Origin of the sequence: Paenibacillus sp. NPDC056579, assembly GCF_042793215.1 — a bacterium.
Lineage (GTDB): Bacteria > Bacillota > Bacilli > Paenibacillales > NBRC-103111 > Paenibacillus_S.
The window spans coordinates 1-230,686 of record NZ_JBHTVD010000004.1; the positions used below are offsets into that span (position 1 = coordinate 1).

General features: G+C 50.5%; 175 protein-coding genes, 3 tRNA genes, 1 rRNA gene and 1 other annotated feature (1 of these 180 cut by a window edge). Of the genes, 154 read left to right on the forward strand and 25 right to left on the reverse strand.

Going from position 1 to position 230,686, the window contains the following annotated elements; translation table 11 throughout:
- The 4 genes from ACFQ88_RS17110 to ACFQ88_RS17125 form a co-directional block, all read left to right on the forward strand.
- Positions 1–141: ribosomal RNA gene (locus ACFQ88_RS17110) — 23S ribosomal RNA — on the forward strand; the annotation flags it as partial.
- A gap of 148 nt (positions 142–289) precedes the next feature.
- Positions 290–375 (forward strand) — tRNA-Leu (locus ACFQ88_RS17115).
- A gap of 10 nt (positions 376–385) precedes the next feature.
- Positions 386–470: transfer RNA gene (locus tag ACFQ88_RS17120), tRNA-Leu, on the forward strand.
- A gap of 6 nt (positions 471–476) precedes the next feature.
- A tRNA-Arg gene (locus ACFQ88_RS17125) sits at positions 477–550 on the forward strand.
- Positions 551–673: 123 nt separating this feature from the next.
- Here ACFQ88_RS17125 and ACFQ88_RS17130 read toward each other — a convergent pair.
- From ACFQ88_RS17130 to ACFQ88_RS17140, 3 genes are all read right to left on the reverse strand, one after another.
- Positions 674–844 carry a hypothetical protein gene (locus tag ACFQ88_RS17130; protein ID WP_239626232.1) on the reverse strand — a complete coding sequence of 57 codons (171 nt, stop codon included), beginning with the start codon at positions 842–844 and terminating at the stop codon, positions 674–676.
- A gap of 114 nt (positions 845–958) precedes the next feature.
- Positions 959–1,129 (reverse strand): hypothetical protein, encoded by a 171-nt coding sequence (locus tag ACFQ88_RS17135; RefSeq protein ID WP_239626228.1) that lies wholly within the window; start codon positions 1,127–1,129, stop codon positions 959–961.
- Between the two features lie 225 nt (positions 1,130–1,354).
- Positions 1,355–1,672, reverse strand: coding sequence for a hypothetical protein (locus ACFQ88_RS17140; protein WP_379454925.1), 318 nt, complete (start codon positions 1,670–1,672; stop codon positions 1,355–1,357).
- A gap of 163 nt (positions 1,673–1,835) precedes the next feature.
- Between ACFQ88_RS17140 and ACFQ88_RS17145 the strand changes: the two genes are divergently transcribed.
- The 8 genes from ACFQ88_RS17145 to ACFQ88_RS17180 all read left to right on the forward strand — a co-directional run bounded on the left by ACFQ88_RS17145 (position 1,836) and on the right by ACFQ88_RS17180 (position 11,579).
- Entirely contained in the window at positions 1,836–4,064 is a 2,229-nt protein-coding gene (locus ACFQ88_RS17145) for a PAS domain S-box protein (RefSeq protein WP_239626224.1), read from the forward strand.
- Between the two features lie 93 nt (positions 4,065–4,157).
- Positions 4,158–5,087: an aldo/keto reductase gene (locus tag ACFQ88_RS17150; protein WP_379454926.1), complete on the forward strand. Its 930-nt coding sequence runs from the start codon at positions 4,158–4,160 to the stop codon at positions 5,085–5,087.
- Between the two features lie 495 nt (positions 5,088–5,582).
- Positions 5,583–6,440 carry a PRD domain-containing protein gene (locus tag ACFQ88_RS17155; RefSeq protein WP_379454927.1) on the forward strand — a complete coding sequence of 286 codons (858 nt, stop codon included), beginning with the start codon at positions 5,583–5,585 and terminating at the stop codon, positions 6,438–6,440.
- 28 nt (positions 6,441–6,468) lie between these two features.
- Positions 6,469–6,963 (forward strand): PTS sugar transporter subunit IIA, encoded by a 495-nt coding sequence (locus ACFQ88_RS17160; protein ID WP_379454928.1) that lies wholly within the window; start codon positions 6,469–6,471, stop codon positions 6,961–6,963.
- 66 nt (positions 6,964–7,029) lie between these two features.
- On the forward strand, positions 7,030–8,493 hold the full coding sequence (locus ACFQ88_RS17165; protein ID WP_239626217.1) for a PTS transporter subunit EIIC: 1,464 nt from the start codon (positions 7,030–7,032) through the stop codon (positions 8,491–8,493).
- A gap of 55 nt (positions 8,494–8,548) precedes the next feature.
- Positions 8,549–9,937, forward strand: a complete 1,389-nt coding sequence (fumC, locus tag ACFQ88_RS17170) for a class II fumarate hydratase (RefSeq protein ID WP_239626215.1) — start codon at positions 8,549–8,551, stop codon at positions 9,935–9,937.
- Positions 9,938–10,197: 260 nt separating this feature from the next.
- Positions 10,198–10,875 (forward strand): rhamnogalacturonan acetylesterase, encoded by a 678-nt coding sequence (locus tag ACFQ88_RS17175; RefSeq protein WP_379454929.1) that lies wholly within the window; start codon positions 10,198–10,200, stop codon positions 10,873–10,875.
- Between the two features lie 71 nt (positions 10,876–10,946).
- Positions 10,947–11,579, forward strand: coding sequence for an NUDIX hydrolase (locus ACFQ88_RS17180; RefSeq protein WP_239626212.1), 633 nt, complete (start codon positions 10,947–10,949; stop codon positions 11,577–11,579).
- 88 nt (positions 11,580–11,667) lie between these two features.
- Here the strand turns inward: ACFQ88_RS17180 and ACFQ88_RS17185 are convergent, their stop codons facing one another.
- Positions 11,668–11,925 (reverse strand): YpbS family protein, encoded by a 258-nt coding sequence (locus ACFQ88_RS17185; RefSeq protein WP_239626210.1) that lies wholly within the window; start codon positions 11,923–11,925, stop codon positions 11,668–11,670.
- Between the two features lie 357 nt (positions 11,926–12,282).
- Between ACFQ88_RS17185 and ACFQ88_RS17190 the strand changes: the two genes are divergently transcribed.
- From ACFQ88_RS17190 to ACFQ88_RS17220, 7 genes are all read left to right on the forward strand, one after another.
- A complete protein-coding gene (locus tag ACFQ88_RS17190; protein WP_379454930.1) occupies positions 12,283–13,476 on the forward strand; it encodes an ornithine--oxo-acid transaminase in 1,194 nt (397 codons plus the stop codon).
- Between the two features lie 23 nt (positions 13,477–13,499).
- Complete coding sequence (gene pruA, locus ACFQ88_RS17195; protein ID WP_379454931.1) at positions 13,500–15,050, forward strand: L-glutamate gamma-semialdehyde dehydrogenase; 1,551 nt, start codon at positions 13,500–13,502, stop codon at positions 15,048–15,050.
- Positions 15,051–15,075: 25 nt separating this feature from the next.
- Complete coding sequence (locus tag ACFQ88_RS17200) at positions 15,076–16,005, forward strand: proline dehydrogenase family protein (protein ID WP_379454932.1); 930 nt, start codon at positions 15,076–15,078, stop codon at positions 16,003–16,005.
- A 57-nt stretch (positions 16,006–16,062) separates the two neighbouring features.
- A complete protein-coding gene (gene rocF, locus ACFQ88_RS17205; protein ID WP_379455844.1) occupies positions 16,063–16,968 on the forward strand; it encodes an arginase in 906 nt (301 codons plus the stop codon).
- A gap of 194 nt (positions 16,969–17,162) precedes the next feature.
- Positions 17,163–17,750, forward strand: coding sequence for a TetR/AcrR family transcriptional regulator (locus tag ACFQ88_RS17210; RefSeq protein ID WP_379454933.1), 588 nt, complete (start codon positions 17,163–17,165; stop codon positions 17,748–17,750).
- 75 nt (positions 17,751–17,825) lie between these two features.
- Complete coding sequence (locus ACFQ88_RS17215) at positions 17,826–19,091, forward strand: phytoene desaturase family protein (RefSeq protein WP_379454934.1); 1,266 nt, start codon at positions 17,826–17,828, stop codon at positions 19,089–19,091.
- 554 nt (positions 19,092–19,645) lie between these two features.
- Positions 19,646–21,172, forward strand: coding sequence for a dockerin (locus ACFQ88_RS17220; RefSeq protein WP_379454935.1), 1,527 nt, complete (start codon positions 19,646–19,648; stop codon positions 21,170–21,172).
- Between the two features lie 164 nt (positions 21,173–21,336).
- Here ACFQ88_RS17220 and ACFQ88_RS17225 read toward each other — a convergent pair whose 3' ends face one another.
- Positions 21,337–21,540, reverse strand: coding sequence for a hypothetical protein (locus ACFQ88_RS17225; RefSeq protein ID WP_379454936.1), 204 nt, complete (start codon positions 21,538–21,540; stop codon positions 21,337–21,339).
- An 84-nt stretch (positions 21,541–21,624) separates the two neighbouring features.
- On the opposite strand from ACFQ88_RS17225, the gene ACFQ88_RS17230 reads away from it, so the two are divergent.
- The 12 genes from ACFQ88_RS17230 to ACFQ88_RS17285 all read left to right on the forward strand — a co-directional run bounded on the left by ACFQ88_RS17230 (position 21,625) and on the right by ACFQ88_RS17285 (position 31,985).
- Positions 21,625–22,353: a hypothetical protein gene (locus tag ACFQ88_RS17230; protein WP_379454937.1), complete on the forward strand. Its 729-nt coding sequence runs from the start codon at positions 21,625–21,627 to the stop codon at positions 22,351–22,353.
- Between the two features lie 57 nt (positions 22,354–22,410).
- Positions 22,411–22,836 carry a YkvA family protein gene (locus tag ACFQ88_RS17235; protein ID WP_379454938.1) on the forward strand — a complete coding sequence of 142 codons (426 nt, stop codon included), beginning with the start codon at positions 22,411–22,413 and terminating at the stop codon, positions 22,834–22,836.
- A 368-nt stretch (positions 22,837–23,204) separates the two neighbouring features.
- The gene (locus ACFQ88_RS17240) at positions 23,205–24,950 is read left to right on the forward strand and encodes an ABC transporter ATP-binding protein (protein WP_379454939.1); all 1,746 of its coding nucleotides are present in this window, start codon (positions 23,205–23,207) and stop codon (positions 24,948–24,950) included.
- 31 nt (positions 24,951–24,981) lie between these two features.
- A complete protein-coding gene (locus ACFQ88_RS17245; RefSeq protein WP_379454940.1) occupies positions 24,982–26,811 on the forward strand; it encodes an ABC transporter ATP-binding protein in 1,830 nt (609 codons plus the stop codon).
- A gap of 60 nt (positions 26,812–26,871) precedes the next feature.
- A complete protein-coding gene (locus ACFQ88_RS17250; protein WP_239626183.1) occupies positions 26,872–27,384 on the forward strand; it encodes an NUDIX hydrolase in 513 nt (170 codons plus the stop codon).
- 173 nt (positions 27,385–27,557) lie between these two features.
- A complete protein-coding gene (locus ACFQ88_RS17255; RefSeq protein WP_379454941.1) occupies positions 27,558–28,346 on the forward strand; it encodes a hypothetical protein in 789 nt (262 codons plus the stop codon).
- A gap of 161 nt (positions 28,347–28,507) precedes the next feature.
- A complete protein-coding gene (locus ACFQ88_RS17260) occupies positions 28,508–28,804 on the forward strand; it encodes a hypothetical protein (RefSeq protein ID WP_379454942.1) in 297 nt (98 codons plus the stop codon).
- Between the two features lie 136 nt (positions 28,805–28,940).
- Positions 28,941–29,438 (forward strand): CBO0543 family protein, encoded by a 498-nt coding sequence (locus ACFQ88_RS17265; protein ID WP_379455846.1) that lies wholly within the window; start codon positions 28,941–28,943, stop codon positions 29,436–29,438.
- 157 nt (positions 29,439–29,595) lie between these two features.
- Positions 29,596–30,153: a GNAT family N-acetyltransferase gene (locus tag ACFQ88_RS17270; protein WP_239626173.1), complete on the forward strand. Its 558-nt coding sequence runs from the start codon at positions 29,596–29,598 to the stop codon at positions 30,151–30,153.
- An 88-nt stretch (positions 30,154–30,241) separates the two neighbouring features.
- On the forward strand, positions 30,242–30,625 hold the full coding sequence (locus ACFQ88_RS17275) for a MerR family transcriptional regulator (RefSeq protein ID WP_379454943.1): 384 nt from the start codon (positions 30,242–30,244) through the stop codon (positions 30,623–30,625).
- Positions 30,622–30,939 carry a thioredoxin family protein gene (locus ACFQ88_RS17280; RefSeq protein WP_239626169.1) on the forward strand — a complete coding sequence of 106 codons (318 nt, stop codon included), beginning with the start codon at positions 30,622–30,624 and terminating at the stop codon, positions 30,937–30,939. The genes ACFQ88_RS17275 and ACFQ88_RS17280 overlap by 4 nt, the downstream gene beginning before the upstream one ends.
- A 158-nt stretch (positions 30,940–31,097) precedes the next feature.
- Positions 31,098–31,985: an AraC family transcriptional regulator gene (locus tag ACFQ88_RS17285; RefSeq protein WP_239626166.1), complete on the forward strand. Its 888-nt coding sequence runs from the start codon at positions 31,098–31,100 to the stop codon at positions 31,983–31,985.
- A gap of 57 nt (positions 31,986–32,042) precedes the next feature.
- On the opposite strand, the gene ACFQ88_RS17290 is transcribed toward ACFQ88_RS17285, so the two are convergent.
- Complete coding sequence (locus ACFQ88_RS17290; protein ID WP_379454944.1) at positions 32,043–32,921, reverse strand: LysR family transcriptional regulator; 879 nt, start codon at positions 32,919–32,921, stop codon at positions 32,043–32,045.
- Positions 32,922–33,111: 190 nt separating this feature from the next.
- Here ACFQ88_RS17290 and zwf point away from each other — a divergent pair, with 190 nt between their 5' ends.
- From zwf to ACFQ88_RS17310, 4 genes are all read left to right on the forward strand, one after another.
- Positions 33,112–34,620 (forward strand): glucose-6-phosphate dehydrogenase, encoded by a 1,509-nt coding sequence (gene zwf, locus ACFQ88_RS17295; RefSeq protein ID WP_379454945.1) that lies wholly within the window; start codon positions 33,112–33,114, stop codon positions 34,618–34,620.
- An 88-nt stretch (positions 34,621–34,708) separates the two neighbouring features.
- The gene (gene fsa, locus ACFQ88_RS17300; RefSeq protein ID WP_239626160.1) at positions 34,709–35,374 is read left to right on the forward strand and encodes a fructose-6-phosphate aldolase; all 666 of its coding nucleotides are present in this window, start codon (positions 34,709–34,711) and stop codon (positions 35,372–35,374) included.
- Positions 35,375–35,419: 45 nt separating this feature from the next.
- Positions 35,420–36,757 (forward strand): glucose-6-phosphate isomerase, encoded by a 1,338-nt coding sequence (locus ACFQ88_RS17305; protein WP_379454946.1) that lies wholly within the window; start codon positions 35,420–35,422, stop codon positions 36,755–36,757.
- A 391-nt stretch (positions 36,758–37,148) separates the two neighbouring features.
- A complete protein-coding gene (locus ACFQ88_RS17310) occupies positions 37,149–38,051 on the forward strand; it encodes a cation diffusion facilitator family transporter (RefSeq protein WP_379454947.1) in 903 nt (300 codons plus the stop codon).
- Positions 38,052–38,101: 50 nt separating this feature from the next.
- On the opposite strand, the gene ACFQ88_RS17315 is transcribed toward ACFQ88_RS17310, so the two are convergent.
- Positions 38,102–39,607, reverse strand: coding sequence for a glycoside hydrolase family 26 protein (locus tag ACFQ88_RS17315; RefSeq protein ID WP_379454948.1), 1,506 nt, complete (start codon positions 39,605–39,607; stop codon positions 38,102–38,104).
- A gap of 296 nt (positions 39,608–39,903) precedes the next feature.
- On the opposite strand from ACFQ88_RS17315, the gene ACFQ88_RS17320 reads away from it, so the two are divergent.
- From ACFQ88_RS17320 to ACFQ88_RS17330, 3 genes are read left to right on the forward strand one after another with little or no spacing between them, the layout of a single operon-like run.
- Complete coding sequence (locus tag ACFQ88_RS17320; RefSeq protein ID WP_379454949.1) at positions 39,904–41,307, forward strand: FAD-dependent oxidoreductase; 1,404 nt, start codon at positions 39,904–39,906, stop codon at positions 41,305–41,307.
- A 56-nt stretch (positions 41,308–41,363) separates the two neighbouring features.
- The gene (locus tag ACFQ88_RS17325) at positions 41,364–42,788 is read left to right on the forward strand and encodes an MBL fold metallo-hydrolase (protein ID WP_379454950.1); all 1,425 of its coding nucleotides are present in this window, start codon (positions 41,364–41,366) and stop codon (positions 42,786–42,788) included.
- 37 nt (positions 42,789–42,825) lie between these two features.
- Complete coding sequence (locus ACFQ88_RS17330; RefSeq protein ID WP_239626147.1) at positions 42,826–43,419, forward strand: histidine phosphatase family protein; 594 nt, start codon at positions 42,826–42,828, stop codon at positions 43,417–43,419.
- A gap of 82 nt (positions 43,420–43,501) precedes the next feature.
- On the opposite strand, the gene ACFQ88_RS17335 is transcribed toward ACFQ88_RS17330, so the two are convergent.
- Positions 43,502–44,308, reverse strand: coding sequence for an AraC family transcriptional regulator (locus ACFQ88_RS17335; RefSeq protein ID WP_239626144.1), 807 nt, complete (start codon positions 44,306–44,308; stop codon positions 43,502–43,504).
- Between the two features lie 284 nt (positions 44,309–44,592).
- Between ACFQ88_RS17335 and ACFQ88_RS17340 the strand changes: the two genes are divergently transcribed.
- The 8 genes from ACFQ88_RS17340 to ACFQ88_RS17375 all read left to right on the forward strand — a co-directional run bounded on the left by ACFQ88_RS17340 (position 44,593) and on the right by ACFQ88_RS17375 (position 55,157).
- A complete protein-coding gene (locus ACFQ88_RS17340; protein ID WP_379454951.1) occupies positions 44,593–45,822 on the forward strand; it encodes an ABC transporter substrate-binding protein in 1,230 nt (409 codons plus the stop codon).
- Positions 45,823–46,007: 185 nt separating this feature from the next.
- Positions 46,008–47,510, forward strand: coding sequence for a spore germination protein (locus ACFQ88_RS17345; RefSeq protein WP_239626140.1), 1,503 nt, complete (start codon positions 46,008–46,010; stop codon positions 47,508–47,510).
- Positions 47,507–48,592, forward strand: a complete 1,086-nt coding sequence (locus ACFQ88_RS17350) for a GerAB/ArcD/ProY family transporter (RefSeq protein ID WP_379454952.1) — start codon at positions 47,507–47,509, stop codon at positions 48,590–48,592. The genes ACFQ88_RS17345 and ACFQ88_RS17350 overlap by 4 nt, the downstream gene beginning before the upstream one ends.
- Positions 48,589–49,731: a Ger(x)C family spore germination protein gene (locus ACFQ88_RS17355; RefSeq protein WP_239626134.1), complete on the forward strand. Its 1,143-nt coding sequence runs from the start codon at positions 48,589–48,591 to the stop codon at positions 49,729–49,731. The genes ACFQ88_RS17350 and ACFQ88_RS17355 overlap by 4 nt, the downstream gene beginning before the upstream one ends.
- Positions 49,732–49,826: 95 nt before the next feature.
- Positions 49,827–50,858, forward strand: coding sequence for a LacI family DNA-binding transcriptional regulator (locus ACFQ88_RS17360; RefSeq protein ID WP_379454953.1), 1,032 nt, complete (start codon positions 49,827–49,829; stop codon positions 50,856–50,858).
- 205 nt (positions 50,859–51,063) lie between these two features.
- Positions 51,064–51,915 carry a glycerophosphodiester phosphodiesterase family protein gene (locus tag ACFQ88_RS17365; RefSeq protein ID WP_379454954.1) on the forward strand — a complete coding sequence of 284 codons (852 nt, stop codon included), beginning with the start codon at positions 51,064–51,066 and terminating at the stop codon, positions 51,913–51,915.
- 62 nt (positions 51,916–51,977) lie between these two features.
- Entirely contained in the window at positions 51,978–53,312 is a 1,335-nt protein-coding gene (locus ACFQ88_RS17370) for an ABC transporter substrate-binding protein (protein ID WP_379454955.1), read from the forward strand.
- Between the two features lie 30 nt (positions 53,313–53,342).
- Positions 53,343–55,157, forward strand: a complete 1,815-nt coding sequence (locus ACFQ88_RS17375) for a right-handed parallel beta-helix repeat-containing protein (protein ID WP_379454956.1) — start codon at positions 53,343–53,345, stop codon at positions 55,155–55,157.
- 85 nt (positions 55,158–55,242) lie between these two features.
- Here ACFQ88_RS17375 and hcp read toward each other — a convergent pair whose 3' ends face one another.
- The 3 genes from hcp to ACFQ88_RS17390 all read right to left on the reverse strand — a co-directional run bounded on the left by hcp (position 55,243) and on the right by ACFQ88_RS17390 (position 57,459).
- Entirely contained in the window at positions 55,243–56,535 is a 1,293-nt protein-coding gene (gene hcp / locus ACFQ88_RS17380) for a hydroxylamine reductase (protein ID WP_379454957.1), read from the reverse strand.
- 139 nt (positions 56,536–56,674) lie between these two features.
- Complete coding sequence (locus tag ACFQ88_RS17385) at positions 56,675–57,025, reverse strand: MmcQ/YjbR family DNA-binding protein (RefSeq protein WP_379454958.1); 351 nt, start codon at positions 57,023–57,025, stop codon at positions 56,675–56,677.
- A 20-nt stretch (positions 57,026–57,045) separates the two neighbouring features.
- Positions 57,046–57,459: an Lrp/AsnC family transcriptional regulator gene (locus ACFQ88_RS17390; protein ID WP_239626116.1), complete on the reverse strand. Its 414-nt coding sequence runs from the start codon at positions 57,457–57,459 to the stop codon at positions 57,046–57,048.
- Positions 57,460–57,579: 120 nt separating this feature from the next.
- Here ACFQ88_RS17390 and ACFQ88_RS17395 point away from each other — a divergent pair, with 120 nt between their 5' ends.
- The 14 genes from ACFQ88_RS17395 to ACFQ88_RS17460 all read left to right on the forward strand — a co-directional run bounded on the left by ACFQ88_RS17395 (position 57,580) and on the right by ACFQ88_RS17460 (position 73,476).
- A complete protein-coding gene (locus ACFQ88_RS17395; RefSeq protein WP_379454959.1) occupies positions 57,580–58,335 on the forward strand; it encodes an MBL fold metallo-hydrolase in 756 nt (251 codons plus the stop codon).
- A gap of 71 nt (positions 58,336–58,406) precedes the next feature.
- A complete protein-coding gene (locus tag ACFQ88_RS17400; protein WP_379454960.1) occupies positions 58,407–59,360 on the forward strand; it encodes an EamA family transporter in 954 nt (317 codons plus the stop codon).
- 57 nt (positions 59,361–59,417) lie between these two features.
- Positions 59,418–59,679 (forward strand) — a binding site (T-box leader).
- A 140-nt stretch (positions 59,680–59,819) separates the two neighbouring features.
- Positions 59,820–60,905, forward strand: a complete 1,086-nt coding sequence (gene asd / locus ACFQ88_RS17405; RefSeq protein WP_379454961.1) for an aspartate-semialdehyde dehydrogenase — start codon at positions 59,820–59,822, stop codon at positions 60,903–60,905.
- 181 nt (positions 60,906–61,086) lie between these two features.
- A complete protein-coding gene (locus ACFQ88_RS17410) occupies positions 61,087–61,587 on the forward strand; it encodes a hypothetical protein (RefSeq protein WP_379454962.1) in 501 nt (166 codons plus the stop codon).
- Positions 61,588–61,829: 242 nt separating this feature from the next.
- The gene (locus ACFQ88_RS17415; protein WP_379454963.1) at positions 61,830–62,885 is read left to right on the forward strand and encodes a tartrate dehydrogenase; all 1,056 of its coding nucleotides are present in this window, start codon (positions 61,830–61,832) and stop codon (positions 62,883–62,885) included.
- A 25-nt stretch (positions 62,886–62,910) separates the two neighbouring features.
- A complete protein-coding gene (locus ACFQ88_RS17420; RefSeq protein WP_379454964.1) occupies positions 62,911–64,023 on the forward strand; it encodes an NADH:flavin oxidoreductase in 1,113 nt (370 codons plus the stop codon).
- Between the two features lie 324 nt (positions 64,024–64,347).
- The gene (locus ACFQ88_RS17425) at positions 64,348–65,826 is read left to right on the forward strand and encodes an Lsa family ABC-F type ribosomal protection protein (RefSeq protein ID WP_379454965.1); all 1,479 of its coding nucleotides are present in this window, start codon (positions 64,348–64,350) and stop codon (positions 65,824–65,826) included.
- A gap of 128 nt (positions 65,827–65,954) precedes the next feature.
- Positions 65,955–66,332, forward strand: coding sequence for a hypothetical protein (locus ACFQ88_RS17430; protein WP_379454966.1), 378 nt, complete (start codon positions 65,955–65,957; stop codon positions 66,330–66,332).
- A 134-nt stretch (positions 66,333–66,466) separates the two neighbouring features.
- On the forward strand, positions 66,467–66,883 hold the full coding sequence (locus ACFQ88_RS17435) for a VOC family protein (protein ID WP_379454967.1): 417 nt from the start codon (positions 66,467–66,469) through the stop codon (positions 66,881–66,883).
- Between the two features lie 305 nt (positions 66,884–67,188).
- Complete coding sequence (locus ACFQ88_RS17440) at positions 67,189–68,079, forward strand: YihY/virulence factor BrkB family protein (RefSeq protein ID WP_239626090.1); 891 nt, start codon at positions 67,189–67,191, stop codon at positions 68,077–68,079.
- Between the two features lie 240 nt (positions 68,080–68,319).
- Positions 68,320–69,645 carry an ABC transporter substrate-binding protein gene (locus ACFQ88_RS17445; RefSeq protein ID WP_379454968.1) on the forward strand — a complete coding sequence of 442 codons (1,326 nt, stop codon included), beginning with the start codon at positions 68,320–68,322 and terminating at the stop codon, positions 69,643–69,645.
- A 39-nt stretch (positions 69,646–69,684) separates the two neighbouring features.
- The gene (locus ACFQ88_RS17450) at positions 69,685–70,971 is read left to right on the forward strand and encodes an ABC transporter substrate-binding protein (RefSeq protein WP_379454969.1); all 1,287 of its coding nucleotides are present in this window, start codon (positions 69,685–69,687) and stop codon (positions 70,969–70,971) included.
- Between the two features lie 22 nt (positions 70,972–70,993).
- On the forward strand, positions 70,994–71,680 hold the full coding sequence (locus tag ACFQ88_RS17455; RefSeq protein WP_239626083.1) for a GntR family transcriptional regulator: 687 nt from the start codon (positions 70,994–70,996) through the stop codon (positions 71,678–71,680).
- Complete coding sequence (locus ACFQ88_RS17460) at positions 71,677–73,476, forward strand: hypothetical protein (protein ID WP_379454970.1); 1,800 nt, start codon at positions 71,677–71,679, stop codon at positions 73,474–73,476. Before ACFQ88_RS17455 ends, ACFQ88_RS17460 begins: the two co-directional genes overlap by 4 nt.
- Before the next feature lie 95 nt (positions 73,477–73,571).
- Here the strand turns inward: ACFQ88_RS17460 and ACFQ88_RS17465 are convergent, their stop codons facing one another.
- A complete protein-coding gene (locus ACFQ88_RS17465) occupies positions 73,572–74,612 on the reverse strand; it encodes a LacI family DNA-binding transcriptional regulator (protein WP_379454971.1) in 1,041 nt (346 codons plus the stop codon).
- Between the two features lie 325 nt (positions 74,613–74,937).
- On the opposite strand from ACFQ88_RS17465, the gene ACFQ88_RS17470 reads away from it, so the two are divergent.
- From ACFQ88_RS17470 to ACFQ88_RS17585, 24 genes are all read left to right on the forward strand, one after another.
- Positions 74,938–76,371, forward strand: a complete 1,434-nt coding sequence (locus ACFQ88_RS17470) for an L-fucose/L-arabinose isomerase family protein (protein WP_379454972.1) — start codon at positions 74,938–74,940, stop codon at positions 76,369–76,371.
- Positions 76,372–76,390: 19 nt separating this feature from the next.
- Positions 76,391–77,239, forward strand: coding sequence for a transketolase (locus ACFQ88_RS17475; RefSeq protein ID WP_379454973.1), 849 nt, complete (start codon positions 76,391–76,393; stop codon positions 77,237–77,239).
- Positions 77,240–78,175 (forward strand): transketolase family protein, encoded by a 936-nt coding sequence (locus ACFQ88_RS17480; protein ID WP_239626072.1) that lies wholly within the window; start codon positions 77,240–77,242, stop codon positions 78,173–78,175.
- Between the two features lie 18 nt (positions 78,176–78,193).
- Complete coding sequence (gene glpK / locus ACFQ88_RS17485; RefSeq protein ID WP_379454974.1) at positions 78,194–79,711, forward strand: glycerol kinase GlpK; 1,518 nt, start codon at positions 78,194–78,196, stop codon at positions 79,709–79,711.
- Between the two features lie 28 nt (positions 79,712–79,739).
- Positions 79,740–81,050: an ABC transporter substrate-binding protein gene (locus tag ACFQ88_RS17490; protein WP_379454975.1), complete on the forward strand. Its 1,311-nt coding sequence runs from the start codon at positions 79,740–79,742 to the stop codon at positions 81,048–81,050.
- Positions 81,051–81,071: 21 nt separating this feature from the next.
- The gene (locus ACFQ88_RS17495) at positions 81,072–82,019 is read left to right on the forward strand and encodes a carbohydrate ABC transporter permease (RefSeq protein ID WP_239626067.1); all 948 of its coding nucleotides are present in this window, start codon (positions 81,072–81,074) and stop codon (positions 82,017–82,019) included.
- Positions 82,020–82,862 (forward strand): carbohydrate ABC transporter permease, encoded by an 843-nt coding sequence (locus ACFQ88_RS17500; RefSeq protein ID WP_239626065.1) that lies wholly within the window; start codon positions 82,020–82,022, stop codon positions 82,860–82,862.
- Positions 82,863–82,877: 15 nt separating this feature from the next.
- Positions 82,878–84,362 carry a DUF5605 domain-containing protein gene (locus ACFQ88_RS17505; RefSeq protein ID WP_379454976.1) on the forward strand — a complete coding sequence of 495 codons (1,485 nt, stop codon included), beginning with the start codon at positions 82,878–82,880 and terminating at the stop codon, positions 84,360–84,362.
- Positions 84,359–85,780 carry a DUF5060 domain-containing protein gene (locus tag ACFQ88_RS17510; RefSeq protein ID WP_379454977.1) on the forward strand — a complete coding sequence of 474 codons (1,422 nt, stop codon included), beginning with the start codon at positions 84,359–84,361 and terminating at the stop codon, positions 85,778–85,780. The genes ACFQ88_RS17505 and ACFQ88_RS17510 overlap by 4 nt, the downstream gene beginning before the upstream one ends.
- Positions 85,781–85,799: 19 nt before the next feature.
- Complete coding sequence (locus tag ACFQ88_RS17515) at positions 85,800–88,448, forward strand: family 78 glycoside hydrolase catalytic domain (RefSeq protein ID WP_379454978.1); 2,649 nt, start codon at positions 85,800–85,802, stop codon at positions 88,446–88,448.
- 66 nt (positions 88,449–88,514) lie between these two features.
- Entirely contained in the window at positions 88,515–90,239 is a 1,725-nt protein-coding gene (locus tag ACFQ88_RS17520; protein WP_379454979.1) for a hypothetical protein, read from the forward strand.
- A gap of 33 nt (positions 90,240–90,272) precedes the next feature.
- Positions 90,273–90,956 (forward strand): aspartate/glutamate racemase family protein, encoded by a 684-nt coding sequence (locus ACFQ88_RS17525; RefSeq protein ID WP_379454980.1) that lies wholly within the window; start codon positions 90,273–90,275, stop codon positions 90,954–90,956.
- Positions 90,953–92,212, forward strand: a complete 1,260-nt coding sequence (locus tag ACFQ88_RS17530; protein ID WP_379454981.1) for a ribulose-bisphosphate carboxylase large subunit family protein — start codon at positions 90,953–90,955, stop codon at positions 92,210–92,212. The genes ACFQ88_RS17525 and ACFQ88_RS17530 overlap by 4 nt, the downstream gene beginning before the upstream one ends.
- 6 nt (positions 92,213–92,218) lie before the next feature.
- A complete protein-coding gene (locus tag ACFQ88_RS17535) occupies positions 92,219–93,649 on the forward strand; it encodes a four-carbon acid sugar kinase family protein (RefSeq protein ID WP_379454982.1) in 1,431 nt (476 codons plus the stop codon).
- Positions 93,650–93,749: 100 nt separating this feature from the next.
- Positions 93,750–94,703, forward strand: coding sequence for a D-2-hydroxyacid dehydrogenase (locus tag ACFQ88_RS17540; RefSeq protein WP_379454983.1), 954 nt, complete (start codon positions 93,750–93,752; stop codon positions 94,701–94,703).
- Positions 94,704–94,871: 168 nt separating this feature from the next.
- Positions 94,872–95,780, forward strand: coding sequence for a 4-hydroxy-tetrahydrodipicolinate synthase (gene dapA, locus ACFQ88_RS17545; protein WP_379454984.1), 909 nt, complete (start codon positions 94,872–94,874; stop codon positions 95,778–95,780).
- A 54-nt stretch (positions 95,781–95,834) separates the two neighbouring features.
- Positions 95,835–96,521: a GntR family transcriptional regulator gene (locus tag ACFQ88_RS17550; protein WP_239626042.1), complete on the forward strand. Its 687-nt coding sequence runs from the start codon at positions 95,835–95,837 to the stop codon at positions 96,519–96,521.
- A gap of 118 nt (positions 96,522–96,639) precedes the next feature.
- Positions 96,640–97,716 carry a sialidase family protein gene (locus ACFQ88_RS17555; protein ID WP_379454985.1) on the forward strand — a complete coding sequence of 359 codons (1,077 nt, stop codon included), beginning with the start codon at positions 96,640–96,642 and terminating at the stop codon, positions 97,714–97,716.
- A 4-nt stretch (positions 97,717–97,720) separates the two neighbouring features.
- The gene (locus ACFQ88_RS17560; RefSeq protein WP_379454986.1) at positions 97,721–99,610 is read left to right on the forward strand and encodes a hypothetical protein; all 1,890 of its coding nucleotides are present in this window, start codon (positions 97,721–97,723) and stop codon (positions 99,608–99,610) included.
- Positions 99,611–99,634: 24 nt separating this feature from the next.
- Complete coding sequence (locus tag ACFQ88_RS17565) at positions 99,635–101,107, forward strand: DUF5605 domain-containing protein (RefSeq protein ID WP_379454987.1); 1,473 nt, start codon at positions 99,635–99,637, stop codon at positions 101,105–101,107.
- An 87-nt stretch (positions 101,108–101,194) separates the two neighbouring features.
- Positions 101,195–102,277 (forward strand): Gfo/Idh/MocA family protein, encoded by a 1,083-nt coding sequence (locus ACFQ88_RS17570; protein WP_379454988.1) that lies wholly within the window; start codon positions 101,195–101,197, stop codon positions 102,275–102,277.
- A 37-nt stretch (positions 102,278–102,314) separates the two neighbouring features.
- Complete coding sequence (locus tag ACFQ88_RS17575; protein ID WP_379454989.1) at positions 102,315–103,292, forward strand: sialidase family protein; 978 nt, start codon at positions 102,315–102,317, stop codon at positions 103,290–103,292.
- Positions 103,293–103,410: 118 nt separating this feature from the next.
- Positions 103,411–105,573: an MGH1-like glycoside hydrolase domain-containing protein gene (locus ACFQ88_RS17580; RefSeq protein ID WP_379454990.1), complete on the forward strand. Its 2,163-nt coding sequence runs from the start codon at positions 103,411–103,413 to the stop codon at positions 105,571–105,573.
- An 87-nt stretch (positions 105,574–105,660) separates the two neighbouring features.
- On the forward strand, positions 105,661–107,664 hold the full coding sequence (locus ACFQ88_RS17585) for an alpha/beta hydrolase family protein (RefSeq protein ID WP_379455848.1): 2,004 nt from the start codon (positions 105,661–105,663) through the stop codon (positions 107,662–107,664).
- Positions 107,665–107,770: 106 nt separating this feature from the next.
- On the opposite strand, the gene ACFQ88_RS17590 is transcribed toward ACFQ88_RS17585, so the two are convergent.
- Positions 107,771–108,805, reverse strand: a complete 1,035-nt coding sequence (locus ACFQ88_RS17590) for a LacI family DNA-binding transcriptional regulator (protein WP_239626027.1) — start codon at positions 108,803–108,805, stop codon at positions 107,771–107,773.
- 578 nt (positions 108,806–109,383) lie between these two features.
- On the opposite strand from ACFQ88_RS17590, the gene ACFQ88_RS17595 reads away from it, so the two are divergent.
- From ACFQ88_RS17595 to ACFQ88_RS17635, 9 genes are all read left to right on the forward strand, one after another.
- Positions 109,384–110,247, forward strand: coding sequence for an ABC transporter permease (locus tag ACFQ88_RS17595; RefSeq protein WP_239635468.1), 864 nt, complete (start codon positions 109,384–109,386; stop codon positions 110,245–110,247).
- A complete protein-coding gene (locus ACFQ88_RS17600) occupies positions 110,247–111,116 on the forward strand; it encodes a carbohydrate ABC transporter permease (RefSeq protein ID WP_379454991.1) in 870 nt (289 codons plus the stop codon). Before ACFQ88_RS17595 ends, ACFQ88_RS17600 begins: the two co-directional genes overlap by 1 nt.
- A 75-nt stretch (positions 111,117–111,191) precedes the next feature.
- Entirely contained in the window at positions 111,192–112,730 is a 1,539-nt protein-coding gene (locus ACFQ88_RS17605; protein ID WP_379454992.1) for an extracellular solute-binding protein, read from the forward strand.
- A 105-nt stretch (positions 112,731–112,835) separates the two neighbouring features.
- A complete protein-coding gene (locus ACFQ88_RS17610) occupies positions 112,836–114,134 on the forward strand; it encodes a Gfo/Idh/MocA family protein (RefSeq protein WP_379454993.1) in 1,299 nt (432 codons plus the stop codon).
- A gap of 38 nt (positions 114,135–114,172) precedes the next feature.
- Entirely contained in the window at positions 114,173–116,338 is a 2,166-nt protein-coding gene (locus tag ACFQ88_RS17615) for a glycoside hydrolase family 88/105 protein (protein WP_379454994.1), read from the forward strand.
- A 97-nt stretch (positions 116,339–116,435) separates the two neighbouring features.
- On the forward strand, positions 116,436–118,709 hold the full coding sequence (locus ACFQ88_RS17620) for a helix-turn-helix domain-containing protein (protein WP_379455851.1): 2,274 nt from the start codon (positions 116,436–116,438) through the stop codon (positions 118,707–118,709).
- 39 nt (positions 118,710–118,748) lie between these two features.
- A complete protein-coding gene (locus ACFQ88_RS17625) occupies positions 118,749–120,800 on the forward strand; it encodes a glycoside hydrolase family 65 (RefSeq protein WP_379454995.1) in 2,052 nt (683 codons plus the stop codon).
- A gap of 31 nt (positions 120,801–120,831) precedes the next feature.
- Complete coding sequence (locus tag ACFQ88_RS17630; RefSeq protein WP_379454996.1) at positions 120,832–121,971, forward strand: oligogalacturonate lyase family protein; 1,140 nt, start codon at positions 120,832–120,834, stop codon at positions 121,969–121,971.
- Positions 121,972–121,988: 17 nt separating this feature from the next.
- A complete protein-coding gene (locus ACFQ88_RS17635; RefSeq protein WP_379454997.1) occupies positions 121,989–123,128 on the forward strand; it encodes a glycoside hydrolase family 88/105 protein in 1,140 nt (379 codons plus the stop codon).
- Positions 123,129–123,213: 85 nt separating this feature from the next.
- Here the strand turns inward: ACFQ88_RS17635 and ACFQ88_RS17640 are convergent, their stop codons facing one another.
- The 3 genes from ACFQ88_RS17640 to ACFQ88_RS17650 form a co-directional block, all read right to left on the reverse strand.
- Positions 123,214–124,575, reverse strand: coding sequence for an ABC transporter substrate-binding protein (locus tag ACFQ88_RS17640; RefSeq protein WP_239626010.1), 1,362 nt, complete (start codon positions 124,573–124,575; stop codon positions 123,214–123,216).
- A gap of 678 nt (positions 124,576–125,253) precedes the next feature.
- On the reverse strand, positions 125,254–125,436 hold the full coding sequence (locus tag ACFQ88_RS17645) for a hypothetical protein (RefSeq protein WP_239626007.1): 183 nt from the start codon (positions 125,434–125,436) through the stop codon (positions 125,254–125,256).
- 68 nt (positions 125,437–125,504) lie between these two features.
- Positions 125,505–126,359 carry a hypothetical protein gene (locus tag ACFQ88_RS17650; protein ID WP_379454998.1) on the reverse strand — a complete coding sequence of 285 codons (855 nt, stop codon included), beginning with the start codon at positions 126,357–126,359 and terminating at the stop codon, positions 125,505–125,507.
- Between the two features lie 148 nt (positions 126,360–126,507).
- On the opposite strand from ACFQ88_RS17650, the gene ACFQ88_RS17655 reads away from it, so the two are divergent.
- Both ACFQ88_RS17655 and ACFQ88_RS17660 read left to right on the forward strand, forming a co-directional pair.
- Entirely contained in the window at positions 126,508–127,302 is a 795-nt protein-coding gene (locus ACFQ88_RS17655) for a phosphotransferase family protein (protein ID WP_379454999.1), read from the forward strand.
- Positions 127,303–127,341: 39 nt separating this feature from the next.
- Positions 127,342–127,554, forward strand: a complete 213-nt coding sequence (locus ACFQ88_RS17660; protein WP_379455000.1) for a hypothetical protein — start codon at positions 127,342–127,344, stop codon at positions 127,552–127,554.
- 91 nt (positions 127,555–127,645) lie between these two features.
- Here the strand turns inward: ACFQ88_RS17660 and ACFQ88_RS17665 are convergent, their stop codons facing one another.
- The 3 genes from ACFQ88_RS17665 to ACFQ88_RS17675 form a co-directional block, all read right to left on the reverse strand.
- On the reverse strand, positions 127,646–128,563 hold the full coding sequence (locus ACFQ88_RS17665) for a nucleoside hydrolase (protein WP_379455001.1): 918 nt from the start codon (positions 128,561–128,563) through the stop codon (positions 127,646–127,648).
- Between the two features lie 139 nt (positions 128,564–128,702).
- Positions 128,703–131,414, reverse strand: coding sequence for an alpha-L-rhamnosidase (locus tag ACFQ88_RS17670; protein ID WP_379455002.1), 2,712 nt, complete (start codon positions 131,412–131,414; stop codon positions 128,703–128,705).
- Positions 131,404–132,441 (reverse strand): hypothetical protein, encoded by a 1,038-nt coding sequence (locus ACFQ88_RS17675; protein WP_379455003.1) that lies wholly within the window; start codon positions 132,439–132,441, stop codon positions 131,404–131,406. The genes ACFQ88_RS17670 and ACFQ88_RS17675 overlap by 11 nt, the downstream gene beginning before the upstream one ends.
- A gap of 211 nt (positions 132,442–132,652) precedes the next feature.
- Here ACFQ88_RS17675 and ACFQ88_RS17680 point away from each other — a divergent pair, with 211 nt between their 5' ends.
- The 20 genes from ACFQ88_RS17680 (at position 132,653) to ACFQ88_RS17775 (ending at position 168,342) form a co-directional block, all read left to right on the forward strand.
- Positions 132,653–133,579, forward strand: coding sequence for a dihydrodipicolinate synthase family protein (locus ACFQ88_RS17680; protein WP_379455004.1), 927 nt, complete (start codon positions 132,653–132,655; stop codon positions 133,577–133,579).
- A gap of 108 nt (positions 133,580–133,687) precedes the next feature.
- Positions 133,688–134,326 carry an SGNH/GDSL hydrolase family protein gene (locus ACFQ88_RS17685; RefSeq protein ID WP_239625990.1) on the forward strand — a complete coding sequence of 213 codons (639 nt, stop codon included), beginning with the start codon at positions 133,688–133,690 and terminating at the stop codon, positions 134,324–134,326.
- Between the two features lie 261 nt (positions 134,327–134,587).
- Positions 134,588–135,889 carry an alpha-L-fucosidase gene (locus ACFQ88_RS17690; RefSeq protein ID WP_379455005.1) on the forward strand — a complete coding sequence of 434 codons (1,302 nt, stop codon included), beginning with the start codon at positions 134,588–134,590 and terminating at the stop codon, positions 135,887–135,889.
- Positions 135,890–135,919: 30 nt separating this feature from the next.
- Positions 135,920–138,640, forward strand: coding sequence for a hypothetical protein (locus ACFQ88_RS17695; RefSeq protein WP_379455006.1), 2,721 nt, complete (start codon positions 135,920–135,922; stop codon positions 138,638–138,640).
- Between the two features lie 99 nt (positions 138,641–138,739).
- Positions 138,740–141,109: a glycoside hydrolase family 95 protein gene (locus ACFQ88_RS17700; RefSeq protein WP_379455007.1), complete on the forward strand. Its 2,370-nt coding sequence runs from the start codon at positions 138,740–138,742 to the stop codon at positions 141,107–141,109.
- Positions 141,110–141,637: 528 nt separating this feature from the next.
- Positions 141,638–142,528 (forward strand): AraC family transcriptional regulator, encoded by an 891-nt coding sequence (locus ACFQ88_RS17705; protein WP_239625981.1) that lies wholly within the window; start codon positions 141,638–141,640, stop codon positions 142,526–142,528.
- Between the two features lie 76 nt (positions 142,529–142,604).
- The gene (locus ACFQ88_RS17710; protein WP_239625978.1) at positions 142,605–143,633 is read left to right on the forward strand and encodes a dienelactone hydrolase family protein; all 1,029 of its coding nucleotides are present in this window, start codon (positions 142,605–142,607) and stop codon (positions 143,631–143,633) included.
- Between the two features lie 224 nt (positions 143,634–143,857).
- On the forward strand, positions 143,858–144,979 hold the full coding sequence (locus ACFQ88_RS17715) for an ABC transporter ATP-binding protein (RefSeq protein ID WP_379455854.1): 1,122 nt from the start codon (positions 143,858–143,860) through the stop codon (positions 144,977–144,979).
- Positions 144,980–145,040: 61 nt separating this feature from the next.
- Positions 145,041–148,013, forward strand: coding sequence for an extracellular solute-binding protein (locus tag ACFQ88_RS17720; protein ID WP_379455008.1), 2,973 nt, complete (start codon positions 145,041–145,043; stop codon positions 148,011–148,013).
- Positions 148,000–148,974, forward strand: coding sequence for a carbohydrate ABC transporter permease (locus tag ACFQ88_RS17725; protein WP_239625974.1), 975 nt, complete (start codon positions 148,000–148,002; stop codon positions 148,972–148,974). Before ACFQ88_RS17720 ends, ACFQ88_RS17725 begins: the two co-directional genes overlap by 14 nt.
- On the forward strand, positions 148,975–149,880 hold the full coding sequence (locus ACFQ88_RS17730) for a carbohydrate ABC transporter permease (protein WP_239625972.1): 906 nt from the start codon (positions 148,975–148,977) through the stop codon (positions 149,878–149,880).
- Between the two features lie 106 nt (positions 149,881–149,986).
- On the forward strand, positions 149,987–152,344 hold the full coding sequence (locus ACFQ88_RS17735; protein ID WP_239625969.1) for a glycoside hydrolase family 95 protein: 2,358 nt from the start codon (positions 149,987–149,989) through the stop codon (positions 152,342–152,344).
- A 256-nt stretch (positions 152,345–152,600) separates the two neighbouring features.
- A complete protein-coding gene (locus ACFQ88_RS17740) occupies positions 152,601–153,272 on the forward strand; it encodes a stalk domain-containing protein (RefSeq protein ID WP_379455009.1) in 672 nt (223 codons plus the stop codon).
- Positions 153,273–154,314: 1,042 nt separating this feature from the next.
- A complete protein-coding gene (locus ACFQ88_RS17745; protein WP_379455010.1) occupies positions 154,315–155,412 on the forward strand; it encodes a Gfo/Idh/MocA family protein in 1,098 nt (365 codons plus the stop codon).
- Positions 155,409–156,263 (forward strand): sugar phosphate isomerase/epimerase family protein, encoded by an 855-nt coding sequence (locus tag ACFQ88_RS17750; protein WP_379455011.1) that lies wholly within the window; start codon positions 155,409–155,411, stop codon positions 156,261–156,263. Before ACFQ88_RS17745 ends, ACFQ88_RS17750 begins: the two co-directional genes overlap by 4 nt.
- The gene (locus ACFQ88_RS17755; RefSeq protein ID WP_379455012.1) at positions 156,253–157,914 is read left to right on the forward strand and encodes a hypothetical protein; all 1,662 of its coding nucleotides are present in this window, start codon (positions 156,253–156,255) and stop codon (positions 157,912–157,914) included. The genes ACFQ88_RS17750 and ACFQ88_RS17755 overlap by 11 nt, the downstream gene beginning before the upstream one ends.
- Before the next feature lie 21 nt (positions 157,915–157,935).
- Positions 157,936–160,986: a glycoside hydrolase family 2 protein gene (locus ACFQ88_RS17760; protein WP_379455013.1), complete on the forward strand. Its 3,051-nt coding sequence runs from the start codon at positions 157,936–157,938 to the stop codon at positions 160,984–160,986.
- On the forward strand, positions 160,983–163,073 hold the full coding sequence (locus ACFQ88_RS17765; RefSeq protein WP_379455014.1) for a glycoside hydrolase family 88 protein: 2,091 nt from the start codon (positions 160,983–160,985) through the stop codon (positions 163,071–163,073). The genes ACFQ88_RS17760 and ACFQ88_RS17765 overlap by 4 nt, the downstream gene beginning before the upstream one ends.
- A gap of 47 nt (positions 163,074–163,120) precedes the next feature.
- Positions 163,121–166,291, forward strand: a complete 3,171-nt coding sequence (gene lacZ / locus ACFQ88_RS17770; protein ID WP_379455015.1) for a beta-galactosidase, LacZ type — start codon at positions 163,121–163,123, stop codon at positions 166,289–166,291.
- The gene (locus tag ACFQ88_RS17775) at positions 166,288–168,342 is read left to right on the forward strand and encodes a beta-galactosidase (RefSeq protein WP_379455016.1); all 2,055 of its coding nucleotides are present in this window, start codon (positions 166,288–166,290) and stop codon (positions 168,340–168,342) included. The genes lacZ and ACFQ88_RS17775 overlap by 4 nt, the downstream gene beginning before the upstream one ends.
- A 143-nt stretch (positions 168,343–168,485) precedes the next feature.
- On the opposite strand, the gene ACFQ88_RS17780 is transcribed toward ACFQ88_RS17775, so the two are convergent.
- On the reverse strand, positions 168,486–168,737 hold the full coding sequence (locus tag ACFQ88_RS17780) for a hypothetical protein (protein WP_239625947.1): 252 nt from the start codon (positions 168,735–168,737) through the stop codon (positions 168,486–168,488).
- 223 nt (positions 168,738–168,960) lie between these two features.
- Between ACFQ88_RS17780 and ACFQ88_RS17785 the strand changes: the two genes are divergently transcribed.
- The 20 genes from ACFQ88_RS17785 to ACFQ88_RS17880 all read left to right on the forward strand — a co-directional run bounded on the left by ACFQ88_RS17785 (position 168,961) and on the right by ACFQ88_RS17880 (position 197,348).
- The gene (locus ACFQ88_RS17785; RefSeq protein ID WP_239625944.1) at positions 168,961–171,087 is read left to right on the forward strand and encodes a YIP1 family protein; all 2,127 of its coding nucleotides are present in this window, start codon (positions 168,961–168,963) and stop codon (positions 171,085–171,087) included.
- Positions 171,084–173,354, forward strand: a complete 2,271-nt coding sequence (locus tag ACFQ88_RS17790) for a DUF5696 domain-containing protein (RefSeq protein ID WP_379455017.1) — start codon at positions 171,084–171,086, stop codon at positions 173,352–173,354. Before ACFQ88_RS17785 ends, ACFQ88_RS17790 begins: the two co-directional genes overlap by 4 nt.
- Positions 173,351–174,217, forward strand: coding sequence for a carbohydrate ABC transporter permease (locus tag ACFQ88_RS17795; RefSeq protein WP_239625939.1), 867 nt, complete (start codon positions 173,351–173,353; stop codon positions 174,215–174,217). Before ACFQ88_RS17790 ends, ACFQ88_RS17795 begins: the two co-directional genes overlap by 4 nt.
- A 78-nt stretch (positions 174,218–174,295) precedes the next feature.
- The gene (locus tag ACFQ88_RS17800; protein ID WP_379455856.1) at positions 174,296–175,213 is read left to right on the forward strand and encodes a carbohydrate ABC transporter permease; all 918 of its coding nucleotides are present in this window, start codon (positions 174,296–174,298) and stop codon (positions 175,211–175,213) included.
- 205 nt (positions 175,214–175,418) lie between these two features.
- Positions 175,419–175,979 carry a hypothetical protein gene (locus ACFQ88_RS17805; protein WP_239625935.1) on the forward strand — a complete coding sequence of 187 codons (561 nt, stop codon included), beginning with the start codon at positions 175,419–175,421 and terminating at the stop codon, positions 175,977–175,979.
- Between the two features lie 42 nt (positions 175,980–176,021).
- Positions 176,022–176,732 (forward strand): hypothetical protein, encoded by a 711-nt coding sequence (locus ACFQ88_RS17810; RefSeq protein ID WP_239625933.1) that lies wholly within the window; start codon positions 176,022–176,024, stop codon positions 176,730–176,732.
- A gap of 17 nt (positions 176,733–176,749) precedes the next feature.
- Positions 176,750–177,433 carry a hypothetical protein gene (locus ACFQ88_RS17815; protein ID WP_239625931.1) on the forward strand — a complete coding sequence of 228 codons (684 nt, stop codon included), beginning with the start codon at positions 176,750–176,752 and terminating at the stop codon, positions 177,431–177,433.
- A 269-nt stretch (positions 177,434–177,702) separates the two neighbouring features.
- Positions 177,703–179,016 (forward strand): ABC transporter substrate-binding protein, encoded by a 1,314-nt coding sequence (locus tag ACFQ88_RS17820; protein WP_239625929.1) that lies wholly within the window; start codon positions 177,703–177,705, stop codon positions 179,014–179,016.
- A gap of 95 nt (positions 179,017–179,111) precedes the next feature.
- Positions 179,112–180,128, forward strand: a complete 1,017-nt coding sequence (locus tag ACFQ88_RS17825; protein ID WP_379455018.1) for a hypothetical protein — start codon at positions 179,112–179,114, stop codon at positions 180,126–180,128.
- Positions 180,129–180,147: 19 nt separating this feature from the next.
- A complete protein-coding gene (locus ACFQ88_RS17830) occupies positions 180,148–181,488 on the forward strand; it encodes an ABC transporter substrate-binding protein (RefSeq protein ID WP_379455019.1) in 1,341 nt (446 codons plus the stop codon).
- Between the two features lie 299 nt (positions 181,489–181,787).
- Positions 181,788–183,176: an S-layer homology domain-containing protein gene (locus ACFQ88_RS17835; protein WP_379455020.1), complete on the forward strand. Its 1,389-nt coding sequence runs from the start codon at positions 181,788–181,790 to the stop codon at positions 183,174–183,176.
- Between the two features lie 200 nt (positions 183,177–183,376).
- The gene (locus tag ACFQ88_RS17840) at positions 183,377–184,405 is read left to right on the forward strand and encodes an efflux RND transporter periplasmic adaptor subunit (RefSeq protein ID WP_379455021.1); all 1,029 of its coding nucleotides are present in this window, start codon (positions 183,377–183,379) and stop codon (positions 184,403–184,405) included.
- Positions 184,406–184,421: 16 nt separating this feature from the next.
- Positions 184,422–187,319, forward strand: coding sequence for an ABC transporter permease (locus ACFQ88_RS17845; protein WP_379455022.1), 2,898 nt, complete (start codon positions 184,422–184,424; stop codon positions 187,317–187,319).
- 120 nt (positions 187,320–187,439) lie between these two features.
- Positions 187,440–190,631: a hypothetical protein gene (locus ACFQ88_RS17850; RefSeq protein ID WP_379455023.1), complete on the forward strand. Its 3,192-nt coding sequence runs from the start codon at positions 187,440–187,442 to the stop codon at positions 190,629–190,631.
- Between the two features lie 171 nt (positions 190,632–190,802).
- Positions 190,803–192,125, forward strand: coding sequence for a Gfo/Idh/MocA family protein (locus ACFQ88_RS17855; protein WP_379455024.1), 1,323 nt, complete (start codon positions 190,803–190,805; stop codon positions 192,123–192,125).
- 40 nt (positions 192,126–192,165) lie between these two features.
- Positions 192,166–193,329, forward strand: coding sequence for an ABC transporter substrate-binding protein (locus ACFQ88_RS17860; protein WP_379455025.1), 1,164 nt, complete (start codon positions 192,166–192,168; stop codon positions 193,327–193,329).
- Positions 193,326–194,492 (forward strand): CaiB/BaiF CoA transferase family protein, encoded by a 1,167-nt coding sequence (locus tag ACFQ88_RS17865; protein ID WP_379455026.1) that lies wholly within the window; start codon positions 193,326–193,328, stop codon positions 194,490–194,492. The genes ACFQ88_RS17860 and ACFQ88_RS17865 overlap by 4 nt, the downstream gene beginning before the upstream one ends.
- Entirely contained in the window at positions 194,489–194,935 is a 447-nt protein-coding gene (locus tag ACFQ88_RS17870; RefSeq protein WP_379455027.1) for a MaoC family dehydratase, read from the forward strand. Before ACFQ88_RS17865 ends, ACFQ88_RS17870 begins: the two co-directional genes overlap by 4 nt.
- A gap of 22 nt (positions 194,936–194,957) precedes the next feature.
- Complete coding sequence (locus ACFQ88_RS17875) at positions 194,958–196,223, forward strand: extracellular solute-binding protein (RefSeq protein WP_239625901.1); 1,266 nt, start codon at positions 194,958–194,960, stop codon at positions 196,221–196,223.
- 3 nt (positions 196,224–196,226) lie between these two features.
- On the forward strand, positions 196,227–197,348 hold the full coding sequence (locus ACFQ88_RS17880; protein WP_379455028.1) for a Gfo/Idh/MocA family protein: 1,122 nt from the start codon (positions 196,227–196,229) through the stop codon (positions 197,346–197,348).
- A 116-nt stretch (positions 197,349–197,464) separates the two neighbouring features.
- Here ACFQ88_RS17880 and ACFQ88_RS17885 read toward each other — a convergent pair whose 3' ends face one another.
- On the reverse strand, positions 197,465–198,319 hold the full coding sequence (locus ACFQ88_RS17885; protein ID WP_379455858.1) for a glycosyltransferase: 855 nt from the start codon (positions 198,317–198,319) through the stop codon (positions 197,465–197,467).
- Between the two features lie 499 nt (positions 198,320–198,818).
- On the opposite strand from ACFQ88_RS17885, the gene ACFQ88_RS17890 reads away from it, so the two are divergent.
- The 13 genes from ACFQ88_RS17890 to ACFQ88_RS17950 all read left to right on the forward strand — a co-directional run bounded on the left by ACFQ88_RS17890 (position 198,819) and on the right by ACFQ88_RS17950 (position 218,943).
- Positions 198,819–200,243, forward strand: coding sequence for a succinylglutamate desuccinylase/aspartoacylase family protein (locus ACFQ88_RS17890; RefSeq protein WP_379455029.1), 1,425 nt, complete (start codon positions 198,819–198,821; stop codon positions 200,241–200,243).
- 130 nt (positions 200,244–200,373) lie between these two features.
- Positions 200,374–200,868 (forward strand): aminoacyl-tRNA deacylase, encoded by a 495-nt coding sequence (locus ACFQ88_RS17895; protein WP_379455030.1) that lies wholly within the window; start codon positions 200,374–200,376, stop codon positions 200,866–200,868.
- A 306-nt stretch (positions 200,869–201,174) separates the two neighbouring features.
- Positions 201,175–202,164 (forward strand): hypothetical protein, encoded by a 990-nt coding sequence (locus ACFQ88_RS17900; protein WP_379455031.1) that lies wholly within the window; start codon positions 201,175–201,177, stop codon positions 202,162–202,164.
- Between the two features lie 176 nt (positions 202,165–202,340).
- The gene (locus ACFQ88_RS17905; protein WP_379455032.1) at positions 202,341–204,209 is read left to right on the forward strand and encodes a cache domain-containing sensor histidine kinase; all 1,869 of its coding nucleotides are present in this window, start codon (positions 202,341–202,343) and stop codon (positions 204,207–204,209) included.
- On the forward strand, positions 204,184–205,713 hold the full coding sequence (locus ACFQ88_RS17910) for a response regulator transcription factor (protein ID WP_379455033.1): 1,530 nt from the start codon (positions 204,184–204,186) through the stop codon (positions 205,711–205,713). Before ACFQ88_RS17905 ends, ACFQ88_RS17910 begins: the two co-directional genes overlap by 26 nt.
- 156 nt (positions 205,714–205,869) lie before the next feature.
- On the forward strand, positions 205,870–207,213 hold the full coding sequence (locus tag ACFQ88_RS17915) for an ABC transporter substrate-binding protein (RefSeq protein ID WP_239625886.1): 1,344 nt from the start codon (positions 205,870–205,872) through the stop codon (positions 207,211–207,213).
- A 136-nt stretch (positions 207,214–207,349) separates the two neighbouring features.
- Positions 207,350–208,510: an iron-containing alcohol dehydrogenase gene (locus tag ACFQ88_RS17920; RefSeq protein WP_379455034.1), complete on the forward strand. Its 1,161-nt coding sequence runs from the start codon at positions 207,350–207,352 to the stop codon at positions 208,508–208,510.
- Between the two features lie 308 nt (positions 208,511–208,818).
- Positions 208,819–210,471, forward strand: coding sequence for an extracellular solute-binding protein (locus ACFQ88_RS17925; RefSeq protein ID WP_379455035.1), 1,653 nt, complete (start codon positions 208,819–208,821; stop codon positions 210,469–210,471).
- A 97-nt stretch (positions 210,472–210,568) separates the two neighbouring features.
- The gene (locus tag ACFQ88_RS17930; RefSeq protein ID WP_379455860.1) at positions 210,569–211,453 is read left to right on the forward strand and encodes an ABC transporter permease; all 885 of its coding nucleotides are present in this window, start codon (positions 210,569–210,571) and stop codon (positions 211,451–211,453) included.
- A gap of 15 nt (positions 211,454–211,468) precedes the next feature.
- Positions 211,469–212,356 (forward strand): carbohydrate ABC transporter permease, encoded by an 888-nt coding sequence (locus ACFQ88_RS17935; protein WP_379455036.1) that lies wholly within the window; start codon positions 211,469–211,471, stop codon positions 212,354–212,356.
- Between the two features lie 37 nt (positions 212,357–212,393).
- A complete protein-coding gene (locus ACFQ88_RS17940; RefSeq protein WP_379455037.1) occupies positions 212,394–215,381 on the forward strand; it encodes a family 78 glycoside hydrolase catalytic domain in 2,988 nt (995 codons plus the stop codon).
- A gap of 139 nt (positions 215,382–215,520) precedes the next feature.
- Positions 215,521–217,257, forward strand: a complete 1,737-nt coding sequence (locus ACFQ88_RS17945) for a sensor histidine kinase (RefSeq protein ID WP_379455038.1) — start codon at positions 215,521–215,523, stop codon at positions 217,255–217,257.
- Positions 217,258–217,269: 12 nt separating this feature from the next.
- Positions 217,270–218,943, forward strand: coding sequence for a response regulator transcription factor (locus ACFQ88_RS17950; protein ID WP_379455039.1), 1,674 nt, complete (start codon positions 217,270–217,272; stop codon positions 218,941–218,943).
- A gap of 7 nt (positions 218,944–218,950) precedes the next feature.
- Here ACFQ88_RS17950 and ACFQ88_RS17955 read toward each other — a convergent pair whose 3' ends face one another.
- Positions 218,951–219,850, reverse strand: a complete 900-nt coding sequence (locus ACFQ88_RS17955; RefSeq protein WP_379455040.1) for an AraC family transcriptional regulator — start codon at positions 219,848–219,850, stop codon at positions 218,951–218,953.
- Positions 219,851–219,998: 148 nt separating this feature from the next.
- Between ACFQ88_RS17955 and ACFQ88_RS17960 the strand changes: the two genes are divergently transcribed.
- The 3 genes from ACFQ88_RS17960 to ACFQ88_RS17970 all read left to right on the forward strand — a co-directional run bounded on the left by ACFQ88_RS17960 (position 219,999) and on the right by ACFQ88_RS17970 (position 223,776).
- Positions 219,999–220,835, forward strand: coding sequence for a phytanoyl-CoA dioxygenase family protein (locus tag ACFQ88_RS17960; protein WP_239625870.1), 837 nt, complete (start codon positions 219,999–220,001; stop codon positions 220,833–220,835).
- Between the two features lie 212 nt (positions 220,836–221,047).
- Positions 221,048–222,796: a pectate lyase gene (gene pelA, locus ACFQ88_RS17965; protein WP_379455041.1), complete on the forward strand. Its 1,749-nt coding sequence runs from the start codon at positions 221,048–221,050 to the stop codon at positions 222,794–222,796.
- Positions 222,797–223,002: 206 nt separating this feature from the next.
- Positions 223,003–223,776: an SGNH/GDSL hydrolase family protein gene (locus tag ACFQ88_RS17970; RefSeq protein ID WP_379455042.1), complete on the forward strand. Its 774-nt coding sequence runs from the start codon at positions 223,003–223,005 to the stop codon at positions 223,774–223,776.
- A gap of 342 nt (positions 223,777–224,118) precedes the next feature.
- Here the strand turns inward: ACFQ88_RS17970 and ACFQ88_RS17975 are convergent, their stop codons facing one another.
- Both ACFQ88_RS17975 and ACFQ88_RS17980 read right to left on the reverse strand, forming a co-directional pair.
- Positions 224,119–225,489, reverse strand: a complete 1,371-nt coding sequence (locus tag ACFQ88_RS17975; RefSeq protein ID WP_379455043.1) for a phospholipase D-like domain-containing protein — start codon at positions 225,487–225,489, stop codon at positions 224,119–224,121.
- 169 nt (positions 225,490–225,658) lie between these two features.
- A complete protein-coding gene (locus ACFQ88_RS17980) occupies positions 225,659–226,534 on the reverse strand; it encodes a DMT family transporter (RefSeq protein WP_379455044.1) in 876 nt (291 codons plus the stop codon).
- A 421-nt stretch (positions 226,535–226,955) separates the two neighbouring features.
- On the opposite strand from ACFQ88_RS17980, the gene ACFQ88_RS17985 reads away from it, so the two are divergent.
- Positions 226,956–227,843, forward strand: a complete 888-nt coding sequence (locus ACFQ88_RS17985; RefSeq protein WP_379455045.1) for a YwqG family protein — start codon at positions 226,956–226,958, stop codon at positions 227,841–227,843.
- A 49-nt stretch (positions 227,844–227,892) separates the two neighbouring features.
- Positions 227,893–228,789, forward strand: a complete 897-nt coding sequence (locus ACFQ88_RS17990) for a DUF4261 domain-containing protein (protein WP_379455046.1) — start codon at positions 227,893–227,895, stop codon at positions 228,787–228,789.
- 73 nt (positions 228,790–228,862) lie between these two features.
- Here ACFQ88_RS17990 and ACFQ88_RS17995 read toward each other — a convergent pair whose 3' ends face one another.
- On the reverse strand, positions 228,863–230,344 hold the full coding sequence (locus tag ACFQ88_RS17995) for a hypothetical protein (RefSeq protein WP_379455047.1): 1,482 nt from the start codon (positions 230,342–230,344) through the stop codon (positions 228,863–228,865).
- A gap of 160 nt (positions 230,345–230,504) precedes the next feature.
- Between ACFQ88_RS17995 and ACFQ88_RS18000 the strand changes: the two genes are divergently transcribed.
- Positions 230,505–230,686, forward strand: partial view of a VOC family protein gene (locus ACFQ88_RS18000; RefSeq protein ID WP_379455048.1) — the 5' end (the start) only. 316 nt of this gene lie beyond the right edge of the window; only the first 182 of its 498 coding nucleotides appear in the window; its start codon is at positions 230,505–230,507; its stop codon lies beyond the right edge, outside the window.

Below are 230,686 nucleotides of genomic sequence, written 5' to 3' on the forward strand. Positions count from 1 at the left end.
GCATCTAAGCGTGAAGCCCCCCTCAAGATGAGATTTCCCAGTATGTAAGACCCCTTGAAGACGACGAGGTAGATAGGTTCGGGGTGGAAGCACGGTAACGTGTGGAGCTGACGAATACTAATCGGTCGAGGGCTTAACCTAAACCCTAAGAAAGTGACGTGAAGCGCTGTAGCGTAGTCCGAAACCTTTCTCTAGGCCCGGAAACAAACCGGTTAAACAAATAATTGCTCGCAATACGCATCGTTTCGTATCTAGTTTTCAGGGTGCAAGTTACCTTGAGTATCATTGTGCGGTTGTGGTGGAATGGCAGACACGCTATCTTGAGGGGGTAGTGGGCGTACGCTCGTGGAGGTTCGAGTCCTCTCAACCGCACCATATCATTCATGCAGTCGTGGCGGAATTGGCAGACGCGCACGGTTCAGGTCCGTGTGGGCTAACCCCCCGTGGAGGTTCGAGTCCTCTCGACTGCATACCTTGTGCCCTTAGCTCAGCCGGATAGAGCGTTTGACTACGAATCAAAAGGTCGGGAGTTCGAATCTCTCAGGGCACGTACCTTTCAAGAAAAAACCTACAATCCAGGGATTGTAGGTTTTTTCTTTCATGTATCAGCTTGGCCGCAGCAGCGGAAAGAAATGTTTTCTGTCCGCCACACTGCTGCCCAGAACGAATGAACTTATTCAGACTCCTCGTCATTCAACGCAGAAGAGGTCGCTGCAGCATCACCTGCATTGCTTTGCAGCAAAGAGGACAATTGCTCCACTTGCTCCTGCTGCTCAGAATTGTCAGCATTGGAGCGCGCTGCATTCAGACCATGCTGTACCGCGTTATTTTGATTCTCTGCCATCCGGATCACCTCCTGTTGGTTACTCTAAATAACAGTATTCCTCTTTGTCTTTAAGAACATTCCTATTTTTTTCCGAAACCAAAGTCCCTCTTACTGGAAATTATTGTGAACGGACTAGTCGTTGTCCTCATAGCCTTCATTGGGGATCGTAACGACCTCGTTGTCCAGCATCACCTTTCCGTCGCTCGTTCCGGCCGCATACACATCCTGCAGCTGCTCCTTGGTCACATCTTGTCCGCTCGTTGAGGATAAAGAGGACTGGCGGGAAGAAGATTCGATTGCCATCGGGAATTCTCCTTTCTTTTCCTGAATCGGTTGGCTTGCCCGTTTACTATTTCTAATTGATCGCAGCGTTATACGCGACCCATAGAACAGAAAAAAAAGCTGCAGGGGGCATCCGCCGGAGTGCTCCTTGCAGCCGCTGTTATTTAGTGGAAATTATTTCATTTAGCGCATTTAGACGGTAATTTACTGAAGTCAAAGGTTCAACCTGGTCATGTTTTAACCTAATTACATATTAGTACCGGATAACTCCGGCCAGAAGGCCATACTGCCAAAAATGGCAACAAATAATACAAGGAATACGACATAAAGAACAATAAAAATCAACGCGAGCAGTAACGAGGCTCTTGCATAATTTCTTTTATTGGGATTCGTTCCGTCACCGAAAGCCCATACGAAAAGCATCACAATATTGACTATCGGAATGGCGCAAAGGATAAACGTTAGCATCCAATGCTTTACACTGACGACAGGGGCTTGCGATAAAGTCGCAGCCGCATGTTGTCCTAGCGGGGGTTGATACGTGTTGTTGGTTGGCGTATCCATACTTACTGTCCCTCCTTAGAAATCAAATCATAAAGAAAAAAACTTGGACGCCGCTGCCTTCATTCTCTAGTAAAAAGTTACTGAAGAAGAAGGAAAAGATCTTTTTTTGAAGAACATGTATGTAGTATTCTTGAAAAATAATCGGATAATGAGGTACGTTGCCATGAATGAACCGCAACACGAACGTGGGGGTTATACCGGGGATCGACATAACTCATCATTGGAAGCGTCCCTGGTTGTAAATGACACGTTATTCCGCAATGCTTTTGATTATGCCGCTATCGGAATGGCATTGATTGATCTGAACGGAAGATGGCTAAAAGTCAACCGGGCCCTCTGCGGCATTATCGGGTACTCGGAGGAAGAGCTGCTCTCAACCGATTATCAAAGCTTGACTCATCCGGATGATCTCGACATGAATCTGCAAAACACCAATCGGCTGCTGCTCGGTGAATGGGACAGCTATCAAATGGAGAAGCGCTTTTACCATAAAGCAGGCAATGTGATATGGATTTTGCTTCATGTGTCCCTTGTACGGTGCCCGAACGGGAATCCGATGTATACGATAGCACAAATTCAGGATATTAGCCTGCGCAAGCAATTAGAACAAAAATACCTTTCTTTGATCGAGTACAATCCTGCAGGCATTTGTTCGTTGGATCTCGAAGGGAAAATCGACAGTATTAATCCCTCCATGGAAAAAATCATCGGATACGATTCCGGCGAGCTGCTCCACACCTCCTTCAAATCGTTAATTGCAGGAGATAAAGATCATCTGTTGATTAATCAGAACGGGATGGAGAACGACCAGTACAACCACGAAATAACGTTAATCCACCGGATGGGAAACCAAGTACATCTTGGCGCCAAAGATGTGCCGATCATTGTGGACGGCAGAATTGTCGGCTTCTATATCATCGCACGTGACATTACCGAGCATAAGAAAACAAAGGAATCGCTCCTGAGACTCCAGCAGGACTTGCAGGATGTCGTGAAGAAGCAGCAGGGGATGACCTTCAAATTCAGAAAAATGAACGGCCGGTATATACATACGTTATGCGATGGGGAGCTGGTATATCGCTTGGGACTTAGTCCGGAGCAAATTGTGGGGAGGGAATTAAAACAATTTATGCCGCTGTCAATAGCCTTAGACAAGGAGTTGTATTATGAAAGGGCTTGGAGCGGTGAGGAGCATGTCCTGTACGAAGGCCAAATGAACGGAATCACATATATCGCTTCCTTGAGACCTATTAAGCGCGGCGACCAGGTTGTCGAGGTCATAGCCTCCTGTATCGATATTACAGAGCGCAAGCAGACCGAGGAAGATTTGCGAGCGACGAAGGAGATGCTGGAATCGTTTATTTCCAACACGTCGGATGCGATTGAAGTCATCGACCTAGACTCGAACGTGCTTCAGGTGAACGATGCATTTGAGAAAATCTACGGATGGAAACAAGATGAGGTGGAGGGCAAGCGGCTGCCTATTATTCCGGACGACTATGATGCCGAAATGCAGCAGCTATCCGATCAGGTGCTGGAAGGCAAGGAAATAACCGACTATGAGACTGTTCGAATGCATAAGGACGGAAGTCAGCTCTTTGTGAGCCTAACGATTTCTCCGATCAAAAATGCGGCCGGGGAAACGATTGCTTTGGCGGGGATTTCCAGGGATATTACCGAGCGCAAGAAAACGGAGGAGCTGCTGCGCAAATCGGACCGGCTTTCGGTTGTCGGGCAGCTGGCCGCGGGATTGGCGCATGAGATTCGGAATCCGCTGACTTCTTTAAAAGGATTTTTGCAGCTGATGCACGAGAAGGGCCCGAACTATCAGCATTACTATGATATTATGTGCTCCGAGCTGAACAGGATAAATTTTATTGTTAGTGAATTTCTTATTATAGCCAAGCCGCAAGCGGTTCATTACGATATGTATTCCTTGAATCAAATTGTTCATACGGTCATTCAATTAATCGAACCGGAAGCAACAATGAATAATGTGCAAATTATGGTCAGCTTGTCGGATGATCCGATCATGCTTTACTGCTCTGAAGTGCAAATGAAGCAGTTGTTTATTAATTTGTTGAAAAATTGCATCGAGGCCATGCCTAATGGCGGCCAGGTGGAAGTAGCCGTTTATCTTCAAATGGATAAAATCAAAGTCCGTATTAACGATAATGGTTCAGGAATTCCGCAGGACCGGCTTGCTTTTCTGGGCGAACCCTTTTATACGACGAAGGAGAAGGGAACAGGCTTAGGCCTGATGATGTGTTTCAAAATTATTGAGGCGCACCAAGGAACGATCGACATTCAAAGTCAAATCGATGAAGGGACCACGGTCGATATTACGCTTCCTCTTCATTCCGGCAGCGATTTCGGTCAGGAAACGTCCTAACCTTCTGCCCACTCGCTTTAACTAATAGGATATTCATGGTAAGCTATACAAGGTGCTCTGCATAAACAAACAATGGAGATAGGAGTGTGCCCTATGAAACAGATTACATTAGGTAAAAGCGATCTAAAAGTGACTCCCATTACTTTCGGCTGTTGGGAGCTAGGCGGCGGTCCGTGGGAGTTTACAAGCGACGATAACAATATCAAGACCATTCAGGCGGCCTTCGATATGGGGATTACGACGTTCGATACGGCTGAAGGCTACGGCAACGGCCATTCCGAAGAAATCGTTGGCGCTGCTCTGGAAGGAAAGCGAAATCAATGCATCATTTCGACCAAAGTCAGCAGGGCTAATCTCGCTGCAAAAGATGTGAGAACTTCCGCCGAGAACAGCTTGCGGAGATTGAAAACCGATTATATCGATATTTATTATATTCATTGGCCTTCATTTGAAATCCCTGTGGGAGAGACGTTAGCAGAATTCAATAAGCTGAAAGAAGAAGGGCTGATCCGGTCGATCGGCGTATCGAATTTCTCGCTGGAGCAGCTCAAAGAAGCGTTGAGTTTCGCACAAATCGATGTCATTCAGCCGGAGTACAGCTTGCTGCACCGCGGGATTGAAGCGGAAATCGGTCCATTTTGTCTGGAACATCAGATTTCGATCATGAGCTACAGCTCGATTGCCAAAGGAATATTAACCGGTGCCTTCCATTTGGGCGGAAAAAAGCTGGATGAAAACGATTTCAGAAGCACGCGCAGACTGTTTCTGCCCGACCATCTAGAAAAAGAAAAAGAGCTCATCATGTTATTGAAGCAAATCGCCGATCAGCATGGAAAAGCGATATCGCAAATCGCTATCAGCTGGCTGCTGCATCAGGAAGCTTTGACTACGGCCATTGTCGGTTCCCAGAGCATTAAGCATATGCAGGAAAACATCGAAGCTGCCGATATCGTCTTGAGCCAGGATGAGCTGGACGCTCTGAATGCTGTGAGCCGTAAAGTTATCGCCAGTATCGACGCATAAGAGATGAGCTCTTTCTATCATGTATCCTTCAACTTGCAACCACTCTGTTTTACTAGCAAAAAAACTGTGGTATCCTAAAACAACAAAAGCCCTACCTCTCTCTTGTCCTTGCGGCTCCGATGACCGCGCCAGTGTGAATCAGTAAACCTACAACAAATTCATTAGGGTTATTGGGAATTTGAAAGTTTTTATAGGCGGAAAAACAACGAAAAACGGATGGGGAATTACGTTTCGAGGTTGCTTCGGAATGATACATTCTTTACATCATAACATCTCCATCAAGATAATGCAAGAAAATCTTTTTTTTAACACTGCATTATTGACGAAAGCGGTTTCTTCCGATAAGATACTTGTAGTGAATCACTTGGCGTGTTACCGATGATGCGGGCATGAGCCGGGAGAAGATTTCTGTTTGTTTAGAAATCTTTTCTTGGCTTTTTTTGTTATTTTTTGAGTATAGTATCCATATGGACAAAGTTAGGCGGTGATTCATCGGTGAAATCAGAGAATAACCATCGCATTGAAAGAGTGATCGGGAACAATGTGATTCTGGTCAAGGAGATGGGGACCGAGAGGGAGTATGTTTTGCTAGGGAAAGGGATCGGATTCGGCTGCAAAACGTCCGGGTTCATCGATGCCAAAGACCCTCGTATCGAAAAGCGGTTTCGGTTGGATGACCGTGACCAGCTGAGTCAATACCAATCGCTTCTGGAGGAGATTGACCCAGAGGTAATCCAAATATCCGAACAAATAATTGATAATATTCAGAAGCATTTTACGACGCCTGTTAACAATAAAGTGTACTTCGCGCTGCCAAGCCATATCCAGTTTGCAATCCACCGGTTAAAGAACGGGATGGATATCGTCAATCCGTTTCTATATGAGACGAAAGTATTTTTCCCCAAGGAATATGAAATTGCCAAAATAGCGGCGGAGCTGATCCGCGCCAAATTTCTAATTGACGTTCCGGAGGATGAAGTCGGATTTTTGACGTATCATGTCCATTCTGCTGTAACGAACGTTCCGGTAGGACAATTGGTCAAGTTCTCCAACGTCATTAACGAAATGGTCGAGATGATAGAGGCTGTCCGATCGATTCATATTCCGAAAGAGAGTATGGACTATGTGAGACTCGTCACGCACTTGAGATTTTCCTTGGAGCGGATCATGCAGAAGAAGCTCGTAAAAAATCCTTATGTAAAAGAAATGAAGAAAAAGCACAAGGAAGAGTACCAGTTGGCTCTTCAATTGACCGAAATTATGAAGCATCATTTGCAGACGGATATTCCGGACGACGAGACGGGCTTTCTGGTTATGCACTTATACCGGTTGTTTCAGGTTTATTCATCATGACGCGCTGAAGTCAGCAAGGAGGATCCCTATGCATTCACGACATGACCGTTCCAACACATCGAACCGGCAGCTGTTGTCCGTTCAATCTCCGCTATCGGGACGCTCGCTGCCTCTCGAGGAAGTTCCGGACAAAGCTTTTGCCAGAAAGCATATGGGAGAGGGTATGGCGATAGAACCTAGTGTAGGCAAGCTGGTAGCGCCTTTTGACGGGGTAGTGGTATACTTGATTGGATCCAAGCATGCCCTGATTATCCAGCATGAGACAGGGCTGCAGCTGTTAATTCATGTCGGTATCAATACGGTAGCGTTAAAAGGAGAAGGCTTCGCCGCTCATATTGGCGCAGGGGACAAGGTGAGGCTAGGCCAAACACTGATTACCTTCGATATTGCTCATATCCGGGATTCCGGTTACTCGGCCGTGACGCCCGTTGTCGTTGTCAATGATGATTTCGGCGGGCGGGTGGACGGTTCCTACAGAGAGGTTAAGGCAGGAGAATCCCAATTGATGACGATAGCCTTATAAAAGATCGGGTACCAGCCATACTGAAGGTATGAAACGGGTATTCCATTGAAGAAGGAGTTGGCGCCATTGCTCGCTTCGTTACAAAAAATAGGGAAGGCGCTGATGCTGCCGGTGGCGACTTTGCCTGCGGCGGCTTTGCTGCGCCGATTCGGTGCTATAGACTATGTGAACGACTTTCATTTGGGTGACCATGTCGGGGGATTTCTCAACCAGTATGTCGCTCCTTTCCTGCTGGCAGGAGGTTCGGCTATCCTAGACTACCTCCCATTATTGTTCGCGGTTGGCATTACGATCGGATTGATCGGGGAGGCGACGGCATCGCTCTCGGCTGTAATTGCCTATCAAGTGTTAATAACCGTGCTGTCGAAGATGCCGGTTGCATTTCCGGAATTTATCGGTTCCGACGAGAAGCTGGACACAGGGGTTATAGGCGGAATTATTGCGGGCTTACTTGCCTCGTATTTGTACAAAAAATACCATACGATGAAGCTGCCGGAGTGGCTCGGATTTTTCGGAGGTAAACGGTTCGTTCCGATCATTACTTCATTCGCCATGGTCGTTGTCGCTATCGCTCTAGGCTTAATATGGGGCACCGTACAGCACGGACTGAATACGTTCGGGAGATGGTCTACGGAATTAGGGGCCGTCGGGGCTTTCATCTTCGGTACGGCGAACCGGCTGCTCGTTCCATTCGGGCTGCACCATGTTATCAACTCGATAGCCTGGTTTCAAATCGGCGATTATACTAATGCGTCGGGCCAGATTGTACACGGAGATTTGTACCGGTTTTTTAGCGGAGATAAAACGGCCGGCCAATTTATGACCGGATTTTTTCCTATTATGATGTTTGCCCTGCCTGCAGGGGCGCTAGCGATCATTCATTCGGCCAAGCCGGAAAAGCGAAAGATGATTACGTCTGTTTTCGTAGGAACGGCGTTAACTTCATTTTTGACCGGCATTACCGAGCCTCTTGAATTCGCTTTCATGTTCGCAGCTCCGGCGCTGTATGCTATTCATGCCATCCTGACCGGGCTATCCGGCGCTGTAACGGCTTATATGGGCATCAAGCTCGGCTTCGGATTTTCTGCAGGACTCATTGACTATTTGCTGAATTATCCACTGGCGACACGCCCGCTGCTCTTGATTCCTGTAGGCTTGGGCTTTAGTATTATTTATTATGTGCTGTTCCGCGTCTTAATCAGTAAACTCCAATTGAAAACGCCGGGAAGAGAAGACGAGCCCCAATCGGCAGCCGCTGCTTATATCTCGCCTATTCAGAGAATGCGCAACAAAGCCGAGCAGGTGCTGGCGGCGATCGGAGGCGCCGATAATGTAGGTGGCGTGGATGCTTGCATCACCAGACTCAGGCTTGTTGTCAAAGACGATAAGCTGGTGGACGACAAGGAGCTGAAGGAGCTGGGGGCATCGGGGATTATGAGGCTCGGGCACGGCGCGGTTCAAGTGATTTTTGGAACACAGTCGGATCAGTTAAAGGATGAAATCAAAAAGCTAATGCATGCAAGTGATTAAATTATCCCTAAAATTGGGTAAAATACCAAAGGTAGAAAAAGGAGGTGCCGTACTTATGAAATACAGAGTAGAGCGGGATACGATGGGGGAAATTCAAGTTCCGGCCGATAGGCTGTGGGGAGCGCAAACCCAGCGCAGCAGCGAAAACTTCAGAATCGGCTCGGAACGGATGCCGATGGAGGTCATCAGAGCTTTTGCCATATTAAAAAAATCAGCAGCCCAAGCCAATAAGGATCTGGGCAAGCTGGATCCGGATAAAGCAGCGGCTATCCAGGCGGCGGCCGATGAAATTTTGACGGGCCAATGGGACGATGAATTTCCATTGGTCGTATGGCAGACCGGAAGCGGCACGCAGTCTAATATGAATGTAAATGAAGTGATTGCGCACCGCGCCAATCAGCTTCTGGAAGGCAAAGGGATCGAGAAAAAAGTGCATCCGAACGACGACGTCAACCGTTCGCAAAGCTCTAACGACACGTTTCCTACGGCGCTTCATATCGCAGGCGTTCTCGCTGTCGAAAATCATTTGCTGCCGGCTCTTGCCAAGCTGAAAGGAACTATGCGCTCCAAAATGGAGCAGTTCGCCGACATCATCAAAATCGGCCGCACCCACCTGCAGGATGCGACTCCGTTGACTTTGGGGCAGGAAATCAGCGGCTGGTGGGCTATGCTGGAAAAGACGGAGCAAATGATCACAGGCAGTGTAGATACGATGAAGGAGCTGGCGATCGGCGGCACGGCGGTTGGTACGGGCTTGAACGCCCACCCGCAATTCGGCGATAAGGTGGCCGAGGAGATCAGTAAGGAGACCGGCATAACGTTCGTCTCTGCAGCGAACAAGTTCCATGCATTGACAAGCCATGACCAGGTTGTGTTCGTACATGGGGCGTTGAAAGCATTGGCGGCCGATTTGATGAAAATCGCCAATGACGTTCGATGGCTCGCGAGCGGGCCGCGGTGCGGCATCGGGGAGCTGGTGATCCCTGAGAATGAGCCTGGCAGCTCCATTATGCCGGGCAAAGTGAATCCGACGCAGAGCGAGGCTATGACGATGGTTGCCTGCCAGGTCATGGGCAACGATGCGGTGATAGGCTTCGCGGCAAGCCAGGGCAATTTCGAGCTGAACGTATTCAAGCCGGTGCTGATCCATAACTTCCTGCAGTCATCACGGCTGCTTGCTGACGTTATGGTGTCGTTCAACGATCATTGCGCCGTAGGAATTGAGCCGAACCGGGAAGTGATTAACCGGTACCTGCAAGAGTCGTTAATGCTGGTCACCGCGTTAAATCCGCACATCGGGTATGAGAAGGCGGCTATCATCGCCAAGCTGGCTCACAAAGAGCATCTTACCTTGAAGGAAGCGGCGATTCAAAGCGGATTTTTGTCTGCGGAGCAGTTCGACCAATTCGTCCGTCCGGAGCATATGGTGAGCCCGCAAGAGTAATCAGAGCAGGAGATAAAGGCTGTGTCGTCCGATGGATATCGACGGCAGAGCCTTTTTTGTGCTATTCGGACCGCTCCGCGTGGGTCACAGTTAGAACATGGATTCTCATGCCATTCAGAGAATCTCGCCAAGATTCACGGTCTGAGTTTCAAATATTCATATGGATTCAAATAACATCATTGTCCCAAAAGGACCGAACCGTTATTCTAGTAGTGTATAATAATAGATGCCGGATGGATAGGGAAGGCAATTCATGGGGGATGAACACGATGCGCAAAATCGAAGCAGGAAGATGGAATATCTATTTGGCGGGAGACTCCACCGTTCAGACATATCAACAGGAATCCGCGCCGATGGCAGGCTGGGGACAATATATCGCCCGTTCCTTTAACGAGCAAGTCAGCTTTATCAACAAGGCGATAGGAGGCAGAAGCTCCAAATCGTTCGTTGCCGAAGGGCGATTGGCCGTCATTTTGGAAGACATCCGGGAGAATGATTATTTATGGATCCAGATGGGCCATAACGATTCGACCGTTAGCAAGCCGGAGCGGTACACGGAGCCTTTTACGGAATACAAGCATTATTTGAAACTGTATATCGATGGGGCGCGAGAGCGGAAAGCCACGCCCTTGCTTATCACGCCCGTAGCACGCCTGCATTACGAAGACGGCCGTTTCTTGAACGATTTTCCCGATTATTGCGATGCGATGAAGCAGGTGGCGGAGGAAGAGCGGGTCTTATTGCTGGATTTGATGTCCAGAAGCTTGCAGAGATGGGACGAGCTTGGCTACGATAAGACGAAGGAGCTGTTCATGATTTCGCATAATGGAACGGACTGCACGCATTTTACCGATAAAGGGGCTCAAGAAGTCGCTCTGCTGGTTGCGGAAGGAATCCGTGATCTGAACATCGATTTGTCCCGCTGCTTGTTGAAATAAAGTGGAAGCTGCGCCCCAGCTTTTCTGATACAATGATAGTAGTACATACGAAGCGTAAGGGGCTGCACAGGATGAATCAGGAAGAGCAATTTGATATTTTCGACGACCAAATGAACAAAATCGGGACCGCAGCCCGACGGGAAGTACATGCCCATGGATTATGGCATCAAACCTTCCAGTGCTGGATAGTAAGCGAGTTGTTTGGCGATAAGTGGCTGCTGTTTCAGATGCGGCATCCGGACAAGGATACGTTCCCAAGCCTACTGGATATTTCATGCGCAGGCCATTTGCTCGCAGGCGAGAAGGTGGAGGACGGCGTCAGGGAGCTCGAGGAGGAGCTTGGTCTGGCGGTTACCTTCGACAGTCTCATTCCATGCGGTCTGTATCGCGAAGAGCAGTTTATAGCCGCGGATAAAACGGACAGAGAGCTGTGCCATGTATTCGTCCTTCGGGAGGATAAGCCGCTTCACGAATACCGACTTCAGGAAGACGAAGTTACCGGCTTGTACCGTATTGCATTGAACGATGTCAATCGGCTCGCACGGGGAGAAGGGCAGCTCGTCATTCAAGCGGCTGGCGTAGAACCGGATAAGAATGGGGTATTACAGCCTGTAGAGCGAACGTTCACATATTCCGATTTCGTTCCACATGGGGCAGCATATTATGAGCTCGTGCTGCGAGGCGTTGAGAAGCTGGAAGGCTAATGGAAATAAAAAAGAAAAAGCTTTGAGCGAAAGAAGACAGTGTCTTTCGTTCGAAGCTTTTTTTTGGCTGTCAGCCGCATGGATCGGCTTAAACTGTACGGTTGACATGATCACGGACCATGTCCTCGGTGACGTAAGGTCTTGTCGGAGAAATGCCGTGCTTGGCATGCTCGTTGATGCTGGCGGTAATCCGGTTGATCACCTCAACGGTGAAGGGCTGTCCGGATTTGCATTGGGCAATCGCTTGATCTATGGCTGCTTCACGTTGTTCGTCCAGCAGCTGGAATTGCTCCAGATGAGAATGCATTTTACGGGTATGTGCGGTTATGGCTTCATGTACGCTCATGGGTCGGGCTCCTTTATCCTCGTTCATTCGTTCAGACTATAGTCGATGGTAGATATCATACTACGTATAGTGCGGTCAAGCAAGAGTTACGAGTTCAAGCCTCTGCTAGCGTGTTCAGACGAAGTCATGCTTCCGGACCGGGGACAGGCGATAAGCAACGGAGTCCGCGGATTTATAGAAAACCGGGCTTGAGCCCAACCCATCTGCATAGGCTAAACATAGGATAGGTATAAGCACACTGTCTTTCTATTTATCTGAAAATTCAATTTATTTATCGATCTCAAAAGCCAAGTGTTCCTGAAATACGGTTACCGGAGTCCGGCTCCGGCAATCCGGAAGCGAGGTGCAGCCTTGTCCATGAGAAGAAGTCAAGAAATTATCCGCAAGACAGACAAATATGGAGCGCACAACTATCATCCTCTGCCGATAGTAATCTCGCAGGCGGAAGGAGTTTGGGTTCGGGATGTGTCGGGCAAACGGTATATGGATATGCTTAGCGGCTATTCCGCCTTGAATCAAGGACACCGCCACCCCAAAATCGTGCGCGCTTTAAAACAACAAGCCGATAAGGTGACTTTAACGTCCCGGGCCTTTTATAACGATCGAATGGGGGATTTGCTGGAGCTTCTATCGTGCTTGACCGGAAAAGATTGCTTTTTGCCTATGAACACCGGTGCGGAAGCGGTGGAAACTTCTATCAAGCTCGCACGACGGTGGGCGTATGAGGTGAAGGGGATTCCGGACCATCTGGCGGAGATTATCGTATGCGAGGGAAACTTTCACGGGAGAACCGTAACGGCTACGTCGATGTCCAGCTCGTCGGAGTACCGTCATCATTTCGGTCCGTTTACTCCCGGGTTCACGGTAATCCCATTCGGCGATACCGAGGCGTTGAAGCGGGCGATCCAACCGAATACGGCGGCTTTCCTGCTCGAGCCGATTCAAGGGGAAGCGGGAATCCGTATCCCGCGTGACGGGTACTTGAAGGAGGCGTCGGACCTGTGCAAGCAGCATCAGGTGCTCCTTGTCGCCGATGAAATCCAAACCGGGCTCGGCCGTACCGGTCAATGGTTTGCCTGCGATTGGGAGTCCGTCGTCCCCGATGTGTATATTCTTGGCAAAGCATTGGGCGGAGGTATACTCCCCGTATCCGGCATCGCGGCCAATAAGGAGCTGATGCAGCTGTTCGATCCCGGTTCCCACGGCTCCACGTTTGGCGGCAACCCTCTTGCCTGTGCCGTGGCCATTGCGTCGCTTAAGGTGCTCGAGGAGGAAAAGATGATCGAACGTTCGCGCGAGATGGGGGCTTACGTTCTGAATAAGCTGCAAGCCGAGCTGCAGAGTCCACTGGTAGTGGACATACGGGGCAAAGGGCTCTTCATCGGCATCGAGCTTGCGGAGGACGCCAGACCGTATTGCGAGCGGTTGATGAATCTCGGCTTGCTTACGAAAGAGACACACTCGACCACCCTACGGCTGGCGCCTCCGCTTATTCTCACCCAAGACCAAGCGGATTGGGCGATAGGTAAAATCAAGGCAGTTCTGCAGTAAGCAAATGAAAAGGAGTGAGCCGTATGAAACCTTACTCTCCTGAACCGTTAACGGATTTTTCCAACCCTGTGGAGGCCGCAAGGCTGGATGAAGCGCTGCGAAGCGTCGAGGCGCAGCTTGGCCGTCATTATCCGCTTCGAATCGGCTCCGCCATATTGCATAGGGAAGCAACGATTACTTCATATAATCCGTCGAATAAAGAGGAGATCATCGGCAAAGTGTCCAAAGCCGACCGCAGCTTGGCTGACAAGGCGATCCGCAGCGCTGCCGGAGCCTATAAGACTTGGTCTCGGGTGCCGGCGGAACAGCGTTCGGAGTATTTGCTCAAGGCCGCTGCAGCGCTGAGAAAGCGCAAGCACGAATTCAATGCGTGGTTAATGCTCGAAGCCGGCAAAAGCCGGGTGGAGGCGGATGCGGACACGGCGGAAGCCATCGATTTTCTGGAATATTATGCTCGCCAAATGATAGAGCTTGCGGGAAGAGGGCGCAAGGAGCTAGTATCCATTCCGCAGGAGCACAATGAGCTGCATTATATCCCGTTGGGGGTAGGAGTCATTATCCCGCCATGGAATTTCCCGCTTGCGATCATGGCAGGAATGACTATGGCTGCAGTCGTCGCCGGCAATACGGTCGTGCTGAAGCCGTCCAGCCAAACGCCGGTGATTGCAACCAAATTTGTTGAGCTGGCAGCCGATAGCGGCTTGCCGCCCGGGGTAATCAATCTTGTTCCGGGGAGCGGGAGCGAAATCGGGGACTATTTGGTCGATCATCCTCAGACGAGATTCGTTTCGTTCACCGGCTCCCGTGAGGTAGGAATTCGTATCTACGAGCGTTCCGCCAAAGTAGCGCCCGGGCAAATATGGCTGAAGCGATTCGTCGGTGAAATGGGCGGCAAGGACTGTATCCTGGTCGATCAGGATGCGGATCTGGAGGAGGCGGCGAGAGGAATCGTTGCATCCGCCTTCGGCTATTCGGGGCAAAAATGCTCCGCCTGCTCAAGAGCCATCATCCATCAGGATGTGTATGATCAAGTCCTGAGCCGGTGCGTAGAGCTTACTAACGAGCTGAAGGTGGGGGATGTCCGGGATGCGAGCTGCTATACCGGTCCGGTCATCGATCAAGCATCGTTTGATAAAATCATGCAATACATCGAGATCGGCCGCCAGGAAGGTCGTATTGTCGCTGGGGGCCGCGCTCTGACCTTGCCGGGCTATTTTATTGAGCCGACGATTATAGCGGACGCCGCTCCGGATTCACGGATCATGCAGGAGGAAATATTCGGGCCTGTCGTGGCCTTTACCGCTTGCTCCGATCTCGAACAAGGGCTTGCCATCGCCAATATGACGGATTACGGCTTGACCGGCTCGTTTTATTCGAATAATAGAGAGCATATAGCCAGGGTTAAGTCTGAATTTCATGCTGGCAATTTGTACATTAACCGCAAATGTACCGGGGCGATCGTCGGGGTGCATCCGTTCGGAGGCTTCAACATGTCGGGTACCGACTCCAAGGCGGGGGGGCCGGATTATTTATTCTTATTTACGCAACCCAAGCTGATTTCGGAGCTTCTCTGATACGTTGTCTAAGGAGGCCGGTATCATGAGGATGAACGCGCTGTTTCGGCGTGCCGTGCTCCGTTTGTCGGAGCGGAAGCTGATCGAATCTTTATTTCGGAAGCATGGAATGCGAATAGGGGTAAGCCGATTCGTTGCTGCGGAAACATTGGTGGATGTGCTGGGAAAAATCAAGGAGATGAACGGCCAAGGACTGGCCGTCACTTTAGATTATCTCGGAGAAAGCGTGCTGGATCCGGCTTTGGCCGAGGAAGCCGCCTTACAAATTATCGCCATGCTTCGCACGATACATGACAACGGGCTGCAAGCGAATGTCTCCGTCAAGCTTACCCAATTGGGATGCCGGATCGATCCTGCCGTAAGTATGAAGCATATGGAGCGTATTGTTGGAGCAGCTAAATATTACCGGAATTTCGTCCGTATCGATATGGAGGATTCCACGTTAACCGATGAAACGCTGCGGATGACTCATGCGTTAGTAACCCGGTTTGGGAAGCAGCATGTCGGTACGGTGATCCAGGCTTATTTGTATAGGTCTCCTTCTGATCTGGCCGATATGGGAAAGCTTGACGCCAATGTAAGGATCGTGAAAGGAGCCTACAAGGAGGAGGCCACTATCGCCTATCCTCATAAAAAAGAGGTGGACCGCCAATATGTCGCCCTTGTGAAAAGCCACATGACCGACGGCCATTATACGGCTATCGCTACGCATGATCCGCGGATAATTGAAGAGCTGAAGGCTTTTGCCGACAGACGGAGCTTCTCCAAGGACAGCTTCGAGTTTCAGATGCTGTACGGCATTGCTTCCAAGCTGCAGCTGGAACTGGTCAAGCAAGGCTATCGCGTCCGTGTGTACACCCCTTTCGGCCGCCAGTGGTACCCGTACTTTACTAGACGCATAGCGGAAAGACCGGCCAATTTACTATTCGTATTAAAAGGCATGCTGCGCAGGTGATTGATCACGGATCCTCCTCATCTAGACCGGCAAAAGCAAAGGAGAGTGGATACTGTGATAAAATCAACCCATAGGCCAATCGACGTGATTGGCGTTCCGTTGGATCTTGGGGCAGGCTGCAAAGGATGCCGGATGGGGCCGGATGCCGTCCGCTGCGCTGAGCTGACAGCCCGATTACGGCAGGCAGGGTATGAAGTCAAAGATCTGGGAAATGCGCCGGCGGACGGAGTCGATATGGATACGAGCGCCATAGACAGCGAGAAAGCAAAGCATCTGCTCGATATCGTCCGAATCAATCGGCGCTTAAGCCGGATGGTTGCTGCTTCCGCAGCCAACGGACGCTTTCCGCTTGCGATTGGGGGAGACCACAGCTTGGCTGTGGGAACGATCGCCGGGTCCGCGCGGCATCGGCGCATCGGAGTCATTTGGTTCGATGCCCACGGGGATTTGAATACTATTCAAACGACTCCCTCGGGCAATGTCCACGGGATGTCGCTTGCAGCAGCACTCGGGTACGGGCATCCTTCCCTTACGCGCCTGGGAGGCCGCCAGCCCAAAATACGTCCGGAGCATGTCGCACTCATCGGGACCCGATCGTTGGATGCTGGAGAAGAGGATTTGATCCGGCGGTTGGGCATCCGGTACTTTTCCTCCCGAGACGTGAAGCGGCTCGGCATTGAAGAAGTCATTCGATGCGCATTGGAGCTTGCGTCCAATGGAACGGAAGGCGTCCATCTCAGTCTGGATATGGACGGTCTGGACCCTTCCGATGCTCCGGGCGTGGGAACGCCGGTGTCGGGCGGTATCCGGCTTCAGGACGCCAAGCAAGCGATGGCGGTGCTGGGTGAATCGGGGACGGTTGTCAGCGCGGATATCGTAGAAGTAAATCCGGCGCTGGATCTTCGCAGCCGAACGGCGACAGCCGCTGTCGAGCTGATTTGCGCTTTGTTCGGACAGAAGTAAAGCAGGGACTTAAGCCGTAGGGAAGATGAGTTACAAGAAATTAATTTCATTCCAAACCGCGACGTAAATCGCGGCTTTTTTATGGAATCAAGCTATTCTTCTGCTTGACAAACGGATCATATTGTCATAAATTAATGTCAGTAACCACTGACAGACATTTGCTTCAGCATTTGCTGCAAGAGAGGTAATTGTAAATGGACATCAGCAAGTTGGGGAGTAGTGACAGGCTGTTAATAGCTGCGATCAATCTGATCTCGGAGCATGGATACAATGGCGTCACCACACAGGAGATTGCCGCAGAAGCGGGATTAAGTGAAAAGACGTTGTTCCGCCACTTCGGCAGCAAGCAAAAGCTTTTGGAAGCCGCATTGGACAGATTTCACTATGCTGCAGAAATGAAGAAGCTTTTCGAGGAAAAGATCGTGTGGGAGCTTGAGGAGGATCTGCTGACTGTATGCAGGACATATCACGAGATCATGAACCGAAACCGGAAGCTGATTCAGATCGGCGATAAGGATGAGTCCCACTTGCCCGGATTCAAGGAACGGACTCAACAACACCCGCTGCAACTACTGGAGTTTCTGACCGATTACTTCATTGCCATGGGTGAGAAGGGGAAGATCATTCGTACAAATCCGAGGCTGCAGGCATTTACTTTCATGATGTCGCAATTCGGAGCGTTCATCAACGATTTAAACGCAGGTAAGAACTATCCGGGTATCACGCTGGAACCGTTCATGCAAGAGAGTGTCAAGATCTTCGCTAGGGCTTTAACCCCCTAGCTATTTTTAAACTTACAATGACAGTAAGTACTGACAGTCGGTGGGTTTGAGCAAAATTTAAGGAGGATGCTAGATATGACAATTGAAAAAAATAGGTATGAAGCTGCAGTGATCGGCGGTGGTCTTGCAGGGCTGACGGCAGCTGTTATTTTGGCGAGGGCTGGAAAATCCGTTGTCGTCTTGGAGAAAGAAAACCAGCTCGGCGGACTCGCCCAAACGACGAAAATGAACGGTGCGCTATTCAACCTAGGTCCTCATGCTATGTATGAGGGGGGAGCGGCGCTGCGTATTTTGAGCGAGCTCGGCTGTCTTCCGAAGGGTGGATACGCATCTAAGAGCGGTATGAGCGGGATTATAAACGGAAACGTATTGGAAGTTCCCGCCGGTTTATCCCTTGAGGAAAATGCGGAATGGAGCAGCCTAATGAGCGGATTAGGCCAAATCGATACAGAGTCCGTACAATCGATCAGCCTTCAGGATTGGGCTGTAAACCATATTCGTCACGAGCGGGTACGACTGCTCTTTCACGTAATGTGCCGGCAATGGTCCTATTGCGATGACATGAGCGTATTAAGTGCAGGCTTTGCAATCAAGCAAGGCCAGCTTGCCGGTCGCGGTGTTCACTATGTGGAGGGGGGCTTGCAGACCGTTATCAATGATCTGCGCGATGCTGCTAAGAAAGCCGGCGCGACTATAGTTACCGGCTATAGGGCCGAGCAAATAATGCTAAAGAACGGTAGCGTAAATGCCCTGAAACTATCGGATGGGACAGTAATCAAGGTATCCTCCATTATCGCAGCAGTAGGACCGCACGAAGTATGTCGTCTGGTTCCAGATGCGGAAGCAATGTCGATAAGCAGATGGCGAGCAGAATCACGTCCATTATATGCTGCATGCTTGGACGTAGCGTTGAGGAATATGCCGTATCCTGAGCGAGTGTTCGCACTCGGGCTAGATAAGCCTCTCTATTACTCCAAGCATTCAGGTGCCGTTAAACTGAGCGACAACGGTGCTCACGTGCTGCATGTGATGAAGTACAACGATAATGAATGTGCAAGTAATCCGAAATCAGACGAGAAGGAGCTGATTGATTTCCTGGAGCTTCTGGAGCCAGGCTGGGATAAGGAAGTGGTTTCCATACGCTTCTCCCCTAATGTCCTCGTCGCTCACGATTCACGTACGATACACCATCATGGAGCGGGTCCGGCACCCAGCCCTGCAGTTCTGGAGGTTCCAGGTTTATTTGTCGCCGGTGACTGGGTCGGATCGGAAGGACGGCTTGCTGATGCGGCGATGGCAAGCAGCAAGTTGGCTGCAGAGGAAGTTCTGCGCCATGCTTAAATCAGCTCAGGCCGTATGAGAGGGAGCAGCAACGGTATCTTCCAAAATAACCGGCATTCTCTTGTTACTTTTGGCATGTGTCATATTTGCTGGATACAGTGTGCTCACCCGTTCCGTCTCAAAACATTTTAGCCCAGCGGAAATCAGTTATTTCATGAATGGGATCGGGTTAGCCGCTAATATGGTAGGATCACTCTACATCCGCACGTCGAACGGGACGCAGAATTGAAGCATCGAAAATGAGCAAGTTTATTTAATTGTTGATCGATGCCTCTATTGCTGCACGCGCAGGGGTTCTCGGAGAAGAGATTACTGGTATCATCTTTTCGGTTCGGCGTTAATGAAAAATAAAGTAACACCCCTATAACAAAGAGGTACGTCCCCCATAATTCATTTGAACATATTGGTATAATTAAAGTCGTGTAAGCGGTTACTATACAAAAGAGGAGGAAAGTCAGCCAACCGGAAGCATTGTGTTCGAGCATAATACTGCCGGCTTCGATCATCATGGGATTCTTGCAAAAAACTTTATGAATGTAAAGGAGGATGTAGTAATGATTAAACGAAACAAGGCACGAATGAAAAAGGTATGCGCAATGTCCGTTCTCTTAACGGCTTCATTATCGTTGTTCTGGACGAATGGCGGCAATGTCCATGCTGAGGCAGCTGCAAGCAATATGATTGCCTTTCCTGGTGCAGAAGGTGGGGGTAAATTCGCAACAGGCGGACGCGGGGGCGATGTAGTTTACGTTACTAACCTTAACGATAGCGGTCCAGGCTCATTTAGAGATGCAGTTGGCACATCTAATAGAATCGTTGTTTTTAAGGTAGGAGGAACCATTGAATTAAAAAGCGATGTAGTAGTCAAATCAAACGTGACGGTAGCAGGACAGACAGCACCCGGCGGAGCAGGAATCACTTTGAAAAACTATAAAATCGGTCTTGGCGGTGATAATATTATTCTTCGCTTTATCAGCTCAAGGCCTGGTGAAAGAGGAGTTGCGAGCGATTATGATGCATTTGGAGGTTCAAACGGTAGTAACTCTATTGTAGACCATGTTTCAATTGGTTGGGCAAACGACGAACAATGGGGTCTTTATTCCAAAAATGATAACTACACGGTACAGTATTCCATCATCGGTCCATCCAATTCATTTTCATACCATTCTAAAGGGATTCACGGGTTTGGGGTTATGCTAGGCCGGGCTAATGCTTCGTGGCATCATAATCTAATCGTTCACAATGTATCCCGAAACTTTAGAGGAAAAGTGGTAGGAACCAATCCGATTGATTTTACCAATAACGTTATCTACAATTGGGGATATCAAACGGCATATGGTACTCTTGGACATGTAAACTACGTAAATAATACGTTAAAAATGGGGGCTTCAACCAAAGGCGGCTTTAATTATTTAAGTGTTGGCGATAGCGGAACAAGTCCTGAAAACTATTCTATTTATCTAAAGGGAAATCGTTTTCTTAATAGGGACAATACCGATTACAGCACGTTTACCTCCGATAACTGGACAGGGATGAAATACGGCTCCGGAAAGACGGAAGAAAATACCCGTTCTGATGTGCCATTTGAAATGACTGTAAACGGTGTCAATGTTTCTACAGCTGTCTATGCGGAGAGCTCGGAGGGTTCCTACAACCATGTGCTGCATTATGCTGGTGCAGCGGTTAGTGCGAACCAAAGGACGGATATTGACAAGCAGGTAGTTCATGAAACGAGGACGGGACAAGGTTCGCTTACAGGTGCAAGACCTTATTCGGATGCTTCGGATGAACAAAAAGCAGAACTTGATAAATATAGTATTGAGACTGGCGTTCAGTATAAGTATCCTGAAGCCGTGTTGACCGGCGCACCAACGGATACGGATGGAGACGGTATGCCTGATGATTGGGAGAGGGCTAGAGGGCTTAATCCAAACAGTGCCTATGCATCCGACGGTACCCTGGAATCAAGGGGAGATTACTTGGGTGAGGGCTATACAAATATAGAATATTATATCAATGATCTAACCGTTCATGCATTCCCATCCAACACCGTGAAGCTTTCTCCCAAAAAAGGAAAGTAACAAGCAGGATAAAGGCGCAATCTTGGCGATAAAGCTGAGATTACGCCTTTTTATTATATAGAAAAAGTTGACGATGGGATGTTGATGCCGCATCGCCGACAATCATGCCCGCAGTGTCTTCATGTCAAGCCGCGGCATCGCAGTTTAATGGAACGAATTTGGACTCAAACGCGCTTTAACCAAATAAATAAATTAGGGATTGCCAATTTGTCTTGCTCGTTGAAGGATTTGCAAAGAGTTTTATAATCCTCATTGACTGTATTTTCTGTTGGAGTACTCGATGTTAGCTGGAATTGCTCTTTAAGCTGGCTGATTTCATCACCTTTATCTCGCAGAGGTTCCTTTAAACGAGTAATTTGCGTTATCATGTTGTTAAGCTGCATCATTTGTTTATTTGCAGCTCAATAATTTGTTCCAAATGGGAAAATCCATTCGTTAAAGGAGGGAGGATATTGCCAAGGAAGCGAAAGAAGAAATCGATCTTGCAGGGGATACGAGAGACTATTCATTCTTTAACGAAACCCAAACGTACTAGGAAAAAGGTAAAACGGAGAAAAGCTCCTACAATAAAACAGGTTACTGGAAGTACACAGGATCCCCAAGAGAACTTAGAACAGAAGCTAACTAAAAAAATGTCTGATGAACTACAAAGAATGAAGCAACAAATGCAAGAAGAGCTGCTGGAAAAACTCTCGCAACAGACCATAAAAGAAAATCGTGCTGCTGATAATGTCGGCAAGGGAATTAAGAAGGAGCCTGCTGGTAAAAAAATACACTCCGCCAACTCCGATAAAAGAGAATACAAACCGCAGTCGGATTGCTCTTTTCTCAAAACATTGATTTTAACAGACAGCAGGGACGCTGAAGTCGTTGTAGGGTATGAGGTCCTGGATAATACCAGTCAGGAAGTTTGGGGAATCGGCATTCATGAAGGTGCAAGGCTAGGAAGATCAAAACGAATTCTGAACACAAAAGTAAGAAGCCGTACAGTTGATTCTGAACGACAATATTATCTAGCGAATGAGCAAGATGATACTTTGTATTTCTCGGAGAACTATAAAAAAACAGCATTGTTGAATGGGAAAATAAACGTTGATAAGTATACAAGCGGGCTTATTGATGCTATTAAGCAGGCACATAAGGCAGGCTATAGGAGCAACAGTAAGATGCCGAAAATGTAAGGGATGTAACAATATACGGACTCATCATTCAAAGAACAGCTTGCTAGGGGGTAGGTCATGGCAAAGTACGATCAGCATTTTTCTGAGGAATCATTTTGGGAGAAGTTAAAGAAACATGCAGCAAAAGCAGGGAAAAAGGTTGTCTATACCGCTTTATTAGCCTACTATGCACTAGAAAATCCAGCAACACCACTCAAAGCGAAGATTACCATTTACTCTGCACTGGGTTATCTCATTTTACCGGTTGATTTGGTTCCTGATTTTATTCCTGTTGCCGGATTTGGTGATGATTTAGCGGCATTGTTGCTTGCAATCGGACAAGTTGCCTCATACATTAACAAGGATGTACGTGCAAAGGCTCTGAAAAAAATGGAGGACTGGTTCGGTACAATTAGCGCCGATGATAATGATATTGCAGATGTTGAGAATGAGGTACTTGAAGTGAAAAAAGGTATTAACGAAGCTGCGGTGAGTAAAGAGTAGAATATATAGCGCTATTGATGAGGGATGTGCTTAAGAACTATGGCCTCCCTCATTCTCATTATCCATGACTGAAGAGAATCTGCGAAAAAATAAAGGAGGGACAGCTAAAAAGATGGTTCTAACATTAAATGACCTCTGACCATTTATGGTTTGGAACGCCGCTTACTTACGCGGTGTTTTTTTTATTTTAGGAGTTCAATGACGGAAGGGGAAGCCCGGGGGATTTTTCATGTTCAATTGGCATTAAAAAAAGATTGAACTTTTCCATTTTCATGATATTATAAATATTCTCTGGAAAAATAACCCTGGGAAGAGGTGAAGCGAATATTAATAGCCTCCTGCAAAATCTCAAAGAGACGGCCTCCTTCTTGGCGGCAGCCGATCCGAAGCCGGTCAAAGTCAAGCCCATAGCCGACGTAGTTAATCTGCTGTTAATGCCTGCTCAATTGATTTTGATGAAAGGCCTCATTGACCGGATTCAGCTGTGGAGCAGAGGGGCTGTAGTCCAAGACTTGGTGATGACCGCCTGCTTCCTGGCAGCCGTCATGATAGTGCAAGCGGTAATTGGCCGCGCGTCTCTGTTATCGTATAACCGGTTGATGGAAATCGGAGCATACGAGGTGGAGCACGCCATTCTAGTCAAAAGCTCAAAATTAAGCTTAGCGAGGCTGGAATCTCCGTCGCTGAAAGAGCTTCGTACCCGCGCTTTGAACGTGGCTCCCGATCAGCTTTTTTTAAACGGAATCGGCTTTCTGCTACAAGCTCCTCAAATGATCCTCCTGCTTACTATTCTTTGCTGGTATGGACAATGGCTGGTTGTCATGATGTTCATCATCCTTCTTCCTATTCAATTCATTATACGGAATAACACTTCACAAGCGGTTGAAAAACTGAATCGGCAGCAAACTCCCCAAAGGACTGCAGCAGAGTATATATCCCGAATTTTGACCTCGCGACGGTCTGCCAAAGAAATCAGGCTGTTCGGTCTGGCGGAGGAGCTGCAATCCAGATGGATGCGCTTGCATCAAGCAACGGGCTTGCAATGGATTGCACTTAAGAAGAAGGAACAGCTGATGCTGGCGCCTTCCGAGCTTGTGATCAGCCTCGTGAGCGGCTTGCTGGCGGCAATCGTTCTCGTCGTATCTGCGGCAAAAGGACAGTCCGCCGGTGAGATTGCTGTTTTGCTGCAAATTGCAATCATGCTGGGAGGCATGTGGCCGGGCCTATTGGACCAATATGCGGTGTTTAAGCAGCAGGCGATACGCTGGGGAGAGCTGCGGCAATTTGTCCAGCTGGACGAAGATCCTGTTTATACCGGAAAGCATGCTTGGGAGCGAGCCCCTCTTTCTAAGGAAGGCTCAACGTTACATATGGATAAGCTGCCGGAATCAGTGCTTGTCAGACAGATATCGTTCACCTATGAAGGCAGCCGGCAGAAGAGCATTCATAATGTTCATTTTCATATTGAAGCGGGAGAAAAAGTTGCCATCGTAGGTGAGAATGGCGCAGGCAAATCGACCTTGGTCAAGCTGCTGACAGGGTTGTACACACCTGATTTAGGAACGGTGGACTGGTATTCGAGAGCGGGAACGAAGCTGTCCGCAGCGGAGGCTGCCGAACATTTCACTGCGGTGATGCAGGATTTCACGAAAATGAGTTTGACGGTAAGGGAGCAGGTGGCTCTAGGAAGCATCCGGCGGCTTAATGACGACGAGAAGCTATTAGGGGCACTGGCGCAGGCAAACGCCTCCCAGTGGGAGCTGGACGAGAACATTGGACCGGAGTTCGGAGGCAAAGAGCTGTCTGGAGGGCAATGGCAGCGGTTGGCTGCTGCGAGAGCTTACATCAGGGAAGGCAGCGTTCTGTTCTTCGATGAGCCGACCTCCGCCTTGGATCCTCAAGCCGAGAGAGCGGCGATGGAGGATTTCTTCCGCATTGCGGGTGATCGGACGGCGTTTCTTGTCACTCATCGATTGGGCGCAGCCCGGTTGGCTGATCGTATCCTCGTATTGCGGCAAGGGGAGCTTATCGAGCAAGGAACACACGATCAATTGATGGCAGAATGCGGTGAATACGAACGATTGTACCGGATGCAAGCATCGTGGTATGTATAAGCTCAACGAGGAAGAAAGGGAGGCATCATTTGTGGGGTCCAAGCCCGAACATGCATTGCATGGAATAATTGCATTACTGTACCGGATTGGTAGACAGATGCCGGTCATCACGCTTCTATGGCTTGCCATCCCGATATGCTCTGGCCTGCTAGTGCTTCCGCTTCTGACATCCCAGAAGCATATGATTGACTCCGTTGTGGTTAAAGTAACCGGCGGAAATGGCCTGCCGGATATAAGATCGCTTTGGCTGCCTCTATCGTTGTTCCTCGGAACGATGCTGCTTCAGGCAGCAGCAGCCTCTCTGCGGAAGGTGACCGACGAGGTGCTGCAGCATCGGGCTGCAGGCTTAATTCAACATGAAATTCATATGGCAGCAGCCTCCGCTTCACTAGAAAATTTCGAACAAGCCGCATTCCATGATCGTCTTCACCGGGCTCAATCGGCTGCCGGGCAGGATCTGATCGGAATGCTCCGCAGCGGGGTCGATGCCATACAGCGGCTGTCTTCGTTCGTCGGTATGGTCATTCTGGTAGCTCAAGCGCACTGGATTCTATCCGTAATCCTGTTTGCGATCAACGGCACGGCATTTTATTACCGGATGAAAATTGAGCTGGCCGTAAGGCGACAGGATAAGCAGCTGACGACGGACGGCCGGAGATCGGATTATTGGTTCCAACAGCTTACCGATGCAGGAACATTGAAGGAGTTGAAGCTGTTCGGATCGGCACCTTACTTGATAGAGCAGTGGAGCCGCAGAACGCTGGAGCAGAGGCGTCGAAGGTTTGCCATGAGACGTGAAGAAAACAAGCTGGGGACATGGATCACACTTCTGCATATCGCCGGAGCTTTCGGCTGTCTTGCTGCTATGATGCAGTTTATGCAGCAAGGACAGATGACGGCGGGGCTCATCGTCATTGTGTTTCAGGCGGTATTCCAGTCCCAGGGGGTCATGCTTAGCTTGTCTTGGCCCGTAAGCAAGCTCATTATGCAGAGCGGGAAGGCGAAGGATCTGGTTGAATTTCTGAACGATCAAGCGCCGATAATGAGACCGGAGCGCTCTGCGAACTATGAAGCTATACCAGGTGATCTCAAGGAGATTAGGTTCGATAACGTTACTTTCGGCTATCCGAATCGTGAACATGTCGTACTAGACGAGGTGACGGTTTCTATACGTGCAGGTGAAGCGATCGCACTCGTCGGCGATAATGGTTCCGGCAAAACGACGTTCCTCAAGCTTTTGCTCGGATTTTACGAGCCTTGTCAAGGAAGCGTCAGCTGGAACGGTGTCCATCTGTCCTCAATGGACGGACAGCTCGGTGAAATATGGCAGCGGACGAGCAGCGTGTTTCAGGATCATGAGCGATACCCGTTCACCTTGCGCGACAATGTAACACTGGGGGATCTTACTCGAAGGCTCGATGACGAGGAAATCCTGCGGCTGCTTAAGGCTTGCGGGTTGGAGGATCTGATCCATAAGCCGGACCGCGGGCTGGACACCCCGCTCGGGCAGGTTGTGGAAGGCGGGCGGGAGCTCTCCGGCGGTCAGTGGCAGCGTCTCGCCATCGCACGAGCGATGTATAGACAGAGCGAGCTGGTTGTGCTCGACGAGCCGACGGCGGCGATTGACCCGGCCAGCGAGATCGAGATCTTTGAGCAGTTCCACCGGCTGCGTCAAGGCAAAACGGCGATATTCGTATCGCATCGACTGGGTTGGGCGCGATTTGCCGACCGGATTCTGGTGCTTGATCAGGGACGGTTAATCGAGGACGGCAATCACGAGCAATTGCTTGCCAAGGGAGGCAAATATGCGTCATTGTTTCATGATCAAGCCCAGTGGTATCAAGAGAGCCGCAGTATATAGGAACAATCGCTTCATGACGAGCGTCAGAATTGTATTCAATCCATTAGGAGGCGGATTCGTATGTTTTTTGTCAATGCGAGGGCTTTTATCGAAAGAGATGGGAAAGGGGGAGGCACGGAAATCGTCATCCAAAAGCGAGTTAAACCGGGGGAGCCGGTACGCTGGGAGCTTCCGGGCGGCCGGATTGAGCCGTTCGAATCGCTGACGGCCGCATTACGCCGGGAAGTTATGGAAGAAACCGGCCTGACGGTCGTTACTATTGAAGGGGAGGAGACTCGCGTTGATACCGTCGGGATAAATCCTGAGTTCGAAGTGGAATGTATTCGGCCCTTTGCCGCTTATCAAACCATTCATGGATCGATTGATTCGGTCGGATATTATTTCCGCTGCGAAGCGGAGGGGGAGCTGGTGGAGCATGGAGACGGGGCGGCCAACGCTCGGTGGATCGGGACCTCGGAGCTGCAATCCATGTTCCAAGAGGATCCGCTGCAATTTTCAGGTGTGGACCGGGCCGGCATCCTGTATTATTTGAAATGGCTCGAGCAAGAGAAACCTGCTGACGGCAGATCTTGACACTTTATATAAATTGGATCGCGGCCGCCATTGCCGGAGCTAATTTCGGTCAGAGGATTCAGGAGTCGCGCTGCAGCGCGGCTTTTTCTTTTTGTTCGGAACGTGCTTGTTAAATATTATTTGATCAAATGGAGAACATAGTTATTATTGGCGCGAACTGGAGGGGAACATCGATGAACAATTTTCGCAATCCGTTTCGCAATAGGCGCTACAAAGCACATGTTAGCATTTTAGGGACAACACAGCTTCATAAAAGAAATCCGTTTACCATAGCTGCATGGTCTTTAGCATTTCCTGGATTCGGGCATTTGCTTCTGAATAAGTATCTCCGAGGCTATGCGTTAGTTTTATGGGAAGTGTTCATTAACCAGAAGATCCATTTGAATCTAGCCATGGTGTATTCCTTTAACGGTCGTATTCAAGCGGCAATAGATGTGCTGGATCCTAAATATGTCTCGTTATATATACCTGTTTATTGTTTTGCGATATGGGACAGCTACCGAACGGCAGTGGACATGAATAAAGTATATCTATTGGCCGATAGGGAGAATGGTCCGATAAATCAATTCAGTGTCGGTGCTCTAGAGATCAATTATCTCGATAAACGTAAACCGTGGGTTGCTATGGTATGGTCTATGGCTGTCCCAAGCATGGGGCAATTGTATCTTCATCGAATCATTTTAGCAAGCTTCATGCTGGTGAGCACGATAGTCATCGTTACTTATTCCAATTTGATTCTTGCCATCCATTACCTCATATTAGGGCAAATTGAGAAGTCTACGAAGGTCTTGAACATTCAGTGGCTATTGTATTTTCCCTCTTTTTATTTTTTTGCCATCTATGAAGCCTACACGAGTACAGTGGAGAACAATAAATTATTTAACGATAATCTGAAAAACTTTCTGTTACAGAAGTTCCAGAAGTCCGGCAAAATCATTAGATTGGAAAGCAAGGTGAAATAGTGCAGATCCTGGCTACATTCGAATACACAACTTTTCTAGAAATAGCTATTACGGAGCTTGAGCAGAAGGGGATAACCGAAATCTATGCCGTACCTCTGGATTTACGCAAAAAAGAACCTAGGCTAATGGACAGCATTCACCGCGCCGACGGTTTGTCCTTTATGGATAAAGGAATGATCCTGGCTTTTGTATTCTCTACGATTGGGGCCAGCAAAGGATTTGTATGGGAATGGGGACCTGTAATTTGGGGGCTTATCGGAGGAGCTTTCGGTTTTGTCATCGGTGTTATTCTTAGCTGGATCATCTATTTAATCAAACGTGAAAAAAATCAAGCCCAGATCCGGAAAGGGAACAGAGGAGAGGTTATCCTGATCGTACAATGCGAGGACAGCAAAGTGTCTGTTGTCGAAGATATTTTATGGGATCATAAAGCGCTAGGACTGGCTATTACCAAGTGAAATGGTGTTCTATGGAAAAGGGTAAAAGCTTGCAGATTTGAGATGCCTAAATAACTATAGCAAAGGGTACTTTACTATGCCAAATCAAATCCCATCGTTCGAGGAGATCAAGGAAGTAGACCGTAAGCTAACTGAAATGAAACATCAGTATTACCAAAACCATGATTTGTTCTCATTTCAATGGTGGTTTCTTTTATTCACGGTTATTATTCCATGGGTAATATGGTGGAAGCTTGTAGATAAATCGAGGATTAAGGATATTTTGTTATATGGCTTTGTATTGATATTCGTTATCATCGTGTTAGATATTATTGGAAGCGAATTACAATTATGGTCATATCCTTATCATCTCATACATCTTATCCCGCAGATAAATCCAGTCGATTATTCGGTCCTGCCAGTGTTTCATATGCTGGTCTATCAATATTTTCGAACCTGGAAATCATTTGTAATCGCCAACATTGTAATGGCTTTCCTGTTTTCATTTATTTTCGAACCGATATTTGTCTGGCTTCGAATTTATGAACTGGACAATTGGAAATATATTTATTCTTTCCCGATTTACATAGCAAAAGCCTTAGTCGTAAGGTGGCTGATTGAATTTATACTGAAAAAAGCAAAGGGGCAGCGTTGAAAAAAACGCATGCTTGAGTCCACGTGCCGTAAATTACGCAGCGAGCGGCAACTGGCGGTCATCACACCTTGATCCTTAATAACGTTGCCGTAATAATAGCGGATGAGCTAGAATGATAAGTACAACAGAGTATCGGCTTCGAAAGTGGTGAATCGCATTGGAAGCATTGGAATACCGCATCACTGACGAATGGGACGAAGCGCTCTGGAATGAGGCGGAGCCCATTTATGAGCAAGCCTTTCCCTCAGGCGCCAAAAGCCGCGGCATTATTCGCCATATGTTTGAGATCAAGATGTGTCAGCTGCATACGATCGCTCAAGACTCGTTAACGCTAGGGATGGCTCTTACCGGTATCGATGAGAAGGCCGGCGCCGTGCTCATCGATTATATAGCGGTTAGCGGGGAAGCTCGCGGCAGAGGCTATGGCGGGCTGCTGCTGGACCGGATCAAGCAGTGGTCACGCACGGTTCAGGGCTGTAAAGGGATTATCGTCGAAGTCGAATCCGACCCTAACGAGGAAAACCGCAAAAGGAAGCATTTTTGGGAGAACAACGGCTTTATCCTCACGGACTACGTGCATCAGTACATCTGGGTACCCGAGCCGTATCAGGCGATGTACTTCAACTTCGATGAGTTATATCCGCTGCCTGCGGATGGTAGGACACTGTTTCGCAGCATTACCCGGTTTCATGAAAAAGCGTACCGTCGCAGATAACCTCCTAATACGAATTTTTCGCTTGACTCTCACATTAATGTCAGGGTTTAGAATGGAATTATCTCGAGGAAGAAGGAGGAGAGGCCGGTTGAAAATCGGGGAATTGGCGGAACGGACGGGGGTTAGCATCCGATCGATTCGTTACTATGAACAGCAGGGGCTGCTTACACCGGTGCGGCAAGAGAACGGGTACCGGGAATACTCGCCGTTTGCGGAGGAACAGGTCCGTACGATCCGTCTGTATTTGAATCTCGGGCTGTCGACGGAAGAAATTGCAGGAATCCTGCATTGTGTTCTCAAGAATAAAGAAGCCTTCTGCGAGGAAGTGCTGCCCATTTACCGTCACAAGCTGAAACAGATCGACGAACAAATCCAGTTGCTTAACGGGATCCGTCAAAACTTGATCGACCGCATCGACTCCATCCTGCTCGAAAGAACCCAAACGTGTCAGTGTCAGGAGGAAGCGAAATGAGCATACAAGCGGTTAATGATGAGACTTTTGCGTCACAGATCCGAAAAGAAGGCGCCACGCTGGTGGAATTCGGGGCGGTATGGTGCCCGCCCTGCAGAGTGCTGCTGCCTGTTTTGAACGAGTTGTCCGAGCAGCAGGGGGATAAAGTTCGCGTTCTCAAGGTGGATTGCGACGAATCGCCTGTTACGGCCGGTCAATTCGGTGTCATGTCAATGCCGACGGTGATCGTATTTCACAACGGAGAGCCCGTTGAGAAGCTGGTCGGTTTGCGTCCCAAAAGCGCGTATGAGAACGTGCTGGCTAGATATCAATGACGGCATAGAAAAAGCGGAATCCTGGCGGGTTTCGCTTTTTTTACGTTAAAAGGGGCAGATCGAATCCCAGTGCTGTCCGGTACCCTCCAAAACGGTGCACGGAAAGTCGGATTAGGCTATTCATTACCTGTTATTCTAAATATCGAAGGAGGGATCCAATGGATTTGCTGCAAAGGTTGAATAGTGCTTTAAGCTATATCGAAGACAACCTTACGAACGAGATCGACTTTAAGGAAGTGGCAAGGATAGCATATTGCTCGGAATATCATTTTAAACGAATGTTTTCTTTTCTGGCAGGTGTTACTTTGGCCGAGTACATTCGCCGAAGACGCCTTACGCTGTCTGCATTCGAGCTGATGAATGGGGATACGAAGATCATCGATGTAGCCGTCAAATACGGGTACAGCTCTCCGGACGCATTTACGAGAGCCTTTCATAGCTTGCATGGCATAACGCCGTCCGAAGCAAGACAAAAGGGCCGATTGCTGAAGTCGTATCCGCGCATGACTTTTCAATTATCCGTTAAAGGAGGAGACGAAATGAATTATCGTATTGAAGAAAAAGAAGCGTTTCATATCGCAGGAATTAAGAAAAGGGTGCCGATCCAATTCAATGGGGTCAATCAGGAGATTGCGGCCATGTGGAAAAGCTTGGATGGCGAGACGATCGATACTCTAAAGAAGCTGTCCAATGTACAGCCATCGGGACTCATTAGCGCATCCGTTAATTTCTCTGAAGGCAGAATGGAGGAGCAGGGGGAGTTCGATCACTATATTGGTGCTGCGACGACCAAGGAAAGTCCAGCTCATCTGGCACAGCTTGAAGTGGCAGCATCAACTTGGGCTGTATTTGAAGCGGTTGGCCCTTTCCCGGCAACCTTGCAAAATGTATGGGGCCGTATCTATTCCGAATGGTTCCCGTCGTCGGAATATCAAATAGCGGAAGGCCCGGAAATATTGTGGAACGAGCACAAGGATACCTCTTCTCCGACCTTCCGGAGCGAAATTTGGATCCCGGTCGCTTTAAGACCCAAATCAGAGCTTTAATTAAGCAAACCGAAAACCGCGAGCCTTACAGCTGCGCGGTTTTTTGCATTGTCTCCGCTATATCATATGCTCCATAAATTTGTTTGCCGCACTGGAAAGCGGCATGTTCCGCATAATCATTAAGCCTACCTTGGAAGGCGGCAGCTGTACGTCCAGCCGGATTTCGAAGAGGGAGCCTTCCTCCAGCTCCTTGGAGACAAATTCTCTCGTGACGTAGGATATACCAAGCCCTTTTCGCGCAAACTCGATCAGAAGATCCACGCTCCCGACCTCGATCTCCGGCTTCAGCTCATAGCCATAATCATGGAACAGCTCGGTAACGGCCATTCGAGCCCGGCTGTTCCGGGAGAACAGAATAATAGGATATTCGAGCAGCATGTCTAATGACAGCACCGTATCTTTGAGATTGGCATAATGGGAGCCTGCGACAAAGCAATCCTGCAGCTGGATGCCTTCCCGGACTTCAAGCTGGGGATCTACAATGGGCAAACGAACGACACCGAGATCAATTCTTCCTTCCTTCAAGAAGGTAATAACCTCCGGCGTAGTACCGTGAATGAGAGAGAGCCCGATGCCTGGGTGCTGCTTATGAAACTCCTCCAGGAAGGGCAGCAAATAATGCTTGAACAGCGAATCGCTTCCGCCGATCTTCAGCTCGCCGCTTTCAAGATTTTTCAATTCCGCCATTTTCTTCTCGGCAAGCGAGATGAGAATATGAGACTGCTCGATGTAGGAATACAGCATGGCTCCCTCGTGCGTCAAATCAACCCCTTTGGAGGTCCGATAGAACAAGGTGATGCCGAAATTGTCCTCCAGCTGCTTGATGGCGTGGCTGACGCTCGGTTGGGTCAAATAGAGAGCCTTGGCTGCCTGAGTCAAGCTGCCCGTTTTTGCAGCCCAATAAAACACTTTATACAGCTCGTAATTGTTGTTCATAGACGCGGTCTATAGCTCCTGTGAAATATATTAATTACTTGTATGGCATATATTTGTATTATAGTGGAACCAAGCAAAAGAAACCAGAGCTTACTGATCGAGGACACAGAAGGAATCGCGAAAGGTTACTGCCGGCAGCGATAGTTGATGGGATGCAGATGGGAAGCCGGTGCTGGAAGGGGAGAAAACCATGGAGCCTACTACATTTGTCTTATTCGGAGCGACAGGGGATTTAGCCAAAAGGAAAATTTACCCTGCCTTATATAATTTGTTTGTCGACAAGAAGCTGCCGTCATCGTTCACGGTATTCGGACTTGGAAGAAGAGAGCTGACGGATGAAACGTTCCAGGCTAATGTCGAGAAGTCGATTCTTACGTTCAGCCGGCGCAAAGCGAATGATCCGGTACAATTGAAGCAATTTATAAATGCATTCCGTTATAACATTCTGGATATCGGCCGCAAAGAAGATTATCAGAAGCTTCTAAACAGGATTGAGAAGCGGGAGCAAGAGCTTGCCATAACCCCGAACCGGTTATTTTATTTATCGGTCGGACCCGAATTTTTCGAAACTATCGCGTCCAACATTAAGGAAAGCGGGCTTGGCTCTGCAGCGGGCTGGAAGCGTCTGATAATCGAGAAGCCCTTCGGCCGCGATTTGCAATCTGCACGGTGGTTGAATCAGCAATTGAGCCAAGCCTTCGCCGAGCATGAAATTTTTCGGATCGACCATTATCTCGGCAAGCCTATGGTGCAGAAGCTGGGTATCCTTCAGCAAAACAATCCGGTGCTAAATGCATTATGGACAAGCCGCTACATCGCTAACGTGCAGATTACGGCAAGCGAAACGGTCGGCGTAGAAGAAAGAGCAGCCTATTACGACCATTCGGGCGCCGTTAGGGACATGTTTCAAAACCATATGCTGCAGCTGCTTATGATGCTGGCGACTCACCTTCCGAAGAACAGCAGCTCCGAGGAAGTGCGCTCCAGGAAGAAGCAGGTGATGGAGTCTCTTGTGCCGTTACAACCATACGAGGTAGCAGCCAGCGTGATCCGCGGGCAGTACCAAGCCGGACAAATCAATGGTGAGCCTGTCATCGGATACACTTCCGAACCGAATATTGCTCCAGATTCGATGAACGATACCTTTATCGCAGCTAAGCTGCAGATCGACGGCGCTTTTTGGCGCGATGTCCCATTCTATATCCGGACAGGCAAACGGATGAAGGAGAAATCGACACGGATCGTGATCGAGTTCAAAGAGCCGGTACAGCAGCGCAATAATGAAACCAAGACACCGAATCTGCTGGTGTTTGAAATAAGCCCGAATGAAGGCATTACTCTGCAGCTTAACTCTAACGAGCCTGGGCAGAGCGGGGATGTCGAGCCGATTCACCTTGCATTTCATATGAACGGCAGCGAGATGCCCGAAGCTTACGAGAGCTTGATTCATTCCGCGTTATACGGTGACGCAACGTACTTTGCACATTGGGATGAAGTTGAGTTATCATGGAAATGGGTTGACCCCATCCTGAAAGCATTCGAAGAGAATCTCGTTCCGCTTCATTACTATCCGGCGGGCTCCTACGGACCTGCCGAATCCGACGAGCTATTGGCGAGAGACGGCTTTCATTGGTGGTTCGATTCCAAGCCTGAGCAAGCTGCTGAAGAGAAAGAATTTGCACTTCACGTGAACAAATAATCAGCCGGTCCACTGATATTTGAATAGATTTGTAGCCACACCCAACATCTGGACTAACTATTAAATAAAAAAACGGAGGAATGAAACCATGAAATTTTTTATCGACACTGCCAATCTAGCGGATATTAAGAAGGCTTATAAAGTAGGCGTTCTTTCCGGTGTAACGACTAACCCATCCCTTGTAGCCAAAGAAGGCGTCAAGTTCGAAGACCGCATTGCCGAAATTTTGCAGGCTGTTCCGGAAGTCGAATCCGTATCCGCCGAGGTAACTCCAGATGCTCTGACTGCGGAAGACATGATCGCACAAGCCGAAGAATTGATCAAAATCAACGGCGGAGACAAAAATATTACGATCAAGCTCCCAATGACATTGGCCGGTCTTGAAGCTTGCCGTTACTTGACTAAAAAAGGCGTAAAAACCAACGTTACTTTGATCTTCACAGTGAACCAAGCTTTGCTGGCGGCACGTGCAGGCGCGACTTATGTATCTCCGTTCCTGGGCCGTTTGGATGATATTTCGGAAGATGGAGTGCTTCTTGTAAGCAAAATCGCCGAGCTGTTCCGCGTTCACAATCTGCAATCGCAAATTATCGCTGCATCGGTTCGCCATCCGGACCATGTAACTCGCGTAGCTATGGCTGGCGCTCATATTGCGACCGTTCCTTTCCAAGTTATCGAGCAATTGGCGAAGCATCCTTTGACGGATCAAGGTATGGAGAAATTCGCTGCCGACTGGAAAAAGGCAGTGCAATAAATCGGTACCATAGTAAAAAAATCAAGGTCAAAGGAGGCGTAACGAGTGGCGATTTCATTCGATTATTCCAACGCACTATCCTTCGTGCAGCAGCATGAAGTGGATTATTTCGCGGAGTTTGTCAAGACGGCTCATACTATGCTTCATGAGAAAAAAGGTCCCGGGTCCGATTACCTCGGGTGGGTGGATCTCCCGCTGCAGTATGACCGCGAAGAGTTCGCGAGAATCAAGCAAGCGGCTGAGCGCATCCGCAGTCATTCCGAAGCCTTGATTGTCATCGGAATCGGCGGCTCCTATTTGGGAGCGAGATCTGCAATCGAAGCGCTGTCCCATACGTTTCATAACCAGATGAGTGGGACAACCCAAGTATATTTCGCCGGGCAAAATATCAGCTCTACATACATCGCTCATTTATTGGAGCTGCTGGAGGGCAAGGATATTTCCTTGAATGTCATTTCGAAATCCGGAACGACGACGGAGCCGGCTATTGCCTTCCGTATCTTGCGGGATTACATGGAGAAGAAATACGGGAAAAGCGGCGCGAGAGAGCGGATCTTTGCAACGACCGACCGGGCAAAGGGTGCATTGAAAAAGCTGGCCGATGAAGAAGGCTACGAAACCTTCGTCATTCCCGATGACGTAGGCGGGCGCTATTCCGTGCTGACAGCCGTAGGACTGCTGCCGATTGCTGCTGCAGGGCTCGACATCGATCAGATGATGGCCGGCGCCGCCGCGGCTGCGCAAAAATATAACAACGCTGATCTGGCATCCAACGAGAGCTACCAGTATGCGGCCGTTCGTAACGCTTTGTACCGCAAAGGGAAGACGATTGAGCTGCTGGCTAATTTTGAGCCTTCGCTGCACTATGTTTCCGAATGGTGGAAGCAATTGTTCGGCGAGAGCGAGGGGAAAGATCAGAAGGGTCTGTATCCTGCCTCGGTCGATTTTACGACGGATCTGCATTCCATGGGGCAGTATGTTCAGGAAGGGCGGCGCGATCTCATTGAGACGGTGCTCTCCGTGAAGAAGCCTCGCGTAGAATGGACGATTCAAGAGGACAAGGACAATCTGGACGGATTGAACTTCTTGGCCGGCTTGACCATGGATGAAGTGAACCACAAAGCGGCTGAAGGCACGCGGCTTGCCCACGTAGACGGAGGCGTGCCGAATCTGATCGTTGAACTGGACGAGCTGAACGAATATTCGTACGGTGAAATGGTGTACTTCTTTGAAAAGGCGTGCGGAATCAGCGGACTGCTCCTCGGAGTGAATCCGTTCGATCAGCCGGGCGTAGAAGCGTACAAGAGCAATATGTTCGCGCTGCTCGGTAAGCCTGGATTTGAAGAGCAGAAAGCCGAGCTCTTGAAGCGCTTGAATCGATAATATGAATGAAAACAAAAAAACTCCTTTTGATGAAGGAGTTTTTTTTGTTTTCATACATTCATTTGTTCAGCTTTGGTAGGAAGAAGCGGACTTTCGTTGAAGCAAGTATCACCGGCGGCCAAACGATTCTTGAATTATGTCCAAAGCTATCCAAAGCTATCCGAAGCTGTAGATTTTCCCGCTGTGCATTCGGCCATTTATTTTGGGCTGACACAACATTGTTTACTAATGCTCAGATTTAAGCACGGTCACAAAACTGTTTCTCTAGACCCACACGCACTCCATCTATTATGATAACTATCGTTGTCGTTTTTAGATTGTGTTACATATGATTTAACATGGACAACATTCTTTAACATTGCAGCGAATCGGATATTGGGGGTCAAGGTGTGTGAGCAGTGGGAAGGCAGCGGCGAATGTAATTGCAATATGGATAAGTTTAATAAGCAATTTACTTTTGACCGGGATCAAGCTTATTGTAGGTTTTTTATTCAATAGCCAGGTATTAATAGCAGACGGCGTCCATAACGCTGGGGATGTTATCGCCACAATGGCAGCGTTAGGCTCGGCCAAGGTTGCGCAGAAGCCGGCCGATGACGATCACCCCTACGGACATGGCAAAAGCGAGCTGATAGGCTCCGCTATGGTAGCCATTATTATGGCTCTTGCCGCCATTTTCATCGCGTATCACTCGGTGGAGTCATTTTTTCATCCGGCGGCGGAAGCCAGCTGGATAGCATTGATAGCGGCTTTAATCTCATTAGTATGGAAGCAGTGGTTGTATGTGTACTGCATGAGGCTTGGCAAAGAGACGAGCAGTAAAAGCTTGGAGGCAACTGCGTTGGACCATCTGGCTGACGTATATGCTTCCATTGCTGCGGTTGTCGGGATTGGCGGAGCGCTCATAGGCGACAAGTTCGGTATTGTTTTCTTGAGCTACGGAGACGCAGCGGCGGGGCTGGTTGTAGCGTTCTTTGTTTTAAAGCTCTCTTATCACATGGGAAAAGAAGCTGTGGACGTTTTGATGGAAAAAACGGTATCTCCGGAGACCATACAGGAGTATGAGAGGCTTGTTGTTTCTATCCACGAAGTAAAACGGATAGACCGGATTCGGGCAAGAGCCTTCGGCCAATACGTCTTGATTGATGTTCGCGTGGGAGTTCCTGCGCACCTAAGCGTTCAGGAAGGGCATGATGTTTCGCGAAAAATTAAGAAGACGATCATGGAGCAGCATCGTGACGTGGAGGAAGTATTGATTCATTTAAACCCGTGGTATGACGGTGAAGACAATTAATTGAGGTGCAAAGGGGCTGCCGGTATCTGATTACCGGCAGCCCCTTTGCGTTATTTCGCCCATGTATGAACGGCCACTGGCTCCATTTTCTCGTTGTACGCGGTGATCTTAAGCGGCTCTTTCGCAGCCGATCCTTCGGCCGCATCCAAAGTCATTTCCCACGGCATCTGGTAGCTTATATCCAGTCTCCGATCTCCCCGGGAAAGCTCTACCGCAAAAGGAACATTCCCGCTCGCCAGTTCGCCGTGGAACAATAGCCGATGTGAGCCCGCACCAACCGTTTCCGGCTGAACAGGGAGGTAAGTATAGTCAGGCGGGGTCTTCGCCTCTGCCACCGAATCCAGATACCAATCCGAGCGAATAAGCCGTTTGTACAATGCGTCGGTTAATGGATTTTCACCCAAATCATATACATATTCCATCTTGTTTCGTACCGCTTGCGCGCGGCTGAAATTAAAGTAGGTGATGGCCTTGACCTTCGGGTAAATTCGGGGCAGAACCGCATACATATACGACAATTGCCCTTCGGCCCAAGGCAAGTAGGCGGTCTCCGTCGTCAAAACCGTATGAGCTACAGCCCCTTCCGAGATCATAATCGGTTTGTGGCTGTATTTGGCATATAAAGGAGCGAACGTGTCGATAAGGCTGCCCTTCAGCTGCTCTTTCCCGTTTGAGAGCGGGGTGGCATAGAGAGAAAAGCCGACCCAATCCACATAGTCATCGCCAGGGTAATATTCCTCGATATTATTGGCGGGAGCGAAGTTAGGGGACCAGACCATCACGACGTTCGGCGCTTCTTCTTTCATAATCTTATGAATGAGGCGGAATTTCTCAATATAAAGCTCCGGATTTCCGTGCCATGGCACCCAGGCGCCGTTCATTTCCGAGGCGTACCGGAGGAAGACCGGAATGCCGGAGGCTTTGGCTTCTCGGGCGAAGGTTCGCACATATTCGTCGTCTTGGACGTCCTCGAGGCCAAAACGCGGCTCCCAGCCGATCTGCAGCGCTCCGCCGATCTGTTTGACCCGTTCCGCTTGTCTGATGGGAAAGTAAGAGTTCGTATCGGTTTGAAATTTGCGCCAACCGACATAAGCCAGATACATTGCGTGAGTCCGTCCGTAAACATCATCGACTTTGGTCACATCGTAGGAGACACGGCGGTCCGCTCCAAGCATCCCCAAGTAGGTACCGGAGACGGGCTCGAATTTGGCAAGCGGTTCGGTCTTGGCTGTGGAAGGAAGCTCCGATCGCTTGAACCATCGAGCGGTTTCGAATGAATCGGCTGCGGGCTGAAGGGACCCGCTGTTAACGCTTAATGATGGAGGCTGCTTCAGGCTTGCTGCATAGCCGTCAAGCCTTGATTTATAGATAGCTGCTATATCGGGCTGATTCGAGCGCTCGGCCGCGTCGGCTTGCTCTTTCCACCATTCAACGAGCTCTGGGCTTTCCGGCGGCTCTTCTTCCTTGGAGGAATATGGGGATGGGATAAGCACAATCAACAGCATAGAACAAACCGCAACCAGTCCGGCGCGGAATAACGGGAATTTCCAGTTCATCGAAGGGAAGGGCTCCTTTCCGGAGAGGCAGAGTGGGAGTTAAGGTATCGCTTACATCGTCATCGATACCTTAATCATAAGGGGAGCGGCGAAACGAAGCAACAACTGTATTTGAGTTAGTGCGTTTTTTTGCAAAATAATCGAAATGACAAGCGAAAATGATGAAATAAAATACATCCTGCATGAAAGAATACTGTATGTTCAGGCCTCTCTCTCCTTTTTATAATGAAATAGAGATGTGAAATCAATGTATGAATGGCATTTCAGAACAATGATACTAAGGAAGAAGGTCAAATATGGAAATCCATTCGGAACGACAAGCTATCAAAACGCAAGTTCTTGTTCTTGGCGGCGGGGCCGGGGGAGTAGGGGCGGCCATTGCTGCAGCACGCGAAGGAGCGGAGACGATGATCGTCGATCGTCAAGGCTTTTTAGGCGGGAATATGACCATCGGTTTGCCGTTGCTGGCTTTTTTGGATGCCCAAGGTCGTCAAGTAACACGAGGTCTTCCGCAAGAGATCGTGAATCGATTGATCGAGCTGGGTGGTTCATTCGGTCACCGAGAATGCCCGTTGCATAATTCAACTACGGTCATTGACCCCAACTTAATGAAAATCGTCATCTTTGAAAAAATGAAGCAATACGGCGTTCGTCCTTTATTGCATTGTGAAATTATTGGTACTACCGTGGAGAACGGCGAACTCAAGTCCGTTATTGTGAAGGGAAAAGGGAAGGAAATAGAAATTTTCGCCGATGTATTTGTTGACGCCACAGGCGATGGCGACGTTGCGTTTATGGCGGGAGCTGAATTTGAAAAGGGACAGTATGCCAATGGAGAAACTCAGCCGCCTACGTTAATGTTTACACTCGGAGGCTTTGAACTAGAGCGATTCATGGATTTCCTGCAAGAGCACCCGGAAGAGCTGAAGCATGGATCGTCTATGAAAATCCGTCCCGGCTATACTGCCGAATTTTTGCGGGCAAGCGAGAATCATGTATTCGTCGGATTGAAAAATATGGTCTCGAAGCTCAGAAAAGAAGGCAAATGCCCTATAGATCGTGATACAATTATTTATATCAACCTGCCGCGAGAAGGGTATATTGCTCTGAATTGCATTCGCATCTTGAACTTTGACGGTACAAGGCTAGAAGAGCTAAGCAGGGGCGAGATCGAGTCTTACTTACAGATTTTACCGTTGATCGAAATGCTGAAAGAGCACGTCCCGGGCTTTGAGCACACTTATTTATCCTCCATTGCTCCATTCTTGGGCATTCGTGAAACACGGCGAATTATGGGCAAGCAAATGGTGCGTGAGGAAGCGGCTGTCAATGGAGTTATTCCAGATGACACGATCGCTCTGGGCTCGTATATCATAGATATCCATAGCGGCTCGGGGGATTCGACGGTAATCCGATCCCTTGCCGGACCTTACGGCATCACGTATGGAGCAACGATTTCCAAAGATGTGAAACGGCTTATGTTAAGCGGGCGCTGCATAAGCGTGGATCCGGTTGTGTTCGGTTCTTCAAGAGTTATGCCAACTTGTATGGCTGTTGGTGAGGGCGTCGGAATTGGGGCAGCATTAGCCGCACTGAAGAACATAGCTCCGGAGGATGTCGACGTTCAAACAATAAGACGTAAATTACGTCAGCATGGAGCTATTCTTTCCTTAGAGGATGTACATGCTGCTTTAGGATAGATGGATGAAGTGGAATAGACGCTTATTTGCAAACTATCTCATGGGAGGCGATTGTTTTGCAGGAAGGGCAATTGATATTTTGGGGCGGCGTAGCCAAGTCCGGCGGTGTACAGATTCTTTACGGTAAAGGGAAGCAGGCCGTGCTGTTCGATTTGGGCGTTGAGCACAGCAGTCTTCTCTTCCCGAAACAGCTGACGCTGTATGAACCGGTAGCCGCGACTCCGGGGCGCGAGCTTCGTCAATATTTGCTCGGCGGGATGACTGCGCCGCTGATTGAGCTGTACGATCCTGAGCATCTAAAAGGATTGGATGCGTCCAAGGTAAGGCGTGCATGGGGCGATCGTGATTTTCCTCAATATGAGAGCATCTCTCTGTTTATCGGGCATATGCATACGGATCATATGGCGGTACTGCCTTACGTTCACCCGGATCTTCCCGTATACATGAACTACGACGCCCACTCCTTGTTCCGCGGCATGGTAGCGGGGGGACACAGCGCGGATACCAAAGCTCGAATTCAAGCCTGCGACGACTTGAGCATCATCGATTTTGGGGAATTTACGATGCAGATCATCGAGATGGATCATAATGCCACCGGCGCGGCAGGGATTATTATCGATGATGGAACCTACAAAATCGCCTATACCGGGGATTGGCGCCGTCAAGGCAAGCATCCGGAACAGATTGACCGGTTCATCGAGCTATGCCGCAATAAACAGATCGACTTACTGATAACCGAAGGAACCCGTCTTACCTCCGACCCGTCCGCCGTGTTGTCCTACCAGATGACGGAGGATGAGCTGTTATCCCGGTACTCGCAAATCGTAGGCGATGCGGAGGGTCTCGTCTATTTGCAGATGTCGCCGCGGGATTTGGAGCGGATGGCCAATATGATAGCCATCGCTGCAGAGCATGGCCGCAAGGTCGTTATGGAGGCAACTCACGCCGTTATCTGGCACACGGCGAACCGTGAAGGCCTGCGGATTCTAGAAGGCCATCCCGCCCATGACGTGGAGATCCGAATCGTCGACGCAACAGTGACGGAAGGTATGACGGTTCCCTATGAGACCGTCTCTCTCGAAGAAATGGCTGAACGTAAGAGTGAGTTCTTGTACTTCTTTAAATTTCCCGACCTTGCCCATATGATCGAGTTGGAAACACTTGGCGATGCTGTTGCCCCGTCTCATTTCATTCAATCGGATTACAGCGTCAAGATCGAGCATGCCGATGTGGCCAAATATTTGAAGACGTTCGGCATTACCGGTCATGCCTTGTCCAACGGAGGACATGCCCATCCGGAGGCGTTATCCGATATGATCGAACGGATTGCTCCCAAAGCGGTCATTACGCTGCACAGCAAATTCCCGGAATCGCAGAACACGAGAGGCGTGAAAGCCTATTTTCCGAAAAAAGGAGAAGTATGCTCAGTGTCTTCCATCCTTGCAGCCGCCGAGATTCCTGTAAGTGTTGGAAATGAATGAGATTGCAGCCTTAAGATAGCAAGGGGAGAAGAATCCGATGACTACGATTACTTTCGTCAGACATGGCATTACCGATCACAATATCGAGAAGAGAGCACAGGGACATACGCAAAACCCTCTAAATGAAACGGGGAGAGCGCAAGCGGCATTAGTGGCGAAGCGTCTTTCCGAAGAGCCATGGGATGTGTTTATTTCCAGCGATTTAAAGCGGGCGCAGGAAACGGCCGAGATTATTTCCGCCGCAATAGGCAAACCTATCGATTTCTTCGATGAACGGTTAAGAGAAATGGATAGAGGGAAAATCGCCGATACCATTGAATCGGAGCGCATCGAACGGTGGGGGAAGGATTGGCGATTGCTTGATATGGGCCAGGAAACGCATGAGTCGATGCGGGAGCGCGGAATGCGCTTTATCAAGGATACCGCTTCCATGTTTGCAGGCAAAAAGGTACTTGTCGTAACGCATGGCTACTTTCTGGGTCAAACGTTAAAGGAGCTCATGCAGGATGAGTCTACCGGTAACGAGCTGAGCAACACTTCCGTTACCACGGTCCTGCAAAACGGGGATAAGTGGGAGTATGTGCTTTACGATTGCGTCAAGCATTTGGAAGAAAACATACTGCCGAAGTAATTGGTATAGGAGCCGGTCATCATGCTGCCATGGTGATCGGCTCTTTGTTTGCTGCTTCAAGCATCCCGGAAGGGAAACTGCTTTATACCCGGTTCAGCTCGCGGTATTTCGAGGGGCTCATGCCCATCGTTTGAGCGAACACACGGCTTAAATAGAAGCCGTTCTCATAGCCGCAATGAGTGGCGATTTGATTCAGCGTCAAATCGGTATCGAGCAGCAGACCGGCCGCTTTGCGGATTCGGAGCGATCTGACGAAATCCGAAGGGGTCATGCGGAACGATTTGCGGAATCGGCGCGTAAACTGGACAGGGCTAAGCTCAAGCAAGCTGGACAGCTCGATCATGCCGAAGGGAGTATGAGCGTGACGGGATAGCCATTCCGCTGCCCGGTTCATTAATGCGTCATCCGAATGTACAAGCTCATCCTGCTGGTGCTCTTCTTCCCAAACCTCGCATGTGAGCTGCCAAATATCATTAAGAATCATTTGTTTGCGCAAGGCGCTGCGCGGATCAACCGCTAGATGCAGCTTGCGTAAGCACTCGAAGTTCGAAGCGAGCCGTTTGCCGTCCGCTGGATGGGATTTGACCGACGGTACTTGCGGTACGTGGGCTGGCAGTTGGCGGCTTGCAAACTCGAAGCCGATAAGGTGGAGCTCCAAGGGCGATACCATTTCGCGATGGAACATGCAACCAGGAGGGCAGTAGATCAGCTCGCCGGCTCCAATCTCCCCGCTTTCCGCGCCGATCCGAAACCTGAACCTGCCTGATTCAACCGCAAACAGCATCCAGATGGGATAGGAGTCCGAGTTCATTTCAAACTTCTCCTTGCGTTCGAAGTAGGCATGAGAAATCATGATCAGCGACTGATCCCACAAGGCTGGCGCATCCATGCGTGCATCCGCTCCTTTTATGAAATAAAGTATATTGTACATGATCTAATCTTGTATGTTCAAGATATTAATTACTGTGTATGATGAAATAGAATACGAAATAGAAAAAGGATGGCGATGATTTTCATTAAAAGTGAGAGCTAGGATGAAAGTAATGGAACGTTTGGTAAGCGGTTACATTTAAAGAGCAGGAAGGATGATTCGCGTTGAACATTTGGAAAGCGTTACTTGCATTATGCTTGATGATTACTGCAGCAGGATGTGGAGGGGAAGAAGTTGGGCAGATGAGTCAAAAGGGGGATTCGCCAGCAACTCCGGCGAAGGTTGCGGATACGACGCCCGTTACGCTGAAGTTTGCCGTTCATCTGCCCATTACCGAAGAGTTTAAGAGGCTTTATATCGAGCCGGTTGCCAAGAAGTATCCGCATATTACGTTGGAGCTTATCAGTGCCAACTCCTTTAAAGTATATGACCAGCTTATTGCGGCAGGCGAGCTCCCGGACCTTTATATTTCTTTTAACGGGAACATGCCGGGGTTGAAGGAACGCGGAATCAACATGGATATGAAACCTCTTTTTCAGCAAAATCACGTAGATTTGAACCGTTTCGGCCAAAATTACCTTGACGACATTCAATATGCTGCAACGGAAAAAGGGGAATTGTACGGCTTGCCGATTGAAGCAGGGTTTCACGCTCTGTATTACAACAAGGAAATATTCGATAAATTCGGTGTCCCTTATCCGCAGGACGGGATGACCATGGAGGACGCCCTGGAATTGGCGAAAAAGCTGACGCGTGTCGATAACGGCGTTCAGTATCGCGGATGGGATTTGGGGAGCATCGTAAGAATGGCTCAACCGCTTGGTCTGGAATATTTGGACCATAAGACGGAGAAGCCGATCATGTCGACTGATGGCTGGAAGCGGGTGTTCGAGCTCGGAAAACAAATTTACTCTATCCCAGGCAATGAACCGTCGAAGGATGCTAATAAGAATAGAGTGAACGGATTCATCAAGGACCGTACGATAGCGATGCTGAATGAAACGAACTTGTTCTCCAGGCTTAAAGAGGCGGAGCAAGAGGGGCTGAATTGGGATGTCGTGCAGCATCCGTTTTATAAGGATCGGCCGAACACTTATGGAAACTCAACAGTTTATATGGTTGGAGCGGTCCCGACGACGAAGCATATGGATCAAGTGCTTCAGGTGATCGAGGTGTTAACCTCCGATGAAGTGCAAATGAATGTTTCCAAAGCAGGCAGCGTATCTCCTCTAAAGAGCGAGGCTGTACAAAAAGCGTTCGGGCAGAACGATCCTACCTTGAAGAACAAAAATGTGGCAGGGATTGTCAAAAGCAAACCGGTTAAATACCCGATCTACTTGTACAGAGAAATTGCCGAGCCACTAACTACGAAAAAGTTTGACGCTCTCCTGAAGGATTCGGGAGATGTGAACACTGCGTTGCGAGAGCTGGACGAGGAAATTGAAAAAGCGGTGCAAATAGAAAAGAAATAAAGGAGAAAAAATCGGATTAAGCTTGTGCCGTTGAATTACGGTGCATCCTTGATCCGATTTCTTATGCCATGCGGCACGGATACGTTGGGTACGGACTGCCAAGTCACCCGAATTTTTCCTCAGGAAAATATAATTTGGTAAAGTGCGCATAATAAGGGTAATTATTGGACTACGGGGGTGCAGAGATGAAGTTTTGGAGATTGCCCAAAAGAGCAAACAATTGTCAGCCCGAAACCTCTGCAGTGGAAGCGCAAGAGATCATCTCCGGTAGTATCGAACAAAAAATCGCGCAAATTCAGAAAGCCGTATCGCATACAGAGGATATGAAGCTTCAATATTTCAACCGCGGCGGCCAGAGCTGTGTGTTCATGTATTTGGAACCGCTTGTAAATCAAGAAATGATTCAATCCAATATGGTTAAGCCTCTATTGGATACAGACTCCTTAAATATGGATCAAATATCGGCGTCCACCGAGGTCAAACATTCTTCCAGCCTTTCTCACATCATAAAGTCCTTGCTTGAAGGCTTCTGTATCGTTATTCGGGAGCATCATGACGAAGCATATCTCATTTCGGCAGGACAATGGCAGGGGCGCTCCATAGAAGAACCGAAAAATGAACAAATTTTGAAAGGGTCTCATGACGGTTTTATTGAAAGCTTGAACACGAACCTCTATTTGATTCGGAGAAGGATCAAGAGTCCCAGGTTAAAAGTGAAATTTTACACCCTTGGCCGGATCACAAATACCCGAATTGCCATGGTGTATATGGAGGGTATAGCCGAGCCGAATATCATCGCAGAGTGTGAGAAAAGAATTTCCTCCATCGAGCTGGACTATTTGTATTCGGCGGCCAACCTCGATGAGATGATCGAGGAGCACCCGCTTTCTCCATTCCCGCAGACCTTGCAGAGCGGAAGACCGGATCGGACCGTCTCTTACTTAATGGAAGGCAAAATCAATCTTATCGTCGACGGCAGCCCGGTAGTTCTCATATTGCCCATCACTTTTTTTTCATTTTATCAATCCGCCGATGATTATTACCATCGATGGATCGCCGGCTCTTTTTTCAGGCTCATTAGATTGATCAGCTTTATTCTGGCGATCAGCCTGCCGGCGTTCTATATTGCCGTAGTGACCTATCATTCCGATGTTCTTCCCTTTGGCATTCTATATTCGATAAAGGTTTCGTTAACCTATGTTCCGTTTCCGCCGCTTATGGAAGCCATTACGATGCAGTTCATACTCGAGCTCCTGAAAGAGGCTGCAATCCGGCTTCCTTCGCCTATATCTCAGACGATCGGGATCGTTGGGGGGCTGGTAATCGGCACCGCGGTAGTTGAGGCGAATTTGGTTTCCAACACCATGATCGTCGTCATCGCCTTGACCGCCATCGCCTCATTCGCAACACCGCTCAGCGAGTTCGGGACCAGCTTAAGAATCTTGGGATTTCCCACGATGCTTGCAGCTGCGTTATTCGGCTTTTTCGGGATTGCCATGATGATGATGGTGATCTTTATTCACCTGTGCAAGATCGAAACCTTGGGCGTGCCTTTTTTCGCACCTTTCGGTCCTTTCCGCGACAAAAATAAGGGGAAAGATTTACTGCTTCGCCTTCCCATTTGGACACATTCGAATGGACAAGTGCAAAAGCAAGCATCGTTCTTCAAAAGGTGGAAACGAACGTGAATATTTCCATAACCAGATCCCAGTTGTTTTTTACTATTATCAAAACACAAATTGGAATCGGTCTCTTATCCTTACCTTCGGAGACTCAGAGCTCGGCCAAAGGAGATGCATGGATTTCCGTGCTCGTGGCCGGGTGCCTCATACAGCTTCTGCTGCTGATATACTGGGCGCTGTTTAGACGGTTTCCCAATGACACCTTGCGCCAGATGATAATGCGTATGTTCGGGAGCTATCTGGGTAAAGGTTTGAACCTGATATACTATGCTTTTTTTATTATGATTGCAGGTTATGCTTGTACACTCTATGTTCGATTGATTCAAGATTGGATGCTGCCATTGACCCCGACTTGGGTGCTGCTTCTGCTTATTATAGCTACCGGCATGTACCTGGCTGTTGAAAATTTGCGCGTTATCGCAAGATTTTTTGTATTATCCTCAGTGATGTTCATTATTTTGCTCTTACTCAGCCTGTTAACGTTCTCGAATGAAATTCACATTTCCAATATTATGCCAGTAGGCCATTCCGGTGCAGGGCAAATTTTGCATGGCGTCAGGCAAACGTTTTTTTCCATGCTCGGTTTCGAAGTAATCCTGGTCTTCTTTTCCCAAGTAGATGGAAGACCAAGAGGGTTACTGAGAATAAGCTCCTTTTCCAATATCATGGTAACGCTGTTTTATGCGTATTTCGTCCTTATCTGCTTGATCAATTTTAATTCCAAAGCTTTAGAGCAGGTGAATGAGCCCGTATTGTTTTTGTTTAAAGGGTTTACGAATCAGCTATTTGACGGTTTGGATCTCATCTTCTTGACGATCTGGATTATTCCGATGACGGCTACGATCATATCGTACTTGAGTATGGCAGGTTACAGTCTGGCCGCCAGCCAGAGCACTTATCGGGTCATCGTTCGGATAAGCGGTATATTGGTCTATATCATCGGAATGTATTTAACGACTGTAGAAAATTTGGATCCATTCAGCACATGGCTGGAAAGCGGGTACCTGTTGATGATTGCTGTGATTCCGCTGCTCATGTGGTTGATGTCCTTTGTGATCAAAAATAGCGGGAACCGGGGGGCGGCATGAGAACGAAACGGTCATTGTTCATAGGTCTGGTGTTTTCTATCATGACCTTGTCGGGTTGTTGGGATGTATCCTATTTAACTAACAAAAAGATGGTTACCGGGATAGGGATGGATGCCGCTCCGAACGGACAAATAACCGGGACGGTCAGAGCCGCCGTGTTAAAAAGCAGGGGGGCAGGTCAGTTCGACATAAAGGATGAAATGATTCAAGCAACGGGCGATTCCGTGAATCGGGTAGGCGACCGAATCGACGGTATGCTGCCAGGTACCATCGATGTAAGTAAAACTCATGTCATTATCATCGGAGAAGAGCTGGCGAAGCGGGGGATCTTTGCACCGTTAGAATCCTTTTACCGCAGCAGGAAAGCCTATTTGAACGGAAATATTATCATAAGCAAAGGCTTGGCTTCAGAAGTCATCTCGGCTGAATTAACGGAAAGCAACCCCGTTTCGTTTGATATCAAGCAAATGATCCTTGGTGCAACCTACAAATCCATCGTCCCCAAGCAGACCCTATATACGTTATGGATGAACACACTTCCTGACGAAGCGGCGGATGCCGTAATGCCTGTCATTCGAAAGATAGAGAAAAACCATCTGATTATCGACACTACCGGATTGTTTCATGGCGATAAATTTACGGGAGTGACGCTGGCTCGTGAAGAAAGCTGTATGCTGATGCTGATGATGGACAAGCTGTCCAAATTGGCTTATTTAAGCATTCCCGTTAAGAGTGACGAAGCCGGCCAACGAAAAGACACAATGAGCAATATCATCTCGTTCGAAGTACGGGCTATGAAGAGGGCGTTCGATGTCTCCGTAAAGCCTAACACGGAAGCGATCCAATGCATTCTTAAGCTAGATCTCTATGGGGAAGTCAGGAGCTCCCCAACCAGCATAGGCCGAGAGATCGATCGCAAGGCTTTGGAAGAAGAATTGAATGCAAGCCTGGGTCAGCGGGCAAAAGACGTTGCAGGTAAATTAAAGCAGGCCAATAGCGATGTCTTGGGAATCGGCAGAAGGCTGAGAGCCCACCATAATGAAATGTGGAAAAGGCTGGATTGGAACGAAAAGTTTAAGGAAGTCGTTATGAATCCGGAAGTGAATGTCCATATCCAAAGTACGGGGATATTGAAATGACTCGAACATTAGTAAACTTTCGTAATAATGTTGAAAGGCTTTTTTGGGCTTGATATAATAAGTTTACTAAATATAGAGGTGTATAAGGAGTAGCTGTGATAACGCTAAAACAAATATCCGAGCTTGCCAACGTTTCTCAAGCTACGGTTTCCAGAGTATTGAACGATGACCGGACATTGATCGTGACGGAAGAAACGAGAAGAAATATAATAGCTATCGCCCGGGAGCATCACTATGTGAAGAAAGAAAGAAAAAGCTCGAAACAAAACAAGAAGAAAACGGCTCCAGATAAGGTCGCCGTACTTATATGCCATATTGAAGATGAGGGGAATAATCTATTCTTTATCTCGATCAGACACGGAATTGAGAAGGAATGCAAGGAACTGGGACTAGTCCCTGTCATTTATAGCATTAACACGCTGTCTCAGCAAGAAATTGACGAGCAATTTCTCGGGATCGTGGTTGTAGGGAAAGTCCATCCAAGCACAGTGGAGAATGTCAATAAAGGCTCCGATCATATTGTCTATGTCGGATATTCTCCAGACGAGCAGGCTTACGACTCCGTTATAGTAGATTTGGAGAAAGCGATGGAGTCCGTGCTGGAGCACTTGCTTATCCATAAGTATGAGAACATCGGCTTCATCGGCGGATATTCGAAAGAGTATTTGAACGGGAACGATACGATCGAAACGGATGATAAAAGGTATATTTCGTATAAACGGAGAATGCAAGATTTGGGACGGTTCCGCGAATCGGATGTATATCTTGGCGAATATACGATGTCGGAAGGATATCGATTGATGAAAAGCGCCATTGCATCGGGACATTTGCCGGAAGCCTTTGTAGTAGCGTGTGACCCGATGGCGGTAGGAGCGCTCAAAGCACTTCAGGATGAAGGTATTAGCGTCCCGAATCAGGTTGCCTTAGTATCGTTTGACGATACGGAAATGGCCCAATTTGCAAGCTGTCCGTTGAGCTCGGTCAAGATCTATTCGGAGGAAATGGGACGGGCAGGGGTACAGCTGCTAATGAGCAGAATGAAAGGCAGAGAAATCCCTTATAAAATCATGATTCCTACCGAATTGACCATCAGAAACAGCTGTGGAACGAACAAGGAATCACACTGATCAATCATGCATTCAGAAACGCTGGGAACTGAGAGACTTGTGAGGCTGCCGTTAGAAGAAAGCGGACCTTGCGGGTCTTTTTGTTTTGTTTACCGGTAAATTTACCGAAAATTAATATATTATTATCACAATTTTACTTGAATTATTTACTAAATTGTAGTTAAATTACGGTGAGCAATGAAACTAATACTTAGGAGGTTGATCGATGAATAAATCGGATATTACTAAAAAGTTAATCGAAAGAAAACGGGTCAAGGATGTGCTAATCGCCGTCCACCGCGGCTGTGGCGGGGGAAACATTATCGAGAATACGATTTCCGCCTTCGAAATCGCCTTGAAATATGGTGGAGATATTATCGAGGTGGACGTTGCAAAATCGACGGACGGCAAGCTGTACACCATTCATGAAGGGCAAGAAGAACGGCTCTTTTTTAGTAAAGATAATGTTCAAACACTGTCTTCTCGAGAGATCGAGAGCTTGAGCTATCGTAACGGCAACTCATTTAAAGTCAAGCAAAAGGTGGAAGAGCTGGAAGCTGTTCTGCAGCACTTTCAAGGGGATACCTTGATCAACCTGGATCGAGCGTGGGATTTCTGGGATGACGTATTTGAGCTCGTTAGACAACGCTCGATGTTCGATCAAATCATAGTGAAGAGTCCTGTAAAGGAAACGTATTTGGATGTGCTCGAGCAATACGATGTGCCGGTGATGTATATTCCGATAGTAAAAAACGCACGGGAATTGAACCAAGTGCTTGCAAGAAACATTAATACGGTAGGGGTAGAAGTTATCATAAGCTCGGAACAAAGCGATTTCTATAACCTGGAAATCATCAAGGACTTAAAGAAGAGAAGCTTGCTCGTCTGGCTGAACGCCATCCGTTTGAACGATTCGACGGTTCTAACATTGGGAAGTGACGACGATACCGCTTTATTGGTCAACGAAGATGAAGGATGGGGCAGGATTCTGGATATGGGCGCAGACATTATTCAGACGGACTGGCCATTGCACTTGGCAACTTATTTGCAAAAGAGAAGATTGCGGACTACTTCATAATAATAATGGGTACATATCGTTCGGATATTTAGTAAAGTTTGTATGGAGAAGGAGAATCGGATATGCGCAAATTTGGAATTATTCTGCTTTCCAGCATATTAACCTTATCTATGATTGCCGGTTGTAGTCAGGGGCATCAGGCTGCCGAGAACCAATCGGATTCCAGCAAGTCGGAGGCAGGGGGAAAGGAAGCCGCCAAGGGGAAGGAAGAACCGGTGACCTTAAATCTGTTTGCAGGCCAGGATCTTTCCGACGAGCTGTGGAACTTGCTGCTGCATGAGCCGCTGAAGAAAAAGTACCCTTACATTACGGTCAATATTGTCAAAAAAGGCAAAGGGATTCAAGATTTGGTGGCCGGCGGAGCCAGCTTTGACCTTTACACCGAGTTTCAAGGCTACTTGGGCAACCTGATGCAAGTCGGTTTAGTCGAAGACATTACACCGTATGCGAAGGCAAATAATATCGATCTGAACCGGTTCGACCCGCTCTACATCAATGCTCTTAAAGAATATTCCGAGAAGGGAGAAGTATATGGGCTGCCATATTACAGGCAAGCCAACGCGCTGTATTACAACAAGGATATTTTCGATAAGTTCGGCGTTCCCTACCCTAAAGACGGAATGACCTGGGAAGAGACGATTGAATTGGCAAAGAAAGTAACCAGACAGGACGGTGGCATTCAATATTACGGCCTGGATCCGGAGCATGCGACTCGTTTGGCATTCCCGTTATCCCTAGTCATTTTGAACGGTAGGACGAATAAAGCGGAAGTCAACAACGATCAGTGGCGCAGAGTATTTCAAGTCGCGCAAGGCATGTATTCGATACCGGGGAACATTCCCAAGAAAACAACGGATCTGAACGGCGGGGGGATCGTCCGGTTCATGAAGGAGCGGAATATCGCCATGCTGGCCACGATCAACATTATCGACCGGTTGAAGGATGCGACGAATGAAGGACTCAACTGGGACATGGTGCAGTATCCTAGCTACAGCGGAATGCCGAATGTATACGGTATGGTTGACTTCGCAGTGATCGGAGCGACCAAAACAAGCAAGCATAAAGACGCGGCAATGAAAGTTATCGAGGTGTTTACCTCCGATGAAGTCCAATTGCTTGCTTCCCGGCAAAGACCCGTCCCCAGTCCGCTCATAAATCCGGAGATGCAGAAGCAGTTCGCTGCAGATATTCCGTATGCCCAAGGGAAAAATATTCCGGCGTTTTTCAAAAGCACGCCTGCTCCAGCACCTCGTTTCAGCGATTATTACACTACGGCAAGAGATATTCTGAACAAATATTACGACGACTTCGTACTCGGCAAGAAGGACATGAACACAGCGCTTAGGGAAGCCGAAGAAGAACTCAACCAGAAAATATCCGAGCTTACCAAAAAGTAATAGAACTCTGGAACAATGGAGGTAATCCTCATGCTGGATAAAGAACAAGAATCTACTCGAATCAGCCGGAGAAAGCTGCTCTCCTCCATAGGAAAGATCGGAGCGGTCGGGGTCGCTATGACCATGGGAGGTAACGCTATTTATTCAAGCACACCTGGCATCGTGTCCGCGTCCGTTACTAAATCCGTGTATGGAGGCGGCAAAGACAGCGATCCGGGCACGGGTCATTATTATGACGTGACTCATTATGGTGCGGCAGGAGACGGTGTCCAGGATGATACGAAGGCATTTGAGACCGTGCTGCAGGAAATTAAGGTTAATGGCTTCGGCACTTGTTATATCCCGGCAGGCTCCTATATTATTACGCGTCCTTTGCAGCTATATAAAAATACGACCATCCTGATGGACGATCACGCTATACTTAAAAAAATGGGCATTCCGAATAGCAACCTGAAGCTGTTCGTCAACGGACAACTGGGCAATGCCAATTATGCATCAGGCTACGGCGGAGAAGGCAATATTACCGTCATCGGAGGAACTATCGATTTGTGTGCAGATGTGAATTTGCCTTCCGATCCAAGCAGAGGATTCATGGCGTTTGCCATCGGCCACGCTGACGGCATTCACATCGAACGGGTCCGATTTGTTAACGGGCATAACGGTCATATCATAGAGTTTAACTCCAGTAAAAATGTAACATTGCTCCATTGCAGGTTCGAAAATCAAATCATTACAACATCCGGAATGTTTGAAATGGTACAGATCGATTTCGCATCCAAGGAATCATTCCCTAGCTTCGGGGCCTATGACGATACGCCTTGCCAGAACGTATTAATAGAAGGCTGTACCTTTGCGAACGGACACCGCGGCGTTGGCGCTCACGGCTCTAAATACAACAGCGAGGGAAAGCAAGTGTTTCATGAAAATATCCGCATCGTCAATAACCACTTTGCCGACCTAGCGGATGTCGCTATTAGACCGGAGAGCTTTTATAATTCCGTCGTATCGGGCAATACGATATCGAATGTCGGAGGCCACGGGATCCCGATCTATTCGTGCAAGAATACGATCGTATCCAACAATGTGCTGCGCGGGACAGGATTCCACGGAATCGTTATTGCGACGGCGAGCGATATTACGGACCCGCCCGCTAACATTACCGTCTCGAACAATGTAATAACGGATATCGCGAATACAGCACTGCGTATCATCAAGGGGCAGGATATTTTTCTTGCGGACAATACGGTGTTCAATGTAAAAAGGGAAGGTATTTATTCAAGTACTGTGACGCGTCTCACCGCAAAAAACAATATATTACGGGGAGTTTCTCAGCAGGGGAACGGTCTCTACAGCGGCATTCATCTGGATGGCTGCAGCGAATCGAATCTTAGTTCCAATATCGTCAACAATGGCGGCTTCAGCAGCAATTATAGCTATTTGGTACTGATCAAACCCAGCAGCAGCGGAACCGTGATAAGCGGTAACTTCGGCTTACCCGGATCGAACGGTTCCATTATGGATGATGGGGCCGGAACGTTGGTGTCTGCCAATCCTTCGGAGCAATTCCTGACAGGGGTATTAAATGTGAGCAGCGGAACGATTGATCTGAACGAAGACATACGGAATTTTAAGTCGGTCATTATTGCTACCGGCGCAGTGTCGACGGGGAATTTACGGCATGAAACGGCGCGGGGCTGGTCCACGTCCGGCTTTCGGCCGGGTACGGATTTTATTAACGTGGCTACGGCCAATGGAAGCTTAGTGGCCTCCATCGTTAATGAGACCAGGCTTCAGCTAATAAGCACAAGCGATCCTGTTAGGTACGTTATAGGTATCAAGGGATAGGCTCCATCATCCAAAGAGAAAGGCGGATAAGAAATCCCCCCGTTCCGGTGTTCCTTGCCGGGAGCGGGGGGATTTCGTCTACATTTTAGTGTAGGGAAAGCATAGCCTCCATGTCCTCTTGCGCATTGCCGATCAGCTTCAAGCCGAATTTCTCGACCAGCACGTTCATGACGCCTTCGCTAACGAACTCCGGCGGCTTCGGACCGATACGGATATCCCGGATTCCGAGACTGAACAAGCCAAGCAGGATGGCAACAGCCTTCTGCTCGAACCACGATAGAACGATACTTACAGGCAGCTCGTTCACATCGCATTCGAAGGCTTCGGCTAACGCCAGAGCAATTTTGACCGTGGAGCCGGAGTTGTTGCATTGGCCCAAATCGATGTATCTAGGAATAGCTGTGCCTGCTACGGTGCCATAATCCACATCGTTAAAGCGGAACTTCCCGCAGGAGGTGGTCAGGATGACGGTATCGTTCGGAAGCGAAGTCGCAAGCTCGCGGTAGTAGTCGCCGCCTTTGCCCGGCGCATCACAACCAGCAATGACGAAGAAACGCTTGATTTGTCCGGCTTTCACCGCTTGAATGATTTCCGGCGCAAGTCCAATGACGGTCTCGTGGTGATAACCGGTTGTCAGAACCTGCTCAGAGTCGATATTCGCCTCCGGCAGCTCGAGCGCTCGTTCAATCAGTGGGGAGAAATCCTCGCCAACGATTTTCGTAACATTCTCCAGTCCCGCTACCTCGTAAGAGAAGAAACGGTCCGCATACGTTCCCTTGATCGGCATAACACAGTTCGTCGTCGCCAGAATCGCCCCCGGGAACTGCTCGAATAACCGTCGCTGGTCGTACCAGGCTTTTCCGATGTTTCCTTTTAAGTGGCTGTATTGCTTTAGCTTAGGATACCCGTGGGCCGGGAGCATTTCGGAGTGGGTATAAATATGGATGCCTTTGCCTTCCGTCTGCTTCAGCAGCTCTTCCAGCGCATACAGGTTATGTCCAGTCACAACGATGCATTTGCCCTCGATTTTATTCTGCGGCACGGTAACCGGCTGAGGAATTCCGAAGTGCGTCGTATGCACACGGTCGAGAACATCCATAATCCGCACGGCGGCATTGCCTACCTTCATAGCCATATCCAGATGCTCCTGGAGATTGAAGTTGGAGTTGGTTAAGGTCATATAAAGCGCTTCGTGCGTTATTTTATCGACTTCCGGGTCCGTATAACCAAGCTGTCTCGCGTGGGTCGCATAAGCGGCAATTCCTTTGAGCGCAAAAATGATCGTATCCTGCAGGCTTGCAATCGTTTCATCCTTGCCGCATACCCCGATGACTTTACAGCCGCCGTTCGGCGTTTGTTCACATTGGTAACAAAACATGTGGCATCCTCCGTTCGATTAATAGCTATGTTCGCTTGCAACAATAGCTTAACAGAGGCGGGAGGAGTCTTATGTGATAGTAATCACAAGGATTCTGGAGAAATGGTGAACAATGTGATAAACGTTATTCCGTACCGTCTTAAAGCACGGATTCTTTCTCCGCTTTTTTGAGGCCTTTAAAAACGAGCTCGTACGAATGATCGATCATACTGAATAGCTCCGGTTCCTCAATGGAGCCGTCAATGACGATCGTATTCCAATGGCTCTTATTCAAATGATAGCCGGGGGTTACGGCAGGGTACTGTTGCCGTAAGTTTTCCGCTATAAACGGGTCGCACTTCAAGCTGATGTTCGGCTGCCGGTTTCGTTCGGATAGGAAAGCAAAGATTTTGGAGGCGACCCGAATCACCATCACATCATCGCCGAATGGGTAGTCCTGGCTGCTTCCTTTTTTAGATAAACAATAGCGTGTCAACGATTCGATGCTCATTCTTATTCCTCCGTCTCCCGTTAGGCCTTATTAATGACAATGGATACTTTATAGTTCACGTAGCGTGTTAAATCGTTTAGAAATTTGTCGAGCTCCTCGTTGGAAGGGAACTTGCACTCCATGAGATAGCAGCCGTCACCGCTGATTTTATAATTATTGATGATATAAGAGTGCTGCGTTTCCACAAAGGACAGGAACGGCTGATGATCGAAGCTCTTCGTAAACACCGTAATAAACGCTTGAACGGCGTAACCAGACTTTCTGTTATTTAACCGAACGGTATAGCCTTCAATGACGCCTTCTTCCTCTAGCCTCAATACCCGGTTCGCCGCTGCTTGTCCGGTCAGATGTACCTTCTCGCCCAGCTTCTTCATCGAAATCCTGCCATCCTTGGCCAGCTCTTCCAGTATGCGTTTGTCCGTAGAATCCAGCATGTATAACAACCTCTTTCAAAAATCAAGTATTTCCGGCCATATTCGTGATTTACAATATGTATGGTTTCCAACCTCAATGTTAACCTAAAAGGGAGAAATATTAAAGGGAGGGGCTTGGCTATGAAAATTACACAAATCCGAAATGCAACGATCGTATTGGAGTATGGAGGTAATACATTTTTGATTGATCCTTACTTGGCGCCGAAGGGAGCCTATCCGCCTGTGGTGAATACGGCGAATCCTGTCAATAACCCGACAGCCGAGCTTCCGGTTGCTGTGGAGGACATTGTTACCGCGGATGCGGTCATCGTTACGCACCTGCACCCTGATCATTTCGATGCGGAGGCGATCCGTGCGATTCCGAAAGACGCCAACATGATCGCACAGTCGGATGAAGATGCCGAAGTCATCAGGAAGCACGGATTTAATAGCGTTCAAGCAATCGAACGGATCGGCCATATAGGCGAAGTCCGATTGAGCCGGACGAGAGGGCAGCATGGAACAGGCGAAATCGGCAAATTGATGGGGAACGTCTCCGGCGTAGTCTTTGAGCATCCGGAGGAGAAGACGCTATACATTGCCGGCGATACGATATGGTGCAGCGAGGTGGAGGACGCGATCCGAATTCATCGCCCTGATGTCATTATCGTCAATGGCGGCTCGGCACAGTTCCTGCATGGAGACCCGATTACGATGGGCAAGGACGACATTTACCGGACGCATTTGGCGGCTCCGCAGTCGGCAATCATCGTCTCCCATATGGAGTCCGTCAATCATTGCTTTCTATCCAGACGCGAGCTGAAGAGCTTTATTGAAGAGAAGGACCTAACGGGACATATCACAGTACCGGATGATGGCGAATCGATGGTCTTATAAGAAGCACGAATGGAAATCGTAGATTCCTATCGTGATACGGACACGTTGCCGCAGAAAGGAATGAAGCTCAAGTGACGGAAAACTCCCGTGCAGAGCAAGGCGGCTCCCCTAACGGGCTGCGCTTTGCAGCGGCGCTGGTTGCGTTATGGCTGCTGTGGGGTTCGGTCTTCCTCGCGCTGAAGATCATCATAACGGAAATTCCGCCGTATTTGACCGGCTTTCGCTTTATTTTGTGCGGAGCGGCCTTGCTGCTATGGTGCTTGTGGCGCATGCCCGCTGCGTCTCGTCCGACGGGGAAGCAGTGGGGGAACGCGTCTCTTGTCGGAGTGCTGCTTATCGCCGGCGGTCAAGGCATGGTTATCACGGCTCAGCCATATTTATCCTCGGCGTTGGCCGGTTTGCTGGCATCGACGATGCCGCTGTGGGCAGCGTTGCTGGATTGGGCCATCTTCCGCAGCCGTCCGAATGCTTGGGCCACACTTGGATTGATGCTGGGGTTTGTCGGCTTAGCTGTTCTAATTGCTCCCAACGGGCAAGACGGGTTGAGCCTTATTGGAGTCGGAGCGATACTGGCCGCTTCCTTCCTGAACGCGAGCGGAACCATTGCTATGCGTAGAACCGCACAGCCCGGAGTGATGTTCAGCACCGCTATTCAAATGCTTATAGGCGGCATCCTCATTATGATGGTAAGCCTCTCCAGAGGAGAATGGGCTCAGCTCCGCATCTCTTCGTTAACGGGAACGACGCTGCTTGCGATGATCTATCTTCTCTTCGTGACCATGACCGGATTTCTTCTGTACTCATGGCTGCAGCGGGCGAGTACTGCGGCTTCGCTGCCGAACACCGTCGCTTACGTCAGCCCGGTCGTCGCAGTCGTGCTTGGCTGGGCCGTGCTTGATGAGCCGCTGACACTTCGGATGGCTGGCGCCATCGTCATTATTTTGGCCGGCGTCTTCTTCATTGTACTTTCAGCAGGAAAGAAGAGCGGCCGTACGCCGGTTGGCGGATGTAGTAACAGCGCCTAATTTTCAAAAAAACAGTTTACCAATCTGCCGTTATCTGATATTATAATCGCAACACATGCAAATGCTATGAAGAGACGAGTAAATAAATACATTCTTTCGCAGAGAGCTCCGGCTGCTGAAAAGGAGCAAAGGATTATTTATTGAAGAAAGACTCTGAGCAGCGCATCGGAACCTTACACGGGGGATGATGCGACAGGAGCTCCTGTTACAGAGCTAGAGTATAATCATGACTATGTGATGACGTACTTGAAGAGGCACATACGGCGACGTATTTGCGAATCTGGGGTGGTACCACGAGCATACAAATCTCGTCCTCAAGACTATGGTCTTGGGGGTGGGATTTTTTTAGTTTCATGTAACAAACCAAAGCACATCCAACATGTAATATAGGGTAGGCAAAATCACAAAATTATTATGCAAGATCACTCATAATGTCATCATGAAAGGATATGAATAGGAATGTCGCAAAAATTGAAAGTCGGTATTGTGGGCGGAACCGGTATGGTCGGCCAAAGATTCGTTCAGCTGTTGGATCAGCATCCATGGTTTCAAGTAACAGCCATTGCAGCGAGTGCCAGCTCGGCAGGCAAGACTTATGAAGAGTCCGTACAAAACAGATGGAAGCTGTCCGATCCGATTCCTGAAGATGTGAAGCGCATCGTCGTTCAGGATGCTTCGAAGGTGGAAGAGGTTGCAGCGAATGTCGACTTTATCTTCTGCGCAGTCGATATGCAGAAGGACGAAGTTAAAGCGTTAGAGGAAGCCTATGCCAAAACGGGAACGCCTGTTATTTCCAACAATTCGGCCCACCGCTGGACGCCGGACATCCCGATGGTCATTCCGGAGATTAACCCGGGACATATCGAAGTGATCGCAGCACAAAGAAAGCGTCTCGGAACCTCGACCGGATTTATCGCCGTGAAGCCGAACTGCTCCATCCAAAGCTATGTGCCTGCTCTTCACGCCCTGCTGGATTTCAAACCGACCCAAGTCGTTGCATCGACGTATCAGGCGATTTCCGGAGCCGGCAAAAACTTCACCGATTGGCCGGAAATGCTGGACAACGTGATTCCTTATATCGGCGGCGAGGAAGAAAAGAGCGAGCAGGAGCCGCTGCGCATCTGGGGCAGCATCCTGAACGATGAAATTGTGAAAGCAGCTTCGCCATTAATTACAACGCAGTGTATCCGCGTTCCGGTAACGGATGGACATTTGGCAACGGTATTCGCATCGTTCGAGAACAAACCGTCCAAAGAGGAAATTTTGAGCCGCTGGCAGCAATTTAAAGGGCGTCCTCAGGAGCTTGGATTGCCAAGCGCGCCTAAGCAGTTCATCACATACTTCGAAGAGGAAAACAGACCTCAGACGAAATTGGACCGCGATATTGAGCGCGGAATGGGAGTTTCGGTCGGCAGATTGCGCGAGGATTCCATTTACGATTTTAAATTTGTAGGACTGTCCCATAACACCTTGCGCGGAGCTGCCGGCGGAGCCGTATTGATCGCTGAGCTGCTTAAAGCGGAAGGATATATCCAAGCCAAGTAAGCAAGATGGACTGCAGCTTCTACTATAATAGCATTGTGGTAGCCTACGGGTTACCGGGCTGCGTGCTTAAAGAAAAAGACCTCAATAGCAGGTCTTTTTCTTTTTCGACAAAGTCCTGCGCTATGCCGCGACTAGGACAATTCGGAAGGAGCATATACTTCCTGCAAGGAGGAGGATGTATATGCGATTTACCGTCCAGTATATACCTCTAGACAAGCTTAAGCCGGACGTCACCGCCCGGATGACGTCACATCTCCGTAAGCTTCGCGGGCTGGTGTGGGACTGCATGCACCTGTTGGTTGTTCGCAAAAACCGCAAAGAAGGCTCCTACACCATTGTACTCGGTCATGACCGGTTCCAGTTTCTTCGTGAGCATACCAAAAAGCGTGCCGCTCCCTGTCTAATAGACGAGAGCAAGCCGGAGGCGGAAATAAGGTCTTGGCTCCATCGGTTGCAGGAATGGAGGGAGCGGAAACGTGAACGCTCTATCTCGGTTCCAGGGATGAAGCGCAGACGCTTGTCGCCGGTCGCGTGGGCGGTCGCCAGCGATTTTCTAAGGGAAGAGCCGCGCTTCAAGAAGCTTTCTGCGAGCCAGAAGTATGAAGTTCTTCTGCTGGCCATCCGCTATAAAAGGACGATCATCGCCGCGATGAAATCCAAGGTGGACCGCTTTACTTCATGAACCGGCCGCAACTCTTGTTGCTTTGGAAGCATAGAATCTTTGCGAAAGGGCTGCCTTAGAGGCGGCTTTTTTTCGTTCTATGAACATCTTTCAAGCTGCCGGCAGCGGCAACTGCCGATAGGATGGAGCAGGATAACCTTGGCAGATAGCGAATAGGTTAAATGATGGGATAGATCACTAGTCGGCTTGGATTGTAACACGGTCATGGCATCAACACTACTCACTAAGGAGTGAAGAATGGGATGAAACGCTATGAAATCGCACTGATTCCGGGGGATGGTATCGGCAAAGAGGTGGTACCGGCCGCAACGGACGTGCTGGACGCGGTTGCAGAAGTACACGGTGGTATTTCATTCAAGTATTCCAGCTTTTCATGGAGCTGCGATTATTATGAGCAGCATGGCAAAATGATGCCGGACGACGGGATGGACATCTTGAAAAATTATGAAGCGATCTTTCTTGGAGCCGTCGGCGATCCGCTGCGGGTTCCGGATCATGTGTCGCTGTGGGGGCTGTTGATCAAAATCCGGCGCGAGTTCGAGCAAGTCATCAATATTCGTCCGGCGAAATATTTCCGCGGTCTTGCGTCTCCGCTCATTAACCCGAATGATTTTGACCTCCTGGTGGTGAGAGAGAATAGCGAGGGCGAGTACAGCGAAATTGGCGGTCGCATCCATAAAGGGGACGACGAAATTGCAATTCAGAATGCGGTCTTTACGCGAAAAGGGACGGAGCGTGCGATCCGTTACGCGTTTGATTTGGCACAGAAACGAAGAGGTCACGTTACCAGCGCTACCAAGTCCAACGGGATTGTGTATTCCATGCCGTTCTGGGACGAAGTGTTTAAGGAGATAAGCGGGTCGTATCCGGACGTGAAGACGGCAGCCATTCATATTGATGCGCTGTCGGCCTTTTTTGTCACGAAGCCTCATGTGTTTGATGTCGTGGTCGCGAGCAACCTGTTCGGAGATATACTAACGGATATCGGTGCCGCCATTATGGGAAGTATAGGTATTGCACCGGCCGCCAACATCAATCTGAACGGCAAATATCCGTCCATGTTCGAGCCGGTTCACGGGTCGGCACCTGATATCGCAGGGCAAGGCATAGCCAACCCGATCGGACAAATCTGGACCGCCAAAATGATGCTGGACCATCTGGGACATCAGGAGATAGGTCAACATCTTTTGCAGGTCGTGGAGGATGTAACGCAAGACGGAGTGAAAACCAAAGATATCGGCGGTACAGCAACGACGAAGCAAGTAGCAGAAGAAATTATACGCAGACTGAAAAAATGAAGAGATATATAAGGAGTGGATGAAAATGACCTTATCCAAAACCGCGGCTGCTCTGTTCAAGCCATTTGAAGGCGGCCGACTGAAGCTGGCCAATCGGATTGTTATGGCTCCGATGACACGCTGCTTCTCGCCCGGAGGAGTTCCGGGCCCTAACGTGGCCGGATACTACCGCCGCAGAGCGGAGAACGGCGTCGGTCTCATCATTACGGAAGGAACCGTCATCAACCATCCGGCTGCGGAGGCTGATCAAGGCGTGCCGCATTTTTACGGCGAGGAAGCTCTGGAAGGATGGGCTCGCGTTGTCCGGGAAGTGCATGAGGCGGGAGGGAAGATTGCTCCGCAAATTTGGCATACCGGCACCGCACGAAGCCGGGAGAAGTTTCCGGATTCGAACGTGGATCCCGTTGGACCGTCGGGTCTCAGCTTAACCGGAGAAACGGTTTCGGCGCCGTTGACAGTCGAGGAGATCGCAGGTCTCGTGCAAGCGTATGCCCAGGCTGCCGCCGACGCGAAGCGACTCGGCTTCGACGCGGTGGAAATTCACGGGGCGCATGGTTATCTTATCGACCAGTTTTTCTGGGAAGTAACCAACAAACGTACGGACAAGTATGGCGGTGACATGGTAGACCGCACCAAGTTCGCCGTAGAGGTCATTGAAGCGGTCCGTGCCGCGGTCGGCCCCGAATTCCCGATTATTTTCCGCTTCTCCCAATGGAAGCCGGTCAATTACGGCGCCAAGCTGGCAGTGAATCCGGAGGAGCTGGACCGCTTCCTCGCACCGCTGTCCGCGGCAGGCGTGGATATATTCCATGCCTCCACCCGCCGCTTCTGGGAGCCCGAGTTCGAGGGCTCGGACCTTAACCTGGCGGGCTGGACGCGCAAGCTGACCGGCAAGCCGGCAATTACCGTCGGCTCGGTCGGCCTCGACTCCGTGTTCACCAGCTTGTTCGAGGAAGGCAAAGGCGGCGAGCCTGCCGGCATCGGCAATCTGGTCGAGCGGCTGGAGCGGGACGAGTTCGATCTTGTTGCCGTCGGCCGCGCGCTGCTCAGCGACCCGGCTTGGGCGGCGAAAATCCGCGACGAACGGATCGAGGAGCTGAAGCCGTTCACCCAAGAGGCTCTTTCCACGTTGAGCTGATTTCATTTTATGCCAGTACGTGTGGCAGAGGCAGCACTTGGTTGAAAATAAGAAGAGGGTATGGTAAGATACTTGTAAATTGACGATGGGAGTGAAAAGATAATGTAGGATTTCTTGCAAATAAGTAAAGGAATAAAACAGGATAAGCGATATGCTTCACATGTTTTATTTTTTATTTGCGAGAAAGTTACTATATCTTTTCACTCAAACGATATCCTCATCTAACCCTGGAGCGGGTTGGGTTTGCTGTATATTTATTTGAGCTGCGAGAAATGTAACTTTCTTGCAGCTCTTTTTAGCTTTTTTGTACAGGAGGATATTGCCATGTCATTAATTCATGTAACCAACCTGACCTTCGCCTACGACGGCAGCTACGATAACATCTTTGAAAATGTAAGCTTTCAGCTGGATACCGATTGGAAGCTGGGCTTCACGGGAAGAAACGGCAGAGGGAAGACGACGTTTCTCAACCTGCTGCTCGGCAAGTATGAATACAGCGGTAAAATTTCGGCGCAAGTTCAATTTGAATATTTCCCTTTCCCTGTGGAGAACAAGGAATACCTTACCATGGATGTGATCAGCGAGATTGTACCGGACTTGGTTCAATGGGAATTCATGCGCGAGCTGTCGCTGCTGAAGGTTTCGGATGATGTGTTATACCGGCCGTTCGATACGCTGTCCAACGGGGAGCAAACGAAGGTGCTGCTTGCCGCACTATTCCTTATGGAAAACCGGTTTCTGTTAATTGACGAACCGACCAACCATCTCGATATGGAAGCAAGGAAGCTAGTCAGCGACTATCTCCGAACCAAGAGCGGGTTTATTCTGGTGTCTCACGACAGGGCCTTTCTTGATAACTGCGTAGATCATATGCTGTCGATCAATAAGACCCATATAGACATTCAAAAAGGGAATTTCTCCGATTGGTGGGAGAATAAACAGCGGCAGGATCAATACGAGCTTGGAGAGAACGAAAAGCTTAAAAAAGACATCAAGCGCTTGTCGGAAGCAGCTAAACGAACGAGCCATTGGTCGGACGAAGTGGAGAAAACGAAGAACGGAACCAGAAATTCCGGCTCCAAGGTAGATAAAGGGTATATCGGGCACAAGGCCGCGAAAATGATGAAGCGCTCCAAATCGATGGAGCAAAGGCAGCAATCCGCTATAGACGAAAAGTCGATGCTGCTTAAAAATGTCGAAAGCTCCGAGAGCTTGAAGATTTCACAGCTTCCGTATCATACTAACCAGCTAGTCCAGCTGGAACATGTATCGGTCTATTACGGTGATAAGCAGGCTTGCTCCGACATCAGTTTTACGATTGAACAAGGGGAGCGGATTGCGCTTTCCGGTAAAAACGGCTCCGGCAAATCAAGCATTATCAAGCTGATCTGCGGTGAAGACCTTACCTATACCGGCACATTCCGAAAAGGGAGCCAGCTCAAAATATCTTACGTCTCACAGGACACCTCGCACCTGCAGGGCAATTTAACGGACTATGCAAGAGACAACGGCATTGATGAAAGCTTATTTAAAGCGATTTTGCGTAAGCTTGATTTTTCCCGACTGCAGTTTGAAAAGGATATTTCGGCGTTCAGCGGCGGCCAGAAGAAGAAGGTGCTGATTGCCAAAAGTTTGTGCGAGAAGGTTCATTTGCATATTTGGGACGAACCGCTTAATTTTATCGACGTGATATCCCGCATGCAAATTGAGGAGCTGCTGCTGGAATATTCGCCGACCATTCTCTTTGTCGAGCATGACAGCGAATTTTGCGAGAATATTGCTACGAAGATCGTTGAACTGTAACAATAGCTTCCAAGTCCGCGTGCATCGCGGGCTTTTTTTTGCTCAAAAACCATCATTTGTCCGAGGAAATAAACCCATGCGAAGCTACCATTCGCCTCATACTAATATACTATCTCAGAGAATGGAAGGTGGTATATTTGTTAAACAGGGGACTTATGCTGTCGCTTTTTTCAGGCACAAATTTCACGGGAAGACGGATTCGGATCAACCGCGGTAGCGTAGCCATTAAGGATTTCAGGGCATTCCAATTCAACGACCAGCTTTCGAGCTTCCAGCTCAGAAACGTTATCATCCCTAGTCAAGTTACTCTAGTATTGTTCCGGGATATTAACTTTCAAGGCACGTTCCGCGTATTTAGAGGCAGCCAAAACGTTGCTAATCTAGGCAGCTTTGATAACTTGACCTCGTCGTTAATCCTGGTCGGCAGGAATCTCTCCATTTTCGAGATCGGTCTGATCCAAAGCACCGGGAAGCCTCCTAGAGGCGTTGTCGTGATCAAACAGTAATGGGACAAAAGGGCGCGAACATTGCGTCCTTTTTCTATTACGAAGAGGAATAAAACCGCGAAATTCCTGAATACTATTTTTGTTGCCTGGTCGTAGGGGCATTAGCAATTAATAGAGGGGATGTTGATGGGGAAATGGCAAAGCTGACACCTTATTTTTATTCGGAGGATGCAAGAGCGCAGGCCCGGTTTTATGTAGAAGCCTTAGGCGGGGAGATCCGCAATCAGATGACATACGGACAAGCCCCGGGTACGGATGAGGCGATAAAGGACAAAATCATACATATGGCCTTCACAGCTGCGGGGGTAGACTTTTACATTGCCGACACCATGCACGAGTCGCCGGGACGAAGCAGCGGATTTGATCTTAGCCTGGAGTTCCAGTCAGAAGAGGAGGCTAGGCAGGCATTCTCCAAGCTGTCGGAAGGCGGAAGGGTCATTATGGCGGTGGAGAAGCAATTTTGGGGAAGCATATTCGGCAGGGTGGAGGACAAATACGGCATCAAATGGCAGATCAGTACGGAAGCGCAAAACCATACGACGACCGGATAAGGTTCCGGTAAAAATCTCGCGGCTGCAATCCATTACGGATCCAGGTATAACGTGGTCTGAGGGTTACTGTTACAACATAGAGAGGCTGCCGGCAGGAACGGCTGCCTTTTTTGTGCTTGCGGCAGGAGACGGCTCATGCTATATCGATGAAGTGACGGCAGCGTCGAAGAGGGGCGCTCCAATTTGCTGGCGGCGGTTTTTTTGTAATATAATGGAATCATTCTGCAGGTCATGTGGAAAAGGAAGGGAAAATGGGTATAAAAGAAATATATCGATCGATGCCGATGTAGGGAGGTGGCTTCAACTTGAAATGGACAACTCTGATACATAATCTTGCATGCCGTTTTCAGGATGACGATGTACCCGCGTTGGCCGCCCAGCTGACGTATTATCTCGTGCTATCCTTTTTTCCATTCCTGATCTTTTTGGTGGCGCTGCTGAGCTTTACCGATTTTTCCGCGGATGAGGCGCTGGAACGTCTAAGCTTGATATTGCCCGACATGTCGAACAAGACTTTATCCGACGTGTTCCACGAAATCGAAGAGACGCGGAGCAGCTCGCTCGTGTCCATAGGCTTGATTGCAACGCTATGGTCGGCCTCCAATGGCATCAACGCTGTTATTAAAGGAATCAATAAAGCTTACGATCAAGAAGAAGACCGTCCGTTCTGGAAGGTGCGCCTTTTCTCCTTAGGGACGACGATCGTGCTTGCTGCCGCCATTTTGCTAAGCTTCGTGATGCTGGTGTTCGGACGAAAAATCGGGGAGTGGCTGTATCATACCGCGAGATTGCCAGGTGATTTCTCGAATATTTGGGCTTGGGCGCAGTATACGGTTCCTCTGGCTGTCATTTGGACGATGTTTTGTCTGATCTATTCCTTTCTGCCCAATGTGCGTCTGAGATTCCGTGAGGTGATACCGGGAGCCGTCTTTGCAACGGTCGGCTGGATTGCCGCATCCCTCCTGTTTTCGTTTTATGTGAATCATTTCGACAGCTACACGAAGACGTACGGCAGCATCGGGGGCATTATCGTGCTTCTGATCTGGCTGTATTTGTCCAGCATGATCATTCTGCTTGGGGGAGAGCTGAACGCAGCACTGCATTTTATAAGAAGCGGCAAGGTGAAGCCGCCTTGCAAAATGTTCGGGTTGTCTCTGCCTTTTTTCAAAAAAAATAAGAACACGGTCAGCGATTAATATGCCATGAAGACTGGAACAACCCTTTATTTCAACAAGAAAGGGCTTGATTCCGGTCTTTTTTAGCTTCGAAGTATGGTATGGGGAGCCAGTAAATCCACGCTGATTAAAAAATAAACGTTATTTACAGAATGATGTATACAACATATAATATGTAATATACATAGTTTGCATGCGCTTACACTCTTCGATTTGCAAGCACCGGCATTTTAAATTTATGACAAAGAGGTGGACACAACAGTGATTTTGTTGAAAAAAAGCGCGATTCTGCTGTCTGCAGCCACGATTCTTGTTTCGGCAACAGCATGTTCGGGAGACAGCAAGAACGCGGTCGTTGAACCGAAGTCCGAAGGGGAGCTAAGTACAAAGATCAACGAACCGACAGAGCTGACGGTGTTTTCGCTGGAAAGCCCCGATGGATGGAATCAGAAATACGGCGAGTATTTGAAGAAAAAGCTGCCCCAGTACAAGATCACTCATATTTCGCAAACGGAAAGCTCAAGGTTGGAGCACTTGCTAAGCGCCGGCACGAACATTGATTTGTACATCGCCAACGCTCGCTCCGTCAGTCAGCAATACTTGCCCAGCAAGGCTGCGTTTGACATGTCGGAGCTGGTGAAGACGCACCGAATCGATTTAAACGTTTTTGAGCCTGAGGGGATTAATCAGATGACTTCGGCGGAGGGAGCCGGAGGATTGTACGGACTGCCTTTATCCAACTACACGATGGTAATGTACTACAATAAAGACATTTTCGATAAGGTTGGAGTGCCGTATCCTAAGGATGGCATGACCTGGGAAGAGACGTACGAATTGGCCAAGAAGCTCACTGTGAACACGGGGGAGAAGCAGTATCTCGGATTCTGGATCTCTCCCAAGCATTACTTAAGGACGAATCAAATGTCGCTGGCTTTGGTAGATCCCAAGACGGAGAAGGCTTCTGTAACGAGCGACGAATGGAACCGGCTTTTTGATACGATCTTCAAAAAGTTCTCGGATATTACCGCCTTCAGAGAAAGAGCGATTACGGCATGGCCGAGCCACGACGCGTTCAATGTAACCCAGGAGCTGGCTATGTATGTTATGCAGTCCAGCTGGCTTATGGCGGCGCAAGAGTCGCTTGGCAAAATGAACTTTGACATGGTCGCCATGCCTACCTTCAAAGACAAGCCGAATGTCGGCGTACAGGCATCTTATACTTATATGGGCATTACATCGATGAGCCAGAAAAAGGATCAGGCCATGGAAGTAATCCGGCAGCTCACATCGGAAGATTACCAGATGGAGATGTCCAAGCTAGGCGTCATGACCTCGCTTAAGAGCCAGGCGGTACAGAAGGCCTATGCGGCTGAAACGCCATACAAAGACAAGAAGCTGAATATGAATGCGGCATTTTACAATAAGTTCGCTCCGACGGCGCCGATTACTGCGTACGATGAGTTCGTGGTGGAAGACGGATTGGAGAAAACCCAGCTACGAGACATGGTGAAAGGCTTGACCGACCTCAATACCGGATTGAGAATGGCGGAAGAAATCGCCAACCAGAAAATTTCATCTTCAAAGTAGGCATGTAAGCCCATAAATTCATGATTCGGAGGAATATCCATGATCTTGAGAAGAGGATTGCCTGGAATGCTGATCGCTGTCCTGTTGACTGTCTCCGCTTGTACCGGAAGCCCGGAGAAGACTGAGCAGGAGGCCTCTCTTAAAGATGTTCCTGATACACCGAAGACCCCGGTGGAGATTGCTTTTTACAGCTCGAGCAAGGAGCCTTTGTTCGTTGAAGCCGTAAGAAAAAAATTTCCCGACTATACGATCAAATATATTCAGAAGGGGGCGGGATACTCGTTTCCGGAAATGATCGCGAGCAATCAAACCTTCGATATTTACGTCGAGAGCGCCAGAACCTACGCCAGAGATTTGCTTGGAGCGAAGCTGGAGTTAGATTTGACCGACCTTTCGAAGAAGCATCAAATCGATCTGAACCGGTTCGACAAAAACGGATTGGAGCAAATGAAGTCCGCCGGAGGATTGTACGGTCTCCCTATTTATGGAAGCGGCATGGTCTTATATTATAATAAAGAAATATTCGACCGTTTCGGAGTTCCTTATCCAAAGGACGGCATGACCTGGGAAGAGACGTACGAGCTCGCCAAGAAGCTGACGCGCGTCGATAACCAGCCGTATTACGGGTATTGGCTTAAGACGAAAAGCTATTTACGCAAAAATCAATACTCGCTTCCTTTTGTCGACATGAAGACCGAAACGGCAGTGATCAATAACGAGAAGTGGAAAAGAACGATCGAGACCGTCTTCCAAAAGTTCAGCGCCATCGAAGGAATGGAAGGAAAGTTCGGAACGCAATGGCCGGGCTCGGACGTCTTTTATAAAAATAAGGATGTCGCGATGTATGTAACCGATTCCGATATGCATCAGGGCGTTAAGGAAATGCGGGACATGAAGTGGGATATGGTCTCCCTTCCAAGCTTCAGCGATGCGCCGGGAATCGGTCCGCAGATTATGTATACTTATTTGGGAATCCCATCATTTAGCAAGCATCAAGACGAGGCGATGAAGATTATTCAATATTTAACGTCGGACGAATTCCAAATGCAGCTGTCGAAGCAAGGCTTTCTGACCTCGCTGAACAATCAGGAAATTTTGAAAGCAATCGGCCAGGATACGCCGGATAAGGACAAAAACTTGAAGGCCATCTATTATAATACGTTCGCCCCTTCAGGCCCGACTACCAAATACGACGAATATGTAATAGAGGATGGAATCGACAACGTGGCACTGCGGGAGCTGGTGAATCAAAAGCTGGATCTCAACACGATGATTCGCAAGGCGGAGGAGCTCGGCAACCAATCCATCCAGAAAAATAAAAACTAGACAGATATAGAAGGTGTGAACGATGGAACTACCCAAAATCGATACGTCCAACCTGTGGGACAAAACATACTCCATATTAAAGGATCAAATCATCCGGCGCCGATTCTCGCCGAACGAGAAGCTTTCCATTCCCGAGCTGGCCGATCAGCTGGGTGTGAGCCGGACACCGGTCCGTGACGCATTAAACCGGCTCGAGATGGAGCGGCTTGTCAAAACCGTCTCCAAGGTAGGCACATTTGTCGTGGCCATAAGCAGCGAAGACATCAAGGACATTATGGATACACGGCTCATGCTTGAATTTTGGGTGATCGACAAGCTTGCCTCGGTGAGCAAGGACGCAGTACAAGCAGGTGTGAGCAGGATGCAAACCATCATTGACCTTTCGTTGCAAAAGATCGACGCCGAGCCGTTGCGCGATTATTTGCATGCCGATTATAATCTGGCCTTTCATATCGAGTTCATGAAGCTTGGGCAAAACCGGAACAACATCGATATTTACTTGAAGCTCATGGACTACAGATTCATTATGACGAAATCGTCGATCGTTTCCTCCGAAATGGTCAAAGTGGCGCAAGCGCAGCATCAAACGATCGTCGATGCGGTGAAGAGCGGTAATGTGGACGATATTCGCAGTGTAATCCGATTGCATCTGGACGATTCGGAGCGGCGATTGCTGAAGGCGATTCATGAGAACGGAGGGACAATATGACCGACGCAAGCGATCTGATCCGGTATGTCGGCGGGAAGTCGGCCAACACCGATTATCACGACGGGCAGCTAAGACCCGTCGTCGGTACGCATAATTATCAGGTGCTGCGCGCCAATCGCTCCCGGCCGGAGCTTGCCGACGATTTGGGCTGGACGTACAATCATGCCCCGATGCTGGCTCATTGGAACGGTACATTTTATTTGGAATATTTAAGCAATCCGGAGTCGGAGCACGTTCCGCCTGGACATACGCTGTTGACCACATCCAAGGATGGAGTCCATTGGGAGAAACCAAGGGTAGTATTTCCGGCCATTCAAATTCCTGAGGGCGTATACCAAAACCAGGATGCTCCGGAGCTGCCCCCTGGCAGCTACGCAGTGATGCATCAACGGATGGGATTTTATGAAGCGCCGAACGGCAAACTATTGGTGCTTGGTTTTTATGGGATTTGTCCTGCCTACCGGGTGCATCCGAACGATGGCAACGGGATAGGCCGTGTGGTTAGAGAAGTCAAGCGGGATGGCAGCTGGGGGCCGATCTATTATTTGCGTTACAACCTTCATGCGGGTTGGAACGAGACGAATACCGGGTTTCCTTGGTATCGGACTTCTGAGGATTCCCAATTCATCGAAGCGTGCGAGGCATTGCTGTCCGATAAGCTGGTAACGATGCAGTGGTGGGAGGAGGACCGGAGCCGGGACGGGTTCTACAGCATAACGGGAGGCAAGGCAGCCTCAACGTACCGTTTGCCGGACGGCAGGGTTATTGCCGTCTTTAAGTCCTCCAAGGCTGCCGTGACAGAAGATGACGGTATGACGTGGTCAAAGCTGTGCGATGTGCCGTCGTTCATCATGGCGGGAGCTAAAATATGGGGGCAGAAGACGGCGGACGGCATGTATGCGCTAGTATACAACCCAACGCCGACAGGAAAATACCGTTGGCCGCTTGCCGTTGTCACCAGCGACGACGGTTTGGAATTCGACCACATGGCGGTCATTCACGGGGACGTTTCTCCGATGCGTTTCCCCGGTCAATACAAGGACTACGGTCCCCAGTACATCCGGGGGATCGAAGCGGGGAGCGATACGCCGACAGGGAATGAAATGTGGCTAACCTACAGTGTGAATAAAGAAGATATATGGGTAAGCCGCGTACCGGTGCCTGTGGAGCTGCGTGTAGAGAAGCCGGTCCGGGACACCTTCGACGATATGCCTGTAGGGAGCCACGTCCAAGGCTGGAATATTTACAGCTGCCAATGGGCGCAGGTTTCGGTAGCGCCATTCCCTTCGCCAAGCAATAAGAGCTTAAGGCTGCATAACAAGGATCCATATGATTATAGTAAAGCAGTCCGCGTGTTCCCTGAAAGCCGCAAAGTACGGATTCAATGGAAGCTGCTGGCCGCTCAATCCGATACGGGGCTGCTGCAAATCGAAGTTTGCGACTACAAGGGAACGATTCCGCTTCGTCTGATCGTTGACAAGGATGGATGGATCAAAGTGCAGCACGGATTCATCCATAACGTCGTGGCCTACGAGCCGGATACTTGGTATGAGGTTGTTCTGAACATTGATGCTTCCAAGCAAAAGTACGAAATCATCATTGGCGATGTTCGCAAAATATATAGCTTCTTCGCGCCGGTTCTGTCGGTGGAACGCCTTGTGTTTCGAACGGGTGCCTTCCGGAGAGAGCCGAATCTCGATTCGCCTTTAGAGTTTGACGCTTTGCCCGGAGCCGACGATCCCGTACGGGAGGCTGTCTATTATATTCAGTATGTTGAGACATCGGAGCATGTGTAGCGCGGTGAGCTCTACGGCAAGCATAACATGAGTTGAAGCCCCTGGAAGTGAATCCAGGGGCTTCTTTGGCATGCGGTTCAATACTTATGCGATTTTTATGCTATTGGACGGGAGGAGTGGCGTTCGACCAAGCGGGTGTCGATACTCATCTTCGTTTTTACCTGCTGTACCGATTCGATTGAGTCAATCACAAGATCGACGGCGTGATAAGCCAGCCTCGCCTTCTCTACATGAACGGTCGTCAGCTCAGGGTGGACTATGACTGCTTCGGAGATGTTATCAAAGCCGACGACCGAGGCGTCCTCCGGAACACGGTAACCCAGCTCGGTCAGCGTCTTCATGGCGCTGATGGCAATGTAATCGCACTCGCAGAAGAAAGCGGTAGGAAGCGAGCGTCCGGCGCAAAGGAACGATTCCAGCTGCGCCTTCAACGACCTCTGGGAAGAGAGGATTGTCGGCGCAGCGGAGAACACTTGTGCCGGCATTATTTCCAGCTCGTACTCGCGCAAGGCGGCCTTAAAGCCGTTTTGACGCTCTTCGAAGTTATGGATACGTATATTCGAAGCGATGTATCCGATATTCCGGTGACCGCTGCGGCACAGGTAAGCGCCGGCCTGGTAAGCGCCCATGTAGTTGTTGATTTCAACAAAATGCACAGGCAGCGTATCGAAGCAAGTGTCTAGCACTACCAAATGCGGCCCCAGCATGCCGGCGATGTCCGTGATTTGCCCGCGGTTCAGGTTCGTACCTAGCAGTACGACGCCACCGCCGGGGCGTTCCTGGGCAAGAGCCATAAGCTCGCGATCAAAAAACTCCATGTCGATGGAGGAGAAAATAAGCGAGTACCCTTTAGTGCGGCACCGTTCTTCAATGTAATGTATGATCTCGCGAAAGAACGGCTGCTGATAATACTGCTCCAACACGATGCCGGAATTGGCCAGGACAAGAAAGGTCAGCAATTTGGTTTGCGGCTCTGTTGAGGCGGACATCTTGGCTTTCGGAAGGTAGCCGTTTTCCCTGGCAACTTGCAAAATCCGTTCGCGGGTTTCGGGACCAATACCCGGCTTTCCACTGAAGGCGAGGGAGACGGCTGATTTGGACACGCCGGCCAGTTGGGCTATATCTTCCATTTTCATTTTGATTGCTCCGTTTCCAAGTACATATCGTTTAGATTAGTTTAGTTTACATGTTTTAGTAAAAAAACTCAACAACCATCTAGAATTATTAAGTTCATATCCAGAATTTTAGTTATATTTAGTTGAAATGATGCGTAATTTGTATAAATAAAGCGTTGACAGTTATTTTTTGGAATGTTACGATGAGTTTGTGAAGGTTAATGACACTAAACAGTTTAGTTTATTTGTGAGTAACATTCTATTGATATTATGGATAATAGTTTAGTTGTTTAGTAGAGTTGGTTTCCTTGTTTCTTAATTCCTACCCTAGAAGGAGAAATGCTGGATGAACAAATTAAAGCTGGGCTATGCGCCTACGCGCCGGTTTGTTTTTAGCGCTGAAGACGCATTCAAGTACAAAGTTTTGATACGCGAGAAGATAGAGAGCATCGGATTGGATATCGACATCGTTGACTTGGAAGGTCTTAATTCCGAAGGGCTGCTGTACGACGATCACATCAACGCTGATGAGATTATCGAGCGGTTCAGGCAGGAGAGAGTGGACGCCGTATTTTTCCCGCATTGTAACTTCGGCACAGAAGATACCGTTGCCCGGGTCGGCAAGGCGCTCGGCAAGCCAGTGCTGCTCTGGGGGCCAAGGGACGAGGCTCCGCTGGAGGACGGTATGCGGCTGCGGGATACGCAATGCGGCTTGTTCGCCACCGGCAAGGTGCTTCGCCGCTTTAACGTACCGTTCACCTACGTGACGAACAGCAGGGTGAACGATCCGGTGTTCGAGCGCGGCTTCACGAATTTCATTGCCGCAGCCAATGTCGTCCGGCAGTTCCGCAGCCTGCGCATTCTGCAGATCGGACCGCGTCCGTCTTCATTCTGGACGATGATGTGTAACGAAGGCGAGCTGCTGGAGCAGTTCGGCATCGAGATTCACCCGATAACGCTGGTCGACATTCAGCGGGCTTCGCAGCAGATCGAGAAAGGGAACGGCTCGGAGCTTGCCGAGGCCGTCGACTATATCAAGGCGAAGCTGGATTACTCCGAGGTTACGGAGGGAGACGTGAAGCGAATCGCCGCCTTGAAGGTAGCCATGCGCAGGTATGCACAGCAAACCGGCAGCTCGGCCATTGCCATTCAATGCTGGTCCTCCCTCCAGGATGCGATGGGCATTATGCCTTGTCTGGCGAATGCGATACTGACCGATGAGCAAATTCCGGTCACCTGTGAAACCGATATTCACGGTGCGGTTACCTCGGTTATGGTGCAGGCAGCGACGATGAATCAAGCGCCGACGTTTTTCGCAGATTTGACCGTGCGTCACCCTGACAATCCGAACGGCGAGCTGCTGTTCCACTGCGGCAATTTCCCGCTATCGTTATCAGTAGAAGAAAAGCCGAAGCTGCGCAAGCATTTTCTGTTCGACGATCATTCTCCGGGTACGCACGAAGGCGAGATTCGCGGCGGGGACATGACGCTGGCCCGTTTTGACGGGGATCACGGGGAATATCAGCTGTTCCTGGGCCGTGCTCGCGGCATACAAGGTCCATACACCCGGGGCTCCTACGTGTGGGTGGAAGTGAACGATTGGCCTTTGTGGGAAGAGAAGCTCGTAAAAGGCCCGTACGTTCATCATTCCGTCGGCATACATGCCAATGCAATCCCGGCTTTATATGAAGCCTGTCAATACATACCGGGCTTGAAGCCGGATCCTGTCGATCCGACCGAGCAGCAAATTCAAGCCTGGCTGCGTGGCGCAAGCATGTAAGGGAGGGACGACCAACGAGATGACAAATAAGGATTTGAAGCTGAAGGCCATCCAAATTCGCATGGATCTGCTGAAAATGATTCACCGGGCCAAAACGGGGCACACCGGCGGCTCGCTGAGCAATACGGATATTTTGACGGTTTTGTATTATAAAATCATGAATATCGATCCAAGCCGGCCGAAATGGGAGGACCGTGACCGGTTCATAGCCAGCAAGGGCCACTCGGTGGAGTCGCTCTGGTGCATCCTCGCCGACCGCGGCTTCTTCCCCAAAGAAGAGCTGGAGACGTTCAGCCAATTCGGAACGCGGCTGATCGGCCATCCGAACAATAAAGTGCCTGGCATCGAGATGAACACAGGCGCTCTGGGACACGGGCTCTCTATCTCGGTAGGGATGGCGCTTGCGGCAAAGCGCGACGGCAAAGGCTACCGCGTCTTCTGCTTAATGGGGGACGGGGAGCAGGCAGAAGGTTCTGTCTGGGAAGCGGCTATGGCCGGCGCTCACTATAAGCTCGATAATTTGGTCGCTCTGATCGACCGGAACCGGCTGCAGATCAGCGGGACGACCGAGGAAGTAATGGGACTCGATCCGCTTGATGAGAAGTGGTCGGCCTTCGGCTGGAATGTGGTTTCGCTGGACGGCAATAGCGTCGATTCGCTTGTCGAGGCTTTGGAGGCGGTTCCAACGCATGCCGGGAAGCCGACCTTAATATTAGCCAACACCGTGAAAGGCAAAGGCGTATCGTTCGCGGAAAATGTGCCTCATTGGCACCATCACGTGCCGAACGACGCTGAACTCGAACGGGCGCTCGACGAGCTGTCGGCGCAGCTGGAAGCTTACCAACAGGAAGGGCAGGTGCGATTGTAGATGAACACCATACCGAACCGGCAAGCTCTTTGCGAGACGCTGCTTGAGCTGGCTCAAACGGACCGCGACATCATGGTTCTCGCCAGCGATTCTCGGGGGTCGGCTGCCATGGCGCCGTTCGCCAAGGCGTATCCCGAGCAATTCGTGGAGGTTGGCATCGCGGAGCAAAATATCGTCGGCATTTCGGCCGGCCTCGCCCATAGCGGCAAAAAGCCGTTCGTCACGTCGCCTGCCTGCTTCCTGAGCATGCGCAGTATCGAGCAAATCAAGGTTGACGTCGCTTATTCCGGCACGAACGTCAAGCTTGTCGGCATTAGCGGCGGCGTCAGCTACGGAGCGCTCGGCATGTCTCACCATTCCGTGCAGGATGTAGCGGTATGCCGAGCGATTCCGGGTCTTGCCGTCATTCTTCCGGCGGACCGGCACGAGACGAAGCGCATGACCGAAGCGCTCGTGCAACACGAGGGTGGCGTCTATGTCCGCATCGGACGCAACCCGGTGGAGGATGTGTATGAGTCGGATGACTACGAATTCGTCATCGGCAAAGCGGTAACGATGCGCGATGGAGCGGATCTGACGATTATCGCAGCCGGAGAAACGGTGCGGGTGGCGCTGGACGCACACACCGCACTGAAGGAAGCCGGTGTATCATGCCGGGTGCTCAATATGCACACCATCAAGCCGCTGGATGAAGAAGCGATTATCCGGGCGGCACGGGAGACCGGGCATATTATTACAGTGGAGGAGCACAGCATCCATGGCGGTCTCGGCTCCGCCGTTGCAGAAACGGTAGTCCAGCACCAGCCGGTGCCGATACGGATTCTTGGAATTCCGGATGAGCCTGCGATCGCAGGCAAAACCGCGGAAGTGTTCAAGCACTACGGGATCAGCGCGGACAACATCAAGCGCATAGCGCTTGAGATGCTTGGCAGATAGGTGATAGGAGCTGCTCATATGACGAAGGATTATATATTGGCCATCGATCAAAGCACATCCGGTACGAAAGCGCTGCTTGTCGATCGGAACGGAAGTGTCGTCGCCCGCAGCATGCTGGAGCATAAGCAGTACTATCCGCGCGATGGATGGGTGGAGCACGATCCGCTGGAAATTTACTACAATGTTGAGGAGACAGCGATAAGCGTGCTGGAGTCCGCCGGGATCGAGCCCGGGCAGCTCGCTGCCCTGACGATCACCAACCAGCGGGAAACGGCCGTCCTCTGGGATCGGACAACAGGTCTGCCGGTTTATCCGGCTATCGTGTGGCAATGCCAGCGGACGGCGGACAGGTGCGCAGCGCTGAAGGCTGAAGGACACGAAGAGACGGTACGGGCCAAAAGCGGGCTGCTGCTCGATCCTTATTTCTCGGCCGCCAAATGGGAATGGATGCTGGATAACGCGGAAGGGGCGCGGACCAAGCTGGAGGAAGGCAAGCTGCTCGCCGGAACGATCGACAGCTGGCTGCTCTGGAATTTGACGGGCGGCAAGGTTCACGCTACCGACTATACGAATGCAAGCCGAACGTCTCTCTTCAACATCCACACCTTGGCGTGGGACGAAGAGCTGTGCTCGATGTTCGGCGTGCCGTTGGAGCTGCTGCCCGAAGTGAAGGGCTCCGACGAGGTGTTCGGATATACAGAGGAAGCAGGCGTGTTCGGCCAACGCATTCCAGTTACAGGCATCATCGGCGATTCCCAGGCAGCGATGTTCGGCAACCATTGCTTCACGGCCGGAATGGCCAAAGCGACCTACGGCACGGGAACCTCCGTGCTGATGAACGTAGGGGAGAAGGCGCCGGATGCCGAAAATGGGCTAGTTGCAGCCATCGCCTGGGGGATGGGCGGTCAAGTGACCTATGCGATCGAGGCGGTCATCCGGACTTCCGGCGACAGCATCAAGTGGGTGCGCGATCAGCTCGGATTATTCTCCACCTTCGAGGAGATGGAGCGTGTGCTCCTTAACGCGCCTGACAATGGAGGCGTTTACTTGGTTCCCGCCTTTGTCGGCCTCGGAGCACCCTATTGGGATCCCTATGCCAGAGCGTCCATAACGGGCATGAACCGGGGGAGCGGCAAAGCCCACATCATTCGTGCGGCTTTGGAATCCATCGTATACCAAGTGCGCGATGCAGTGAGGCTGATGGAGTCCGTGACAGGGACACCACTAGCTGAGCTGCGGGCCGACGGCGGCGCGTCCGATAATGAGACCTTGATGCAATTTCAGGCGGATATGCTCAATATCCAGGTCGTCAAATCGGAGGTAGCCGAGCTGTCCGCACTCGGGTCGGTTTATATGGGAGGACTCGGCATTGGTTTCTGGTCATCGACAGATGATATCGCGAACCGCCAGCAAGCTTACCGCCGATATGAGCCGCATATGGAAGAAGCGGAGCGAGAACGAAACTACAACGGATGGAAGCGTGCAGTCGCATCGGTCTTGAGCAGCGGGACAGCGGAAAGATGGAATAACCTATAACAAAATAACAGAACGAGGGGTTATCGAAATGAAGATGAGAAAAATGACAGCGCTTGTTTCGATCGTCACAATAGCATCGCTTCTTTCCTCCTGCACGCCGGGAGGCCGATCGGCATCGCCCGAAGCCGGCGGTACTGCAGCATCTTCTTCCGACAAAAAAGTAGAGCTGCGGATGACCTGGTGGGGATCGCAGATTCGTCATGATGCGACCCTCAAGGTTATCGAGCTGTTCGAAAAACAACATCCGAATATTAAAATTAACGGTGAATATTTGGGCAGCGACGGATATTGGGACAAATTAAATACACAAATTGCCGGAGGCAATGCTCCGGATTTGATTCAGCTCGGCAATAACTATCCCGAATATGTAAAGCGCAACACGCTGCTGGATCTTAAACCGTATCTAGGCAAAGAAATTAATGTTGCCGACTTTGATCAGGCTACCGTAGATTCGGGTATGCTGGACGGCAAGCTGTATGGAATTAGCCTTGGATCGAACGCTTTTGGCATCGCTTATAATACGGAGCTTGTGAAGAAAGCCGGACTTCAGCCCCCGACAGGCAAGTGGACCTGGGAAGAGTACGGGAAGTACGCTGCGGACTTGACGAAAGCGCTGGGTAAAGGATTCTACGGCTCCGTAGACGAATCCAGACAGATGTTGTTCTTGAACTATATGGCGCGTCAAAGCAACAAGACATTGTATGCGGACGGCAAAGTAGGATTAGGCAAGGAGGAGATCGTAAAGTGGTTCACCACCTGGGATAACTACCGTAAAGCCGCAAGTATTCCGCCTGCGGAAGTGACGACGGCTTATACGGAAAATCCGGATAATTCCTCCTTTGTGGAAGGCAAAACGGCGCTTCACTTGATTTGGTCGAACCAGCTTAACGCTTACCAAAAAGCAATGAAGGACGAAGTCAGCATCACGCTTCCGCCGACTGGAGGGCAGGGAGCGGCACAGGGCTTGTGGCTGCAGCCGAGCCAGTTTTTGTCGGTTAACTCATCGACCAAAAATCCTAAGGAAGCGGCTATGTTCATCAGCTTCATGGTTAACGATCCGGAGGCTACCATGATCCTTGGCAGCGAGCGCGGGGTACCGGGTTCTTCCAAGGTACGTGAAGCATTGAAAGCGAAAGCAAGCCCAATCGATAAAAAAGTATACGATTATATCGATCTTGCAGCCCAAAATTCCCGAGTTCTCGACCGTGAAATGCCGAATGCCAAGGAATTCGATACGTCCCAAGTGAACATAAGCCAAAAGATAGCTTTTGGTAAGCAAAATATTGCGGATGGAGCGCAAGAGCTTCTCGGTGCAGCCGAAAGGGCCGTTAATAAATAAGGCATCTTAAGGAGTGGGAATATGAACCAGGTATCAGCCGTGAAACCCCTTAAATCACAATCCGTCGGCAAATATTTCGTAAACTTATGGAAGAAGAATGCTGTCGCTTACTTGTTTTTACTCCCCTGGTTCATTGGTTTGTTTGCTTTAACCGTAGGACCCATGATTAATTCCTTCTATTATTCGTTAACGAAATTTGATGTCATCTCGCCACCCGAATTTATCGGCTTTGACAATTACAGAACGATGTTTACCGCGGATCCCAGATTCTATACTTCCTTGAAGGTTACTGTAATTTATGTATTCGCATCCGTTCCGTTAAAGCTGGCGTTCGCTTTACTAGTTGCAGCCTTAATGAACAAGGGATTACGGGGGCTTGGTTTTTATCGGACACTCTATTACCTTCCGACACTGCTTGGCGGCAGCGTAGCGATTGCCGTATTATGGCGCAAAATTTTCGGCGGCTCAGGGGTGGTCAACCAATTTTTGCTCAGCTTCGGCATTGAAGCACCGGATTGGATTGCGAACCCGAAATATGCTCTCTATTCCATTGTCGCCTTATCCGTATGGCAGTTCGGTTCCTCGATGATCATTTTCCTGGCCGGACTGAAGCAAATTCCGCAGGACTTTTACGAAGCTTCACAGGTAGACGGAGCCAGCAAATGGAAGCAGTTTGTATATATTACTCTTCCGCTGCTAACACCGGTTATTTTCTTCAATCTGGTCATTCAGCTCATCAGCGCCTTTCAGGCATTCACACAGTCCTTTATCATCAGCGGGGGCACCGGCGGACCGATGGATTCGACCTTGTTTTACACCTTGTACTTGTATATGAAGGGGTTCAGCTTCTATGAAATGGGCTATGCTTCTGCCATGGCGTGGGTACTGCTCGTGATTATCGGTATATTTACGGCAATCATCTTTTTTTCATCCAAGTATTGGGTGCATTATGGGGACGGGGGGAAATAAATGGCTCAGTATCGTGAAATGAACAAGCTGCTGATCCATGCAGTGATCCTCGGCCTCGGAGTATTCATGCTGTACCCGATCTTATGGCTCCTATCGAGCTCGATGAAGCCGGCCCATTTAATATTTACCGATTTGAGCTTATGGCCCAAGGAAGTGACGTTCGACAATTATATTAAGGGCTGGGCGGGAATTGCCCGCGTAAGCTTCTCTACCTTTTTCACCAATTCCTTTATCATAGCTGCATTATGTGTCGCCGGGAACTTGTTGTCATGCTCGATGGCCGCCTATGCATTCGGCAGGCTGGAATTTTCCTGGAAGAAGCTTTGGTTTGCTGTTATGCTGGTTACAATCATGCTGCCGCATCATGTGACGATTATTCCTCAATACATTTTGTTCAAGCAGCTGAACTGGATCGATACGTATTATCCGTTAACCGTTCCCAAGTGGCTCGCAACCGATGCTTTTTTCATCTTCCTGATGGTACAATTTATTAGGGGGCTGCCCAAGGAGCTGGACGAATCTGCGACCATTGACGGCTGCAGCAAAGCGCAAATTTATTGGAAAATCGTGATGCCGCTGGCGCTGCCGGCCCTGATAACAACGGCGATATTTACTTTTATTTGGACATGGGACGATTTCTTCAGTCAGCTGCTTTACATCAATACGGCGAGCTTGTATACGATTCCGCTAGGCTTGAGGCTGTTTATGGATTCGTCAGGGGATTCCTCCTGGGGAGTGCTCTTTGCAATGTCCGTGCTGTCGCTTATTCCCAGCTTGATTATTTTCTTCAGTTGTCAAAAATATTTTGTCGAGGGAATTTCAACCTCGGGCATTAAAGGATAAAGAAGGTGAATAGTAATGAAGGAGCTCATTCAGGTCGAATGCTGGAATAGATTCGAGCTTAGCCTGCCAGACGAATTGGGGGCTTTAACAGAAACAAGTCCGGTGGACCAAGTAAAAGCCGTATTCTGCAAGGGCAATCGGGTTATAGAAGCATTTCCTTTCCACGACAACGACGGAAAAGCACGTATGCGATTCATGCCCGACGAGGAAGGCGAATGGAGCTACTCGCTGCAAATAAGCCGCTTAAACAAGGAGAAAGAAAACGTTTACAGCGGACGGCTGTATTGCACAGCGCCCGGACTGGGTAATCATGGGCCTGTTCGTGCTGCAGACGAAGAACATTTTGCCTACGCTGACGGTACTCCTTTTTATCCGTTTGGAACGTCATGCTGGTACGGTTATCGGCGGGAGTACGCCGATCAGACATTGGAGACGCTGGCTCAGTCCCCATTCAATAAGGCGCGCTTCCGTATAGACGCCGGCTCGGGAATCGACGAGCTGGAATTGCTGGAGGAAATGATTGCGAAGCTGCTGCAGAGAGGAATTGAAGCCGAAATCTTGCTGGATTGCAGCGGCAGCGGGGGAGACTCGCAGGCATTGCTACACCAAGCTATCTCTCGTTTCTCCGCGTTTCGCAATGTGTGGTGGTCATTGGCAACGGCTGATGACAGCCCTAACGATGAGATTTCATCGACGGCCAAACAATACTTGAAGTTCATTCGAGAACTGGACACATACGGCCATCTGTCCACTATCTGCAGCTCGAATCCGATTGCTGATTTCGGAGACAGCTCTATCACTCATGTCAGCTTGCAGTACTTTGACCCAAGTCAGCTGTCCCGGATAAGTGCGCTGCACCGGAAGCCTGTCATTATCGATCATTGCGGAAGTGAAGGGGATTGGCCGAGTCTCGAAGGAAGCTTGCCCGCCGAAGAATTAGTCAACCGGATTTGGGCCAGCGTATGCAGGAAGGGCTATGCCGGACATGGCGAGATGTACATCCGCAGCGGAAGCGAGGGCGAGGCCTGGCTGACCCACGGAGGAGCTTTGTCAGGTGAGGCAGCGGCCCGAATCGCTTTTTTACGGGAAATCTTGGAGGAGGCGCCAGCCGGTCTGCGCACGATGCCGGAATTGTATGATGCGGCTGCGATAGGACGCGACGGCGTGTATTATCTTCAATACTACGGGATACACCGATTCCCGTCCAAACGGTTTCGTCTGCCGGAAGGCACCTATACGGCGGATGTTATCGATGTATGGAATATGACGATAACCCCCATGCCTGAAACCTTCGGGGCAGAATTCGCCGTACCTCTGCCGTCTCGTTTGTATCACGCATTGCGTATTCGCAGAACGGACATGTCCGATGCCGGGATGGAAGCCATCGCTGCAAATCCGGACCAAAACATAGATCAGCTGATTCAAAATGCGGAAGCCGACGAAAACTTTATCCAACAAATCGAACACCAGCAAAGCCGGAAGGGAGGGGCAGTCCGATGAGCGCAATGGATAGTGTAGAACGGTGGGGCCGGTTTGAAGCCGTGTTTCAAGGACCCGAGACGGAAAATCCATTCGTGGACGTTTCGTTGCGGGCGGAATTCAGGCTGCGCAACCGGGTCATCGCTGTGGACGGCTTCTATGACGGCGGAACTACGTATAAGCTGCGGTTTATGCCTGATACCGAAGGAACGTGGTCCTATACGACACATAGCAATTTTGCCGAGTTGGACGGCATTCACGGAGAGATCCAAGTAACGGCGGCTTCCGCCGGGAACCACGGTCCTGTGCATGTGAAAGACAAATACCGGTTTGTCTATGAGGACGGTACGCCGTATTTACCTTTTGGAACCACGTTGTATCATTGGGTGCACCATGGGAACGAAGAACGAGAGCAGTCGACATTAGCCGATCTGTCCGATTCGTCCTTCAATAAGGTCCGAATGATTATTTTACCTACCGGAACCATGGATCCTCCATCGCTTGCTTTTGCAGGGAACTTGTCGTCCGGAGTGGATACACAGCGCTTTAATCCGGACTTTTTTGCCCATTTTGAGCGGCGGGTTGAAGATTTGCAGAGACTCGGAATCGAAGCGGACATTATATTATTTCATCCTTATGATCAGAACGTGTGGGGATTTCAAAAGCTGGACCCGGAAACAGAAGAGTTGTATTTGAGATATGTGATTGCCCGGATGGCGTCGTATCGAAATGTATGGTGGTCGCTTGCCAACGAATTTGATTTTAATGTTCACAAAACTACGGCAGATTGGGACCGGTTGCTTCAATTCGTGCAGCATCACGATCCGTACGGCCATTTACGTTCGATCCATAACGGAACCAAAATGTACGATTACAGCAGAACGTCGATGTACGATTACACCAAGCCTTGGGTGACACACCAAAGTATTCAGCACTGGGAAACAAGCTTAACATCCAACTGGTTGGAGACATGTCCCAAGCCTGTCGTTGTAGATGAATGCTGCTATGAGGGCAACGCGCCCAGAAGGTGGGGAAATATTTCCGGTGAGGAGCTCGTTCGCCGTTTCTGGGAATGCATGGTTCGAGGCGGCTATGCCGCCCATGGCGAAGCGTTTGTCGGTGACAGCTCCTGGATATCGAGCGGTGGCAAGCTTGCAGGAGAAAGTCCGGCACGAATTGCCTTCCTGCGAGAATTAATGGAAGAACATCAAGCTGATTTGTGGAACACCGGGTCTGCGAGAGACTGCTATTGGCTGTATTTCGGAATCAGCCGTCCGGCTTACTGGGAGCTGGACCTGCCGGCAGACAGAGAGTATTATGTCGAGCTTATAGACACATGGGAAATGCATAGGGAGCGATTGCCGGGAACCTACAGCGGACCATGCCAAATCCCGTTGACCGGCAAATCGTATACCGCCCTGCGGTTAACTCGCGTATAGAAGACAAGGAAGGTGAAACATGAGTATCGTAATTAGCCGCCTGCGGGTTGACTCAATGGAGCAGCCCTTAGGCTTGGAGACGCGGCAGCCGCGTTTCAGCTGGGTATTGGATTCTAATCGGCGCTCCGAGCGGCAGTCCGCCTATCGGATCATGGTCGCTTCGGCAGTAGAGGGGCTGCAGCAGGACACAGGCGATCTTTGGGATAGCGGAAAAATAACATCCGATCGTTCGGTGCAAATCCGTTATGCCGGCGCTCCTTTGCAGTCAGCCGCAGCGTATTGCTGGAAAGTACAAGTGTGGGACCGAGACGGTGTTCCTTCCGATTGGAGTCCTGTCGCCAGCTTTTCGATGGGATTACTGGGCCAAGACGAGTGGAAGGGAGAATGGATCGGCAAAACCGTGGACCCGGCTCTCGAGCTTCCTCCGGGACTCTACCTGCGCAAGGAATTTGCGATTGATCGTCCGATCAAGAGAGCGGTCTTGTATAGCACCGCGCTTGGCGTCTACGAGATGTATCTGAATGGGTCTCGAGTCGGCGACCACTATTTCGCTCCGGGTTGGACGGATTATGCCATACGGACTCAATACCAGACCTATGATGTGACTGGACTGGTTCAAGCTGGGGGCAACGCGTTGGGGGCTGTTCTGGGAACGGGATGGTACTCCGGGCATGTCGGCATGATGGGCAGACACCGATATGGAATTAGTCCTGCATTGTTATCGCAGCTGCAGTTGGAATACGAGGATGGGACCAAAGATCTCATCAGCTCCGATCGGAGCTGGACGATGAATTCCGGCCCCATCCAGTATTCCGACATGCTGATGGGTGAATGGTACGACGCTGGATTGGAGTGGCCGGGCTGGAACGAGCCGGGCTTTGACGAGTCTGCTCACCGTTGGCAGCATGCAGAGCAGCTTCCGCGTTACGGCGGGAAGCTGGTATCGCAGATCGATCCTCCCGTCCGCATCACCGAATCGCTCAAGCCGGTGAAAGTATGGCGCTCCGAACGCGGCAGCTATCTTTTCGATCTGGGTCAAAATATGGTGGGGTGGGTCAAGCTGCAGACCAGCGGTCCGGCCGGAACCCGTATTACCGTTCGCCATGCGGAAATGCTTGAGGACGACGACAACCTGTATACGGTCAATTTGCGTAAAGCCGAGCAAAAAGATACGTACATTTTAAAAGGGAACGGATTGGAAACGCTGGAGCCTCATTTTACTTTTCACGGCTTCCGTTACGTAGAGGTTGAAGGGCTGACTGAGGAGCCAACCCTGGAAAGCGTAACCGGGCAGGTTGTTCATTCCGATACCCCTCATTCCGGCTCGATCGAAACGTCGGATCCGATGATTAATCAATTGATCAGCAATATTCGCTGGGGGCAGCGAGGAAATTATCTCAGCGTGCCTACCGATTGCCCGCAAAGGGATGAACGGCTCGGCTGGACCGGAGACGCACAAATTTTCATTCGTACGGCTTCCTATAATATGGATGTGTCCCGATTCTTTACCAAGTTTATGGCGGATATGACGGATGCCCAGACGGAAGCGGGCGCTTTCCCGGATGTCGCTCCCGATGCCGGATGGTTCGAGTGGAAGCAGGAGCATGTCCAATGGTTTGCTCCCGACAACTCGGGCTGGGGGGATGCAGGCGTAATTATTCCATGGACGCTGTATCTGATGTATGAAGACCGGTCGATATTGGAAGAAAACTACGATGCCATGAAGCGCTGGGTCGACTATTTGAAAGCCAACAGCAGCCGTCTGGTCAGACCCGATTACGCCAATTACGGCGACTGGCTATCGATTAACGCCGATACGCCTAACGATGTTTTGGCGACAGCTTACTTTGCTTACAGCACGCTATTGTTCTCCCGAATTGCCAGTGTGCTCGGATGCGAGGAGGACGCCCGCAGCTACTCGGAGCTGTACGGGAGGATACGCGAAGCTTTTGTGCGCGAGTTTATGGACGAGAACGGAATCATTAAAGGGGATACCCAGACGGTCTATGTGCTGGCTCTCTATTTCGGATTGCTGCCCGATGATCAAAAATCGTCGGCGATTCGCAGGCTGGAGCAGCTGATCCAAAGCAACGGAGGTCATTTGTCGACAGGCTTTCTCGGCGTAGGCTACCTGCTTCCGGCCTTGACGGAAAACGGCTTGGAAGAGCTGGCCTACGACTTGCTTCACAAAGATACGTTTCCATCTTGGCTGTATTCGGTCAAGCACGGAGCGACTACCATATGGGAACGCTGGGACGGATGGACCGATCATTCGGGCTTCCAAAATCCCGGCATGAACTCTTTCAACCATTATTCTCTCGGATCGGTAGGCGAATGGATGTACCGGTATATGGCGGGAATCGATGCCGATCCCGAGCAGCCGGGCTTTAAGCATTTGGTTATCAAGCCTTGTCCGGGAGGCAAGCTAACGTATGTTAAAGCGCAATATGAAAGCAGCTACGGCACAATAGGTTCGTCTTGGCGTGTCGATAACGGCCGCTTTGCCCTCAGCATCACCGTTCCGGTTAATACTACGGCTGCCGTACATTTGCCGGGTCAACCCGTTCAAGTGCCGGAAGGTGCGGAGAAGCTTGGCGAAGAGCAGGGCAAGCACAGGTACGTTGTCGGCTCGGGACAATATGAGTTTGTAAGTTCATTAAACAAATGAAAAGGGTGCTGACGATCGGCATGAATCTGTCCAGATCGTCAGCGCCGGTTCATAGGAGGAGATCCAATGGCAACACGATTCATTCCCGATACGCTGATGCTTGAAGAACGGGCGGCACATGCGATTAATGCGATGATAGGAATGGCAGACCGCGACCATCAATATATTCCATTCTTCGCCGCCGATCTGATGCACAAGCCGGCTTTTATGACGCATGGCGATTGGGATTACGGCTCATCCCACGGACGGATGATCGACGGTCTGATTCTTGCCCGCCATATGTCCGGAGAGACGTTCGGAGAGGATGTGGAGGAACGGTACCGCGCCAATCTGCTTTCCTTTTTCAAGGAAGACGGAATGAGCTACCGCCAAATCAACCCGACGCAAAATTGGGAGCCCAATGCGAATCTGATCGACCAGCGGGCCGTTATTTTATCGCTGACGACCTGGTACATGGAAACTCGCGATGTGAAGGTGAAGGAGGCGGCGGATCGGCATGTGGCTGCGTTGAAGCGCATCGCGGTGAAGGAGCGGGATGTCTGGTATTACCCGGCTTCGGAATACAAAGAGACCGGATGGCCTTCTGCTAACGGGATTCAGCTGAGGCTGGCTCCCGATCCGGCTGCATTCTGCGGGCGGTTAGTCATGCCGCTGCTGAAATACCATGAGCTGACCGGCAGCCAGGATGCATATGAGCTGTGCGAGTTTTTTACCGCACTCATCATGGAGCGCAGCGGCGTATTTAACAAGGACGGCAGCTTTAACGATTCGCTGGCTTACCGGAGCGGCCATTTCCATACCCGCATCGGAACGCTCGACGCGATCGCACGTTTCGGGGTATTTACGGGCAACGCAGCGATGATTGCCTGGGTCAAGAAAAGCTACGATTGGGCGCTGACTAAATGTACGGCGTTCGGCTGGACGCCCGGCGACCTCCACGAGCAGGCGTACGAGCACGAGACGTGCTCTCTGGTTGACCTGATCGCGACCGGCATTACACTGGCTAAAAGCGGCTACGTCGAGTATTGGGGGATCGTCGAACGTTTCCTGCGCAACCATCTGGCGGAATCCCAGCTGCTCGATCTGAGCTGGGTGGAGCAGACGGACGATAAGTCGAACGATACTCCGTGCCATAAGACGTATTACAAGGTGGCTGAGCGTACACGAGGCTCCTTCGCCGGATATTCGGCACCGAACGATTTCGTCTGTGACGTGAACGAAGGGCGCGGCCATACGAGCGATTTGCAGATTTGCTGTCTCGGCTCGGGTACCCGCGGTCTTTTCATGGGCTGGAGCAACACGATTACGGAGAAAGACGGCACGGTCAGCGTGAACTTCCTGCTCAATCGCGGCTCCAAATGGCTGGACGTCAGCAGCTATTTGCCGCATGAAGGCAAAGTGGTGCTTGATGTACATACGGATGTGCAGCGCCTGCAAATCCGGATTCCGGAGTGGGCAGGGTATACGAAGATCAAATTCGTCCGGGAACGGAACCAGGAAGTGATAGAAGGCAGCGGAAGGGAGTCGAGCCGCTGGGTGAATAAGCAGTTTCTGCTGCTTGGCACGGCTTATGCCGGTGAGAAAATTACCGTCACATTCCCGCTCAGCTTCCGCAAGACGATCGAGAACGCCGTAGGACAGACGTTCGAGACAGAATGGCGTGGCGACGATGTGGTCGGTATCACGCCTCAGGGGAAGAAGAAGCCGCTATACAGCGGACGAAAGGTATACGATACCGCTCCGATGCGTGAAGGCGGCTACCGGAGGCTGGACAAAGAGTTCGTGTGGTAACAGTTCGTGTGGTAACGAAGGGAGAATGAGCTTATGAAAACGGTCGTTGCCGTATATACCGGCCAGGGCTTGGCCGAACCGTTGAAAGCGGTGTTCCAGGAGCTGCTGCCGGACTGCCGTCTGGTGAATATCATCGATGATAGCTTGATAGGTGACGTGGTTCGGGCGGGGCACGTCCCTCCCGCCGTCTCGCGCAGACTGGTGCAGTATTATCATCATGGGGAGGAGATCGGTGCGGACGTTATTCTGAACACTTGCTCCTCTGTGGGAGAAGTAGCGGATGCAGCGCAGAGTCTCATCAGCGTGCCGATTGTGAAGATCGATGAAGCGATGGCTGAGCAAGCGGTAAACCGGTATGAGCGGATTGCCGTGCTGGCAACGCTTCCGTCAACTCTGGAGCCGACCATGCGGCTGATCCGCAAGCATGCGGATGCGTGCGGCCGGCAGGTGCAGCTTGTGAACGGATTGGCCGAGGGAGCGTTCGACGCTCTGGTGTCCGGCCGGCCGGATGAGCATGACCGGATCCTGCTGGAGACGGCCAAACGGACAGCCGGCGAAGCCGACGCCATCGTATTGGCTCAAGGCTCGATGGCCCGGATGGAGAAGACGCTGGCCGACGCTACGGGCAAGCCGGTACTCTCTTCTCCACGGCTTGGAGTAGAGCAAGTGAAAGCGGTGCTTGAGCAGTTGGACGCGGCCGGAGGAGTTAAGCTATGAGTCTGGACCGAGTCACCGCCGTCTATTACGTGGAAACGGCCTATTCCCTGGAGCATGCGGCGGCTGTGATTGCCGGGGAACAGTCAACCGGCACCTTTACCGCCGTTCCGGGGGAGACCGACGCGCTTAAGGCTGCGCATGGCGCCAGAGTAGAACGTATCGAGCCCCTCGACGAGACGGATCGTCCTTCATTGCCCGGCGCGAAAACGCCTGTAGGGCACGACGGACAGTACCGCCGGGGCCGTGTCACCCTATCGTTTCCGCTGCATAATTTCGGTCCTTCCATACCGAATCTTCTGTCTGCCGTAGCTGGAAACTTATATGAGCTGCAAGAGCTGTCCGGGCTCCGTCTGCTGGATCTGGAGCTGCCGGAGGCATTCGCGGCCAAATATCCCGGTCCGAAATTCGGTATCGAGGGAACGCGAAAGCTGACGAACGTGTATGACCGGCCGATCTTGGGAACGATCGTGAAGCCGAGTATCGGCCTGGCAACGGATGAGCTGGCTGACCTTGTATACAAGCTGGCACTGTCAGGCCTCGATTTCATCAAGGACGACGAGCTGAACGCCAATCCGCCTTATGCGCCGCTCGAGCAAAAGGTAGCGGCCGTCATGAATGCGGTGCATCGCGCTGCGGAGACAACCGGGCGCAAGCTGATGTACGCTTTCAATATCACGGGAGATTATGATGAGCTGCGCCGCAATCACGATCTGGTCGTGCAAGCGGGCGGCACCTGTGTGATGGTCAGCATCCTGAGCATCGGGCTGCCGGGACTCGCCGCCTTGAACCGGTACAGCGAGGTGCCGATTCACGGCCACCGCAACCAGTGGGGGATGCTGACCCGCTGCCCGCAGCTGGGCATCGAATTCACAGCGTACCAGAAGCTGTGCCGTTTGGCGGGCGCCGATCAGCTGCATGTCAACGGGCTGAACAGCAAGTTTTATGAAACCGACGAATCCGTCGTCCGCTCGATTCAAGCTTGCACGGCGCCGCTCTTCGGCGGGTACGGCACGATGCCGGTCGTATCATCGGCCCAATGGGCGGGTACAGCGCCGGCGACGTACGAAGCTACGAAGACCGTCGATGTCATGCACTTGGCCGGCGGCGGCATGCTGGCACATCCGGATGGTCCGGCGACAGGCTTTGCAAGCATGAAACAGGGCTGGGAGGCCGCTGTGCGGGGCATTCCATTGCATGAATACGCTGTGCGGCACCCGGAGCTGGCCAGAGCGATGCAGAAATACGGGAGGGGCTGAATAAGCATGCGGGATGACCGATCTGCTGTTGCCGGGGATACCCGAATGCCAAATCGGCTGCTGTGTTATTACGGAGACGATTTCACAGGCTCGACGGACGTTCTGGAGGCATTGTTCCGTGCCGGTCTGCGTACGATCCTGTTTCTGGAGCCGCCGGAGCCCGAGCTGCTGAACGGGGCGTTTCGCGACGCGGACTGCTTCGGCGTAGCGGGAGTCGGCCGTTCCCTATCGCCGGAAGCGACGGTGGGGGAGCTCCGCCCTATACTGGAAACGCTCCGGTCGGCGGGAGCAGCAGTCGTGCATTATAAAATATGCTCGACCTTCGATTCTTCGCCGAAGCTGGGCAGTATCGGCAAAGCGGCCGAAATCGGCCGTGAAGTATTCAGCGGACCGGATCAGGGCCGCTTCATTCCGATGCTGGTCGGCGTGCCTTATTTGCGGCGATATACCGTGTTCGGACATCACTATGCCGGGGCAGGCAGCGAAGTGTACCGGCTGGACCGCCACCCTACGATGTCAAGGCATCCGGTGACGCCGATGGCGGAATCGGACCTCCGGGCGCATTTGCGGCAGCAGACCAGCATGCGAATGTCGCTTCTCGATATTGTGGCTCTGGACGGGCAGCCCGATGCCTTAAGGCAGCGGCTGGACACGATAGTAAAGGAAGAACAGCCGGAGCTCGTCCTGTTTGACGTGCTTGACGACAAGCGGCTGGAGGCTGCGGGACGACTCATTTGGGAGGAAGCAGCAGGGGGTGAAGGCTTGTTCGTCATCGGCTCCTCGGGCGTCGAGTATGCGCTGAGCGCCGTATGGCGGCAGGAGGGTCTCCTGCCGGCCGCTCAAGCTGCAGCAGCAAAGGCGGAAGCCGCCGACAAGCTGCTTGTCGTCTCGGGAAGCTGCTCGCCGGTGACCGAGAAGCAGATCGAGCGGGCGATGCAGGCCGGGTTCGCGGGGCTTCGCGTACCGGTGGAGGAGCTGCTCCAGCCGGAGCAGGCGGCGCAGGCACGGGCCAAGCTGCGGCAGGATACGCTGGAGCTGCTGCAAGCAGGCCGCAGCGTGATCCTGTACTCGGCCGCCGGCCCGCAGGACGCGAGCATCGGTTCGCTGCGGGAGCTGCTTGCAGCGCAAGGGCTGCAGGCCGAGGAGAGCAGCCGTCTGCTTGGCTCCGAGCTGGGCGCGCTGGCCAAAGCATTGGTTGCGGAGGCCGGCCTGACGCGCATCGTCATAGCCGGCGGGGATACGTCCGGATATGTCACGCGGGAGCTCGGGATCTATGCATTGGAATGCAAGGCTGCATTAGAGCCCGGCGGCCCATTATGCCGGGCTTACTCCAACGAGCCGCTGTTCGACGGTTTGGAGCTGGTGTTGAAGGGCGGTCAAGTCGGCAGCGAAAATTTCTTCGAGCATGTTCGTGCGGGCACACTTTCAACTGAATAGTTCATTTAATTTTAAAGGAGGGGCGCATGCAGACGATAGAAGAAGGTGTCGTCTGACATACGCCTTTCTGTGCGGATGTGATGAAAGGGAGTGACCATACATGCGAACGATGATCATTATGCACGGCTTATCGTCCGAACAAAGGGAGAGACTCGATTCAATAGCCCCGGGATGGCGCATTATCCAGGGCAAAGAGAAAGAGCTTTGGCAGCCTCATCTGCGAGATGCCGAAATCGTCGCCGGATGGAACGATACGGCGGCACAGGAATGTCTGCTGCCGGAAGCGAAGCTCCGGTGGGTGCAATGCTGGGGAGCTGGAGTCGATTGGCTGCCTCTTCAAGCTTTTGCCGATAAAGGAGTGCTGTTAACCAGTGTGAGCGGTGTACATGCGTATCCGATATCGGAAACGATTTTTGCGATGATGCTTTCTTTGACGCGGAAGCTCCATGTATCCATCCGTAAGCAAATAAATAAGCAGTGGAGCAATCCTGGGTCCCTCGGCGAAATCCACGGGAAAACGATGGGGATCATTGGCGTAGGAGCGATCGGTGAAGAAACCGCCAGGCTGGCCAAGGCATTCCATATGCGTGTGCTTGGCGTTCGGCGTTCGGGAGAGCCGTCTCCTTTTGTGGATCGGATGTATGACCTGCAGGGGCTGCATGAAGTATTGGCGGAGAGCGATTATGTTATCGTAACGCTGCCGTTAACCACCGAAACGAGGCATTTGTTCCGCAAGGCCGAGTTTGAGGCAATGAAGCCTTCGGCTTATTTTATCAACATGGGACGAGGGGGAACGGCAGATACAGAGGCGCTTCTGCATGCTCTGAATTCGGGCCGCATCGCCGGCGCCGGTCTGGACGTGTTCGAACAGGAGCCGCTTCCTGCAGATCACCCGTTGTGGGAGCTGGAGCAAGTGATCATAACCCCGCATAACGCAGGATTGACGACGGTGTACAACGAACGGGCTTTTGAGATTTTTGCACGAAATCTTCAGAACTATATCGAGGAGCGCGAGCTGTCTGCAAACCTGGTTGATTTGGCAAAGCAGTATTAATAGTAAAGGGTACTTGCTTGTTCGCCTATTTCAATCGCGTAACCTATTAAAAATGGGATGTGTTAAAGTGCAAAAGCAATAAATTATCAAACATGTTGTATACAACATGTTAATTATACGATATGATAGGGATAAGACTAGATTTTTCGAAACTGAAAGGGGAATTCAATGTTCCAACCTAATGGGATCATACCAGCTATGATTACTCCGTTTTGCAGCAACCAGGATTTGAACGAATCCGCACTGCGGCAACTTGTAACCAAGCTGCTTGCAGCAGGCGCTCACGGGCTGTTTTGCCTCGGGACCAACGGGGAATTTTTTTCGCTGACCTTTGAGGAAAAAGTACGGGTAGCCGAGATCATTGTAGACGAAGTGAAGGGGCGCGTTCCGGTATACGTTGGCGTAGGGCAGATTTCGACCGATGAGACCGTGCGGCTAGCCCGAAAGATGGAAGACATCGGAGCGGATGCGTTGTCGGTGATTACACCATTTTTCTTAACGTTCACCCAGAAGGAATTGTCCGGGCATTACCGGCGTATCGCCGAAGCAACTTCCTTGCCGATCGTTCTGTACAATATCCCCGCTCGTACGGGCAACCATTTGAAGCCTGCAACCGTTGCGGAATTAGCGGCCATTGACAACATTGTCGGCATTAAAGACAGCAGCGGCAGTTTTGATACGATCCTGCAATATATTGAGCAGTCGGGGCCGGAGTTCTCGGTGCTTGCCGGTACGGATTCTCTCATACTTCCCACGCTGATGGCAGGCGGAAAAGGGGCTATTGCAGCTACCGCCAACGTATTCCCCGAAGCTGTCGTCTCCATCTATGAGCATTGGAAACAAGGGAACTATGATCAGGCCGAAAACAGCCAGAGGGTGCTCCGAGACTTGCGTAACGCATTCCAGCTAGGTACGCTGCCGTCCGTACTCAAAGAAGCGATGAATTTGATCGGATTTCCTGCCGGACCTCCCCGTTCGCCGGTCAGCCCGATTACCGGGACCGAAAGAGCGGAGCTGGTTCGCATAATTGACAATTACATTAACAATGGCCTTCTTCATGCGGAGAGCATCTCTTGAGAAAATAAGGTATAATGAATTACAATTGCAATAAAACAGAAGGTGTGAACTACGATGGAATTGCCAAAAATCGATACATCCAATCTATGGGACAAAACGTACAGCATATTGAAAAATCAAATTATACGCCGCCAGTTCACTCCGAATGAAAAAATCTCGATCCCGGATTTGGCTGATAAGCTTGGCGTTAGCCGTACCCCGGTGCGCGACGCGCTGAATCGCCTGGAAATGGAAGGTCTTGTGAAAACCGTGTCCAAAGTGGGTACGTTCGTCGTAGCGATTAACCCGCAGGACATTATGGACATTATGGATACCCGGCTCATGCTCGAATTTTGGGTGATCGAGAAGCTGGCTAATGTGGATCCTGGCGTAAGGCAAACTGCGATTGCGAATATGGAGAATATACTGCTTCGTTCCTCGCAATTGATCGATGCGGATCAAGTCCGGGACTATTTATCGGCGGATTTCAACATGGCCTTTCATATCGAATTTATGAAAATCGGCCAAAATCAAAAAAATATCGATATTTACTTGAAGCTGATGGACTACCGCTACATTACGATGAAATCTTCCATTGTTACCCCGGATATGGCGAGAGCGGCACAGGCGCAGCATGAGGAAATCATCGATGCCATGAAGAACGGAACCATTGAAGAAATCCGCAAAGTCATCCGTTTGCACTTGGAAGACTCGCAAAATAGATTGCTGAAGGTGATTAATGATCATGGGGGGACGATATAGCTTTTTTTCACTCCCCATATATACAACATTTAACGGTCTCGGTACATAGGAGCATTTTTGCAAAATAAATACGAACGATCGCCCATATTTATAAATACGTAAAGGACAGGTGACACCTATGGAAAGGTTTAACGGTTTATTGTCTGTATCTGCAAAAGACCCTCAGCTTGAGGAAGCGCTGCTGCCTATTCTATACGAACCGGACAGCCATTGCGCCAACCTGCTAGAGCTGGACAACGGCGACTTGCTGTGCGTCTGGTTCTCAGGCAGCGGGGAAGGGAATCCGGACACGAACATCGTCGTCTCCCGACTTCCGGAAGGGAGCAAGCAATGGAGCACGCCGGTAGATCTGTCCGCCGACTCCGAGCATTCGGAGCAAAACCCGGTTTTGTTTCAAGCACCGGATAAAAAGGTATGGCTGCTGCATACATCCAATGAGCCGCATGATCAAAAAAGCGCCAAGGTGATTTTGCGCCAGTCGGAGGATCGCGGCCATACATGGAGCGAACCGGTCGTTTTGTTCGACGGTCCCGGCCTCTTCCTAAGACAGCCGATTGTGGTACTAAGCAACGGCGATTGGCTGCTTCCGGCATATTATTGCAAAACCGGCGGGCACTACAGCGTCGTCCTCATTTCATCCGATGAAGGCCGCAGCTGGCAGGAATTCGAAGTAAGCGGAAGTTTGCACCGGGTGCAGATGAGTGTGGTCGAGCGGAAGGACGGCTCCCTCTTCGCCGTATTCCGAAGCCGTCATGCGGACCGTATTTATACGAGCATTTCCGAGGATCATGGAAGGAGCTGGTCGGCTCCGGAGAAGACCATCCTGCCTAATAACAACTCCTCCATTCAATTATGCAAGCTGAATAACGGTCATCTTGCGCTCGTATTTAACGATTCGACAATGGAACGCGATCAATTCCGATGGATCGAGAGAAACGGGGAGTTTCGCAAGAAAGCGCTTAGAACGCCGCTAACGGTGGCGGTTTCGGAGGATGGCGGGAATACATGGCCGTATTTCAAGAACGTGCAAACGGCCGATGAGGAGCATCGGGTACATCCGATCGGCTATTCTTATCCTTCGATCATGGCTGCTCGCGACGGGTCTATCCATATCGCTTATTCCTATTTGCGCAAAGCCATCAAGTATGTTCGTCTAACCGAAGAGTGGGTGAAGCAAGATGGGCGCGGGGAATAGCAGCATGACTACAGTCAGAACGATACCGGGTTCGAAATATAGATGGAATGATCATTTTCTACATTATGGCGATGAAACTATCGGGTCGCTCCTGTCGGAGATTCCGTCAGGAATTCCGTATTCCGATGAAATAACGGAGCTCGAATCAGGCGTATTTGAATGGAAGCGCTATATTAAGATCCCACAAGGGGAACCGGTCCGGATCGAACAGCTGATGATGGGATTTCAGACCTCTTATCCGACTGCTTATGCCATGATTCCGGCAGTCACTTATAACGGAAATGAATGGGGCAAGGGGCTGGAGCCGAAGGGGTTTCAAAAGGAAGGCAAAGCGTGGACCTTCGCATCCCATCGGTCGGCCGTTGCAGGGGCTACCTACTCGGAAGGTACCGAATGGACCGTGGCACTGTTCGGGCAGCAGCAAGAAATCGGATTTTCCTGCTCTCTTGTACCTAAGGAGACGTCTGCCGTCCATCAGCTGATCTGGCCGCTTCGGGAAACGCCGGCAACTTATGCAAGCCGCGATAAGTATGGTGACGATTATGAAGAACAATGGATCCCCGAACCGGAAAAGGAGTACCTGCTCACCGCTTATTTAGTTATTGTGCCCAAAACCTCCCAATCCCAACCTTCCTGGAGCAAAATGCTGGGGACCGCATGGAAGCTGAACTTCCATGATCAAAAGGCTTGGCACACGCCGGAAACCATTTGGGGGCTCGGTGTCCGTTACGCGAAGGAAAGCTTATGGGCTGAGGACGGAATCTTCAAGGGCTTTTCCATAGGCTTAAAATGGAACGGAGAGAAGTGGACGCAGCGGAAAACATCGAGATATAAAATCGGCTGGACAGGCCAAAATATTTCCCTGGCCAATTCACTCTTGTACGACTATTTGTTAAACAACAACAGCAGCTCGCTAGATAAAGGGATCGCCGCCTTAGATACTTGGGCACGATATGCGCGTCTGGATAACGGGCTGATTCGCTGCCATTTCGATTATTTGCTGAGCTGCGCGCCCGATGCCCGGGAAATACAGGACGCCTGCCATTTGGGAGCTGCTGCGATGAATTTCTTCGAAGCCTGCGAATTGGCCGAGCGGTGCGGACTGACAAGGCCGGAATACCAAGAGATCGCCTTGGGTATATGCAATTTTGCCGTTAGCTGCCAGACCTCGGAAGGAAGAATAGGTAAAGCGTGGAGTAACCAGGGAGCTTCGGTAGATCCTGAAGGAACGATCGGCAGCTCTCTGATCCCGCCGCTGATTGAGGCGTACCGGCGGACGCGCGACAAGAAGTATTTGGAGGCGGCTGAGAAAGGCTACACATATTACATCCAGGATTTGCTTAACGAAGGGTTTACGACAGCCGGCGCTTTAGATACTTACTGCATTGACAAAGAGTCGGCGATTCCTCTTCTGAAAGCCGGGTTAGCATTATACGAAACAACGCACAACGATCAATACCTGCAGTGGGCGGAGCATGCTTCATGGTATTTGGCTACTTGGCAGTGGCACCATACCGTGCAGTATCCGGAAGGCAGCGCGCTCCACGCCCTTGCTTACGATACGTTCGGCGGCACATCGGTTTCGACGCAGCATCACCATATGGACCCTTACGCACTCGACTATGTTCTCGAATGGCTGAAGCTCGGGGAAATAACCGGAAATTCCGCCTGGACTGAACGCGCGAAAGCGGCCTGGGTGAATGGAACCATCGGAGTTTCCGACGGTACTTTGGAAGTATTAGGGAAGCTTCGTCCGGCCGGCAGCCAGGATGAAGGCTTTTACCATACCCGCTGGGGTGTGCCTTATGATGTGTCGGAATGGCTTGTCGCTTGGCCAACGGCATTTCGGCTTGAGACGCTGCGTCACATGCAGGACTGGTCGGTCTGGAAGTAATTTAATACCAAAGGAGAGATAAGCATGAGCAACGTGATTCACAGCAATGAAGTCGAGCGTTGGGGCGTATTTGAGCTGACATTGGAAGGCGGCAGTGAAGGGAATCCGTATAAGGAGATTTCGCTGGAGGCTCAATTTCAATATAAGCACCGTACGATAAAGGTCGACGGCTTTTATGACGGAAACGGTGTGTATAAGGTTCGTTTTATGCCGGACTCGGTGGGCGAATGGTCCTATTCGATCAGCAGCCGTGTTGCAAGGCTTGACGGGTCAGCCGGGAGCTTCGTGTGCATTCCGCCTTCCGCAGGAAACCACGGTCCGGTAAGGGTGCGGGATGCGGTACGCTTCGCATACGAAGATGGCAAGGCGTACAGGCCGTTCGGTACCACTTGTTATGCGTGGACTCACCAGGAGGAGGCTTTGCAGCTGGAGACGCTGCAAACGCTCGGCAGCTCTCCGTTCAACAAGATTCGCATGTGCGTGTTTCCCAAGCGCTACAGCTTCAATATGAACGAACCGGATTGCTTTCCTTTTGCCGGCTCCAGAGAAGAGGGCTTTGATTGGACCCGATTCAATCCGGACTATTTCGCAAGACTGGAAAGAAGAATCATGGAGCTTCAACAGCTTGGCATAGAAGCGGATTTAATCTTGTTCCACCCGTACGACAAAGGTCATTGGGGCTTCGACCGGATGGATGCGGAGACGGACGAGTTTTATTTGAGGTATGTCATTGCAAGGCTGTCGGCCTACCGGAACGTTTGGTGGTCGCTCGCCAACGAGTTTGATTTTATGGCTGCCAAAACAATGGACGATTGGGACCGTTTCTTCCGCATCGTAGTGGAAAGCGATCCTTACCAGCATCTGCGATCCATACATAACGGAACCAAAATGTACGATCCGGACACTCTGGTGCTGTACGATCATTCCAAGACGTGGGTGACGCATGTCAGTATGCAATATTGGGAGCTGTCCCCAACCAACGCTTGGCGTAAACGTTACCGGAAGCCGGTCGTAGTGGACGAGTGCTGCTATGAAGGCAATCTGCCGCAAAGATGGGGTAATATTACAGGCGAGGAAATGACAGCCCGATTCTGGGATGGCTTTGCCCGGGGCGGCTACGTCGGTCACGGCGAGACGTTCGTTCATCCGGAAGACATCGTCTGGTGGTCCAAGGGCGGCCGATTGTACGGCGACAGCCCGGAACGAATCGCATTTTTGCGCGACATTCTAGATGAAGCTCCGGATAGCACGGAACCGCTGGACAGCTTTCGAGATGCTCCGACGATCGGGGTGGAAGGACAATATTATTTGCAATATTTCGGTATCCACCGACCTGCCTACCGGCAGCTGCCGCTTCCGGAAGAACGCCGTTTCCAAATCGATATCGTCGATACGTGGAATATGACAATTCATACGCTGGACGGCGAGCATTCCGGTCCTGTCCGCGTCGACTTGCCTGGAAAGCCGTATATTGCAATCAGAGCACGAGCTCTATAGCGAGTTCGCGTGAGAAGCCGCAACCACAAGCAGACGCCAATGGCGGTCTGCTTTTCATTAAATCATGGCGGAAAAGAGGTTGAGCGTATGAGCAAAGTTTGGACGCTGGGCGTGTTGGGGCTGGGAGAAGGCCGAAGCATTATTTCGGCTGCCCTGCAGAGCGAGAAATGGGTTTTGGGAAATATTTGCGACCTGAACGAAGAGCTGTGCAAACAAAGGTGCACCGAGTTCGATTTTCACCGGTATACCTTGAAATTTGAAGATCTGCTTACGGATCCTTCCATAGATGTCATAGGCATTTATACACCGGATCAGCTTCATGCCAAGCATATTAAACAAGCGCTGGAAGCGGGCAAGCATGTTATTTGCACCAAACCGCTGATGGTTTCCCTTGACCAGGCCAACGAGCTGCTGGAAGCTCAACGCAAAGCGGGAAAAAGCGTGTTCGTGGGACAGAGCTCACGCTACTTCGAGCCATTGATGATGCAGCGAAAGGATTTCGACGAAGGGCTGCACGGAGAGCTGTTGACGGTAGATACGCACTATATCAGCGATTCCCGTTGGTTTCTCAAGAAAGGCTGGAGCCATCAGCTAGGGTTCTCGTGGCTGTACAATTTTATGATCCATGCGGTCGATCTGGCGGTATGGTATATGCCCAATATCGAGGAAGTGTACGGTGTAGGGGTAGTAAGCTCTAATACGAAGGAGTACCGGTTGTCGGCTCCGGATACGTTGAAGTTTATATTGAAAAGCAAGGAAGGCAAATGCGTCAACGTTAGCGGTGTCTATGCAGCGCCTACTTTGGGGACGGCAGTTCAACAACAAATCAGCTGCACCTTGACAGGAACGAAGGGGATCAGCAGAGCCGGATATCCCAAGCTCACCTACTACACGAATTTCGAACCCGTCGCCAAGACAGCCAAGCTGCATACGTACGAGGAAAAGCACGGCTATTATTTCCGCTTTGAGGGCGAAAGCCATCATGCCGGTGAATACCAGAACTATATTGAGGATTTTGCCGATAGGTTGAATGCCGGCCATACTCCTAAGCCGGATTTACAGGAAGGAATACGTACACTCGCAGTAATGGAAGCAATGGAACAATCTATGAGAACGGGTCAGGTTGTGAAAGTAGCGGATGTTCTGAACCGGCGAAGTATTCATGTATAAGGATGTAAATCGAGACGAAACAGGGGGGGACTCAGCTTTGAACTACGTAAGTCATACAAAGGAATATATTTTCGAGGATGACCGGCCTTTTTTAAGCTGCCATGCTTCAACATTAGAGCTGCTGCCTAACGGTGATATTATTGCCGCCTGGTTCGGAGGGACCCGGGAGAAAGCAGGGGATGTCGCTATTTGGACATCTCACAGACGGAACGGCAGCTGGACTTATCCTGTAAAAGCAGCCGACGAGGAGGATATCCCGCTGTGGAACCCGGTGCTTTTCCTCAGGGATGACGGCGTGCTCTTCCTCTATTATAAAGTCGGCGCAAGCATCTCCGAATGGGTGACGATGGTCATTCGTTCAACGGACAACGGCATGACTTGGAGTGATCCCGCTCCCTTGGTGGAGGGAGATGTAGGGGGAAGAGGCCCAGTCAAAAACAAGCCGATCGTGCTGCAAAACGGTACTCTTGCGGCCCCTGCGTCATTGGAGCCCGCATGGGATTGCTTCGTCGATCTCTCCGCCGACGGAGGAGAAACCTGGGTCCGAAGCGAAACGGTTCCACTCGATCACAGCGGCTTATTGGGCAAAGGCGTCATTCAACCGACTCTATGGGAATCGGAGCCGGGAAACGTACACATGCTCATGCGCAGCACGGAAGGGGCCATTTACCGGAGCGATTCGGAGGATGGGGGCAAGACGTGGTGTGCGGCCTATCGAACCGGGTTGCCGAACAATAACAGCGGCATTGATCTGGTGAAGACGGACACTGGCACGCTGGCCTTGGTGTATAATCCCGTCCGTCCGGAAGAGGGGAAGACGAAAGGGCCGAGAACACCGCTTGTCGTCCGGTTGTCCGTTGATAACGGGCAAACATGGGAGCACGAGCTTCTAATCGATGAAGGCGAAGGGCAGTATTCCTATCCCGCGGCTATAGCCAATGGAAATGATTTGTTAATAACTTATACGTGGAAGAGGGAACGTATCGCTTTTTGCCGTATTACCATTGCGGAATAAGTCTGATTGCCCTATACATTGAGCACATAAACACCACTCTCCTGTCACGGGAGTCTACTATATTAATACTTAGCAGCAGTTGAGTCATGGTAATTGCAGAAGCACAAGGAGGGGTTCCATGCCGACGGAAAGCTTATGGGACGAAGATTTACGGGCGGGTAACAAAGCGCTTCGCACGCTCCCGGGAGCCTTATTGCTTGGTTCCACCGGAGCGCGGCTGTGGGCCGATTATGTCGAGCCGAAGCCGGGATTTTCCGGCAGGTTCGACTTTATACATAAGGTCAATATTCCATTGCTCTATTCGGTGGTAACGAATCGGGTAAAAAGCTTCGAGCCTTGCCGAACCGAATGGTTTCCGAGCCATTTGGCGATGGAGTATGTTGGAAGCCGGTTATCGTTAACCGAGAGGAAATTCATTACATGGGACGATTGTGCCGTATCGTGTCAAATTTGGACGAACTTAAGCGGAGAAGACCTTGTCTTGAAGCTGGAGACATATGGCAGCTCCTTTACGGTAAGGGACGGGGAGCTGCTGCAGGGCGGGTTTCCTATTGAGCATTATAGCTTCGATTTGACAGGTATCATCGCGGTTAGCGATCCTGCGTTACTGGATGAGCTGCGGCTGAAGCCCGGTGAGTCGAAGGAGCTTGTCATCTGTGCTGCATTAGGCATAGAGGGACAGGACGAACCGGATAGGTTGAAACGACGGGCCGCCGGGTACGCAAAGTCGGCAAAGACGGCCGATGACATCGTGGCAGCGTACAGAAGTGAATATCAAGCCTGGTTCGACAAGGCGCCAACCTTTGAGAGCAGCGACGCGTTGTTGGACAAAACGTGGAAGTACCGCTGGTTTCTGCTGCGACACAATTTGGCCGATCCGCGGTATGGGCATTTGACTTATCCGTTATTTTACGAGGGAAGGTCTCATAAGAAAAGCAAAAGGCCGTTCGACAAAGGAGGCTGGGAGTTCAGCAAGCTGATCAACCTGTCCGTGCCGCTGCATTTGATGGATGCCAGGTGGTATCACGATCCGGTTTATTGCGAAGGCGCTTTGCAGAATATGAAGCAAGGAGCCGATGAGACCGGCATGTTTTGCTGCTTGACGGTGGACACCGTCATGCACTCCTTCGCCAACTTTTCCTGCTGGGCCGCCTATAAGCTGTATTTAGTGCATCAAAATCGGGATGTAATCACGGAGCTGCTGCCGGCGTTGAAGCAGCAAATCTCGTCGTGGAAGCACGTTCATGGTAACGAGAACGATCAATTGATGATTGAGCATAAGCACACAAGGACCGGAAAGGAATATCAGCCAAGCTATTGGTACTTCCATAACTATCCGAAAAATCCGAAGGATATGTCGACCTATACTCATTTGAAACGGGTGGACCGCGCCGTATACCATTACTTGAACGCTCTGGGTGTAGCCAAGCTGTGCGAGCTGTGCGGGGATACGGATGCGGAAGGCTATTACAAGCTGGCTGACGAGATCAAGCGGGATATTATTGCGAAAATGTGGGATGACGAAACAGCTTATTTCTACGACCTGCATTATCAGACCGACGAGAAGGCGCTGGTCAAAAATATTGTCGGGATCTATCCGGGCTGGGCGGAAATGATCGACGAGCGGTTCAACGGGATGATCGAGCATTTGTTTAACGATCAGGAGTTTCACACGAACTGCCCGTTCCCGTCGGTTTCAGCCGATTGTCCTGCGTATTCAAAGGACGGAGGATGGATGGGCCATTTCGTCAAAGGGCGTAACGGCTGCGTCTGGGACGGTCCTACATGGCCTTATACGAATTCGATTGCACTTGATGCTCTCGCCAAAGAAAGCAAGCGGAGAAACCATGAATTCGATGAGGCATTCGCTCATTATTTCCGCGAATACTCGTTCCTTCATTTTATGCAGAGGGACCTCAACCAACCGGGTCTCGTAGAGCATTACAACAGCGAAACCGGGGAACCGCTGAGCGACGAACAGGAATATAACCATTCCTACTACATTGATCTGTTAATTACTCATATTGCGGGATTGTCCGTTGAAGCGGATCGGATCCTACTTGATCCGCTCGATATCGGTCTGGATTACTTTACTCTGGACCGAATTAAGGCAGCGGGACTGAACCTGCGCCTTACTTACCGGAAGCCGGGGACAAGTGCGCAGTCCATGCATACGAATATGTGCGAGGAGGGCTACCGGCTGTATGTAAACGGCGAATTGAAGTTTAGCAGCAACTCGCTTTGCCGGACAGAACTGCTATTGAGCGACTTAAGCCATTAGAGGAAGCGGGAAATTGGGGGAGAGCGAAGGCATCCAAGATGGGAGCTAGAGAGTGCTCAAGACGCGATCTGCCGCATGAAGAGGGAGATGACGGACGTGTACGAGAATTTGGAAAATGTAGGCATTGCCCATTTCGACGTAAAGAGCCAGCTGCCGAGATGGGTCTATGAGCAGGCTATGCAGGCAGCACGAAAGGGCGAAGAAGCACGGGCTGCAATTAAGGATAAGCATACTTTGGAACAGCGGCAGCAAGTCATTCGCGAAGGCTTGGAGCGTTGTATCGGCGGAATGCCCTCCTCCGATACTCCATTAAACGCCAAGATTACCGGAACGGTAGCGGGAAACGGGTTTCGGGTAGAAAAGGTCCTGTTCGAGCCAAGACCTCATGTCTATGCGGCAGCCAACGTCTATATTCCCGATTCACTCGTTACGCCGGGAGGCGCTGTACTGCTGCTGTGCGGACATCGCGAGCAGGCGAAGCATTGTGATGAATACCAGACCGTGTGCCACTATTTGGTTCACGCCGGTTTGGTCGTCATGTCGCTCGATCCAGTCGGCCAGGGAGAGCGGTTCGGCTATTACGATCCCGAGACGAAGCAGGCTCCGATGACCAGCGTAACCGAGCACGAGAATGTGGGCAGGCAGTGCATGCCTCTCGGAGATAGTCTTGCCCGCTATATGCTCCATGATGCCGTACGAGCTATCGATTATTTGTGCACAAGGCCGGAAGTCGATCCATCCCGCATCGGTGTGACCGGACATTCCGGTGGAGGCACGCAAACCTCTCTTGTTATGATGTACGACAAAAGGATTGCTGCAGCCGCTCCAGGCGGATTTATTATGAACCGGCCGTACTTTTTGCTCACAGGGAAAGCGCAGGATGCCGAGCAAAAATGGCCCGGATTTTCCGCCCATGGCTTCGATCATGAGGACATCATCCTGGCGATGGCCCCGCGGCCGGTATGCGTTCTTGCTACAACGTACGACTCCGTTCCTATTGAAGGACCCCGGCATACGGTGGCCGTTAACCGCCGCTTTTGGGAAATGTATGGCCGAAGCGATGACTTGCGCCTATTCGAGGATGAGAATGTGCACAAATTTACGCTGCCGCTCGCCCGGACTGCCGCGGCCTTTTTTTCCAAGCATTTGCTGGGTAAAGAGTACGTTCCAGCGGACGATCAAATCCAGCTCATTCCGAACGAGCAGCTGTGGTGCACTCACAGCGGGCAAGTGATCGGGGAAATCGAGCAGGCCAGAAGCGTATTTGATGAGAATGTGGAACGGCTTGCGCATTTCGAGAAGGCGAGAGAAGCGTTGTCCGGCGAGGAACGAAAGAGCAGAGCTTTAGCGTGGCTGAGAAAAAGCGTATTTTACAACAGAACTCATTGCGACCTGAACCCCCGGCCTTCGGGAGGAGGCGAAGTGGACAATATGTGGGTGCTTCGCACGATATGGTGGAGCCAGCCCGGATTGTTGAATCATGCGCTGCAATTTTACGATTCGAAGCTCCACGGACAACGAGTTCCAGTAACGATCGCCGTGTGGGACGGAGGAACGAGCCAGCTGGAAACGCACGGCTCCTGGATTGAAGAAACCTGCGCTGCCGGCCGCATCGTTATGGTATTGAATCCGACGGGGATCGGACCGCTGCTGCCGCACTTGAATTCCCCAACGGACAAACCGTTCAAACGGTTCGGCGTGATGGATAGGCATACCGACGAGCTGATGTGGCTTGGCGACAGCATGGCTGCCGTGAGAACCTACGACGTGCTGCGAGCGATTCAGCTGGCATCCGAGCTGAAGACGGTCGATTCCAGCGATATCCAGCTTTACGGAAGCGGACGTTACGCCATTTATGCGGAGCTCGCGACTCTACTGGATTCCCGTGTTCAGAGCGTTCGATTGGACGAATCAATGAACAGCCTTGCAGGCTGGATCAAGGAGCCGTTTTACGATGAAACAGACTCACTCAGCTTCATTCTCCCTGGGATGCTGCGTTATTTCGATCTTCCGGATGCGGAGCGTTGGCTCAGAGAAGAAGGACGGCTGTTTGATTCCAGCACGCTGCTGAAGAGTCATACTGCGAGCTGACCGTTTACGATAGATGCTATGTAGGCTGACCATGGAATAAAGTATATGCCCTACAACAAAACAAGCTGACTTTGCCCTATCGCAAAGGTCAGCTTGTTTGTGTTTATTAGTCCTGTAAAGCTCGTGAAGATTTACGAACAACAAGCCGCGTATCTACGAAAGCTTTAATGTTTACGCGATCTCCGTTATCGATCATACTCATCAGCTTCTTGACGGCCATCTCGGCGATGGTTTCTTTCTCCACATGGATCGTTGTCAATTCCGGAGTAATGACTACAGATTCATGGATGTTGTCAAAGCCGACGACGGATATGTCGTCCGGAACGCGCAATCCGGCTTCTGCTAGCGATTTGATAACACTAATGGCAATATAATCGCACTCGCAAAATAATGCTGTCGGCATGGAGCCCTTGCGTTCCAGGAATAGGGAAACCAGGCTCGGCTGAGCCGTAATGGCCGTTGGGGGACTCGCGAATACGTCGGAGTCCTTCAGCGATTCTCCGTTCTCCTCCAGGCAGGCGAGAAACCCTTGCTTCCTTCTATCGAAATTGTACATCCGGTAACTGGATTGTACATATCCGATCCTCCGATGTCCAAGCTCCAATAAATGCTGAGCCGCTTGATAAGCACCCATTCGATTGTTCATTACGATGAAATTGGTTTGCTCTGTTTCGAAGCAGGTGTCGAGTACAACCAGATTCGGCTGGATGTTCGTAATGAGGCGGATTTGTTCTCGAGATAAATTCGTACCTAATAAGATAATGCCGTTGGACTCGTTTTCCGTCTCCAATTGATCAATCTGCTGCTCTAACTGATCGGAAGGCACGGAGGAAAACAATAAGGAATAGCCGTTCGTCCGGCATTGCTCCTCAAAGCAGCGAATCAGCTCCATGAAGAATGGCTGCTGCGCATAATGCTCCGATACGATTCCGGAATTAGTGCAGGCGACAAACCGTAAAATTTGGGAGGTTCCGCCCGTTTTTTCGGGCCGGGACTGGGTACGGGGAATATAGCCTCCTTCTTTGGCAATATTGATAATTTTGAGCCGGGTTTCCGGACTGATACCCGGTTTGCCGTTGAGCGCCAGGGATACCGCAGATTTGGATACATTCGCCAGCTTGGCGATATCCTCTATTTTCAATAGGATGCACTCCTTTGAGCTGTAGCTGATTTTTTCGTTCGGGATAAGTTCACTAAACATTATACTAAATGAGAATCTGCTAGACAAGAAATGATCCTAAGTGTCTAAAAAAGTTTAGTTGTATTAAACCCGGTTTAGTATATGCAGCGAAAGCAGCAAAAGCAGTATTAAGGGACTACTAAAATATTGATCGAGTTAGTCTTATTTTGCAAAGTGAACATTCTGCAGCCCTATAAGCATGGTCAAAAAGCAATCAACCAATCCGCCAAACAACCAACCAGTTGGCCAAACCGATCCAATATTTACTCGAAAAATGCAGTAATAAGGCAGGTTTTGCATCAATCAATCCTTATCATAACGCTCGAATCGTGGAAATAGCGTATTTGTACATGCGATGGAGGAATGGTCGATTGATCGTCTTAAACCTTAACGGGTATGATGAGCGAGACGAAAAACGAAGGAGGTTTGTGGTGGTGGCAGAAGTATACAACCGAAAGATGACAGAATCCACCAAAGCGCCGGCAGGGAAATTACACTCCTATGTGAACCTATACCTGACGAATGTGAAAAGACATTGGATGCTGTATTTGATGGTTCTTCCCGGCGTACTGTTCTACCTAGTGTTTAAATACGTGCCTTTGGCCGGAAGCGTAATCGCATTCCAAAACTATCAAATATTTAAAGGAATTACGGGTAGCGCTTGGGTCGGTTTAGACAATTTTAGGTTTATTTTTACTTATCAGGATTTCTACCACGTGTTGAGAAACACGGCGATGATCGCGCTCTATCAGCTGGTATTCGGTTTTCCGGCACCGATCATTCTCGCTCTTCTATTAAATGAATTAAGAATTATGCTCGCCAAGCGGGTCATTCAAAGCTTGTTCTACCTGCCGCACTTTCTGTCTTGGGTAGTCGTCGGAGGTATCGTATTCGAGCTTCTCTCCACCCAAGGCGTGGCCAATATGGTCCGCGGCTGGTTCGGCCTCGAACCGATTTTGTTCATGCAGGAGCAAGCGTATTTTCGTACCATTGTCGTCATATCCAGCATTTGGAAGGAAATCGGCTGGGGAACGATCATTTATCTTGCGGCGATTGCGGGAATTAATCCGAATTTGTACGAAGCCGCGGTTATGGACGGTGCCAACCGGTGGAAGCAGACGATTCATATTACGCTTCCGGTTATGTTCCCGACGATTCTCGTACTGTTCTTATTGAATATCGGTAACTTCCTGGAGCTCGGCTTCGACCAGATTTATAACCTGTTAACGCCAATGACCTATTCCGTCGGCGACATTATTGAAACGTATGTTTACCGTGCAGGGGTTCTGCAGGGACAATACAGTGTGACGACGGCCATCGGATTATTCCAATCCGTCATCGGTTTTACGCTGCTGTGGATTTTTAACCGGATGGCACGAAAAACAGAACAGGGGTTATGGTAATGAAACAAACGTTAGGGGAAAAAATATTCCAGGTAATCAATTACTTGCTTCTCGCGGCGGCTGCCGCTACGATGCTGCTGCCCTTGGTTCATCTGCTTGCCGTATCCTTTAGCTCGCCCATTGCCGCAGACTCCAAGGAGGTGTTTCTGCTTCCCGTAGACTTCACGACGGCATCGTGGACGCATATTTTGCAAAATAAAGGGCTGTGGGGCTCCTTCGGCATCACTGTGTACATTACGGTCTTAGGTACGCTGCTCAGCATGCTGTTCTCGGTGCTTATGGCGTATCCGTTAGCCCATAAGGAATTTCTTATTCGCAAGCCGATTATGCTGGGGATTATCGTCACCATGATTTTCAATGCGCCGCTCATTCCGTTCTTCTTGACGGTTCGGGAGATGGGGCTTATGAATTCGCTCTGGGCTTTGATTCTTCCCGGATTGATCGGGACCTTCAATATGATTATCATCCGAACCTTCTTTATGGGGCTGCCGGCGGAGCTGTACGACTCGGCCCGAATCGACGGATGTAACGACGCGGGTGTGCTGTTCCGCATCTTCCTGCCGCTCTCCAAGCCCGTTCTGGCAACGGTCAGCTTGTTCTATGCTGTGGGCTATTGGAACTCATTCCAGCGCGCCGTATTGTTTATCCGCAATCCGGATTTATGGCCGCTTCAGGTTAAGCTTCGCGCTTATTTGCAATCGCCGGAGGAGCTGGCAGCCGTCAACATGTTCTTGGGCGACTACGATTTCAATACGACGACTTTGAAGGCGGCAACGATACTTTTTGCAACTATTCCTATCGTTTTGGTGTATCCTTATTTGCAAAAGTATTTCGTAAAAGGCTCCATGCTAGGCTCGCTGAAAGAATAACGCCTACGGTATTAAGCTCCATGTTCAGCTTGATATAGAGATCATTTCATTTATTAAAAGGGAGGAACAAACAGCATGTCGAAACAGATGCTTAGAAAAACGACGACATGGTCGGCATTAATCGCGCTTGCCGCAACTGCCGCACTCAGCGGATGCTCCAGCGCAGGGGAGAATAAATCCGGTGCTAACGGTAAGGACGGAAAATCCGTTCAAGTCAAAGTGTTCAAAAGCCATATGGGCGTCGGATCCATTCCGGACAGCAATAACGCTCACGTGAAATATGTCGCCGAGAAGACAGGTGTGGAATATCAATTGATAACAACGCCTCCAGGCTCGGAACCGACGGAATACCTCAATCTGCTGATCGCGTCGGACGACATGCCGGATATACTCCGTCCGATCGGGGGCATCGAGCAAACGCTGATTCAACAAGGCGGAGCGCTGCCGCTGGATGATTTGCTACCGAAATACGCTCCGAACGTGTGGAAGAACATTCCTAAGGAAGCATGGGACATTGTGCGCTCGGCTTCGGCTGACGGACATATCTATTATGTGCCGAAGGTGTTCCTAGTTCCTGAACGGGCACCGATGATCCGCAAGGATTGGCTGGACAAGGTCGGACTTCCAATGCCGAAGACGGCGGAGGAGTACAAGGAGGTTCTGCGGGCATTCCGCGACAAGGACCCGAACGGCAACGGGCAGAAGGACGAGCTTCCGACCTCGGGACGGGAATTCGGCAAATGGATGGATCATCTCTTCGGCATGTATGGAGTCGCGATGTGGGAAGGAAGCCCGGAGTGGGACATCTATGAAGGCAAAATTCAATATGCCGGCGTGACCAAGAATATGAAGGCGGCCATTGCTTATATTCGCGACCTGTACAAAGAAAAGCTGCTGGACAACGAAACCTTCTTGAACAAGGGCGATGTGTGGCAGGCCAAGATCAACAACAACCTGGTCGGCAGCTGGTATCATCTGCCTGCCAACGTGCGCGACCGTTATAACGCGATGCTGAAGGGTGCGCCGGATGCGTATATCGTGGGAATGCCGATGCCGAAGGTCGAGGGCTTCCAAGGCTTCGTTACTCAGAAAAGCATGGGCGAGCCGGAATGGATTATCCCGCTGGCGGCCAAAGACAAAGCGGAAGCGTCCCTGAAGCTCTTGGACTTCTTCTATGATACAAATAACGACGAATTTGTCCGCTTCGGTATCGAAGGCTTGCAGCATAAGGTGGAAAACGGCAAGAAGGTGCTCCTTCCGCCGGAGGACAGCCGTCCGCTTGCGCTCGGCATGCGCAATCTGACGACGAAAGAGGATATGGACATCCGTATTAAGGAAACGGTTCCTGAAAATATGCAAAAAATGGTGTCGGATATGTTTGTCGTGAACACGGCGGATGCTCGCCGTATCGCAGGAGACGGCCTGCCGAACACCGTATACGAAGGCTTCCCGGATATTCAATCGCACAAGCTTTTCCAGGAATACGTAACCAAAATCGTTATCGGCGACTGGCCGCTGGAGAAGTTCGACGAATTCGTAGACCGTTGGAACAAATCCGGTGGTGAAACAGTTACCAAGCGTGTTCAGGACTGGTATGCCAAAGTAAAAAAATAGCGGGACAAGCCAGCAGGTGACCTGCCGGAGAATATTTCTCCGGCGATGGCGCCTGCTGCTCATTCCGGTGCGCATCTAGAAGATAGCGTAAGAAAGGACTGTACGATGAAGAAGAAAAGATATGCAATCTGTGGAGTAAGCGGCAGAGCGCTCGGGATGTTCGCCAAGCCGATCTTGTCCACATTCGCGGGCACATGCGAGCTTGTAGGCTTGCTGGACCGGGATCCGATGCGCTTCGAGCTGTATCGCACTCGTTTTCCCGAGAATGCGGATGTGAAAACTTATAATGAACACGAATTCGACCGGATGGTGGATGAAACGCGTCCGGACGTCATTATCGTAGCGGGCCGCGACGACACGCACGCGCAATATTTGATAGCCGCGCTGCGTCGTGATCTGGATGTTATTACAGAGAAGCCTATGGTCACGACAGGCGAAGATAGCCGGCGCGTGATGGAGGCGGAGAAGGAAAGCAAAGGTAGCGTCACTGTAACGTTCAATTACCGGTACGCGCCGATCCATACCAGAATCAAGGAGCTGGTGCTGGAAGGGAAGCTGGGCCGGATTACGTCGATCGATCTGAACTGGTATTTGGATACGTACCATGGCTCCAGCTACTTCAAGCGTTGGAACAGGGTTCGCGAGCTGTCCGGCGGATTGTCCATCCACAAATGTACCCATCACTTTGATTTGGTGAACTGGTGGATCGGGCAGAAGCCGGTGGAGGTATTCGCCTACGGAGCGCTGAACTACTACGGCGCCGAAGGAGAGCTGAACCCGAAGAAGGAAGACGGCAGGTTCTGCAGCACCTGTGAGTACACTGCGGATTGTACCTATTACTCGCGATGGAACGCCCGCAGCAAAAACATTCGTGTTCCCGATGACCACTTGGGTTCGCTGGAAGCGGGCAAATCGTCGTTCCCGTATTCCGACTATCGCCCGGATCAATGCATCTTCGATTCGCAAATCAATATCGAGGATACGTACTCCGCAACAATTAAGTATAACGAAGGCGCCTTGCTCAGCTATTCGGTCAATTTCTCCTTGCCGTACGAAGGGTACCGTCTGGCCATTAACGGAACGAAAGGCCGGTTGGAAACGATGGAATATCATATGCCGGGCAGAACTCCGTTTCCGACCCCGGTGCAAACGATCGATTATCTCCCGCTGTTCGGCTCCAAAGAAACGCTTCATGTGGTTCACCGCGAAGGCGGACACGGCGGCGGCGATCCGCTGCTGCTGGAGGACCTGTTCATGGGCGAGGATCCTGCGCGCCCGTACCGCATTTTATCCGGCGCAGAAGACGGAGCATATTCAGTGGCTGCAGGCGAAGCCGTATGGCGCTCGGTTAAGGAGCATCGTCCGGTTACGATCGAAGAAGTGCTCGGAGGCAGTCATAAGTAGAATTAGCTGCCCGGGGCAACGAAGGAGGATACAAAGAAGTGAGCCCTTATTTTAATCCAATAGAAAGCATTGCTTCACAAACATCCGGCACGGATATCCCTCATGTGCTGGCCGTCATGGCTCAGCGATATGTTGGCGACAATCCGCCGCATGGACCAGTATATCGGGTTACCAGAGACAGCGAGATTCTCAAGCAGGATCATCATCTTTATCAGTTTCCTATAGGCAGCATGTTCCCTGAGCTGAAGGAAGGCCAGCGCGTATACGCTTGGGCCAAGCTTTGGGTGGACCAGGCGCAGGACTTTATTTTCCATGTGCGCTGCTACGGTCCTGTGCGGCTATACCACAACGGCGAAAAGCGCTTCGGTTCCGCACCGGAAGAGGAGTCGGAGGGAGCCGCGCTGATTAAGCTGAAGGTTGCCCTGCTGCGAGGCTGGAATCATTTCGTGCTGGAGCTGGGCAAAAATGCAGCCGGGGGCAGCGGCGCGGAGTTCGGTACGGGCAATCGCAAAAACAAGCCGTATCACTTCCTTGCTCCTTCAACGGATCGCGAAGGGGAGGAAGGCTGGATTTATACGGCTCCCGTGGATTCGGCCCTCAAGTCGATTCCCGGAGCTTCCCAAGCGGAAGCGAGCACGGGTGCGGAATGGCTTCCTTCCCGAGGGGATGCTCTTGAGGAATCCGGCGGGCTGCAGGCGCTTTACGGACATCGTCCCGGAGCATCCGCCTATGCATGGACGACGATTGTGAACAATTCTGCAGCCGTGGAACGGGTAACGATCGAAGGAACGGCCTATGGCCCAATCTCGTTCGTGCTTGAAGGCAGTGAAATCTATAGCGTGCCCCGCCGCGGAGACTTTTCCCTGCAAGTGGACGCAAAACCCGGCAAACAGGAGCTACTCGTGCAATGTATGGCGAGCGAAGACGGCTGGGGATTTCAGGCGGAGCTTACATCCTCGAAGGTAGAGCTGGCTTGTCCGCGCCGCATTCACGGCTACGATGGCCAATGGCTGTATTTGGGCCCGTTTCCAGCAGATACCCAAGTAGATGCTGCCGAATATCTCATGTTGGATACGATAGCAGATGGCGATGGAGGCTCGATCTTTTGGACGACGGACGAGCCCGGCGCCAATATTCGGCCGTTTCTCGAGAACGAGCTGTTCGGAAGATGGAACTACCCGCTCGGCGTTACGCTGTTCGGACTTCTTGAAACAGGCAGCGTGCTGCGCAGGGATGATCTATTGGACTATGTGAGCCGCCATGTCGAGTTCGCAACATCAACGTACGCTTATTCTCTATGGGACCGCGAACGCTATGGCGCAGCCGGGCTGAATAATCAGCTGTCTCATATCGACAGCCTGGATGACTGCGGGTCGTTCGGGGCGCTGGCGATCCTTGCGGATCGTATCCGCCCTCTGAAAGGGGCACAGCCTATTTTTGACGACATAGCACATTATATTATGAACGAGCAGGACCGCATGGAGGATGGAGCTTTGTACCGCCATATCGGCGTATCTCCAAGCATGCACAACACGATGTGGTGCGACGATATGTATATGAGCGTTCCTTTTTTATGCAGGTACGCTGAGCTTACAGGCGATCTTCGCTATATCGATGAAGCTGCCCGGCAGCTTTTGCTATATAAGAAGTATTTGTTCATGCCGGAGCAAAGCATTATGTCCCATGTGTATGACGTGAATCTTGGCAAACAGTCCCGAACGACCTGGGGCCGGGGCAACGGCTGGGTCTTCTTTTCACTGGCTGTGCTGCTTGCCGTCCTTCCTAGAGAGAATGAGCGCTATGCGGAGATTCTTTCCTTCTACCGCGAGCTGGCCGAGGGGTACCGCAAACTTCAGGGGATACATGGTTTATGGCATCAGGTATTAACCGATCCTGAATCCTACGAGGAGGCTTCTTGCACCTCGATGTTCATGTACGGCTTCGCTTTAGGAGTTCGACATGGCTGGCTGGAAGATCAGGATCCGTATGTTCGTGCGGTATTGCAGGGATGGGAAGGCTTGTGTGATCGTGCTATCGACAAGCGCGGCAATCTGTACGGCGTGTGCAAGGGGTCCAGCTGGTCCTATCACAACGCGTATTACAAGCATGATTTGGGTTGGAATCTTAATGATACTCACGGTATCGGCATAGTACTGCTGGCAGGGATTGAAACGGAGCGAATGAAAGAACATCTGGGCTTGTAAGGCTGAAGCGAAGGGGAAAACCAGGTTATGCGTGTCTTGGGGGCCGAATCGCGATATAATTGAACAATATTCGGCATAAGGTGGGAACGAATTCGTGATGCAATCCCTCAAGAAATGGCTAAAGTACAATTGGGCTCATACACAAATCCGGCTTGTATTGATTTTGACCGTATCGGTTTTCCTCATCATTCTGGCCGTAAGCCTGACTTCCTATTATACATCCAAATCGGTGCTGCAAGAGGAGCTAAGCGAGCCCCAGCGCCAAATGCTTCAGTTCAACATGAACGTGATCGACGATTCGATCAAAGAGAGCGATCAGGTAGCGATTCAGGTGGCGTTGAATGCCAATGTGTATCAATTTTTGACAAGCGAGGTTCAAAATTCGTACAGCAACATCTCGGAGCTGTATCAGCTGCTGTCCACCTTGGTCAGCAACTCGAAGTATGTGAAGAGTATTTATATTTATGATCTGAAAAGGGGCAGCTTCGTCGCCATCCCTCAAGGCTACAGCTCCAGCAAGCTGACGTTTGACGACTCCGCGTGGATTGGCGTAGCAGACGAGTTTGGGGATAAGATGACGGTCATCAAGCAGAGGCAGGTTCCCGCAGGTGCGAGCAAAAACGGTTCGGAGCTGACGTTGTTCCGAAAGATCAAGCTGCAGGGCGAGTTTAGGGGCATTGTCGCCGTCAATCTGAAGGATGAAGAGCTGTTTTCCAAGCTGAACACAAGCCTTAATGATATTAACCGGATGCGTTACATCATTGACGAGCGTGGAGAAATCTTATACTCCGTATCGAATTTTGAGTTCGATCAGGAAGCGATGGGACAGGTGCTTGCCAAGCTGAAAGAAGAGCATAACGGCGATATCACTTACCGGGACCGTAAGCTGCTCGTGAATCAATTGGAATCCCCCGTAACAGGGTGGAAGTATGTTTCCATTGTTGTGCAGGACAGCCTGCTGGCCAAGTCCAAAAAGGTCCGCGATACCGTATTGCTCGTATCCATTGCCGCATTGGCGCTCGGCGGGGTGACGATCTTCTATATTAATGCCGAGGCGTTTCGGCCGGTGCGGCGGTTGCGGCAGCTGTTCAGTGCCTATGAGCGAAGAGAGGACGGAATGGGAGGCATCGACCTCGAGAAGCTGACCGATGAGCTGATCAGTAACCATGCGCATCTGTCCAGGCTGGTCCGAGAGACGATATCGGAGGCGTCCTCCAAGCTGCTCCACGATATGTATACCGGCAATTTGACCGGCAAACGGGATATTCAGGAGAAGTGGGACCGGTACTTTAGCGATTGGCAGAAGGCTCCGGTATACGTAGCCATTTTGTCGATCGACAAGTTCGAAGAGTGGTTGAGGCGATATTCGGATTCGGACCGGTCGCTGTTAAAATTCGCGTTTGCGAACATTATTGCCGAGCTGTTCGAGCCGCAGTGGCGAATCGTCTGCACCGATTTTGGCAGAGACAAGACCGCTGTTCTGCTGCAGCCTCGTGAGCAAGGGGAATCTGCGGAAAAAAAGCTGTCCGAAGCAATCGGCGTCATCTTCGATTTATTGAAGTTCGGAGTATCCGCGGGCGTCAGCACCCCGCAGACGGATGTCACGCGATTAAAGCAAGCTATGCTTGAAGCGGAGAATGCCCTGGCGTACCGCGTATATCAAGGCTACGGCCAAGTAATTCCATTCCATAAAGTGTCGGAGCATGAAGTGAAAGATCCGCTTCCTGTCGGACGCGCGCTTGAAGAGTTGATTCATGCCATTCAAGCGGGAGATGAGCCTACGGCTAACGACGCGATGGATCGAATTTTCAGCCATTTGCGCACACAATACGAATATCCTTCAGCTGTAGTGTCCTTCCTTCAGGAGGTGGCTGAACGGATTGAACAGCTCCATCCGGCGGAGGAGCAGGAGACGGGTCCCGCTTACGAGCAATTCGAGACGCTGCATCTGGACGACATAAGACTGGAGCTGAACCGCAGAATGGTTCCATTGATTCAGCGATATCGGCAGCTTGTTGAAAGCAAAGATTTCATGATGTGCCAGCGCATGATCGACTATATGAAGGAGCATCTCGGAGAGCCGATCGGCATTCCCGAAATCGCCGATTCTATTGGAATCAGCAGTAGTCTTGCCAGCCAGGTGTTCAAGCAGGAGACGGGCGAGACCATATACAACTACTTAACCCAACTGCGTGTAGATCGCGCGGCTGAGCTGCTGATCAAAACCGATTCCCGCATATCGGACATCGCGTTAATGGTAGGCTACCAGCACGAGAACAGCTTTATCCGTATCTTTCGCAAATTTAAAGATATTACCCCCGGCAAGTATCGGGATATGATGAGAACCCGGATGGACTTTCCGATCGAATAAGGACGGGTCCTCCGGCATAAGGTCCAAGGAGGAAATCATATGGATAGACGACGAATCGTAGAAAGACATAATCCCGAGCTGAACAAATTGGATCCGCTGTCCCCATTTTCCGTGGGCAATTCGGAATTTGCCTTCAGCTGCGACATTACCGGGCTGCAGTCGTTCCCGGAGCAGTACGAGGTGCCGCTCGGCACGCAGTCCAATTGGGGCTGGCATTTCACAGGAGGCCCGAACCGGTTTACGGATAAGGATGCTGACCAACAGATGTTCGATACCCACGGCCGGCTCGTAGGCTATCCTATGAAGCCGGGTAACAACCCGGAAGCCTATCATTGGCTGCGGCAAAATCCGCATCGGCTGCAGCTCGGCCGAATTTCCTTCCGGTTTCTTCTGGAGTCCGGCGAGGAAGCTGCGGCAGAAGATATGGCAAACATACAACAGCAATTAAATTTGTGGACTGGAGTCGTAACCAGTGAATATACCGTACAGGGTATTCCTGTTCGCGTAACTACGGCATGCCACGCCGATTCCGATACGGTCGGCGTACGTGTGGAATCTCCGCTGATCGCCCAAGGCCGTCTTCAAGTGTTCATGCGCTTTCCCGCACCCGATATGGTTCATACGGCTTGGGCCAAAGCTGTGTATCCGGATTGGGACAATGACGAACGGCACCGGACGCTGCTTACCAAGCTGGAAGCCAGCCGGGCGCTGCTCGAAAGAACGATGGACGAGGACCGTTATGTGGTCGGCTGGGAATGGAGCTCAGGACGTCTGGAGCGATCGGGAACGCATGAGTTCACATTAGTGCCTGAGGTACATGGAGAATTGTTTGAATTTTCTGTCTCCTTTGCTCCGGAATCACCACAGACGGTATCCATCCGTGATATTGTGGAATCCAGCGAGAGAGGCTGGGAGGCATTCTGGATGAACGGAGCGGCCATCGATTTTTCCGGCAGCTCCGACCCGAGAGCTTTCGAGCTGGAACGCCGGGTCGTACTATCGCAGTTCCTGTGCGCCATGCATAGCGGAGGCACCATTCCTCCTCAGGAGACGGGACTCATGTACAACAGCTGGTTCGGCAAGGCTCACTTGGAGATGCATTGGTGGCACGCGTCGCATTTTCCATTATGGGGCAGGGAAGATTACTTGCTGAAGAGCATGAAATGGTATCGCGAGATTCTACCGATCGCTCGTGATTTGGCGGCCTCACAAGGGTATGAAGGCGCCCGCTGGCCCAAAATGGTCGGCTTTGACGGCAAGCCATGCCCATCCCCGGTCGCTCCCGGCCTAATCTGGCAGCAGCCTCATCCTATGGTCCTGGCGGAGATGTGCTACCAAGCGAATCCTTCGCGCGAATTACTGGAGCAATACCGCGATATCGTATTCGAGGCAGCGGATTTCATGGTATCGTACGCTCACTTAGATGAGGAAAAGCGTGTGTTCGATCTCGGGCCTCCATTGATTCCTGCGCAGGAATGCCATCACTTGCACAGCAGCAAGAATCCGCCTTATGAGCTGGAATACTGGAAGCAAGGATTGGAAATTGCGGTACAGTGGGCAGAAAGGCTGAAGGAGGAAGTCAATCCAAGGTGGGTTGAGGTAGCAGCTTCCATGGCTCCACCGCCGCAAGCGGAAGGTGTTTATCTCGCTCATGAGAATTGTCCGGATACATTCACCGAAAAAAATCGGGACCATCCTTCCATGCTAGGTGCTCTTGGCATATTGCCGGGAACTCTGGTTGACCATGAGGTTATGAGGAACACGCTGATGAAGGTGAAGGAGGTATGGAAGTGGGATTCCGCCTGGGGCTGGGATTTCCCGATGTGCGCGATGACCGCTGCCAGACTGGGAGAAGCGGAGCTGGCGGTTGATTTCCTGCTTATGGATGCGACCAAGAATTCGTATTTGGCCAACGGCCACAATTACCAGCGTCCGGGGCTGACGGCCTATTTGCCGGGGAACGGCGGCTTGTTGACAGCGGTTGCCATGATGGCCTGCGGCTGGAGAGGCAATGAGCAGGCGATGAACCCGGGCTTTCCGAAGGACGGAAGCTGGAACGTGAAGTGGGAAGGGCTTAAGCCATTTTTGTAAAAAATGCCAATTGGAGAAGGAGGATATGCAGATGAGAAAAGGAACCATCTGGCCTTCGGAGCGGAAGACCTACACGGACCGGCTGACAGGACTTGAAGTGACGCAGTTGACGGACTATAAAGCACACAGTCATCATTTGTATTTTACTGAAAGCGGTTGGTATGACGGGGGACAGTGCCTTTTGTTCGTCTCGGACCGGGGAAACAGCGCGAATTTGTACAGCTTGCACGTGGAAAGCGGTGAAATCACTCAGCTTACGGTTTACCCGGATAACGACCAATTGGATGCATCTTTGCTGCCGGATGGAAGTGCCGCTTTTATCAAGAAAGACCGAAGCTTGTTCCGTTTGGATTTATCGACTTTGGAAGAGGTCCTCTTGTATGAAGCGCCTGATGGCTATCGTCTCGGGAACGCCAGTGCTACCGCGTGCGGCAGCTATGTCCTGACGTGCGTGCAGGAGGATTTATCCTCAAGCATCCGGTTGGATCTCGGCAACGGGTACGTCGGTCACCGCGAGCTTATGGAAGCAGCCCCGCACAGCATGATCATTCGTATTGACGCAGAAAAAGGCGGCGCGGAGAAGGTATATGAGGCCAAACGATTTATTACCCATATTAATACTTCTCCCGTCGAGCCTTGGCTTATGACCTTTTGTCATGAGGGACCCTGGCATCTTGTAGACCACCGCATATGGGGATTGGATCTCCGTTCCGGGGAAGCGTGGCAGATCAGGGCAAGGCTCGAACCTGGAGAGAAGGTGGGTCATGAGTTTTTTTACCCGGACGGCCACACCATCGGCTATCACGGCTTTCGTGCGAACGGAACCAACTTTTTCGGTTCAATCCGTTACGATAATACAGGGATGGAAGAGACGGAGTTCCCATTCAATACGTGGCATGCTTATGCAGACGGGCTTGGCCAAGCGATCGTTGACGGGAAAGGCGATGTAAAGTCGCTTACGATATGGAGAAAAATCGGCGGCGTCTACGACGGCCCCCGAACGCTTTGCGAGCTGCGCTGCAGCTTTCATTCGCAAAAGGTACACGCACATCCGCGCTTTAGCGCCGATGGCAAGCAAGTATTGTTTACGAGCGATAAGAACGGGTACGGCAATCTTTATTTGGTTCAGGTCCCCGAGCAATTCGACAGCTTGCCGTTATTTACACCATAGACAGGAGGAAACGGAATATGCAGGCTACTGTTAATATACAGAATGAACAACGGATGTCCGTCAAAATCGCCGAAACGATCTTGTCACGCGCTGTAGACGGATACCATCCCAATATAAGCAATAAATGGGGCTACGTTGCCGGCATGGCGTTGACGGCCATCCGCCAGCTTGGAGATTGGACGCAAGAGTCGCGGTATCATGATTTCGTCAAGCGCCAAATGGATGTGTTCATCCAGGAGGACGGATCGATTCAAGGGTACACGCTGGAAGACTATAATCTGGATCATATTAACAAAGGCAAGCATTTGATGAGGCTGTGGCGGGAAACCGGAGAAGACAAGTACGCACAGGCGGCACGGCTGCTGGAATCGCAATTGATTGGTCAGCCACGGACGGAAGAGGGCGGATTCTGGCATAAGAAAATATACCCTTATCAAATGTGGCTGGACGGTTTATACATGTCTTCGCCATTCATGGCGGAGTTCGCCGGCACGTTTGGCGAGAACGACTGGTTTGACGAAGCGGCACGCCAGCTGCTGCTCGTTGAGAAGCACACGCGCAACCCGCAGACGGGCCTCCTCCATCACGCCTGGGATGAGAGCAAAGAGCAGCGTTGGTGCGATGGAGCCACCGGGCGCTCCCGCCATGTATGGGGGAGAGCGATGGGGTGGTATGCCATGGCGCTGGTCGATGCGCTGGAGCATTTCCCTGTCCGTCATCCGAAGCGCGGACAGCTGCTTGGCATCTTTGAGCGTATGGCGAACGCCGTTGTCCGGGCTCAAGATCAAGAAAGCGGCGTGTGGTATCAGGTGATGGATTGCAACGGCCGGTCGGGCAACTATTTGGAGGCATCCGGGTCATGCATGCTCACGTATGCTCTGGCTAAAGGGATCCGGCTCAACTACTTGGCCGAAATAGACCGAAGTGTCGTCGAACGTGCTTACGAAGGCATTTTTACCCGTTTCGTCACAGAGGATGAACAGGGAGTGCATCTTCACGGCATATGCCATGGCGCAGGACTCGGAGGACGCAAATACCGCGATGGTTCTTATGCCTATTATTTGAGCGAAGCGGTGGTCAGCGATGTGCTTATGGGCGTAGCGCCTCTTCTGCTCGCAAGCATCGAGCTCGAGCGTCTTCGCGCAGGAGATTGCTAAGCATGCTCATTGAATAGAGAATAGGCGATGTTTACAAAAACAAGCAGCCGAAGACGCCAAATCGGGTCTTAGACTGCTTGTTTTTCTATTTTTTCAGCTTTTCGGACTCTATTTTCAAATTGCCGTCTTCCTCCGCTTTTCTTAACACCGAATTGACGTCTACATTACCCAAAGACAAGTCAATGAATTGAGAGGTCAGCGCTCCTTCGGCCAACCCGTCGTAAGCGGTTTTACTAGGAATCGGAGCGAATTGGTTCCGGAACACTGCGCTGAAATTAACATCCTTGTACTCCGTCTCCGTTGCGAACACTTTTTTGTAGCTATCGTCCTTTAATACCGGCATGACGCCTTTCTTCGAATAGGCCATTTGGTACTCGCCGGAGACCAAATATTGAATGGCCTGGAATGCTTCTTCTTTGAACTGGCTGTTGGCCGGTACTGTAAAGAACGTAGGATACGCCTGCGAGCCTATGCCCGGCATGTCTTTGAATGTCGGAAGCGAGACGATATTAAAGTTCGTTGTTTTGTAGGTAGAATCGATAAAAGGCAGATTGGATTGATGTACATACATCGCCAAGTCCTGCGTTCGGGTGAACTCCGTCGCGTACGGCAGCTTATTGCTTAAGCTGCGGATTTTATCCTTATAGCCTTCGCTCGCAGCAGGCCGTACGAACATCGTCTGAAGCAGCGTTTTCCACTTTTCATCAGCAAATGTCGTCTTAGTAGTCTTGGAGTCAACGAGCGGCAGTGAGAATTGGTTCATCCGCAGTATATGGTTTGGAGATACCGCCAATCCGGCGTATTTACTCCCTTCTACCGACTTATTAAATTGCTGCGACATGTCTATGGCTTCGTCCCATGTCATGCCGTCCTTAGGATAAGGCACACCGAAACGATCGAAAATATCTTTATTGTAGTACATGACCATATTGTTATTATTGACGGGAAGTCCCCAGATTTGTCCGCTGGAATTCGTCTTCATGGCATCGATTAATGTAGGCTCGAATGCGTTCAAATCTACATTGTATTTTTTAATAAGGGGAGATAAATCCTGCTGCAGATTGTATTGAGGCACATTGACGAAAAATCCGCCGATCGACTCGTAATAAATATCTATCGTAGTGCCGGCAACTAGCAAATTTTGAAGCTTCTGCGCATCGTTATTTCTGGGATTGATAAACTTGAATGAGATATTGGGATATTTCTTGCGAATAGGATCGCCGAATCTTTCGTTCCATGACTCTTCCGAATCTCCGGGAGCGGAGTACACGGTGAGCTCGACCGGTTTGTTGATCGATGCCGGAGTTGGCGCAGGTGTGTTCTGGGTGTCTCCCTTCCCTGTGGTGTCTTCCTTGGTTCCCGCAGTGCTGCAGCCACTGATGGAGGTAATAAGTAATACGGATGATAACAAAATCGTTGTGGTGTTTCCTTTTCTCCTTTTCGCCATACAACGTCCCCCCTGGATTTATTCCTACATAAGCTTGATGAAATATGTAAAATATTTAGTAAAATTTATACCAATCCAGAAATAAGAATTAGGAAATGATTATTTGTAAGCGCTATTATTTATGTTGATTTTATGATAACACCACGATGAATTTGTTGTCAAACGTTAAATTTATTAAATTAAAACTAAAATTAACTAAAATACATAATTAGTTTTAGTTTAAAACTATGTCTGTTTTTGGTATGGATAAATGGCTGGGAGGGAAAAGGAACTAAAGTCTTCACCTTCAGGTCAGTTGGATTCCGCTTTAAATGGAGAGAAGCAGGGGATGTAAGCATCTCCTGACTGCATGTCGGACTATTGTCCGGATCGTCTGAATTCCAGAGGAGGCACTCCCTCCAGCTGCTTGAATGCGGAGCAAAAATAGCTCGTATCGCGATAGCCTACGCGCTAGGCTGTTTCGTTCAGGCGATTTTCGGCGCTCAGCCCCGTCCGATGCATAAGCCTACTCCGTTCGACGGGGAGGCAAGAAAACGGCTGAATGCGGCAGCATACGATGTTGGGGGGGAAAACCGACGTGAACACCGCTTTGCGCAAAGTACAGGAAGAGATGAGCCAATATATTGCGAGCCAGACAAAATAACTCCCGGTGCCGGGAGTTATTTAAGAAATATGCAATTAATTCTTGCTTAACAGGGAACGCACACCATTGATGATTAAGGCGACGGCGAAAACAATCATGACTAGGATGCCTACCGTATCAAACAAAGGTTCCAAGCTTAGGAGCATTCCCGAAACAGGGACATAAATGAGGCTAAATCCACCTATGACGCCGCCGAGGTAGTTCAGAAACTTAGACATGGCGCTTCACCTCCACTATCAATAATAAATAGCTTATTCGAGATAACTTGATAGGGTGTGGACTAACATTATGGTTTTAAATTTCGCCAGCCGTTATAGTCATGAACTGCGATACCGGCATAGGAAGGATGGATGCTTAACAAATGGTCGATCTCGGCCATATGGTTATCCATAATGGCTTGTCCGTCGTCGTAGAAGGTTAAATAAAGTCCCTCCGAAGTCGGATTCGTTTCCAGGGCGACAAAGACTCTTTTGCCCAGACTGTCCGCCAAAACGAGCTTGTTGTCCGAGATATCCACTACAGTCTGAGCTTGATCGCGATACGACATAAGGGTAACGTTATTCATCAGCTGAAAGACGGATTCTATGAATGTGCTCTGTGTTGCAGGGACTATGATTTGGTCCACCCAGAACGGGAGGGCGGAACTAATAATTAGTGTGGTATCTTGTGTACCCTGAGCAAGCAAAGTTAAGGCTTCCAGCCAATTGGTTATGGCTGTTTCCTGGTCCTGATACCACTCCGGCAGCAGATAGGGCTCGATATCGACCTGGATGCCGGCAAACTGTTCATTGACAGTGACGGAATTGTTGTAGGTCTTTACCCAATTGACCAGACTGCTGATTCTTATGAGCTGATTGGGCAGAATCCAGTCCGGCGCTCCATCCAACGCATGGATTTGAATACCGGAGGAAGCTGACGACCTGATGAAAGCACGATAGGCATTCTTGGGAACGGATGATATTACCTGTAGATAAATGAGAGTAATCTGCTTCTTACGTGCGAATTGAATGATCTCATTACGGCCGGTGTTGGTGCTGATTTTCGTCGTATCCCATAGCCAGACCGCTTTTGTTTTGCCGGAAGGCAGGAAGGCGGCCCCGGCCGTATTACTGCTGCTGGTATCTATTCCAAGCAAGCGCATGGAGCATCACTCCTTCAATTAGGAATTCGAGTATACTTTATCTATATTCATATGAATTTAAGATTGATATGGTCCGTTTGTTCAATTATTGAAGTTAATAGATTTAAAATATGTTATTATTAGGAAAATAACTGTTGAGGTGTGACCTGTGGATCCGATCCGTCTGGATGAACTGCCCTCCGAAATTATCGAGTACGCAGGTACTATTACAAGCCTAACATTTCCTAGGCAAGGCTATACATCGGATGTAGCGATTATTGAAGGATCAAGAGGCCGATTCGTTGTAAAAAGATCAAAAGTCGAGCCCTACAGCTCCTGGTTATCCCAAGAAGTTCATGTATTAAACGGCTTGCGCAGCACAGAGCTGCCAATTCCAGAGGTTTACCGGTTTGCTGAGCAAAAGAATGAAAAGCAGGTATGGGCGCTGCTGCCATTTTTCGAAGGGGAAACTTTAAGGCAAACATTGATGAAAGAGCGGAATACCGATAAAAAGCATGAAATCATTTATCATTTCGGAGCTGTACTCTCAACCATTCACTCCACTCCTTGTCCTGATGCACTCATCAGCAGCGATTCCGTTTGGTTGGAGGATATGTTAAGCAGGGCGGAATATAACCTTACTCATTATTCGGTTGATGGAACGGCAGAGCTGCTCGAAATGCTGAAGACGAACAAACCGCTTCCCACTTGCCAAACCCTAATCCACGGAGATTTCACTATTGATAACGTTTTGGTGAGTAACGGGAAAATCACAAGCATCATCGACTGGAGCGGCGGAGGGTACGGTGATCCGAGATACGACCTATCTTTGGCCATTCGACCGAAGCCAAGCGCATTTGAGGTCCAATCGGAAATCGATGCGTTCTTCGAAGGCTATGGAAAGAAGTTGTTAACGGAGCAGGAATATAGCTACTTTGCGGAAGGACTTTACGAATTTTTCTAACCCCAATGGAATGAATACGTTTCCGGGGAACTTCAGCAGATGGAGAAATTTAATAACTCTTTTGGAGGAATTATGGGATTCTCATTCATGTCAGGACTTGTTCAGCTCATTTCGTTATTGATGTTTTTGTTGTTGTTAGGCGTTTTGCTAAATGTGCTGCATTATGTAAAGTGGAAGAAGAAACACGATCTGGAGATCGGCCGAAAGCTGGATAAAATCTTAGAACAGTTGGCAGGCGACAAGGCTGAGTAAGTAAGGAACGGCTTGCAACAGTTTGCCATATAAAAAATGGCAGCGGGCTCTTAATGAACCCGCTGTCTTTTTAACATGAACCATTCGTATATCATACCGGTGACAGCTTACGGAATACATCCTGAAAGATCGGATCGCGGTGAATATTCCATACATATCGGATGAAATGCCGGGATGAATCGAAGCTCCAGCGGAAATCCTCGGAGAGCAGAGGACTAGGGACGATAGAGCTTGGCGTCCAGGCTTCATTGTTCAAATAAGCGATGGTGGATATATCCCATATGACCCGGGTGTAGCCGTAGTGATCTTTATGGCAGTTTAGATAAGTTTCGTACAAATAGCTTCCGATCTCTCCCGCATCCTTCACATAATCCCGGATTTCCGACAAGGACGTTCTCAAATGCGAGGTGACTCCCATACATGGGATCAATACTAGCGGCACTCCGGAGTCCAATACGATTCTCGAAGCATGCAGATCCTGCCGCAAATTAAATTCTTCGGTATTCGGCCAATGAAGTGCGTGACCTCCGAGCCATACAACGACGATTTTTTCAATAATTTTCGGCTCCATAAGAATGGCGGAGGCTACATTCGTAATTGCTCCGATAGCGACTACATAGAGAGGATCATCATCACTCGCTGCCATCGCACGCTTCACCAGATCTCGAGCGGCTTCACTCTCCTGAGGCTGGTTCTTGGCAGACATATAATCTTCGGAGCCCCGGTGGACCGGATATAGTCCGGCTCTGTCCATAAGCTCCAGGATCTTTAGAATCTCTTGGTAGCTTTTTTCCATCCCGTCCTTGGGTCCTGAAGACAATTCATTATAAAACGGAGCTGCATACAACGCTTCTACTTGAAGCTTATCCTCGGATTGCAATGCATAGATGACAGCGAACTGGTCGTCGATTTCGTTGAAAGTATCCGTGTCGAGCACCATCCGCACCTTTCCTTTTGGAGGCGCAAGCCTCTGCAGCAATTGCTCTTGAGTTAATGCTGGATATTTCATAGTGAGCTCTCCTTTGATAATGGGTATTAGTCATTATTCCATGTGCTCGCGTACATCTCGTCTCCAGAGTAACATGCTCCATCGAAAAATAAAAGAACCTTCGTAAGCCTTTACACAGCCCGAAGGTACTTATCATGAATTAAAAATGTGTTGGCGCCGTCGGCTGCATCGCACTCGTAAAAACATAGTGTCCCGAACCTAGACGGACAACGGCGCATCCATGTTCCATGCGGACCAGCTCCGTGTCCGGGCAATGATCCACAGGAATGCCGCTCTCATGAATTTCAGCCGCCGATGAAGAGGGGATGTAAACCTCCGCATCACAGTTTACGGGAATGGTAACCTTCATCGTAAGCTGATTCCCGCTGTCACGACGCCATTCGGCGCGGACATTGCCGGCAGGCAATCGAAGCGCAGCCCTGACGGCATCGAGGTCCACAGGCACAAACGGTTGTATCATCAGCTGATACGACTCGAGTTCTGCATCGTAATGGTAACGAATACCGGCTAAGCCTCCGTATAACCACTCTTCCAGATGCCCCAGCATAAAATGGTTTTGCGATTTGCCGACAGTGGGACCGTCCCACGCTTCCGTTAACGTCGTGGCGCCATGAGCGAGCTGGTAGCCGTAACTTGGGTGGCCGGTTTGCCGCGACATGTCATATATGACGTCCGAGCGGTTGTTGAGAGCTAAGGCGAGCAGGACATACCGGTGACCGACATCGCCTGCCGTCGTATGATAGCCGTGCCGCCGAATGTCATCAATAAGACGGTGAAGAACGGAGCTCTTGCGTCTATCGTCGACAAGCCCCAGCACCAAGGGCATAGCATTCGATGTTTGGCTGCCTGTAGCATAACCGCCTGTCTCGGGATTGAAAAAAGTCCGGTTGAACGCCAGTTTAATTTGTTCACGAAGCTCTGTATATTTCCCGGCATCGTGATGGTTGCCTAGCAATTCGGCAATTTGGGCAAACACATCCGTCATATGAAAGTACATTGCCGTCTCGGTGTGAGGGACCGGCGTGTTGTGCGCGAAGCCGGGATCCCCGTCGCCGACATCGTACCAATCGCCCAGACCGTTCTGGACGATATACTGATCGGAGCATGCCGTCACGTAGTCGACATAAGCCCGCATCCCTTCATAATGCTCCGCCAAAATGCGGGTATTGCCGTACATCCTGTACAGGTTCCAGCCGCATAACACGTATGTGGCGCCCCATGATACGGAATCACGGAAGCAGCGCCATTGCTCGGAGAATACGACATACTCCGGCGCGGTAGTAGGCACCATTCCATTCGGCTGCTGGGCGTCGCGAATGTCTTCCATCGTTTTGGTCAGCAGCGCTTGCACATCATAATTATAAGCCACGGACGGTCCCATCAGGTGAATCTGTTCCAACCAGCCGAGCTTCTCGCGATGGGGGCAATCCGTGAATATGCTTTTCGTATTGCTGAGAATAGCCCAGTTGATGATTTCGTGGATCTTGTTAAGAATAGGATCCGAGCACTCGAAGCTTCCGGCAGTTTGCATGTCGGGGTAAATCATTTGGCCTTCGAGGCGGAGCAGCCGAACACCGGCTTGGGATAGGGACGTGCTGTGTTGAACCCAATCGGCAGGAACGGCTCCTTCGATTTGAACATATCTCAGGCCGGTATAACTGAAGCGGGGAGCCCATATCTCTTCGCCGTCGCCGCTAAGAATGTAGCGGAATTGCGTCGGTGATCCCGTCCACTTCTGATTTGCCGTGCCGTCTTCCTTCAACAGTTCTGCCGGAGTGAGAGTAATCAGAGCACCACGGGGACCGGCAACTGTCAGCTCGACCCACCCGGAGAAGTTTTGTCCGAAATCGGCGACATAGATGCCGGGGACAGGCTCGGTTACGTTCATCGGCCGGAACGTTCCCATCACCTTCAACGGAGCGGTTGCCTGAGCTTTCAGCACCCCGGAAGGCAGTTCCGCTGTGGCAGCGGGATTCCATTCCGCTTTATTGGCGAATCCGGGTTGATCCCAGCCTGGCTGCAGGAGCCGGGCATCGTAATCCTCGCCGCCATATATGCAGGAGAAGGTGATGGGCCCAGCGGCAGCCGTCCATTCCGGACTGCTGGCAATGGTAATTGCTGTGCCATCGGCGTAGGTAACTTCCAGCTGAACCAGACACTTCGGTTTGCCGAACGAGCCTTTAAATTTGCGGTAACGTCCGCCGGTAACATTATAAAATCCGTTTCCGAGCATCAGGCCGACCGCATTAGCCCCCTGGAGCAGTTGGTCCGTCACATCGTAAACGCAATAAAGGCAGGTCCGGCGATAGTTGGTCCAACCGGGCTCCAGCACATTATCGCTAATCTTGCTTCCATTCAGGCGAAGCTCGAAATGTCCCAATCCGCACACATAAGCACGTGCACGGGCAACAGGCTTGTCGAGGGCGAATTCGTGCCGGAATATAGGAAGCGCAGAGCGCTCATTCCGCTCCTGGTCGGGTTCGCCTATCCAGCTGGCGGACCAATCCTCAGGATGCAAAAGTCCCATTTCCCACCAGGAAACAGCACTTTCCGTCATCCGGTCCGCTTGATCCCACACCTGGACCTTCCAATAATATCGATGGCGGGACTGAAGACGAGGACCTTTAAATAATACATGCACTTGGTTTCGGCTAACGGTTTTGCCGCTGTCCCATAGATCACCCGTTCCATTCGCAGCACATTGCTCAGACATGGATACAACGATACGGTAAGCCGTTTGCTGTTGCGAACGAATCGTGCCTGTTATGTAGCTCCAGCCGAATGCGGGAGTCGAGACGTCGATGCCAAGCGGGCAGCGTTTTCCTTCCACCGTCATTTGATCAATTTGCATGGCTTCCCGTCTCCTTGGCGGAACTGATCAAATCCAACGGGCGTGAGGTGGCCACAGAAATCGTTCGGAATTCTTTGCCGAAATTGCGGGTCGGATCGCCATCTTTATACGGTCTGCAAGAGCAGTAGAAGTGGTACAGCACACCGTTACGGGTGATGACGGACGGTTTATGTGCGAAGATGGAATCGATCTCGCCTTCTTCTCCGATAGTGATAATCGGCTCAGGATGTTTAGTCCAGTGCAGCAAATCCTGTGACAACGCCAGCCCTTCCTGAGCTTGCTTGTAGTTGTAGCCGAAGTAGAACATGACCCATTGGTCTCCGTTAAGCAGTACGCACGGATCGCTGGCGAAGCCGGAATCCCATCGTTCCGGAGAAACGTGGAGCACGGGATTATGCTCATATCTCCGCCAATGCAGCAAATCGTCCGAGAACGCGACGCCGGTCTGCTCGATCCATCTTCCTTTGTTCGTGTTCTTGGCGTTGTAAAATAAATAAAATCGGCCTTCATGCTCAACCAGGCATTCTTTGTACAATCCGCCTTTCTCCCAATCCGCGCCTTCCTCGGGAGTCAGAATCGGTTCCGGACACCGGTTCCAATGGAGCAGCTCCTCGTCTTCGGTCCAGGCAATGCCGATCTTGGCGGAGCCTTCCTCGTACCCGGTTTCCGGGTAGGCGTGGTACACGAGCCAATATTTATTGTTCCATTTTTTCAATAGCGGGGGAGCATCCATATGGTTTTCCTTCATAATCCAAGTTCCGGCTATGTTGGAGGAATCCCAGCCGTTGCCTTCCCTGCGGCGCAAAATAACGGCGAGGTGCTCCCAATTCAACAGATCTTGGCTTGTCGCCAAGGCGGTTTGGTAGCCGATTCCGTCAAACCCGACATACATCATATAAAACTTCTCGTTATGCTGAAAAACAAAGGGACAATCGACAGCACGCTCGTCAAAATGTCCCGGGATACCGGATCCGGTCAAAACAGGCTTTCCCAGCTTGTAAGGGGTCAAATAAGGCTCGATATTCATAGCCGATTCACCTTCATTTCTATTATTGTAAGATTATGAATAAGATTACTATATTGTATGTTGCAGCTGAGGGGGTTATAGCGTCCGAACTATAGGTTGATGCGACTTTTCCGTGTTCGTACGGGCGGCTGGATGATCAGAATCCCCCATTTTCGCTGTATCCGATTACGCTTATAGTAAGGAGAAAGGATTCAGGAAAGGATGGACGGCAATGGAGAAGCATATTCCGAGCGGGGTGTGGCCGACGATGATCACTCCTTTCACGGCTTCTAACGAAGTCGATTATGAGGCGCTTCAACAATTGGTCGAGTGGTATATTGCCCAGGGTGTTCATGGGCTGTTTGCCGTATGCCAATCGAGTGAAATGTTTTATTTATCTTTGGAGGAAAGAGTACGAATCGCACGGTTCGTCAAGGAAACGGCTGCCGGCCGGGTACCAGTCATCGCTTCAGGACATATATCGGATGGAATCGAAGAGCAGGCGGAGGAGCTGCGTCGTATGGCCGAAACGGGAGTCGATGCGGTCGTTTGGGTGAGCAATAGATTGGCAAGTCCTGAGGAGCCGGATGAGATATGGGTTGAACGGGCGCAGCAATTGCTTGATCGAATTCCGGATGTGCCGTTCGGCATTTACGAATGCCCGTATCCATACAAAAGGCTGCTTTCACCCCAGATGCTGAAATGGTGCGCAGATACGGGCAGGTTTTTGTTCCTCAAGGATACTTGCTGCGACTTGAACCAAATGGCTGACAAGCTTGATGCGGTCAAAGGAAGCCGTTTGCAAATTTTCAATGCAAATTCGGCGACGCTGCTGGAGTCGTTGAAAATAGGGGCGGCCGGATTCAGCGGCGTAATGGCGAATTTTCATCCCGATCTGTACGTCCGCTTAACGGAGAGATGGAGCATGGAGCCGGCTGCAGCGGGTACGATTCAGTCCTTCGTTGGGGCCGCGTCCCTGATTGAGCTTCAGATGTATCCGGTTAACGCCAAGTATCATCTGCAGCGTAGAGGCATCCCTTTGACACTGCATTGCCGCTCCAAGGATGCCAACGCGTTCAGAGGCAATCAACGGCTGGAAGTGGAGCAGCTGGACGAGGTTTACCGATTAGTGAAGGAGCAGCTTTTTATTAACACATAATGCAGCTGTTACAACGTGGTTATCGGTGTGCGTTGTCATCACAAAATGCAACTGCTGCACCAAGTAAGCCGGTGTTATCGTCCAACTATTGAAGGGAGCTTGTAGACAATGCCGTTCAAAGCAAAAGACAGAATCGTATTCATCGGCGACAGCATAACGGACAAGGGGCGAAAGAAGGATCCCGAGAAGCTCGGTTCGGGTTATGTGCGAATGCTGCGCGATTCTCTTACGTCTCTCTATCCGGAGCTGTCGTTAAAAATCATTAACGAAGGAGTATCCGGCAACCGGGTGATCGATCTGGCAAAAAGGTGGACACTGGACGTTATGGATCACCGCCCGCAATGGCTGTCCATTTCAATCGGGATCAATGACGTATGGCGGCAGCTGGATTCGCCGGATGGCGAGCAGGTGTATCCTGAACGATTCGAGTCGGTATATCGAGGATTGCTGGAGCAGACAAGGTCGCTGCCGGATTGCCGCCTTATTCTGATGCAGCCGACGATCATTAAGGAATACCCGGAATCGACCGGGAACACACTGCTGAAGCCTTATGTAGGAATTGTCAACAGGTTGGCCGACGAATATGACGCTGTGCTTGTCCCGACGCATCAAGCATTCCTTCATGTTCTCCAATGCGATACAGGTAAGGAGCTAACTTCGGACGGCGTCCATATGAACAGTCTGGGTGATACGCTGATGGCCACAACATGGCTAAAGGCAGTATGCGGAAGTCCGTATCGACGTTAATAAGCCCTCACCATAGATCTCTTTAAATGATAAAAACAGCCTCTTAACGCGGTCATTCCTCTGCGGGAACCTCGATAGAGGTTTTTCTCGTTTTTATCTTTAAATGAATAAAAACCATTATCGGTGCTAGGCGGCACCTATAATAAAGACTTTTTCGCCCTATAATGGCAGCTTGACATTCTTGTAAACTGATACAAACGGATTTCAAGTTATGGCAGCCTCACAACCGCTTGAATCCGACCAAGTTGAGGAGGACAAACAATGAGTTATGAAGTGGTACGTACAACAGGCGACAGCGAATGGTTTACGAACGACCGGTTCGGTTTGTTTATCCATTGGGGGTTATATTCGTTAGGAGCAAGACACGAATGGCTGCAATCCAGAGAAAGAATGAGCCCGGAGGCATACAGCAAATATTTCAAGCGCTTCGAGCCGGATTTGTACGATCCGGAGCTGTGGGCCAAGCTGGCGTCCGATGCAGGCATGAAATATTTTGTGGTGACGACGAAGCATCACGAAGGCTTTTGCTTGTGGGACAGCAAGCTGACGGATTACAAAGCGACGAATACCCCTGCAGGACGCGATCTTCTGAGGCCGATGGTGGATGCGTTTCGCCATCGCAATATGAAGGTCGGCTTCTACCATTCCTTGATCGACTGGCATCACCCGCATTATACGGTCGACCCGAAGCATCCGCTTCGCTTCGATCCGAATTTTATTGCCGAAAGCGCGCAGCGTGACTTCTCGCTTTACCGGGAGTATTTGTTCGGACAAACGAAGGAGCTCTTGACGGAATTCGGCAAGGTGGACTTAATGTTCTATGATTTTTCGTTCCCTGCGGAAAACGATTTGCCTGGCAAAGGCAAGGCGGATTGGGGCAGCGAGGAGCTGGTCCGGATGATTCGGGGCTTACAGCCGCACATTTTACTGAACGACCGCCTTCAAATCGGAGGCGACATTACGACGCCGGAGCAGTATATCCCCTCGAAATGGGTCCAGGTCGGGGGCAAACGCGTCGTATGGGAAACCTGCCATACGTTCAGCGGTTCATGGGGATATCACCGTGAAGAGGATACATGGAAGAGCGTAGATGTGCTGGTGAAAATGCTGATCGACGTGGTAAGCAAGGGTGGTAATCTGCTGCTGAATGTAGGTCCGACCGGCCGTGGTGAATTCGACGAGCGTGCGATCGACCGGCTGAAAGGAATCGGTGAGTGGATGAAGCGCCACAGCAGATCGATCTACGGATGCACACAAGCGCCGGAGTCGTTCGAGTGCCCTCCCGATTGCCGGTTGACCTACAATGAGCAGACGAACCGGATGTATCTTCATGTATACAGTTGGCCGTTCAAAAATATCCATCTTCGCGGATTTGCCGGCAAGGTGGAATATGCCCAGCTGCTGAACGACGCATCGGAAATCCGCTTTAAGGAAGGCTTCGTCTCAAGCGGCATCGAGGAAGGGGCTTTCCGCGAAGGAAGAGACGACTCCACGCTTACCTTGTCGCTTCCGGTGAAGCAGCCGAATGTTGCTGTGCCGGTTATTGAGCTGTTCTTGAAATAAGCAACGCAATGGAAGAGAGGGAACGCCTAAATGAAGATCGTAACGCTAGGGTTTGAGCCCAGTCCCGCACCGCGGGTAGAATACGGGATACAACTGATAAGAGAGGCCCTGCGGGAATGCGGGTATGAAGTGGCTGAGGGGGTAACCGTTTGGAGATGGGACCGCTACCGGGCTGTGGACGGGCCTAAGATTTATGTAGGCAATCGCACAGAGTCCGGATTTCTCGGGCAGCTGGAAGAGCGCGACGTGCTGCTATATCATACGGAAGAACCGGAGAAGGAAGGCTTTTACCTGGCGTCATGCCCAGGAAGCCTCGTTACGGTATCCGGAGGAAACGACTCGGGCGTGCTGTACGGATGTCAGGAGCTGGCCCGGCGGATCCGCAAGGCAGGGAAGCTGGAGGAGGACCTCGCCTACGGCGATGCTCCGAGCTTTGCGCTAAGGGGACCGGCCATCGGCTTGCAAAAAACGACGGTGGAGCCGCCAAGGCAAACCTATGAATATCCGATAACGCCAGAGCGGTTTCCATGGTTTTACGACCGTGCGTTATGGCTTGATTTTTTGAACATGCTGTTGGAGCAGCGCTGCAATATCATCTATTTGTGGAGCGGGCATCCGTTCTCCTCGTTGCTGAAGCTGGATGATTACCCGGAGGCGCTGGAGGTTACGGAAGAAGAATACAGGCTCAATGTGGAGACGTTCCGATGGCTGACGGAGGAAGCGGATCGCAGAGGCATTTGGCTTGTCCTGAAATTTTACAACATTCATATTCCGCTGCCGTTTGCTGAGAAGCACGGGCTGAAGCTGCATCAGCCGAAGCCGCTTCCGGTTACGAGCGATTACTACAAGAAATCGATAGCCGCGTTTGTACGCACGTTCCCGAATGTAGGGCTGATGGTATGCCTCGGAGAAGCGCTGCAAGGTCACATCTATGGGGTGGAATGGTTTAACGAAACCATTTTGGCCGGTCTACAGGAAGGACTTAAGGATCTGGATGTTAAGGAAAAGCCGCCGATCATCCTGCGATCGCATGCCATTGAGCCGCAGAAGGTCATCGAGGCTGCACTGCCTCTGTATCCGAATCTGTACACGGAAGCCAAATATAACGGCGAATCGTTAACCACGTACACGCCGAGAGGCAAATGGCAGGGCATTCACGAACGTCTCGGATCGCTCCAGACGATTCATATCGTCAACGTGCACATATTGGCCAATCTGGAGCCTTTCCGGTACGGGGCGCCTTCGTTCATCCAAAAATGTATGCAGGCGGCCAAATACCGGCTGAAGTCGAACGGACTTCATCTATATCCGTTATTTTTCTGGGATTGGCCGTATTCTCCGGATGCTCCCGAGGCGGGACAGCCGCGGCTTAGACAGATCGACCGCGATTGGGTATGGTTCGCCGCGTGGTTCCGCTACGCCTGGAACCCGGATCGGGATCCGGAGGCCGAGAGGCACTATTGGGCCGGAACGCTTGGGGAGCGATACGGTGGAATGGAAGCGGGGGCGGCCGTTCTTCAGGCCTATGAGGCTGCGGGCGAATGCGCGCCGAAGCTGCTGCGAAGGTTCGGCATAACTGAGGGGAACCGTCAGACGATGAGCCTCGGGATGACGATGAGCCAGCTCACGAATCCGGAGCGGCATATGCCATGGCCGGACTTGTGGGAATCGCAGTCGCCGCAGGGCGAACGGCTGGAGGATTACATCGGCAAGGAGCTGAATGGCGAGCCTCACGTCGGTGAGACGCCGCCGGATATTATTGCCGATGCGGAGCGGCATGCGGCGGATGCCCTGCGTGCTATCGAAGCGGCACGTGGTCTTGTCACCCGCAACGAGAAGGAGTTCGAGCGGCTGTACAGCGATATCCGCGCCATCGGCCTTATGGTGGCCGTTTATGCCGATAAAGTCCGGGCCGCCATGCTGGTATTGACCTATAAGCATACAGTGAAAGGCGATTATTTTCAGCGCGTCGACCTGCTGGAGCAAGCCTATGCGCGGCTTGCGGCAAGCGTGGACAGCTACCGGAAATTGACGGCTTTAACGGAGAGGACCTACCTGGCCGCGAACAGCATGCAGACGCCGCAGCGCAAGGTGCCAATCCGTAACGGCTTGGAATTCAAGCATTGGCGGGATTGCTTGCCGGTTTATGAGCAGGAGCTGGAGCGATTCCGGATCCATATCGACGAATTGAAGTCGGGGACGACTCCTGAAGCGGTAAGAAACATGAAGGAGCCGATTGCTCCTTGCAAGGAAGCTCCGTTCTTACTGCACTCCGGTCCTGCGGAAACGTTCCGTGTGGAGAAAGGCGCTCAGGTGTTCACAGACGGAGACGTCCATATCATCGGCTGTGCGGAAGAGCTTAACGGACTGACGGGGATACGGTTCGGCCAGAGAGAGGCGGGGCTGCGCGGCGTGTCCCTGGAACTAGAGCTGTCGCAGCCGTCACGGGTGCTAATCGGCTACTTCAATTCCACGGACCAGCAGTGGCTTCAGGCACCGAGCCTGGAGGAGAATACGCATGCGGACGATAAAGGCGGCTATGCGCCGCTGCTGCGCAAAGGGCTGCGGCTGTATGCATACCCGTCGGTTAACGTACATGCGTTTCAGTTCGATGCGGGGCGGCATACTCTTGATTTCGGAAGAGGGGCCTATCTGATATTAGGCATCGTTCCCGCCGATCAGGAAATCCGGCAGCGGGATGTCGAGCACAAAAATGACGGTGTGGATACCTTGGATTGGTTGTACGAGTAGTTGAAGGACAAGGGAGGGAATCGTGCGGGTCGTCCTGCGGGCGTTGGAAGCGGATGGCTGAACGGTTCCCTTCCTTTGCTCAAAAAGGGGGAATTATCGATGAATAAGAAACGTTCCGTGCTCTGGTATACAAGGCCGGCCAAACGTTGGTTCGAGGCGCTTCCTGTCGGAAACGGCCGTTTCGGAGGCATGATATACGGCGGGACGGACCGGGAACGAATTGCGCTAAACGAGGATACTTTATGGTCGGGGGAACCCCGGGATACGGTCCGTCACGGAACTAGGCTGTATTTGGACACGGTGCGGGATCTGATCTTCTCGAAGAAGTATGAGGAAGCGGAGGAGATGATCGAGCAGTATATGGAGGGGCAGGAAATAGAGTCGTATTTGCCGCTGGGAGATGTGGAGCTCCTATTCGACGAGCAGGGAATGATAACGGACTACCGCCGGGAGCTTGACCTGGACGAAGGGATCGTGCGAGTCCACTACCGGAGTAACGGAGTTCTTTACCGGCGGGAGGTGTTCGTCTCCGCTGCCGACCAAGTCATGGCGGTTCGTCTTCATAGCGAGGGTAAGACATCTTTCAGCGTTGTTCTGCACAGCCCGCTAATGTACTCCGTGAGCAAAGCCTCCTCCAACCGGATCGCACTATCCGGACGCTGCCCGTATCACGTGCGTCCGAATACGGTCAAGACGGACGATCCGGTGTTGTATGCGGACGGCAAAGGCATCGGCTTCGAGCTGCAGCTTCAAGCTCATACCGAGCAAGGCAAAGTGGAAGTAAGCGGTGGACGTATTCGCGTCACCGGCACCGGTACGATCACTTTGCTGTTGTCCGCAGCGACAAGCTTCAGCGGCCACGATCAAGACCCGGCTGCGTTGTACAAAGCCCCGTCGCGCCAGTGCGAGCAATGGCTCGCGAATGCCGCTGAATTAGGCTATGAGCGCTTGAAGGAGCGGCATTCGCGCGATTATACTTCTCTTTTCAACAGAACGTCCCTTGATCTTGGAGGGGAAGATAAGAGCGGCCTTCCAACGGACGAGCGGATATGGGCCGTCAAGCAGGGGGCGGACGATCCCGATTTGGCCGCTCTATTTTTCCAATATGGGAAATATTTGCTGATATCCAGCTCCAGGGCCGGAACACAGCCTGCCAATTTGCAGGGAATCTGGAACGATAAAATACAGCCGCCCTGGTGCAGCAGCTGGACGACCAACATCAATCTGGAGATGAATTATTGGCCTGCAGAGGTCAGTAACTTGGCGGAATGTCATCTGCCGTTGTTCGAGCTGATTGAAGGGTTACGGGTTACGGGAAGCAAAGTGGCCGCAATCCACTACGGCTGCAGGGGCTGGACCGCTCACCACAACATCGATTTATGGCGTACGGCCACACCCGTAGACGGGTCACCCAGCTGGGCTTTCTGGCCGATGGCGGGAGCGTGGCTGTGCAGGCATCTGTGGGACCATTATGCATTTAGCCAGGATGAGGCTTTCCTCGAGCGAGCGTATCCTGCAATGAAAGAGGCGGCGATGTTTTGTCTGGATTGGTTAGTCGAGGGGCCCGACGGTAATTTGGTTACATGCCCGTCCACTTCGCCCGAGAACCGGTTTATTGCTCCTGACGGGCAAGTAAGCAGTGTGACTCATGCGGCGACAATGGACTTGGCGCTCATTCGCGATTTGTTCGGAAGCTGCATAGAGGCAAGCCTGCTGCTGAAGAAGGACCCTGCGCTTCGCGGAGAGTGGGAGCGCGCGCTTAAGCGGCTGCCGCCGTTCCGGATCGGACAATACGGTCAGCTGCAGGAGTGGAACGAGGATTACGATGAGCACGAGCCGGGCCACCGCCATATCGCTCATCTTGTAGCGCTGCACCCGTTGGATTTGATTACTCGCGAGGATGAGCCTGAGCTGACTGAAGCATGCCGGGCTTCGCTCGAACGCAGGCTTGCCAATGGCGGAGCGCACACAGGATGGAGCTGCGCGTGGACGGTCAGCTTCTGGGCGCGCTTAGGCGAACCCATGGAAGCGTACCGTTTTGTTAACGAACTGCTGGCGGGGCTTCACCCGAATATGATGAACGCCCATCGGCATCCGAAGGTGAAGATGGATATTTTTCAAATCGACGGCAATTTTGCCGGCATGTCCGGCATCACCGAGCTGCTGCTTCAAAGCCACAGGGGCAGGATCCGGCTGCTTCCGGCGCTCCCTCCGCAGTGGAAGCAGGGCAGCGTACGGGGACTTAAGGCACGTGAGGGATTCACGGTCGATATGGAATGGAAGGAAGGCCAGCTTACACGCGCGACCCTTTACTCCCATGCAGGGAAAACGTGCCGTCTCGTGACACTTTGGCCTGTTCAGGTTAGGCTGGAAGGCCGGGCGGTTCCATTGGAGAGCTGTGGCACGGATGTCTGCTTTCAGACCGAAGCGGGCTGCCGTTACGAGATCATCCCCCAAGATGAGAGATGAAATACAGTAGATAAGGGCGGAAACGGTCGTTTTTTGTATGCTGAAGCTCCCGGATTGAGTGTAATCCCCCTATAGATTGAGCAGATAACCACCACGCAACCATCATCGGACTTATATATAATGCTAGTATGAAGTTGCATCAATGGGAAATGTTTACATTATCAAAGGGGGTGTTTATAATACAGAATGCTAATGGAAAGAAGCGCTGAGGGGAGAGCAGCTAATAGCTTGCTTCAACAAGCCGAACTCCCCTTGCAGTTTACAAGCTCAGACAGTGTGGGGGATAAAGTAACAGGAGCAGTAATGTATGAGTTGGAAACGCATTCAAGGGATTCATCTTACGCGGATGTGAGAAAAACGTCTATCGGCGTCCTTTCACAGTGGAGCGACCTTAAAGTTTTGCTTTAGCAAAACTCGCTTCGTAATCGAGGTTGTTTTTATCGCTATATAGAATTTTTACATCCGATGACCTCGGAATCTTACAAATTTTATTGTGGTAAAAAAAATCATGTACCTGAGGTGATGGTCATGAGCGGAAGAATCGGTCATCTGAGCGGTGACCTCTTTTTCGACGAAAATATGGACATATTCATAAATCGCGAATTGGAATCGTTTACAACCGAGCAGCATACCCATGATTTTATGGAAATCAGCTTTGTGGGTGAAGGAAGCGGCTATCACTACATAGAAGATCAGGTGATCCCAACCAAGCAGGGCGACTTGTTCGTCATCCCGGTAGGGACGTCGCATGTATTTCGTCCGTCGTCTCCCAAGCAGGATAAGACGCTTGTCATTTACAACTGCATATTCCGGTCGAAGCTGCTGGAGGATTGGGAGCATATTCTTCAAAAGGAATGCTATACATACAATATTTTTTATTATCCTCACGAATGCTCCGAGCGGTGGCTGCACTTTCAAGACAAGCACGACACCTTTTCGTCGATCATTCAAACGATGTATTCGGAATATTTGAAGAGAAACACCGGTTTCGAAACCGTACTGACCGCTTTATTAATTCAGATTCTCGTCATGCTGAAGCGATTTGAATTGATGAATGAAGCGGAGCCCGCATCCTTCAGCAAGCTGGAGGAAGTGGTCCATTTCATCAAATGCAACTACACGCAAAATATTACGGTGCAGGATGTGGCCGATTATTTCTACTTGAGCGCCAGCCATTTTCAAAGGCTGTTTAAGAAGACGACGGGGCTGACCTTTACTCAATATTTGCAAAACGTACGGATTCAAAAGTGCTGCGAGCTGCTGAAGTCAACGGACATCCCGATTTATCAGATCGCCAATCAAGTCGGCTATTTGGATATGAAGTTTTTCCATGCGTTGTTTCGTAAAAAAACCGGAGTAACTCCCCGTCAGTATAGGCAAAACTTTCAGGAGTTTGAGGACAAAGCGATATCGTTTTAACCTTTCGGGGCTGGCCATGATGATGGAGCAGCTCTTTTTGTTGTTCATAATGCAGAGTGAATAGGAGGGATCGACAATGTGGTCACCTGATGAGTATATGAACCGGTTGTATGACCGGTATGATGAAGTACGGAGCATTGCCTATAAGCAGCCTTGGCAGGAAAGGAAAACCGAAGTGAGGGTAAGACTGCTGGAGGCGATGGGGGGCGCAACGGATGCGATGGCCGGGGCCGACTTGAAACCGGTTGTACTGGAATCAGTGGAAATGAAAGATTACATTATGGAACGCGTTGCTTTCACAACGACAGAGGATTTGAGAATCCCTTCTTATGTGCTCATTCCGAAGAGGCTCGAGCATAAAGCGCCTGCCGTGATCGCCTGGCACGGACACGGGTATGGAAGCAAGGAGATCGTCGGCTTAAATCCGGATGGAACCGCGGACGAGGGTGAGCCGGGTATTCATAAGCATTTTGCCGTACAGCTGGTACGGAGGGGGATGGTGGTTCTAGCTCCCGAAATCATAGGCTTCGGCGACCGGCGGCTTGCGGCGGACCGGGGGAAGGACCCGAGGAAATCGAGCTCCTGCTTTGCGCTTGCATCCCGGCTGCTGCTGCATGGGCAAACCTTAGCGGGGCTTCGCATTGCCGAAGCCATGCGTTCCTTGGATTACCTGCTAAGCAGGGAGGAGGTAGACCCGGAGCGTATCGGCTGCATGGGCTTTTCTGGCGGGGGGCTGATCGCGTCCTTATCGGCTGCATTGGATGAACGAATCAAGGCGGTCGTCCTGTGTGCATTTACCAGCACAAGCAGAGGCAGTCTGCTCGCGATGAATCATTGCATAGACAATTATTTGCCGTCCATCCTACGTTATGCGGACCTTCCGGAGCTTATTGGGCTGATTGCGCCCAGAGCCTTATTTGTAGAATCAGGCCAGGAAGACCCGTTATTTCCCGTATCCTCCGTACTTGATGCCCTGTCCGTTCTTGAGCGGATCTACAAGGAAGAGGACGCAGCCGAGAGGCTGGGGGCGGATCTTTTTCCCGGCAAACACGAGATTTCGGGGCGCCAAGGCTATGATTGGCTGGCTCGAAGGCTGAGAGCATGATTACCCTATAGAGTAAGTAATCATCACCTATAATCATGTAAATCGGCGGAGGTATAATGGTAAAAACTGAAGGAGAATTGGCCGTGCAGGCACCTCAGTGAACCAAAGGGTGCTAGGCCCAGGCCATGTTAAGAAAGCTGCATATACAAGCATAAACCGTTTGCGGGCAACAAATGAAACCGTTCTCAAATAGAGGGAATAAAATGATTAGCGGAGGTGCCGCAGTGGGGCGCATTCTATTGAATCACATCGAAAAGAAATACGGTAAGGATAAGGGATATGCGGTAAGAGATTTTCATCTGGAAATTCACGATGGAGAGTTTCTCGTTATGGTAGGCCCTTCCGGGTGCGGCAAGTCGACGACACTCCGGATGATTGCGGGGCTTGAGGAGATTTCTTCAGGCGAGCTGTACATCGGCGAGCAGCTGGTTAACGATTTGCCGCCGAAAGACAGGGACATTGCGATGGTGTTTCAGAACTATGCTTTGTACCCGAATATGAGCGTTTATGAGAATATCGCCTTCGGCCTGCGGCTGCGCAAAGCACCTAAGCATGAGATCGATTTGGCGGTCAAAAAAACGGCGAGAATACTGGAAATCGAGCAGTTTTTGAACAGAAAGCCGAGGCAGCTATCTGGAGGTCAGCGTCAGCGCGTAGCGTTAGGCCGGGCTATCGTGCGCAATCCTCAAGTGTTCCTGATGGATGAGCCTTTGTCCAACCTGGATGCGAAGCTAAGAGTCCAAATGAGAACCGAGATCATTCGGCTTCATAAGCAATTGGGGGTAACGATGGTCTACGTGACTCATGATCAGGTGGAGGCCATGACGATGGGACACCGTATCGTTGTTATGAAAGACGGTGTCATCCAGCAGGTGGATACGCCGCAGCGGATTTATAACCATCCGCGCAATATGTTCGTTGCCGGCTTCATTGGAACTCCTCCCATCAACCTGGTCGAAGGGCAAATTGTGGAGGCTTCCGACGGCCTGCTGGAATTCCATACGAGCAGGTACTACTTGCGAATTCCGCAAGAGCAGTCCGATTTGCTCCGCAATAAAAACAAAATCAACCGGAATGTGATTATGGGTATCCGCTGTGAAAATGTTCATCTTGAAGCGGATCTGCGGGATGCCAATCCGGGAGCTCAAATTCCGGGAGTGCAGAAAATAAACGAATTGATGGGGGCAGACATGTACTTGTACATGGATATCGGAGCTCCGAGCTTGTTCATCGTCCGGACCCGGCCGGATCATCCATTTATGGAGGATGAGAAGCTGACCTTGACTCTCAATATGCGTAAAGCGCTCTTTTTCGATAAAGATACAATGGATAATTTGGCGTATTAACGTTAAATTTGCATGTTTCACTTTTTGAAGCGATACATAAAGCTAAAGAATCAGCGGAGGGATGGAGTTGAAGACGTTGTTGCGAACTCGGGCATGGATAGCGACCCTTACGGCGCTCGTCTTTGTACTGGGGCCGACGCTTCCCGGATTGGCGGACAACGCAAATTCTAAGGGAACAGGCGAGAAGAGCGCAAAGACCATCGGGACAAATAATGAAGCGGGTGAGACTAGATCCGCAGATCCATACTATTTTGAAGTGCTGGAGAGGTGGAAGCAAAGCGGGGCGACAACCCAGCATAGCGGGAGCATAACTATACCGGGCTCCCAGCTAGCCGCCAAATCCGGGAATGCCGATATTACGGTCGGTGCCTATAACGGGAAAAACGGGATTATGATTTGGAACGCGCAAGGAAACGAATGGATCGAGTACGAGCTCGCCGTCGAGAAGGGCGGACTGTACCAGATAGAGCTAGCCTACCATCCGTTCGTGGATTCGAAACACCGCAAGCCGATAGCCTGGAACGTTTCGCTGGACGGCTCGAATCCGTTTCTCGAATCCAAGTCGGTACAGCTGTTCCGGCATTGGAAGGATAAGCTTCCTGCAAGAAAGGACGACAACGGGGATGAAATCAGGCCGATGGCCGAAGACATCTCCGGCTGGATTACCGATTCGTTCCGCGATTTGGGCGGCGCTTATGAAGATCCATTGCTATGGTATTTACCGCCGGGCAAGCACAAGATCCGGTTAGCCGGAAGCGACCCGGTTGCCATTGAATCGATCTCCTTCAAGGCACCGGTTGAAACGCAAAACTATAAAACGGTGCGAAGCGGACTCCCTTCAGATGCGCCCCCAGTAAATGCGGGTCCCATTGTAATTGAAGCGGAGCAGGTGCAATGGAAGAACGATTCGTCCATACCGCTCACATATGACAACGATATCGCCTCTGTCCCTTATGTTCGAGGGAAGATTACTTATAACACCATCGACGGTCAACGGTGGTCTACCGGAAATCAGGAGGTCAGCTGGAGCTTTGAGGTTCCGGAGACCGGCTATTATAAAATCGGCATGCGCGCGCAGCAGTCATTCCTGTCGAACCGCTCGTCTTTCCGGTCTATTACCGTCAACGGCAAGGTTCCCTTTTCAGAGCTGAAGGCATACCGTTTCTTATACGCATCCGGCTGGAAAGGCATTACCCTCGGAGACGAGGAAGGCAAGCCGTACGAATTTTATTTGCAAAAAGGTACGAATACCATTTCCATGCGGGTCACCCAAGCTCCGCTGAAGGCGGTTATTATCGAGCTGGAGAAAAGCATCGCCGAGCTGAAAAAGCTTGCAGCCGATTTAAAAGCGCTGACAGGCGGAGTGGACGATAAGGACCGCACATGGAATATGGAAAAGGATCTCCCGGGATTCCTGGAGGAGATGACGGGTCTAGGCGATAACTTGGATGCGGTCCGTATCCGGCTGGAAACGGTAAACGGACGTCCGGATGCTGTTTCCCAAGGTATTGTTACGATTGTGCAGGATATCCAGTCACTTCTTAAAGATAAAAATGAAATTCCATATGAAGCGGGCAGGTTCGTAACGCTGCAGGGGAAAGTCGGAGACTTGATCAAGCAGCTTAGCTCGCAGCCGCTGCAGCTGGATCGGCTGTTCGTCGTGCCGGTCGGTCAGGACTTTCCGAGAATGGAAGCGACCTTTACCCAGAAAATCCAGGGAGCGTTCGTCAACTTCTTCTACTCCTTCATGCCGAAGGAGGATTTGAATAAAATCCAGGACGACGTGCTTAACGTATGGGTACTGCGGGGAAGAGATTACGTGAATTTGCTTCAGGATCTGGCCAACGAATCGTTTACTCCGCAAACGGGAATCAAGGTCAAAGTCAATCTGCTCCCCGATGCCGGATTGCTTGTTTTAATGAATGCGGCCGGGATTGCACCGGACGTTGCGTTAGGCTTGTCGCAGGATCTGCCCTTCGAATACGCGCTGCGAAACGGGATTTATGATCTGAAGCAGTTCCCGGACTTTGATACGATCTATCAGCGTTTTGCCCCGGGTTCTTGGACTCCTTTCTATTATAATGGGGGATACTTCGGCATGCCCGAGACGCAAACGTTCCAAATGATGTATTACCGCAAAGACATTTTGCAAAATATGGGCTTGAACCTACCCGATACTTGGGACGAATTGTACAAAATGCTGCCTGTACTACAGCAAAACGGGATGAATATTACCCCCGTAGGCCACATTCCTTTCTTTCTGCAAAACGGGGCGGATTATTTCGCGGAGGACGGCTCGAAGACAACCCTCGGCTCGGAAAAAGGCTTCGATTCGTTCAAGAAGTGGACCGATTTGTACAATAAATATGCGGTGGACCGCTCGTTGTCGAGCTTTTACCAGCATTTCCGTGACGGAACGATTCCACTAGGCATAGCGGATCTCGGCATGTACATCGAATTGACGGTAGCCGCTCCCGAGCTGAACGGCTGGTGGGGCGTCGCCCCGATCCCCGGAGTGCGTCAGGACGATGGAACGGTCGCCCGTTGGATGGGTGGAGGCATGCAGTCCTCGGCTATCTTCAAACAGACGAAGAAGCCGCAGGAAAGCTGGGAGTTCTTGAAATGGTGGACTTCGCCTGAAGTGCAGGAAAGGTACGGGACCGACCTAGAGACGCTGAACGGCGTCAGCTTCCGCTGGAATACGTCCAATATCGATGCGTTCGTGAAGCTTCCATGGAAGGATGACGATCTCAAAGCGATTATGGAGCAGTGGAGATGGTTCAGAGAAATTCCTAACGTTCCAGGCAGCTATTTCATGGAGCGCGAGCTTCAGAACGCATGGAACCGTACCGTCGTGGACGGCATCAATTACAGGACGTCGCTGGAAACCGCCATCGTCGACATTGATAGGGAAATTCAAAGGAAAATGCAGGAGTTTCATTTCATCGATACTAACGGCCAAGTCTTGAAGTCACTACAATTACCGAGAATAACGAAGCCGTGGGAAGGAGTGGATAAGTATGTTAAAAAGTGAAACGCAAACTCTGCCGGCGGCGCATACTTCCACGAAACGCTTCAAGCAGACTAAAGTGTCCTATTTGCAGCAGATGTGGGATTACCGGGCATCTTATGTATTCATCTTGCCTTTCATGATATGCTTCATCATCTTCATCATGATCCCGGTTATCGCTGCCTTCGGTCTCAGCTTCACGTATTACAACTCGCTCGAGCCACCGCGCTTCGTCGGCTGGGACAATTTCAAGTACATGCTGTCGCAGGACTTGATTCTGATCAAGTATGCCATTCCGAATACGTTTAAATTCGCTACTATTGTCGGGCCGGGAGGCTATATCGCCGCCTTTTTGCTGGCATGGCTCATCTCGATTTTGCCCGGCGTTTACCGCAAATGGTTTACGCTCGCGCTGTATACCCCGTCCCTTGCGGGCGGGGTTGCGATGAGCATCATCTGGCTGCCGCTGTTGTCCGGCGACCGGATCGGCTACCTGAACAGCTTTCTTATTAAACTGGGCTTCATCAGCGAACCGATATTGTGGGTTACGAGCAAAGAGTATTTGATGACTTCCATGATCGTCGTTACGCTATGGTCCAGTATGGGTATAGGCTTTCTGGCAATGCTCGCAGGCATCTTGAACGTGAACTCGGAGCTGTACGAAGCAGGAAGACTGGACGGCATCAAGAGCAAATTGGAAGAGATATGGTATATTACGATCCCGTCAACCAAGCCGCAAATGTTATTCGGAGCGGTAATGGCTATCGTCGGTGCGTTCAAAGCGGGCGGAATAGGCACGCAGCTGTCGGGAACGAATCCGACGCCGCAATACTCGGGCCACTTGATTATCAGCCAAATCGACGACTACGGCTTCACCCGTTTTGAGCTTGGTTACGCGTCCGCGCTCTCCGTGTTCCTGCTCATTGTTATTTACCTGGCCAATAAGCTCTGTTGGAGATTGTTCGGCACGAAGGAGGACGAATAGATGAAGTTGGTGGGCTCAGAGCTGCTCGGAAAATTCAGGAGTTTCGGAGGGCGCTCGAAGCTGAATCGTTTTGGAACATCCGAGAAGGTTGCCGTATTCCTGCTCGTTGTATTAAGCCTGTTCATGCTGATGCCGCTCATTTATATATTCAATCATGCGCTGAAGCCGTATCAGGAGCTTTTTATATACCCGCCGAATATTTTTGCCCGGGATCCGTCGTTCCAGAACTTTGTCGAGCTGCTGGCGATTACGAAAGGAACGGCTATCCCGATAACAAGATACATTTTTAACAGTGTAGTGGTCGCGATTCTTTGCGTTATTATCGTAACCATAGTCAGCGCGATGTGCGCTTATCCGATATCGAAGCATAAATTTCCGGGACATAAGGTTGTTTTCGGGATGATTCTGCTTACCTTGTTGTTTGCGCCGGAAACCGTTGCTATTCCCAGATATTTGGTGGTCAGCAAGCTCGGCATTATGAATACGTATTTGGGGCATATCATGCCGATGGTGGCCGTGCCGACAGGCGTGTTTTTGATGAAGCAATTTATCGACCAGCTTCCAAACGAGCTGCTGGATTCTGCGAAAATGGACGGAGCTAGGGAATATACGATTTTTATGAAAATCGTCCTTCCGGTCATTATGCCGGCGGTTGCGACAATCGGAATCATTGCCTTCAATGCGGCATGGGGCAATACAGAAACGTCGACCCTGTTTATGCAGCAGGAGGAGATGAAGACATTTCCATTCTATATTTCGACGCTTACAAGCGGGATGGCCAACAACGTTGCCCGTCAAGGGGCTGCTGCAGCTGCGGCGCTGCTCATGTTTTTGCCGAACTTAATCATTTTCCTTTTATTCCAGAGCAAAGTCATTGCCACGATGGCTCATTCCGGAATCAAATAGCATCCAACTGGCGATGGCACATTCAAAATAGGCCGGACTGACCCCTGACCGGAGATAATACAAGGAAGGCACCTTATGCCACGAAAACCGTTTAAGGAGAGATTTCATGGGACAAAAGCGCGAAGTACCAAGAGATACGAAGTTATGGTATGAAAAACCGGCAAGAGCCTGGACGGAAGCGCTGCCTATCGGCAACGGACGGCTGGGCGCGATGATATTCGGCAAAGTGAATCAGGAACGGCTGCAGCTGAACGAGGATTCCGTGTGGTATGGAGGGCCGGTTAACGGCAACAACCCCGACGGACGAAAGTATTTGCCGGAAGTGCGCCGGCTTTTGATGCATGGAAATCATGTGGAAGCGGAAGAAATTGCCCAAATGGGGATGATGTCCATTCCGAAATCGCTTCATCCTTATCAGCCTCTTGGTGAACTGCATCTGTACCATGACGGCGAGAAGAAAATGATCTCCAATTACTACAGAGGGCTGGATATCGAGCAGGGTGTGGCGCAGGTACGTTACAGCTTAAATGATGTGCGTCATGTCAGGGAAATGTTCAGCAGCGCAATCGATCAGGTGCTGGTTGTAAGGGTTTCGTGCGATCGTCCGGCCGTGCTGAATTTGCGGATGAACTTAAGCCGCAGGCCGTTCGACGAAGGCTCGCACCGGTTCGGCAAGGATACGTTGGTAATGCGCGGGGAGTGCGGCCGTGATGGCGTTACTTTGTGTACAGCGGTGAAGGCCGTTGCCGATGGAGGCTCCGTCAGTATCATCGGCGATTTCTTGTCGGTCCGCAATGCCAAATCCGTGACAATCTATTTGGCTGCAGCAACGACGTTCCGCTGTGAAGATCCGCTCGGCGAATGCATCCAACAGCTGGAGCATGCGGCAGGCAAAGGCTATGAGCAGGTGAAGCAGGATCATTTGGCAGATCATGTTGCGAAAATGCAAAGAGTTCATCTCGAGCTGGGGATGCCGGAAAGCCGGAGTGAAACCGTCTTGCTTCCTACAGATGTGCGGCTTCAGCGGTTCAAAGACGGCGGGGACGATCCTGCATTAGTTTCGCTGTACTTCCAATTCGGACGGTATTTGTTGATGGCGAGCTCCCGTCCCGGTTCGAATCCCGCCAATTTGCAGGGGATATGGAACGAAAGCTTCACGCCCCCATGGGAAAGCAAATATACGATCAATATCAATACCGAAATGAACTATTGGCCTGCCGAAGTATGCAATCTGGCGGAATGCCACGAGCCGTTGTTCGATCTGATCGACCGCATGCGTCCGAATGGAAGAATTACGGCGCAAAAGGTGTACGGCTGCAAAGGATTTGTCGCGCATCACAATACGGACATGTGGGGAGCCACGCATATTGAAGGCAACTTTATGCCCGGATCGATTTGGCCGATGGGCGCAGCCTGGTTATCGCTGCATCTGTGGGAGCATTACCGGTACAGTATGGACCCGAAGTTTCTGCGCGAAAGAGCCTATCCGGTGATGAGAGAGGCGGCCGATTTCTTCCTCGATTATATGTTTGAGGATAAGCAAGGACGTCTCGTCACAGGGCCTTCCACCTCGCCCGAGAACAAATATATCGGCTCCGACGGAAGTGTGGGGTGCCTGTGCATAGGGCCTTCGATGGACTCGCAAATCGTGTATACGCTGCTGCAGGCTTGTGTAGATGCATCGTCCGAGCTTCAAATGGATGAAGCCATCCGATCCCAATGGCAAGCGGCATTGCGCAAGCTGCCCAAGCCGCAAATCGGCAAGCACGGCCAGCTGATGGAATGGGTGGAGGATTGGGATGAGGTGCATCCCGGCCACCGCCACATTTCCCACTTGTTCGCGCTGCATCCGGGCGAGATCATTCATGCCCGCCATACTCCGGAGTGGGCGCAGGCGGCCAGACGGACTCTGGAACGCCGGCTGGAGCACGGCGGAGGGCATACCGGCTGGAGCCGGGCTTGGATCATCAATTTCTATGCGCGCCTGCTGGATGCAGAGGAGTCCTACGAGCACCTCCGTCTGCTGCTCGCCATCTCCACGCTGCCGAACTTGTTCGACAACCATCCGCCGTTTCAAATCGACGGCAATTTCGGCGGCACGGCAGGTATTGCCGAGATGCTGCTGCAGTCCCATCGCGGGGAAATTGCTTTGCTGCCGGCGCTGCCAAAAGCATGGAGCAACGGAAAAGTATCCGGATTTCGTGCCAGGGGCGGTTTTGAAATCGATATGGAATGGGAAAACGGGGAGTTGACCCACTGTGTGATTAAAGCAACCAAGAACAATCTCTGCCGTGTAGTGAGCACTCGTCCTGAAGCTTCCTACCTGGTGGAGACAGCCGGTAAGCCGGTTTCTACCCGCGTATCGGAGCACCTAACGGAATTCGACGCCGTAGAAGGAACCTCCTATGTCCTCACTATGCGGAATCACGCTCATCTGGCGGAGACTACGCAAGTATCGTTGTAAAAGTAAGCTTCGTGAACAGGCCGTCTCATTGGGATGGCCTGTTTTTGTTGTTGCTCTGGATGGGTAGGAGGTTGAAAAGATCAAATTCGATGAAAGGAAGATGTTGGGGAGTGTGTACGGAAAAGAAGCGGATAAGTGGACCCGGTGGATAGTCTGGTGATTGAAGAGATATAGGGAAGGTATTTTTACCATAATATTGAAACGAATGGAAGCGATATGGCGTTTAATTTTATAAATGGGATAGGTGGTGTGAACTGTGAAAAAATTTGTTTCAGGATTATTAGTTGGATTAGCGCTTTCCTTTTGTACCGCAGCGTATGCATCAAGCACATTTCAAGATTATCTTTTTTCAGCAAAATTTATTTTTAATCACATCCCCGTACCGCACGACAGTGAATATTCAACCATCAATTATAACGGTCACGTGTATGTACCTATTCGATTTGTCGCGGAGAACATGGCAGCGGATATTGAATATGATGGTCGGTCGAAGGAAATACATATTAAGCAGTCTAACGTGAAGTTTGATGATTATACAAAGGCACCTGTCCCCTTTGTTTATTACGATAACCAATCTGAGACAGGATTGAAATGGATGCAAGAAATTCCTTTAATTCAGGGCAGCGCATGCTGGTTAAGTTGTATTGATACTAGCAGAATATCCAGTTTTTTGGAATATTTTGATGTTGATCCTACTCGGGTAAAACCAGAATCCAACATCATAATAAGTTATCCTAAGGAGATGAAACCCGACATATTGAATGCCTCTATACTCATAGAGGAAGAAACAAGCTATCAAACAGTACCACTGACTCTTGTTGACCAAAGACTAACTGTACCCAAAGAAGCAGGTAAATATTTGATATGGATCAAATCGATATGGTCGGCTGGCGACACTTCGTATTATTTCTATATAGAAGTAATATGAGCGCCACTGTATATGAATTTCTGAAACAGTTTGAACGCTGAAAAGCTACAGCCTGAAAAGGACCTTTTCCGATGGATCGGACAGGAGATCCGTTATTTCGCGAAAAATGATGTTTCTACGAGGTTATCGGACATGGGATCCGTTATTGGCCATTTTTTGCTCCAAATTGACCGGATTTTAGGCAAATAACGGATCTACGGTCCACATCCCCTTTATTTTGCGGCATTTTTGGCGTAATAACGGAACCAGTGTCCGATCGATCTGAGGGACGTCATGAAGCTGTCACCCTATTATCAATCTCCCAAATATGCAACGTATCTGTACACTTCGCTTTAACATGCAAAGCATTTGCACACGTCACACCAAAACGAGCAGCGTCCGCACATATCACACCAACCCGAGCAGCGTGGGCATCACACAAACATGAGCAGCATCCGAACACATCACACCAACACGAGCAGCGTGCGCACACATCACGCCAACACGAGCAGCGTGGGTACACGTCACATCAACACGAGCAATGTGCACACACTATATCAACACGAACAGCGTGGGCACACATCACACCAACCCGAGCAGCGTGCGCACACGTCACACCAACACGAGCAGCGTGGGCACACATCACACCAACCCGAGCAGCGACCACACACATCGCTCCACATTAAGTCGCATCCGCACACATCACACCAACACGAGCAGTATCTGCACACACTCGTTCCAACACAAGAATCATCCGCAAACCTCGCTCCAAAAACCGTCTCAATCGCGCCATCGCTCTCATGCACGCGACATGCTCGAACCCACAGCGTTTCGCATATGTCACTCAAGCACTCTCCCACTAGGGAGTCAGGCATCATCACCACACCTGGTAATGCTCCAGTAACAGAAAAACGCACAATGTCTGTTCACCAACCCGCATCCTAACCTGCCCCAGCCATCTCTATTTCAGCCTGCTTGCTCCGATTCGCCCCAAAAGTAAGCAGGAACAACCTATATATGTTTTTTTGAACTGGTGTAAAGTTAAATTCGAGAGGTGAAACCTATGGAATTTATTAGACCGGATGATTATTTGCCGAGAAAATCGCATATAGCGGATCTTAAGAAATACGGAATCGGCCTGATCGGCTGCGGGAACATCGCCAATACGGCTCATCTGCCCGCATACCGCAAATACGGCTTGCATATTGCCGCCTGCTGCGACGTCAGCGAGGAAGCGGCGCGCGCAACGGCGCAAAAATTCGATATCCCGCGCTGGACGACCAATGTAAACGAGCTCCTGGAAATGGAGGACGTGGCAGTCATAGATCTGGCGCTTCATCCAGAGCCTAGATTGGACGTTCTGAGGCAAATCGGCAGGGCGCCTCGCCCCGTATTATGCCAAAAGCCGCTGGCGCTCGATATGGAGCATGCGAAGCGGCTGAAGGAGGAGACGGACCGGCTCGGCATCGTGCTCGGCGTCAATCAGCAGGCGCGCTGGGCTCCGGCGCATAAAGCGCTGAAGACGGTGATCGAGCAGGATCTCATCGGCGAAATTTACAGCATTCATCATCATATGCGCTCGTATCAGGATCAAGCCGGCTGGTGGTGGACGAAGATGAACAATTTCAATATCGTCGATCACGGAGTGCACTACGTCGACTTGTGCCGTTACTTCAACCCTTATCCGGCGGAAGAGTGGTCACGCGTGCATTGCACGACTGCGCAGCTGAAGCAGCAAAATGCAATCGATCCGCTGATCTACTCCGCGAACGTCGAGTTCGGACCGAAAGGCGGAAGAAATCCTCTTATGGCCACGCTGCATTTTAACAACATAGCCAAAGCCAACCGTTCTCACAGCAATACTTGGTGGGTGGACGGTACGGAAGGAAGCTTGTGGTGCACTCAGGATACGCTCTACATGGCGCTGAACAAGCATAAGAACGTGGTGCATGAAATCAAGCTGAAAGGAACCTGGTTTCCCGACGCGTTCGCCGGATCGATGCTTGCTTTCATAACGGCATTGGAGCAAGGCCAGCGTCCGCCGGTGACTACGGAGGATAATTTACAGACGATCGCCATGACCTCGGCTATGGTTATCTCCAGCCAGGAAGGCTGTGTGGTGGAACGGACGGACGTGCTGAAAGGAAGCGGTAGCGTATGATGAATCAGCTGGGTTTCATGAGTTACGTCTATATGGGATGGTCCGCAGAGGCTATGGCCGAGGAGGCAAGCAAGCACGGATTGATGTATGTACAGGTAGACCCGAAGCAGAAGCTGCATATCATGGACGATGAGCCGTTCTCCCTGGTCCGCGCTGAAAAAATACGAACCATCTTTGAAAATTACGGGATTTCGGTCGTGGGATTGTCGGGCTACACGAACTTGCTCAACCCGAATCTCTCCAAGCGGGAAGAGAAGCTGGCACAGCTGGAAACAATGATAGACCTATGTGCAGCATACGGTACCCGGTATATTGCGACGGAAACGGGAAGCCTGCATCCGACGAACGCATGGCGCGATTACGAAGGAAACCGTTCCCAAGAAGCGTGGGAGCAGCTGGTGGACATCGTTGACCGCTTGCGGAGCCGGGCTGTTGAGAACAATGCGGTGTTATTGGTCGAAGGATTCGCGCTGAATGTTCTGGCAGCACCTGAGCAGGCAGAGGCTCTTATGGAACGGCTCGGCACTGACGGTCTCGGGCTGATTATGGATCCGTTCAATTATTTGAAGCAGGACGAACTGGGCCGGCAAAAAGAAGCGTTCACGGCCATTTTTGACCATATCGGCAGGTATAGCCCTATAGCGCATGCCAAAGATACGCTCTACAGCGAGGAAGGATTTACAACGCCTCGGGTAGGAGCCGGACAGTCGGAATGGGGCGTATATGCAAGGCTGCTCCGAGACCGGATTCCCGACGTTCCTATAATACTGGAGCATGCGAAGCCGGAGGAAGTGGCGGAATGCTTGTGCCTCATCCGGCAGTCGTTCGAGGGGGTAGCGTATGATACATAAACCGAAGTTAGGCATTCAAGGCCCCGTCGTAGCTTGGCAGGATCCGTGGGACGGGGACGCATCGGATCGTATTATGCGGACGGGAACCGGCAGCATAGTTCCGTCGCAGGACAACAAGCCCGCGCCGAAGGCTTTTCTGAGCATGCTGCGCGGATTGGAAGCGGACTTTTATGTGCACCATATGCTTCCCGGCGGGCAGGGCTATTCGGAGCTAATTACGGATATTGCCGAAGCGGATATGGATATTTGCTTAGGCAATGAATACGGTAACATTAATGGTCCTTGGGTGGAGGGAACCAACCGGTACGATGTTTCCGACGAGGATATGCTGGAGGCTGCTCGATCGGGCCGCTGTATCGGCCAGCTGTACGACGAGCCGGAGCATTTACAGATTAATGCGGGGCAGTACCGTAAGGATGGATGGTTTCCGCATTGGGGAAGCACGGACGGCCTCGATTTGCAGCAATCGCGTGAGGCGGTAGAGCGGTCAGTGGAGGAGAGAGTACGGCATGTGCAAAACCTGCTGGAGCGATCAGGATATGCCCGGAATTCGATGCCGTTATTATCCGAGCACGTGTTTCCGACGAGCTACCATACATATGCACGGGCAGGGATGGATATTTGCCCTAAAATTATGAAGGAATCGTTCCAATCGCTGCAGCTGTCGACGGCTTTGGGAGCGGCAAAGCAGTACGGCAGATCGATGTGGATCTGCGCCGATCTTTGGGGACCGGATACGGGTGCATGGTTTACGAGGTTTCCCGGATTTCCGGGTCATTCGCCTGAGGAGTTTGCCTCCGCCTTGAGAATGGGCTATTTGATGGGGCCATCCCATCTGTTTGTGGAAAATGTCGACGTGCTGATGAAGCATACGTCCGGCGGATTCGTGACAACCGAGTTCGGCGACGTTTGGCAGGAGTTTGTGCGCCGGTTCATTCCAGAGCATCCGCTTCACTGGCACCACTCGCAAGCGGAAGCCGATATCGCGGTCATTCATTCCGATGACAGTAATTACGGGCAAAACAAGAGGCTGTTCGGCAACCGGACGATGGACCCGGCGGACGTTACCTTAAGCGAAAGCGTGTTTGCCATTTGGCATCTGCTCAGCCGGGGCGCCATACCAGCTCACGGAAGCTGCATGCACATTCCCGGCTACAGCTTCCCAAGACACGAATTAAAGCGCAATGTGCCTCTGGACCGCTTTCCATTAGAAGGCGGCTACACAGACGGCGAACGACAGCCGGTGCATCCGCTCTTTTACCCGGTTCATAATGTGGTTGCTTATGACCATCATGTTACAGCGGAACAGCTTGGAAAGCCCAAGCTCACATTGGTTGGAGGCTCCAGCCTCTCGGCAGAAACGTTAAAGGCCGTTATCAAGAGGGCGGAGAATGGTGGAGTCGTTGTAATCGGCGAGTGGCTGATACCTGATGATGGTCCGGCAGATTGGAAGAAGAGCGGACCGATGGGCTTCGGCCGGTGGATCGTCACCGGCGATTTTTTAGACTCGCGGGTCAAAGAAGAAGTCGAGCCGTACTTGGGCGAAGAGAACTGCTGGATGCAGCGGTTCGGAACAAAGGAAATCCGCATGACGCCGAACGGCAGCGGCGGATTTGCGCTGGATTTTGAAATACATAGCTTACATCGATGATCGGATAAGGAGGGAATTCATATGGAGCAGACCAAGCATCTGGATCCGTATGCCGAAATCGCGTTTCGCGAGCATCCGGGAAATAAAGACGAAGTGCGTGAAATTCCTCCTATTGCCTACGAGAAAACTTATTTTGCTCCAGGATCGCAAGCAGCCAGGGAAGTATCCGCAGCCTCTTATGAGACGCTCGTTACTGTGTTTCAGCATGAATTGAAGCTATTGCGCATGAAATACCGGCCCTTTATGAGAAATCTGGCTTCTGCCCCCGACCTGGTCCGTCACCGGCAGCAGTTCACCGAATTTCAGTTCCGTTATCAAAAGGCCGAAGACGCCAATTTTTCTCGAGTGCTGGAAGGACTGGGAGAGTGGGATCAGGTTTCCGTGCCCGATTTTCGCGGACCAAGCGGCGAGAACGGCAAATGGACGGGTTTTTACCGCAGCGAATTTACTTACGACCAAGCTCAGGCAGGGAAGCGGGTCTATCTTGTGTTCAAAGGGGTCGATTACAAAGCGACGGTATATCTCAATCGCAAGTGCATCGGCAGCCATGAAGGTTTTTTTGCTCCGTTCGAGTTTGATGTTACCGATGTGCTGCAGGAACGAAACACGCTCGTCGTTGAGGTGCATAACGATTATCCGATGATGGGGGTAGGAGGCACCAAGCTCGACGGCGACAAAATGTATGCGGCAACGGGGCCGGGCTGGGACGATCCGTACAGCGGCTGGAACCACTGCCCTCCGGGCGCCGGAATTTACAATGCGGTGTACTTGGAGCAGCGTCCCGAGCTGTTCGTTCACGATGTATTTGTTCGACCCAATATTGATGAAAATAATGTGGAAGTATGGATTGATGCATACAACACGACGAATCGGCTGATGGAAAATTTCGAGCTGCAGCTTGAAATCATACCGAAAAATTTTACCGGAGAAGGAATCGGTCCGATTCCGTTTCAAGTGGCCTACGCCGGCCCGGGAATGAACTACTTTCGTTATAAGGTGGATTTTCCATCGTACCGTCTATGGGAACCGGATACCCCCTTTTTATATATAGCAAGAATTGTCATCAAAGATGGAACGGATTGTGTCGACAGCCGGGACCGTACGTTTGGCATGAGAAAGTTTCATATGGATGAGCAGGAGACGCCGAAGGGGACGCTGTACTTGAACAATCGTCCGATCGTTCTGCGCGGCGCCAACGAGATGGGGCACCTGCAGCAATGTGTCATGCAAAATAACTATGAGCAGCTGATCGACGATATATTAATCGCCAAGGCGGCGCATATGAACTTTTACCGTATTACGCAACGGCCGGTGCAGGAAGAAATCTACGACTATCTGGATATGCTCGGCATGATGCATCAATGCGATCTTCCGACCTTTGGTTTTATCCGCCGAAGTCAATTTGTCGAGGGGGTCCGGCAGGCCGCAGAGATGGAGAGGCTGATTCGCAGCCATCCGTCATCGATCATGGTTTCTTTGATCAACGAGCCGTCAAGGACGGAAAAAAGACGCAAAGGACACCGGCATTTGCACAGAAACGAGCTTGAGGCCTTTTTCGTAGCCGCCAGACAGGCGATATTCTTAGAAAATCCCGATCGTGTGGTCAAAAATGCGGACGGGGATTACAACCCGCCGACGCGTGAAGGGCTGCCCGATTTTCATTGCTATACGATGTGGTATACGAACAATGGCATTCCGCTTGGGAAGCTGCATAAAGGATTTTTACCCTCGATCCGGGAGGGATGGAAGGCCGGATGCGGCGAGTACGGAACGGAAGGATTGGATAACATCGGGCTGATGACGAACCGTTACCCGAAGGAATGGCTCCCGGAGGACGAGGAGGAGCAGTGGATGCCGAACCGGATCAAGGGATCGCAGACCTATGCGATGCACGGCGACTGGTACGCCGAGCAGTATACACTCTCCACCTGGATCAAGGCGAGTCAGGAGCATCAATGCCTGGCGACGAAGCTGATGACGGATGCATGGCGCAGAAGAACGGATCTGGTTGTATCAACGGCTATCCACCTGCTGATCGACGCATGGCCGGCCGGTTGGATGAAAGCGCTTGTCGGTGCCGATCGGATTCCCAAGCCCGCCTATTTTACTTATAAGCAGTGTCTGGAACCGGTACGGGTTCACTTGCGCTCCGACCGATGGAAGGCGTATGCCGGAGAATCGCTCGAGATGGAGGCCTGGCTGTTGAACGATACGGCGAAGGAATGGAGCCATTGCCGGGTTATAGCTACGCTGCGTGACGACAAGAAGGATTACGGAAGCTATGAAATTTCCAGCCGCATATCGGCGGTATCGTCCCGTTATGCAGGCACCATCCGTTTTTCGGTACCGCAAGTCCCAGACAGGCAAACCTTGCATCTGGATGCGTGCCTATTAGATGAGAACGGGGCTGTGCTTAATGAGGAAAGGTTCACCTTTGAAGCGTTTGCGAGGCTGACACCGATGCAGACGCAGCAGGGCAAGATGGTTTATCTCGATTCCGAGTCGGAGCTGCTCTGCTCGCTGCTGGAGCTTGACGGGAAGCCGTATGATCCAGCCGGAACAGGTGAGGAATCAATCATCGTATCTTCACGGGAACAGTTTGTTCGTCACCGGGCATCCATTCTGGAGAAAGTAAAGCTCGGGACGACGGCGATGTTCATCATGGGCCGGCCGTTTTCCTCATCCGATAACCCGGGATGGGATATCGAAGGGACCGAGGTCAAGACAGCTAAGCTGAAGGATATGTATTCCTTGGCAGTCCAGACCGAAGATGAGCGGCTGCAATGGATGAAGGACAACGATTTCTCTTATTTCTATCACCTGAAGAATGACCGAATTGACAGCATTGCGAACTGTTACCTTCAAGGAGAAGGAATAGAGCCAATTGTGTTCACCTATCAAATGCAGGGCGATGCTAACGGCAAAAGAAAGCTTCCTGTGGTCGCGGCAAAAACGGTAGGCCAAGGGCGGATCTACTTCATCTGTCTCCCGCTTATCGGAAGAGTGGGGTATAATCCGACGCTGGACCGCTTATTCATCTCGTTATTGCATAAAGAAGGGACCAGGACATGATACGGTATGTCATTGCAAGCTCCGATAAGCGGAAAGAAGCGGTAATTGCCGCCGATGACGGCGAAATCAAGCTGACATTGCATATTGCGGGCGACCGTACTCCATATTTTGCGGGAGATTTGCACAGCATGCTGAGTTATTCCGCGGGCAGACCATGGCGGTTCGAAGGCACGCGGCTGGAGGGGGCGCATATTACCGCCGATCACGATTCCGTCCTCATTAAGGGACAGTTGGAATCGTTAAGCTTCAAGCTGAAGCTTGCTTACGACGAGAATCAGTTGTTGAAGCTGTACGCTGCCTGGGAAAATCGGACTGGGACTCAGCTGAATGACATCGCTGTTGGAATTCTGTTCGAGCTGCCTAGGAACGGCGAAGAAATCATTACGATCCCTCATATGATTTACAACAATAACCCCTCCTCCGATCCTAGCCGCTTGGTTCCGAGACTTGGAATAGGCGAGGGAAAAGGATTTGTTTGTGAAGAACACCGGCTGCCGATTCCATGCGTGAATATGGGCTGGACCGAGGAGGGACGGGGGCGTTACTTTTCCCTTTACTCCGTCCCGTCCTATGTAGAATCAGCCGATGGAGCCGTTCAATACGGCTCGCTGGGTGCAGTTCAGGAGGAGCATCGGCTCGTCATGACAGCTATGAGCGGCGTGTTGATGTTTAACGGAACGAAAGACACCGTCTATGTGGCCAAAAGCAAAATACAGCCGTACAAAGGAGGCTGCATGGATTTTCCTCCGGGCTTCTCGCTAGCGAAAGAATATGCGCTGGATTGGGGAGCGCTGCAGCGGCCGGGATACGGCTTCCGCGAAGTCGTACACAAAGGCTTAGACCTGTATGCGCCGGAAGGAGCGAAGCCTCTTACCACGGAGGAAATGGTCCGGCTCAAGAGCCATGCACTGGACGACAGATGGAGAACGGGGAAGAGCGGTGCGGCAGGCTACATCAAATTTACCGATTCCAACCCGTTCGGCAACGTTTCGAAGCATCCGCTCCATTACATGTACGGCTGGACGGGGCAATGCTTGAAGCTGGCGTGGTGCGACGCCAAGCTGGGCTTCGATCTCGGACAGGAGGAGCGGATTGAGCGCTGCATCCGGGCGGTTGACTTTTACGTGAAGGAAAGCCGTACCGGGATTCCCGGGGTGAGACACAGCTCCTATCGGCTTGCGGAGGAGCAATGGGATGATTTTAGCTGGAACGGCCAGCCCGTCTTATCCAGCCGGGCTTATGGGGAGACGGCCGCCGATTTGGCCGACATCATACAGCTGTTCGCGGAACAAAGCCGAGACATTCCTCCGGCTTGGATGGATGCATTAATCGAGACGGCAGAGTTTTGTACCTCCGGCGGTCTTGCGTCAGGGATTATGCCGGCCGCATGGCTCATGGACGGAACTCCGGCCGACGAGATGATTACAGCGGCTGGCTTGCCCTGTTTGATCGCATTGGCGAAAGCGTCGCAAGTAGCCGGGGATAACCGGTATTTGTCGGCGGCGGAAATGATGATGCAGCGTTATTACGAGTATCATGCCGCAACGTTCGAACGGCCGTTTGCCCGCTCGACCCTCGATGCGAAGTGTGAGGATAAGGAAGCCGGTATGTATTTCTTTATGGCCGCATATGAGCTGTATGCTATTACCGGTCAAACGCGTTATAAGGAATGGGCCGAACTATCGGCGGATTGGCTCCTTACTTATGTGTTCCTCTGGAATCCAGCCTACGATCAGCGATCGGCATTTCGGAATGCCGGCTTTAACGCTGTCGGGTGGCCGGGAGTCAGTGTGCAGAACCACCATCTCGACGTATTTTTTCCAACGTATGAGTTTTACCGTTTCGGGCAACTAACGGGCAATCCGGTATACGAGCGACTGGGCCGAATGATCTTCGACGCTATGGGCCAGGGGATATGCACACAACCCGGCGAATGGAAGTTTACCGTTGTCGGCGAGCAGGCGGAAGGATTTTTCCAGACGAACTGGAACCATCGGGGCCACAGCAACAAATGGAATCCTTCCTGGGTGATTGCGTTAGTGCTGCAAAATGCGCTGCGCTTTCAGGATGCCGTAACAGGCGATTGAACGTGGAAATGATCGAGTAAGAACGGAGAGAGAATGGGGGAAATCAAGTGAGCGTCAACGATAATACAATCCCTGATTGGCAAAATATCGAGGTTCTCGGAAGAAATACGGAGCCTCCCCATGCAGATTTCATTCCTTATGCGGATGCGAAGACAGCTCTTGACAACGAGCCGGGGGCATCACCCTTCTATCAATCGCTTAACGGAAATTGGAAGTTTATGTATACCGGAGCTCCTTCCCAAGTACCTGACGGTTTCTTCGATCCGTCCTACTCAGTAGAAGCGTGGAATACGCTGCCGGTTCCAAGCTGCTGGCAGCTGCACGGGTATGGCCGTCCACTATACTCGAGCTGCTATTATCCGTTTCCGATCGATCCGCCTTATGTACCGAACGACAATCCGGTCGGGTGCTACCGCAGAAGCTTCACCATACCTGCATCGTGGGATGAACGGCAGTTGTTTCTTGTATTCGAAGGAGTGGACTCCGCATTCCATGTATGGATCAACGGGCAATTGGCAGGATACGGGCAGGGCTCCCACTTGCCGTCGGAATTCCGCATTACCCCGCTGCTGCAGCCTGGAGAAAATACGATTGCCGTGCAAGTGTATCAATGGTGCGACGGCAGCTATTTGGAGGATCAGGATAAATGGCGGTTAAGCGGCATCTTCCGCGACGTATATCTCAAAGCGACCCCCGATGTCCATATTCGGGATATCGCCGTCCGTACACAGTTTGCGGAACAGACGGATGACGCGCTGTTAAGCGTATGCCTGAAGGTGAAGCATTTCGCCGATACTGCGTTCTCCGGAACGCATCAAGTGAAATTGTCTTTACTGGACGAAGCTATGAAATCGGTTTATGACGGAATCGCAGGTACGATTAAGCTGCAGGCGGGCGAGGAACAGGTTCTGGAGCTGGACGTACCGGTTCACGCTCCGCTTCGCTGGTCGGCGGAGACGCCGCATTTGTATTCGCTCATTTTGGAGCTGGTGGATGAGCGGGGCCGTATCGCGGAGGCGGGGACCGCTGCCGTTGGATTCCGCGATATCAAGATAAATGACGGGCAACTGTTAGTCAACGGCAAGCCGGTCATCCTGAAAGGGGTCAACCGCAACGAGTTCCATCCGGAGCTAGGATTTACTATCCCTCTGGAATCGATGATCGAAGATATCCGATTGATGAAGCAGCATAATATGAACACGGTCCGGCTGTCCCATTATCCGAACGATTCTCGCTGGCTTGATTTGTGCGACCGGTACGGCCTCTATGTTATAGATGAAGCGGATCTGGAAACGCACGGGTGCCACTTTATCGACAATGAAAGCTTTTTGGCTCAAGATCCGTTGTGGGAAAAGCCTTTCCTCGATCGTGCCGTACGCATGGTGGAGAGGGATAAAAACCATCCTTCGATTATCGTATGGTCGCTTGGAAACGAGTCGGGCTACGGTCGGAATCATGACGCTATGGCCGATTGGGTAAGGCAAGCCGATCCCTCAAGGCCGATCCATTACGAGCGCGCCAAGGACGCTCCCGTGGTTGATATTGTCAGCAGCATGTATCCGTCGCTGGACGCAGTGATCGAAGAAGGGGAGAAGTCCGACCCGAGACCGTACCTCATGTGTGAATTCGCTCATGCGATGGGCAATTCGGTAGGTAATTTAAAGGAATATTGGGATGCCGTATACAAGTACCGTCGATTGGCGGGAGGTTTGATCTGGGAATGGACCGACCATGGGCTTCTTCAAAAGAACGAATCAGGCGAATCCTGGTACGCGTATGGAGGCGACTTCAACGATCATCCGAACAGCGGTAACTTTTGCATCGACGGGTTGCTGTTTCCCGATCGGAAGCTGAAAGCTTCTATTCTGGAAGTGAAAAAAGTGATCGAGCCGGTGAAGGTTGAGCCGATCGATATGCTGTCGGGAATGGTTAAGGTACATAACCGTTACGACTTTTTATCGCTGGACCATCTTATCGGCTCCTGGATGCTCTATTGTGACGGAGCCGTAGTAGAGCAGGGCGAGCTGCCTCCGCTCGATATACCGGCTGGCGAAGAAGCGACGCTGTTTATCCCTTGGCAATCCAATTGTGATCCGTCCAATGGAGAATACTGGCTTCACTTGAGCTTCACGCTGCGGGAAGCAACGCGGTGGGCGAGTCAAGGTCACGAGGTTGCCTGGGCCGATCTTCCGATTCCGCTGGAACGCCGGGACGTTTCCGTGATCCCAGTTGCCTCGATGGCCGCTTTGCGGGCTGTTGAAACCAATGCGACCGTGTCCATAGCAGGGAACGATTTCGCAATCGAATTCGACAAGCACCGCGGGGAGCTTACCGCGTTCCAATATCATGGCGTACCTCTTCTGCTCTCGGGACCGAAGGTTCAAATATGGAGGGCGACGATCGATAACGATTCCCGCCAATCCAAGGAATGGAAGAAGTTCGGTTACAACGACTTGCAGCAGAGGGTACAGGAGGTATCGTTCCACAGGCATAACGACAGAGCCATACAATTTGCGGTGAAGAGAGTACTTGGGGCAGCAGGCTTGCCGACTTGCTTTACGATGTCAACAACCTACGAGATATTCGGCAGCGGGGATGTCGTCATCTCCACTGAAGTCGTGCCGCGGGAAGGACTGCCGCCGCTGCCGAGGCTGGGATTGGAAATGATCTTGCCGGAAGGCTTCGATCAATTCTCGTGGTTCGGACTCGGTCCGCACGAATGCTACATCGACCGGAAGGAAAGCGGCAAGCTGGGCATCTACAGCGGTACCGTTCAGGATCAGTTCGTTCCGTACATCAAGCCGCAGGAGAACGGCAATAAAGCGGATGCGCGATGGGCCGCGATAACCGGCATACAGGGGATCGGGTTGTTCATCGGCGGAATGCCGACAGTAAATGTCAGCGCCAGTCATTATGCTGTGGATAACTTGTGCGAGGCGGAGCATATTTACGATCTGATCAGGCTGAATGAAACCGTAATCCACATAGATTACCTACAAGCCCCTATCGGCAATCACAGCTGCGGGGAAGCGCCACCGCTGGATACCTATTTGCTGAAGGCGCAGCCAATGCAGTTTTCGATAAGGTTGAAGCCTTTCTTCACGAGAGACCGTTCACCGATGAAGCTGAGCAAATATCAGCCAGAACAGCTATCTTGTGCTGGAAGTCATGATCGGAACGGACAGGACTCGGATGCGAGACAGGAGGTGAGCCCGTGATCAGCCGAAAGTTTCCGAAGGTGATGTACGGCGGGGATTATAACCCGGAGCAGTTTCCCAAGGAAATATGGGATGAGGATATGCGGCTGTTCCAATTAGCCGGTATTGATATTGCAACATTAAATGTATTCTCGTGGTCGTTGAATCAACCGGATGAAGCAACGTACCGGTTCGAATGGCTGGATGAAATGATGGACAAATTGCATGCCAACGGAGTTTCCGTTTGCCTGGGCACGAGTACGGCGGCTCATCCGGCCTGGATGGCCCGCAAGTATCCGGATGTCCTGACGGTAACCGCCGACGGGAAGCGTAGAAAGTACGGGCGGAGACATAACTCCTGCCCGAACAGCCCGACGTTCCGGCATTATGCCAAGCTTATGGCAGGCAAGCTGGCGGAACGATACAGGGATCACCCCGCGCTGCTCCTCTGGCACGTGAACAATGAAATCGGCATCCGCTGCTATTGCGAACATTGCGAGAAGGCGTTCAGGGTCTGGCTGAAGCGGCGATACGGCACGCTGGAGCAGCTTAACCAGGCATGGTACACCCGATTTTGGGGGCATACGTTCTACGATTGGGAAGAAATCGTTCTTCCGAGCGGGCTCAGCGAAGGGTTATCGGGCGGGAATGCGGATCAAACCGCGTTTCAGGGCATTACGCTCGATTTCTTCCGCTTCAATTCAGACAGCTGGCTCGAGTGCTATCTTATCGAATATAACGCGATAAAAGAGTTCATTCCTGATGCGATTGTCACAACGAATTTTCAAGGTAACGGCACTTACAAGCCGTTGGACTATTTTAAATGGGCGCCTCATCTGGATATCGCGGCGCTGGACATTTATCCGGAAAATCATACGCCGGAAAGCTACATGGCCATGCGGTACGATCTCATGCGCGGGATCAAGGACGGCGCGCCGTTTATGCTGATGGAGCAAAGCCCCGGCGTAATTAATTGGAAGCCGGTGAACCCGCAGAAGCGGCCCGGCGTCATGCGACTCCGCAGCTATCAGGCTGTAGCCCGCGGAGCGGATTCGGTCATGTTCTTCCAGCTGCGGCGCTCGCTAGGCGCCTATGAGAAATTTCACGGAGCGGTTATCGACCATGCAGGTCATGAGCATACCCGCGTCTTCAAGGAATGCGCGCAGCTGGGGCAGGAGCTCCGTCAGCTCGGAAGCAAGCTGAACGATTCGCGGATAAAGAGCCGCATCGCTATTTTGTTCGATTGGGATAACTGGTGGGCCGTCGAGCTTGGCGGGGGACCGTCAACTCATTTGAAATATTTGGACCAAGTCCAGAAATATTACGATGCTCTGTACGATCAGCACTATCAAGTTGATTTCATCCATGTAGGCTCGGACTTTACTCAGTACGATCTGGTGCTGGCTCCCTTGCTGTACATGATAAAACCTGGTTTGGCGAGTAAGCTGGAGCAGTACGTAGAGAGCGGCGGCATCTTAGTTACGACGTTTTTCAGCGGCATTGTCAATGAAACCGATCTGGTGACACCTGGAGGATATCCAGGCGAGCTGCGCCCGTTGTTAGGGATCTGGGTGGAGGAGATCGACGCTTTGTTCCCGGATCAAAGCAACTCGGTTGTGATGGAGCAGCCGCTAGGCTCATTGGAAGGCACTTATTCGTGCGGATTAGTATGCGAAGTGGTTCATCCGGAAGGCGCGGACACGATCGCCGTGTTTGGAGGCGATTATTATGCAGGATCGCCAGCACTCACGCGGCATCGTTACGGCAAAGGAGAAGCATGGTATGCTGCGACCGACCCATGCAACGAGTTTATGAGGCAGTGGCTGAAGCAGCTGTGTGAAAGCCGGGGAATCGTTCCATTATGTGAGGCGGAGCCGGAGGTTGAAGTTACGATACGCGAAAAAGAGGGCGTACAGTTTACTTTTGTAATGAATCACAGTGCTGGTTACAGCTTCATTAGCGTTGGGGAAGACGACCGGAAGGAGCTTCTGAGCGGTTCGACTGTCAGAGGCAGCATCCAATTGGAGCCGAAGCAGGTCATGATACTGGAAATGCCCGTAGGCGCCAGGTAATTGACGAACACGACGGTAACGGTTGCGCCGCGCACGGCAAATCCTTAATAGAGGAGACAAATTCCGTTGAACGTGAAATACCAACTGCGGATGAAGGATACGACTCCGGCTGGGCCCTGCGCTTCTGAAAGTCATCGGCGGTTTCACAGATCGCCAGTCGAGAGCATCGATCGATCCCGTTCCGGGAGTGGAACGACGAGCTGGATGCGGAGCAGCTTGCCCGTCAAGTCAAGCAGATGAAGGAACAGGGAATGGGCGGATTCTTCACCCATTCCCGTCGTGGAATCGAAACCGTTTACATAGGGCGAGGATATGGACAGTCCGTGCAATAAGCCGGTCCCGTTCCACCTAACATCAGGAGATACGGCAGCGACAAGCTGGACCTCGTTCTGCAAGGAAGGGTGCGATTACACGCCGGATTATCATGTCCGGTCCTATGGCTTGTTCGAACCGTCAAGTGCACCACAGGTAAAGCAAAGCAAGCTTTAGACCATACGTTAAAAAAAGCCGGCATTACGGTCCAGCGGTTAAACCGCTGGAATTGATATTCTCATCTTGCCCTCGCGGTCGCAGGGAGACCAAGAATGAACGAAGAGACGGAATTGGAGGTTTAAAAGCATGAACGTGAGATGCAATAGGTGGAAGCTGTTTCTGTCTTTGCTCATCTTGTGCACTGCGCTGCTGCCTGCGACAGCGGAGGCAGCTGTGAAATATTCGACGTATACCAAGGACAGCAACGGGAATCTGATTTGGCTGCAGCCGGCTTATTATCCGACCGGCGTCATCGGACAGGATCTGTTCGTACCCGATCCGGGCAACCCGTCTGCGAAGCTCAAATCATCGATGCAAACCCCTAAAGATATTTTTATCGATGCAAAGAATGATATTTACATTGCCGATACGGGCAACAACCGGATTGTTCATATGAATGAAAAGGGTCAGCTTCAGCGTTATCTCACCGTTCCGGAAAGCCCGATGGTCAAGCCTGAGGGTGTCTTCGTCACTCCGGAGGAGGACATCTATGTTGCAGACACGGGCAACAAGCGGGTTATCAAGCTGGATAAGAACGGCAAGCTGAAGCAAGAATTCAAGCGCCCCGAATCCAGATATATTCCGGAAACGTTCGTCTATGATCCGGCCAAGGTGATGGTGGATGAACGCGGGTTTTTGTATATTGCGGTGCATGGAGGCTATGAAGGCTTGATGCTGCTGGATGCCAACGGCAAGTTTCAAGGCTTCTTCGGAGCGAACAAAACGGTTCTCTCCGCCTTGGATTCATTGAAACGGATGCTGTACACGAAGGAGATGTATGCCAACGAGATCGCCAAAAAGCCGGAAACGATCAACAGCGTCGCAACGGATAAAAACGGCTATATCTACACGGTGACCGGAGGTACGGTCAAATCGGATCAATTGAAAAAATTAAACATTAAGGGCGAAAACCTGCTTCGAAGCTCATCGAAGGCTTTTGGGGAAACACGTGCCTTTGATGCGGCTTCTTTACCGGCCAACGTCGTCAACACGCCTCAGCTGATTGATGTGGCGGTCGATCAAATCGGCAATATGATCGTAGTCGATCAGCAATTTAAATATATAAGCCATTATGACGCATCAGGCAATCTGCTGTACTTCTGGGGCGGTCCATCCGCCGTCGGGTCGTCGCAGGTAGGCTTGCTGAAGAGTCCCGTGGCTCTCGACGTTAACTCCAGAAACGAGCTGTACGTCCTAGACGATCAGGAAAATATCGTTCAGGTATTTCGGTTGTCGGAATTCGGCCAGAAGGTGAATCAAGCCAATCAGCAAACGCTTGCAGGCTATTACGAGGCCAGCGAAAAGCCATGGCAGGATGTGCTGCGCATGAACGCCCAGTTTACGCCGGCGATATTGGGATTGGCCAAAGCCGCCTCCAAGAAGGGGAATTTCGAGGAAGCGAAGCATTTGTTCAAGGAAGCGGGGGATCACGAAGGCTTCTCGGATGCTTTTTGGCAAATCAGGATGAAATGGTTCCAGAATCATTTTTCCTTGATAGCAAGCATTGTTTTCTTCGGTACACTCCTGTTGATCCTCACTGATAGATGGACGGCCAAAGCCAAGTTTCGTGAGAAGCTGCGCGGCAGAAGGAGATCCTCCAGTCCGTTCATCCAAAATTTGAAGCACGCGATATACGTTTTGAAGCATCCCGTCGACGGATTTACCGCAGTTCGCTATGAAGGCAAAGGCAGCTATTTAGCGGCGATAGTCATTATGGCGGTCGTATACGGCGCCTTGCTGTTTAAGGAGTTCTTCACAAGCTTCTCGTTTAATATGGCGGTTCGGGTCGATGTGTACTCGATCTTCACCCAATTTTTCATCGTTTGGATTACATGGATTATTGCAAACTATCTCGTCAGCTCCATCTATCGGGGAGAAGGACGGTTCAGGGATATATTGATCGGAAGCGCCTATGCACTGGTTCCTTACATAATTATCGGCGTCCCTTTGGCTCTTATCTCGAATGTCATGACGTTGTCCGAATCGTCGATTTACAGCTTTATCGAGAACGGAATGCTGATATGGATCGGCATATTGATGTTCTGGAAAATTCAATGGGTGCACAACTACAGTGTCGGAGAAACGGTAATGAATATTTTCCTTACCCTTTGCACGATGATCGTCATTGGTGTACTTATCTTCATTACAGCCGGGTTGACGAACGATCTGGGATCGTTAATTTATGAAATGGTTCAGGAGGCGATATTGAGATGACAGCGCTCAGCAAGCTTAACAAAACTGCCGCAATTGTCACCGTTCTGATGGCGGCCGCCGTCCTGATCCTTGCAACCAATCTGAAATTCGAATTTCGGTCGGCGCCCGTAGACCGCAGTGCCCACGCAGCGCAGGAAAACTCGGCTCCGCCGCAAAAAGGAGCCGCTTCCCGGCTGCCGAATGAAAGCGATTTTAAAGCGATTGCGGAGACCGACGTGCTGCGTTTAAAGCTGGATGAATCGACAGGGCATTTCATGGTGGAAGACAAAAGAAACAACAACGTATACCGTTCGTTTCCGAATCCGGAGCATTGGGCGCAGGAGAAAATTTCGGAGAACTGGAAGAAGCATTTGAGCTCTCCTATCATGGTCCAGTACGTGGATTTTTCCAAGAGCATTCTTCAGGCCAAAGAAACGAACATTGCTGCGGAGAACGGAAAGCTGAAGGAGGTCCAGTCTATTCCGGGAGGGTTCTCCGTAACCTTCGAGCTTCCCGAAACCGGGTTCACCATACCCGTTCAGGTAAAGATCGAAAAGGATTTCATCGAGACGAAAATCATAAGAGAGGGCATCAAGGAGACGAACATGGGGCTTGTCTGGGTCCGGTTGTTCCCGTTCTTCGGTGCCGAATATTCGGCCGGGCAGGACGGGTATATGCTGATCCCGGACGGCGCAGGTGCTTTGATACGATTCAAGGACAATCAGCTCAACGTAAACAAGGTTTATGACGAGAGCGTATATGGTCCCGATAACACGTTCACCGGACTCAGCAACAACCGGAATAAGATCATTATGCCGGTCTTCGGGATGAAGTCGGGCGGCAAAGGCTTCCTGGCCGTCCTGCACGACGGGGAAGAATACGCGAATATCGTGGCGTCACCGTCCGGTGTATTAAGCAACTACAACTGGATCACCGCTACGATGAATTTCCGTTCGAGCTTCCTGCAGTTTACAAGCCGCAACTCGCCCGACGAATGGGGCTTTATCGATTATAACAAGGATGAATTGTTCGGCAGCGATAGAAGTGTACGCTATTACATTTTGGATACCGAAAAGTCGGATTATGTCGGCATGGCACAGAAATACCGCGACTATTTGATGAACGATAAAGGGGTTAAGCCGGCTGAGGCTAAAAGCAAGAATCTTCCGCTTCATGTCGACATCATCGGTGGAGACCGGGAAAAAGGCGTCGTCACGGACCGGTATATTAACTTGACGAATACGGATGACACTACCCGAATGGTTAATGCCTTGTACGATAAAGGCGTAAGCAATATGGCAATTACGTATATGGGATGGCAGCCGGACGGCTACAGCGCTTTCGGAGAGTCATTGCCTGTCGATAAGCGGATCGGCGGCGATAAGGGGATGAAAGCGTTCATCGATAACGCCCACAGCAAAGGCTTCCCGGTTTATCTGGACACCGAGTATGGGCTTAACAATACGGGCGCCGGAGGCTTCGACGAGAAATTTCACGCCGTAGTCAACCTGGCCGGCCGCAACGTGATGCTGAACACGCTGTATAACAACGCCCGTGTACCGGTAGTCAGCGACAAATTCGCGGAAGAAACGATTTTGAAGAGTTTGGGCAAATACAAGGACATGGGCGTCGACGGACTTGCCGTCAACCGGGTCGGCCAAAGGCTGTTGAGCGATTATAACACGTCTTACGGATCACCGCGGGATCAAGCAAGAGATGTGCAGGAGCGTGTGCTGAAGAGCATCAAGGATGCATTGGGCGGGGTGATCGGCAATAAATCAAGCTTTTACGCGCTGCCGCAAATCAATCATATCCAAACGCTCGTTTATGACCATTCCTACGATTTGTTTACGGATGAAGCAGTTCCGTTCGCCCAGATTGCGGTACACGGCCTGATCACGTATTCATCGGAATACGCCAACAACCGCCAGGAGGACACTAACGACTTCTTGCGGGATATCGAATACGGCGCCGTTCCGTCCTTCATCTTCAGCCGCGCTCAAACGAAGGAGTTCGTGAACGCGTACGGTATCCGATATTACAACACCCATTTCGAGGATTGGGAAGCATTGGCTGCGGAGCAGTATCGACGGTATAACGAAGCTCTTGGCGATGTGCAAAGCCAGTTTATTACCGGGCACAAAACATTGGCGCCTAATGTCAAGGAAACCACGTACGCTAACGGCAAACGGATTATCGTCAATTATAGTCTGGAGCCGTATCAGGCGGGGGCTGCGGCAGTTCCTGCACAAAGCTTTACCGTGGTTCGGGGAGGGGAGAGCAAATGAGAACGAAGGTGAGAATGCGCGCCTCTCTGCTCGAATATGTGGAAGGCATGATTTTCATAGCTCCATGGTTTCTGGGTTTCTTGGTCTTTATGGCCTTTCCGATAGGATATTCGTTATTTATGAGCTTCCAGAAGGTGACGATCACGGCAACGAAAACGACAACGCAGTACGTCGGCCTGACTCATTACCGGTACATTTTGTTCGAGAACGGAGACATGCTGTATAACCAGCTGCTGCCTTTCTTAAGACAGGCGCTGTTCATGATCCCGATCATTGTTATCTTCGCCTTGCTGATCGCCATCATCTTGAATCAGAAATTTGCGGGAAGAACATTATTCCGCGCGATTTTCTTCCTTCCCGTCATTTTGTCGACCGGCGAGGTCGTGAAAGAGTTCCTGACGCAGGGTGAAGGCGACTTGGGCTTTATGTCGAAATACAACGTATCCGGTCTGATTAAAGCGAATTTATCGGCTACCTGGTCCGGGCCGCTTATCGGTGTGCTTGACTCGTTCGTGCTGATTTTGTGGTATTCCGGGGTGCAAATCCTGATCTTTCTCGGAGGAAGACAGACGATCTCCAACTCGGCCTATGAAGCGGCCCGTATAGACGGCGCCGGCCCTTGGGAAACGTTTTGGAAAATTACGCTGCCGGCCATGACTCCGTTCATTTTTCTCAATATGATTTATACAGTTGTTGATTTGTTCACCTTTCCGACCAATCCGATCCTGCAAAGGGTCAGAGACAGCGAGTACGGCCAATACAGCGCTTTGATCTGGATTTATTTCCTGATCATCAGCTTTTTCCTGGCGATCATCTTTTTTGTCTACAGCAGAGCGACCAAATCGCAGAGGGATACCGTCTGATGCATAACGATATATCTTATTAAGGGGTGAAGCTTTGTGCTCGGGATACGAACGAAAAAAGGCCAGGAGACGCCTTCGTTGCTTGCCTGGCTGTCGAATGTACGCTATACCCTTGTAGGCAGGGAAGCGGATAAAGGACTGCTGTTCAAATTGTTCATTTATTTGATTTTGCTGGATACGGCTTACATTTATTTGAAGCCCGTTCTGCACATGGTCACGACCATGGTCAAAAATGCGGACGACTTGCTCGATCCGGCCGTCAAATGGTTTCCGAGGGTAATTTACCTTGGAAACCTGCAGGAGGCGTGGGAATGGCTTAAGTACCCGAAGGCTCTGGCCATCAGCTTGACGCTTGCGCTTTCGGTAGCTTTGCTGCAAACGGTTTCCTGTGCCGTCACCGGATACGCCTTCGCGAGACTGAAGGTCCCGTTCAAAAACCTGATGTTCTTCTTTCTGCTGCTGACGTTTATCGTGCCGATGCAGGTCACTATTTTACCGAACATCATCTACGCGAGAGAGCTCGGCCTGCTGAATACGATCTATCCGATCATCGTCCCGGCCTTCTTCGGGCTTGGGTTAAAAGGGGCGTTGTTCGTCATCATTTACCGACAGTTTTTCTCCACACAGCCCAAAGAGCTGGAGGAGGCAGCGAGGATCGACGGAGCCAGCGTGTACAAAATCTTTTATAAAGTGATGATGCCGCTTGCTAAGCCGGCCATATTGGTCGTCTTCTTGTTCTCGTTTATATGGACATGGAACGACTTTTATTTGCCGAGCATGTATTTGGCCGATATTGAGACCGCCCCGCTGTCCATGGGCATTTCCCGTATAGCTTCGGCGCTTCGGCAGCAGGCAGAGGCGTATGGCCCTTCGGTTACCGACGAAGCGATTCGCATGGCTACTACGTTCCTGATGATCATACCGCCGATGATTTTGTATACGTTCACTCAGCGCTGGTTTATCGAAGGCGTGGAAAGAACCGGCTTGGTGGAATAGGACTGGAATAGGACTACAGGTGAAATAAGAGAAGGAGGATGGCAAGATGAAAAGATGCATAGCTTTACTCGTGGTTGGGCTTATGTTGGGTTCCATAATGGCGTGTTCCTCACCAACCGATTCAACTCAGGCATCCGCCAATGAGGCGAATGCGAAAAAAGTGCTCCTGATCAGAAAAAAGGAAGGAGGGGGAGATCCATTTATTATGAGCCACCTGAAGAAATTGGGGTATCAGGTTATGGATGTCGTTGACGTCGATTTCACGGTGGAGAAGGCCAAAGGCTACGGTGTGATCTATGTCAGCGATTCCGTGAATTCCGCCAAGATTGATGCGAAGCTGAAAAGCTCCCCGGTCCCCGTCGTTTTTGCTAAAAATCAGGCGGCGAGCGACGCCGGGCTGATCGGAGTGCAGAAGTTCGGACAGGACGACGGGGTACAAACGATCCAGATCGTAGACAGCAAGCATCCGCTGGCAGCTGGATTAAAGGATACGGTAGCGATCTATAAGGAAGGCGGCAAGGTTTCGTACGGACTTCATCCGGGGCAGGGTGCCGTTAAAATAGCGGAGGTGCCGACCAGCGGGGACAACAGGAAGACCGCTATTTTCGGGTATGAGAAGGGTACGAAGAATATCAACAACGAAACCGTGCCGGCACGGCAAGTTTACATCTCCATGCCTACGGGCGAGGAGCCCAAGCTTACCGACAACGGCTGGAAGCTGTTTGATGCGGCAATCGAATGGGCTGCCCAAAACGGTGCTAAGTAATAGATAGGGTTTTGTGAAAAATCATGGTTGGAGGGATGACACTTGAAACGAGTACTCACATTGGTTATGGCGGCTGTGATGGCGGCGGGGCTTATGGCATGCAATGCAGCTCCGGCGGGAACAACGGATGCAGCCAAAGCTCCGGGGAACAAGGTGCTGTTCGTAGGAAAGGACGGCGGGGGCGACGCCATCCTCATTAAGCGGTTGAAAGAGGTGCACAAGCTGGAGGTCACGATTGTTGCCGATAAAGAGCTGACGGTGGACCACGCCAAAGGCCAATCGCTGATCTTTGTCAGTGAATCCGTCAATTCGGGTAAAATCGGGGATAAGTTCGTGAATACCCCGGTTCCGGTCATTTACGCCGAGCCTCAATCGACCAGTGATACGGGAATGTCCGAAACGGAGTCGTACGGATCGTTGACCGGATCGAATGCCATCAAAACGATCCAGATCAAGGACAGCAAGCACCAGCTGGCTGCAGGCATGCAGGATAAAGTCGACGTATACAAGGACAACGGCAAAATGGGCTTCGCCATTCCGGGCAAAGAAGCTGCTGTGATCGCTACGGTGCCGGGAGAAGAGCAGAAAGCAACCATTTTCGCCTACGAGAAAGGCGCCAAAAACGTCAGAGGCAATACCGTAGCTGCCCGTGAGATGTATTTCTATCTGTTTAACGGAGAAGAGATCAATCAAACCGACAACGGCTGGAAGCTGTTCGATGCAGCGGTCAACTGGACGCTTGGGAAAAAGTAACGGAGGGAGTGATGGAGTTGAGGAAATGGTGGATCCTCTTCCTCGTGATCATTAGTGTGACTGCTTGCTCCCCCACGGCCTCACCTGCGGATTCTGCTGCAAGCAAGAAGGTGCTGTTCGTTGGCAGAGAAGGAGGGGGCGATGCGCTTGTCGTCAAGCGGTTGAAGGGCCTTGGATACGAGGTGTACGTAACGGCAGACAAAGACCTTACGGCAGAACAAGCGCTGAATCACGCCTTCGTCTTCGTCAGCTCAACCGTCAACTCAGGCAAGGTCGGCAACAAACTGAAAAGCTCTCCAGTGCCTGTCATCTATGCCGAAGGTCAAAATATGGGCGATGTCGATTTGGCGGGCAGAGAGACAGACGTGGATCACGGCAATTATAACGGCAAATCGATTCAGGTGAAGCAGCCTAATCACCCTATGGCGGCGGGCTTGAAAGACAGCGTGGACATCTATCAGACCGAAGGTAAGATCGGTTTTGTAGTTCCGGGTAAGGAAGGCGTTATCGTGGCTTCCGCTCCTGACGATGAGAGAAGGGCGGTCATCTGCACGTTTGAGAAGGGCGCCAAAAACATGAATAATGAACCGGTCCCGGCACGGCAAGTGTACTTTTATTTGATCGGCGGCGAAGAAATTAACCAAACCGACAACAGCTGGAAGCTGTTCGATGCAGCCGTCCGTTGGATAACGGGAAAATGAAATAAATAACCTATAAAATTGAAATCTTCCCCAATGAAAGCAGGCTCTTTTCGTAATAAAGTAAGAGTAATGAAACGATGTTAGCCCTTGGTGAACAGCTTTCAAAGCGTTTTCATGCTGAACGTGTCTTGCCAGGGGACGATAGATTCAATGGTCAATGACTGGGGAAAGGGAGGTCGGTACGTATTCATTTGGAAAAAGCCGCACGGCATAAACAGGCTATTCTTCCTTAAACTATTGGAAATAAAAAGGGAGGTTTAAGTACAAGTATGAAAAAAATGCTGAAATCTTCGCTTGTGATCGCTTCCGCCGTATCCTTGATAGCCGGCTGTACCGGCTCTCCTGCTAATCCCGTAGATCAGCCGGAAGCCCAAAATACTCCGCAGTCTCCGGCAAACGAAATCTTCATTTACACCTCGTACCCTGCATTCTATGCAAAGGAAGAAATATTCGAAAAGCAGGTCGGGCAGCATTTAAAAAAGAAGTTCCCGGACATTACGATCAAGCACGTTCATTGGGATAAAGGCAGGGAGTACAAGGATTTAATTGCAGCCGGAACCATACCGGACATTATTATCGACAATGCGCGAATGAATTTGCAACGATATATTATCAAGAATGATCTCCAATACGATATGACCGATCTTATCAAGAAGTTTAATTTCGATACGACGAAGCTGAACCCTGCGGCTATGGCGCAGATGAAAAATGTGACGCCGGAAGGAAAGCTGTACGGTCTTCCGTTCCAGTTAAGCGATTTTGTATTGTTCTATAACAAAGATATATTTGATAAATTCGGTGTTGACTACCCGAAGGATGGCATGACTTATGATGAAATCTATGAGCTGGCCAAAAAACTGACCCGTGTAGAAGGGGAAAATACCTACAAAGGCTATCAGCAGCATCCGGGGCTTTATATGAACTACAATCAGCTCTCTCTTTCACCGCTGAGCTTGACGGAAGATAAAGCCGAGCTGAATACGGAAGGCTGGAAGCGCCTGGTGGATAACTTGAGAAGGTTCTACGAAATTCCGGCTAATCAATTTACTACGGTCGACGATTTCCCTAAAGGGAAGATGGCTATGTCAGTCCACGTTTCGGAGAAAATCATTCAATGGTATGAGCAAAATAAAAACTTGAACTTTGACATCGCCGCCATGCCGTCGTTTTCGGACGTGCCAAATACGAAAGCGCAACCAAATATGTATGCCGCCTATATTACGAAGCAATCGACTAAGAAGGATTTGGCGTTCCAGGTTATCGCCTATCTGCTGTCGGAAGAAATGCAGATCGAGTTCGCGAAGGAAGGCATTATCGGACCGCTTGAGAGCAAGAAGGTTCAGGAAGCCTTCGGTAAAAACTTGCCGCAAATGCAGGGCAAGCATACGCAGGCGATTTTTGCCAGCAAAAATGCTATGCCGCCTGCAGCACGCGCCAACGGGTTGACCTATGTCGACGTTCCGGTTCATAACGTGTTCTCTCCGCTGATCTTCGGCGAGTCCAAGGATTCCGTTACGGCATTGCGAATGATTGAAGAGCAGACGACCAAAGGCATTCAGACCGAAAAGGCGGCAAACAAATAAATTGGATATAAACCTCCAGAAGCACTATAACAGGTGGTTGCTGGGGGTTTCCTTTCTTAAGCAAAGAAACATGCATTCACAGGAGGAATCGATTCATGAAACGTTATCTCATCTGGCTCATGGTAGCTTTGATGACCCTTTCCATTGCAGCATGCTCATCTAAAGGCAGCGTGGATACTGGGGCGGCACCTACTGCAGCGGCATCGAAAACACCGTCACCGACGGCAACACCGAAGCCGACCCCAACACCGGCACCGTCCGAAACACCGAAGCCGACGGCAACGCCGGCTCCATCCGAAACGCCAAAGCCGACAGAGACTCCCGCTCCGACGGAAGCTCCAAAGCCGACGGCAACACCGGCGCCGGCAGAAGCACCAAAAACGGCGGACGCCAAGACGCCGGCAGAAGCTCCTAAGCCCGCCGAATCAGCACCGGCGCCTGTGGTTGCGCCTGCGCCAGCTGCAGCACCGGCTCCGCAAAAGGAGGAAGTTTCCCCGAAGGATAAGAAGCTGCTGCTGGTCGGACGGGAAAATGCTCCTGATGACACAGTCGTTGCGGCAAGACTGAAAGCTCTCGGATTTAAAGTGACCAACATGATCGACCGGGAGTTTACCGCCGATGCGACGAAAGGGTATGACTTGATCTATATTAGCCAAACGGTCAATTCCAAGATACTGAAGGAAGGGATCATGAAAGAAATCGCGATTCCAACGGTCTATGTGAAGAACCACGGCATGTTTTATCTGGGCTTGTCGTCCGTCGAAGAGAATACGAACGTCTTTGACGTCAAGTCGATTGATATCGTGGACGGTAATCACAAGGTAGCCGGAGGTTTAACGGGCAGAGTCGATATTTATAAAGAAACGAACTCCAAAATTGGAATCAGCTACGGCGTGCCCGGCAAGGAAGCGAAAATCATCGCCACCGCACCTGGGGATGCAGCGAAGGCTGCGATCTATTATTACGATAAAGGCGCCAAAGCGGACAACGGGTATGAAACGAAGGCACGCATCTCGTTCTTCTATTTGAACAACGGTCTGCATGAGAACACTACGGACAATGGCTGGAAGCTTCTGGACAATCTCGTAGTATGGACTTTGCAAAACGGTTAACGGGGAGGATATTACCAAAATGAAAAAAATAGTGACAGGAACTTTACTCGCATCAACTCTAGCAGTGCTGGCGGCCGGCTGTACAGCATCTCCATCTAATCCGGTTGATGAGGCGCAAGCACCTCAAAAAACGGAGTCGCCGGCTAATGAGCTGTTTATTTATACGACCTATCCTGCATATTTTGCCAAGGAAGAGGTGTTCGACAAACAAATCGGTCAATTCCTGAAGAAGAAATTTCCGGATATCACCATTAAGCACGTGCATTGGGACAAGGGAAGAGAGTATAAAGACTTGATCGCAGCCGGAACGATTCCCGACATTGTGCTCGATAACACCCGCATGAACGTGCAGAGATATATTATTGATAACGATCTTCAGTATGACATCAGGGAATTGATCAAAAAGTTCAACTTTGATGTAACGAAATTGAATCCCTCGCTCGTCGCCCAAATGCAAAACTTGTCTCCCGAAGGGAAGCTGTACGGACTCCCGTACAACAATAATGATTTCCTTCTGTTCTACAACAAGGACATCTTTGATAAATTCGGCGTCGACTACCCGAAGGACGGGATGACCTATGATGAAATCTATGAGCTGGCCAAGAAGCTGACCCGTGTCGACGGAGAAGTAACCTACAAGGGCTTTTCGCAGAATCCCGGGCACTATATGAACTATAACCAGCTGTCGCTGTCGCCTCTAAGTTTGACAGAAGATAAAGCCAGCTTGAATACGCCGGAGTGGAAAAAGCTGGTCGATAACATGAGAAGATTTTATGATATTCCAGCGAATCAGTTCGATACGGTCGAAACGTTCGCTACCCGAGGGAATATCGCTATGGCCGTTGCCACAGTAGACCATCTCGTGTCGTTTCACGAGCAAAACAAAAATCTGAACTTCGACGTTGTGTCCGTCCCATCGTTCAGTGATGTACCGAATACAAGATACCAGCCTAATGTGTATTCGATGTATATTACAAAGCAATCCACGAAAAAAGATATGGCCTTCCAGGCTATAGCAGCGATACTGTCCGAAGAGCATCAGGTCGAGCTGGCCAAAGAAGGCGTCATTGTTCCGATGGAATCCAAAGCGGTTCAGGAAGCGTTCGGTCAAAATTTGCCGCAAATGCGTGGCAAAAACACCAAAGCGGTCTTCAACGGCAAAACGGCTATGCCGCCGGCAGCGCGCGCGAACGGCTTGCTCTGGTACGACGTCCCTATGCAAAACGTGTTCGCTCCGCTCATTTTCAAAGAGTCCAAGGACTCCGTGACGGCGCTGCGGATGATCGAGGAGCAAACCACCAAGGCGATCGATACGGCCAAGGCAGCCAAGGCCGAGCTTACTAAAGCAGCATCGAAATAAAGTTACCGAAACGTAAGAGACACACTTATTCAGGTAGAATCTACTTCAGTAAGTGTGTCTCTTTTTTAGCCAAATAGGAGGCGAAATCGCCTGCGAATAAATAATCCAACACACCTATAATGATGCGAGTAAGCCCCTATAACGGTTCTGCCGTTTCGTATTATTTTTAAAGTGTACAAAGATACCTATGTTTGACCTTTGTGAATCGCAGCCGGGGAGGTGGAATGAGCTTTTGAACAACCGATTCACATAAAGCCTGCATGCCCGCTTCATCATTAAATAGTAGGAAGGTGCGCTGAATGAAAAAAATTGTTACAACGCTATTATGTTTCCTCCTGTTGTCGTTAACGGTTCTTCCGTTTGCCTTTGCAGCAGGAGAGCAGACTCCCGCAGTGAAGACGGTAGACGACTTTACCGACCTGAAGGATCTTCCGCAGGATCAAAAGTCCAAATTTGATGAACTGATTCGCGGAGGCGTGTTCAGCGGTCTTACGGACAATACGTTCGGATTGAACGATAAAATGGACCGTGCTCAGTTCGCCAAAGTAGCTGCCCTCATTTTCTCGCTGCCAATTGATAAAACGCTTACAGTATCGTCCTTTAGCGACATCGGCTCCGATCACTGGTCGCTGACTTATGTAGAGGCGCTTAAAAAAGCGGGACTGACCAACGGCTATGACGCCGAAGGCAAAATGTACAATCCGTCCGGCTCCGTATCCAGACAAGAGCTTGCGGCATTCCTGATTCGCGGTCTTGGATTGGACCAGGATGCGCAAAAAGCAGCCCCGGTTACGGACAGCACGGTAGATGATTGGGCGAAAGGATATGTAGCGCTCGCGCTGGAGAAAAATATTCTTACGAAGCTCGACAACGGCACGTTTGGCGGCAAAGAAGCCGCAACGCGCAAGATGCTGGCTCTAGCGAGCTTCGAGGCGAAGAAGCTGTTCGGTGTGGGTAAAACAGATCCGGCTGCCACACCGGAGCCTACGAAGCCGGAAACGCAAACTCCTGCAACACAGCCTGAGAAGCCGGCTGCACCGGAACCGGCGAAAGTCGATAAAGGCTCGGCCAAAGGGAAAAAGGTTCTCATTACCAGTGATTTGAATGGAACCCAATTCCGTGAAGATGAGAAACCGCTTGTAAACCGCCTGCAGTCACTCGGCTTCGAGGTTACTCGGTTAGCCAGCACCAAGCTGACTGTGGAAGCGACGGAAGGTTTCGATCTTATCGTCATCGGATCGTCGACCAACTCGAAATATGTGAAGAAAAAGCTGAAAGGCATTCCGGTGCCAATCATCTACAATAAATCGATTTCGTTCGGAGACGCCGATTTCTCTACGGTTTCTGAGAATACAGGGATTAAGAAGCAAACGAACGTGACGATCAAGTCAAGCGATCATCCGCTTGCAGCAGGATTGAAGGGTGACGTACAATTTTATTATGAAGCCGGAGACCTTTCTTACGGCATTCCAAGCAGTGACGCTATCGTAGTAGCACATGCTGCCGGGGATCCCGAGAAGGCCATTGTCATCGGGTACGAGAAAGGCTCCAAAAATGTGTTGGGCGAAGCGATTGCTGCACGTACGCTGATGTTTGGCGGAAATGCAAGCCTAATGAAAGATAACGCTACGGATGAAGCATGGAAGCTCTTTGATGCTGCAGCGTTATGGGCTATCGGTCAGCCATAGGATGAAGTAACTCCAGCTCCAGCTCGCGGGCTGGAGTTTTTCCCTATTTATAGGGAAGGGAGATGAAGCAATGAACCTATAAAAATGAACTGAATCCCCCAAACCACGCAAACGGTTTCATAGTAATGTGGTTATAGTTATAAACGTCGGGTGCGGCATGCAAGCCGTCGAACAGGCAAATCAATTGGAGGTAGGTCAAAATGTGGAGAAAGCCATTCATCCCTCTATTGATCGGGGCTGCGGTTGCAATGGCTTCCTTATCGGGATGCTCCTTGCTGCCGGTGGAAGAAGAGGAGCTGGCGCCGCCGTTGGTAGAGCCGGTGAAGGAAGTATTGAACGTCGTTGATGCCAAACGGGCCACGATCGTGAAGCAAATTACCGGAGTTGCGACTTTTGCTTCGGATAAGACCCATTACCTGTATTATAAAACGGCTGCCGGCAAACTGATCTCGATGAATGTCAAGCTCGGGGATAAGGTTAAGGCCGGCGACATTGTAGCTATGACGGATACGGGTGAGCTGGAGACGAAAATAAGGATACAGGAAATTGCTATCGAAAAGGCCAAAATAGCACTGATTCAGGAAATCACGAGCAAAGGAGACGGCGATCCCTCGGTTCAATTGAAGAAGCTGGACATGGAAAGCGCTCAGATTCAACTGAACTCGCTGCAAACCCAGCTGGAAAACTCCAGGCTGATCGCAGCAGCCGACGGCATCGTAACCTATGTCGATCCGATTCAGCCGGGAGAGGAGGTTGCAGCCAACAAGCAAATGGTTACGCTTTCCGACCCAACCCAAATGCAGCTCGTGTATACAGCCTCAAGCCAAAACGACATTGCCGCAGTAGAAATCAATATGGACGTAACCGTCAAAATCAAGGATAAAACATACCCCGGGAAAGTGGTTCAAACTCCGATGACGGTTCCTCCCAGCGATAATAAAACGATTCAGGATAAGAACAACAAATCGATCGTTATCGCTGTCCATCCGCTTCCGGATGGGGTAACGATCGGCTCACAGGCAGACATTACTGTCGTTACGGAGCAGCGGGACAATGTGGTCGTCATTCCGAGAGCCGGACTGCGCAGCTACATGGGACGTGACTATGTGCAGGTGCTGGACGGCGACAGCCGGAAAGAAATCGATGTGGAAAAGGGCATTGTAGCTGCAACCGAAGTGGAAATCCGCAAGGGGATAGGCGAAGGGCAAAAGATTATTTTGGCCAACTAGGAGGAGGCGTAAGACATTGGCAATATTTATCATGATCCTGCGCAAGATGGTCAATAATAAATGGCTGGAGCTTAGCTTGCTGTTCGGGCTGGTCTTATCCGTTGCCTTGACAAGCAGTATGCCTATTTATACGAACGCGATCCTGCAAAGACTGCTGCTGCAGGAGCTGAAGCAGCTGCAAGCCAGCAGCAGCCAGTATCCGGGCATTTATTGGTTGTCGGTAAACATGACGGCGCAGGAGAAGGAGAAGAGCGCCAAAATTTCGCAAACCGACGCGTTTATGAACGAGACGAGCAGCCGTTTCGGCATTCCGGTCCAATATTCGGTTCGGGAGAGATCAACCCAGAAATACAATCTAAGTCCAGCCGAGCCGGATAAAGTGGATACGAAACGACAGCGGTCCGCCGATATTACCGCCATTGACGGGATGGAAGAGCATATGAAGCTCATCGACGGCCGTATGCCTGCCAAAGCGCCGGTCGACGGGGTATATGAAGCACTCGTGGTGTCGGAGGCATTGACCGAGTTAGGCATGGTGCTTAACACGGTCTTCGTAATCCAGGACGACATTTCAAAGCAGCAAATATATATTAAGCCGGTAGGCGTATTCGACCGCAAGGATTACACGGATGTGTACTGGTATAACATTCCCAGCAGCTATAAGAACAGCTTCGTGATTGATTTCCCATTATTTGAACAAGAGTTTACCTCAGGAGGAAAGCTGAATGTCCAGTTCAGCTATTGGTACCTGGCGCTCGACTATAACAAGATGTCGCTGGCTACGATCAATACGTTCATTGCTTCGCATTTCGCTTTAGACAAACATATGGACGAGCGCTATGAAAATCATAATTACAATGCTCCCGCCTTAAAAACCTTGGGCAACTATTATGTCAAGGAAGCGAACTTAAAAACGATGCTTTGGTCCTTGAACGTACCTGTAGTGCTTATGTTGGGATTTTATTTGTACATGGTAGCCAACCTGATCACGGAGCGCCAAAAGACGGAAATAGCCGTACTGCGCAGCCGTGGGGCGAGCCGCCTGCAAATCATTTTCGGTTATGTTGCCGAAGGTCTGGTACTCGGATCGATTGCCTTATTGTCGGGCCCGTATGTAGGCATGAATTTGACCAAAGTATTGGGCGCATCAAGCGGCTTTCTCGAGTTCGTGCAGCGTGCCAAGCTCGATGTTTCCTTAAGCCAAGAAGCGTTCTCCTACGCGCTTATTGCCGTAACCAGCTCCGTAGTCATGACGCTGATTCCCGTGTTCATTGCTACCAAAGCAACGATCGTCGGGCATAAGCAGCAGTCGGCCAGACAAGCAGCAAGCTCTTTCTGGCACAAATATTTTATCGATGTCATATTGATAGGGATATCCTTATACGGCTTATACAATTACAAAATCCGAATGAAGGATTTGCTGTCGCTCGGTTTGAAGTCCGGGGATTTGCGCGTCGACCCGCTGCTGTTTCTTATTCCTGCGCTGTTCATTTTGGGGATGGGGCTGCTGGTGCTTCGCTTGTATCCATTGTTTATGCAGCTCATTTACAAAGCGGGTAGACGGTGGTGGTCGCCTGCGTTATATTTCACGTTAATTCAGGTCAGCCGATCGACCATCCAATATCAATTTATTATGGTATTCCTGATCATTACCATCGCCACAGGATTGTTCAGCGCGAGCGCTACCCGTACGATCAACAAAAATACAACCGATAAAATCCGTTATTCCGCCGGTGCGGATATAACGATGAAAATCCGCTGGGAGAATGACGCGCCTCCTGCTATTTTGATGGGATTATCGAGCGGAGAGGAAGAGGAGTCCGGGGAAGAAGATGCTGCTGCCGTTCCGCAAAAAACACAGTATACGGAGCCATCCTTTCTCCCGTTCACGCAGCTGCCTGGAGTAGAACATGCCGCCAAAGTGTTTATAAAAAAAGATGCGGTATTCACGAAAGGCAAATCCCAGGATACCGTACAGCTCATGGGTATCAACACCAAAGAGTTCGGGCAGACCGCCTGGCTGCGCTCCGGATTGCTGGACCACCATTTTAACGATTATCTGAATCTGATTGCCGCCAAACCGTCCTCCGTTCTCATATCGGAATCTATGGCAGAAGAATATGGGGTCAAGCCGGGAGACACCATTACATTAGGCTGGGACGGCATCGAAGGCGCTCCGTTCACCGTGTATGGGACTATCGACTATTGGCCCTCATGGAACCCAAACCCGGGTACTAACGATACGGTCACGGTCAATTCCAAGCAGGGATCGACGACGAAGGTTAAGAAACCGATGCTAGTTATCGGGCATTTGCCCTATATCCAGAACAATCTGGCGCTGGAGCCTTACGAGGTTTGGCTGAAGCTGATGCCTGACGCCAGCAGTCAAGCGGTGTATAAAGCGGTCGCAGACCACGGTTATCAGATCGAATCTTTAAGGGACGCGAAGCAGGAGCAGATCAAGGCTATCAAGGATCCGTTTCAGATGGCGATTAACGGTGTTATGACGCTCGGGTTCCTCATTTCCATTGTCATATGCTTCTTCGGCTTTCTGTTGTATTGGGTATTGTCGTTGAACGCCCGGACGCTTCAGTTCGGTATTTTGCGGGCGATGGGAATCTCGTTCTTTCAGCTGCTTGTCATTCTGATTAGCGAACAGCTCCTTATATCGGGGGCTGCTATCGTTATCGGATTAGCTACCGGAAGCTTGACGAGCCAATTGTTCGTGCCCTTGTTCGAAATGTCGTTCGATCCGAAGACCCAGGTACCTCCATTCAAAGTGACGTTCGATCCTGGCGACCAAGCGAGATTGTATTGGGTTGTAGCCGTGATGTTAACGACGGGCCTGGCCATTCTGGGACATATCGTATCGCGTATCCGGATCCATCAGGCGGTCAAGCTGGGAGAAGATTAATTAGAGAGAAATATGCCTATAAACATGAATGGAAAACCCAATGATTCGTTGGCGATTTCATACTATTTTATAAGAAAGGCTAGTCAACAACGATGTAAATTCAATGAAAGAAGGTGCCAAATGAAGAATAAATATGTATCCGCTCTCGTCTCACTGTCGCTTGTGTCAATGTCCATGCTTCCTGTCGCTTCCTACGCTGATGAGATAGCAGAAACTCCGGGCATTGAGATTCAAGCCGTTAAATTATCGGAGGACTATAAGGACCTGAAGGTGCTGTCACCGGAAATGAAAGACCGATTCGACTATTTTATTCAGCAAGGTGCTTTTCAGGCGGAATCAGACGATGATTTCGGCGTCAATAAAACGATTACGCGCGATGAGTTTGTCAAGGTAGCAAATCTAATTTTCTTAATCCCTGATGATGAAGCGCTTTCAAATAAATATAAGGAAGAATTTGAGAAAATAGGGATTATTACCAGTGACGGGATGGTCGTGGACGGGGCTGAATCGATATCGCGTCAAGACCTTGCCAAATACCTTATCTACGGTCTTGGCCGAGTGGATGAGGCGAGAAAAATTACTCCGATTACGGATACGAGCTCTGCAAACCTGGATAAAGTAAATATCACTTTAAGCCGTTTTGTTACGCTTGCCTTGAAGCTGGACATTATGAAAAATCAGGATGACGGTTATTTCTATGGCGATCGGCTCGTCACCCGGAGAATGCTGGTAGAAGCTGCTTATGAGACGAAAAGAGTATACGAAGCTTACAAGCAAGCAGGAACAGCTTCAGGCAAAATATCACTCACGGAAGCCAAGCCTAGTGGCGCCAAGAAAGTGACGGTAAGCTTCGATAATCCGGTGGATTTGGCAAAAACGGAAAAAATGGTGCTCACCGTGAAAAAGGACGGTAGTGTGGTATCTGGAGCTGCGGAATGGGCGAGCGATAAGAAATCGGCAACGATAACACTGGAATCGAAGCTGCAAAAAGGAAGCTACTCCGTAGAGCTGTCCGGATTAGAAGATGCGGAGGTCGACAAGAAGTCAGCGGAGTTTACGGCCGAGGATGAACGGATCAAGGAGCTGCAATTTGCGAATCCAACGGATCAGCTGGGACGATCGAAAGTCATAATCGAGTTCAAACAAGTGAATCAGTACGGAGAGCAAACGCAGGTACCGGCCGGCATGTTCGATATTCGCGCTTCCGGGAATCCGGTGCAAACCATTCCGGACAAGCAAGCATTCAAGCTTGACTTGAGCCAGGAGAAACGAGGTTCGGGAGTCCTCATTTCCATCCGGGACAGAACCAACGGATTGACGCTAAACAAAACGTTTAGAGTCGGTGATCGGTCACTCGTTTCGAAGATCGATCTGGGCAAGCTCACGATTAAGGATAATAAAGATACTTTACAGCCCGGAAGTAAAGCTTACTTGGCTTTTACCGCATACGATCAATATGGAAATAAGATGGATGATCTGGAGGAGCTGCAGAACGGCATTTATATGCGGGTTGACGGGGAGCAAATGTTCGTTGATAAAGGTGAACATACATTTTACGATTATGACAACGACGGATTTCCCGAGCTTGAATTGGAAACGGAGACCGATTATAAGCAGGATGCCGCCTCGACCTTGTTTTTGACTGCTTTGGGATCGGGACAAACGGTTAGCAAGTCCATGAGCCTGGTAACGCCCAAAGTGCCGGCAAGCATTGCGATTAAAGAATATACGTCGGTCTTGGCGGAAGGGGATGCGGATAAAGCTATCGAGCTGGAAATCCGAGATGCGGAAGGATACGCATTCTCGCCGGAGGAAAGAGCAGCGCTTGTGAAGGCCGGAAAGGTGAAGGTTCGCAGTTCAGGCGATTTGAAGCTTGCGTCAACCGAAGAAGGAGGTCCTATTCCGCTAACCGGAGGCAATGCAGGCAAAGTATTGATCGAAGAGGTAACCGGTACGGGTAAAGCCTCGATTGAAGTTGAATTGCTGGAAATCGACAAGAAAGCTACCGCTGAATATACCCTGATGGATAAAAGGGTGCCTTCTGCCGTAGAAAAATTGGATTTCGAACCCGGCCAGTTATATCCGCTGCTTACGGAGACAGGAAAGACGGCGTCGGTGAAAATGAATATCAAAGACCAGTATGACGAAGTGTACACACCGACAAGCGATGAATATCAGGTCGTGTACAAAATGCAGAAATTAAATGGAGCCGATGGGGCTTTAACAGGCGTACACAATTCAAACAAGCAGCTTGTATTGAACGATACGAATCAAAGTATGCGGTTGAAGGCCAAGGATGCTGCCGGCGGGAAAAATTACTTCTCATTGACTCCGGTTACAGATGCCAGCAAGCTGGGCTCTTATTCTTTGAGCGCCACACTGGTGAAGACAAAGAAGGATCCTAGCGAGCCCGATCCGACCAAATGGCCCATCATTACGGAATTAGGTACTCTAACAGGGATTGCACAAAGCTATAGCTGGAAAGAGTATGACAAAAATGATTTGAACTATTATTTGAATACCGATACGAGCTTGTTTGCGGTCGGAAAGTTTTTTATCGATCAGGGCATTATTGAAAAGAAATACGAGACACACCGGGAAGAACTGAAAGTGGACTTAGCCGATGCGGACTTTATATTCAAAAACAGAAAGGATTTTTCCAAGGATATTGAAAAAAGTATTGCAGCCAAAAATAAAGATGGCATAGAAACGGCTATCCCGTTAGCGCCGATTACGAGCGTGACCTTCTCCGTTCCGAAAATCGTTGCGGTCGATAATCCGATTCGTCCTACGAGATGGGTCGGTTTGAATCCGGGAAGCACGGTCGCTACCATTGGCTACACTACTCCTGGCGGAACCAAATTCCTTAAAGTGAATTTAACGGTATTTACTTCTAACTTGACTTTTACTGAACTCAAAATTGGCAATACATCCGGAACTATGTCTGCTTTTACCAATGAAATCGACGATTACTACATTTGGGATGATAAACTGCTGAAAAACATTTCTGTAAAAGACGATGTAGGCAATCAATTCATCAACTCGGCTAATAAGGCTAAAAATACATTCTCCGAAGTGCTTACACCATTACTAAACAATTTTGGGATAACCATTGCTTTAACGGATGTGACTTATAAGCCCGGAACAAGCGATGCTGATAAAGATACCTTCTACATGACCGATAACTACAAGCTCGTCTTTAAGCCTAAAAGCGGGGTATATTCCAAGGAAAAAGTGAATTTGCAAAGCTTTACTATTAAAGTGACCGGACCTGACAAAGGCTCGAAATCTCTAACGGTTAATCTAAAGTAAGTCATAATCCATGCCGGGTTCTCCTCCTATCACATAAAACTTGCCCCTGTCGCGTTTGACAGGGGTCTTTTTTTGCTTATCGGCATAATCCCCCTATAATCAGGATGGGATTCACTACTGGTTTGCGGTCAGCGTCTTTGTATACTAACAGTAGAATGGAGGGAGAATGCATTGACCACCAAAAAATACGTCATTTGCGGTGTCAGCACCAGGGCGAACGGGATGTTTATCCGCTCCATGCTGGATACCTTTAAGCCTTACTGTGAGATTGTCGGATTGCTCGATTCGGATCCTGGCCGGTTCACCAATTGCTTCCGCAAGTTTCCAGTGTTGAACGGTCTTCCTGTCTATGCACCGGATCAATTCGACCGCATGATCAAAGAAACACAGCCGGACGTCGTCATTGTGGCCGGGGCGGATCATACTCATGCGGATTACATCGTAATGGGTCTCGAACATCATCTTGATGTGATTTCGGAAAAACCGATGGTTACGACCGGCGCGGATTGCAAGCGGGTCTTAGATGCACAAGCCAACAGTAAGGGGAGATTGTACGTTGCCTTCAATTACCGCTATGCACCGGTTCATACGAGAATCAAGGAGCTCATTCTGGAAGGAAAGCTCGGTACCGTCACCTCGATCGATTTGAATTGGTACCTCGATACGTATCATGGGGCGAGCTATTTTAAACGGTGGAACAGGAAGAGATTGAATTCCGGCGGACTATCGGTTCATAAAAGTACCCACCATATGGATCTAGTCAATTGGTGGATCAATCAGAAGCCGATGGAGGCGTTTGCCTACGGAGGTTTGAATTATTTTGGGCCCGACGGCGAGTTGAACCCGGCCAAGGAGGATGGAAGATATTGCGGAACGTGCCGTGTCAAGCATGAATGTACGTACTTCATGCGCTGGTCGACGCGCAGTAAAGAGCTCATGCCGGAGGACGATCATTTGACGCAGCTTGATACGAAGCCAGGTGCTTACAACGGATATAGAGCGGATGCCTGTATTTTCGACTCGGAGATTGATATCGAGGACACTTATGCAGCCGTCGTTAAATATGATAAAGGCGCGATGCTTAGCTATTCGGTGAACTTCTCACTGCCTTACGAAGGGTATCGTTTGGCTATCAACGGAACCAGGGGCAGGATCGAAACAAAGGAAGTAATGTCCAAGCGCGCTTCCTATCCCATACCGGAGCAGACGATCGAATACTTTCCTCTATTTGGAGGAAAAGAGACGATTCATGTCGTTCCGCGTTCCGGAGGGCATGGAGGCGGAGACCCATTGCTTCTCGAGGATTTGTTCCTGGGAGCGGATCCGCTTCGCCCTTATGAGATTATGGCCGGAGCTGAAGCGGGAGCCTATTCGGTGTTGACCGGGGAGGCGATCTGGAAATCGGTGCAAACGGGGAAGCCGATCCGTATAAATGACCTGTTGGTATCTCATGAGCCTAAACAAGGCGAAGTCGAAGCTGGAAAGCGGCAATGATGGGTAACATAAAACGGGGGAAAAAGAAGGGAGACGCCGTATGAGCATCGTACTTCGAGGCATCACTTGGAATCATACTAGGGGCTATCTCCCCATGGCAGCAACATCGCAGAGATATTCGGAGCTTTATCCGGAAGTAACGATCCAATGGGAGAAGCGGTCATTGCAGGAATTTGCCGATGCGCCGATTCAAGCTCTTGTAGCAACTTACGATCTATTGGTAATTGATCATCCTTGGGCAGGATATGCCGCTCACTCAGGTGCTTTATTGCCGTTAAACGAGCATTTGCCGGCTTCGTTTATGCAGGACCAAGCCAAGCATTCGGTCGGAGCGTCCCATGCCAGCTATGAGTTCGACGGACGTCAAACGGCGCTAGCCATCGATGCGGCAACCCCGGTAGCAGCCTGGCGCAGCGATGTTCTGGAACGGCTGGGTGCACAGGTCCCCGAGCGATGGGAGGGGGTCCTGTCGCTGGCAAAAAGCAACCAAGTCGTATTCCCGGCTATTCCCATCGACAGCTTAATGAACTTTTACATGTTCTGCCAAGCTCATGGGGAAGTTCCCTTCACAACCGAGGATACGGTCGTATCGCGTGAGATCGGGCAAGCGGCGCTGGAAACGCTCAGGGAGCTTGCGTCTTGCTGCCGCAAGGCCATATTTCAAATGAATCCGATCGCGGTCTACGAATCCATGACCGCATCCGATGATATCGCGTACTGCCCGTTCGCCTATGGCTATTCCAATTATGCACGGGAAGGCTTCAGCCGTAAGAAACTAGCCTTTGGCGATTTGGTTGCATTCGGAGCCAACGGTCCTCTCCGTTCCACTCTTGGCGGAACCGGACTTGCCGTGTCATCGGCGTGCGCACATCGGGAAGAAGCGCTACGATATGCGCAATTTGCAGCGTCGCCCATTGTACAGCGTACGATCTATACGGCAGCCGGAGGCCAACCCGGTCATAGGGGGGCCTGGACGGACGAAGAGACGAATCGATGGACAGGCGGATATTTTGCACAAACGCTTCCGGCTCTGGACAGAGCTTTTGTCAGACCGCGATACAACGGATATTTGCATTTTCAGGATCATGCCGGAGATTACGTACAGGAATACATGATGCAGGGTGGCGATACGAAACGGATTTTACAGCAAATGGACCGGTTGTTCCACGAATCATTGAATATATCAAAGGAGAAGCAAGTATGACGACCACAACATCCGGATTCAAACCGTTAGACGGGCTGCTTGTACTGGATTTCGCCCAGTTTTTATCCGGGCCTTCAGCAGCATTGCGGCTTGCCGATCTAGGCGCAAGGGTTATCAAGGTAGAACGTCCCGACGGTGGCGATTTGTGTCGAAGATTGTATGTCTCCAATTTGGAGCTGGACGGAGACAGTACGTTATTTCACTCGATTAACCGGAATAAAGAGAGTATTTCGGCTGATTTGAAGAAGCCTGAGGATTTAAGGCTCATCCGTTCATTGATCGAAAAGGCGGATGTCATGATCCAAAACTTCCGACCTGGTGTGATCGAACGAATCGGGCTCCATTATGAAGCGGTTAACGAATGGAACCCCCGTCTCGTATACGGGGAAATAACCGGCTATGGTACAACCGGCCCGTGGAGAAGTAAGCCGGGTCAGGATTTGCTGGTGCAGTCGCTCTCAGGACTTGCCTGGCTTAACGGCAATGCGGATCAGCCACCGGTGCCGTTCGGTTTGTCCGTAGCCGACATGTTTGCGGGAGCGCATCTGGTACAAGGCCTATTGGCTTGTTTGGTGCGCCGCTCCGTGACGGGCAAAGGCGGACGCGTGGAAGTGAGCCTGCTGGAATCGATACTGGATTTTCAGTTTGAGGTACTGACTACGCATATGAACGACGGCGGGAAGCTGCCCGAACGAAGCTCCGTGAATAATGCCAATGCATATTTGGGCGCACCGTATGGCATTTATGAGACAGAAGACGGGTACTTAGCGCTGGCGATGGGTTCAGTCGTTCAGCTCGGCAAGCTGCTCGAGTGCGAGGATCTGGAACGATTTCATGAGCCGTCCAGCTGGTTTACCCACCGCGACGGCATCAAAGCCATCCTAAGAAACCATCTGAAAAGCCGACCGACCGCTTATTGGATTTCACGGCTGGAGCCAGCGGATTATTGGTGCGCGGATGTGCTGAACTGGAAGCAGCTGCTGGAACACGAAGCGTTCCGGGAACTGAAGATGACGCAGCAAACGGTGACCGGAAACGGAGCCACGCTCACAACGACCCGCTGTCCAATACGCATAGACGGCCAACTGCTGCTGTCTCCTCTAGGTGCGCCCAAGATCGGCGAGCATAATGACAAAATCATATCGGAGGTGCTGAGCGGATGATCCGTTCGCAATGGTACGAAGACTATGAGCTTGGTGCTTCGCGAGATTCCTTCGGCAGAACGATTACCGAAACGGATATCGTGATGCACGCCGGACAAACCGGAGACTTTTATCCGCATCATATGGATGCCGAGTGGTGCAAGCAGCAGGATTTCGGGCAGCGGATTGCTCACGGCACACTTATTTTCAGTGTTGCGGTTGGCATGACAGCCACTGAAATGAATCCGGAGGCGTTCTCGTACGGCTATGACCGTCTAAGATTCGTGAAACCGGTCTTTATCGGAGATACGATCAAGGTTCGCGTGACGGTGCATGAGAAGAAGGATCACCCTAAGCGTTCCGGCTTCGGAATTGTCAGTGAGCGCTGTGAGGTGTTCAATCAGCACGGAGCGACGGTGTTGGTCTGCGACCATTTGTTAATGGTCAGGAAGAGGGCTGTGTAACAGAGAGAGGAGGACGACGCACTTGACTATCACCCGCTTAAAGCTTATATCAAGGGAATTCGAAGGCTTCGAGGCATCGTTTCGGGTCCAGGCGGACCATTTCGAGAAGCTGACCGGCTGCGTAGTGGAGCGGGAATTCGAAGAAATCCACAGGCTCTATGACCGGATGATTGCGGGGAAAGAAGCGTTAAACGGCGGACACGATTTGTTCCTGTGCGTCACGGATTGGCTGCCGGAGGCGATAGAGCAAGGGCTGCTGCTTCCGCTTGACGACCTGATCCGCGAAAATCCGCCGGAAGGCTGGCCTGATGCGTGGGCACCCAGTATGCGAGGCCTTCAAACAGGAGATGACGGCAAGGTTTACGGTATTGCTTACCATGATGGACCCGAGATGTTCATTTATCGGAGCGATTGGTTCACCGACCCGTCGGAGCAGGAAAGCTTTGCAAGCCGATTCGGGTATCCGCTCGACGTGCCAGTGACCTGGAAGCAGTTTGTTCATGTCGCGCAGTTTTTTACCCGTCCCGAGAAGGAGATGTATGGCGCATTAACGGCATCGTATCCCGATGGGCATAATAATGTGTATGATTTTTTGATCCATCTATGGAGTCGCGGAGGCGAGCTGGTCACGGCGGATTGGCAGCCTGCCTTTCACGAAGCTGCTGGTCGGGAAGCGCTGCAATTTCTGGTGGATTTGATCCACAAATATGAAGTAGTACCCAAGGCGGCTCTTACGATGGACAGTGTCCGAAGCGGGCATCATTTTGCCCAGGGCGGCATTGCGATGATGTGGAACTGGGCGGGCTTTGCCGCCGTAGCGGAAATGCCGGGAATGTCACGTATAGCCGGCAAAGTTCGCACCGGTCTAATTCCAAAAGGCGATGGGCCTGGCGGACGGCATATGTCTCTGAATATTTATTGGATTCTTGGTATTGCAGCAGGCAGCACTCAACCGGAGATGGCCTACCGGTTCTTGAACGAGACGGCTTCGGCAGCCATGGATAAGGTGACCTCGATGTCGGGCGGCAACGGTACGCGTCTGTCCACGTGGAGAGATGAGGAAGTAAGGAAGCAATTCCCGTATTATGAGCAGATTGAGGCGGTACATCAGAATGTGAAGAGCCCGCTGCCGATTCCGGAATATCCGGCCATTAACGAGGTACTCTCCCAGATGGTTGACGATGCTTTGCAGCTTCGCTTGGAAGTGCCGGAGGCACTCTCAAGGGCAGCCGGGCAGGTAGATGATATATTGAGGCGGTCCGGTTATCGTCAAAACAAGGAGGAATAGAAAATGTATGCCGATAAGGGGACCGCTGGGCGCCTGGATGTAGACTATAAGCCTAAACTGCCGCGAGATCTTACCAAAGGGATAGGAATAGTTGGAGCGGGGGAAATTGTCGTTCACGCGCATCTTCCCGCCTACCGAATGGCAGGGTTTCACGTCATCGGCATCTATGATAAGGATCATGCCAAAGCGGAAGCGGCGGTGAGCGGCTATCCGGGAATGCTCGTATTCGCTTCCTTGGAAGCGCTCCTTGAGCACCCGGACGTTCAAATCGTCGATATCGCTGTTCCTGCTCAGCAACAACCGGCAATAGCGAAGCAGGCGGCTCGGCAAGGAAAGCATCTGCTGTGTCAAAAGCCGCTTGCCGAGACCTATGAACAAGCAAAGGAGCTCGTTGAAGTGTTCGCCTCGCACGGGACTAAAGCCGCTGTTAATCAGCAGATGCGCTGGTCTCCGGGCATTCAGGCCAGCCGCTCGATCATGGAGCGAGGATGGTTGGGTGAGCCTTTGCAGGCAGCCATTCAAGTCAATGTTCATACTCCGTGGGAAAATTGGCCTTGGCTTACACACATTTCAACGCTGGAGGTTATGTATCACAGCATTCATTATTTGGATTCAATCCGCTATGTTCTCGGACTTCAGCCGGAATATGTATATGCCGACGGCGCCCGATTTCCCGGACAACCTTATCGCGGAGAGACGCGTACCTTGATTCATCTGAAATTCCCGGGAGAGGTCCGGGCTCTAATCCACGATAATCATAATAATCGGATGCCGCAGGAAGATTGGTATGCCACCTTCCGATTCGAAGGAACGCAAGGAATCGTCAAAGGAACGAACGGTGCTCTATACAACTATCCCACGGGGAAGGAGGATACGATCAGTCTCTACAGCGAACGTCTAGAGAAGGGATGCTTGTATACGCCGAAGCTAGAGGGACGATGGTTTCCGCATGCTTTCATGGGAACGATGGGGGAGCTCATGCGTGCCATTGAAGAAAACAGAGAACCGGTGAACAACGCTGCAGACAATCTGATTACATTGCAGACCGTCTTTGCCGCCTATCGTTCGATGGAAAGTAACCGGCCTGTTTATTTGGAAGAAATTGATCGATTACCCGTGACCTAAGGCTTGCCCTCGGGTCTTTTACTTTTGAATGGGAAAAGTGCTTCGCGTTCGGAGCATAGAGAGGATAGTTGGAATGAAGATAAGCTGGCACAGCTGAAGAAGCATACGCCAGCTTTTTATTTGTGACGACGACGGTTCTTTTTGGATCGCAGCACACGCTCAATCGTCCGCTTCATGAGTACGCCAGCCCGGTTCCAGCTTAAGCGCGTCACGTCTCTACGTCCCCGGCGGCCTTTCCGCTTGCACAGCCTAGGATTTTTGTATGCTTTCCTCATGATTTTTCTTAAACTGTTCAAATTGGGTTCAGCCCATTGTTGTCCCTTCTGTGCAAACAGGCTGCTGAATTTTCTGGAGATGCTGTGCTTGCTTCTCATGCTGACGGAGGGGTTCTGCAGCCGATATGGAACCAGAAACGAATTGCGCCTGGTCAAAAAGTCCATTTGCCCGCCCCAGCCTGTAGCAATTACGGGCACACCGCTTGCCAAGGATTCCAAGTAAGGCAAACCGACACCTTCGCCGCGAGAGGGGAGGACGAAGGCATTTCCAAGCGTATATAGGCCTTTTAGTTGTCTTTCCTTGAGCCGGCGGCCGATAACGACAACGGGAGCCGTTGCTTTTTTAATACCCAGCCTCTTTTTGTATCGGCTTATTTTCTTTTTAACCCATCTTTCATTCTCATATCGAGCAAATCCATTCGTTTTTATCACAAGAACCACTTTATCTTTTGCGGAAAACTCTCGCCAGTACGCCCTTAACAGGCCTTCCGGATTTTTTCGGTGTTGAAATGTAAAAATGGATACAAAAGTAAACCTCTTGCCTGCTCTCGCAAGACGCATCTTTCTATTCTTCGGGTGAAATGCTCTGGTGTTTACCCCATGGGGAACGATAAAGATCGGGACCTTTACGCCGCTTCTCCTCAAAGCTCTTTTATTATGGAGGGACGGCACGCAGATCGCATCAAATTTGTTCATGGAGGATAGCCAGTTTTTGGGTGTTCTACTTGTTTCCCATACTGTATTTAAAATAATTCTATCGTAGGCGGCCAGTCGTTTCTTCCAAGGAAAACGGCTGGGATTATGGTGGTAAATGAGTACCTTCTTACCTCCGGATGCGGTTGCGCGATGCTTGGAACCGCCTGTTTTCACAGCAACACCTTGTCTTCGGAGTGCACGCGCATAAGACCTGCTCGCAACTCCGAGACCGCTAGCTTTGTTTATGGGTCCTACCCATACAACACGATACGGCTTCACCTCTTCACCACCTTGGCCAATTGATTATCATGTTCTTGTCTTTCTGGTACGAATGTGTCGAACTTATGCTTTATGAGTTATAGTATGTTGGGACAATAAAAGGGAATGGGCTATGCTTCCCACAATTTTTTTCGGTGGAATGCTGATTTATGATGAATTCGGCTATTCCCATGACGGATGTCGCTACGTATTTTGGTAGTACCGGGGAGGTGGAGCGGCTATGTCCATATCCAAGCGTATGTTAGCCCAAAATACAAGATACAGGACAACGTATTATCTTATAAACGGCGATTCCAAAGGAACTACCGTCATGATAACAGCAGGTGTTCACGGATCGGAGCGGGCGGGCATGCTGGCAGCCAATCGTTTCGTTCAGCTGCTTCAAAAGAAGGTCATCCAAATTCACGGCGGCAGGATCATTATCGTTCCTATCGTCAATCAGATAGCAGCAAAGCAGCGTAGACGGGGGAACCCCGATTTGAACCGAACGTTCCCTAAGATCGGGTCTAAAACAGCGAGACACCCGTTATCGGCGGCGTTATTTCGTTTGGCCATGCAAAACAAACCGGCGTGGTACATTGATCTTCATGAAGCAACCGGATTATCGCAAAAAAAACGCGGCGCATTAGGGCAAACACTAATAATCAATCCGTCCGGCAAAGCCGGGCCTGCCGCTGGCAAGGTTATTGCAAAGATGAATCGGTCCATCAAACAAAATGTGCGGCATTTTAACCTGCTAAGACATGATTTGCCAGGTTCAGGACGATCTGCCGCGTTTCATTTCTTGAAAGCAAAGGCCATTACGGTGGAGACTGGAATCAGTCTGCCTATTCAGGATAGGGTGAAATACCAGTTGGATATTTTGCGCAGCATTCTTGGAGAGTCCGGATTGCTCAAGCGCGTCGCGAGCGTGACCCCGGTTCGCAAAGAAAGCAAGCCGGGAGCGGCAGAAATAGTCAAACGCGTTGTGAGCGTGACCCCGGCTCTCAAAGAGAGTAAGCCAGGAGCAGCAGAAACAGTTAAGCGCGTCGTGACCCCGGTTCGTAAAGAGAGCAAGCCGGGAGCGGCAGAAACAGTTAAGCGTGTCGTGACCCCGGTTCGCAAAGAGAGCAAGCCGGGAGCGGCAGAAATAGTCAAACGCGTTGTCGTCCCAGCTCGCAAGGAAAGCAAGCAGGGCGCAGCAGAAACTGTTAAGCGCGTCGTGACCCCGGCTCGCAAAGAAAGCAAGCCGGGAGCAACAGAAACAGTCAAGCGCGTTGTGAGCGTGACCCCAGCTCGCAAAGAGAGCAAGCCGGGAGAGGCAGAAACAGTCAAACGCGTAGTCGGCCCAGCTCGCAAGGAAAGTAAGCCGGGGGCAGCAGAAACAGTTAAGCGCGTCGTAAGCCCAGCTCGCAAGGAAAGTAAGCCGGGGGCAGCCGAAACAGTCAAGCGCGTTGTTAGCCCGCCTCGCAGGGACAGCCAGGGAGCTGCTGAGTCAATCAAGCACAGCAGGACGTTTAGGGCAGTTAACAAGATGATGATTCCGACTGTTATTACACGACAGAACCCGGTATTCCATCCAGTATATGGAACATTCCTTAACAAGAGCAAAGTTAGAAGCTTTGGAAGTTTTGGAGCTTGGTGGCTTAAAGGGAAGCTCAGATGATCTATTATCGTCTGGGCTATTGTTGTTTTCCAGCAGTAGGAGCCTTCCTTTCAATGGATGAAGGAATGAATATAAAGCGTTTAATAGCTTGTCAGAGCAAGAATAAATTCGTTATGATATTTTCCATAAGATGGTTATTGGCTTCAACTATTCGATAAGGGGTACACCTATTTATGGAAATATTACAAACCATTTTGCAACAAAAGAAGTTCAATATGAAATCATTCATCACGATAAACCGATCCGTACTGCACAGGAAGGTGCCGATTATTTTGGTATTGAATTAGGCCAAACCGCACCAAATTTAGTTCTCAAGTCAGACAAAGGCTACTTTGCAGTGATTGTTTCCGGCGATCGCGGTCGAGTGAATTTTGAAGATATCGTGGGGCTAATTGGATGCAGCCAGCTGAAAATGGCTTCCCCGAAAGAAGTTCAACAGATAACCGGCTATGCTGTAGGGAGTGTTGCTTTAGTCCTTTCATTGCCTTGTATCGTTGATAGAGGACTTTTCCGTTATCCGTTTATTTACGGCGGTACGGGGGAGCCGGCATCGACTTTGAAGATGGCTCCTAATGACTTAGAAAAAGTAAATCAAGTCGTCGCTTTTTTGGAAATGACTTCCTAGAAGGTCACCATCATTTTCTCCTTCTTTACAATTTATTATCTTGACACTTCCGGCGGTTTAAAGGAAAATATGGGGTGTAAGCGATTTCCATATGCTGGTATCAGGTAACGGGTAGAGTCCATGAGAAAACCCGGATGTTACATTCTCGCCTTGAGGTGAGGGTGCTAATGTCCGGTTTTTTTATTTCATCGGGCTTGTTACCTGCAGAAAGGAGGAGAGGCTGAACAAGCGAGACTACATGTCTTTTTGTTACAGCATGAAGACAACTCCGAGTCCCATAATATGAGTCCATTAGGAGGTATCAGTATGGTTAATGTTCAAACTTTCCGCTTTATGAAAAAGCAGTTCAAATTTGTCGCGTCGTTTGTCCTGGCGATTCTTATTTCGGCACTGCCCGTTTTGCCTGTCTTTGCGGCAACTCCCGGGAAAACAGTAAACGCATCGGCAACCCTCGCATACAACCTCAAGGGACTTAAACACAACGTGGCCGTTCAGAAAGCATATATCGCTTCGACATATGTTTACGTTACACAGCGCTCTGGAGGAACGTGCTATCTGTCAAGATTGCTCATTAACGGAAACGACGCTACTTACGTGGATGAAATGACAGTCACCAATGCCGGGCATTGCCAGACGCTCGACATGTATACTTATAACGGAATCAATTACTTTTATTTCAGCTCTAAAGCGGATCCGTCAACATCATATTACTGGTCTCTCCAGGTAGCAAGACTTCAGTACTCGGCCGGAGCCACCTATGATTATACGGATCTTCATCGGTTTACGTATATGAACTACGCCAATGAGACCGGCACAAGCTTGGGAACAACCTACCGTGTCGATGGCGGCGGCAACAGCACGCATACGGTATTCCGTGTACAAACTACCGACGGTAAAGTAACTTGGTCCATCTACGACACAGTAAAGCTGAACCAGCTTCTCGACAGCAATGAACAGGTACGATTGGACAGTGCGGCGGCTGTCAGCGCATGCATTACCAGCTTTTCGCAGACCGGCAGTGCTATCGTCAGACCGAACGGTTCTTTCCAGGGGGCGGATATGCTCAGCAATACGGAAATCTATACGTCGGGCGGCGCGGAAGGCGATACTCCGCAGATTGCGATGATGTCCAACACCGGCGCGTACAAGACCCTGGCGAACATCACCAATGTGGGAACTCACGAAATCGAGGGAGTACAGACAAAGAACGGAAATGTATATTTTACTATCGTTACTGACCCGGTAAATAAACAAAATACCCAGAAAATTTATTACGTTTCCGACAGCATATTTTAATAGCATCTAAAACAGAGCGATCCTTTCTGATATCAGGAAGGGTCGCTTTACTGTCTGTCCTGCTTTTTGAAGTCAAAAAATGATAGTATCGCAGACTAAAATGAACGAAATCCACTATAGTAAGTTAAGCGGCAAGTATTATTATTGTAGAAAAAGATGAATTGATGAGGCAGTTGATGTTCAAATTCAATAGGCTTGAATTAAACTATCGCAATAAGCTTATCATTACCTTTGTTCTGGTCGTGTTTTTGCCGTCCATAGTTATGCACTACATCACCTACATGAATTCAACGCAAACGATGACAACGAAAATCAACGATCTCGTAACCCATCATTTGATTCAAACGAACAAGCATTTGAACGCTACCTTATCCATGTATGAGGATACGCTGTACCAATTAATGTTAAACGAAGAGGTTGTCCATTCTACTAAAAAAATGCTGTACGGCTCTGATTTTGAGCAGTTGGTTTACTCCGATACGCTGCAACGAACATTCGAAGGATATACGAATTCCAAAGCCGGGATTCGCGGCTTCACCTTTTTCGATAAGAATGGAAACATCCTGTTATCGTACGATAAGGACACGGATATGACCTGGAATCCGGAACGGGAAGGCACGCCGTTTCTTTTGATCATGAAGCTTAACGGCATGCAGGAGGGACCTCTCATAACCGCTGCGGAAAAACTGAAAACGGACAGCAAGGATGCGCAATACGGCTTTCATATTGCCCGGAAACTGTTCGGCATTTCATCCGGCCGGCTGGAGAGGATGGGCTACATCGTCATGACGCTGGATGAGTCGGTTTTGGCGAACGCGATCAGCAACACTTCAGCAGCTTCATCGCCAAATGGCATCGATAGTACCATTTACCTCATTGACGCGAATAACATCATCGTCTCTTCTCCTGATAAAAGTAAGATCGGAGCCCGATTTGATGATCTGCTGGACGACACAACGATGCGTTTTTCGGACAGCAGTCTTCCTGAAGCAGCCGTCATTTTAGGGCAGGCCTCCGTTATCAACCATTACCCCAATGAGAAAACCGGATGGACTATTGTAAACGTTACCAGTGAAAAGAAGATGTTTGCAGAGCTGTACGCCATGCAGAAGCTTAACATTTGGACCGGGAGCGTAGTCTTTCTGTTTTCCACGCTGCTTATCATTTATTTCTCGGGACTGCTGACCCGATCGATCCATACCATCGTCAACGCAATGAAGCAGACGGAGCGTGGCAATCTGAATGTAAAGGTCGAGGAGCGCACCGGAGACGAAATATCCATTATTGCTGCAAGCTACAATAAAATGATGGCGACGATCAACGAACTGATGGAAGAAACGAAATGTGCTGTGCAAAAGCAGAAAGAATCGGAAATCCGTTCCTTGGAGGCACAGATCAACCCGCATTTTTTGTATAATACGCTGGACTCGATCAACTGGATGGCTATTGAAAAAGACGAGCATGACATCAGCCGTATGCTGAAAGGGCTTGCGCTCATTCTTCGATACAGTATCAGTCACAGCAACAAGATGGTCCCGCTGGCCAAGGAGCTGGAGTGGCTCGAGCATTATTTGTATTTGCAAAAGCATCGTTTCAACGATTCCTTTCAATATTACGTCCATCTGAAGCCTGAACTGAATGAAGCCAAGCTATATAAACTGCTGCTTCAGCCTTTTGTGGAGAATTCGCTTGTACATGGTTTTGCAGGAATGAAGACAGGAGCAGAGCTCCATATCCGTTTTTATATCACAGAAATACAGCGTTTATGTATTGAAATAGAAGACAACGGCTGCGGGATGGATGAAGCTTCGGTAAGCAGCATGCAGAATGGCAGCCTTGATCCCGATAAGTCGGATGCTGCAGGCAGCGGTATCGGCGTCCGCAATGTTATGGACCGGCTGCATCTCTATTACGGGGAAGCGGCGGAGTGCAGGATCATGAGTCAAAAGGGCTGCGGCACGAAAGTAACGCTGCTGTTACCCATACAATTCGATAATCCGAAGGAGGCTGTGATGGATAATGAGAATCGTAATCGTGGAGGATGAAGAGAAAATACGCAATAGCATTGTCCGTTTCATCCATAAAGTAAGCGATGCCTATCAGGTAGTCGGGGAGTGCGAGAACGGGGACGTTGGACTGGGCACGATCCGGAGGTTGAAGCCGGATTTGATCATTACGGATATTCGGATGCCGGTCATGAACGGGATTGAGATGCTGGAGAAGCTGAAGGAGGGCGGAGGATCACCTCCTAGGACGATCATCTTGAGCGGCTATTCCGATTTTGAATATGCCCGCAAGGCGCTTCAATTCGGTACAGTGATTGAATATTTGCTTAAGCCGGTTACAGCGGATGATTTAAAGCAGGCTCTATTGAGAGCGGAAGCAGAATGCTCGTCATCGTATATAGACGGACGTTCGCCAGATCGTGAAGACTGGATCAAGCAGCTTCTTGCGGAAGCGGAGTGGGATTGGGATCATGTTCCTCCTAGCATCAAACCGTGGCTGGCAGACGATGCGGCTGTGGACGGTTATACAGCATCCGTCTATCTAGGCAAGGAGTACGAACAGTCTGCGACGGAGGTAAAAGAAAGGTTGCGCAGCGCCTTGAAACAAGAACCAAGTGTGCAGGAGGTTGTAATGGAGAATTTTCCTGAGCATAGCGAAATCATGATCTATTTGCAACGTACGCCATTCTCGGCATCGTATCGTCCGAATGTATTGTGGGAACACTTGCATGCGCAGCTTCGGTCTTTGTCATTAGATGATTTGGTGGTGACGTGGGCGCATGTACCCCAATTCCGTCAGCTGAAAGAAGCCTTCTTGGAAGCGAGAGCCATTCGCAAATGGTCACTTGTTCAGAACTGCCGTTGTTACAACCGCGAATTCATTGAGAAGCTTCCTGACAAACCATTCGCCTATCCGGCACAGAAGGAGTGGAGCATTAAGGAAGCGGTCTCCAATCGCGATCAAGAGAAGCTGATTCAGCAGGCGGACTGCTTTGTTAGTCAATGCATGAGCGAGGCTGTAGATCCGCAAGATGTCATCGACGCGGGCATTCGTCTGGTCTCGGCGATGCTTCATGTAGCAGGTGCGGTACTTGGCGAAGCGCTTGGACCGGGGGAGATCTACCACCGGCTGTCACTAGTTCAAACCCCAAACGAGCTTCGCTGCGTCCTAAGAGAAACTGTCGATAGAATTGGCGCAGCCTTCGATCGGACCCCATCATCCTATAGCCTTGTTATCAACAAATGCCTGAAGATTATTAAAGACCGGTATCATTCGGGCATCACGCTGGAGGCATTGGCTCATTCCTTGCACATTACTCCCGAGTATTTAAGCTCCTTGTTCCAAAAGGAACTGGGCATATCTTTTACAGCGTTTCTTAAAGATACTAGAATTACTAGAGCTAAGCAGCTGCTGATCGGAAGCGGGCTAAAAACATTTGAAGTCGCAGAGCGGGTAGGGTATTCGGATGCCAAATATTTCTCTCGCGTGTTCAAAGAAATGACAGGAACGACGCCGGGAGAATTTCAGAGGCTTCACCGGTAAGCTGACATGAGAGGCAGCTGCCTATAAAAGAAATCATGAGAAAGAGATTAATTCAGTCCACTTTTCTTAAAATGTTACCGTTACCATCCCGCCGTCATACGAGTAAGATCGTATTAATAGGCAGCGAATTTAAGAATCAGGAGGTTGGATCGATTAATGAAAAAGGTATGGAAGAATAGCTGTTTGATAGGCTCTGCGCTCGTCCTTTTGGCAGGGTGCTACGGCGGAGAAGGAGGTCAGGCAGGAGGAACGGCCGAAACGGCTTCAACACAAACCAATTTGCCTCCGGCAGAGAATGAATTGTTCATTTTTACCGCCTGGCCCGCTTATTTCGTCAAGGAAGAGATCTTCGAACAGCAGGTCGGCCAATTTATTAAGAAGAAGTTTCCGGATATTAAAATCAAGCATGTAGCCTGGGATAACCCCGGCAGACGGTATGAAGATCTGATTGCAGCAGGCACGATTCCCGATATCGTCTTCGATGAGGTCCGCCGCAATACGTACCGCCAAGTTCGCAGGTTCAAGATGGAATATGACATGACCGAGATGATTAAGAAATACAACTTTGATACGAGCAAGCTGAACCCGGCCGATATGCAGCATTCCATCAATACGTCGGACGGCAAATTGTATTCGCTTCCTTTTAACTCTAACGAGTGGGTCCTGCTGTACAACAAGGATATTTTCGACAAGTTCGGAGTCGATTACCCCAAAGACGGTATGACTTGGGATGAGGCTTACGAATTGGCCAAAAAGCTGACAAGGCAGGACGGAGACATCACTTACAAAGGATTTCAGATGAATCCAGCCCATTATCTGCGATTTAATCAGCTGTCGGAGCCCGGACTCGATCCTAACGAGAATAAGGCTTCCATGGTGACGGATAACTGGAAGAAAATTGCAGACAATATTAGACGGTTCTATGATATCCCGGGCAATCAGCTGGTGAAGACGAATGATTTTGCCAAGGAAAAAATTGCGATGATCGTCGATTCGATGGAAAATGTGACCAAAATCGTCAATGGTAATAAAAAACTGAACTTCGATATGTCCTCCGTGCCCGTATTTCCGGAAGCTCCGAAGTCCAAATTTCAGCCTAATACGAACGGAATGTTCATTACGAATCAATCGACCAAGAAGGACTTGGCGTTTCAAGTGATTGCTTACCTGTTATCTCCGGAGGTGCAGATTGAAATGTCCAAGCAAGGCGTGATGTCACCGCTGCTGGATCCCGCCGTTCAGCAAGCTTATGGACAGCTCGTGCCGGAGTGGAGAGGCAAGCGAGTCCAATCGCTCTTTGCTTTGAACAGTGCGAAGCCGCCGTTACGGAAGCCGGGTCTTACCTTTATCAACGAAAATACGGACATGGTGTGGAAGCTCATCTCGACAGAATCCAAAGATAGTCTTACCGCCCTCCGAATGACCAACGATTCGATGAACAAAGGGATCGAGGAGACCATCAAAATTCAGAAGGAAGGCGGCATCAGCGAATACGAATAGCTAGTGGAGGAGCAAACATGCCTGATTGGGCATTGACAGTCAGGAAGCTTGCATCTAAACTGAATGGGAGCAATACATGTTGTATATAACATATATCAAAGCGAAGTAGATAGCTTTGCCTGAAGGGAGAATAGTAATGCCAAATTACAGCTTTCAAACCGCCCGTAGAATTATAAGCGGCGCAGGGTCTTTGCAGTCGTTGAAGGAATATATTCATGAGCTGGGACCACTGAGGAGAGTTCTCATTTTTACCCAACCCAGCGTCGAGAGACTGGGGTATGTCGCTTTACTTACCAAGCAGCTGGATGAATTGAACATCAGCTGGGAAGTGAATAAGGAAATCAAACCTGAGCCGACGGCCGAGCAGCTGACCGAAATCTTCAGTGATATCCAATCGGACATCCCGGACGCCCTCATCGGATTTGGAGGCGGTAGCGTTCTGGACGCGGTCAAGCTATTATCGGTCCTGTTTACCAATCCTATGCCGGTTACTGAAATGCTGGGTGTGGATAAGATTCCAAACCGAGGCATTCCGATGATGCTGATTCCCACGACTTCAGGCACCGGCTCGGAAGTAACGCCAAACGCTATCGTCACGCTGCCTAAGGAAGAGCTGAAGATAGGCGCGGTAAGCAAATGGCTGCTCCCACATTTGGCCGTGCTTGATCCTCTGGTTACGCTGGAGCTTCCCAAAGCCATTACGGCTTCGACGGGGATGGATGCATTCACACATTCGTTGGAATCCTATATTTCCAACAAAGCGAATCCGCTAAGCGATGCGTTCGCCCTTCAATCCATCCGGCTGATATCGGGCAGCATCACGTCCGCGTATCATGAAGGCGGCTCGGTGCGCGCCCGCGGGGACATGCTGATGGGGTCCATGCTCGGCGGCATGGCATTGACGGGAGCCGGCACGGCTGCGGTACATGCCATGGCCTATCCATTGGGCGGGAAATATCATATTCCGCACGGCGTAGCCAATTCGATGCTGCTGCCGCATGTGATGAATTACATTATGGATGCGATTGAAGAGCGGCTGATGGAAGTTGGTATAGCGATGGGGCTTGGATCGGCTGGCGATTCGCGAAGCGAGGTGGCCGAGCGCGTCGTCCAACAGATCGAAGCTTGGACGAAGGAGCTGCAAATCCCGCAAAATTTAAGCGAGTTCGGAGTCACCGATTCGGATATCAGCGCGCTGGCCGCTGCAGCGTCCCAGGTTACACGCCTCATGAGCAACAATCGGAAGGAGCTCAGCATTCCGGATTTGGAGCGGATTTACCGTAAGCTGCTGCCATAATACTAGGTCAGACAGGACCTTGCAGCATCGGGACTTTGCTCGGGGTTTATAAAGATTTGTCATTATCACAGGGTTCTCGACAAGCTAAGCAGACGGCCGTATTGGCTGCCTGCTTTTTTGCATGCAATGAATACAAGGCAGAACGAAATCGTAATATGGTTCATGTTTACAAAAAATCTAAACGCCAGGTTAAGAAAGTACATCGTTTGTAAAGATATTTCTCTAGTTCCGCTGCCATGCATTCGCTACACTTAGGTAGTGTAAGGACTCCAGGCTGGAAGGACCAATAATGTGTGGGAGGAATTTCATTGAAACAAATAAGAACCTATTCGGCGATGCTCGCCTCTACGCTGACTCTATTGACCATACTGACTGCTTGCTCCAGCTCCGCAGAAGACCCGAAAGCTCCCGCGACAGCCAGTACACAAGCCGATACGGAACCAGTCGGCAAGTACGACCCGCCAATTCAAGTGTCTATGGTGTTGTCGCAAGCGGTTAATACGACGTTTCCCGAAGGCGATTCGATGAGCAACAACTTATGGACGCGGACACTGCTGCAGGAGTACGGCATCCAGATCAAGAGTGACTGGACGGTGGATGAAACGCAGTATAACGAGAAGCTGAACGTATCGATAGCCTCCGGCGAGCTGCCGGACATATTCCAAGTCACCCCGACCCAGCTGCAGCAGCTGGTAGATGCCGATATGCTGGCTGATTTAACCGAGGTGTATAAAAAGCATATATCGCCGCTCGCGGATGAAAAGCTGCGAGAGGATGGCAACGTGGGTTTTCGCTCGGCGACATTCGACGGGAAAATGATGGCACTTCCTTATACCACAGCTGCCATGGACGGGGCGACGATGCTCTGGGTGCGCAAGGATTGGCTCGATAATTTGGGCTTGCCCGAGCCGCGAACGATGGATGACGTCTATAAAATTTCGGCTGCCTTCAAAAATAACGATCCGGACAAGAACGGAAAGAACGATACGGTCGGCATCGGCTTCCGCAAAGATCTGTTCAGCGCTTTCGGCGGGATGACCGGATTTTTCAACGGATTCCACGCGTATAAGAATCAGTGGATCGTCGATCCGAAAACAGGCGGCTTGGTCCATGGCATCGTACAGCCTGAAATGAAGAAGGCTCTGGCGAAGCTGCAGGAAATGTATAAGGCCGGCGAGATTGAAAAAGAGTTTTCTGTAAAGGGGACGCCGCAGCTGCAGGAAGATGTGGCATCCGGAAGAGTCGGAATGGTATACGGAGCGATGGCCGATCCTTTATCCAATCTGGCGAAATCGATGAAAAACGACCCTAAAGCGATCTGGGAATGCTACCCGCTGCCATCCATCGACAACACTCCGGCAAAGGCACAAATCTCGTCGGCGCCACCGGTATACTTCGTCGTGAACAAAAAATCTAAAAATCCGGCAGCCATCGTAAAAATGATGAATTTGTGGGTAGAGAAATATTTTGGCAAAACAGCCGAATTCAAATATGCCTATGACAACAATTTCCCGACTCACAAATATTTCACGGTACGGACCTATGGCGCGAGAAAAAACCTCGATAATTATTTAAAAATCAATCAGGCCTTAAAGACGGGCGACAAGAGCATCCTGAACCCCGAGCAGGTCGGCAACTTCACGCAAGTGAAGCAATATTTGGACGGAGACAAATCGATGTGGAACTATGCCAAAATATTCGGTCCGGAGGGCTCGCTCGGCATCGTTAATAAATATGTCAACGAGAATCTGCTGCTGCCCGATGCTTATTACGGCATCCCTACCAGTGCCATGGTCAAGCGAAACAGTACGATAGGGGACTTGGTGGAGCAAACGTTCATGAAAATTATTCTCGGCGCGCCGATCGATACGTTCGATTCTTTCGTTGACAACTGGAATAAGCTGGGTGGTGCTGAAATCACCAAGGAAGTAAACGATTGGTACGCCAAACAGAAAAAGTAATGAGCGAGGTGAATACCGTCCCATGACGACCAAAACAGCTGTCGCCCCGCCTGGAGAAGCCGAAAACAGTGCCGCTTCTCCCCGGCGCAGGGGATCCATGTATTCCAGATGGCCGCTTCACCTGATGTTCCTGCCGGGAGCGATTCTGCTCCTGGTTTACCATTATTGGCCGTTCGTCGGATTTATCATCGCGTTTCAAGACTTTATTCCGGCCAAGGGGATGTTTCATTCCAAATGGGTTGGGCTGGATAATTTCAGCTACCTGTTATCGCTGCCGAACTTTTACCAAGTCATCTGGAACACGATATATATTTCGGTGATGAAAGTCATTGCGGGCCAATTGTTTCCTATTGTTATCGCGATCATGCTCAATGAGGTGCGAATCCGTTTTATTAAACGAAGTGTGCAGACACTCATCTATTTGCCGCATTTTATGTCTTGGGTCATACTCGGGGGGATTATGATCGATGTCCTCTCGCCGACCAAGGGTATTGTTAACCAGTTTCTAACAATGCTCGGGCTGGAGCCGGTTTATTTCCTGGGCGAGCCGAAGCTGTTCCCTTACGTCCTCGTAGGTTCAGATCTGTGGAAAGATTTCGGCTTCAGCACCATCGTCTATTTGGCCGCGCTGACCAGTATCAATCCCAATCTGTACGAAGCAGCCGTAATGGACGGTGCAGGCCGATGGAAGCAAACTTGGCACATTACGCTGCCCGGCATGTCGCCGATTATCATTCTGATGGCTACGCTCAGTCTCGGGCAAATCCTTAACGCCGGCTTTGAGCAGGTATTCAATCTATACAGTCCGACGGTTTACGAAACAGGAGATATCATCGATACGATGGTATATCGCATTGGCCTGGTGCAAGCACAGTATGCACTGGCGACGGCGGTAGGGTTATTCAAATCGGTTGTTTCGCTTGTTCTCATTTCGGTTTCGTATTACCTTGCATACCGATTTGCGAATTACCGCATCTTTTAGAGAGGAGGGGCTTCCTTGGTAGAGGACCGGACCTGGCTGTCCCGATCGGCTAGCACAGCAATTTATGTAATATTAATAACGCTTTCATTACTCTGTATTTTACCGTTGATCCATATATGGGCGATTTCGTTCAGCTCCAACCAAGCCGCTTCCTCGGGCTTCGTCACTCTGTGGCCCGTCGATTTCACTATGGACGCTTATCGGTTCGTGCTTGATAAACCGGATTTCATCCGGTCTTTGGGAGTTACCGTCCAAAGGGTGCTGCTCGGAGTACCTATTAATTTGCTGCTTACCATCCTTATGGCGTATCCGCTGTCTAAGGACCCTCGGGTATTTCCGTGGCGGACGGCATATGTGTGGTTTGTCGTTTTCACGATGCTGTTCCATGGCGGGCTCATCCCGTTATATATGACGGTTAGAGAGACCGGCATAATGAACACGATTTGGGCTCTGATTTTACCTGGAGCGGTGCCGGTATTTAATGTCGTGCTGCTGCTGAATTTTTTCCGACAGCTGCCCAAAGAGCTGGAGGAGGCGGCATTTATGGACGGAGCGGGCCATTGGACTATGCTCATCCGGATTATGATCCCGCTATCGTTCCCGGCGTTGGCGACGATAACGTTATTTTCCACAGTGGGTCACTGGAACGCCTGGTTTGACGGCATGATTTTCATGAAGTCTCCGGAGCATTATCCATTACAGACATTTTTGCGGACGATCATTATTAAGCTCGACTTTACCGCGCTGGGCAATGAGGATGCGCTTAGGGAAGCGGAGACGATTTCGGAAAGAACGACCCGTGCGGCGCAAATTTTTCTCGGCTCGCTGCCGATTTTGCTCGTCTATCCGTTTTTGCAAAAATATTTTATGAAAGGAATCGTACTAGGCAGTGTCAAGGAATAGGGGCTGCCCGACGATAGGGTTGGGAAGGGGATAAGAGATGAGAGAGCTTGAGGAGACGAAGTGGAAAGCGCAGTGGATTTGGGGTGAAGGTGAGGAAAGTCCGAGGAATGCATGGTGGTGCTTCCGCAAAACCTTTACCTGCCCGGATCAGAATCCAGAAGGCCGGTTATCGATTACGGCCGATTCAAGATACGTACTGTATGTGAACGGGGTTCGAGTAGGCAGAGGCCCCGTGCGGAGCTGGCCTTTTGAGCTCGCTTATGATACTTATGACGTCGGCTATTTGATGAAGCCGGGGCAATTGAATACGATTGCCGTATTGGTGCAGCATTTCGGTGTGTCGACCTTCTATTATGTCCGAGGACGAGGGGGATTGTTGGCCCAGCTGGACTTCAAGGCAAAGGACGGTTCGTTGCAAACGGTAGGAACCGACGATTCATGGAAGGCATCGCGTCACCTAGGTCAAGATCCGAGAGCGCAGCGTATGTCCTGTCAGCATGCGTTCGCGGAACGAATCGATGCCGGGAGATGGGACGAATCGTGGGTTCAGCACGGTTATGAGGATTCGGAGTGGAAGGGGGCCAGAATCATCGGTCCTGCGGGTATGGCGCCATGGCACGATGTAATGCCGCGGGATATTCCGCCGCTAACGGAGGAGACCGTATATCCGAAACGGGTAGCGTCCTTAAGCCGAACCGTTCCTGTACCTTGGACGGCCTGCTTCGATCTGCGTAATCACATGTTCCCCGGCTGTGAGGACCATGCCAATGCTTATGTCTACGCCGGATTTATGGCGACAAGGATTGTGTTGTTCGGAGGGGCGGCGGCCCAAGCGGTACTTGGCTTCCCTTACGCGCCTCCGCTATGGAACGGTGTCATTATGAATGGCGTTCATTATCCTAAAGGAGCCTTTAGAAGCAATAAATCGGAAAAATATTTGGACGTGGAGCTTCAACCGGGCGACAATCTTCTAATCATTGAATTGGCGGGAAGTGACCACGGAAGAGGACTTTTTATGGCTATAGATTGCGATCAACCGTTTGCTCTCCGTTCTACAATCGATATTCTGAAGGATAATGAGTCTCCCTTTGTGTCCATAGGGCCATTTGAGGGTTACGAATATATAGATCATCAATATGATCAAACCGCCAAATCCAAGCAAAGACTGATTGAATTATGCGCCCGGGCCGACGGACACCTCCCGGATGATCTGACGACCTCGGATCGCAGGATCATTGAGGAGTTTCGGGCCGTCCGTCAGATTACGGATTGCAGTGAGCTTAGCCGCTTCAACTCCTTCTTGCGTCCGGTTGCATTGGATTACGTGAGCAGGGAATCCGTATTGGCTCTCGCGATGATGAAGAAACAATCCGAACCGATTGCGCTGCCCAAACAGCTGCAGAATGCCGTAATGGCGCATTCGATTCCTGCCGTGATCCCCGTCTACGATAAGGCGGATACCGAATTGATCATGGATTTCGGACGTCAAATAAGCGGTTATATTACGTTCGAGCTGGAGGCCGAAGAGGGGACGATTATCGACTTATACGGGTTTGAGCATATGCGGGACGGCTGGATCCAGCATACGTACTATCTGGAGAACTCGCTGCGTTATGTATGCCGTCAAGGCCGCCAGCAGTATACTTCACCGGTCAGACGAGGCTTTCGTTATCTCATGGTTACGGTTCGCGGGGCAACAACGCCTGTGAAGTTGTATAGCTTAAGAGCCGAGCTCAGTCATTTCCCTGTAGCGGAAATCGGACAATTTCAATGCTCGGATCCGCTGCTGAATGATATTTGGGAGATCAGCCGGCATACGACGAAGCTGTGTATGGAGGATACGTTTGTCGACTGTCCCGCATACGAGCAGACCTTCTGGGTGGGGGACAGCCGCAATGAGGCATTGATCGGCTACTATTTATTTGGAGCCGAGGAGCTGGTCAAGCGATGCCTGGAGCTCGTTCCCGGCTCCAAAAGCCAAACTCCTCTCTACGCAGACCAAGTTCCAAGCGGCTGGAGCAGCGTTATCCCGAATTGGACGTTCTTCTGGATTCAAGCCTGTCAAGAATATGTGGAGCGTACGGGTGATCTTATATTCGCCGAGACGATATGGCCCCATATCGAATATACGCTGGATCATTATTTGGTGCACCTGAATGAACAAGGGCTGCTATATATGAATGCGTGGAATTTCCTTGACTGGGCGCCGATGGATCAGCCGAGGGAAGGCATCGTGTCGCATCAAAATATGTTTCTCGTCAAGGCATTGCGCTATGCAGCCCAATTGGCGCATGACTTATGCAAAAAAGACGCGGAAAAAGCAGACTTATATACGAAATCAGCCGAGGCGCTTGCTGCGGCCATCCAAACCCATTTGTGGTCGGAGCAGGAAGGAGCTTATCTGGACTGCATTCACGCGGACGGCCGCCGCTCGTCCGTATTCAGTATGCAAACGCAGGTAGTCGCTTATTTATGCGGTTTAGCGGAAGGAGGACGCAAGGAGCGGCTGGAGCGGTATCTTCTTGAGCCGCCGGCTCACTTCGTTCCGATCGGAAGCCCCTTCATGTCGTTCTTTTATTATGAGGCGCTTGTGAATGCGGGCTTACATAAGCAAATGATCGACGATATAAGACAACAATATGGGACTATGGTTGAGTACGGGGCAACCGCCTGCTGGGAGATGTATCCGAAACGAACCGACGGCCGGATCATTCCGACAGAGCTTACGCGCAGCCATTGTCACGCCTGGTCTGCGGCGCCCGGCTATTTTTTGGGGGCCCATGTTCTTGGGGTCAAAGCTAAGCGTTCGGGCTGGAATCAAATTGCCGTTGAGCCGAAGGTTTGCGGCCTTTCATGGGCAAGGGGAAGCGTACCGCTGCCTCGGGAAGGAGCGGTTGACGTAGCTTGGAGGCTTGATGACAAAGGGAATATGCAGCTCCAAATATGGCTTCCTGAGCAAGTCGATGTGGAAGCCCGTCTGCCGGATGGGGTGCAGGGTACCGTCGAGATCTATCGGATTGGTTAACAAATTGAGCCGCAGCAAAATATCCATAGGAATACCCATGCCAATGTAAATTTCTCGTTAAGTCCGGGAGTGTCCTTTCCAAGGAAAAGGACATTCCTGTTTTTTGTCGAATCGCTATGGCATAAAGGAGGCGTTGGTGTTGCGGGCCAAGCTGTTGAGCATCTATCCGAAGCTGATATTCACCTTTTTGATTGTCATAGCGCCCATCTATATCATCAGTATGAAAATGAATGAATTCGGAGAGCAGACTGTCCGAAAAGAAGTCGAAAATTCCATGCAATCGCGCGTTCATTTCTATATAAGGCTGCTGGAGAATGAATTTAACCGCATCGTCCATATGCAAAAGGAATTCGTCAACGATAAGGATTTGCGGAAGCTGAGTACAGCCGCGTCGATCATTAGCGACATCGAGTTCCGGGAAGCCGTCTATTCTGTCAACACGAGAATGAAGGCGATGATGAATTCCAGCATCTACATAGCGGAAACTACCGCGTTCCTTCCTTCAGAGGACAGGATGATTTCCTCGCTCACCCTGTATGATAAGCTTCCAGCCGAGCAGTACGAGGGGCTGAAGGCGGCGAGCAAGGAGCTGAGCAATCCGTTTGTCTATTGGCGGGACCGACTGTTTATCAGCTTCCCTTATTCGGATTTGGCGCTGATTAACAAGGTCGATCCGATCTTTCTGTTGAGCGCCGAGCTATCTCAGCCAGAGCTCACCGAAGTGCTGAGCAGGCTAAAGATCGACGGGAGCGGCGGGGCCATGGTCATCGGAAAAGGGGGCGCTTGGACCGTATCCAGCGATCCGGACGCCGAGATGGCCGAATCCATTAAGCCGCTGATCGAGCTGACTCCGACCGAGTCTGCCGAAGGAAGCTTCCGTGTCGTCGAATTGAACCGTGAGCGCTACTGGATCTCTTACGAGTCGTCCCCGAGCTTGGGGATTACGCTGCTTATGTATATGCCGGAGGCCGAGATGCTCGGGTCCCAGCACCGGTACCGGGAATGGTTCTGGAAGCTTTCCGGCATTTCGCTGCTCGTCATCTTCGTATTCTCATACTGGATCTTCCGGCAAATTCATCAGCCGATGAGACAGCTCGTCCGCGCGTTTCAAAGCGTGGAGAGCGGCAATCTGTCCGTAAGCATCAAACAGGACCGCTCCGATGAGTTTCACTACTTATATAAGCAATTCAACGTTATGGTAAAACGTATCAATGAGTTAATTCATGAGGTCGTCGAGCAGAAGTACCGCGCGAACATATCGGAGCTTCGCCAGCTTCAATCGCAAATTAGCCCGCATTTTTTGTATAACAGTTTTTTTGTTCTGTCCCGCATGGCCAAATATGAGGAATATGACAACATTAACCGGCTTTCCGGCTATTTGGGCTCTTATTTCCGGTTTATTACGAAAACGCATATTGACGAGGTGATCCTTCTAGAGGAGGTCAATTATGCCCGAACCTATGTGCAGATCCAGAATTTCCGGTTTGAAGAAAGAATCCGCGCCGAGTTCGACGAGCTGCCTGCGCAGTTCGAGCATCTCCGAGTTCCCAGACTCATCCTGCAGCCCGTTGTGGAAAATGTATACGAGCACGGCATGCGCAATAAAGTAAGAGACGGCTTATTGAACGTGAGCTTCGGCTGCCGGGATGACCGCTGCTTGGTTATAACCGTTCAAGATAACGGGGAAGGGTTGAATGAAGAAGGCTTTGCCGACCTGAACCGGAAACTGGCGAAGCTAGGCGAGGACATGGAAACGACGGGCCTGGTTAACGTGCACCGCCGATTGAAGCTGCGGTTCGGCGGCCTGAGCGGGCTTCAGCTGACGAATGCTCCCGGCTGCGGACTGAAGGTGGAGCTGATCATTCCCATGGATTAAGGAGGTACGCCCATGTATCATATTCTAATCGTTGATGACGAACCCAGGATCGTCAATATGCTGTATGAGCAATTGCTGGACTGGCGTCTCGTCGAGCTGGAGGTGTATCGCGCTTATTCCGCGCCGGAAGCTCTGTCGATCATCGAGTCGACCAAGATCCATATCGTGCTCACGGATATTCATATGCCCGGCATCACCGGCTTGGAGCTGCAAGCAAAAATTAACAAGCTATGGCCCCGCTGCAAGGTGATCTTTTTGACAGGTTATAATGATTTTGACTATATTCAGCAAGCGATGCGCAACGGCGCGTTTGATTTTATTCTGAAAATTGAAGAGGATGACGCCATTATCGCTGCAGTGAATAAAGCATTAACCAGCTTGCAAAACGAGATGGTGCTGGAGCAATATATGTACCGTGCGGAGCAGCAGCTGCAAGCGGCAAGACCCATGCTCCAGAAGGAATATTTGTGGAGCCTGCTGCAAGGGGAGATGCCGCGAAGCCAAGTGACTTCGGAACGGTTCCAGGAGCTTTATTTTCCCCTTACCCGCCATGCCAAGGTCATGCTGGTCGCCGGACGCATCGATCAGTGGCCGGACGGCACACGCCCGACCGACAAATCGCTGCTGCATTATGCATTGGAAAATATCGCGGTCGAGTATCTGGATTCGACGAAGCATATGATTTGCTCTTTTCCTACATCCAACTTTGTATGGTTTATTCAACCGAAGAACAATAAGGGTGAAATCGGGGAGGCGGAGTGGAGAGCGTGCGTGACCTTCGTTCAGGGAACGATGTCGGATATCCAGTCGACCTATGAGAAGCTGATGAAGCTGCCGATTTCATTGTCAGTCAGCAGCGCTGCTGTAGATTGGCTGGACGTCCCCGTGCAGTATGTTAAGCTGCAGCAGTCGTTGTGGATGGGGCTCGGACCGGGGGATGGAATCATCGTGTCGGAGCAAGATTCGCAGTCCTTACATGGTGGCGGCGGCGCTCACGGAATGGGGAGGATCAAGCAGGAAGTCGTCCTCCATTTGAGAAAAGTGAAGCAGCTTCAAACCTGCTTGGAGAGCGGGGATAAGGAACCGTTTGCAGAATTGTACAAAGAGATAACCGAGCTCGCACATTCCTGCTTGGCAAATTCCGATTACCACCCTTATGTCATCGAGCTTCAGCATGCGCTAATTGCCGCCTATTTATCGCATATCAATCAATCGGAGCTGATGCAGACCCTGTCTGAGCGAATGAATATGGAGCCGCTGCTGGGCAAACGCTGCTTTCAATCGTGGGAAGAGGCGGAGACCTATTTCACCAAGCTTGCAGACCTGCTGTTTTCGGTGAAGGGACATGAGCAGCGTAATCGAACAGGCCGAATTCTCACATCGGTAAATCAGTACATCGAGCAGCATCTTGCGGACAATTTGTCCCTCGACGTGCTGGCCGATCTCGTAGCCTTGCATCCCGCTTATTTATCCCGGTTGTATAAACAATCGATGGGAATGCGTCTCTCGGATTACATCAAAACTGTTCGCTTAAATAAAGCTAAAGAGCTGCTCGTTCACACCCACCTAAAAATTCATGAGGTTGCCGTCCAGGTCGGCTTTGAAACGTCGTATTACTTTTCGAAGGTGTTCAAGAAAGAGATGCTGCTGACCCCGCAAGAGTACCGGGAGCGCCATGTCAATTAGACGGAAGCTACAGGTCGCGAAACTGCTTCTTGAACTCGGACGGAGTGAGTCCGGTTTCCTCCTTGAAGTGGCGGCAAAAATAATGCAGGCTTCGGTATCCCATTCTAAAAGCAGCCTGCTCGATCGTTTCTTCCTCCAGAAGAACCAGCTTCGCTCGTTTCATTCGCAGGCCGATGAGATAAGCTTTAGGTGTCATTCCCACTGCCTCCTTGAAGATTTCCGCAAAATAGTGCGGATGGTAACCGCATAGCTCCGCCAACGCACCGATCGTCCAATCCGCTTCAGGCTGTTGTTCCACAGCTTTGAGCGCCGGGGCGATTTTTTTATTTTCTTCGTTTAGTTCGGAGTGCATTATTTGCTGACGGACCCACACCGCAATGAGGCGTCCCATCAAGCCGCGCAGCGCCAATTCAAAGCCCGGCTCCTGAGCATCGAATTCCCGCTTGATTAGCTCGAGTATAGACTCGGCACCGGGAAAGCGGAAATAGTGGGGAATCGTGATCAAGCCGTGCGGAGGAACATGGACTTGGTAGGTGAGCGCAGGGCTCCCAAGGTCGTTGTGCGTGCTTTTGCGGATGCCCGCCAGCAGCTGCGGCTCGGACATCGGCGCCGGGGTCGGTGCGTTCCAGTCGAAGTGAAGGCTGTAAAAAGCGGCAGGATCCGATTCCGAAGCCACGATCTCCGACACACTGTCAGTTCCGTAGAAAAGACATTGCTCCGGTTGCAGTCTCCACTTTTGATCACCAACTACTGCAGTTGCTTCCCCTGAGAGCATATAGATCAAGTGGCAGTCGGATATCGTCCGGGGTCCCCATGATTGACCGGGCTTCGAACGGGTGATGCGTATGAAATGGACTGTCGGCTGAAGCAAAGACAGCTCACCCAAATGCATAAACGGTTTGCTCATTAATGGAACCCCCTCGTGGGATAACAGGCATTGAAATCTGTGAAAAGTGCAAATTGTGCCGTGGAAACTGTAACGATTTTGCAGCTGCCGGGGCTTATAATTCAATTATAAATCAACAACCAATATCAAGAAAAGGTGGGATTATCGAATGTTGACGTCAGAGCAGATCGAGCAGTTTCGCATCAACGGGTTCATCAAAGGCGATGTGGTATTAAGTGAAAATGAGGTAGAGGTGCTTCGCGAGGAGCTGGACGCTGTTATCGACGGAAAGTCCGTGAAAAAGCCGGCGCTTCAAAGAGATCTGCTCAATGACAAAAATCCGGATTATGGAATGAAAATGTCCACAACCGGTACGGTCATTCAAATTGTTAACATCTGGATGGCCAGCGACGCTTTTTACCGCCATGCCGCTAATTCCGTCATCTGCGAGGAAATCGCTCAGCTGTGCGACACCGACACCGTGCGCATCTGGCACGATCAGATCCAATACAAGCCGCCGGTTATCGGCGGGCCGACCCGATGGCACCAGGATCATCCGTTGTGGCCGATCATTCAGCCGCCGGATTTGGTAAGCGCCTGGGTAGCCTTGGACGATGCCACCATAGAGAACGGCTGCATGTGGATGGTGCCGGGCAGCCATCGTTGGGGCAACCACCAGCCTTATTTGGCCGCCGACGCCAATTTTATGCCGGTCCACCGGCGGCCTGAACTGCTTCCGCCCGATGCGGAGATCAACGCGGTACCTTTTGAAATAAAGAAAGGCCAGGTCGGCTATCATCATTCCATGACTTGGCATGGAAGTCCGCACAACCGATCCGAACGCAAGCGGCGTGCGATAGCCGTTCATTATATGCCCGGGTATACGCGATACGAACCGGTCGGCAATCATGTCATGAACAATTATATTGAAGTGGAACCGGGAGCTGTTCTGCAAGGTCCGCATTTTCCTGTAGTCTATCCGGCTTCGCAGGCTGAAGGCATGTAATAATGAATAAAGCCGCTCCTCGGAGCGGCTTTTCATTTTGAATAAATGGACAAATATATTAAATAAATGGCAGGAATGAACAAATTTATGGCAAGAATTTCATCTGAATTATCCATTACAATGAGAGGGCGGCCTTATCAGGTTTAGCGGCTGACAAGGCAAGGCAACCAATTCTTTGCTGCGGTTCATACTATTGTCTAGGAGGTTTAATGATGTTGTCGAAACCAATCAAGAAGCGAGTTTTGCTTACAGCGATGTGTTCGCTCGGAATGCTGATGCTTTCCGCCCAACCGGTTACTACGGGATCCAACGTTTTCGCAGCCGAAGCACCGAAGATCGTCAAGGCAGAAGCTATCGCGCCGACGAAAGTAAAAGTGACTTTAAACGGCAAGCTGAGCAGCTTTAATCCAGCCGATCTAGAGCTGCAGGCGGCTATGGGAGACTGGTACACTTTAAATCCGAGTTTTACGAAAGCGTTTACAGTTGTGAATGCGTCGGAGGAGACGGATGCACAGGGAAGAACAACAGTTGTTCTGGAAACCCAAGAAGCCATGAATCCGGACGCTACCATCACGAGACCGGTGAAGGAGAATCCGAAAAGCGTGCCATTTCAGAAGGCAGCCTATTACTCGGGTGACGCAGCCAAAGATATTCAGCAGGCGGATTTCCTGCTTACGTGGCAAACGGCGGAAGGCGGCTGGTACAAGTACGGTATGAACGATAAATACGGACGTGCTTGGGACGGTCAGGAAGCCAAGTCCGATTGGCGGACCAAAGAAGGCAAGGATATCGGCACTATCGACAATAATGCCACTACGAATGAAATTCTGTTCCTCTCCGTCATGTATAAGCAGACAGGCGATGCCCGCTATAAGGAAGCTGTGAACAGAGGGCTGGAGTTTCTTCTGACGATGCAATATCCGAGCGGAGGCTGGCCGCAAGTGTATCCGGCGCGTGGCAATTACTCCGATTATGTCACATATAACGATAATGCGATGATGCGTGTAATGAATGTCCTTACGATGGCGAAGAAACGGGATTATCCGTTTAACAGCGACATTGTAGCGAATGAGTCGGTGAGCAAGCTGCAGGAAAGTTTGGACCGCGGATTGGATTATATTCTGAAATCACAGATTTCGGCAAATGGCGTGCTCACTGCATGGTGCGCACAGCATGATCCGGTCACCTACGAGCCGCGGGAGGCGCGAGCTTACGAGCATCCGTCGATTTCCGGGTCCGAATCGGTGGAGATCGTCAAGTATTTGATGGCGCAGCCTAATCAAACTCCGGAAGTGAGCGCAGCCATCCAGAGCGCTTTACAATGGTTTGACGCTAATAAGCTTAGCGGGATCAAGTATGTTTCCGGCGATAAGAACAATGTGTATTTCGTTCCGGACCCCGCGAGCACCTCATGGTACCGCTTTTATGAAATTGGAACGAACCTGCCTATTTTCTCTGGACGGGACGGTATCATCAAGCATAATATTTTGGAGATCGAGGCTGAGCGCCGTAACGGCTATAGCTGGGGAGGCTCCTGGCCGCTGAATTTGCTGAAGACGGCAAATACTATCGGCTATTTTGAGAATCGTGTCTATGTGAAGGTTGTAGGTAACGGCTCGCAAACAGCCGATGGTCAATCGCTGAATGTCGGAGATATGAAGAGAGTCGAAGATGCAATGGCACCGGAGATTTCGCTTCAGCCGATCGGCAAAAAGACAGGCAATCACTATAATATTGACATAACGCCTTGGATACTTGGCGGGACGGTAAACGAGAAGGCGGAGGTACGCGTCAATAGTATCCGTGCGCAAGTGGATGACAAACGGGTCTTTACGTCTGCGCCGATCCAGCTTCATCCGGGGATGAACGACATTACGATTACGGCGGTTGATGCTGCCGGGAACGCTGCGGTTCCGGTCACATTGCAGGCCGTGCCGACTAAAGGTACAGCGAATCCGTAAAAAATAAATTGGTTCGATAAAAGCTGTCGGCAACCGGCAGCTTTTTTTGCGGCTACAGCTAGGAAAGATAGGATTTGTACAAACACATCATGCTTGGTATGAAGTGACTCCAGCAGGGAACCTTAGTACATGAGGAAACAAATGACATCGCAACTTTTACCAAGAAAGGACAGTTCAGAATGATTCATAGCATGTGGAGACGAAGCTTGGCATTCACCGTAATCTTGACATTGCTGCTTCCTTATTCGTCCTCCGCGGAGCCTGCCGCGTCGATTCAGAAGTTTTATCAAATCCCCAAATCAGGCAAGCTGATCGATTTCGTCGGCGACAGCACAACCGAAGCGGCGGATGGATTCTATGATCAGCTGGCCACCATCTATGGAGCGCCTGGAGGCCTTTTGGAAGGGGCGCATATCCGCAATCGAGGCTCCAGCGGCAACACGCTGCATCATTTTGTGAACCAAATCGCTTCTCACGGCAACACGCTTGATCGCGTGATTCAAGACCAGGCTGACTTGTATATCGTATCCTATGGGATTAACGACATTAGGGAAAGCAGTCCCGAGCTTATCCAAGCTGATCTGAAGCTCGCCGTGGACAGGCTCTTGAAGGAAACTCGCGGCGTGGTACTGCTTCGAATACCGAATCCGTTCCTGTCCGTGAATCGGTGGAGCTATATCCAGCTGGATAAAATAGAAGAAAAGGCCCAGATATATTCCGATCAGCTGTGGGAGGTGTATCAAAGCTTTCGGAACTATGATCCGAGAGTGGATGTTCTTGATATCCCGAGCCTTGTATTCGGACGTCAGGTACGGCCGGAGCATCCGTTCATGCAGGATACCATCCATCCGAATGAGGCAGGGTACCGCGCTATTGCTGACGTGGTTGCCAGGAAAATATCCGGTCAGCGTGTCGAAACAAATCCGGAGGCTGTAAAATCAAGCAGTGAGAAGAGTGGTCAGCCGCAGCGGCGGGATTAGCTTGGTGCCCGCTTCATACTTATTATAGGCAGCCGTTAAGGAGGCTGCCTATTTTTTCTGCCTGCAGTGAGGGATTACCCACCTTTGAATCTGCAGATGGAAAAGTAGCAATCCATTAATTGAGCTGATAGAATGGGAAAATATAGAAATTATGCTTTTCTTTTGATGAGTAAGAACGGAGAAGATGGGTATGAAGACATATGGAATGGCTGTATTGGCGACGCCTCCAAGATAGAATCGTTCAGTTCTGCGGATATCTCCCTGACCCCAATCGTCCGTGCTTTTAGAAGATAATTCATACGGCACCTTAAACCATCATGGTTCAAGATGCCGCACAATTAATTATTCACCATAAGCTGTCGGTTCCAGTCTAAAAGCTAGTCCCTGCCAGTGAAAGTCTCCGCGTTCTGCTTTTAGGCGGTTTTCCTCTGCAACTTTCCGGTAAAGCTGCAGAGCAGCGCGATCGTCCAAATGTCCGGTATCCTGGTCCAGATGCTCGGTCAAAAGCTGCCGGCGGAATTTGCGCACCGCTCCCTCATCCCATATCGCCGCGTTCATTTCCGAGTGGCCGAAGAACGAGTTCGAATGCAGGTTGCACGAGCCGATAGTCATCCACACGTCGTCTATCAGCATAACTTTGGCATGAACGTAAATGCTGCTTCGTCCGCCTTGGCCGTCCGGACCGGCAATTCCTGCCAAAGTAAAGTTCTCATAGCGGCCGAGCGCCTCTATAGGCTCGAAGAAACTTTTGCGTTCCGGATTCCTGCGCGCTGCACGAACATGCTCCTCGGGATCGGCAGGAACAAGCAGAACCATGTCGACGCCTCGCTTCAGAGCTTCTTCCAGCCTGGCAGCGATCTCCGGAATGGGAAGCGCCTGGTTCTCGATATAGATGGTGCTGCGAGCGGCATCAATCGCCTTCAGATACTGCTCAGAAACCGAATGCTCGCCTTCAGCAAGTGGATACGGGTCCCCTCCGGGAGCAGGATGACTGCTGTGATATCGACCCGCATTAATATTCCGCTGTATTTGTACCGGCGTGCTTCCTCGAGGAGCGGATAGTAGAGTTGGAAAGGGCAGCTCATCCTCGCCGGTATGGCCCCAGACCCCATCGGCTTCATGTCTCTCGCTGGCTTCGTTCCATCTTTGGACGAAGTTATGATGAACATCGGTCGCGGACGGTCCCGTAACTTCGACATAAATGTCGTGGCGTTGATTTTCTCCAATATGACCGGGCTCGAAGGTCTTGAAGGTCGGATTAATTCCTCCGACAAAGGCCGTCTCGGATGGAAAGCCTGCATCGATAAGCCAAATTTTTTGATGCTGACAATAGTAACCGTGTGCTCGATCCCAACGAGCGCGAAAACGCGATCCCCGTGACGCCAGCATTTCCCGGTCTGCCTTAGTGCCTGCAAAGGCTTGTCCGTAACCGCTGCTCTCGGGGTTAGGACGCCAGGAGAGAAGCCGGACGTCCAGTCCGCGCGCTGCCGCTCGATCCAGCACATCCAGTATGGTACCACGGCCATCAGGCATCTGGAAATCCGGCGTCATGAAAGTAACCGAGAGCCAGACACGTTGCTGCGCATTTTCTATAGCCTCACAGATGCGTCTAAAGGTAGGAGCGCTGTCTACAAGCGGATGGACGGCATTCCCGTATCGCACGGGGTAGGATCGGGATTCAAGATAGGGGATATGCGACTGTAAAGTAAGCATGAGGGATCCTCCTTAGCTAAACAAGATAAGGTCATAGTATCATAGCCTTGGCTGGAAAAAGGTTAATATTTTGTAATGCTTGCAGCACAAAAAGCTGACGCCGTTAGTAACGGACGACAGCTTACTGAGCCTGACCAAGAGCAGCGGATCAGCTCTAAACAAAAGTTTTTTACCTGCTGCGATCTTTCTTTTTGATGCTGACTTCACCGACAAACGTTGAGCCCAACAACAAGGCAGCGCCGATCAATTGCAGTATTGACATCTTTTCACCCAAAACTATGGCTGAAATAAACAATGAAGTTAGCGGATCGATATAGCTTAAGATGGCAATGCTTTGCCCTTTGAGTCCGCTCATTCCTGAAAAAAACAGGTAGAATCCTATTCCCCCGTGAAGAATCCCCAAAAGCAGCATCAAAAGTACAGAATCTCCATCCAACTGAAATAACGTAAAGCCTCCTGTATAAATAACATAAGGCAATAGCAGGACAAGTGATAATACTAGCTGGATCAAAGTGTTCTCCAACCCATGCAAGTTGCGGATAAATTTGTTAACTAGGGTTAGGACGGCGTAAAAGACCGCAGCAATCAGTCCATAAAAGATACCGAGCAGGTGATGTTCAGCTTTTTCCATTCCGCCGTTTGGCAAAATGAGATACAAACCGAACAGAGCGGCTGCGACACAACTCACTTTTTGGAATGAAAGCTTTTCTTTCAGTACAAGAGGCGACAGCATGATGACCACAACAGGAGCAAAATAATAGCTTAACGCAGCATTGGCTATGGTCGTTTCCTTGTAGGATTGAAAAAGAAAGATCCAGTTGCCGCATAATGCGAAGCTTGCCAAGAAGAGAGCAATGCTATTGGATTTAATCCTATTCCAAGAGAATGTATGCTTCGTGCAGATGCTGATGATGAGCAATAGCAAGCCGCCGATAAGACTCATGAATAAAGCTATTTCACTTGAAGCCATATCAATAAACTTGGCAAACACTCCGACTGCACCGAAGATGATCATCGACAATATGAAATACAATTTTTCTTTCATTGGGTTATTCCCGCCTTCTACTTATATGATGTGCTGGCAATGAGATGTTCTCGGCCGCTTGCATGCATACAGTAGAATCTACGGAAAGGACTAGCAAATTGCAGTAAGTACCTTGACAGCAGATTCTACTGTTAAGGCATTACTGGAGGAGCTATAAAGTTAACCATGGTTACCCTCCTAGAAATAAAGTAGGCAAAATGGACTTGGATGTACAAGTTGCAATACATTCTATTATATCCGATAGTATCAACAACTTCTAAATAGATTTTGTACTTACTATAATATTCCAACCATGCCCATGGTATTGCATTGCATACCCAGCCTAGTCCAATTGGTTGCTTTGACCTAGGTACAAGGGATTATGGAAGCAGATGGAAGAATCTTTTAAAATAAAGATATTGAAACGTGTGGGAGGTTAACAGTGAATTGGAATGAACATCAGAGAATCCAACTGGAGAGCTTAATTGTGGAGCACGGATTCGCCCATGCCTCCCGATATATCATCGAGAATACCCGGTCCACCATCCGGTTAACGAAAGCTGGCGCTGCAGACTATGTTAGCTCTTGCGAGTCCAGAGTCGGTGGAGACCCTGATTTACCGAGCCAAGTGAAGTGGCCGATGACAAGCGACGGCATCCCTATGACATTTCTTGCTCAACTCCATTTGAGAGAAGTAACCGATTATGACGAATCATCGCCGCTTCCGGCTAACGGAATGCTCTATTTTTTTGTAGGAATAGACGAGCCGGCTTACAATATCGAACACCGTGTGTTAGTTGTGCCTGAGGATCAGCTCGGTTCTGCCGAGCGGCGGATTTCACCGGAAGTGACGGCCTTGGAGGGTTCGTATAACGGATTCAGGGTTATCGCCAGTCCTTCACTTGAACCGCCTAACTATGCTTATGTCGATTATGAACAGATCGAGAATGAGACGGTGGGCTACGAAGAGTACGAGGATTTGAGCTTTGCAATCAGCGGAGCCGGAAAAGGTGAGGTTGCCCGATTATTCGGTTATCCTATGGGTCAACATGACGATAGTGAATACGAGGCGGCCCTGATGCTATTGACAGGCGCCAACTACAGCTATAGCAAAACCGAGGCGCTGAAACATCTCACAGCTCATTTTGCCGGAGATGAGACTAAAGCCAAACAAGAAATTCAAGATACACTGATGCTTCTGGAGCTGGAATCGGATCAGGAGATAGGGTTTTGCTGGTGGGATGCCGGGGTACTACAATTTTTCATTCGCAAGGAGGATTTGCTGGCAGGACGGTTTGACCGCACATATTGCTCGCTTTACTCAAGCTGAGCGTGAGCAGGCGGATTAGGATAAGAGCAGATGAGGAGCTTGGAGAGACATGGAGGAATTGCTTCAGGAAGAAAAAGATTTCGGCTTTGCAAGAGTGTATGCCGTCGAATTGAAATATAGGCAGCAGCCGCAGCTCGATCGGAATGCCTTGTATCAAAAGATGGAGCTGTACACAGGGAAACTAGGGAAGCAGGAAGAGCGGCAAGTTGATGAAGCGGGACTTGCGGTATGGGAGTCCAATGACGCGGATCAGGATAATCTGCTGCACTTCTTTCATTTGAATTATATGGTAACCTATGCGGAAGGAGAAATGCCCGCACAAACCAGCTTAATGAACATCGAGCATCGTCAGGCTAGTGAGTATGGTACGGCAATTCAGCAAGCCTGGCATTGGCAGGAAGCGGAGGAGACATTGAATGAGTGCGGCCATTCGCTGCTGTTAGTCGACATGATGGCTTCAGGGCTTGAGCCGCAATCCAGATTGCAGTTGTTCACCGGCGCGCTTCGGGCGGTTCTGGAGGCAGCTCCGTGCGATGCAATCTATTTTCGGGAGAGCGATAAGCTGGTCGAGCCTAAAGAGTATTTGGCTCAAATCGATGAAGGGGCTATCCTGTATGGTGCCATGAACGTCCGTTTCTATAATGTCGAAGGAACGGGAAGCGGCCGGCGGGAAGGCTTAATGGATTCCATCGGGCTCGCGGCACTCGGCATACCGGACGTCCAGTGTCATTTCTATGATCTTGAGCCTAACGAGATGGCCGGACCATTAACGGATATCGCTTACTATTTGTTCCGACAAGGGGATGTGATCGCTGATGGCGAGACCGTCGGATTTACAGAAGATATGCGTTGGCGCTGCGAGCATCAATACGCATTGGCGGCTCCGCGCCGCGTTGTGATCGATATCGATCCGGGTGAGTCTAATTACGCGGGAAAACAAGGATAAGAAGTATAGGCAGGATGCTATATAAAAGGAACAACGGATGATTCCGCTGTTCCTTTTTTGTGCTGCATGAGCCTTATCTCAGCTTTAGTATGTAGTTATCCAGATCGGCGGTTAGAGAGTTGGGGCTGTAAGGAAGCTGCCGAAGGACAAGATGCGCGTTATAGACGGCTTTCTTATCGGCTTGATGCAGCGTCATGATGTACGGCTGATTGTCCGATAACGGATATAGATCTGCTGCTAGCAAACGGATACGCTGCATTCTTTCGGCGATGGCTTGGATGATACTAGGATCATGAATAACGAGTGGCTTTCCTTCTTTAAATTCCAAATCTATTGTATCGATGCGGGCTAAGTCAACATCCAGTATGGTGCCCAAGGGGATCCCTTCTTCGCCAGGCTTTGCTTCATCAACAATAGCGATCTCGTAACCGGTTGTCTGTCCTGGATAAGTTAACAATGCAAACTTCGCAGTCCAAACTTCTACGGTCTGACCCGTCTTAAGATCATGCAAGCCGAGCTGCGAATCATGCCCGGTTCTGTGGACGCTCGTATCGGCGACAAGCCGAATCCAGCTAGCCTTAGGAGAAGAATTTTCTAATCCGGTCCTTTTATCGTAATTAACTACCAGCACACGGTTTCCCGCTGCATCAATCGAGACAATGTTTCCTCTTAGATCCGCCTTGTCAGCAATGGCATACGTTGTAATTGAAAGGGGGAAAGAGTCCCCGAGCTCTTTGAATATTTCGTTCTTCAGCGCTTCCGTTTCTTGATCGTTCAATTCCTCGCGGTGCCGGTAAAGCTTGCGTACTTCAAGTCGGGCGATCCCGTTTTCGGTATGAAATGAAACGGGCTCCAATGAGGCCCTGGCAAGTATAGGCTCAAGATCACGTATGCTGGAACTGAGTTTGTTCTGAAGAATCGAAGCTGAGGAAGTAAAAGCCGCAACGGCATTCTTACTCTCGTAATGCTCAGCTGCTAGAGTCGGGGAAATCCATTTGTCCCCCAGGTAGGTTTGTATGCGGTACCACGTTCGGCAATGATTTGTAGCTGCTTGGGCGGGATCCGATTGTACCTTATTGCAAGTAAAAAGCTGGCCGATAGCCGTTACTCTCTGTGGAGAGAGCTTTCCTCCGTTGGTTTGATCCTCTGCCGGGAAATTGTAAAGGTCTTCTATCTCGTTAAAAGTAACTTCAAATAAGACGGGATGATACTCCTGTTTTACGACGGAAGGCCCGTTTCGTATCCATTTGTAGCCTTGCCAGGTTTTTACGAGATACCACTCCTTATCGGAGGGATTCATTGAGAGCAACTGCCCCTCGCTTGGTGTAACTACTTGAACGGATTGAAACGCCGATATAACGGAAGCAGGCTTGTTGTCTTCGGTCTTTTCATCATAAAAAGGAGTATCGGCCAGCAAGGTCAGCTTGCCTTGCTGTTCGCTCCAACTCCCGTCTGCTTGTGCTTCTGTATTGTAAACAATGGACATGATCAAAACAGCAATAAACGTTGTCATCATAATCCAATAGGGCTGCATGAATGCATTAGATTTTGGCAACAATTACCACTCCTTTCCAATCCATTAGACACCGGACAGAAGAAAAAGTTGCGTTATTTATGGAAGGAAGAACTGGTTGGCCGTATGAATTCGGCAGGATTACTTACCGGATCGCAGCAAAGGAAAATATTTACAAAGGAACATATGTACGTTATTATTAATGAGCAATCATCAACCATGTTTGGAGGGTGGCAATATGTCAACGGAACAAACAGAACAAGTACTTGCTGCAGCTTTGGAGAAACCGATTTTTTCGATCGATCACGTACAAATACCCATAGCAGGCAATCTCCTTGAAGCAGCTGAGTGGTATAAAAAGATTCTTGGCGTCGAGGGTAAGCC

Coding starts and splice junctions, on each gene's coding strand:
- ACFQ88_RS17915 (WP_239625886.1), top strand. CDS start 205,870: ATGAAAAAGGTATGGAAGAATAGCTGTTTGATAGGCTCTGCGCTCGTC.
- ACFQ88_RS17515 (WP_379454978.1), top strand. CDS start 85,800: ATGAGTATCGTAATTAGCCGCCTGCGGGTTGACTCAATGGAGCAGCCC.
- ACFQ88_RS17690 (WP_379455005.1), top strand. CDS start 134,588: ATGAGTTATGAAGTGGTACGTACAACAGGCGACAGCGAATGGTTTACG.
- glpK (WP_379454974.1), top strand. CDS start 78,194: ATGACGAAGGATTATATATTGGCCATCGATCAAAGCACATCCGGTACG.
- ACFQ88_RS17555 (WP_379454985.1), top strand. CDS start 96,640: ATGGAAAGGTTTAACGGTTTATTGTCTGTATCTGCAAAAGACCCTCAG.
- ACFQ88_RS17520 (WP_379454979.1), top strand. CDS start 88,515: ATGGCAACACGATTCATTCCCGATACGCTGATGCTTGAAGAACGGGCG.
- ACFQ88_RS17580 (WP_379454990.1), top strand. CDS start 103,411: ATGCCGACGGAAAGCTTATGGGACGAAGATTTACGGGCGGGTAACAAA.
- ACFQ88_RS17705 (WP_239625981.1), top strand. CDS start 141,638: ATGAGCGGAAGAATCGGTCATCTGAGCGGTGACCTCTTTTTCGACGAA.
- ACFQ88_RS17410 (WP_379454962.1), top strand. CDS start 61,087: ATGCGATTTACCGTCCAGTATATACCTCTAGACAAGCTTAAGCCGGAC.
- ACFQ88_RS17285 (WP_239626166.1), top strand. CDS start 31,098: ATGGATTTGCTGCAAAGGTTGAATAGTGCTTTAAGCTATATCGAAGAC.
- ACFQ88_RS17335 (WP_239626144.1), bottom strand. CDS start 44,308: ATGGATGCGCCAGCCTTGTGGGATCAGTCGCTGATCATGATTTCTCAT.
- pruA (WP_379454931.1), top strand. CDS start 13,500: ATGAAACCTTACTCTCCTGAACCGTTAACGGATTTTTCCAACCCTGTG.
- ACFQ88_RS17795 (WP_239625939.1), top strand. CDS start 173,351: ATGAGAACGAAGGTGAGAATGCGCGCCTCTCTGCTCGAATATGTGGAA.
- hcp (WP_379454957.1), bottom strand. CDS start 56,535: ATGTTTTGTTACCAATGTGAACAAACGCCGAACGGCGGCTGTAAAGTC.
- zwf (WP_379454945.1), top strand. CDS start 33,112: ATGGAGCCTACTACATTTGTCTTATTCGGAGCGACAGGGGATTTAGCC.
- ACFQ88_RS17785 (WP_239625944.1), top strand. CDS start 168,961: ATGAACGTGAGATGCAATAGGTGGAAGCTGTTTCTGTCTTTGCTCATC.
- ACFQ88_RS17175 (WP_379454929.1), top strand. CDS start 10,198: ATGAACACGATGCGCAAAATCGAAGCAGGAAGATGGAATATCTATTTG.
- ACFQ88_RS17200 (WP_379454932.1), top strand. CDS start 15,076: ATGAGGATGAACGCGCTGTTTCGGCGTGCCGTGCTCCGTTTGTCGGAG.
- ACFQ88_RS17215 (WP_379454934.1), top strand. CDS start 17,826: ATGACAATTGAAAAAAATAGGTATGAAGCTGCAGTGATCGGCGGTGGT.
- ACFQ88_RS17695 (WP_379455006.1), top strand. CDS start 135,920: ATGAAGATCGTAACGCTAGGGTTTGAGCCCAGTCCCGCACCGCGGGTA.
- ACFQ88_RS17340 (WP_379454951.1), top strand. CDS start 44,593: ATGAGTCAAAAGGGGGATTCGCCAGCAACTCCGGCGAAGGTTGCGGAT.
- asd (WP_379454961.1), top strand. CDS start 59,820: ATGTCGCAAAAATTGAAAGTCGGTATTGTGGGCGGAACCGGTATGGTC.
- ACFQ88_RS17505 (WP_379454976.1), top strand. CDS start 82,878: ATGAAGGAGCTCATTCAGGTCGAATGCTGGAATAGATTCGAGCTTAGC.
- ACFQ88_RS17425 (WP_379454965.1), top strand. CDS start 64,348: ATGTCATTAATTCATGTAACCAACCTGACCTTCGCCTACGACGGCAGC.
- ACFQ88_RS17565 (WP_379454987.1), top strand. CDS start 99,635: ATGAGCAACGTGATTCACAGCAATGAAGTCGAGCGTTGGGGCGTATTT.
- ACFQ88_RS17510 (WP_379454977.1), top strand. CDS start 84,359: ATGAGCGCAATGGATAGTGTAGAACGGTGGGGCCGGTTTGAAGCCGTG.
- ACFQ88_RS17940 (WP_379455037.1), top strand. CDS start 212,394: ATGAGAGAGCTTGAGGAGACGAAGTGGAAAGCGCAGTGGATTTGGGGT.
- pelA (WP_379455041.1), top strand. CDS start 221,048: ATGTTGTCGAAACCAATCAAGAAGCGAGTTTTGCTTACAGCGATGTGT.
- ACFQ88_RS17840 (WP_379455021.1), top strand. CDS start 183,377: ATGTGGAGAAAGCCATTCATCCCTCTATTGATCGGGGCTGCGGTTGCA.
- ACFQ88_RS17625 (WP_379454995.1), top strand. CDS start 118,749: ATGGATAGACGACGAATCGTAGAAAGACATAATCCCGAGCTGAACAAA.
- ACFQ88_RS17830 (WP_379455019.1), top strand. CDS start 180,148: ATGAAAAAAATAGTGACAGGAACTTTACTCGCATCAACTCTAGCAGTG.
- ACFQ88_RS17635 (WP_379454997.1), top strand. CDS start 121,989: ATGCAGGCTACTGTTAATATACAGAATGAACAACGGATGTCCGTCAAA.
- ACFQ88_RS17980 (WP_379455044.1), bottom strand. CDS start 226,534: ATGAAAGAAAAATTGTATTTCATATTGTCGATGATCATCTTCGGTGCA.
- ACFQ88_RS17530 (WP_379454981.1), top strand. CDS start 90,953: ATGAGTCTGGACCGAGTCACCGCCGTCTATTACGTGGAAACGGCCTAT.
- fumC (WP_239626215.1), top strand. CDS start 8,549: ATGAAATACAGAGTAGAGCGGGATACGATGGGGGAAATTCAAGTTCCG.
- ACFQ88_RS17375 (WP_379454956.1), top strand. CDS start 53,343: ATGCTGGATAAAGAACAAGAATCTACTCGAATCAGCCGGAGAAAGCTG.
- ACFQ88_RS17725 (WP_239625974.1), top strand. CDS start 148,000: ATGTTAAAAAGTGAAACGCAAACTCTGCCGGCGGCGCATACTTCCACG.
- ACFQ88_RS17550 (WP_239626042.1), top strand. CDS start 95,835: ATGGAATTGCCAAAAATCGATACATCCAATCTATGGGACAAAACGTAC.
- ACFQ88_RS17220 (WP_379454935.1), top strand. CDS start 19,646: ATGATTAAACGAAACAAGGCACGAATGAAAAAGGTATGCGCAATGTCC.
- ACFQ88_RS17455 (WP_239626083.1), top strand. CDS start 70,994: ATGGAACTACCCAAAATCGATACGTCCAACCTGTGGGACAAAACATAC.
- ACFQ88_RS17600 (WP_379454991.1), top strand. CDS start 110,247: ATGAAACAAACGTTAGGGGAAAAAATATTCCAGGTAATCAATTACTTG.
- ACFQ88_RS17900 (WP_379455031.1), top strand. CDS start 201,175: ATGGTTAATGTTCAAACTTTCCGCTTTATGAAAAAGCAGTTCAAATTT.
- ACFQ88_RS17160 (WP_379454928.1), top strand. CDS start 6,469: ATGCATTCACGACATGACCGTTCCAACACATCGAACCGGCAGCTGTTG.
- fsa (WP_239626160.1), top strand. CDS start 34,709: ATGAAATTTTTTATCGACACTGCCAATCTAGCGGATATTAAGAAGGCT.
- ACFQ88_RS17540 (WP_379454983.1), top strand. CDS start 93,750: ATGCGAACGATGATCATTATGCACGGCTTATCGTCCGAACAAAGGGAG.
- ACFQ88_RS17395 (WP_379454959.1), top strand. CDS start 57,580: ATGAAAATTACACAAATCCGAAATGCAACGATCGTATTGGAGTATGGA.
- ACFQ88_RS17675 (WP_379455003.1), bottom strand. CDS start 132,441: ATGAATATCGAGCCTTATTTGACCCCTTACAAGCTGGGAAAGCCTGTT.
- ACFQ88_RS17660 (WP_379455000.1), top strand. CDS start 127,342: ATGGAGAAATTTAATAACTCTTTTGGAGGAATTATGGGATTCTCATTC.
- ACFQ88_RS17435 (WP_379454967.1), top strand. CDS start 66,467: ATGGCAAAGCTGACACCTTATTTTTATTCGGAGGATGCAAGAGCGCAG.
- ACFQ88_RS17385 (WP_379454958.1), bottom strand. CDS start 57,025: ATGAGCATCGAATCGTTGACACGCTATTGTTTATCTAAAAAAGGAAGC.
- ACFQ88_RS17805 (WP_239625935.1), top strand. CDS start 175,419: ATGAGCCACCTGAAGAAATTGGGGTATCAGGTTATGGATGTCGTTGAC.
- ACFQ88_RS17720 (WP_379455008.1), top strand. CDS start 145,041: ATGGAGTTGAAGACGTTGTTGCGAACTCGGGCATGGATAGCGACCCTT.
- ACFQ88_RS17260 (WP_379454942.1), top strand. CDS start 28,508: ATGGATAAAGGAATGATCCTGGCTTTTGTATTCTCTACGATTGGGGCC.
- ACFQ88_RS17370 (WP_379454955.1), top strand. CDS start 51,978: ATGCGCAAATTTGGAATTATTCTGCTTTCCAGCATATTAACCTTATCT.
- ACFQ88_RS17920 (WP_379455034.1), top strand. CDS start 207,350: ATGCCAAATTACAGCTTTCAAACCGCCCGTAGAATTATAAGCGGCGCA.
- ACFQ88_RS17825 (WP_379455018.1), top strand. CDS start 179,112: ATGAAACGTTATCTCATCTGGCTCATGGTAGCTTTGATGACCCTTTCC.
- ACFQ88_RS17320 (WP_379454949.1), top strand. CDS start 39,904: ATGGAAATCCATTCGGAACGACAAGCTATCAAAACGCAAGTTCTTGTT.
- ACFQ88_RS17745 (WP_379455010.1), top strand. CDS start 154,315: ATGGAATTTATTAGACCGGATGATTATTTGCCGAGAAAATCGCATATA.
- ACFQ88_RS17140 (WP_379454925.1), bottom strand. CDS start 1,672: ATGGATACGCCAACCAACAACACGTATCAACCCCCGCTAGGACAACAT.
- ACFQ88_RS17790 (WP_379455017.1), top strand. CDS start 171,084: ATGACAGCGCTCAGCAAGCTTAACAAAACTGCCGCAATTGTCACCGTT.
- ACFQ88_RS17950 (WP_379455039.1), top strand. CDS start 217,270: ATGTATCATATTCTAATCGTTGATGACGAACCCAGGATCGTCAATATG.
- ACFQ88_RS17645 (WP_239626007.1), bottom strand. CDS start 125,436: ATGTCTAAGTTTCTGAACTACCTCGGCGGCGTCATAGGTGGATTTAGC.
- ACFQ88_RS17930 (WP_379455860.1), top strand. CDS start 210,569: ATGTATTCCAGATGGCCGCTTCACCTGATGTTCCTGCCGGGAGCGATT.
- ACFQ88_RS17680 (WP_379455004.1), top strand. CDS start 132,653: ATGGAGAAGCATATTCCGAGCGGGGTGTGGCCGACGATGATCACTCCT.
- ACFQ88_RS17670 (WP_379455002.1), bottom strand. CDS start 131,414: ATGCAAATTGATCAAATGACGGTGGAAGGAAAACGCTGCCCGCTTGGC.
- ACFQ88_RS17760 (WP_379455013.1), top strand. CDS start 157,936: ATGGAGCAGACCAAGCATCTGGATCCGTATGCCGAAATCGCGTTTCGC.
- ACFQ88_RS17955 (WP_379455040.1), bottom strand. CDS start 219,850: ATGAGCAAACCGTTTATGCATTTGGGTGAGCTGTCTTTGCTTCAGCCG.
- ACFQ88_RS17905 (WP_379455032.1), top strand. CDS start 202,341: ATGTTCAAATTCAATAGGCTTGAATTAAACTATCGCAATAAGCTTATC.
- ACFQ88_RS17750 (WP_379455011.1), top strand. CDS start 155,409: ATGATGAATCAGCTGGGTTTCATGAGTTACGTCTATATGGGATGGTCC.
- ACFQ88_RS17835 (WP_379455020.1), top strand. CDS start 181,788: ATGAAAAAAATTGTTACAACGCTATTATGTTTCCTCCTGTTGTCGTTA.
- dapA (WP_379454984.1), top strand. CDS start 94,872: ATGTTCCAACCTAATGGGATCATACCAGCTATGATTACTCCGTTTTGC.
- ACFQ88_RS17345 (WP_239626140.1), top strand. CDS start 46,008: ATGAAGTTTTGGAGATTGCCCAAAAGAGCAAACAATTGTCAGCCCGAA.
- ACFQ88_RS17330 (WP_239626147.1), top strand. CDS start 42,826: ATGACTACGATTACTTTCGTCAGACATGGCATTACCGATCACAATATC.
- ACFQ88_RS17820 (WP_239625929.1), top strand. CDS start 177,703: ATGAAAAAAATGCTGAAATCTTCGCTTGTGATCGCTTCCGCCGTATCC.
- ACFQ88_RS17490 (WP_379454975.1), top strand. CDS start 79,740: ATGAAGATGAGAAAAATGACAGCGCTTGTTTCGATCGTCACAATAGCA.
- ACFQ88_RS17145 (WP_239626224.1), top strand. CDS start 1,836: ATGAATGAACCGCAACACGAACGTGGGGGTTATACCGGGGATCGACAT.
- ACFQ88_RS17235 (WP_379454938.1), top strand. CDS start 22,411: ATGGCAAAGTACGATCAGCATTTTTCTGAGGAATCATTTTGGGAGAAG.
- ACFQ88_RS17355 (WP_239626134.1), top strand. CDS start 48,589: ATGAGAACGAAACGGTCATTGTTCATAGGTCTGGTGTTTTCTATCATG.
- ACFQ88_RS17210 (WP_379454933.1), top strand. CDS start 17,163: ATGGACATCAGCAAGTTGGGGAGTAGTGACAGGCTGTTAATAGCTGCG.
- ACFQ88_RS17975 (WP_379455043.1), bottom strand. CDS start 225,489: ATGCTTACTTTACAGTCGCATATCCCCTATCTTGAATCCCGATCCTAC.
- ACFQ88_RS17650 (WP_379454998.1), bottom strand. CDS start 126,359: ATGCGCTTGCTTGGAATAGATACCAGCAGCAGTAATACGGCCGGGGCC.
- ACFQ88_RS17480 (WP_239626072.1), top strand. CDS start 77,240: ATGAACACCATACCGAACCGGCAAGCTCTTTGCGAGACGCTGCTTGAG.
- ACFQ88_RS17415 (WP_379454963.1), top strand. CDS start 61,830: ATGAAACGCTATGAAATCGCACTGATTCCGGGGGATGGTATCGGCAAA.
- ACFQ88_RS17610 (WP_379454993.1), top strand. CDS start 112,836: ATGAAGAAGAAAAGATATGCAATCTGTGGAGTAAGCGGCAGAGCGCTC.
- ACFQ88_RS17265 (WP_379455846.1), top strand. CDS start 28,941: ATGAAACATCAGTATTACCAAAACCATGATTTGTTCTCATTTCAATGG.
- ACFQ88_RS17640 (WP_239626010.1), bottom strand. CDS start 124,575: ATGGCGAAAAGGAGAAAAGGAAACACCACAACGATTTTGTTATCATCC.
- ACFQ88_RS17585 (WP_379455848.1), top strand. CDS start 105,661: ATGACGGACGTGTACGAGAATTTGGAAAATGTAGGCATTGCCCATTTC.
- ACFQ88_RS17730 (WP_239625972.1), top strand. CDS start 148,975: ATGAAGTTGGTGGGCTCAGAGCTGCTCGGAAAATTCAGGAGTTTCGGA.
- ACFQ88_RS17885 (WP_379455858.1), bottom strand. CDS start 198,319: ATGAACAAATTTGATGCGATCTGCGTGCCGTCCCTCCATAATAAAAGA.
- ACFQ88_RS17765 (WP_379455014.1), top strand. CDS start 160,983: ATGATACGGTATGTCATTGCAAGCTCCGATAAGCGGAAAGAAGCGGTA.
- ACFQ88_RS17150 (WP_379454926.1), top strand. CDS start 4,158: ATGAAACAGATTACATTAGGTAAAAGCGATCTAAAAGTGACTCCCATT.
- ACFQ88_RS17910 (WP_379455033.1), top strand. CDS start 204,184: ATGAGAATCGTAATCGTGGAGGATGAAGAGAAAATACGCAATAGCATT.
- ACFQ88_RS17280 (WP_239626169.1), top strand. CDS start 30,622: ATGAGCATACAAGCGGTTAATGATGAGACTTTTGCGTCACAGATCCGA.
- ACFQ88_RS17665 (WP_379455001.1), bottom strand. CDS start 128,563: ATGAAATATCCAGCATTAACTCAAGAGCAATTGCTGCAGAGGCTTGCG.
- ACFQ88_RS17525 (WP_379454980.1), top strand. CDS start 90,273: ATGAAAACGGTCGTTGCCGTATATACCGGCCAGGGCTTGGCCGAACCG.
- ACFQ88_RS17465 (WP_379454971.1), bottom strand. CDS start 74,612: ATGAAAATGGAAGATATAGCCCAACTGGCCGGCGTGTCCAAATCAGCC.
- ACFQ88_RS17250 (WP_239626183.1), top strand. CDS start 26,872: ATGTTTTTTGTCAATGCGAGGGCTTTTATCGAAAGAGATGGGAAAGGG.
- ACFQ88_RS17130 (WP_239626232.1), bottom strand. CDS start 844: ATGGCAGAGAATCAAAATAACGCGGTACAGCATGGTCTGAATGCAGCG.
- ACFQ88_RS17255 (WP_379454941.1), top strand. CDS start 27,558: ATGAACAATTTTCGCAATCCGTTTCGCAATAGGCGCTACAAAGCACAT.
- ACFQ88_RS17990 (WP_379455046.1), top strand. CDS start 227,893: ATGGAGGAATTGCTTCAGGAAGAAAAAGATTTCGGCTTTGCAAGAGTG.
- ACFQ88_RS17595 (WP_239635468.1), top strand. CDS start 109,384: ATGCTGTATTTGATGGTTCTTCCCGGCGTACTGTTCTACCTAGTGTTT.
- ACFQ88_RS17420 (WP_379454964.1), top strand. CDS start 62,911: ATGACCTTATCCAAAACCGCGGCTGCTCTGTTCAAGCCATTTGAAGGC.
- ACFQ88_RS17620 (WP_379455851.1), top strand. CDS start 116,436: ATGCAATCCCTCAAGAAATGGCTAAAGTACAATTGGGCTCATACACAA.
- ACFQ88_RS17860 (WP_379455025.1), top strand. CDS start 192,166: ATGAGCATCGTACTTCGAGGCATCACTTGGAATCATACTAGGGGCTAT.
- ACFQ88_RS17570 (WP_379454988.1), top strand. CDS start 101,195: ATGAGCAAAGTTTGGACGCTGGGCGTGTTGGGGCTGGGAGAAGGCCGA.
- ACFQ88_RS17890 (WP_379455029.1), top strand. CDS start 198,819: ATGTCCATATCCAAGCGTATGTTAGCCCAAAATACAAGATACAGGACA.
- ACFQ88_RS17365 (WP_379454954.1), top strand. CDS start 51,064: ATGAATAAATCGGATATTACTAAAAAGTTAATCGAAAGAAAACGGGTC.
- ACFQ88_RS17735 (WP_239625969.1), top strand. CDS start 149,987: ATGGGACAAAAGCGCGAAGTACCAAGAGATACGAAGTTATGGTATGAA.
- ACFQ88_RS17460 (WP_379454970.1), top strand. CDS start 71,677: ATGACCGACGCAAGCGATCTGATCCGGTATGTCGGCGGGAAGTCGGCC.
- ACFQ88_RS17190 (WP_379454930.1), top strand. CDS start 12,283: ATGAGAAGAAGTCAAGAAATTATCCGCAAGACAGACAAATATGGAGCG.
- ACFQ88_RS17290 (WP_379454944.1), bottom strand. CDS start 32,921: ATGAACAACAATTACGAGCTGTATAAAGTGTTTTATTGGGCTGCAAAA.
- ACFQ88_RS17450 (WP_379454969.1), top strand. CDS start 69,685: ATGATCTTGAGAAGAGGATTGCCTGGAATGCTGATCGCTGTCCTGTTG.
- ACFQ88_RS17630 (WP_379454996.1), top strand. CDS start 120,832: ATGAGAAAAGGAACCATCTGGCCTTCGGAGCGGAAGACCTACACGGAC.
- ACFQ88_RS17535 (WP_379454982.1), top strand. CDS start 92,219: ATGCGGGATGACCGATCTGCTGTTGCCGGGGATACCCGAATGCCAAAT.
- ACFQ88_RS17225 (WP_379454936.1), bottom strand. CDS start 21,540: ATGATAACGCAAATTACTCGTTTAAAGGAACCTCTGCGAGATAAAGGT.
- ACFQ88_RS17315 (WP_379454948.1), bottom strand. CDS start 39,607: ATGAACTGGAAATTCCCGTTATTCCGCGCCGGACTGGTTGCGGTTTGT.
- ACFQ88_RS17605 (WP_379454992.1), top strand. CDS start 111,192: ATGTCGAAACAGATGCTTAGAAAAACGACGACATGGTCGGCATTAATC.
- ACFQ88_RS17685 (WP_239625990.1), top strand. CDS start 133,688: ATGCCGTTCAAAGCAAAAGACAGAATCGTATTCATCGGCGACAGCATA.
- ACFQ88_RS17475 (WP_379454973.1), top strand. CDS start 76,391: ATGACAAATAAGGATTTGAAGCTGAAGGCCATCCAAATTCGCATGGAT.
- ACFQ88_RS17710 (WP_239625978.1), top strand. CDS start 142,605: ATGTGGTCACCTGATGAGTATATGAACCGGTTGTATGACCGGTATGAT.
- ACFQ88_RS17135 (WP_239626228.1), bottom strand. CDS start 1,129: ATGGCAATCGAATCTTCTTCCCGCCAGTCCTCTTTATCCTCAACGAGC.
- ACFQ88_RS17500 (WP_239626065.1), top strand. CDS start 82,020: ATGGCTCAGTATCGTGAAATGAACAAGCTGCTGATCCATGCAGTGATC.
- ACFQ88_RS17895 (WP_379455030.1), top strand. CDS start 200,374: ATGGTTATTGGCTTCAACTATTCGATAAGGGGTACACCTATTTATGGA.
- ACFQ88_RS17870 (WP_379455027.1), top strand. CDS start 194,489: ATGATCCGTTCGCAATGGTACGAAGACTATGAGCTTGGTGCTTCGCGA.
- ACFQ88_RS17180 (WP_239626212.1), top strand. CDS start 10,947: ATGAATCAGGAAGAGCAATTTGATATTTTCGACGACCAAATGAACAAA.
- ACFQ88_RS17865 (WP_379455026.1), top strand. CDS start 193,326: ATGACGACCACAACATCCGGATTCAAACCGTTAGACGGGCTGCTTGTA.
- ACFQ88_RS17960 (WP_239625870.1), top strand. CDS start 219,999: ATGTTGACGTCAGAGCAGATCGAGCAGTTTCGCATCAACGGGTTCATC.
- ACFQ88_RS17390 (WP_239626116.1), bottom strand. CDS start 57,459: ATGCTGGATTCTACGGACAAACGCATACTGGAAGAGCTGGCCAAGGAT.
- ACFQ88_RS17700 (WP_379455007.1), top strand. CDS start 138,740: ATGAATAAGAAACGTTCCGTGCTCTGGTATACAAGGCCGGCCAAACGT.
- ACFQ88_RS17495 (WP_239626067.1), top strand. CDS start 81,072: ATGAACCAGGTATCAGCCGTGAAACCCCTTAAATCACAATCCGTCGGC.
- ACFQ88_RS17185 (WP_239626210.1), bottom strand. CDS start 11,925: ATGAGCGTACATGAAGCCATAACCGCACATACCCGTAAAATGCATTCT.
- ACFQ88_RS17755 (WP_379455012.1), top strand. CDS start 156,253: ATGATACATAAACCGAAGTTAGGCATTCAAGGCCCCGTCGTAGCTTGG.
- ACFQ88_RS17880 (WP_379455028.1), top strand. CDS start 196,227: ATGTATGCCGATAAGGGGACCGCTGGGCGCCTGGATGTAGACTATAAG.
- ACFQ88_RS17850 (WP_379455023.1), top strand. CDS start 187,440: ATGAAGAATAAATATGTATCCGCTCTCGTCTCACTGTCGCTTGTGTCA.
- ACFQ88_RS17560 (WP_379454986.1), top strand. CDS start 97,721: ATGACTACAGTCAGAACGATACCGGGTTCGAAATATAGATGGAATGAT.
- ACFQ88_RS17470 (WP_379454972.1), top strand. CDS start 74,938: ATGAACAAATTAAAGCTGGGCTATGCGCCTACGCGCCGGTTTGTTTTT.